At 32.3% G+C, this 230686-nt stretch carries 211 protein-coding genes, 36 tRNA genes, 3 rRNA genes, 9 pseudogenes and 2 riboswitches (1 of these 261 cut by a window edge); of the genes and pseudogenes, 184 read left to right on the top strand and 75 right to left on the bottom strand.

Features of this window, described 5'->3' with window-relative positions:
* From KI230_RS09870 to dinB, 4 genes and pseudogenes are all read left to right on the top strand, one after another.
* On the top strand, positions 1–443 hold the end of the coding sequence (locus KI230_RS09870; protein WP_001231451.1) for a diacylglycerol kinase. 505 nt of this gene lie to the left of the window's left edge; 443 of the gene's 948 nt are visible here — the last part of the coding sequence; its start codon lies off the left edge, out of view; it ends in the stop codon at positions 441–443.
* Positions 444–523: 80 nt separating this feature from the next.
* The gene (gene rlmD, locus KI230_RS09865; protein WP_001147869.1) at positions 524–1885 is read left to right on the top strand and encodes a 23S rRNA (uracil(1939)-C(5))-methyltransferase RlmD; all 1362 of its coding nucleotides are present in this window, start codon (positions 524–526) and stop codon (positions 1883–1885) included.
* A 169-nt stretch (positions 1886–2054) separates the two neighbouring features.
* Positions 2055–2585, top strand: a pseudogene (locus KI230_RS09860) (DUF3267 domain-containing protein).
* 246 nt (positions 2586–2831) lie between these two features.
* The gene (gene dinB, locus KI230_RS09855) at positions 2832–3902 is read left to right on the top strand and encodes a DNA polymerase IV (protein ID WP_045176889.1); all 1071 of its coding nucleotides are present in this window, start codon (positions 2832–2834) and stop codon (positions 3900–3902) included.
* Positions 3903–3968: 66 nt separating this feature from the next.
* Here dinB and KI230_RS09850 read toward each other — a convergent pair whose 3' ends face one another.
* A complete protein-coding gene (locus tag KI230_RS09850) occupies positions 3969–4523 on the bottom strand; it encodes a 3'-5' exonuclease (protein ID WP_000613738.1) in 555 nt (184 codons plus the stop codon).
* A 215-nt stretch (positions 4524–4738) separates the two neighbouring features.
* Here KI230_RS09850 and KI230_RS09845 point away from each other — a divergent pair, with 215 nt between their 5' ends.
* Positions 4739–4831: a hypothetical protein gene (locus tag KI230_RS09845; RefSeq protein ID WP_001790679.1), complete on the top strand. Its 93-nt coding sequence runs from the start codon at positions 4739–4741 to the stop codon at positions 4829–4831.
* 81 nt (positions 4832–4912) lie between these two features.
* Here the strand turns inward: KI230_RS09845 and ftnA are convergent, their stop codons facing one another.
* Positions 4913–5413, bottom strand: coding sequence for an H-type ferritin FtnA (ftnA, locus tag KI230_RS09840; RefSeq protein WP_000949467.1), 501 nt, complete (start codon positions 5411–5413; stop codon positions 4913–4915).
* A gap of 291 nt (positions 5414–5704) precedes the next feature.
* On the opposite strand from ftnA, the gene murT reads away from it, so the two are divergent.
* From murT to KI230_RS09820, 4 genes are all read left to right on the top strand, one after another.
* Positions 5705–7018 carry a lipid II isoglutaminyl synthase subunit MurT gene (gene murT, locus KI230_RS09835; protein WP_001250329.1) on the top strand — a complete coding sequence of 438 codons (1314 nt, stop codon included), beginning with the start codon at positions 5705–5707 and terminating at the stop codon, positions 7016–7018.
* A 1-nt stretch (position 7019) separates the two neighbouring features.
* The gene (gatD, locus tag KI230_RS09830) at positions 7020–7751 is read left to right on the top strand and encodes a lipid II isoglutaminyl synthase subunit GatD (protein WP_000544969.1); all 732 of its coding nucleotides are present in this window, start codon (positions 7020–7022) and stop codon (positions 7749–7751) included.
* Between the two features lie 85 nt (positions 7752–7836).
* A complete protein-coding gene (locus tag KI230_RS09825) occupies positions 7837–7947 on the top strand; it encodes a hypothetical protein (protein ID WP_001790257.1) in 111 nt (36 codons plus the stop codon).
* Positions 7948–7975: 28 nt separating this feature from the next.
* On the top strand, positions 7976–8389 hold the full coding sequence (locus tag KI230_RS09820) for a hypothetical protein (RefSeq protein ID WP_001670387.1): 414 nt from the start codon (positions 7976–7978) through the stop codon (positions 8387–8389).
* Positions 8390–8878: 489 nt separating this feature from the next.
* On the opposite strand, the gene KI230_RS09815 is transcribed toward KI230_RS09820, so the two are convergent.
* Positions 8879–9865, bottom strand: a complete 987-nt coding sequence (locus tag KI230_RS09815; protein ID WP_000999716.1) for an FUSC family protein — start codon at positions 9863–9865, stop codon at positions 8879–8881.
* Positions 9866–10395: 530 nt separating this feature from the next.
* On the opposite strand from KI230_RS09815, the gene map reads away from it, so the two are divergent.
* The 5 genes from map to vraR all read left to right on the top strand — a co-directional run bounded on the left by map (position 10396) and on the right by vraR (position 14132).
* Positions 10396–11154 carry a type I methionyl aminopeptidase gene (map, locus tag KI230_RS09810; protein ID WP_000636142.1) on the top strand — a complete coding sequence of 253 codons (759 nt, stop codon included), beginning with the start codon at positions 10396–10398 and terminating at the stop codon, positions 11152–11154.
* Positions 11155–11370: 216 nt separating this feature from the next.
* The gene (locus KI230_RS09805; RefSeq protein ID WP_001110179.1) at positions 11371–11757 is read left to right on the top strand and encodes a hypothetical protein; all 387 of its coding nucleotides are present in this window, start codon (positions 11371–11373) and stop codon (positions 11755–11757) included.
* A gap of 14 nt (positions 11758–11771) precedes the next feature.
* The gene (gene vraT, locus KI230_RS09800; RefSeq protein WP_000149064.1) at positions 11772–12473 is read left to right on the top strand and encodes a cell wall-active antibiotics response protein VraT; all 702 of its coding nucleotides are present in this window, start codon (positions 11772–11774) and stop codon (positions 12471–12473) included.
* Positions 12470–13513 (top strand): sensor histidine kinase VraS, encoded by a 1044-nt coding sequence (vraS, locus tag KI230_RS09795; RefSeq protein ID WP_001017131.1) that lies wholly within the window; start codon positions 12470–12472, stop codon positions 13511–13513. Before vraT ends, vraS begins: the two co-directional genes overlap by 4 nt.
* Complete coding sequence (gene vraR, locus KI230_RS09790) at positions 13503–14132, top strand: response regulator transcription factor VraR (RefSeq protein WP_000153535.1); 630 nt, start codon at positions 13503–13505, stop codon at positions 14130–14132. Before vraS ends, vraR begins: the two co-directional genes overlap by 11 nt.
* Positions 14133–14243: 111 nt before the next feature.
* Here vraR and KI230_RS09785 read toward each other — a convergent pair whose 3' ends face one another.
* The 3 genes from KI230_RS09785 to KI230_RS09775 all read right to left on the bottom strand — a co-directional run bounded on the left by KI230_RS09785 (position 14244) and on the right by KI230_RS09775 (position 16485).
* On the bottom strand, positions 14244–15461 hold the full coding sequence (locus KI230_RS09785; RefSeq protein WP_000037079.1) for a YihY/virulence factor BrkB family protein: 1218 nt from the start codon (positions 15459–15461) through the stop codon (positions 14244–14246).
* Between the two features lie 277 nt (positions 15462–15738).
* The gene (locus tag KI230_RS09780) at positions 15739–16014 is read right to left on the bottom strand and encodes a YtxH domain-containing protein (RefSeq protein WP_000428172.1); all 276 of its coding nucleotides are present in this window, start codon (positions 16012–16014) and stop codon (positions 15739–15741) included.
* A gap of 6 nt (positions 16015–16020) precedes the next feature.
* Positions 16021–16485, bottom strand: a complete 465-nt coding sequence (locus tag KI230_RS09775; protein WP_000228666.1) for a low molecular weight protein-tyrosine-phosphatase — start codon at positions 16483–16485, stop codon at positions 16021–16023.
* Between the two features lie 146 nt (positions 16486–16631).
* On the opposite strand from KI230_RS09775, the gene KI230_RS09770 reads away from it, so the two are divergent.
* The 3 genes from KI230_RS09770 to KI230_RS09760 all read left to right on the top strand — a co-directional run bounded on the left by KI230_RS09770 (position 16632) and on the right by KI230_RS09760 (position 18711).
* Entirely contained in the window at positions 16632–16832 is a 201-nt protein-coding gene (locus tag KI230_RS09770; protein WP_000180460.1) for a DUF1128 family protein, read from the top strand.
* Between the two features lie 2 nt (positions 16833–16834).
* A complete protein-coding gene (locus KI230_RS09765; protein ID WP_001793428.1) occupies positions 16835–18091 on the top strand; it encodes an aminopeptidase in 1257 nt (418 codons plus the stop codon).
* A gap of 89 nt (positions 18092–18180) precedes the next feature.
* Positions 18181–18711: an acyl-CoA thioesterase gene (locus KI230_RS09760; protein ID WP_000184383.1), complete on the top strand. Its 531-nt coding sequence runs from the start codon at positions 18181–18183 to the stop codon at positions 18709–18711.
* A gap of 259 nt (positions 18712–18970) precedes the next feature.
* Here KI230_RS09760 and yfkAB read toward each other — a convergent pair whose 3' ends face one another.
* Positions 18971–20122 (bottom strand): radical SAM/CxCxxxxC motif protein YfkAB, encoded by a 1152-nt coding sequence (yfkAB, locus tag KI230_RS09755; RefSeq protein ID WP_045176916.1) that lies wholly within the window; start codon positions 20120–20122, stop codon positions 18971–18973.
* A gap of 224 nt (positions 20123–20346) precedes the next feature.
* On the opposite strand from yfkAB, the gene KI230_RS09750 reads away from it, so the two are divergent.
* The 7 genes from KI230_RS09750 (at position 20347) to KI230_RS09720 (ending at position 26052) form a co-directional block, all read left to right on the top strand.
* Positions 20347–20508 carry an SE1561 family protein gene (locus KI230_RS09750; RefSeq protein ID WP_001005407.1) on the top strand — a complete coding sequence of 54 codons (162 nt, stop codon included), beginning with the start codon at positions 20347–20349 and terminating at the stop codon, positions 20506–20508.
* Between the two features lie 130 nt (positions 20509–20638).
* A complete protein-coding gene (locus KI230_RS09745; RefSeq protein ID WP_000163283.1) occupies positions 20639–21154 on the top strand; it encodes a type 1 glutamine amidotransferase domain-containing protein in 516 nt (171 codons plus the stop codon).
* Positions 21155–21494: 340 nt separating this feature from the next.
* On the top strand, positions 21495–22304 hold the full coding sequence (gene sgtB, locus KI230_RS09740; protein WP_000830380.1) for a monofunctional peptidoglycan glycosyltransferase SgtB: 810 nt from the start codon (positions 21495–21497) through the stop codon (positions 22302–22304).
* A 260-nt stretch (positions 22305–22564) separates the two neighbouring features.
* Positions 22565–23383: a recombination regulator RecX gene (gene recX / locus KI230_RS09735; RefSeq protein ID WP_001124419.1), complete on the top strand. Its 819-nt coding sequence runs from the start codon at positions 22565–22567 to the stop codon at positions 23381–23383.
* On the top strand, positions 23361–23675 hold the full coding sequence (locus KI230_RS09730) for a YfhH family protein (protein WP_000435806.1): 315 nt from the start codon (positions 23361–23363) through the stop codon (positions 23673–23675). Before recX ends, KI230_RS09730 begins: the two co-directional genes overlap by 23 nt.
* Positions 23676–23689: 14 nt before the next feature.
* Positions 23690–25207 carry an ABC transporter ATP-binding protein gene (locus KI230_RS09725; protein WP_000535834.1) on the top strand — a complete coding sequence of 506 codons (1518 nt, stop codon included), beginning with the start codon at positions 23690–23692 and terminating at the stop codon, positions 25205–25207.
* Positions 25208–25215: 8 nt separating this feature from the next.
* Entirely contained in the window at positions 25216–26052 is an 837-nt protein-coding gene (locus KI230_RS09720) for a membrane protein (protein ID WP_000886465.1), read from the top strand.
* Positions 26053–26312: 260 nt separating this feature from the next.
* Here KI230_RS09720 and KI230_RS09715 read toward each other — a convergent pair whose 3' ends face one another.
* Entirely contained in the window at positions 26313–27290 is a 978-nt protein-coding gene (locus KI230_RS09715; RefSeq protein ID WP_000379098.1) for a metal-dependent hydrolase, read from the bottom strand.
* A 151-nt stretch (positions 27291–27441) separates the two neighbouring features.
* Here KI230_RS09715 and mutY point away from each other — a divergent pair, with 151 nt between their 5' ends.
* The 4 genes and pseudogenes from mutY to KI230_RS09695 all read left to right on the top strand — a co-directional run bounded on the left by mutY (position 27442) and on the right by KI230_RS09695 (position 31453).
* Positions 27442–28479, top strand: a complete 1038-nt coding sequence (gene mutY, locus KI230_RS09710; protein WP_000284766.1) for an A/G-specific adenine glycosylase — start codon at positions 27442–27444, stop codon at positions 28477–28479.
* Between the two features lie 302 nt (positions 28480–28781).
* Positions 28782–29324: a nucleoside tri-diphosphate phosphatase gene (gene ntdP, locus KI230_RS09705; RefSeq protein ID WP_000251253.1), complete on the top strand. Its 543-nt coding sequence runs from the start codon at positions 28782–28784 to the stop codon at positions 29322–29324.
* 290 nt (positions 29325–29614) lie between these two features.
* On the top strand, positions 29615–31351 hold the full coding sequence (locus tag KI230_RS09700; RefSeq protein ID WP_000597238.1) for an SAV1866 family putative multidrug efflux ABC transporter: 1737 nt from the start codon (positions 29615–29617) through the stop codon (positions 31349–31351).
* Positions 31352–31359: 8 nt separating this feature from the next.
* Positions 31360–31453 (top strand): annotated as a pseudogene (locus KI230_RS09695) (hypothetical protein).
* 89 nt (positions 31454–31542) lie between these two features.
* Here KI230_RS09695 and KI230_RS09690 read toward each other — a convergent pair.
* Positions 31543–32637, bottom strand: coding sequence for an FUSC family protein (locus KI230_RS09690; RefSeq protein ID WP_001236371.1), 1095 nt, complete (start codon positions 32635–32637; stop codon positions 31543–31545).
* Between the two features lie 292 nt (positions 32638–32929).
* Complete coding sequence (locus KI230_RS09685; RefSeq protein WP_001011599.1) at positions 32930–34219, bottom strand: glutamate-1-semialdehyde 2,1-aminomutase; 1290 nt, start codon at positions 34217–34219, stop codon at positions 32930–32932.
* A gap of 80 nt (positions 34220–34299) precedes the next feature.
* Between KI230_RS09685 and bcp the strand changes: the two genes are divergently transcribed.
* The 43 genes from bcp to fumC all read left to right on the top strand — a co-directional run bounded on the left by bcp (position 34300) and on the right by fumC (position 53789).
* Positions 34300–34755, top strand: a complete 456-nt coding sequence (gene bcp, locus KI230_RS09680; protein ID WP_000939521.1) for a thioredoxin-dependent thiol peroxidase — start codon at positions 34300–34302, stop codon at positions 34753–34755.
* A 5-nt stretch (positions 34756–34760) separates the two neighbouring features.
* A complete protein-coding gene (locus KI230_RS09675) occupies positions 34761–35711 on the top strand; it encodes a phosphoglycerate dehydrogenase (RefSeq protein WP_045176936.1) in 951 nt (316 codons plus the stop codon).
* 96 nt (positions 35712–35807) lie between these two features.
* Positions 35808–36254, top strand: coding sequence for a peroxide-responsive transcriptional repressor PerR (gene perR, locus KI230_RS09670; RefSeq protein WP_000110011.1), 447 nt, complete (start codon positions 35808–35810; stop codon positions 36252–36254).
* 741 nt (positions 36255–36995) lie between these two features.
* Positions 36996–38545, top strand: a 16S ribosomal RNA gene (locus KI230_RS09665).
* A 91-nt stretch (positions 38546–38636) separates the two neighbouring features.
* Positions 38637–38713: transfer RNA gene (locus KI230_RS09660), tRNA-Ile, on the top strand.
* Positions 38714–38731: 18 nt separating this feature from the next.
* Positions 38732–38807 (top strand) — tRNA-Ala (locus KI230_RS09655).
* A gap of 213 nt (positions 38808–39020) precedes the next feature.
* Positions 39021–41942 (top strand): 23S ribosomal RNA (locus KI230_RS09650).
* Positions 41943–42014: 72 nt separating this feature from the next.
* A 5S ribosomal RNA gene (gene rrf, locus KI230_RS09645) occupies positions 42015–42129 on the top strand.
* Together the 16S, 23S and 5S rRNA genes with 28 tRNA genes alongside form the textbook arrangement of a ribosomal RNA operon.
* Positions 42130–42140: 11 nt before the next feature.
* Positions 42141–42216: transfer RNA gene (locus KI230_RS09640), tRNA-Val, on the top strand.
* A 16-nt stretch (positions 42217–42232) separates the two neighbouring features.
* Positions 42233–42308: transfer RNA gene (locus tag KI230_RS09635), tRNA-Thr, on the top strand.
* Positions 42309–42313: 5 nt separating this feature from the next.
* Positions 42314–42389, top strand: a tRNA-Lys gene (locus KI230_RS09630).
* Between the two features lie 3 nt (positions 42390–42392).
* A tRNA-Leu gene (locus KI230_RS09625) sits at positions 42393–42474 on the top strand.
* A gap of 3 nt (positions 42475–42477) precedes the next feature.
* Positions 42478–42552: transfer RNA gene (locus KI230_RS09620), tRNA-Gly, on the top strand.
* A 10-nt stretch (positions 42553–42562) separates the two neighbouring features.
* Positions 42563–42651: transfer RNA gene (locus KI230_RS09615), tRNA-Leu, on the top strand.
* 18 nt (positions 42652–42669) lie between these two features.
* Positions 42670–42743, top strand: a tRNA-Arg gene (locus KI230_RS09610).
* Positions 42744–42752: 9 nt separating this feature from the next.
* A tRNA-Pro gene (locus KI230_RS09605) sits at positions 42753–42826 on the top strand.
* Positions 42827–42843: 17 nt separating this feature from the next.
* A tRNA-Ala gene (locus tag KI230_RS09600) sits at positions 42844–42919 on the top strand.
* A gap of 21 nt (positions 42920–42940) precedes the next feature.
* Positions 42941–43014 (top strand) — tRNA-Met (locus tag KI230_RS09595).
* A 28-nt stretch (positions 43015–43042) separates the two neighbouring features.
* Positions 43043–43116 (top strand) — tRNA-Ile (locus KI230_RS09590).
* 9 nt (positions 43117–43125) lie between these two features.
* Positions 43126–43215 (top strand) — tRNA-Ser (locus KI230_RS09585).
* A gap of 10 nt (positions 43216–43225) precedes the next feature.
* Positions 43226–43301, top strand: a tRNA-Asp gene (locus KI230_RS09580).
* 38 nt (positions 43302–43339) lie between these two features.
* Positions 43340–43432, top strand: a tRNA-Ser gene (locus tag KI230_RS09575).
* Positions 43433–43446: 14 nt separating this feature from the next.
* Positions 43447–43520: transfer RNA gene (locus KI230_RS09570), tRNA-Met, on the top strand.
* Between the two features lie 9 nt (positions 43521–43529).
* Positions 43530–43605, top strand: a tRNA-Asp gene (locus tag KI230_RS09565).
* 18 nt (positions 43606–43623) lie between these two features.
* Positions 43624–43696 (top strand) — tRNA-Phe (locus KI230_RS09560).
* A gap of 7 nt (positions 43697–43703) precedes the next feature.
* Positions 43704–43779: transfer RNA gene (locus tag KI230_RS09555), tRNA-Thr, on the top strand.
* Positions 43780–43784: 5 nt separating this feature from the next.
* Positions 43785–43865: transfer RNA gene (locus KI230_RS09550), tRNA-Tyr, on the top strand.
* Between the two features lie 15 nt (positions 43866–43880).
* A tRNA-Trp gene (locus tag KI230_RS09545) sits at positions 43881–43954 on the top strand.
* Positions 43955–43956: 2 nt separating this feature from the next.
* Positions 43957–44029 (top strand) — tRNA-His (locus KI230_RS09540).
* Between the two features lie 11 nt (positions 44030–44040).
* A tRNA-Gln gene (locus KI230_RS09535) sits at positions 44041–44112 on the top strand.
* A 5-nt stretch (positions 44113–44117) separates the two neighbouring features.
* Positions 44118–44191 (top strand) — tRNA-Cys (locus KI230_RS09530).
* A gap of 7 nt (positions 44192–44198) precedes the next feature.
* Positions 44199–44273: transfer RNA gene (locus tag KI230_RS09525), tRNA-Gly, on the top strand.
* A 13-nt stretch (positions 44274–44286) separates the two neighbouring features.
* A tRNA-Gly gene (locus tag KI230_RS09520) sits at positions 44287–44361 on the top strand.
* A gap of 38 nt (positions 44362–44399) precedes the next feature.
* Positions 44400–44483 (top strand) — tRNA-Leu (locus tag KI230_RS09515).
* 547 nt (positions 44484–45030) lie between these two features.
* Positions 45031–46092 (top strand): PTS sugar transporter subunit IIC, encoded by a 1062-nt coding sequence (locus tag KI230_RS09510; protein WP_000063582.1) that lies wholly within the window; start codon positions 45031–45033, stop codon positions 46090–46092.
* Positions 46093–46349: 257 nt separating this feature from the next.
* Positions 46350–47807 (top strand): ABC transporter substrate-binding protein/permease, encoded by a 1458-nt coding sequence (locus tag KI230_RS09505; protein ID WP_000649907.1) that lies wholly within the window; start codon positions 46350–46352, stop codon positions 47805–47807.
* Positions 47800–48522, top strand: a complete 723-nt coding sequence (locus tag KI230_RS09500; RefSeq protein WP_000590809.1) for an amino acid ABC transporter ATP-binding protein — start codon at positions 47800–47802, stop codon at positions 48520–48522. The genes KI230_RS09505 and KI230_RS09500 overlap by 8 nt, the downstream gene beginning before the upstream one ends.
* Before the next feature lie 150 nt (positions 48523–48672).
* Positions 48673–49800 (top strand): tRNA epoxyqueuosine(34) reductase QueG, encoded by a 1128-nt coding sequence (queG, locus tag KI230_RS09495; RefSeq protein ID WP_000379980.1) that lies wholly within the window; start codon positions 48673–48675, stop codon positions 49798–49800.
* Between the two features lie 4 nt (positions 49801–49804).
* Positions 49805–50275 (top strand): tRNA (uridine(34)/cytosine(34)/5-carboxymethylaminomethyluridine(34)-2'-O)-methyltransferase TrmL, encoded by a 471-nt coding sequence (gene trmL / locus KI230_RS09490; protein ID WP_000181394.1) that lies wholly within the window; start codon positions 49805–49807, stop codon positions 50273–50275.
* 158 nt (positions 50276–50433) lie between these two features.
* Positions 50434–51033: a 6-phosphogluconolactonase gene (locus KI230_RS09485; protein ID WP_001251224.1), complete on the top strand. Its 600-nt coding sequence runs from the start codon at positions 50434–50436 to the stop codon at positions 51031–51033.
* A 24-nt stretch (positions 51034–51057) separates the two neighbouring features.
* Entirely contained in the window at positions 51058–51210 is a 153-nt protein-coding gene (locus KI230_RS09480; protein WP_000031108.1) for an SAS053 family DNA gyrase inhibitor, read from the top strand.
* A gap of 602 nt (positions 51211–51812) precedes the next feature.
* Entirely contained in the window at positions 51813–52208 is a 396-nt protein-coding gene (locus KI230_RS09475) for a hypothetical protein (RefSeq protein WP_000901023.1), read from the top strand.
* 195 nt (positions 52209–52403) lie between these two features.
* A complete protein-coding gene (gene fumC, locus KI230_RS09470; protein WP_000116229.1) occupies positions 52404–53789 on the top strand; it encodes a class II fumarate hydratase in 1386 nt (461 codons plus the stop codon).
* Between the two features lie 462 nt (positions 53790–54251).
* On the opposite strand, the gene KI230_RS09465 is transcribed toward fumC, so the two are convergent.
* Complete coding sequence (locus KI230_RS09465; protein ID WP_000669376.1) at positions 54252–55073, bottom strand: RluA family pseudouridine synthase; 822 nt, start codon at positions 55071–55073, stop codon at positions 54252–54254.
* A gap of 162 nt (positions 55074–55235) precedes the next feature.
* Between KI230_RS09465 and KI230_RS09460 the strand changes: the two genes are divergently transcribed.
* The 3 genes from KI230_RS09460 to xdrA all read left to right on the top strand — a co-directional run bounded on the left by KI230_RS09460 (position 55236) and on the right by xdrA (position 57813).
* A complete protein-coding gene (locus tag KI230_RS09460; protein ID WP_045176847.1) occupies positions 55236–56348 on the top strand; it encodes a GAF domain-containing sensor histidine kinase in 1113 nt (370 codons plus the stop codon).
* Positions 56349–56369: 21 nt separating this feature from the next.
* Complete coding sequence (locus KI230_RS09455) at positions 56370–56993, top strand: response regulator (protein WP_001045133.1); 624 nt, start codon at positions 56370–56372, stop codon at positions 56991–56993.
* A gap of 355 nt (positions 56994–57348) precedes the next feature.
* Positions 57349–57813: an XRE family transcriptional regulator XdrA gene (gene xdrA, locus KI230_RS09450; RefSeq protein WP_000375864.1), complete on the top strand. Its 465-nt coding sequence runs from the start codon at positions 57349–57351 to the stop codon at positions 57811–57813.
* Positions 57814–57980: 167 nt separating this feature from the next.
* Here the strand turns inward: xdrA and KI230_RS09445 are convergent, their stop codons facing one another.
* The gene (locus KI230_RS09445) at positions 57981–59300 is read right to left on the bottom strand and encodes an ISL3-like element IS1181 family transposase (protein ID WP_001808146.1); all 1320 of its coding nucleotides are present in this window, start codon (positions 59298–59300) and stop codon (positions 57981–57983) included.
* A 212-nt stretch (positions 59301–59512) separates the two neighbouring features.
* Between KI230_RS09445 and KI230_RS09440 the strand changes: the two genes are divergently transcribed.
* The 6 genes from KI230_RS09440 (at position 59513) to yhaM (ending at position 66993) form a co-directional block, all read left to right on the top strand.
* Positions 59513–60637: a DUF445 domain-containing protein gene (locus KI230_RS09440; protein ID WP_045176849.1), complete on the top strand. Its 1125-nt coding sequence runs from the start codon at positions 59513–59515 to the stop codon at positions 60635–60637.
* A gap of 68 nt (positions 60638–60705) precedes the next feature.
* Positions 60706–61050 (top strand): YlbF/YmcA family competence regulator, encoded by a 345-nt coding sequence (locus KI230_RS09435; RefSeq protein WP_000290301.1) that lies wholly within the window; start codon positions 60706–60708, stop codon positions 61048–61050.
* Between the two features lie 493 nt (positions 61051–61543).
* On the top strand, positions 61544–61642 hold the full coding sequence (locus KI230_RS09430) for a hypothetical protein (RefSeq protein ID WP_001791795.1): 99 nt from the start codon (positions 61544–61546) through the stop codon (positions 61640–61642).
* Between the two features lie 290 nt (positions 61643–61932).
* Positions 61933–63129, top strand: coding sequence for a metallophosphoesterase family protein (locus tag KI230_RS09425; protein WP_000238226.1), 1197 nt, complete (start codon positions 61933–61935; stop codon positions 63127–63129).
* On the top strand, positions 63119–66055 hold the full coding sequence (locus KI230_RS09420) for an ATP-binding protein (RefSeq protein ID WP_000584628.1): 2937 nt from the start codon (positions 63119–63121) through the stop codon (positions 66053–66055). The genes KI230_RS09425 and KI230_RS09420 overlap by 11 nt, the downstream gene beginning before the upstream one ends.
* The gene (yhaM, locus tag KI230_RS09415) at positions 66052–66993 is read left to right on the top strand and encodes a 3'-5' exoribonuclease YhaM (protein ID WP_001244171.1); all 942 of its coding nucleotides are present in this window, start codon (positions 66052–66054) and stop codon (positions 66991–66993) included. The genes KI230_RS09420 and yhaM overlap by 4 nt, the downstream gene beginning before the upstream one ends.
* Positions 66994–67113: 120 nt before the next feature.
* On the opposite strand, the gene prsA is transcribed toward yhaM, so the two are convergent.
* From prsA to KI230_RS09395, 4 genes are all read right to left on the bottom strand, one after another.
* Positions 67114–68076, bottom strand: a complete 963-nt coding sequence (gene prsA, locus KI230_RS09410) for a peptidylprolyl isomerase PrsA (protein ID WP_000782121.1) — start codon at positions 68074–68076, stop codon at positions 67114–67116.
* A gap of 204 nt (positions 68077–68280) precedes the next feature.
* Positions 68281–68838: a DUF3267 domain-containing protein gene (locus KI230_RS09405; protein ID WP_000477957.1), complete on the bottom strand. Its 558-nt coding sequence runs from the start codon at positions 68836–68838 to the stop codon at positions 68281–68283.
* A gap of 732 nt (positions 68839–69570) precedes the next feature.
* Entirely contained in the window at positions 69571–69936 is a 366-nt protein-coding gene (locus tag KI230_RS09400) for a YtxH domain-containing protein (protein WP_072472489.1), read from the bottom strand.
* Between the two features lie 141 nt (positions 69937–70077).
* Positions 70078–70500 (bottom strand): HIT family protein, encoded by a 423-nt coding sequence (locus tag KI230_RS09395; RefSeq protein WP_045176861.1) that lies wholly within the window; start codon positions 70498–70500, stop codon positions 70078–70080.
* Between the two features lie 133 nt (positions 70501–70633).
* Here KI230_RS09395 and ecsA point away from each other — a divergent pair, with 133 nt between their 5' ends.
* Both ecsA and ecsB read left to right on the top strand, forming a co-directional pair.
* Complete coding sequence (ecsA, locus tag KI230_RS09390; RefSeq protein WP_000216874.1) at positions 70634–71374, top strand: ABC transporter ATP-binding protein EcsA; 741 nt, start codon at positions 70634–70636, stop codon at positions 71372–71374.
* The gene (gene ecsB, locus KI230_RS09385; RefSeq protein ID WP_001245769.1) at positions 71367–72590 is read left to right on the top strand and encodes an ABC transporter permease EcsB; all 1224 of its coding nucleotides are present in this window, start codon (positions 71367–71369) and stop codon (positions 72588–72590) included. The genes ecsA and ecsB overlap by 8 nt, the downstream gene beginning before the upstream one ends.
* A gap of 123 nt (positions 72591–72713) precedes the next feature.
* Here ecsB and traP read toward each other — a convergent pair whose 3' ends face one another.
* Positions 72714–73217 carry a signal transduction protein TRAP gene (gene traP, locus KI230_RS09380; protein ID WP_000737976.1) on the bottom strand — a complete coding sequence of 168 codons (504 nt, stop codon included), beginning with the start codon at positions 73215–73217 and terminating at the stop codon, positions 72714–72716.
* A gap of 162 nt (positions 73218–73379) precedes the next feature.
* Here traP and KI230_RS09375 point away from each other — a divergent pair, with 162 nt between their 5' ends.
* From KI230_RS09375 to KI230_RS09315, 13 genes are all read left to right on the top strand, one after another.
* Positions 73380–73490, top strand: a complete 111-nt coding sequence (locus KI230_RS09375; RefSeq protein ID WP_001790154.1) for a hypothetical protein — start codon at positions 73380–73382, stop codon at positions 73488–73490.
* Complete coding sequence (hemE, locus tag KI230_RS09370) at positions 73480–74517, top strand: uroporphyrinogen decarboxylase (protein WP_000233526.1); 1038 nt, start codon at positions 73480–73482, stop codon at positions 74515–74517. The genes KI230_RS09375 and hemE overlap by 11 nt, the downstream gene beginning before the upstream one ends.
* A gap of 57 nt (positions 74518–74574) precedes the next feature.
* Positions 74575–75498, top strand: a complete 924-nt coding sequence (gene hemH, locus KI230_RS09365) for a ferrochelatase (RefSeq protein ID WP_000162881.1) — start codon at positions 74575–74577, stop codon at positions 75496–75498.
* 23 nt (positions 75499–75521) lie between these two features.
* Positions 75522–76922 carry a protoporphyrinogen oxidase gene (hemY, locus tag KI230_RS09360; protein ID WP_045176867.1) on the top strand — a complete coding sequence of 467 codons (1401 nt, stop codon included), beginning with the start codon at positions 75522–75524 and terminating at the stop codon, positions 76920–76922.
* A 319-nt stretch (positions 76923–77241) separates the two neighbouring features.
* Positions 77242–77796: an RBBP9/YdeN family alpha/beta hydrolase gene (locus KI230_RS09355; RefSeq protein WP_000132890.1), complete on the top strand. Its 555-nt coding sequence runs from the start codon at positions 77242–77244 to the stop codon at positions 77794–77796.
* Between the two features lie 471 nt (positions 77797–78267).
* A tRNA-Met gene (locus KI230_RS09350) sits at positions 78268–78341 on the top strand.
* Between the two features lie 21 nt (positions 78342–78362).
* Positions 78363–78438: transfer RNA gene (locus KI230_RS09345), tRNA-Asp, on the top strand.
* A gap of 16 nt (positions 78439–78454) precedes the next feature.
* Positions 78455–78527, top strand: a tRNA-Phe gene (locus KI230_RS09340).
* Positions 78528–78540: 13 nt separating this feature from the next.
* Positions 78541–78616: transfer RNA gene (locus tag KI230_RS09335), tRNA-His, on the top strand.
* Between the two features lie 15 nt (positions 78617–78631).
* Positions 78632–78705: transfer RNA gene (locus tag KI230_RS09330), tRNA-Gly, on the top strand.
* A 14-nt stretch (positions 78706–78719) separates the two neighbouring features.
* Positions 78720–78794 (top strand) — tRNA-Asn (locus KI230_RS09325).
* A 1-nt stretch (position 78795) separates the two neighbouring features.
* Positions 78796–78867 (top strand) — tRNA-Glu (locus KI230_RS09320).
* A gap of 54 nt (positions 78868–78921) precedes the next feature.
* Positions 78922–79010 (top strand) — tRNA-Ser (locus tag KI230_RS09315).
* A gap of 573 nt (positions 79011–79583) precedes the next feature.
* Here KI230_RS09315 and KI230_RS09310 read toward each other — a convergent pair.
* The 3 genes and pseudogenes from KI230_RS09310 to KI230_RS09300 form a co-directional block, all read right to left on the bottom strand.
* A pseudogene (locus tag KI230_RS09310) lies at positions 79584–79792 on the bottom strand (DUF1828 domain-containing protein); the annotation flags it as partial.
* Between the two features lie 460 nt (positions 79793–80252).
* Positions 80253–81041: a DUF1829 domain-containing protein gene (locus tag KI230_RS09305; RefSeq protein WP_045176868.1), complete on the bottom strand. Its 789-nt coding sequence runs from the start codon at positions 81039–81041 to the stop codon at positions 80253–80255.
* A gap of 36 nt (positions 81042–81077) precedes the next feature.
* Positions 81078–81509 (bottom strand): annotated as a pseudogene (locus KI230_RS09300) (DUF6978 family protein).
* 896 nt (positions 81510–82405) lie between these two features.
* Between KI230_RS09300 and lukE the strand changes: the two are divergent.
* The 10 genes from lukE (at position 82406) to KI230_RS09250 (ending at position 93711) form a co-directional block, all read left to right on the top strand.
* Positions 82406–83341 carry a bi-component leukocidin LukED subunit E gene (lukE, locus tag KI230_RS09295; protein ID WP_000473596.1) on the top strand — a complete coding sequence of 312 codons (936 nt, stop codon included), beginning with the start codon at positions 82406–82408 and terminating at the stop codon, positions 83339–83341.
* A 1-nt stretch (position 83342) separates the two neighbouring features.
* Complete coding sequence (locus tag KI230_RS09290; RefSeq protein WP_045176869.1) at positions 83343–84326, top strand: leukocidin/hemolysin toxin family protein; 984 nt, start codon at positions 83343–83345, stop codon at positions 84324–84326.
* A gap of 861 nt (positions 84327–85187) precedes the next feature.
* Positions 85188–85331: a gallidermin/nisin family lantibiotic gene (locus KI230_RS09285; RefSeq protein WP_000432510.1), complete on the top strand. Its 144-nt coding sequence runs from the start codon at positions 85188–85190 to the stop codon at positions 85329–85331.
* A gap of 64 nt (positions 85332–85395) precedes the next feature.
* Positions 85396–88389 (top strand): lantibiotic dehydratase, encoded by a 2994-nt coding sequence (locus KI230_RS09280; RefSeq protein WP_045176870.1) that lies wholly within the window; start codon positions 85396–85398, stop codon positions 88387–88389.
* Positions 88382–89626 (top strand): lanthionine synthetase C family protein, encoded by a 1245-nt coding sequence (locus tag KI230_RS09275; protein ID WP_000566596.1) that lies wholly within the window; start codon positions 88382–88384, stop codon positions 89624–89626. The genes KI230_RS09280 and KI230_RS09275 overlap by 8 nt, the downstream gene beginning before the upstream one ends.
* A gap of 15 nt (positions 89627–89641) precedes the next feature.
* Positions 89642–90160: a flavoprotein gene (locus tag KI230_RS09270; protein WP_000504439.1), complete on the top strand. Its 519-nt coding sequence runs from the start codon at positions 89642–89644 to the stop codon at positions 90158–90160.
* A gap of 9 nt (positions 90161–90169) precedes the next feature.
* Positions 90170–91543, top strand: coding sequence for a S8 family peptidase (locus KI230_RS09265; RefSeq protein WP_000691541.1), 1374 nt, complete (start codon positions 90170–90172; stop codon positions 91541–91543).
* Between the two features lie 22 nt (positions 91544–91565).
* On the top strand, positions 91566–92258 hold the full coding sequence (locus KI230_RS09260; RefSeq protein ID WP_001096791.1) for a lantibiotic protection ABC transporter ATP-binding subunit: 693 nt from the start codon (positions 91566–91568) through the stop codon (positions 92256–92258).
* Positions 92255–93016 (top strand): lantibiotic immunity ABC transporter MutE/EpiE family permease subunit, encoded by a 762-nt coding sequence (locus KI230_RS09255; protein WP_000581552.1) that lies wholly within the window; start codon positions 92255–92257, stop codon positions 93014–93016. The genes KI230_RS09260 and KI230_RS09255 overlap by 4 nt, the downstream gene beginning before the upstream one ends.
* Positions 93013–93711: a BsaG family lantibiotic immunity ABC transporter permease subunit gene (locus KI230_RS09250; protein WP_072384919.1), complete on the top strand. Its 699-nt coding sequence runs from the start codon at positions 93013–93015 to the stop codon at positions 93709–93711. The genes KI230_RS09255 and KI230_RS09250 overlap by 4 nt, the downstream gene beginning before the upstream one ends.
* A 473-nt stretch (positions 93712–94184) precedes the next feature.
* On the opposite strand, the gene KI230_RS09245 is transcribed toward KI230_RS09250, so the two are convergent.
* Positions 94185–94751 (bottom strand): DUF4888 domain-containing protein, encoded by a 567-nt coding sequence (locus KI230_RS09245; protein WP_001092763.1) that lies wholly within the window; start codon positions 94749–94751, stop codon positions 94185–94187.
* A gap of 963 nt (positions 94752–95714) precedes the next feature.
* Here KI230_RS09245 and splA point away from each other — a divergent pair.
* From splA to KI230_RS09190, 11 genes and pseudogenes are all read left to right on the top strand, one after another.
* Positions 95715–96422, top strand: coding sequence for a serine protease SplA (gene splA, locus KI230_RS09240; RefSeq protein WP_001039435.1), 708 nt, complete (start codon positions 95715–95717; stop codon positions 96420–96422).
* A gap of 124 nt (positions 96423–96546) precedes the next feature.
* Positions 96547–97269, top strand: coding sequence for a serine protease SplB (splB, locus tag KI230_RS09235; protein ID WP_001039444.1), 723 nt, complete (start codon positions 96547–96549; stop codon positions 97267–97269).
* Positions 97270–97326: 57 nt separating this feature from the next.
* Positions 97327–98046, top strand: a complete 720-nt coding sequence (gene splC, locus KI230_RS09230) for a serine protease SplC (RefSeq protein WP_001038865.1) — start codon at positions 97327–97329, stop codon at positions 98044–98046.
* A 120-nt stretch (positions 98047–98166) separates the two neighbouring features.
* Positions 98167–98883 carry a serine protease SplE gene (gene splE / locus KI230_RS09225; protein ID WP_001038759.1) on the top strand — a complete coding sequence of 239 codons (717 nt, stop codon included), beginning with the start codon at positions 98167–98169 and terminating at the stop codon, positions 98881–98883.
* Positions 98884–99033: 150 nt separating this feature from the next.
* A complete protein-coding gene (gene splF / locus KI230_RS09220) occupies positions 99034–99753 on the top strand; it encodes a serine protease SplF (protein WP_214958258.1) in 720 nt (239 codons plus the stop codon).
* A 64-nt stretch (positions 99754–99817) separates the two neighbouring features.
* Positions 99818–99952 carry a hypothetical protein gene (locus tag KI230_RS09215; protein WP_001791797.1) on the top strand — a complete coding sequence of 45 codons (135 nt, stop codon included), beginning with the start codon at positions 99818–99820 and terminating at the stop codon, positions 99950–99952.
* A 163-nt stretch (positions 99953–100115) separates the two neighbouring features.
* Positions 100116–101672, top strand: a complete 1557-nt coding sequence (locus KI230_RS09210; RefSeq protein WP_000028669.1) for a type I restriction-modification system subunit M — start codon at positions 100116–100118, stop codon at positions 101670–101672.
* On the top strand, positions 101665–102864 hold the full coding sequence (locus tag KI230_RS09205) for a restriction endonuclease subunit S (RefSeq protein WP_000072624.1): 1200 nt from the start codon (positions 101665–101667) through the stop codon (positions 102862–102864). Before KI230_RS09210 ends, KI230_RS09205 begins: the two co-directional genes overlap by 8 nt.
* Positions 102865–103713: 849 nt before the next feature.
* Entirely contained in the window at positions 103714–107826 is a 4113-nt protein-coding gene (locus KI230_RS09200; protein ID WP_000831218.1) for an SMEK domain-containing protein, read from the top strand.
* 520 nt (positions 107827–108346) lie between these two features.
* Positions 108347–108724, top strand: coding sequence for a DUF1433 domain-containing protein (locus KI230_RS09195; RefSeq protein WP_001037045.1), 378 nt, complete (start codon positions 108347–108349; stop codon positions 108722–108724).
* A gap of 187 nt (positions 108725–108911) precedes the next feature.
* A pseudogene (locus KI230_RS09190) lies at positions 108912–109094 on the top strand (transposase); the annotation flags it as partial.
* Here the strand turns inward: KI230_RS09190 and KI230_RS09185 are convergent.
* Complete coding sequence (locus KI230_RS09185; RefSeq protein ID WP_001791893.1) at positions 109072–109173, bottom strand: hypothetical protein; 102 nt, start codon at positions 109171–109173, stop codon at positions 109072–109074. The pseudogene KI230_RS09190 and the gene KI230_RS09185 sit on opposite strands and share 23 nt — an antisense overlap.
* A 122-nt stretch (positions 109174–109295) precedes the next feature.
* Positions 109296–109391: a type I toxin-antitoxin system Fst family toxin SprA1/PepA1 gene (sprA1, locus tag KI230_RS09180; RefSeq protein WP_001801861.1), complete on the bottom strand. Its 96-nt coding sequence runs from the start codon at positions 109389–109391 to the stop codon at positions 109296–109298.
* A 202-nt stretch (positions 109392–109593) separates the two neighbouring features.
* On the opposite strand from sprA1, the gene KI230_RS09175 reads away from it, so the two are divergent.
* The 5 genes and pseudogenes from KI230_RS09175 to KI230_RS09160 form a co-directional block, all read left to right on the top strand.
* Entirely contained in the window at positions 109594–109737 is a 144-nt protein-coding gene (locus KI230_RS09175; RefSeq protein WP_001549059.1) for a transposase, read from the top strand.
* Between the two features lie 603 nt (positions 109738–110340).
* The gene (locus tag KI230_RS09170; protein ID WP_000070811.1) at positions 110341–110724 is read left to right on the top strand and encodes a hypothetical protein; all 384 of its coding nucleotides are present in this window, start codon (positions 110341–110343) and stop codon (positions 110722–110724) included.
* Positions 110725–110734: 10 nt separating this feature from the next.
* Positions 110735–110911 carry a hypothetical protein gene (locus tag KI230_RS09165; protein WP_000375477.1) on the top strand — a complete coding sequence of 59 codons (177 nt, stop codon included), beginning with the start codon at positions 110735–110737 and terminating at the stop codon, positions 110909–110911.
* A 65-nt stretch (positions 110912–110976) separates the two neighbouring features.
* Positions 110977–111099: pseudogene (locus tag KI230_RS13900) on the top strand (DUF1433 domain-containing protein); the annotation flags it as partial.
* A gap of 114 nt (positions 111100–111213) precedes the next feature.
* Positions 111214–111434, top strand: a pseudogene (locus KI230_RS09160) (ImmA/IrrE family metallo-endopeptidase); the annotation flags it as partial.
* A 272-nt stretch (positions 111435–111706) separates the two neighbouring features.
* Here the strand turns inward: KI230_RS09160 and KI230_RS09155 are convergent.
* From KI230_RS09155 to KI230_RS13780, 17 genes are all read right to left on the bottom strand, one after another.
* A complete protein-coding gene (locus KI230_RS09155; RefSeq protein ID WP_204177707.1) occupies positions 111707–112198 on the bottom strand; it encodes an IS30 family transposase in 492 nt (163 codons plus the stop codon).
* Positions 112164–112670 (bottom strand): helix-turn-helix domain-containing protein, encoded by a 507-nt coding sequence (locus KI230_RS09150; RefSeq protein WP_204177705.1) that lies wholly within the window; start codon positions 112668–112670, stop codon positions 112164–112166. Before KI230_RS09150 ends, KI230_RS09155 begins: the two co-directional genes overlap by 35 nt.
* Positions 112671–112782: 112 nt before the next feature.
* On the bottom strand, positions 112783–113136 hold the full coding sequence (locus KI230_RS09145) for a cystatin-like fold lipoprotein (protein WP_214958257.1): 354 nt from the start codon (positions 113134–113136) through the stop codon (positions 112783–112785).
* A gap of 47 nt (positions 113137–113183) precedes the next feature.
* On the bottom strand, positions 113184–113777 hold the full coding sequence (locus KI230_RS09140) for a hypothetical protein (RefSeq protein WP_000768323.1): 594 nt from the start codon (positions 113775–113777) through the stop codon (positions 113184–113186).
* Positions 113778–113783: 6 nt separating this feature from the next.
* Complete coding sequence (locus tag KI230_RS09135) at positions 113784–114821, bottom strand: CHAP domain-containing protein (RefSeq protein ID WP_214958256.1); 1038 nt, start codon at positions 114819–114821, stop codon at positions 113784–113786.
* Positions 114811–116724 (bottom strand): CD3337/EF1877 family mobilome membrane protein, encoded by a 1914-nt coding sequence (locus KI230_RS09130; protein WP_214958255.1) that lies wholly within the window; start codon positions 116722–116724, stop codon positions 114811–114813. The genes KI230_RS09135 and KI230_RS09130 overlap by 11 nt, the downstream gene beginning before the upstream one ends.
* A gap of 15 nt (positions 116725–116739) precedes the next feature.
* On the bottom strand, positions 116740–116907 hold the full coding sequence (locus KI230_RS09125) for a hypothetical protein (RefSeq protein ID WP_001553877.1): 168 nt from the start codon (positions 116905–116907) through the stop codon (positions 116740–116742).
* A 6-nt stretch (positions 116908–116913) separates the two neighbouring features.
* Positions 116914–118272 (bottom strand): FtsK/SpoIIIE domain-containing protein, encoded by a 1359-nt coding sequence (locus tag KI230_RS09120; protein ID WP_001553878.1) that lies wholly within the window; start codon positions 118270–118272, stop codon positions 116914–116916.
* Positions 118273–118504: 232 nt separating this feature from the next.
* Positions 118505–121000: an ATP-binding protein gene (locus tag KI230_RS09115; protein ID WP_001553882.1), complete on the bottom strand. Its 2496-nt coding sequence runs from the start codon at positions 120998–121000 to the stop codon at positions 118505–118507.
* Between the two features lie 34 nt (positions 121001–121034).
* The gene (locus tag KI230_RS09110; protein WP_031904063.1) at positions 121035–121424 is read right to left on the bottom strand and encodes a TcpE family conjugal transfer membrane protein; all 390 of its coding nucleotides are present in this window, start codon (positions 121422–121424) and stop codon (positions 121035–121037) included.
* Between the two features lie 5 nt (positions 121425–121429).
* Positions 121430–121690 (bottom strand): TcpD family membrane protein, encoded by a 261-nt coding sequence (locus KI230_RS09105; protein WP_001553885.1) that lies wholly within the window; start codon positions 121688–121690, stop codon positions 121430–121432.
* A 4-nt stretch (positions 121691–121694) separates the two neighbouring features.
* Positions 121695–122756, bottom strand: coding sequence for a conjugal transfer protein (locus tag KI230_RS09100; protein ID WP_117196849.1), 1062 nt, complete (start codon positions 122754–122756; stop codon positions 121695–121697).
* Positions 122757–122841: 85 nt separating this feature from the next.
* Positions 122842–123918 carry a replication initiation factor domain-containing protein gene (locus tag KI230_RS09095; protein ID WP_214958254.1) on the bottom strand — a complete coding sequence of 359 codons (1077 nt, stop codon included), beginning with the start codon at positions 123916–123918 and terminating at the stop codon, positions 122842–122844.
* Between the two features lie 179 nt (positions 123919–124097).
* Positions 124098–124400 carry a hypothetical protein gene (locus KI230_RS09090; RefSeq protein ID WP_204177230.1) on the bottom strand — a complete coding sequence of 101 codons (303 nt, stop codon included), beginning with the start codon at positions 124398–124400 and terminating at the stop codon, positions 124098–124100.
* 3 nt (positions 124401–124403) lie between these two features.
* Complete coding sequence (locus KI230_RS09085) at positions 124404–124739, bottom strand: DUF961 family protein (RefSeq protein WP_214958253.1); 336 nt, start codon at positions 124737–124739, stop codon at positions 124404–124406.
* Between the two features lie 44 nt (positions 124740–124783).
* Complete coding sequence (locus KI230_RS09080; RefSeq protein WP_204177232.1) at positions 124784–125086, bottom strand: transposase; 303 nt, start codon at positions 125084–125086, stop codon at positions 124784–124786.
* A gap of 156 nt (positions 125087–125242) precedes the next feature.
* Entirely contained in the window at positions 125243–125527 is a 285-nt protein-coding gene (locus KI230_RS13780) for a hypothetical protein (RefSeq protein WP_204177234.1), read from the bottom strand.
* Positions 125528–125577: 50 nt separating this feature from the next.
* On the opposite strand from KI230_RS13780, the pseudogene KI230_RS09075 reads away from it, so the two are divergent.
* A pseudogene (locus tag KI230_RS09075) lies at positions 125578–125991 on the top strand (ImmA/IrrE family metallo-endopeptidase); the annotation flags it as partial.
* 197 nt (positions 125992–126188) lie between these two features.
* On the opposite strand, the gene KI230_RS09070 reads toward KI230_RS09075, so the two are convergent.
* The 5 genes and pseudogenes from KI230_RS09070 to KI230_RS09050 all read right to left on the bottom strand — a co-directional run bounded on the left by KI230_RS09070 (position 126189) and on the right by KI230_RS09050 (position 129671).
* Entirely contained in the window at positions 126189–126761 is a 573-nt protein-coding gene (locus KI230_RS09070) for an SAV1803-related protein (RefSeq protein ID WP_045177260.1), read from the bottom strand.
* 100 nt (positions 126762–126861) lie between these two features.
* The gene (locus KI230_RS09065) at positions 126862–127203 is read right to left on the bottom strand and encodes a DUF3969 family protein (protein WP_045177258.1); all 342 of its coding nucleotides are present in this window, start codon (positions 127201–127203) and stop codon (positions 126862–126864) included.
* Between the two features lie 40 nt (positions 127204–127243).
* Positions 127244–127870 carry a hypothetical protein gene (locus tag KI230_RS09060; protein ID WP_045177256.1) on the bottom strand — a complete coding sequence of 209 codons (627 nt, stop codon included), beginning with the start codon at positions 127868–127870 and terminating at the stop codon, positions 127244–127246.
* Between the two features lie 75 nt (positions 127871–127945).
* A pseudogene (locus KI230_RS09055) lies at positions 127946–128940 on the bottom strand (DUF4352 domain-containing protein).
* An 80-nt stretch (positions 128941–129020) separates the two neighbouring features.
* Positions 129021–129671, bottom strand: a complete 651-nt coding sequence (locus KI230_RS09050) for an excalibur calcium-binding domain-containing protein (RefSeq protein ID WP_072384920.1) — start codon at positions 129669–129671, stop codon at positions 129021–129023.
* A gap of 302 nt (positions 129672–129973) precedes the next feature.
* Between KI230_RS09050 and KI230_RS09045 the strand changes: the two genes are divergently transcribed.
* The 3 genes from KI230_RS09045 to menC all read left to right on the top strand — a co-directional run bounded on the left by KI230_RS09045 (position 129974) and on the right by menC (position 133072).
* On the top strand, positions 129974–130429 hold the full coding sequence (locus tag KI230_RS09045; protein ID WP_072384923.1) for a DUF4909 domain-containing protein: 456 nt from the start codon (positions 129974–129976) through the stop codon (positions 130427–130429).
* 158 nt (positions 130430–130587) lie between these two features.
* Positions 130588–132066, top strand: coding sequence for an o-succinylbenzoate--CoA ligase (menE, locus tag KI230_RS09040; RefSeq protein ID WP_000348379.1), 1479 nt, complete (start codon positions 130588–130590; stop codon positions 132064–132066).
* Positions 132067–132070: 4 nt separating this feature from the next.
* Complete coding sequence (gene menC, locus KI230_RS09035; RefSeq protein ID WP_045177246.1) at positions 132071–133072, top strand: o-succinylbenzoate synthase; 1002 nt, start codon at positions 132071–132073, stop codon at positions 133070–133072.
* On the opposite strand, the gene yidD is transcribed toward menC, so the two are convergent.
* Positions 133069–133326, bottom strand: coding sequence for a membrane protein insertion efficiency factor YidD (gene yidD / locus KI230_RS09030; protein WP_000718107.1), 258 nt, complete (start codon positions 133324–133326; stop codon positions 133069–133071). The genes menC and yidD overlap by 4 nt on opposite strands.
* Positions 133327–133391: 65 nt before the next feature.
* Between yidD and ytkD the strand changes: the two genes are divergently transcribed.
* Both ytkD and KI230_RS09020 read left to right on the top strand, forming a co-directional pair.
* Positions 133392–133865 (top strand): RNA deprotection pyrophosphohydrolase, encoded by a 474-nt coding sequence (gene ytkD / locus KI230_RS09025; RefSeq protein ID WP_078161169.1) that lies wholly within the window; start codon positions 133392–133394, stop codon positions 133863–133865.
* 4 nt (positions 133866–133869) lie between these two features.
* A complete protein-coding gene (locus KI230_RS09020) occupies positions 133870–134616 on the top strand; it encodes an alpha/beta hydrolase family protein (protein WP_072384924.1) in 747 nt (248 codons plus the stop codon).
* A gap of 252 nt (positions 134617–134868) precedes the next feature.
* Here KI230_RS09020 and pckA read toward each other — a convergent pair whose 3' ends face one another.
* Complete coding sequence (gene pckA / locus KI230_RS09015; protein ID WP_000109906.1) at positions 134869–136461, bottom strand: phosphoenolpyruvate carboxykinase (ATP); 1593 nt, start codon at positions 136459–136461, stop codon at positions 134869–134871.
* 154 nt (positions 136462–136615) lie between these two features.
* A riboswitch (SAM riboswitch) is annotated at positions 136616–136727 on the top strand.
* Positions 136728–136832: 105 nt separating this feature from the next.
* Here pckA and metK point away from each other — a divergent pair.
* From metK to KI230_RS09000, 3 genes are all read left to right on the top strand, one after another.
* A complete protein-coding gene (gene metK, locus KI230_RS09010) occupies positions 136833–138026 on the top strand; it encodes a methionine adenosyltransferase (RefSeq protein ID WP_000933822.1) in 1194 nt (397 codons plus the stop codon).
* A 124-nt stretch (positions 138027–138150) separates the two neighbouring features.
* On the top strand, positions 138151–139059 hold the full coding sequence (locus KI230_RS09005) for a nuclease-related domain-containing protein (protein WP_000366163.1): 909 nt from the start codon (positions 138151–138153) through the stop codon (positions 139057–139059).
* A gap of 211 nt (positions 139060–139270) precedes the next feature.
* Positions 139271–140104, top strand: a complete 834-nt coding sequence (locus KI230_RS09000; protein WP_000453314.1) for an aldo/keto reductase — start codon at positions 139271–139273, stop codon at positions 140102–140104.
* Positions 140105–140420: 316 nt separating this feature from the next.
* On the opposite strand, the gene KI230_RS08995 is transcribed toward KI230_RS09000, so the two are convergent.
* The 4 genes from KI230_RS08995 to KI230_RS08980 form a co-directional block, all read right to left on the bottom strand.
* Positions 140421–141620 (bottom strand): IS110 family RNA-guided transposase, encoded by a 1200-nt coding sequence (locus KI230_RS08995; RefSeq protein WP_276392259.1) that lies wholly within the window; start codon positions 141618–141620, stop codon positions 140421–140423.
* 426 nt (positions 141621–142046) lie between these two features.
* The gene (locus KI230_RS08990) at positions 142047–142400 is read right to left on the bottom strand and encodes a fluoride efflux transporter FluC (protein WP_000623478.1); all 354 of its coding nucleotides are present in this window, start codon (positions 142398–142400) and stop codon (positions 142047–142049) included.
* Complete coding sequence (gene crcB / locus KI230_RS08985; RefSeq protein ID WP_001200542.1) at positions 142397–142762, bottom strand: fluoride efflux transporter CrcB; 366 nt, start codon at positions 142760–142762, stop codon at positions 142397–142399. The genes KI230_RS08990 and crcB overlap by 4 nt, the downstream gene beginning before the upstream one ends.
* Positions 142763–143017: 255 nt before the next feature.
* Complete coding sequence (locus KI230_RS08980) at positions 143018–143320, bottom strand: hypothetical protein (protein WP_000091445.1); 303 nt, start codon at positions 143318–143320, stop codon at positions 143018–143020.
* 259 nt (positions 143321–143579) lie between these two features.
* On the opposite strand from KI230_RS08980, the gene KI230_RS08975 reads away from it, so the two are divergent.
* Positions 143580–144293, top strand: coding sequence for a transaldolase (locus tag KI230_RS08975; protein WP_001096494.1), 714 nt, complete (start codon positions 143580–143582; stop codon positions 144291–144293).
* 440 nt (positions 144294–144733) lie between these two features.
* Here KI230_RS08975 and sdpA read toward each other — a convergent pair whose 3' ends face one another.
* A complete protein-coding gene (gene sdpA, locus KI230_RS08970) occupies positions 144734–145369 on the bottom strand; it encodes a CPBP family intramembrane glutamic endopeptidase SdpA (RefSeq protein WP_001168908.1) in 636 nt (211 codons plus the stop codon).
* Positions 145370–145664: 295 nt separating this feature from the next.
* Between sdpA and KI230_RS08965 the strand changes: the two genes are divergently transcribed.
* The gene (locus KI230_RS08965) at positions 145665–146108 is read left to right on the top strand and encodes a hypothetical protein (RefSeq protein WP_001030463.1); all 444 of its coding nucleotides are present in this window, start codon (positions 145665–145667) and stop codon (positions 146106–146108) included.
* Here KI230_RS08965 and KI230_RS08960 read toward each other — a convergent pair.
* Both KI230_RS08960 and sigS read right to left on the bottom strand, forming a co-directional pair.
* Positions 146095–146538, bottom strand: coding sequence for a competence protein ComK (locus KI230_RS08960; protein ID WP_001153742.1), 444 nt, complete (start codon positions 146536–146538; stop codon positions 146095–146097). The two genes, KI230_RS08965 and KI230_RS08960, sit on opposite strands and share 14 nt — an antisense overlap.
* A gap of 112 nt (positions 146539–146650) precedes the next feature.
* Positions 146651–147121: an RNA polymerase sigma factor SigS gene (sigS, locus tag KI230_RS08955; protein WP_000671052.1), complete on the bottom strand. Its 471-nt coding sequence runs from the start codon at positions 147119–147121 to the stop codon at positions 146651–146653.
* Between the two features lie 198 nt (positions 147122–147319).
* On the opposite strand from sigS, the gene KI230_RS08950 reads away from it, so the two are divergent.
* Positions 147320–147544 (top strand): hypothetical protein, encoded by a 225-nt coding sequence (locus KI230_RS08950; RefSeq protein ID WP_000384171.1) that lies wholly within the window; start codon positions 147320–147322, stop codon positions 147542–147544.
* A 275-nt stretch (positions 147545–147819) separates the two neighbouring features.
* Positions 147820–148674 (top strand): peptidoglycan release complex glucosaminidase SagB, encoded by an 855-nt coding sequence (gene sagB, locus KI230_RS08945; protein ID WP_001032833.1) that lies wholly within the window; start codon positions 147820–147822, stop codon positions 148672–148674.
* A 294-nt stretch (positions 148675–148968) separates the two neighbouring features.
* Here sagB and arsC read toward each other — a convergent pair whose 3' ends face one another.
* From arsC to KI230_RS08930, 3 genes are read right to left on the bottom strand one after another with little or no spacing between them, the layout of a single operon-like run.
* Positions 148969–149364 (bottom strand): arsenate reductase (thioredoxin), encoded by a 396-nt coding sequence (gene arsC, locus KI230_RS08940; protein ID WP_000163235.1) that lies wholly within the window; start codon positions 149362–149364, stop codon positions 148969–148971.
* 17 nt (positions 149365–149381) lie between these two features.
* A complete protein-coding gene (gene arsB, locus KI230_RS08935; RefSeq protein WP_000989117.1) occupies positions 149382–150674 on the bottom strand; it encodes an arsenite efflux transporter membrane subunit ArsB in 1293 nt (430 codons plus the stop codon).
* The gene (locus tag KI230_RS08930; RefSeq protein ID WP_000221179.1) at positions 150674–150988 is read right to left on the bottom strand and encodes an ArsR/SmtB family transcription factor; all 315 of its coding nucleotides are present in this window, start codon (positions 150986–150988) and stop codon (positions 150674–150676) included. The genes arsB and KI230_RS08930 overlap by 1 nt, the downstream gene beginning before the upstream one ends.
* Before the next feature lie 522 nt (positions 150989–151510).
* On the opposite strand from KI230_RS08930, the gene KI230_RS08925 reads away from it, so the two are divergent.
* The 5 genes from KI230_RS08925 to ribH all read left to right on the top strand — a co-directional run bounded on the left by KI230_RS08925 (position 151511) and on the right by ribH (position 156845).
* Positions 151511–153013 (top strand): FAD/NAD(P)-binding protein, encoded by a 1503-nt coding sequence (locus KI230_RS08925; protein ID WP_045177232.1) that lies wholly within the window; start codon positions 151511–151513, stop codon positions 153011–153013.
* A 218-nt stretch (positions 153014–153231) separates the two neighbouring features.
* Positions 153232–153367, top strand: a riboswitch (FMN riboswitch).
* 126 nt (positions 153368–153493) lie between these two features.
* Positions 153494–154537, top strand: coding sequence for a bifunctional diaminohydroxyphosphoribosylaminopyrimidine deaminase/5-amino-6-(5-phosphoribosylamino)uracil reductase RibD (ribD, locus tag KI230_RS08920; RefSeq protein WP_045177230.1), 1044 nt, complete (start codon positions 153494–153496; stop codon positions 154535–154537).
* 6 nt (positions 154538–154543) lie between these two features.
* Positions 154544–155176, top strand: coding sequence for a riboflavin synthase (locus tag KI230_RS08915; RefSeq protein ID WP_000493888.1), 633 nt, complete (start codon positions 154544–154546; stop codon positions 155174–155176).
* A 10-nt stretch (positions 155177–155186) separates the two neighbouring features.
* Positions 155187–156368 carry a 3,4-dihydroxy-2-butanone-4-phosphate synthase gene (ribB, locus tag KI230_RS08910; RefSeq protein ID WP_001159035.1) on the top strand — a complete coding sequence of 394 codons (1182 nt, stop codon included), beginning with the start codon at positions 155187–155189 and terminating at the stop codon, positions 156366–156368.
* 12 nt (positions 156369–156380) lie between these two features.
* On the top strand, positions 156381–156845 hold the full coding sequence (ribH, locus tag KI230_RS08905) for a 6,7-dimethyl-8-ribityllumazine synthase (RefSeq protein ID WP_001008549.1): 465 nt from the start codon (positions 156381–156383) through the stop codon (positions 156843–156845).
* 121 nt (positions 156846–156966) lie between these two features.
* Here ribH and KI230_RS08900 read toward each other — a convergent pair whose 3' ends face one another.
* Positions 156967–157968, bottom strand: coding sequence for a proline dehydrogenase family protein (locus tag KI230_RS08900; RefSeq protein ID WP_001196345.1), 1002 nt, complete (start codon positions 157966–157968; stop codon positions 156967–156969).
* Positions 157969–158079: 111 nt separating this feature from the next.
* Here KI230_RS08900 and KI230_RS08895 point away from each other — a divergent pair, with 111 nt between their 5' ends.
* The 3 genes from KI230_RS08895 (at position 158080) to KI230_RS08885 (ending at position 160002) form a co-directional block, all read left to right on the top strand.
* Positions 158080–158199 (top strand): hypothetical protein, encoded by a 120-nt coding sequence (locus tag KI230_RS08895; RefSeq protein ID WP_001790712.1) that lies wholly within the window; start codon positions 158080–158082, stop codon positions 158197–158199.
* A gap of 2 nt (positions 158200–158201) precedes the next feature.
* Positions 158202–159029 carry an alpha/beta fold hydrolase gene (locus KI230_RS08890; protein WP_000266096.1) on the top strand — a complete coding sequence of 276 codons (828 nt, stop codon included), beginning with the start codon at positions 158202–158204 and terminating at the stop codon, positions 159027–159029.
* Between the two features lie 571 nt (positions 159030–159600).
* Positions 159601–160002 carry a transcriptional regulator, SarA/Rot family gene (locus KI230_RS08885; RefSeq protein WP_000757543.1) on the top strand — a complete coding sequence of 134 codons (402 nt, stop codon included), beginning with the start codon at positions 159601–159603 and terminating at the stop codon, positions 160000–160002.
* A gap of 119 nt (positions 160003–160121) precedes the next feature.
* Here the strand turns inward: KI230_RS08885 and mnmM are convergent, their stop codons facing one another.
* Both mnmM and mnmL read right to left on the bottom strand, forming a co-directional pair.
* Positions 160122–160685, bottom strand: coding sequence for a tRNA 5-(aminomethyl)-2-thiouridylate-methyltransferase MnmM (gene mnmM, locus KI230_RS08880; protein WP_000764423.1), 564 nt, complete (start codon positions 160683–160685; stop codon positions 160122–160124).
* Complete coding sequence (gene mnmL, locus KI230_RS08875) at positions 160682–161635, bottom strand: tRNA modification radical SAM protein MnmL/YtqA (protein WP_045173807.1); 954 nt, start codon at positions 161633–161635, stop codon at positions 160682–160684. Before mnmL ends, mnmM begins: the two co-directional genes overlap by 4 nt.
* 109 nt (positions 161636–161744) lie before the next feature.
* Here mnmL and KI230_RS08870 point away from each other — a divergent pair, with 109 nt between their 5' ends.
* The 4 genes from KI230_RS08870 (at position 161745) to sasC (ending at position 172856) form a co-directional block, all read left to right on the top strand.
* Positions 161745–162926, top strand: coding sequence for an MDR family MFS transporter (locus tag KI230_RS08870; RefSeq protein ID WP_001025061.1), 1182 nt, complete (start codon positions 161745–161747; stop codon positions 162924–162926).
* A gap of 287 nt (positions 162927–163213) precedes the next feature.
* Positions 163214–165637: a leucine--tRNA ligase gene (gene leuS / locus KI230_RS08865; RefSeq protein WP_086095116.1), complete on the top strand. Its 2424-nt coding sequence runs from the start codon at positions 163214–163216 to the stop codon at positions 165635–165637.
* Between the two features lie 21 nt (positions 165638–165658).
* On the top strand, positions 165659–165970 hold the full coding sequence (locus KI230_RS08860; protein WP_000836465.1) for a rhodanese-like domain-containing protein: 312 nt from the start codon (positions 165659–165661) through the stop codon (positions 165968–165970).
* A 325-nt stretch (positions 165971–166295) separates the two neighbouring features.
* Entirely contained in the window at positions 166296–172856 is a 6561-nt protein-coding gene (sasC, locus tag KI230_RS08855; protein ID WP_045177214.1) for an LPXTG-anchored aggregation protein SasC, read from the top strand.
* Positions 172857–172972: 116 nt separating this feature from the next.
* Here the strand turns inward: sasC and KI230_RS08850 are convergent, their stop codons facing one another.
* Complete coding sequence (locus KI230_RS08850; RefSeq protein ID WP_000285019.1) at positions 172973–174241, bottom strand: BaiN/RdsA family NAD(P)/FAD-dependent oxidoreductase; 1269 nt, start codon at positions 174239–174241, stop codon at positions 172973–172975.
* 406 nt (positions 174242–174647) lie between these two features.
* Here KI230_RS08850 and KI230_RS08845 point away from each other — a divergent pair, with 406 nt between their 5' ends.
* From KI230_RS08845 to KI230_RS08810, 8 genes are all read left to right on the top strand, one after another.
* Complete coding sequence (locus KI230_RS08845) at positions 174648–176309, top strand: putative polysaccharide biosynthesis protein (RefSeq protein ID WP_000004339.1); 1662 nt, start codon at positions 174648–174650, stop codon at positions 176307–176309.
* Positions 176306–177001: a pseudouridine synthase gene (locus tag KI230_RS08840; RefSeq protein ID WP_001217127.1), complete on the top strand. Its 696-nt coding sequence runs from the start codon at positions 176306–176308 to the stop codon at positions 176999–177001. Before KI230_RS08845 ends, KI230_RS08840 begins: the two co-directional genes overlap by 4 nt.
* 16 nt (positions 177002–177017) lie before the next feature.
* Positions 177018–177440 (top strand): YtxH domain-containing protein, encoded by a 423-nt coding sequence (locus tag KI230_RS08835; protein ID WP_001051856.1) that lies wholly within the window; start codon positions 177018–177020, stop codon positions 177438–177440.
* Between the two features lie 554 nt (positions 177441–177994).
* Positions 177995–179404 carry an Mn(2+)-dependent dipeptidase Sapep gene (sapep, locus tag KI230_RS08830; RefSeq protein WP_000265417.1) on the top strand — a complete coding sequence of 470 codons (1410 nt, stop codon included), beginning with the start codon at positions 177995–177997 and terminating at the stop codon, positions 179402–179404.
* A 3-nt stretch (positions 179405–179407) separates the two neighbouring features.
* On the top strand, positions 179408–180256 hold the full coding sequence (dat, locus tag KI230_RS08825) for a D-amino-acid transaminase (RefSeq protein WP_000411084.1): 849 nt from the start codon (positions 179408–179410) through the stop codon (positions 180254–180256).
* 549 nt (positions 180257–180805) lie between these two features.
* Complete coding sequence (locus KI230_RS08820; RefSeq protein WP_000434765.1) at positions 180806–181597, top strand: phosphotransferase family protein; 792 nt, start codon at positions 180806–180808, stop codon at positions 181595–181597.
* Positions 181598–181611: 14 nt separating this feature from the next.
* Positions 181612–182256 (top strand): tRNA (guanosine(46)-N7)-methyltransferase TrmB, encoded by a 645-nt coding sequence (gene trmB, locus KI230_RS08815; RefSeq protein WP_001266162.1) that lies wholly within the window; start codon positions 181612–181614, stop codon positions 182254–182256.
* Positions 182257–182726: 470 nt separating this feature from the next.
* Positions 182727–183569, top strand: a complete 843-nt coding sequence (locus KI230_RS08810) for a YtnP family quorum-quenching lactonase (RefSeq protein WP_001823213.1) — start codon at positions 182727–182729, stop codon at positions 183567–183569.
* Positions 183570–183693: 124 nt separating this feature from the next.
* Here KI230_RS08810 and KI230_RS08805 read toward each other — a convergent pair whose 3' ends face one another.
* Complete coding sequence (locus KI230_RS08805) at positions 183694–184005, bottom strand: PepSY domain-containing protein (protein WP_000163829.1); 312 nt, start codon at positions 184003–184005, stop codon at positions 183694–183696.
* A gap of 86 nt (positions 184006–184091) precedes the next feature.
* Here KI230_RS08805 and KI230_RS08800 point away from each other — a divergent pair, with 86 nt between their 5' ends.
* The 12 genes from KI230_RS08800 (at position 184092) to ccpA (ending at position 197614) form a co-directional block, all read left to right on the top strand.
* Positions 184092–185168 (top strand): M42 family metallopeptidase, encoded by a 1077-nt coding sequence (locus KI230_RS08800; RefSeq protein WP_001024576.1) that lies wholly within the window; start codon positions 184092–184094, stop codon positions 185166–185168.
* Between the two features lie 64 nt (positions 185169–185232).
* Complete coding sequence (locus KI230_RS08795) at positions 185233–185544, top strand: thioredoxin family protein (RefSeq protein WP_000811163.1); 312 nt, start codon at positions 185233–185235, stop codon at positions 185542–185544.
* A gap of 99 nt (positions 185545–185643) precedes the next feature.
* The gene (locus tag KI230_RS08790; RefSeq protein WP_001091387.1) at positions 185644–186501 is read left to right on the top strand and encodes a DUF1444 domain-containing protein; all 858 of its coding nucleotides are present in this window, start codon (positions 185644–185646) and stop codon (positions 186499–186501) included.
* Between the two features lie 28 nt (positions 186502–186529).
* The gene (gene ytpR, locus KI230_RS08785; RefSeq protein ID WP_001048371.1) at positions 186530–187126 is read left to right on the top strand and encodes a YtpR family tRNA-binding protein; all 597 of its coding nucleotides are present in this window, start codon (positions 186530–186532) and stop codon (positions 187124–187126) included.
* A 20-nt stretch (positions 187127–187146) separates the two neighbouring features.
* Positions 187147–190971, top strand: coding sequence for a DNA translocase FtsK (locus KI230_RS08780; RefSeq protein ID WP_214958252.1), 3825 nt, complete (start codon positions 187147–187149; stop codon positions 190969–190971).
* 23 nt (positions 190972–190994) lie between these two features.
* The gene (gene murC / locus KI230_RS08775; RefSeq protein WP_000150169.1) at positions 190995–192308 is read left to right on the top strand and encodes a UDP-N-acetylmuramate--L-alanine ligase; all 1314 of its coding nucleotides are present in this window, start codon (positions 190995–190997) and stop codon (positions 192306–192308) included.
* 73 nt (positions 192309–192381) lie between these two features.
* On the top strand, positions 192382–192873 hold the full coding sequence (locus tag KI230_RS08770; protein ID WP_000383814.1) for a DUF948 domain-containing protein: 492 nt from the start codon (positions 192382–192384) through the stop codon (positions 192871–192873).
* 73 nt (positions 192874–192946) lie between these two features.
* The gene (locus KI230_RS08765) at positions 192947–194299 is read left to right on the top strand and encodes a coiled-coil domain-containing protein (RefSeq protein ID WP_000193928.1); all 1353 of its coding nucleotides are present in this window, start codon (positions 192947–192949) and stop codon (positions 194297–194299) included.
* A 155-nt stretch (positions 194300–194454) separates the two neighbouring features.
* The gene (locus tag KI230_RS08760) at positions 194455–194538 is read left to right on the top strand and encodes a hypothetical protein (RefSeq protein WP_031797498.1); all 84 of its coding nucleotides are present in this window, start codon (positions 194455–194457) and stop codon (positions 194536–194538) included.
* 455 nt (positions 194539–194993) lie between these two features.
* Entirely contained in the window at positions 194994–196085 is a 1092-nt protein-coding gene (locus KI230_RS08755; protein WP_000066378.1) for a bifunctional 3-deoxy-7-phosphoheptulonate synthase/chorismate mutase, read from the top strand.
* A 353-nt stretch (positions 196086–196438) separates the two neighbouring features.
* On the top strand, positions 196439–196552 hold the full coding sequence (locus tag KI230_RS08750) for a hypothetical protein (protein ID WP_001788994.1): 114 nt from the start codon (positions 196439–196441) through the stop codon (positions 196550–196552).
* Between the two features lie 72 nt (positions 196553–196624).
* Positions 196625–197614, top strand: a complete 990-nt coding sequence (gene ccpA, locus KI230_RS08745) for a catabolite control protein A (protein ID WP_000219066.1) — start codon at positions 196625–196627, stop codon at positions 197612–197614.
* A 97-nt stretch (positions 197615–197711) separates the two neighbouring features.
* Here the strand turns inward: ccpA and KI230_RS08740 are convergent, their stop codons facing one another.
* Entirely contained in the window at positions 197712–198881 is a 1170-nt protein-coding gene (locus tag KI230_RS08740) for an acetoin utilization protein AcuC (protein ID WP_001184008.1), read from the bottom strand.
* A 24-nt stretch (positions 198882–198905) separates the two neighbouring features.
* The gene (locus tag KI230_RS08735; protein ID WP_001016008.1) at positions 198906–199538 is read right to left on the bottom strand and encodes a GNAT family N-acetyltransferase; all 633 of its coding nucleotides are present in this window, start codon (positions 199536–199538) and stop codon (positions 198906–198908) included.
* A 168-nt stretch (positions 199539–199706) separates the two neighbouring features.
* Between KI230_RS08735 and acsA the strand changes: the two genes are divergently transcribed.
* Complete coding sequence (acsA, locus tag KI230_RS08730; RefSeq protein ID WP_000862083.1) at positions 199707–201413, top strand: acetate--CoA ligase; 1707 nt, start codon at positions 199707–199709, stop codon at positions 201411–201413.
* Positions 201414–201852: 439 nt separating this feature from the next.
* Positions 201853–203520 carry a formate--tetrahydrofolate ligase gene (locus tag KI230_RS08725; protein ID WP_000149403.1) on the top strand — a complete coding sequence of 556 codons (1668 nt, stop codon included), beginning with the start codon at positions 201853–201855 and terminating at the stop codon, positions 203518–203520.
* Positions 203521–203764: 244 nt separating this feature from the next.
* Here KI230_RS08725 and KI230_RS08720 read toward each other — a convergent pair whose 3' ends face one another.
* Entirely contained in the window at positions 203765–203854 is a 90-nt protein-coding gene (locus tag KI230_RS08720) for a hypothetical protein (RefSeq protein WP_031796276.1), read from the bottom strand.
* Between KI230_RS08720 and harA the strand changes: the two genes are divergently transcribed.
* Both harA and KI230_RS08710 read left to right on the top strand, forming a co-directional pair.
* Positions 203853–206540: a haptoglobin-binding heme uptake protein HarA gene (harA, locus tag KI230_RS08715; RefSeq protein WP_001032765.1), complete on the top strand. Its 2688-nt coding sequence runs from the start codon at positions 203853–203855 to the stop codon at positions 206538–206540. The two genes, KI230_RS08720 and harA, sit on opposite strands and share 2 nt — an antisense overlap.
* A gap of 130 nt (positions 206541–206670) precedes the next feature.
* The gene (locus KI230_RS08710) at positions 206671–206763 is read left to right on the top strand and encodes a hypothetical protein (protein ID WP_031761401.1); all 93 of its coding nucleotides are present in this window, start codon (positions 206671–206673) and stop codon (positions 206761–206763) included.
* Here KI230_RS08710 and KI230_RS08705 read toward each other — a convergent pair.
* Positions 206743–207648: a transglycosylase domain-containing protein gene (locus KI230_RS08705; RefSeq protein WP_000184370.1), complete on the bottom strand. Its 906-nt coding sequence runs from the start codon at positions 207646–207648 to the stop codon at positions 206743–206745. The genes KI230_RS08710 and KI230_RS08705 overlap by 21 nt on opposite strands.
* Positions 207649–208028: 380 nt before the next feature.
* Between KI230_RS08705 and tyrS the strand changes: the two genes are divergently transcribed.
* Positions 208029–209291 (top strand): tyrosine--tRNA ligase, encoded by a 1263-nt coding sequence (tyrS, locus tag KI230_RS08700; RefSeq protein WP_000186029.1) that lies wholly within the window; start codon positions 208029–208031, stop codon positions 209289–209291.
* 93 nt (positions 209292–209384) lie between these two features.
* Here the strand turns inward: tyrS and KI230_RS08695 are convergent, their stop codons facing one another.
* Entirely contained in the window at positions 209385–210659 is a 1275-nt protein-coding gene (locus KI230_RS08695) for a S1C family serine protease (protein WP_001279338.1), read from the bottom strand.
* A gap of 171 nt (positions 210660–210830) precedes the next feature.
* Between KI230_RS08695 and KI230_RS08690 the strand changes: the two genes are divergently transcribed.
* The 3 genes from KI230_RS08690 (at position 210831) to KI230_RS08680 (ending at position 214279) form a co-directional block, all read left to right on the top strand.
* Positions 210831–211448, top strand: a complete 618-nt coding sequence (locus tag KI230_RS08690) for a lysophospholipid acyltransferase family protein (RefSeq protein WP_000287588.1) — start codon at positions 210831–210833, stop codon at positions 211446–211448.
* A gap of 127 nt (positions 211449–211575) precedes the next feature.
* Positions 211576–213042: an N-acetylglucosamine-specific PTS transporter subunit IIBC gene (nagE, locus tag KI230_RS08685; protein ID WP_000276367.1), complete on the top strand. Its 1467-nt coding sequence runs from the start codon at positions 211576–211578 to the stop codon at positions 213040–213042.
* Between the two features lie 106 nt (positions 213043–213148).
* Positions 213149–214279, top strand: coding sequence for an HAD family hydrolase (locus tag KI230_RS08680; protein WP_000721707.1), 1131 nt, complete (start codon positions 213149–213151; stop codon positions 214277–214279).
* Here the strand turns inward: KI230_RS08680 and KI230_RS08675 are convergent.
* From KI230_RS08675 to KI230_RS08660, 4 genes are all read right to left on the bottom strand, one after another.
* Complete coding sequence (locus KI230_RS08675) at positions 214240–214335, bottom strand: hypothetical protein (RefSeq protein WP_031761395.1); 96 nt, start codon at positions 214333–214335, stop codon at positions 214240–214242. The two genes, KI230_RS08680 and KI230_RS08675, sit on opposite strands and share 40 nt — an antisense overlap.
* Before the next feature lie 93 nt (positions 214336–214428).
* Positions 214429–216033 carry a phosphoglycerate dehydrogenase gene (serA, locus tag KI230_RS08670; RefSeq protein WP_043044397.1) on the bottom strand — a complete coding sequence of 535 codons (1605 nt, stop codon included), beginning with the start codon at positions 216031–216033 and terminating at the stop codon, positions 214429–214431.
* Positions 216020–217180: a pyridoxal-phosphate-dependent aminotransferase family protein gene (locus tag KI230_RS08665; protein WP_000291417.1), complete on the bottom strand. Its 1161-nt coding sequence runs from the start codon at positions 217178–217180 to the stop codon at positions 216020–216022. The genes serA and KI230_RS08665 overlap by 14 nt, the downstream gene beginning before the upstream one ends.
* 113 nt (positions 217181–217293) lie before the next feature.
* On the bottom strand, positions 217294–217740 hold the full coding sequence (locus tag KI230_RS08660) for an OsmC family protein (RefSeq protein ID WP_043044395.1): 447 nt from the start codon (positions 217738–217740) through the stop codon (positions 217294–217296).
* A 79-nt stretch (positions 217741–217819) separates the two neighbouring features.
* On the opposite strand from KI230_RS08660, the gene KI230_RS08655 reads away from it, so the two are divergent.
* Positions 217820–218563, top strand: a complete 744-nt coding sequence (locus KI230_RS08655; RefSeq protein WP_214958251.1) for a glycerophosphodiester phosphodiesterase — start codon at positions 217820–217822, stop codon at positions 218561–218563.
* Between the two features lie 214 nt (positions 218564–218777).
* Here the strand turns inward: KI230_RS08655 and rpsD are convergent, their stop codons facing one another.
* Together rpsD and msrC are read right to left on the bottom strand one after the other, a co-directional pair.
* On the bottom strand, positions 218778–219380 hold the full coding sequence (gene rpsD / locus KI230_RS08650) for a 30S ribosomal protein S4 (RefSeq protein ID WP_043044394.1): 603 nt from the start codon (positions 219378–219380) through the stop codon (positions 218778–218780).
* Positions 219381–219623: 243 nt separating this feature from the next.
* Positions 219624–220088, bottom strand: coding sequence for a free L-methionine (R)-S-oxide reductase MsrC (gene msrC / locus KI230_RS08645; RefSeq protein ID WP_000207845.1), 465 nt, complete (start codon positions 220086–220088; stop codon positions 219624–219626).
* 136 nt (positions 220089–220224) lie between these two features.
* On the opposite strand from msrC, the gene ezrA reads away from it, so the two are divergent.
* Positions 220225–221919, top strand: a complete 1695-nt coding sequence (ezrA, locus tag KI230_RS08640; protein ID WP_000244865.1) for a septation ring formation regulator EzrA — start codon at positions 220225–220227, stop codon at positions 221917–221919.
* 73 nt (positions 221920–221992) lie between these two features.
* On the opposite strand, the gene KI230_RS08635 is transcribed toward ezrA, so the two are convergent.
* A complete protein-coding gene (locus tag KI230_RS08635; protein ID WP_001789981.1) occupies positions 221993–222133 on the bottom strand; it encodes a hypothetical protein in 141 nt (46 codons plus the stop codon).
* Between the two features lie 148 nt (positions 222134–222281).
* Here KI230_RS08635 and KI230_RS08630 point away from each other — a divergent pair, with 148 nt between their 5' ends.
* The 6 genes from KI230_RS08630 to KI230_RS08605 all read left to right on the top strand — a co-directional run bounded on the left by KI230_RS08630 (position 222282) and on the right by KI230_RS08605 (position 228419).
* Complete coding sequence (locus KI230_RS08630) at positions 222282–223430, top strand: cysteine desulfurase family protein (protein WP_072384892.1); 1149 nt, start codon at positions 222282–222284, stop codon at positions 223428–223430.
* On the top strand, positions 223430–224653 hold the full coding sequence (gene thiI / locus KI230_RS08625) for a tRNA uracil 4-sulfurtransferase ThiI (RefSeq protein WP_214958250.1): 1224 nt from the start codon (positions 223430–223432) through the stop codon (positions 224651–224653). The genes KI230_RS08630 and thiI overlap by 1 nt, the downstream gene beginning before the upstream one ends.
* 43 nt (positions 224654–224696) lie before the next feature.
* The gene (locus KI230_RS08620) at positions 224697–225467 is read left to right on the top strand and encodes a sulfite exporter TauE/SafE family protein (RefSeq protein WP_043044393.1); all 771 of its coding nucleotides are present in this window, start codon (positions 224697–224699) and stop codon (positions 225465–225467) included.
* A 97-nt stretch (positions 225468–225564) separates the two neighbouring features.
* Positions 225565–226059, top strand: coding sequence for a thiol peroxidase (gene tpx, locus KI230_RS08615; protein ID WP_000136253.1), 495 nt, complete (start codon positions 225565–225567; stop codon positions 226057–226059).
* A gap of 122 nt (positions 226060–226181) precedes the next feature.
* On the top strand, positions 226182–227129 hold the full coding sequence (locus tag KI230_RS08610; RefSeq protein ID WP_000840574.1) for a class I SAM-dependent methyltransferase: 948 nt from the start codon (positions 226182–226184) through the stop codon (positions 227127–227129).
* An 87-nt stretch (positions 227130–227216) separates the two neighbouring features.
* Complete coding sequence (locus tag KI230_RS08605; RefSeq protein ID WP_000040069.1) at positions 227217–228419, top strand: acetate kinase; 1203 nt, start codon at positions 227217–227219, stop codon at positions 228417–228419.
* 245 nt (positions 228420–228664) lie between these two features.
* Here the strand turns inward: KI230_RS08605 and KI230_RS08600 are convergent, their stop codons facing one another.
* The gene (locus tag KI230_RS08600) at positions 228665–229165 is read right to left on the bottom strand and encodes a universal stress protein (RefSeq protein WP_000634175.1); all 501 of its coding nucleotides are present in this window, start codon (positions 229163–229165) and stop codon (positions 228665–228667) included.
* A 140-nt stretch (positions 229166–229305) separates the two neighbouring features.
* On the opposite strand from KI230_RS08600, the gene ald reads away from it, so the two are divergent.
* On the top strand, positions 229306–230424 hold the full coding sequence (gene ald / locus KI230_RS08595) for an alanine dehydrogenase (protein WP_123873581.1): 1119 nt from the start codon (positions 229306–229308) through the stop codon (positions 230422–230424).
* 123 nt (positions 230425–230547) lie between these two features.
* Positions 230548–230661, top strand: a complete 114-nt coding sequence (locus KI230_RS08590; RefSeq protein WP_031775021.1) for a hypothetical protein — start codon at positions 230548–230550, stop codon at positions 230659–230661.
* The last annotated feature ends 25 nt before the right edge of the window (positions 230662–230686 follow it).

Raw genomic sequence — 230686 nt, 5'->3', positions numbered from 1 at the left:
TGTTACCTCAAATGAAAGCTGTAGATTTAAGAATTGAATATGATGGTAATGTTTTCCAAGGAGAAGCATTATTATTCTTTTTAGGTTTAACAAATTCAATGGCAGGATTTGAAAAATTAGTGCCGGACGCTAAGTTAGATGACGGCTATTTTACGTTAATTATAGTTGAAAAATCAAACCTTGCAGAACTTGGTCATATTATGACTTTAGCTTCAAGAGGAGAACATACTAAGCATCCTAAAGTTATTTATGAAAAAGCAAAGGCAATTAATATTTCATCATTCACAGACTTACAACTAAATGTAGATGGAGAATATGGTGGTAAATTACCAGCGAATTTCTTAAATCTAGAACGTCATATAGATGTCTTTGCACCTAATGATATTGTAAATGAAGAGTTAATAAATAATGATCATGTTGATGACAATTTAATCGAAGAATAAACAGAAATAGTGAAATATATAATGGCAGGTTAGGAAGCGCATAATTTTGTTCCTAACCTGTTCATTTTGGAGGTAAAATTTTGCAAGCAATAGCTAAAAATGACATAAAAACGGGAACAGTTGTTGATTTAACGCATGAAGGCCATGGTGTCGTAAAAATAGATCGCTTTCCTATTTTCATACCACAAGCTTTAATTAATGAACAAATTGAATATAAAATTATCAAAGTAAAAAAGAACTTTGCGATAGGTAAGTTGCTTAATATAAATACGAGAAGTGAGAATCGTGTTGCACCGCCATGTATATATTATGAACGTTGTGGTGGGTGCCAACTTCAACACTTATCATACGAAGCACAACTTGAAATGAAAAAGGAACAAGTGATTAATTTGTTTCAGCGAAAAGCGCATTTTGATAATTCTAAGATTAACGATACAGTTGGCATGACAGATCCTTGGAGATATCGAAACAAGTCCCAGATTCCAGTTGGTAAGAATGAACAGAATGAAGTTATTATGGGCTTTTATCGTCAAAGAAGCCATGACATTATTGACATGGAAAGTTGTTTAATACAAGATTCACAACATCAAGAAGTGATGAATGAAGTTAAATCTATTTTAAAAGATTTAAATGTAAGTATTTATCAAGAACAATTGAAAAAAGGTTTAATGAGACATTTGGTTGTAAGAACAGGATATCATACAGACGAAATGATGATTATTTTTGTAACTAATGGTAAAAAGTGGCCACAAAAAAATGCTGTTGTTGAGAAGATATTAGATGCATTTCCTAATGTGACAAGCATTAAACAAAACATTAATGATAGCCACTCTAATGTTATTATGGGACGTCAATCTATAACGCTATATGGTAAAGATACAATTATTGATCAATTAACAGATAGTACATTTAAAATAAGTGATCAGTCATTCTACCAAATTAATTCTGAACAAACAGAGAAATTATATAATAAAGCAATTCAATATGCGCAATTGACAGGTAATGAAGTTGTATTAGATACCTATTGTGGTATTGGAACAATAGGGCTATATATGGCACCACATGCAAAACATGTATACGGTGTTGAAGTAGTACCTTCTGCAATTGAAGACGCACAACAAAATGCGACTATAAACCAATGCAATAATACAACTTTTGTCTGTGGGAAAGCTGAAGAAGTTATTTTACAATGGAAAGCACAAGGGATTAAACCAGATGTTGTAATGGTTGATCCGCCAAGAAAGGGCTGTGACGAAACGTTTATTCAGACTTTGCTTACATTAGAACCTAAGCGTATTGTCTATATTTCATGTAATCCCGCAACACAGCAACGTGATGCATTATTATTAGCTGAAAAATATCAACTTGAAGAGGTAACACCGGTAGATATGTTTCCACAAACAACACATGTTGAGACAGTGGCATTATTCAATTTGAAATAGCGCACATGATTTGAGATAAAATTTCGCCTTAATAAGTGAAGAAAGAAGTCGTACATTAAAATTTTATTACAGCCAATTTACTTTCTTGATATGAACTTTTTAAATTAAATGTGACATTGTATACTATATTTAAAGAAGAATAAGAATGTCATGATCGGGAGGGTTGGTAATGCATAAAATTGATTTAACGACAAATAATTTTCAAATGCGAAGGTTTATTATCTTGCAACTTGTTATTGCGTTATTCGTGATTTTATTTACGTATAAGTAGGCGTTAGGTGTCACAGCGGTTGTCGATCAAAATATCATCATCAATCTTGTATATGGGTTTGCTGGATTCATTATTTTATTGATTTTACATGAACTTATCCATAGAGCATTATTTCTTTTATTTAAAAAAGATAGCAAACCTATGTTTAATATAAAAAAAGACAGAATCTTATTCCAAACAGCAGATGCTTGCTTCAACAAATGGCAATTCTCAATTATTATGCTGTCACCACTATTCCTATTAAGTACTGGCTTGCTTATTTTAATTAAGGTATTTGGTTATTCATCACTTATTTTTATGTTTAGTATGCATACTGCTTATTGCTTTATAGATATTCTGCTTGTTGCATTAACAATATCTAGTAGTTTTAAATATGTTCAACAAGATGAAGATAGTATTTATTTGTATCATCAAAAGCCGACTCAATAATAAATTTTAATATGATGATACCAACAAAATGAATTTGCTTGAATTATTTCAGATTACCTATGTTTTCTTACTCAATCGTCTTCATCATCATGCTTAAATAGCAATTGATTTTATAACAACTTGTAGTTATCTCAATATAGTTATCGCTAAGTGCAAGATTTATGTAAAAAAATCGTACACAGCGTATAATTATGTTGAGATATTTTTGTGCGTTATAAAAGTAAAAATTAGTAGGGAGGTGAGCACTTGACTGAGAGACGAATTATTCATATAGATATGGACTATTTTTTTGCACAAGTCGAAATGAGAGATAACCCCAAATTGAAAGGGAAACCAGTCATTGTTGGTGGTAAAGCAAGCAGTAGGGGTGTTGTCTCTACGGCATCCTATGAAGCACGAAAATACGGCGTCCATTCAGCAATGCCTATGTCACAAGCGCATAAATTATGTCCAAATGGATACTTTGTCACAAGTAATTTTGGTGCTTACCGAGAAACATCTGCGCAGATTATGTCTATTTTCCGAAGTTATACAGATAAGGTAGAACCGATGTCATTGGATGAAGCGTATTTAGATATTACAGAATTAGTGAAACCAGACCTTCCTGCTTCGAAAATTGCTCAGTATATTAGAAAAGATATTCTAGAGCAGACACATTTAACAGCATCTGCAGGTGTTTCTTATAACAAATTTTTAGCTAAATTAGCGAGTGGTATGAATAAACCTGATGGTATGACTGTGATTGATTATCAAAATGTCCATGATATTTTGATGACATTGGATATTGGAGATTTTCCAGGCGTAGGTAAAGCTTCCAAAAAAGTAATGCATGATAATGGTATTTTTAACGGTAGAGATTTATATGAGAAAACGGAATTTGAATTAATACGTTTGTTTGGAAAAAGAGGTCGGGGTTTATATAACAAGGCACGCGGTATTGACCATAGTGAAGTGAAATCATCAAGAGTAAGAAAATCAGTAGGGACTGAACGCACATTTGCAACAGACGTGAATGATGATGAAGAGATTTTAAGAAAAGTATGGGAATTGTCAGGTAAAACAGCTGAACGTCTAAATAAATTACAGAAGTCAGCTAAAACTGTAACGGTTAAAATTAAAACTTATCAATTTGAAACGCTATCTAAACAGATGAGTTTAAGAGATTCGGTTAGTTCTGAAGAAGATATTTATAATATTGCATATTTACTTTATAACGATTTAAAAGACCCTGATGTACCAATTCGACTTATTGGTGTCACTGTAGGTAATTTAGAACAATCAACTTATAAAAATATGACGATATATGACTTTATATAAAATAAAGCTCCCTGCAAAGTTTACATTTTTACAATGCTTACTTTGAAGGGAGTATTTTATTTAGTCCTAGCCTTTATCTTTTAGATTTTTACCATAAATATTAGTTACATATGTTAAATTTTCATAATTTTTCAGTAGCCTAAAAGTAATCATTGCGCATGCTTTGGCATCATTCAATGCATCATGATGACCATGAAAATCTAATTGATAAAACTCCATCATATGTTTTAAACCGTATCGATACGAATCAACGGTTCTTTTAGCAAGTTGATAACTACAAAAGTAAGTTAAATTTGGAGTTGGTAAACCAATATTTTGAATGCTTTGATGTAAGACGTTCATATCAAATGCCGCGTTATGTGCGACAACAGGTAAATCTGCAATAAATTGCATCATATATGGAAATACGTAGTCAAACGTAGGTGCATTTTCAACATCTTCTGGTTGTATGCCATGAACTTTAATATTTTGTTGTGAAAAATAGTCTTGCGGATTCACAAGAGTATGAAATGTTTCTGTTATTTGACTATCAATGACTTTAACCATTCCGACAGAACAAATACTTGTACGTTTACCATTTGCTGTTTCAAAATCAAGTGCAACAAACGCATCTTGTATCATGTAGTCAATCCTTTCAATTAATTAAATGTATATATTAATAGACTTTTAGTCATTTGCTTACAAACGATACATAATATTATACGTGAAGGTATAACGTGAAATCTATCATTTGGATGTAACTCTGATTAAAAAGTAAATGATGATATGCTTTAAAATCGGTCAAATTAATTCAACATCAAATTTAGAGTTATTAACATTAGTAGTTTAAAAAATAAATGACTAAAAATACAATAATTAGCCTTGAAAATGAAAAAACGCAGATCAATGATTCAGAAAATGAATCTAGTGATCTCCGTAAAGCAAAATAATATAGACATTGGGTTATTGTAAGTGACCCAAATGCCTATCATGTCGTATGATATTTATCTGTCTATTGTAGTGATGTTTAATTATTCTTCGTCGAATGTACGAGCGCCAAGTTCTTTTTCGTAAAGATATAATGCATTGCTGTCATCGCCGATACGAGTTAAATAATTGATGTGAGTTTCAAACATTGATTCTTCTTCGACTTGTTCATCTAAGAACCAGTTTAAGAATGAGATAGTTGCATAATCTTTATCTTGACGAGCGATTTCAGATAAGTTATAGAAACGTCTTGTTACTTCTTGTTCTTGAGATAAGCTGTCTTTGAAAGTTTCTAGTATGCTTGAAAAGTCAATTTTTGGTGCTGAAACTGCTCTGAATTCTGCATGTGCACCTCTGTCGTTAATATAGTTATAAATCTTTTGTCCATGGAAACGTTCTTCTTTAGCTTGTTGAATGAAGAAGTTTGCAAATCCTTCGTACGATTCTTTATCACAGTATGCTGCCATTGCCATATATGCGTGTGCTGCAAAGTACTCATGGTTCATTTGATCATTTAATGCTTCTAATAAATTTTTACTTAACATTTTGATACACCTCTTATTTGTAAATTAAAATTACTATGAATTAAACTTAGTATAACAAACTCATTCTCAATTGTAAATAATAATAATTATAATTTAACACCTTATTTTAGCACTCTAATTGAGAAAATGTATCATTTAGCGATATTTAATTGAGAATAAATATCATTTTTAATTATCTAAATGAGAATGATTATAATTTAGAAACACTGTATCAATTTGTGATTGAGAAACTTTTTTGAAGTTGCCTTGTCATGTTATAATGATGCGAGTGGAAATTTGAGGAGGAAACACATGAGACAGTGGACGGCAATCCATCTAGCGAAATTGGCGCGTAAAGCAAGTAGAGCAGTAGGTAAAAGAGGAACAGATTTACCTGGACAAATCGCTAGAAAAGTGGATACAGATATATTAAGAAAATTAGCAGAGCAAGTTGATGATATTGTATTTATCAGTGGAACAAATGGTAAAACAACGACTTCAAACTTAATTGGACATACTTTAAAAGCAAATAATATTCAAATTATACACAATAATGAAGGTGCTAATATGGCTGCAGGTATAACTTCTGCATTCATCATGCAATCAACACCTAAGACTAAAATTGCGGTAATCGAAATTGATGAAGGTTCGATTCCACGTGTGTTAAAAGAAGTTACACCTTCAATGATGGTATTTACTAATTTCTTTAGAGATCAAATGGATCGCTTCGGTGAAATTGATATTATGGTTAATAACATTGCAGAGACAATTAGTAATAAAGGCATCAAATTATTGCTAAATGCTGATGATCCATTTGTGAGTCGTTTGAAAATCGCAAGTGATACGATTGTGTACTATGGTATGAAAGCACATGCCCATGAATTTGAACAAAGTACGATGAATGAAAGTAGATATTGTCCAAACTGTGGTCGCTTATTGCAATACGATTATATTCATTATAATCAAATTGGTCATTATCACTGTCAGTGTGGTTTCAAACGAGAGCAAGCAAAATATGAAATATCAAGTTTTGATGTGGCACCGTTTTTACATTTAAATATCAATGATGAAAAATATGATATGAAAATTGCAGGTGACTTTAACGCTTATAACGCGTTAGCAGCATATTCAGTTTTAAGAGAGCTTGGGTTAAATGAACAAACAATTAAAAATGGCTTTGAAACGTATACATCAGACAATGGTCGTATGCAGTACTTTAAAAAAGAACGAAAAGAAGCGATGATCAATTTAGCTAAAAACCCTGCAGGAATGAATGCAAGTTTATCAGTTGGTGAACAATTAGAAGGCGAAAAAGTGTATGTTATTTCGCTAAATGATAACGCTGCAGATGGTCGAGATACTTCATGGATTTATGATGCAGATTTTGAAAAATTATCTAAGCAACAAATTGAAGCTATCATCGTGACAGGTACACGAGCAGAAGAACTTCAATTGCGATTGAAGTTAGCAGAGGTTGAAGTACCAATTATAGTTGAGCGTGATATTTATAAAGCAACGGCAAAGACTATGGATTATAAAGGTTTCACAGTTGCAATACCAAACTATACATCATTAGCGCCTATGCTTGAACAATTAAACCGTTCGTTTGAAGGAGGTCAATCATAATATGCATGAATTGACTATTTATCATTTTATGTCAGATAAATTGAATTTATACAGTGATATAGGAAATATTATTGCTTTAAGACAACGTGCTAAAAAACGAAATATTAAAGTTAATGTCGTAGAAATCAATGAAACAGAAGGTATTACCTTTGATGAATGTGATATTTTCTTTATCGGTGGTGGAAGTGATAGAGAACAAGCATTAGCAACAAAAGAATTAAGTAAAATTAAGACACCACTTAAAGAAGCGATTGAAGATGGTATGCCGGGATTAACAATTTGTGGAGGCTATCAATTTTTAGGAAAAAAATATATCACGCCTGATGGTACAGAATTAGAAGGGTTAGGTATTTTAGATTTTTATACTGAATCAAAGACAAACCGATTAACAGGAGATATTGTTATCGAAAGTGATACTTTTGGAACTATTGTAGGTTTTGAAAATCACGGTGGTAGAACATATCATGATTTCGGTACACTTGGTCATGTTACTTTTGGTTATGGTAATAATGATGAAGATAAAAAAGAAGGCATTCATTATAAAAATTTATTAGGTACTTATTTACACGGACCAATTTTACCTAAAAATTACGAAATCACTGATTATCTGTTAGAAAAAGCTTGTGAACGTAAGGGTATTCCGTTTGAGCCTAAAGAAATAGATAATGAAGCGGAAATACAAGCGAAACAAGTATTAATAGACAGAGCAAATAGACAGAAGAAATCTCGTTAACTCTGAATATCGCATCAATGGATTTAATATTGATAAACGATGAAGTTTAGTAATTAATCATATATGTATAAACACACACATTATTTTGGATGGAAACAACCAAATTGATGTGTGTTTTTTTGTTCTAGTGAATAATTATTATACAATGAGTATCTATCCTAGAATTATCAATAGTAATGGTGATTATGCAACATGAAAAAATGAATGATGAAAGGAATTTGACGATGAAGCCCACTAAAGTGATTTTAAGAGATGCATCTTATTTACATAGCAAAACATCGATAACATTTATTTTAAAAGATGTAGTTATCGAAGAAGATAATAAAATTTATTATTTCGACACTAGTGCAACTTTCGAAGATCAAGAAGTTAAATTTGAATTTGCACTTTTTGATAGTGACATGGACAATTTGAAACATATGGATTACGACAATCCTGTTACCGAAATATATTTTATAGAACCTGATTTACATTTTACGATTATTGATTTTAATCAAGAACTGCTTTGTATTTATATTGATTTTGATTCTGGTTTAAGGCATTCAAACATGGCAACAGAATCTGGTATTTCATTAAGGATAAATGTTGCTAAATCAGATTTTACTAAATTTATTAATGAATTAGCCTCTTTACATTAATGATTTAAATCTGATACATAATTACAATCAAAAAAGACAGCCACATCCCTCCGTAGTTTAGGCGTGTGGCTATATTTGAGTCTGAATATTTATGCTTGTAATTTTAAAAAGGGACATGCTATATACGATAAAAAGAGGCGGGGACATAAATCAATGTTCTATGCTCTACGAAGTTATATTGGCAGTAGTTGACTGAACGAAAATGCGCTTGTAACAAGCTTTTTTCAATTCTAGTCAGGGGCCCCAACAAAGAGAAATTGGATTCCCAATTTCTACAGACAATGCAAGTTGGGGTGTGGGCCCCAACAAAGAGAAATTGGATTCCCAATTTCTACAGACAATGCAAGTTGGGGTGTGGGCCCCAACACAGAGAATTTCGAAAAGAAATTCTACAGGCAATGCGAGTTGGGGTGGGACGACGAAATAAATTTTACGAAAATATCATTTCTGTCCCACTCCCATGGTGCCAATTAGCATAAGGTACTTAAATTAAGCATATCTGCTGTCTAGCAGTCGATAAATCATTAGAACTTCGTATAGTATATGACTTTTAATTTGATTTTCACCACTAATTTCAAGTGCTTTTATTGTCGAACGTAAAGTTTCTACAGAATTATCTTCTCTCTTAAAAGAACCATCATAAAATATATCTTTGATGCTACTACTAATTTTTAGCAATGCCATTTTTTCGTCACCTGAAAAGTTAACACGAGTATTTTTAGGCAAGTAAATGATATTTGATAAATGAGTGATAAACAAACGATTCGTATATGCACGTTTAGTTAATTGATTGAGTAATTTCCAATCACATTCTTTTTTCTTATGATAGCTTAATTCATCACGTTGATAACTTATTAACGTTTCAACTTGATTGTTTAAATTGAAAATATTTTTATATGCTTTTTCACTTTTATCAGATTGCAGTCTTGATAAGATAAGTTCTTGGCAGCGATTGTAAAATAATTTATACATCAAGGCATCTGTCTTACTTAATTTTTCTTCGACCTGACCATAATACTTAGGTGGAAACACCATGAAGTTAATTAAACCTGATGTCACGAGTCCAATAATTGCTGTCAATGTTCGAGACAAAAAGTTGAATATGTAGGCATCATGAATACCTGGAATCATAGCTAATGATGTTAGTACAGCGACATTCGTACCAACTTGCAATTTGAGTTTTGTACAGAATAAAATCGTGAACGTTGCACTCAATGCATATGTAAAAGGTGATTGATCGCCGAATAAATATGTAAATAATACTGCAAAGCCTGCACCAATTACCGTAGCAGGTAATCTACGATAACCTTTAATAAGTGATGCCTTGGCAGTTGGTTCAATTGTGACTACAGCTGTTAAAATGGCATAGATGGGTGTTAAATCTAGTGCCATACAAAAGACAGCTGTTAAAAAAATGGCAATACCAGTTTTAATTGTTCTGGCACCAATTAAATGTTTATACCATTGATCGTTCATTTTTTAACCTCTAATCATCGTAAAATCTTAGCGAGCGCTTTATAATAATAGTATCGTACATTGGAAAAGTTCATGTATGTAAAATATTTGAAATAATCATACTTAAGCATTACTTTGATTTTCATATACATTAATCAAAGTTCTGGGCTCCACAATGTTATATTGTTAGTAGTTGACTGAAATAAAATGCACTTGTAACAAGCATTTTTCAATTATAGTCCGGGGCCCCAACACAGAAGCTGACGAAAAGTCAGCTTACAATAATGTGCAAGTTGGGGTGTGGGCCCCAACAAAGAGAATTTCAAAAAAGAAATTCTACAGGCAATGCAGGTTGGCGGGGCCCCAACATAGAGAAATTGGATCTACAATTTCTACAGGCAATGCAAGTTGGGGTACAACGATAAAGAAATATTTTTTCTTTATCACACTATGTCTCACTCACTTTCCAAAATACTAAAGTAACATCTTTAGTATATCAAAGAATTTTTGCTATAATAAGTTATAATTATATAAAAAAGGAACGGGATAAAATGATTGTAAAAACAGAAGAAGAATTACAAGCGTTAAAAGAAATTGGATACATATGCGCTAAAGTGCGCAATACAATGCAAGCTGCAACCAAACCAGGTATCACTACGAAAGAGCTTGATAATATTGCGAAAGAGTTATTTGAAGAATACGGTGCTATTTCTGCGCCAATTCATGATGAAAATTTTCCTGGTCAAACGTGTATTAGTGTCAATGAAGAGGTGGCACATGGGATTCCAAGTAAGCGTGTCATTCGTGAAGGAGATTTAGTAAATATTGATGTATCGGCTTTGAAGAATGGCTATTATGCAGATACAGGCATTTCATTTGTCGTTGGAGAATCAGATGATCCAATGAAACAAAAAGTATGTGACGTAGCAACGATGGCATTTGAGAATGCAATTGCAAAAGTAAAACCGGGTACTAAGTTAAGTAACATTGGTAAAGCGGTGCATAATACAGCTAGACAAAATGATTTGAAAGTCATTAAAAACTTAACAGGTCATGGTGTTGGTTTATCATTACATGAAGCACCAGCACATGTACTTAATTACTTTGATCCAAAAGACAAAACATTATTAACTGAAGGTATGGTATTAGCTATTGAACCGTTTATCTCATCAAATGCATCATTTGTTACAGAAGGTAAAAATGAATGGGCTTTTGAAACGAGCGATAAAAGTTTTGTTGCTCAAATTGAGCATACGGTTATCGTGACTAAGGATGGTCCGATTTTAACGACAAAAATTGAAGAAGAATAGTTCAACATATACTAAGACTAAAGTATGAACATCATTTAGTTCCGGAGCCTATTCATATTGGTTTCGGAACTGTTTTATAATAATTAAGAACACAATCAATGCGTCATTTCAAAAATATGTTGTAATAAAGTAGTTTTTAAGCAAACATATCATCGACATCAACGAAGATACATAGCGCATTTGGTATTTTAAAACTTATTATAAAAGGTGATAGTTATGAACTATGTTGAACGTTATATTGAACAGTTTTTGAGAGCAACAGTAAGAAATAATATCAAGCACTACCTTTTAATGCTAGATGAAAAAATGAAAAATTTAGATGATTATATGCGTTATTTAATTACTAAAAAAGAACAACTTAGCAAGTTAATTGACAGTCTAATGCTAACATTAGAAAATAAATATATTGATATTGCTGAAGCATTTCAAATTCAATGTGCAAGAGAAATCAATAATCAAGAAATTGAAAATATTAAATCAGAGTTGAATAAAGTTGAAGCATATTATGCACAAATTGAAACTCAAATTCAACAAACTTCAACTGAAAAAATAGCAACAGAAAAAACATCGTATCTAATAAATTATATGAACGCTGTGGCATAGAAAGGCGGCGAAACATGACACACAAATATATATCAACGCAAATGTTGATTATTTTTACTGCATTAATGATTATTGCCAATTTTTACTACATATTTTTTGAAAAAATTGGCTTTTTACTCGTTCTATTATTGGGATGTGTATTAGTTTATGTAGGATATCTTTATTTTCATAAAATACGTGGCCTTTTAGCGTTTTGGATAGGCGCGCTATTAATTGCATTCACATTATTGTCTAATAAGTATACAATCATCATCTTGTTCGTCTTTTTATTACTACTTATTGTGCGTTATTTAATACACAAATTTAAACCAAAAAAAGTAGTTGCGACGGATGAGGTTATGACTTCACCATCTTTTATTAAACAAAAATGGTTTGGTGAGCAACGTACACCAGTTTATGTATATAAGTGGGAAGATGTCCAAATTCAACATGGAATTGGCGACCTACATATTGACTTAACAAAAGCTGCAAATATTAAGGAAAATAATACCATTGTTGTTAGACACATTTTAGGTAAAGTGCAGGTTATATTGCCGGTTAATTACAATATTAATTTACATGTAGCTGCTTTTTATGGAAGTACTTACGTGAATGAAAAATCATATAAAGTTGAAAATAACAATATTCATATTGAAGAAATGATGAAACCGGATAACTATACAGTTAATATCTACGTATCAACGTTTATCGGAGACGTAGAGGTGATTTATCGATGAACCATTACATTAGAACAATTGGTTCAATGCTCATCTTAGTATATAGCATGCTAGCTGCATTTCTGTTCATCGATAAAGTTTTTGTAAATATCATCTATTTTCAAGGTATGTTTTATACACAAATATTCGGAATACCAGTCTTTTTATTTTTAAATCTCATCATCATATTATTGTGTATTATTGTTGGTTCGGTACTCGCTTACAAAATCAATCAGCAAAATGATTGGATTAAGACGCAAATTGAGCGTTCAATGGAAGGCGAAACAGTTGGCATTAATGATCAAAATATAGAAATATATAGTGAAACGTTAGATTTATACCATACACTCGTACCTTTAAATCAAGAATTGCATAAGTTGCGACTTAAAACTCAAAACTTAACCAATGAAAATTATAATATTAATGATGTGAAAGTTAAAAAGATTATTGAAGATGAACGTCAAAGACTAGCACGAGAACTTCACGATTCTGTTAGTCAGCAACTTTTTGCGGCAAGTATGATGCTATCTGCTATCAAAGAAACGAAGTTAGAACCACCATTAGACCAACAAATTCCTATTTTAGAGAAAATGGTTCAAGATTCGCAGTTAGAAATGCGTGCTTTGCTGTTACATTTAAGACCGCTTGGTTTAAAAGACAAATCTTTAGGTGAGGGTATTAAAGATTTAGTTATTGATTTACAAAAAAAAGTGCCGATGAAAGTTGTGCATGAAATACAAGATTTTAAAGTGCCTAAAGGTATTGAAGATCATTTGTTCAGAATTACACAGGAAGCAATTTCGAATACATTGCGTCATTCAAACGGTACAAAAGTGACAGTAGAATTGTTTAATAAAGACGATTATTTATTGTTGAGAATTCAAGACAATGGTAAAGGTTTTAATGTTGATGAAAAATTAGAACAAAGTTATGGACTTAAAAATATGCGTGAAAGAGCTTTGGAAATTGGTGCAACGTTCCATATTGTATCATTGCCAGATTCAGGTACACGTATCGAGGTGAAAGCACCTTTAAATAAGGAGGATTCGTATGACGATTAAAGTATTGTTTGTGGATGATCATGAAATGGTACGTATAGGAATTTCAAGTTATCTATCAACGCAAAGTGATATTGAAGTAGTTGGTGAAGGCGCTTCTGGTAAGGAAGCAATTGCCAAAGCCCATGAGTTGAAGCCAGATTTAATTTTAATGGATTTACTTATGGAAGACATGGATGGTGTAGAAGCGACGACTCAGATTAAAAAAGATTTACCGCAAATTAAAGTATTAATGTTAACTAGTTTTATTGAAGATAAAGAGGTATATCGTGCATTAGATGCAGGTGTCGATAGTTACATTTTAAAAACAACAAGTGCAAAAGATATCGCCGATGCAGTTCGTAAAACTTCTAGAGGAGAATCTGTTTTTGAACCGGAAGTTTTAGTGAAAATGCGTAACCGTATGAAAAAGCGCGCAGAGTTATATGAAATGCTTACAGAACGAGAAATGGAAATATTATTATTGATTGCGAAAGGTTACTCAAATCAAGAAATTGCTAGTGCATCGCATATTACTATTAAAACGGTTAAGACACATGTGAGTAACATTTTAAGTAAGTTAGAAGTGCAAGATAGAACACAAGCTGTCATCTATGCATTCCAACATAATTTAATTCAATAGTTCGTATTGAATTAAGAAAAGTTACTTACGCCAATCACAATATAACATCAAATAGACACCAAAAACAGAGGTCTTCGCAATCATTAGCGAAAACCTCTGTTTTGTTGGTGTTTAGTCTTTTTTAAGCTTATCAACGATTTTGTCTTTTATATTTTTATCATCTTCTGGATAGGTATCACTAGGATGTTCATCAACATGGTACGTACGTTGATGTGTTGCATTACTATCTTCATCATATTCGTATCTAGTGTTCTCATTATAATGATTTTTATTATTGTCATCATGTTCTAATGCTGCTTCTTCAGGTGTTTTACCTTTAATTACACTACGCTGATGAATGATTGCATTGATTTCAGCACCGACAATTATAATAAAACTTGTGATATATAACCATAGTAACAAAATGATGATACCCGCGATACTGCCATATGTTTTAGAATAGTTACCAAAATTTGAAATATACCAACCAAAACCAAATGAACCAGCTAACCAAATAATTGAAGTAAATACTGCACCTGGTAATACTGACTTAAGCTTCGTTTTAACGTTAGGTGCAACCGAATATAACACGATAAATACGATAAATATAATAATGATTGGTAACACAATTCTAATAAGGTTAAAAATCCATTTCACTTGTTCGTCAAATCCAAGTGGACCGAATAGGAAATGACTAATTACAGAACCAAGCGTTGGTAATGCTAGAGCAACTACAAACACAACGCCCATAACTACAGTGAAGACAACACTTAGTAGTTTTAATACGATTCCATTACGGCTATCTTCTACATCGTAAGCAACATTGAAAGAATTCATAATTGCAGTCATTCCATTTGAAGCTGACCAAATTGCTAAAATCAAACCGATAGATAATAAGCCACCACTGGAGTTTTGAGTTATATCACCAATTACACTCTTAATTAGAGTAGATGTTTCAGCGGGTGCATTGCTTAACATATTAGTAATTTGACTCTGCTTAATATTGAAAAATGGTAATAATGTTAATAGGAAAAGCAACATAGGGAACATAGCAAGTACGAAATGGTAAGTCATTTGTGCTGCTAGTCCTGAGGCATCATCTTTTCCTATGCGATAGATGAGATATGATAAGAAATTAGAGTCTTTCTTATATTTTGCAGGTTTATTTAATCTTGATAAGAAGAAAACCTGATCATCTTTTTTAGGTTTCTTAGATTGGAATTGTTGAGGTTCAATATATGTACGATCAACATCAATTTTGGGATTACTTTTATTTTTCTTTTTTGACTCCTCTTGTGCTTCCTTAACAGAATTAAGATATTTTGAAGAAGAGTGATCCTTTTTCGACATGTGCACTCCTTAACCTTTCTCTATGTAATGTTTTATAAAGTAACTATTAGTATTTATCCAATTATAAAAAAACTAAACAATGATATGCTTTAAAAATGATAATATTATAGAAATTAATTGATTTAAATCTTTCATAGGCTATTTTGATTTAAAATTAAAACAAAGGCAATACTGAAACAATGCAGTTTGGCCAATCATTGTATTATCATTTAATAATGATAACTATGAAAGGCGTACACCAAATTGTTAAGTATTGCCTTATAAAAACAAAATCATCTTAGCGTTGATTTTTTCTATTAACAAATGTTTCTTTCGCATCCTTTAATGAACGTTCTAATTCAGGATTATTACGACGAATTTCTTCAACAACATCTTTCCAGTATAAAACTTCGTCTTTAATCTTGCTGACTTTAGAAGGCTTACGAGTGCGGTTACCATTTTTTGCATCTTTAACTGATTGAACTAAAGCTTGACGTGTAGATTTATCAGCTAAACTAATTGCACCACCAATTACGGCACCAATTAAAATACCAGGAACAAATTTATTTTCCATAAAAAACTACCCCTCTTTCAAATTTGCATCTTTTACGATGTAGTCTATTAAATTATCACAAGATGATAATACCATGTCGTATACACCTTCAAAATTATTCGTGTAGTATGGATCTGGTACATCACTCTCTTCCATATTACTAAATTCTAACAATTTGAACAATTGTCCCTTAAGATTAGGATTGATAGATTTAATATTATCAACGTTACTTTGATCCATAGCCACAATGTAATCAAAATCATCTGTCGCTTCGAATAATTCACTAATCATGCCATCAAATGGAATATTGTGTTTGTTGAGAATTTTTTGTGTACCTTCATGAGGTGGCTCTCCTAAATTCCAGCTACCAGTACCTCTTGAATGTACTTTAATATCATGAATATTTCTGTCTTTAAGTCTTTGTCGCATGATTGCTTCTGCCATTGGAGAACGACATATATTGCCAAGACAGACAAATGCTACATCTACCATTTTGATTCCTCCAAACTATGTAGTTATATCCCCATTTTATAGCGACTTTAAACAATAAGAAAGCAGATTATATAAAATTCTATTAAAGTTTATTAAATTGTGATACTTTGATAACATAACTATTATTAGAGGTGAACATTGTGGCTATGACAAATGAAGAGAAAGTATTAGCTATTAGAGAGAAGTTAAATATTGTTAATCAAGGATTATTAGATCCTGAAAAATATAAAAATGCAAATGAAGAAGAATTAACAGATATATATGATTTTGTTCAATCAAGAGAAAGATTGTCGCCAAGTGAAGTGACAGCTATTGCTGACGCTTTAGGACAATTGCGACACGACTAGGAGTGGGAATTTTGACTAATTACAAAGAAAAGTTACAACAATACGCTGAACTATTAGTTAAGGTTGGTATGAATGTTCAACCAAAACAGCCAGTATTTATTAGATCATCAGTAGAAACATTAGAATTAACGCATTTAATTGTAGAAGAAGCATATCATTGTGGCGCTTCAGATGTACGTGTTGTATATAGCGATCCAACCTTAAAACGCTTAAAATTTGAAAATGAATCTGTGGAACATTTTGCTAATCATGAGATAAAATCATATGATGTTGAAGCGAGAATGGATTACGTTAAACGTGGCGCTGCTAATTTAGCACTTATTAGTGAAGATCCTGATTTAATGGATGGTATCGATAGCCAAAAATTACAAGCATTTCAACAACAAAACGCACGCGCATTTAAAGGATATATGGAAAGTGTACAAAAAAATCAATTTCCATGGGTCGTAGCTGCTTTTCCATCTAAAGCTTGGGCGAAGAGAGTATATCCTGAACTATCTGTAGAAGAAGCATATATTAAGTTTATTGACGAGGTATTTGATATTGTGCGAATTGATGGTAACGATCCAGTTGAAAATTGGCGTCAACACATCGCTAATTTAAGTGTTTACGCTCAAAAGTTACAACAAAAAAATTACCATGCGTTGCATTATGTATCTGAAGGTACTGATTTAACAGTAGGTTTAGCGAAAAATCATATCTGGGAAGATGCTACAAGTTATGTTAACGGCAAGGAACAAGCTTTTATTGCTAATATACCAACTGAAGAAGTATTTACAGCACCAGATCGAAATAGAGTAGATGGATATGTTACTAATAAATTGCCTTTAAGTTATAATGGAACGATTATCGATCAATTTAAATTGATGTTTAAAGATGGAGAAATTATTGATTTTTCAGCTGAAAAAGGTGAAGCGGTATTGAAAGATTTAATCAATACTGATGAAGGTTCAAGAAGATTAGGTGAAGTAGCATTAGTACCTGATGATTCACCGATATCAAATCGTAATACCATTTTTTACAATACTTTATTTGATGAAAATGCAGCATGTCATTTAGCGATTGGATCTGCTTACGCCTTTAATATTCAAGGTGGAACGGAAATGACTGTTGAGGAAAAGATTGCAAGCGGATTAAATGATTCAAATGTACATGTCGATTTCATGATTGGTAGTAGTGATTTGACTATTTATGGCATATTCGAAGATGGTTCAAAAGAACTAGTATTTGAAAATGGAAATTGGGCATCAACATTTTAATAAATGTTATTTTGAGGTGCTGAGTAGGAAATGAAACATGTATTTAAAGGTCAAATACGTGATTAAAGTATAGATTGGGAGATAAAATAATGACAAATCAGGACAGACCAATGAAATCTATGTCAGAATCAAAATGTTATAAAAATAGACAAGTTTTCCCTCAAGATACGAATCACCATCATACAATGTTTGGTGGTACATTGATGGCTAATATTGATGAAATTGCAGCAATCACAGCTATGAAACATGCTGGTGCGCAAGTAGTTACCGCATCTACAGACTCAGTAGATTTCTTAAAGCCGATTAAAACAGGGGACATATTACAATACGTAGCGATGGTTTCATACGCTGGGACTAGTTCAATGGAAGTGGTCGTTCAAATTAGAATTGACGATGTATTTAATAACAAGCATGATTTAGCTGCATTAAGTTACCTAACATTTGTTGCGTTAGATGATGAAGGCAAACCTAAACATGTACCTGGTGTATATCCAGAAGATGATGTTGAAAAATGGTTTTATGATACAGCACCACAACGTGTTGAACGAAGAAAAGCACGTCGCATTGAAAGTAAACAAACAATTGAATATTTAGCTCAAGTGCAACATATTAGAGACTAAAAATATAAAGACAGATTGTTAAGGATGAATTGAACTGTTATGTTCGAATATTCCACCTACAATCTGTCTTTTTGATTATGCACGTTTATGCTTTTAGTTAAAATTTACCCCTTTTATTATAGACTATTAGTCCTATTAAATGACCTTTATTATTAAAGTAGAGTACTGCCAGCAATTAATTGTTTTTTATTTTATAATAGCATTAAAATATGCGGAGACTACTTATCGATAAAGTGCTTCTCCGCATAATTAAGAGTTTTTAAAATTGTATAATTTGTGGTTGTTTGTGCATATGACGCTCATTATCTTTAAAATCCATATTCGGATAGTACATATTTTTAACAAGAACATTTGGTCCTAAACAACTAAACTCGGAACAATGACAATTTAATGAATTAGCAAGATCAGAGGATAACCATTTATCAAATACATCTGTTAATTTATCTTTTTGTATATTCGAAATTGTACCTGTTTCATCTCCGAAATCAGTTACGATTACATTACCTGTAAATACATTGACATTTAAACGACTACGGCCATCCGGGTCATTTCTAGTCGTTACATTTTTAGCATTTCTTAAACGTGATAGTAACTTTTGATCTTCATCATCCTTTAAGCATGGAAACACAGGCAAAGTACCAAATAACATCCAAATATCTTCATCTCTGAAATCCAATATATCATGAATTGTCTTTTTCATTTCCGCTAGAGTTAACACATTTAATTGACTTGCAAAGTCAGCTGGATACATAGGGTGAATCTCGTGTCTGCTACATTTCATATCATGAACGACTTCTTGATGTATTTTTCGTAAATGTGGTAGCGTACTTTGATTGAGCATTGTTTCCGCAGATACAAACATTCCTTGTTCTGATAATGTACGTGCATTCGAAATCATTTGTTCATATAATTTTAACTTAGCTTTTAACGGTGGTTGCTTCTTCATTGCGCCAAAGCCAACATTTGCGAATTCATCAGTTGTTCCCCAGTTATGTGAGATATGCATAACATCGATATATTCAGCAATATCTAAATAACGATCTTGAGGCAATGTTAGGTTTGAATTCATTTGTGTATATATACCTCGATGATGTGCATACTTTAATAGAGGTTTAACAACATTTCTAATAGACTTTTTAGAAAACATTGGTTCGCCACCTGTAATTGACATCGTTCGCAGATTTGGAATTTCATCAAGTCTACGATAAATTAAGTCCATATCTAAAGGCTCGGGGTCGACAGTTTGTAAAGTATAACCAACTGCACAGTGGCTACAACGCATATTACAAAGATTTGTAGTTGTAAATTCGATGTTACTTAAAGTTAATTGGCCATGTTCTTTAACATCGTTATATGATTCCCATGGATCATTGTAAATGCTAACAGGTTGCTTCAATTTGACGCTATTCATCGTCTTAAACTTCCTTCTTTCTATTTGGTTCATATCGGTATGATACCACTTCGTATTATCACTCGTAACAAATTATCTCTTAATTTTAGTTAATTGAAAAGGGGATTTTTAAAAGTCAAAATAATTTGAATGTCATAAATATAGCTAAGATTATATCGCTTTAACGCAATTTCTGTTAGGATAATAATGAAAAAGAAAACAAAAATAAAAGGAGTTAACTTTTTATGAATGAACAGCAAACAATCGAACAGATAAAAGCACGTTTAAATAAGTTTATTGAGGATATCGATCATGTAAATCCTGATGAAGTACGTGTTGAAGATATAGATGAATGGATTGGATTGTTAGATCAGCTTGAAGAAAAGGTTAAATTAGTATCTAAGTAAATGCCACATAAGATGTGTTAGAGTTAGATATCGCGATAGTCGCTTAATATTTTTTATATCTTGTATGTTTAATCACTGATTTACTTGTCTATAGTAATTATATCAATGATATATAGAAAGGTGATTTTCAATGACTAAAAAAGTAGCAATTATTCTAGCAAACGAATTTGAAGATATAGAATATTCAAGCCCTAAAGAGGCATTAGAGAATGCAGGCTTTAATACTGTAGTGATTGGAGATACTGCAAATAGTGAAGTTGTTGGTAAACACGGTGAAAAAGTTACTGTCGATGTAGGCATTGCAGAAGCTAAACCAGAAGATTATGATGCATTATTAATTCCTGGAGGATTTTCACCAGATCATTTACGTGGAGATACAGAAGGTCGATATGGCACATTTGCTAAATACTTTACTAAAAATGATGTACCAACATTTGCCATTTGTCATGGGCCACAAATACTAATAGATACAGACGATTTAAAAGGTCGTACGTTAACAGCAGTATTAAATGTACGCAAAGATTTATCAAATGCAGGCGCACATGTAGTTGATGAGTCAGTAGTTGTAGACAACAATATTGTAACAAGTCGAGTACCAGACGATTTAGATGATTTTAATCGAGAAATCGTTAAACAATTACAATAGAAGTATTGTGGTTATCGATTGTTAAAATTTATATATTTTCGTTTGAAATGAAATATGGATTTTAGTTTTAATAAATGAATAACAAATAAAAGGTCGTCTCTATTGGCATTTAATAGGGATGGTCTTTTATTTTTATAAAATATAACAATATTTGACATGATTAATATTTAAAATTGCAATGATTTATCTATAATTTTTTCAAAAAACAAAAAAGTAAGTATGATGGCGTATACGATTGTAAGCCCTTGGACTGATTTTCTCAAAAAGTGTAGCCTATTTGTGATAGTACTGGTAAACTCAAGGTATATACTAAGTGAGTTTTAAAAGAAGGAGCAAACGCATGAAAAGAAGCGATAGGTACTCAAACTCAAATGAACATTTTGAGCATATGAAACACGAACCTCACTATAATACGTATTATCAACCAGTTGGCAAACCGCCGAAAAAGAAAAAAAGTAAACGAATACTATTAAAAATATTATTAACCATTCTAATCATTATCGCATTGTTTATTGGTATCATGTATTTTTTATCTACACGCGATAATGTGGATGAACTAAGAAAAATTGAAAATAAAAGTAGTTTTGTGTCAGCTGATAACATGCCAGAGTATGTTAAAGGTGCCTTTATTTCAATGGAAGATGAACGATTCTACAATCATCATGGATTCGATTTGAAAGGTACAACTAGAGCTTTATTTTCAACGATTAGCGACAGAGATGTGCAAGGTGGTAGTACCATTACACAACAAGTTGTCAAAAATTATTTTTATGATAATGATCGTTCATTTACTAGAAAAGTAAAAGAATTATTTGTAGCTCATCGAGTTGAAAAACAATATAATAAAAACGAAATTTTAAGCTTTTATTTAAATAATATTTACTTTGGGGATAATCAATATACGCTTGAGGGCGCAGCAAACCATTACTTTGGAACAACCGTGAATAAAAATAGTACAACAATGTCTCACATAACAGTTTTACAAAGCGCTATTTTAGCTAGTAAAGTCAATGCACCTAGCGTATATAATATCAATAATATGTCAGAGAATTTTACGCAACGTGTAAGCACGAACTTAGAAAAAATGAAGCAACAAAATTATATCAATGAAACACAATATCAACAGGCTATGTCACAATTAAATCGTTAAATACTTGCATTCATGTGTAGGATGCTTGGAACTATAATGTAGAAGGTTTAATTGAAATGTCATAATGATAAGGTTGAATTGTTTCTGCTTTATAAATTTTACAGATTTGCTTGTAATCACACTTTCATTTTAAAAGATGATAGTGTGATTTTTTGTTAGCATCGAAAAATATTTAAAGTTAAACATTTGCTATAGGAAGTGGCTTATTGAATAATAAAAGAGTATTGTATTAAAACTTGAGAAAGTAACGGGGTGATCCAGTGCCGAAGATTACTAAAATAGAAGTTCAAAAGAAAAACAAAGAACGTTTTAATCTTTTTTTAGACGAACAATTTGAAATGGGTATAGATATCGATACATTAGTCAAATTTAATTTAAAAAAAGGGCAACAACTTGAAGCTGCTGACATGGCAGAGATTCAAAAGTATGATCATTATCGCATAGGTTTAAACAAAGCAATCCAATATTTATCATATAAAAAGAGAACTGAAAAAGAAGTTATACAATATTTACAAAAAGAAGAGATATCAGAGCAAGCGATTTCTGAAGTGATTGAATATTGTTATCGCGAAAAGTTAATCGACCATCAAGATTATGCGGAAAGTTTAAAAAATACAATGATTCGCACGACAGATAAAGGACCTAAAATTTATCAACAAAAACTATATCAACTTGGTATAGAACCAAATATCATTGAAATATTTACAGAACTTTATAGAGAACAACAGGAACTTGATGATATTATCCAAATTGCTGAAAAAATATCTAAAACAAAAAAAGGGCCACAAAATAAGGTTAAAGAAAAAGTAATGCAATCTTTAATTCAAAAAGGGTTTGAAATGGAAACCATTCATGCTGTATTGAATGAAATGGATTTTACACAAGATGAAGCGGTTTTAGACGATTTATTACAACGAGATTTAGAAAAAATTTATAATAAAAATCGAAAGAAGTACACGCAACAGAAATTAATTTCAAAAACTATCGAAGGCCTTATGAGAAAAGGATATAAATATGATAAAATTAAAGCTAAATTAGAAGAAAGTGGTATTGCCGATGGAACAGAAGAAATTGAGTGAGATGTCTGAGCCAGAATTAAGACACGAAATACAACTTTATAAAGAGAAAATGAGAAAAGCTGAGATGAATGGTATTTTAAATGAATATGACGTTTATCAAAGTAAAGTAATTGTTGCCGAAAGTTACTTAGTAGATAGAAAAAAGATAGAAATTGGTAAAATTTATAAACTGACTGATGGCAGTAATCAATATTTTAAAGTAGAAAGATTAAAAGGTATTTTTGCGTGGGGGTTTAGATTTAATAGCGATGAACCCGAAGAAGGCTTACCTATAGCGTTATTACAATTATAGAAGGATGAAAATAGATGGGAAGTTCAATTGTTTTAAAGTTACTAAAAGTAACACACTACTATAGGAATAAACAGAATAAGAAATGGTATTTACCTTTTGGATATGATGCTGAAGATATCGATTTAAACAATATTAGTTTACATATTTATCAAGGAGAAGCATTAGGTATAATTGGTGAACCTGAATCTTCCAAAGCGTTGGTAGGTCAATTGTTGGCAGGTGCAATTAAACCTGATAAAGGTAAAGTAGTTTGTACTGAAGATTTGTTCTACGGATATATTGAAGATCAATCGTTAATTCATCAAACTGTTGAAGCTTACACAGCGCAGTTAGTTCAACTATTTCCATATGAAATTAATGATCATAAAGCTGAACAGATTATTCAATATGCACATTTAGGCGATTATAAAACGAAGCCGGTTAACCATATTTCGAAAGCGGCATACGCTCAATTACTATTAAGTATTGCACGCTCATCAAAATCAAATATTATTATTTTAAATCATGTTATTGACTATTTAACACCACAATTTATGGAACGTGCGATTGAATTAACAAATGATTATATTGAAAATAATTTAACGATTGTGTCAATTGGTGATGATATTGATAAAATTTCACAAGTGAGTAACTATATAGCTTGGTTTTCACATGGTCAATTAAGAATGGAAGGGTCACTTAAACAAGTTATTCCATCTTTTAAAGAACATGAACGTGATCGATTAAGTTTAAACTCAAAAGAAGAAATTGAAAACTTTGATTTAGATTGGAAAAAGAATCGTACAAGAATACCAGAGATGACCTATAATTTCAAACGCGTTGAGCGCTATAATCATGCAAAACCGCCTAAGTTTTTAGTGCGTTTTTGGACTTTAGCCTCAGGTACTATTTTAGGCTTAGCATTGATGATGTTGCTCATTTTCAATAATATAGGAATTATTTCGATAACAGATTTTACGAATCGTGCTACGATGCAAAATGAAAATAAAGATCCATATGGCGAAAAGTTAGCTTATGGAATTGCTTTTAATGGCAGTGTGGATATGCAAGGGGATAAACAAGTCACAATTCCAAAATATAGTGTAGTTACAATTACTGGCGAAAATAGTAAAAATTATCGTGTTACCGCCGATAATAAGACTTACTATGTTAGTAAAGATAAATTAGAATATTTTAACCCGGCAGGTTTATATCAAACGCATAGTTTTAAAAAATTAGCGCCATATATGAAATCAAATTATAGTAATTACTATGCATACTTTAACAGTCAATTACATAAAAAGCATAGTTCAGTTATAAAAACTTTAGTTCCTGATGATGATAACCGTTTCGTTGCATCCGTTACACAACAACCGATACAATTACTTTTCAATGATAATAATCAGTTATACGGTTTTGTTTATCCAATTGTAGATAAAAAAGAATTAAAAGATAAGTTTAATATTAACAATAACATTTGGATTACTAAAGTTGGGAATGGATATTGTATTGCCAATTTGAAAGAAGACAAATGGATTTATATTGAATTGTAGGTGTAAAGATGCTAGATAATATTATTTTATATTTTAAAAACTTACCGCATACTAAAAGGTATGTAACAGAACGTTTAAAACAAAGTTGGAAAAGTTTTCTAATCGTATTAGCTGCATGTTTAATACTTATTATTGCAAGTGAAACGCTATTTTCCTTTAGTCATTTGACCGATGTTAAAGAGGTGCGATGGTTATTTAGAATTATTGCATTGATTGTTTTTGCGGTAGTGATGTTCACAATTTATATCTCTTATCATCATTATATGAATGACTTTTTAGTTACTAAGTTATTTAATATTTCCGCAGCGACGCCAGTAGTTATTATGTCTATTTTAAGTTTTATTATGCTAGTCATTTTGACGATGATTAGTGCATTGGTTAAACCAGTAAACTTCGAAACATCATATATAGCGCTATTCTATTTTATTGTGATGGCAACTATTTTTGTAGGATTAATATCCGTTACTTTTGGTCTTATTCGACTGTTAACTGAAAAAATAAATATCATATTTTATGGGGTTTGTGTATTGTGTTTCTTATTGTTACCAATTATTTTCATACCAAATCCAAATCATGTATTTATCAATCACATCCTAATGCTAAATCCAATGTATTACATTGTTAATGGTATAGCACAATCTATCATATTTGGTATATCAAGTATGGAAAACATTCCATATCATTTTTACTTTATTTTATTCTTATGTTTAATAGCTGCAGTAAATTTCGTATTAGCAAGGTATACGACACACGCAATTTATAATAAAACATCTAAAGTGACACAAACTGATAATCAACAGGATGTTTCAAATGATAGTACAGACGAGGCGGATACTTCTTCATGATGTTTAGCTGACCTGTTGTGTAAATTAATCTGTGAGAATCAGAAACAATTAGAATATCATCTAGATATTGTTTTCCTATACTGATTTTGATATTTCGAGTCATTAAAGGTAGTTTGTTAGCAACAATATAAATTTTAGATTTTGTAAAAGCATTCATAGTTTTACATTAAAAAACCGGACAGAGTAAAAATCGTTTTGATTTTCATTCTGCCCGGTTGTTCATTTTTTATAGATTAACTTTAGTGAATAATAACTTGAAATTATTTAGCATACAGTTTACGTTGTAACTTATCTTCTGTAAATACCCAGCCAATATAAGAGTGGTCTATGACATTATCGTTTGTTACATGTGCAATTGCCACAAATGAATAATGATCATTTTTTAAATAACGCAAATCAATCAAACGAATTTCAGTAGAACCATCTGCTAACGTTGTTGTTTGCCAACGATAGATTGATGAAAAGTTTAAAAAAGTACGTATATCTTTATTACCTTTGACTTTCCATAAAATGGAGTCTGTTGATAATGTTTGACGTTCCACTTTATCACTAAACACCACATTCCTACCATATGCTTTTCCAACATAGTCATGTGCATCAGTTTGTATCGCGACACGCCATTCCATAAATTTTATTGTTGGCGCAACAAATACTTTAACAGGGTGATGCTCTTGTTGAATTGCTTTTAAAGCTTGTTGCTTAATTACGGCTCTCATTTTAAAACGAATCATGTAATAAATGATTAGTAAAGCGATTATAGGAAAGAAGACTGCAAATGGATGCAAGCCTATAACCCATAATACAATACCAATACAAAGAACTGTGAAAATAATAGGGTCAAATGTGTTAATCACACTTAATTGAATCCATTTGTTTGTGATAGGTCTAAGTGCTTGTGTACCATAAGAATTGAATATATCTACAAAGACATGTAAAAATACTGCGAGCTGAGCCCACATCCATACATGAAATGGGTTGGTTCCACTAAAGAACGTGAATATTAAAAATGTAATTAAAATTGGCCATAGTATTGTGAAAGGGATGGAATGCGTGATACCTCTATGATGCGAAATATATGTTGCATTGTCCTTTAATTTAAGAACAGTATCCCCATCAGGAATTAATGAACCAACGATAAGGGTTGTAGCTGTTGCACCAAACGTAGAAGCCATTGCTGGATCTTGAGTTGCAAGTGCTGTAAGGCCCACCCCAATTGCGATATGTGTTGCAGTGTCCATATCAGTTCACTCATTTCATAATATTATATATACTATTATAATCCAATTTCGCAAATAACTAAATTAACTTACATACTAACCATGATTTTAATGTACAATAAAAACATTATGAGTAAAGACAATTAATTTTGGTGAGGAAAGGGTTTTATAAATGTATCAGCAGTCTAGTTTTAAAGAAAATTTGATACACTGGTTTGATGAAAATCAAAGAGAAATGCCATGGCGACAAACGACCAATCCGTACTATATTTGGTTAAGTGAGGTCATGTTACAACAGACACAAGTTAAAACAGTTATTGACTATTATCATCGTTTTGTTGAACGATTTCCAACTGTGGAAGTTTTGAGTCAAGCTTCGGAAGATGAAGTGTTAAAGTATTGGGAAGGCTTAGGATATTATAGTAGAGCTCGAAATTTTCATACGGCGATTAAAGAAGTTTATGATAAATATGAAGGCTTAGTTCCCAAAGATCCTGATCAATTTAAAGCGTTAAAAGGTGTTGGCCCATACACACAAGCTGCAGTAATGAGCATTGCATATAATGTACCACTAGCAACTGTAGACGGAAATGTTTTTCGAGTATGGTCTAGATTGAATGATGACTATCGAGATATTAAATTACAATCGACGAGGAAATCGTACGAACAAGAATTGTTACCGTATGTTACTACAGAAGCTGGAACGTTTAATCAAGCTATGATGGAATTAGGGGCATTAATTTGTACACCAAAAAATCCATTATGCTTATTTTGTCCAGTTCAAGAAAACTGTGAGGCATTTGATAAAGGTACATTTGAAAAGTTACCTGTTAAATCTAAAAATGTAAGTAAAAAAGTAATTGAGCAATCCGTCTTTTTAATTAGAAATAATCAAGGTCAATATCTGTTGCAAAAGCGTAGCGAAAAATTATTGCATGGTATGTGGCAATTTCCTATGTTTGAAAGTGAGCATGCTAGACGTAAAATGACTGAAAAAATCGGTCATGACATTCAACCAGTAGAAACACCTATTTTTGAGTTGAAGCATCAATTTACTCATTTAACATGGAAGATTAAAGTATACGCCGTTTCAGGAGCAATTAACATTGAAACATTACCAGATGACATGATTTGGTTTGATTTAAGTGATCGAGACCAATATACATTCCCTGTACCTATGTCAAAGATTTATCAATTTATAAATGGGTAACATTCGATGATTGGTAATATTATCGGAAAACATAGTGACATTAATTTTAAAAATGTATAAATGATATCTTTAAATCTCATAGGATAACAATGTCAAAAAGTTAAAGTGTTGATTTATAAAAGTGATGATTTTATATACTTTAAATGGGACATGTAAATCTCTGTTGTAGTACTTAGCAATATTACCGAGTTTAATCATTAAGTAGTAAAATCTTATTTCGTAAAAATATGTATTTATATAATACTATTTCTGAAATATGCTATAATTTATAATGGTTAAATTAACAGAAGGTGGTGTGGAGTATGGTCAGAGAATCCATACCTAAAGAAGGGGAAAACATTAAAATTCAGAGTTATAAACATGATGGTAAGATTCATCGCGTTTGGTCTGAAACAACAATATTAAAGGGTACTGATCATGTTGTCATTGGTGGCAATGATCATACGTTAGTGACTGAAAGTGACGGAAGAACTTGGATAACACGTGAACCGGCAATTGTTTACTTTCACTCAGAATATTGGTTTAATGTTATCTGCATGTTTAGAGAAGATGGAATTTATTACTATTGCAATTTGTCATCACCATTTGTTTGTGATGAAGAGGCATTAAAATATATAGACTATGATTTAGATATTAAAGTATATCCAAACGGAAAGTATCATTTATTAGATGAAGATGAATATGAACAACATATGAATCAAATGAATTATCCGCATGATATTGATATTATTTTAAGACGCAACGTGGACATTCTTCAACAATGGATAGAACAGAAGAAGGGCCCATTCGCGCCAGATTTTATCAAAGTTTGGAAAGAACGTTACAAAAAAATTAGACAGTATTAAGCAAATAAAGTGTAAATACTGATTAAATCATTTATATTGACTTAGTGATGTAAAGAAGTATGATAACTTTTGCTGTCGTGTGGGGACACAGTATCCATAGATTAAATTGAATAGAATATAACATACGAATAAGACAACGTATTTAATCAAATGAATATGACAGAGGTTGAGATATCTTAATTTTAAAAATGTAAATTGTAAGAAGAATTTACATCTACAAATTATGTATCCAACCTCTATTCATTTTTATGCTTATGAATAGGATAGGGCAATAGATTAGGGGGGATTGTATGATTAAACGATATTTGCAATTTGTTAAGCCATACAAATATCGTATTTTTGCAACGATTATTGTTGGGATAATTAAGTTTGGTATACCAATGCTTATACCACTTTTAATTAAATATGCAATAGATGGCGTGATTAATAACCACGCATTAACGACTGATGAAAAAGTTCATCATTTAACTATTGCCATTGGTATCGCATTATTTATTTTTGTAATAGTGAGACCACCAATTGAATTTATACGTCAATATTTGGCGCAATGGACAAGTAATAAAATATTGTATGATATACGTAAAAAGTTATACAACCATTTACAAGCTTTAAGTGCGAGATTTTATGCTAATAATCAAGTAGGTCAAGTAATATCTAGAGTGATTAATGATGTTGAACAAACAAAAGATTTCATTTTAACTGGGTTAATGAATATTTGGTTAGATTGTATAACAATTATTATTGCATTATCCATAATGTTCTTTTTAGATGTGAAATTGACTTTAGCAGCACTGTTTATCTTCCCATTTTACATTTTAACGGTGTACGTTTTCTTTGGAAGATTAAGAAAATTGACACGTGAAAGATCTCAAGCATTAGCTGAGGTTCAAGGATTCTTGCATGAACGTGTTCAAGGTATTTCAGTCGTTAAAAGTTTTGCGATTGAAGACAATGAAGCGAAAAACTTTGATAAAAAGAATACTAATTTCTTAACACGTGCGTTGAAACATACAAGATGGAATGCCTATTCCTTTGCCGCAATTAATACAGTTACAGATATTGGACCAATTATTGTCATCGGTGTTGGTGCATATCTTGCTATTTCTGGATCAATCACAGTAGGTACACTTGCAGCATTTGTTGGATACTTGGAGTTATTGTTCGGGCCTTTACGTCGTTTAGTCGCATCATTTACAACTTTAACGCAAAGTTTTGCTTCAATGGACCGTGTATTCCAATTAATTGATGAAGATTATGACATCAAAAATGGTGTTGGTGCTCAACCTATTGAAATTAAACAAGGTCGTATTGATATTGATCATGTTAGTTTTCAATATAACGATAACGAAGCTCCAATTTTAAAAGATATTAATTTGAGTATTGAAAAAGGAGAAACAGTTGCTTTCGTAGGTATGAGTGGTGGTGGTAAATCAACATTAATTAACTTAATACCGAGATTTTACGATGTAACTTCTGGGCAAATTTTAATAGATGGTCACAACATTAAAGATTTTTTAACGGGAAGTTTAAGAAATCAAATAGGATTGGTGCAACAGGATAATATTTTATTCTCTGATACAGTTAAGGAAAATATTTTACTTGGTCGTCCAACAGCAACAGATGAAGAAGTAGTTGAAGCGGCGAAAATGGCTAATGCACATGACTTTATTATGAACTTGCCACAGGGATATGACACTGAAGTAGGTGAACGAGGTGTTAAATTATCAGGTGGTCAAAAACAAAGATTATCGATTGCTAGAATATTTTTAAATAATCCGCCAATTCTTATCTTGGATGAAGCAACAAGTGCACTTGATTTAGAAAGTGAATCCATTATTCAAGAAGCATTAGATGTGTTGAGTAAAGATCGAACGACACTTATCGTAGCGCATCGCTTGTCCACTATTACACATGCTGACAAAATTGTCGTAATTGAAAATGGACATATTGTTGAAACAGGTACGCATCGTGAATTGATTGCAAAACAAGGTGCTTACGAGCATTTATATAGCATTCAAAACTTATAAAGTATTAGTTGTTTGACTTCAGTACAATCTTGAAGAGAAAATTTGTAACAGGATGGTGGGGTCATAACATAAGAAAAAGCAGTAAGAGATTTTCTTAATTGAAAATAATCTTACTGCTTTTTTAAATTTAATTTCGAGATTCAATATTACTTTATCTCATTGTGGAATTAATTATAGGAATTTTTTTAATGTTATAAATCAAAGTCTTCTTCAACAATTTCAATGTCTGCATCAGATCTATGATATGTGAAAAAGCTAATTCTTATGCGGTCTAAATGCTCTAAATGGTGTCGATACTCTTCGATGGCTGCAACAATTTGCATAACATTGGCAAACGAATATTCCGTTTGATAAGGATGATTTATTAACTCATGCTGAAATGTAGACAATAAATCTTTTTTCTGCGGATTATCTAACTCATAATCAACATGTGTCACATTATAACGTGCTTTTTTAGAAAGGCTAGCTAAAATTTGCTCGTGAAAAGCAGTTAATGAATCTAAATCTAATTTGATTTGTAATAGGAAATTGTTATTAAGTAAATATAAGTCGTTTTGATAACGCGACAATTTGTTTAATACTTCATAAGCTTGTCTAGTCGTCTGAACTACTTCTCTGAAAAGTATTTTCTTTCTATTCTGTTGGTGAATATGTTTTTTTGTAATAGGACGTTCTTCGCTATAGTAATCATAAATTTTCTCTAACTTTTCGACACGTTGTTTTAAATTATGACTATCTTGTTTAATATTATTAAACTCCGTCGTATCATTTAATACTAATTTAAACCACATAAAAATATCTGAGGATATATTTAATGAATTATAGTAAATTTTTGTTTCAAATTTAGGTGGTAGAAACACAAAGTTAACTAGAGATGAACTTATGACACCAATCATTACAAGTACAAACCTGTAAAAGGCGGTAATATAGAAAGAACCGGTATGTTGTCCCATAATGATTAATGCTGTTACACTCGCCAAAGTAGCAACATGTGCTAAATTAAATTTAAATAAAATAGCAATAAGTACTATGACGGTAACACCCATAATGATAAAATTATCACTAAAAATTGTTACCATTGTAACAGAAAGTATGGCACCTATAATGTTACCTAATGCCTGATCAGAAACTGTTTTAAATGAACGATAAATACTAGGTTGCATTGCAACAACAGCACTGACACCAGCTAAGGCTTTCAGACCAACATCATCCGGTAGTAAAGAAGCGATAGACATAGCTAAAATAATGGCTATACCAGTTTTAAAAATCCGAGCTCCTAGTCTCAAAAATAATGACGCCCCTTTTAAGTTTATTGAATATCTAATATTCGTATTCATTACTGTTATACACTTACTAGTTACAAAATTCAAGCTTATTTATAGTTGTTAAAATAAATCATACATAATACTGATAGCGATGTAAAACTTTAGTCAGAGATTAAAAGAGTATAAATTTGTAAAATAAAAACTCACATAGTGACATATCAAGTTAAACGTTAATAGTTAACGATATAAAATGAATCTACTATGTGAGCATTTGTTTTATTTTAATTCAATTAAAAATATACTTCCTTAAAAGTTATTTCATTTGACTAAAAGCATAGTCTGCAGCTTTTAAAGTTTGTTGAATATCTTCTTCTGTATGTTCAGTTGTTAAGAACCAAGCTTCAAACTTAGAAGGTGCTAAATTGATACCTTGATTTAACATTAATTTGAAAAATTTACCGAACGCTTCGCCGTCAGAATGTTCAACTTGATCATAATGTGTGACTTTTTCATCTGTAAAGTACAATGTTAAAGATCCATAAATACGATTAATTGTAGCTGTGATATTATGTTTTTCGATTAATTTAAGTAAACCTTCTTCTAGTTGTTGGCCTAAGCTGTCTAATTTTTCATAAACACCGTCTTGTTCTAGTACTTCGAGTAATGCAATACCTGCTTTCATAGATAACGGGTTACCAGCCATTGTACCAGCTTGATATGCAGGTCCTAGAGGTGCTACTTGTTCCATAATATCTTGACGTCCACCATAGCCTCCAATTGGTAAACCACCGCCAACAATTTTACCAAATGCAGTTAAATCAGGGATAACACCTAATAAATCTTGAGCGGCACCGTAATGGAAACGGAATGCAGTAATTACTTCATCATAAATCACTAGTGTCCCATTGTTATGCGAAATTTCATTAACCTCTTCTAAAAATCCAGGTTGAGGCATTACCATTCCAAAGTTACCAACAATTGGTTCTACTAATACTGCGGCAATTTCATCACCCCAAAATTCAATTGCTTCTTTATATGCGTTAATATCATTGAAAGGTACAGTAATGACTTCACGTGCGACGCTTTCTGGAACACCAGCTGAGTCTGGAGAACCGAGCTGAGATGGGCCACTACCTGCTGCAACCAATACTAAATCAGAATGGCCATGATAAGATCCAGCAAATTTTATAATTTTATTTCTTTTAGTATATGCACGTGCAACACGAATTGTTGTCATGACTGCTTCTGTTCCAGAATTTACAAAGCGAATTTTCTCAAGAGATGGAATTGCATCACGTAATTTTTTGCTGAATTCAATTTCTAGTTCAGTCGGTGTACCAAATAAAACACCTTTGGCTGCTTGTTCTTGAATTGCTTTAGTAATATGAGGATGTGCATGCCCCGTAATAATTGGACCGTATGCTTGAAGGTAATCAATAAATTTATTGCCATCGACATCATATAAATATGCACCGTGTCCTTCTTTCATAACAACAGGTGCACCGCCTCCTACAGCTTTATAAGAACGAGAAGGGGAATTGACACCGCCTAGAATATATTCGTTTGAAAGTTGTTGTAAACGTTCACTTTCACTAAAATTCATTTATATCAACCTCTTTTAATTTAATATTTTCATCTAATATCGTATCATAAAATTATTATAATGAAGAAAAAGGTGATTATATGTTGCAAAAAGGAGAACAATTTCCAATATTTAAATTAGAAAATCAAGACGGAACTGTCATTACAAATGATACATTAAAAGGTAAAAAGGCGATTATATATTTTTATCCTAGAGATAATACACCTACTTGTACCACAGAAGCTTGTGACTTTAGAGACAATTTAGAAATGTTCAATGATTTAGATGTTGCAGTATATGGTATAAGCGGTGATTCAAAGAAAAAACACCAAAATTTTATTGAGAAACACGGATTGAATTTCGATTTATTAGTAGATGAAGATTTTAAATTAGCTAAAGAAACTGGCGTATATCAGTTGAAAAAATCATTTGGCAAAGAAAGTATGGGCATTGTAAGAACGACTTTTATAATAGATGAACAAGGTAAAGTATTAGATGTTATCGAGAAGGTTAAGGTTAAAACACAAATAGAAGAACTTAAAAACATTTTGGGGTGACATATATGAAAGTTGTTGGGTTGAATCGTATGCGTGAAGTTGAAACTGAATTACAACAACGCTTTTCAGATTTAGATTTTAAATTTTATAAAAAAGCATCAGAAATACCTGAGAGTGACTTGGCTGATTTAGATATATTAGTTGGTTATGATGGCGGTATCAATGAGGCATTTTTACAACGTTGCCCGAATTTAAAATGGATTGCATGGTTTGCAACGGGTGTAAATACATTACCGTTAGATTATATTGCAGATCACGGCATACTTTTAACTAATGGAAAAGGTGTTCAAGCTAAACAATTATCTGAATACATTTTAGCTTTCATTTTAGATGATTATAAAAAGATGAAACTATCATATGATAACCAACGACAACATATATATGATTCGAAAATAACTGGTAAACGCCTATCAGGACAAACAGTTTTATTTTTAGGTACAGGTGCAATTGCTACTAGAACTGCGAAGTTAGCAAAGGCTTTTAATATGAATTTAATTGGTCTGAGCAAGTCAGGTCAGAACAAAGATGAGTTTGACGAGATATATACTATCGAATCACTTGAAAGCACATTACCAAATGCTGACATTATTATAAATGCTTTACCAGAAACGCAAGAAACGATTCATTTACTAAAGAAAAAACATTTTGAATTAATGAAAGATGAAGCACTTTTTATAAATATAGGACGAGGTAGCATAGTTAAAGAAGCGCTCTTAATAGAAGTATTAAAAAGTAAAGTTATTCGACATGCATATTTAGATGTGTTGGAAAATGAACCTTTGAAACCTAATCATGAATTATATGAATTGGAAAATGTAACCATAACAGCACATATAACTGGTAATGATTATGAAGCAAAGTATGACTTATTAGATATTTTTAAAAACAATCTAGTTAATTTTCTCAATAAGAATGGTCTAATTGAGAATGAAGTGGATACTAAAAAAGGCTATTAAATGAAATCATCATGTAAATATTGACACGCGCGCAATACTACAGTTATATTTATAGTAAGTAATAATAATTATTATATAAGAAAGATGGTGATATAGATGAGTGTTGAAATAGAATCAATTGAACATGAACTAGAAGAATCAATTGCATCATTGCGACAAGCAGGCGTAAGAATTACACCTCAAAGACAAGCAATATTACGTTATTTAATTTCTTCACATACTCATCCAACAGCTGATGAAATTTATCAAGCACTTTCACCTGATTTTCCAAATATAAGTGTTGCGACAATATATAATAACTTAAGAGTGTTTAAAGATATTGGAATTGTAAAAGAATTAACATATGGAGACTCATCAAGTCGATTCGACTTTAATACACATAATCATTATCATATTATATGTGAACAATGTGGTAAGATTGTTGATTTTCAATATCCACAGTTAAATGAAATTGAAAGATTAGCTCAGCATATGACTGACTTTGACGTAACACATCATCGAATGGAAATTTATGGAGTTTGTAAAGAATGCCAAGATAAATAATTTAACTTTGGTAGTATGACAAATTAAAAAGGCGTTAGCTTACTTCATATAAGTAAGCGTAATATTTAAGAAGTTAAACGACATGAAAGTTGTTTAACTTCTTTTTTATGCTTATTCTGAAAAATATTTAAATTGAAGAAAAGAATATTCTAACTACGGAAGTGGTATTAACTAATAACTAGTATCCTTTATAAATAAACATAAAAATATTCAAACGAGGGTCTACTAAATAACTATCCATAAAGTGAGTATAAGTTTGTTTGTAAAACTGAAGTAAAAAGCGTAAGGAATTACACTTTAAATACATATAGTACTTACGAATAGAAAATAATCCCTTCAACAGTAATTTTTAAACAAAAATAAGTGTTGTTTTATGTTGACTCTACTAGAATAACTTGATATTATATAAAAGTCGTCAAACGGCACTAATATTTAAAAAACAAATGTTTTAAGTTGTTGATTTAAAATATTAATAAAGTGTAAATTTGACTATTGAAATTCGAACAAATACATAATAAAATAATATTTGTTGAATTAATTGAGTTAGGAAATTTATTTTTTAGAAATAAAATAATTAAAAATAATTCTTGACTTACAAAAACTTACGAGTTATAATTAAATCTTGTAAGTGACAAACGAATATTGAAAACTGAATGACAATATGTCAACGTTAATTCCAAAAACGTAACTATAAGTTACAAACATTATTTAGTATTTATGAGCTAATCAAACATCATAATTTTTATGGAGAGTTTGATCCTGGCTCAGGATGAACGCTGGCGGCGTGCCTAATACATGCAAGTCGAGCGAACGGACGAGAAGCTTGCTTCTCTGATGTTAGCGGCGGACGGGTGAGTAACACGTGGATAACCTACCTATAAGACTGGGATAACTTCGGGAAACCGGAGCTAATACCGGATAATATTTTGAACCGCATGGTTCAAAAGTGAAAGACGGTCTTGCTGTCACTTATAGATGGATCCGCGCTGCATTAGCTAGTTGGTAAGGTAACGGCTTACCAAGGCAACGATGCATAGCCGACCTGAGAGGGTGATCGGCCACACTGGAACTGAGACACGGTCCAGACTCCTACGGGAGGCAGCAGTAGGGAATCTTCCGCAATGGGCGAAAGCCTGACGGAGCAACGCCGCGTGAGTGATGAAGGTCTTCGGATCGTAAAACTCTGTTATTAGGGAAGAACATATGTGTAAGTAACTGTGCACATCTTGACGGTACCTAATCAGAAAGCCACGGCTAACTACGTGCCAGCAGCCGCGGTAATACGTAGGTGGCAAGCGTTATCCGGAATTATTGGGCGTAAAGCGCGCGTAGGCGGTTTTTAAGTCTGATGTGAAAGCCCACGGCTCAACCGTGGAGGGTCATTGGAAACTGGAAAACTTGAGTGCAGAAGAGGAAAGTGGAATTCCATGTGTAGCGGTGAAATGCGCAGAGATATGGAGGAACACCAGTGGCGAAGGCGACTTTCTGGTCTGTAACTGACGCTGATGTGCGAAAGCGTGGGGATCAAACAGGATTAGATACCCTGGTAGTCCACGCCGTAAACGATGAGTGCTAAGTGTTAGGGGTTTCCGCCCCTTAGTGCTGCAGCTAACGCATTAAGCACTCCGCCTGGGGAGTACGACCGCAAGGTTGAAACTCAAAGGAATTGACGGGGACCCGCACAAGCGGTGGAGCATGTGGTTTAATTCGAAGCAACGCGAAGAACCTTACCAAATCTTGACATCCTTTGACAACTCTAGAGATAGAGCTTTCCCCTTCGGGGGACAAAGTGACAGGTGGTGCATGGTTGTCGTCAGCTCGTGTCGTGAGATGTTGGGTTAAGTCCCGCAACGAGCGCAACCCTTAAGCTTAGTTGCCATCATTAAGTTGGGCACTCTAAGTTGACTGCCGGTGACAAACCGGAGGAAGGTGGGGATGACGTCAAATCATCATGCCCCTTATGATTTGGGCTACACACGTGCTACAATGGACAATACAAAGGGCAGCGAAACCGTGAGGTCAAGCAAATCCCATAAAGTTGTTCTCAGTTCGGATTGTAGTCTGCAACTCGACTACATGAAGCTGGAATCGCTAGTAATCGTAGATCAGCATGCTACGGTGAATACGTTCCCGGGTCTTGTACACACCGCCCGTCACACCACGAGAGTTTGTAACACCCGAAGCCGGTGGAGTAACCTTTTAGGAGCTAGCCGTCGAAGGTGGGACAAATGATTGGGGTGAAGTCGTAACAAGGTAGCCGTATCGGAAGGTGCGGCTGGATCACCTCCTTTCTAAGGATATATTCGGAACATCTTCTTCAGAAGATGCGGAATAACGTGACATATTGTATTCAGTTTTGAATGTTTGTTCATTCAAATTAATGGGCCTATAGCTCAGCTGGTTAGAGCGCACGCCTGATAAGCGTGAGGTCGGTGGTTCGAGTCCACTTAGGCCCACCATTAATTTAATACCTATTTGGGGGCTTAGCTCAGCTGGGAGAGCGCCTGCTTTGCACGCAGGAGGTCAGCGGTTCGATCCCGCTAGTCTCCACCATTATTTGTACATTGAAAACTAGATAAGTAAGTAAAATATAGATTTTACCAAGCAAAACCGAGTGAATAAAGAGTTTTAAATAAGCTTGAATTCATAAGAAATAATCGCTAGTGTTCGAAAGAACACTCACAAGATTAATAACGCGTTTAAATCTTTTTATAAAAGAACGTAACTTCATGTTAACGTTTGACTTATAAAAATGGTGGAAACATAGATTAAGTTATTAAGGGCGCACGGTGGATGCCTTGGCACTAGAAGCCGATGAAGGACGTTACTAACGACGATATGCTTTGGGGAGCTGTAAGTAAGCTTTGATCCAGAGATTTCCGAATGGGGAAACCCAGCATGAGTTATGTCATGTTATCGATATGTGAATACATAGCATATCAGAAGGCACACCCGGAGAACTGAAACATCTTAGTACCCGGAGGAAGAGAAAGAAAATTCGATTCCCTTAGTAGCGGCGAGCGAAACGGGAAGAGCCCAAACCAACAAGCTTGCTTGTTGGGGTTGTAGGACACTCTATACGGAGTTACAAAGGACGACATTAGACGAATCATCTGGAAAGATGAATCAAAGAAGGTAATAATCCTGTAGTCGAAAATGTTGTCTCTCTTGAGTGGATCCTGAGTATGACGGAGCACGTGAAATTCCGTCGGAATCTGGGAGGACCATCTCCTAAGGCTAAATACTCTCTAGTGACCGATAGTGAACCAGTACCGTGAGGGAAAGGTGAAAAGCACCCCGGAAGGGGAGTGAAATAGAACCTGAAACCGTGTGCTTACAAGTAGTCAGAGCCCGTTAATGGGTGATGGCGTGCCTTTTGTAGAATGAACCGGCGAGTTACGATTTGATGCAAGGTTAAGCAGTAAATGTGGAGCCGTAGCGAAATCGAGTCTGAATAGGGCGTTTAGTATTTGGTCGTAGACCCGAAACCAGGTGATCTACCCTTGGTCAGGTTGAAGTTCAGGTAACACTGAATGGAGGACCGAACCGACTTACGTTGAAAAGTGAGCGGATGAACTGAGGGTAGCGGAGAAATTCCAATCGAACCTGGAGATAGCTGGTTCTCTCCGAAATAGCTTTAGGGCTAGCCTCAAGTGATGATTATTGGAGGTAGAGCACTGTTTGGACGAGGGGCCCCTCTCGGGTTACCGAATTCAGACAAACTCCGAATGCCAATTAATTTAACTTGGGAGTCAGAACATGGGTGATAAGGTCCGTGTTCGAAAGGGAAACAGCCCAGACCACCAGCTAAGGTCCCAAAATATATGTTAAGTGGAAAAGGATGTGGCGTTGCCCAGACAACTAGGATGTTGGCTTAGAAGCAGCCATCATTTAAAGAGTGCGTAATAGCTCACTAGTCGAGTGACACTGCGCCGAAAATGTACCGGGGCTAAACATATTACCGAAGCTGTGGATTGTCCTTTGGACAATGGTAGGAGAGCGTTCTAAGGGCGTTGAAGCATGATCGTAAGGACATGTGGAGCGCTTAGAAGTGAGAATGCCGGTGTGAGTAGCGAAAGACGGGTGAGAATCCCGTCCACCGATTGACTAAGGTTTCCAGAGGAAGGCTCGTCCGCTCTGGGTTAGTCGGGTCCTAAGCTGAGGCCGACAGGCGTAGGCGATGGATAACAGGTTGATATTCCTGTACCACCTATAATCGTTTTAATCGATGGGGGACGCAGTAGGATAGGCGAAGCGTGCGATTGGATTGCACGTCTAAGCAGTAAGGCTGAGTATTAGGCAAATCCGGTACTCGTTAAGGCTGAGCTGTGATGGGGAGAAGACATTGTGTCTTCGAGTCGTTGATTTCACACTGCCGAGAAAAGCCTCTAGATAGAAAATAGGTGCCCGTACCGCAAACCGACACAGGTAGTCAAGATGAGAATTCTAAGGTGAGCGAGCGAACTCTCGTTAAGGAACTCGGCAAAATGACCCCGTAACTTCGGGAGAAGGGGTGCTCTTTAGGGTTAACGCCCAGAAGAGCCGCAGTGAATAGGCCCAAGCGACTGTTTATCAAAAACACAGGTCTCTGCTAAACCGTAAGGTGATGTATAGGGGCTGACGCCTGCCCGGTGCTGGAAGGTTAAGAGGAGTGGTTAGCTTCTGCGAAGCTACGAATCGAAGCCCCAGTAAACGGCGGCCGTAACTATAACGGTCCTAAGGTAGCGAAATTCCTTGTCGGGTAAGTTCCGACCCGCACGAAAGGCGTAACGATTTGGGCACTGTCTCAACGAGAGACTCGGTGAAATCATAGTACCTGTGAAGATGCAGGTTACCCGCGACAGGACGGAAAGACCCCGTGGAGCTTTACTGTAGCCTGATATTGAAATTCGGCACAGCTTGTACAGGATAGGTAGGAGCCTTTGAAACGTGAGCGCTAGCTTACGTGGAGGCGCTGGTGGGATACTACCCTAGCTGTGTTGGCTTTCTAACCCGCACCACTTATCGTGGTGGGAGACAGTGTCAGGCGGGCAGTTTGACTGGGGCGGTCGCCTCCTAAAAGGTAACGGAGGCGCTCAAAGGTTCCCTCAGAATGGTTGGAAATCATTCATAGAGTGTAAAGGCATAAGGGAGCTTGACTGCGAGACCTACAAGTCGAGCAGGGTCGAAAGACGGACTTAGTGATCCGGTGGTTCCGCATGGAAGGGCCATCGCTCAACGGATAAAAGCTACCCCGGGGATAACAGGCTTATCTCCCCCAAGAGTTCACATCGACGGGGAGGTTTGGCACCTCGATGTCGGCTCATCGCATCCTGGGGCTGTAGTCGGTCCCAAGGGTTGGGCTGTTCGCCCATTAAAGCGGTACGCGAGCTGGGTTCAGAACGTCGTGAGACAGTTCGGTCCCTATCCGTCGTGGGCGTAGGAAATTTGAGAGGAGCTGTCCTTAGTACGAGAGGACCGGGATGGACATACCTCTGGTGTACCAGTTGTCGTGCCAACGGCATAGCTGGGTAGCTATGTGTGGACGGGATAAGTGCTGAAAGCATCTAAGCATGAAGCCCCCCTCAAGATGAGATTTCCCAACTTCGGTTATAAGATCCCTCAAAGATGATGAGGTTAATAGGTTCGAGGTGGAAGCATGGTGACATGTGGAGCTGACGAATACTAATCGATCGAAGACTTAATCAAAATAAATGTTTTGCGAAGCAAAATCACTTTTACTTACTATCTAGTTTTGAATGTATAAATTACATTCATATGTCTGGTGACTATAGCAAGGAGGTCACACCTGTTCCCATGCCGAACACAGAAGTTAAGCTCCTTAGCGTCGATGGTAGTCGAACTTACGTTCCGCTAGAGTAGAACGTTGCCAGGCAGTTTTAAATCGGAGAATTAGCTCAGCTGGGAGAGCATCTGCCTTACAAGCAGAGGGTCGGCGGTTCGAACCCGTCATTCTCCACCATTTATTCTTACATATTGCCGGCCTAGCTCAATTGGTAGAGCAACTGACTTGTAATCAGTAGGTTGGGGGTTCAAGTCCTCTGGCCGGCACCATGGAAGAGCCATTAGCTCAGTTGGTAGAGCATCTGACTTTTAATCAGAGGGTCAGAGGTTCGAATCCTCTATGGCTCACCATTTGCGGGTGTGGCGGAATTGGCAGACGCACTAGACTTAGGATCTAGCGCCTTACGGCGTGGGGGTTCGACTCCCTTCACCCGCATATGCAGAAGTAGTTCAGCGGTAGAATACAACCTTGCCAAGGTTGGGGTCGCGGGTTCGAATCCCGTCTTCTGCTCCATTTTTATAGTGCCGGGGTGGCGGAACTGGCAGACGCACAGGACTTAAAATCCTGCGGTGAGTGATCACCGTACCGGTTCGATTCCGGTCCTCGGCACCATTTTCAATAAAAACATATGCGCCCGTAGCTCAATTGGATAGAGCGTTTGACTACGGATCAAGAGGTTATGGGTTCGACTCCTATCGGGCGCGTTAATTATACGGGAAGTAGCTCAGCTTGGTAGAGCACTTGGTTTGGGACCAAGGGGTCGCAGGTTCGAATCCTGTCTTCCCGATATACTGTAATTATTATGGGGGCTTAGCTCAGCTGGGAGAGCGCCTGCTTTGCACGCAGGAGGTCAGCGGTTCGATCCCGCTAGTCTCCACCATATTATTTACAAACTATATAAGGCGGTGTAGCTCAGCTGGCTAGAGCGTACGGTTCATACCCGTGAGGTCGGGGGTTCGATCCCCTCCACCGCCACTATTTATTAGTTGTAAAATTATATTTAGGACCTTTAGCTCAGTTGGTTAGAGCTAACGGCTCATAACCGTTCGGTCGCAGGTTCGAGTCCTGCAAGGTCCATATAATTTTGGAGGAATACCCAAGTCTGGCTGAAGGGATCGGTCTTGAAAACCGACAGGGGCTTAACGGCTCGCGGGGGTTCGAATCCCTCTTCCTCCGTTTTACTAATGGTCTCGTAGTGTAGCGGTTAACACGCCTGCCTGTCACGCAGGAGATCGCGGGTTCGATTCCCGTCGAGACCGCCATTTAATTTTATAATTAATAGCGATTTACCTATAATAATGGAGGAATACCCAAGTCCGGCTGAAGGGATCGGTCTTGAAAACCGACAGGGCCTTAACGGGCCGCGGGGGTTCGAATCCCTCTTCCTCCGCCATTATTTTTTATTATCGCGGGATGGAGCAGTTCGGTAGCTCGTCGGGCTCATAACCCGAAGGTCGGTGGTTCAAATCCGCCTCCCGCAATATTTTATAGGTCTCGTAGTGTAGCGGTTAACACGCCTGCCTGTCACGCAGGAGATCGCGGGTTCGATTCCCGTCGAGACCGCCATCATTACATTTTTATTATGGTTCAGTAGCTCAGTTGGTAGAGCAATGGATTGAAGCTCCATGTGTCGGCAGTTCGACTCTGTCCTGAACCATTTCTTAGCCGGCCTAGCTCAATTGGTAGAGCAACTGACTTGTAATCAGTAGGTTGGGGGTTCAAGTCCTCTGGCCGGCACCATTTATGGAGGGGTAGCGAAGTGGCTAAACGCGGCGGACTGTAAATCCGCTCCTTCGGGTTCGGCAGTTCGAATCTGCCCCCCTCCATTTATTATTTTTAATAGGGGCATAGTTCAACGGTAGAATAGAGGTCTCCAAAACCTTTGGTGTGGGTTCGATTCCTACTGCCCCTGCCATGGCGGCTGTGGTGAAGTGGTTAACACATCGGATTGTGGTTCCGACATTCGAGGGTTCGATCCCCTTCAGCCGCCCTTATTATTAATGGGCTATAGCCAAGCGGTAAGGCAACGGACTTTGACTCCGTCACTCGTTGGTTCGAATCCAGCTAGCCCAGTTATTGGCGGCATAGCCAAGTGGTAAGGCAGAGGTCTGCAAAACCTTTATCACCGGTTCAAATCCGGTTGCCGCCTCCAGGTTTATGCGGGAGTAGTTCAACTTTTAGAACACGTTCCTTCCCGGAACGAGGTATAGGTGCAAATCCTATCTTCCGCTCCATAATTTAATATTTGCGGGAGTAGTTCAACTTTTAGAACACGTTCCTTCCCGGAACGAGGTATAGGTGTAAATCCTATCTTCCGCTCCATAATTGCTTCCAAAGGGAAGTTTTTTGTTTACCATTAAGCCGGTGTGGCGGAATTGGCAGACGCGCGGGACTCAAAATCCCGTTCCACTTGTGGAGTGTCGGTTCGACCCCGACCACCGGTATAATTAACTGTTATTTACATAATATAACGTATTAGAAACCTTGTAAAACAAGGTTTCTTTTTATTTCTCTCTATACAATACAAATAAAAGTGGACTCAAATGGCACACGCTTTAATAGACTCTATGTCAAATTGTAATGATGAGTTCATTATTGGAAGTTAAGCAACTATACATTGTTTAACTTCTTTTTTTGGTATTACATTAATGATAATGATTATATTATCTGGGGTTATATATTTGTTTCAACTTTTCTAATAATATATTTGTAAAAGTGCTATTTTATTGTGCTTTATACCAAGTCGATTCAATTTATCTATCTTAATAGTAATATGGCTATTTTAATATTTACAATTTATTACATTATTAGTCACAGGATGTAATTAGTAGTATTTTAAGATTAGCATGACATTGATTAGTGAGTAGATTGTTTAAATTTACTTTATTCATTTTGTGGATTGTTATATTTAGATTAAATTAGCCAACTAATCATTGTTAAAGTTAATTTTCTATAATATGATGAGTTTAATGTTCAAATTGGAGGTCGTTTATGAGTAACGCAAATAATGCTGATAATAAACAGTTTTTCAGTAAGATTTTAAATTCTATTGGTGCTGGTGTTGTTATTGCACTTGTTCCGAATGCTCTATTAGGTGAAGTATTAAAAATATTTAAAAGTGGTAATGAAATTTTAGAATTAACGTATCAGTTAGTGATACTAATTCAATCATTTATGGCATTTATTATTGGGGTTTTAGCTGCTCATCAATTTAAATTTAATGGCGCAGGTGCTGCTATAGTAGGTACATCAGCTATGATTGGTTCAGGTGCTGTTGTATATAGCAATAATAGTTTTATGTTAAAAGGTATAGGTGACATTATAAATACGAGTTTGGTTGTTATTATTGCATGTCTTATATATATGGTATTACAAAACAAACTTGGATCTTTTGAATTAATTATATTACCAGTTTTAGTACCTATCGTTAGTGGGGGTATCGGTCTAATCACATTACCTTACATTCGAAAAATTACTCAAGCAATTGGAAATGTAATTCATTCTTTTACAGACTTAAATCCGTTGTTAATGTCTATACTTATTAGTGTGGCATTTTCATTATTAATGGTAACACCAATATCGTTAGTAGCGATTGCAACTGCGATTAGTTTAAACGGACTAGGAAGTGGAGCAGCAAACCTAGGTATAGTGGCTGCCTGTGTTACTTTCTTATTTGGCTCATTGCGTGTCAATTCTATTGGTGTAAATGCAGTTTTACTCATAGGAGCTGCAAAAATGATGATCCCAGTTTACTTGAAAAATTTAATTATTTCGATACCATTGACTATAAATGGAATAATTACTGGAATCATTGCTTACGTTCTTCAGGTTAAAGGAACACCATTGTCTGCTGGATTTGGATATACAGGATTAGTTGGCCCAATAAATGCATTTAACCGAATGTCAGGTGATCCAACAATGAATATTATTTTATTAGCACTTGGTTATTTTGTCATACCATTTGTATCGGCATTTATTGTTCATGAATTGTGTAAAAAATTCATTCCTATATATTCTAATGATATTTATAAATTTGAAGTTCCAAAACAATAATTTATAGCTTGATGACAAGAATAAGTTTTAATATATGATAAATATAGGCGTTACTGTCAATAAGATATTGATAGTAGCGCTTTTTTGATTGATTTTAAAATGTGAGATTTGTTCACGTATAATAGCGGATTTTTTATGTACAGTCTTTTAAAAAGAAGCTTTTCTTTATATTAATAAAAATACATTTATAAAACACTATTGCATCAAAATGTATTAATATGTATAATTATGAATATTAATTAGGGAGGGCTGTATAAATGAAGTGTTTAATTAGGTTTATATTAGTATTAGGGTTGTTAATTAGCAGTGCTATGGTGTATATCAATCCCACAGCACATGCTGAACAAGATCAAACATGGGAGAAGATTAAAGAACGCGGTGAACTTAGAGTGGGTCTTTCTGCAGATTATGCACCAATGGAATTTGAGCATACAGTTAATGGTAAGACTGAGTATGCAGGTGTAGATATTGATTTAGCTAAAAAAATTGCGAAAGATAATAATTTAAAATTAAAAATCGTCAATATGTCATTTGATAGTTTGTTAGGAGCTCTTAAAACTGGAAAAATTGATATTATTATTTCCGGAATGACTTCAACGCCTGAACGTAAGAAGCAAGTTGATTTTTCAGATTCATATATGATGACTAAAAATATCATGCTTGTAAAGAAAGATAAAGTTAATGAATATAAAGATATCAAAGACTTTAATAATAAAAAAGTAGGGGCACAAAAGGGAACTGAACAAGAAAAAATCGCTCAAACCGAAATTGAAAATGCATCTATTACTTCATTAAGCCGTTTACCAGACGTTATATTAGCACTTAAAAGTGGAAAGGTTGAAGGTGCTGTAGTTGAAAAACCTGTAGCAGAAGCATATTTAAAACAAAATCCTAAATTAGGAATTTCCAATGTGAAATTTAATGAAGAAGAAAAAGATACAGTGATAGCAGTGCCAAAAGATTCACCAAAATTATTGTCACAAATTAATAAAACGATTAAAGAGGTTAAAGATAAAGGATTAATCGATAAATATATGACTAATGCTGCAAATGCGATGAATGATGACAGTGGTTTTATTTCTAAGTATGGTAGTTTTTTCTTGAAAGGAATTAAGATTACAATATTAATTTCACTTATCGGTGTTGCATTAGGTTCTATTTTAGGTGCATTCGTTGCGTTAATGAAATTAAGTAAAATAAAAATTATTTCATGGATTGCTTCTATCTATATCGAAATATTAAGAGGAACACCAATGTTAGTTCAAGTATTTATCGTATTCTTTGGTATAACTGCTGCATTAGGACTAGACATTTCAGCTCTTGTTTGTGGAACAATTGCATTAGTTATTAATTCCTCAGCTTACATTGCTGAAATTATTCGTGCAGGTATAAATGCTGTTGATAAAGGCCAAATGGAAGCCGCACGTAGTCTAGGTTTGAATTATAGACAAACGATGAAAAGTGTAATTATGCCACAAGCAATTAAAAATATTTTACCAGCTTTAGGTAATGAATTTGTCACTTTAATTAAAGAATCATCTATTGTGTCAACAATTGGAGTTGGCGAAATTATGTTTAATGCACAAGTGGTTCAAGGTATTTCATTTGACCCATTCACACCATTAATAGTGGCAGCAGCATTATACTTTGTCTTAACATTTGTACTTACACGCATTATGAACATGATTGAAGGGAGATTGAATGCCAGTGATTAAAATAAACAATCTTAATAAAGTTTTTGGAGATAATGAAGTTTTAAAAGATATCAATCTTGAAATCAATCAAGGGGAAGTAGTAGCAATAATAGGTCCATCTGGTAGTGGTAAAAGTACATTGTTAAGATGTATGAATTTATTAGAAGTACCCACTAAAGGTCAAGTGATTTTTGAAGGCAATGACTTAACGGAAAAAGGGACACAAGTAGATAAACTACGTCAAAAAATGGGTATGGTATTTCAAAACTTCAACCTATTTCCACATAAAAAAGTTGTCGATAATATTATTTTAGCTCCTAAATTATTAAAGAAAGATAATAACGATGAATTACATAAGGAAGCATTGTCGTTATTAGATAAAGTGGGATTAAAAGAAAAAGCAGATGTATATCCGAATCAATTATCAGGTGGTCAAAAGCAAAGGGTAGCAATTGCAAGAGCTTTAGCAATGCATCCAGATGTTATTTTATTCGATGAACCAACTTCAGCATTAGATCCTGAGGTAGTTGGTGATGTATTAAAAGTAATGAAAGACCTAGCCAAAGAAGGTATGACCATGGTGGTTGTGACACATGAAATGGGATTTGCCAAAGATGTAAGTGACAAAGTCATATTTATGGCAGATGGCGTTGTCGTAGAGTCAGGCACACCAGTCGAAATATTTGAACAACCGCAACATGAAAGAACACAAAATTTCTTAGCAAGAGTATTATAACAACCTAACGAAGCTTGAATATATGATACGCACCACAAAGTTATATCATATATTCAAGCTTTTTATTATTAAAATTATGTGAAATGAAACCTCAATATGAATAATGGTTGTGTTAAAATAACATAGTATTATTTTATGGGGGGCATACGATTGGATACAAAGCAGTTAAAGCAAGATATCATTGACTATGCATATACAATTGGTATCGACAGTATTGGATTTACAACTGCCGATCCCTTTGATGAATTGAAGCAAAAGCTAGAAGCATATCATGCAAATGGTTATGCCTCAGGATTTGAAGAATCTGATATTGCTTTACGAACGGAGCCTAAATTATCCTTACCAACAGCAAGGTCAATCATAGCAATTGCAGTTGGTTATCCTAACAAACTGAAAGGTGCACCTAAGAGTGTTAGAGGTGATCGCAGAGGCTTATTTGCTAGAGCATCGTGGGGTCAAGATTATCATACAATTATGCGTAAACGATTAGACATGTTAGCTGCATTTATTGAATCTAAAGTTCCAGATGTTGAAATCAAATCTATGGTAGATACGGGTGTATTATCAGATAGGGCAGTAGCAGAACGTGCAGGTTTAGGATTTGTTGGTCGTAATGGCTTTGTCATCAATCCTAAACTAGGAACATGGACATACCTCGGTGAAATGTTAGTCAGTATACCTTTTGAACCTGATGATCCATTATTAGATAGCTGTGGTGATTGTACAATTTGTGTTGATCGTTGTCCAACAAGTGCATTAGTTGGAAATGGCCAATTAAATAGTCAGAAATGCATTAGTTTTTTAACGCAAACAAAAGGCTATATGCCTGACCAATATCGTTATAAAATTGGGAATAGATTATATGGTTGCGATACGTGTCAACAAGTTTGTCCGAAAAATAGAGGTATTAATACCGAACAAGATGACATCATTTTGGAACCAGAAATTTTAAAGCCAAGATTAGTACCTTTACTACGTATGTCTAATAAAGAATTCAAACAAACATATGGTCACCTTGCAGGTGCTTGGCGTGGTAAAAAACCGATACAACGAAATGCTATTTTAGCATTGGCGCATTTTAATGAAGTGGATGCAATTCCAGAATTGAAAAAAGTTGCAACAACAGATGAAAGACCGATGATTCGAGCAACTGCTTATTGGGCTATTGGTCAAATTCTTGGGGAAGAAGCAAGAGATTTTATCAATGCAAATTATGATCAAGAGGATGCAGAAGTTCAAAATGAAATGATAAAAGGATTAGACACAAGGAGAGAATAGTAATATGACAAATCATATCGTTTTATATCAACCAGAAATCCCAGCTAATACTGGTAACATTGCACGTACGTGTGCAGGTACAAACACACATTTACATTTAATTAAACCTCTTGGATTTAGAACTGATGATAAAATGTTAAAAAGAGCCGGTTTAGATTATTGGGAATTTGTGAATATTACGTATCATGATAGTATTGAAGCATTTTTTGAAGCCACAAATGGCGAGTATTACTTATTAACAAAATTTGGTAAAAAGACTTATAGTGATTTTGATTTTTCAAATCATGACAAAGATTTTTACTTCATTTTTGGAAAAGAGACGACAGGATTACCAGACTGGGTGAAAGAGAAATATCAAGACACAGCATTAAGAATTCCTATGAGTGAACATATTCGTTCATTAAATTTATCAAATACTGCTGCGTTGTTAATTTATGAAGCGTTACGTCAACAAGATTTTCCGGGATTGAATTAAAATTTACTCATTTTCATTATAAAAATGATGCTTAAGTGCTATATTTAGAGTATAAGCATGTTAAAGTTAAATGGTTTGATATATTGAAAGTTAGGGTATAATAATTATTAATATCGCCGTTTTTATGTAAAATGCAAACTAAGAGGAGTGTAGAAATCATGGCAATGAACTTTAAAGTCTTTGACAATAGTCAACTTGTAGCAGAATATGCTGCTGATATTATTAGAAAGCAATTTAACAATAATCCTACTACAATTGCAGGTTTTCATTTAGATACAGATCAAGCGCCAGTTCTAGATGAATTAAAGAAAAATGTTGAAAAACATGCTGTTGATTTTAGCCAAATAAATATTTTAGATTATGACGATAAAAAATCATATTTCGAAGCGTTAGGTGTACCAGCAGGTCAAGTTTATCCAATTGCTTATGAAAAAGATGCAATCGAATTAATCGCTGATAAGATTAAAACTAAAGAAAATAAAGGGAAATTAACATTACAAGTTGTTTCTATCGATGAGCAAGGTAAGTTAAATGTTAGTATTCGTCAAGGACTAATGGAAGCAAGAGAAATTTTCTTAGTAGTGACAGGTGCTAATAAACGAGATGTAGTTGAAAAATTATATCAAGAAAATGGTAAAACAAGCTTCGAACCAGCCGATTTAAAAGCACATAGAATGGTAAATGTTATTCTTGATAAAGAAGCGGCTGCAGGTTTACCTGAAGATGTTAAAGCTTACTTTACGTCACGCTTTGCTTAATTAAAAATCTGTGAGGTATTGATTATGTCTAAAGACAAAGATCCAAAATTAAATTATCATGAAGAAGAAAACAGTATGGTAACGGATTTTGAAGATTTAAAAGAATTAGGTAAAGAAATGGAACAAATCTCTGATCAAAATGATCAAGAAAAAAATTCTGAAGAAGACAGTCAGTAAAGTATTATAATTGTGTAATATTCAGCTATTTATCATGTAAACAATGTATAGTATAGAACATATATCAAATAGGATTGATTATCTTGAATATGAAGTTAGGTAGCATTTTGTTACCTAGCTTTTTTATTATATTCATAGAAGCTGACTTTCCGCCAGCTTCTGAGTTTGTGGCCCGTTTCCCCAATTTGCAATGTCTGTAGAAATTGAGGATCCAATTTCATTTTGTTGTGGCCCCCCCAACTTGCAATGTCTGTAGAAATTAGAAATCCGATTTCACTATGTTGTGGCCCCGCCAACTTGCACGTTATTGTAAGCTGACTTTCCGCCAGCCTCTATGTTGTGGACTGCAGTCAACTACTGCCAATATAACTTTGTAAAGCATAAAACATTGATTTGTGTACCAGACATAGTAATATATCAAAAATTCAATTTTAAATATTAAAACAACATTTAAACGGAATTGATAATTAATTACTCCAGACATAATTGAAAGAAGTCATCTATCAGTAATATTTTTAATGAAATCATTAAACCGCGTTTCTTAATATGCCAAGATTATGATATGCTATTGAAGAATGAAATTAGAGGAGATTTATATATTTATGTTAGGAAAATACTGGATTCAATTATTGATAGCAACAGTTATTATAAGTTTAATATCAATTAAAGCTTTTCCATTGGCAATTGGGGCATTATATTTACCTGTTATTTTCAAAGTAATAAAATTACAACTCAATTTATCAAAAGGATTAATCGATGATGTTAATGCGCAAACATTCATTAAAAGTAATCAATCAGGTATTGTAATAAGTGTAATTTGTTGTTTATTAATAACAGGAATATTGTATTATACACTTGATGGGTTTTATGCGAGTTTAACAGGAGTTTTAGGTACGCTTGTTGCTTTAAATCCATATACGACAATTGTTAGTGCTGTATTATATATACTTACAGCTATTGCTACGGTTGAAGCTACTAAAACAAAGTATCGTAATTAAACTTAGTTCAACAATAACTAAATAATGATAGATAACACACTAATCGTATGACTGTATCACTGTAATAAAGGGTGAACACGTGCGATTAGTGTATTTTTATTTCAAATTATGAAAACGTTTTAATCATAAATTGCTCAATTAAATTATTTAATGATATACTACAGTTAAATAAACAGTGATAAGGGGAGAAATTGAATGTCAGTAAGAATTGAACATGATACTTTTGGAGAAATAGAAGTACCTGCAGATAAATATTGGGGTGCTCAAACAGAAAGAAGTAAACGCAATTTCCCAGTTGGTAAAGAGCGTATGCCAATCGAAGTAGTTTATGGTTTTGCACAACTAAAGCGTGCAGCAGCATTAGCTAATTTTGATTTAGGAAAATTAAGCGAGGCAAAGAAAGATGCCATTGTATACGCATGTGATCAAATTTTATCAGGTGAATTAGATGAACACTTCCCACTAGTTGTATGGCAAACAGGAAGCGGTACACAAAGTAATATGAATGTGAACGAAGTAGTAAGTTATGTTGCTAATATGTATTTAAAAGATCATCAAATTGATGAAAGTATCCACCCAAATGATGATGTAAATAAATCACAAAGTTCGAATGATACATTCCCAACTGCTATGCACGTTGCATTATATCAAGAGGTTGAAACAAAATTAGAACCTGCATTAAAACTTTTAAGAAATACTTTGAAAGAAAAAGAAGACAAATTTGATTCAATTATTAAAATTGGTCGTACACATTTACAAGATGCAACGCCGATCAAACTAGGACAAGAGATTAGTGGCTGGCGTTATATGCTTGACCGTTGCGAAATAATGTTATCTGAATCTAAGAAGCACATTTTAAATCTTGCCATCGGTGGTACGGCTGTTGGTACTGGTATTAATGCGCATCCTGAATTTGGTGATAAAGTGGCACATTATATTTCAGAAAATACGGGTTATCCATTTGTATCTTCTGAAAATAAATTCCACGCACTTACAGCGCATGATGAAGTTGTTCAATTGCATGGAACATTGAAGGCATTAGCAGGAGACTTAATGAAAATTGCTAATGATGTGAGATGGTTGGCTTCAGGGCCACGAGCTGGTTTGGCAGAAATTTCTATCCCTGAAAATGAACCAGGTTCATCAATTATGCCTGGTAAAGTTAATCCTACACAATGTGAAATGTTAACAATGGTTGCAGTCCAAGTAATGGGTAATGATACAGTTGTTGGCTTCGCAAGTTCACAAGGTAACTTTGAATTGAATGTTTATAAACCAGTTATTATGCATAATACACTACAATCAATTTACCTTTTAGCTGACGGTATGGAAACATTTAATAACAATTGTGCAGTGGGCATTGAACCAATCGAAGAGAATATTGATAATTATTTAAATCAATCATTAATGTTAGTTACTGCATTAAATCCACATATTGGTTATGAAAAAGCTGCTCAAATTGCTAAGAAAGCCCATAAAGAAGGTTTAACTTTAAAAGAATCTGCAATTCAAACTGGATATGTTACAGAAGAACAATTTGAAGCATGGATTAAACCAGAAGATATGGTAGATCCTCATTAATTAAATATTAATATAAAATAAAGTTTGGGCATTACAGGTAGATGTAGTGTTCAAGCTTTATTTTTTGTCTATTTCAAATTGAACTTATAAGTCTGATTTGATATAGAGCCATGAAAAGGAAAAACTTTTCATGGAGTCCGTTTTATTATAGAACCTATTTTTTATATGATGAATTGTTGTACATGTATTGGCCAAACAACCTGTGATAAAAATCTTATGATGTCATGTATTGTCCATAGATACACGTAACGCAGTTGAAAAAGACTACAAGTCATTATCCAAGGATGTTATAAAATGAATAATTACTAAAATATCAAAATATAAAATCCTAAGCATCGTAAAAAACAAAAAAACCGAACATCTGAAAAAATTAATAATTTTCCATCTATCCGATTTAAGTTGATACTTGATTTAGTTACAATGCGGTATTGCATGTTTAAATATCATGCAAAACTAATCAAATTAGTCATCCAAAGAAACGGAAATGACTTCCTTAGTCAAGGGATGCACAAACTCTATTTTGTAACTTTCAAGTTCTAATTGTCTTAACGTTGAATCACCATATAAAGGATCACCAATAACAGGGTGACCAATTTCAGCTAAATGCACACGAATTTGATGAGTACGTCCAGTATCCAACTTGATTTCAAGTTGGCACACAGCTTCTTTTATCATTTTTGAAGTTAAAATGTGTGTAATTGCACGCTGTCCAGTAGGAGACACACGTCGTTTATTCGAATGGAATTTATCTTTACCAATTGGCATATCAATCGTTTGTGGTTTTAAAGGTAAAAGTGCCTTAACATTTGCTTTGTATATCCGCGTAATATCATTGTCTTCTAACATGCGATCAAGAATTTTTTTCATTAAAGGATTTTTAGCAACAATTAATAATCCTACTGTTTCCTGGTCCAGTCGATGAATTGGTTCGACATAGTCACTATCAATAGTGTAAATCACATGATTCATTAAAGTATTGCTTTCTTTTAAATCATTAGGGTGAGTCTTAACACCTTTAGGTTTCATTACGATTGCCATATCATCGTCTTCGTATTTAATTTGTGCATAACGATAACTTGGAACATAATTACTTTTTTCATCGATGGTTGGAACAAATACATCGTCGCCAGTATGCACTTTATCCATTAATCGCGCAGGTTTATCATTAATAGTAATATCTTTAGACATATTTAAATGATGTAAATCTTTTTTAGGTACCTTAAGTTGTTGGAAAATATCTCGTAAACTTAAGTCATTAAAGTTTTCTGGTATTTTAAATTTCATAAAATCCTCCTATAGTCTTTAATATCATATCACAAATCAGTTCTCCTAAATATAACTATTGAGTAATCAAGGCCATTTTATCATGTTCACGTCTAAGATTTAAAAATATAATAACTCAATGTATAATAGTTAATACACGTAAAAATGAATTGGAGCGATTTGATGGAACAAAGGACGCGACTAGCTTTATTAAAAGAGATTGCCGAATTTTTAAACGAAGAAACTGAAATGTATAGCATGACCCAAGGTGCGTTAAAATATTTAATTGAGGGCAGTAATTTCACGACAGGCTGGATATTTTTCATCAGTAGCGTAGGTGAACATGAACTTGTATCACATGTGGCTCTACCACAATCTTTGACAGCAGACCACTGTCACTATATTAAAGATGGGTCTTGTTGGTGTGTGAAAGCATTTAATCAACGTAGGCTAATGAAAGCGTCGAATATCGTCAATTGTTCTCGTATTAACTTAGCCTCTAAAGCATTTCCTAGCCAAAATGACAATATTACACATCATGCAACGGTACCACTTAAATCGGGTCAAGAACAATTCGGCATTTTAAATGTAGCGTCCCCAAATACTGAAATATATAGTGATGAAGATTTAGAGTTGCTAGAGTCTGTCGCATTTCAATTAGGGTCAGCCATCAAACGTATTTATTTAACAGACCGTGAAAAAGAAGCAGCAAAAATTAATGAACGTAATCGTTTAGCTAGAGATTTACATGATTCAGTAAATCAAATGTTATTTTCTGTAAAACTAACAGCACATGCTGCGTATGGCATGTCAAGCGAATCCATCGCTAAACAAGCATTCAAGACGATTGAGGAAACGAGTCAAAATGCCGTTAATGAAATGCGTGCATTGATTTGGCAACTTAAGCCAGTTGGACTTGAGCAAGGTTTAATTCATGCTTTGACAGCATATAGTAAATTAATGCATATACAATTAAATGTAAATGTAGAAGGTTTAATCGATTTATCTAATGAAATCGAAGAAAACATATATAGAGCATTACAAGAGTGTATTAATAATGTTAAGAAACATGCTGATACGAATAAAATGGATCTTACATTAAAACAAATGAACGATATACTATATATTGACGTGATTGATTATGGTCAAGGATTTGAGATCGATAATGTTCAGATAGCTTCATCACACGGTATTAATAACATAAAACAAAGAGTTAAATTATTAAGAGGTAAAGTGACCTTTCATTCTCAGCCAACAAAGGGTACACAAATACAATTCACAATTCCTATAAAATAGCTTGATTTAAGGAGATAACCCATGAACAAAGTAATATTAGTAGATGACCATTATATTGTGAGACAAGGATTGCGATTTTTATTATCCACGATTGAAAACATAGAAGTTTTACAAGACTTTGCAGATGGAGAAACATTTTTAGAATATTTAAAAGAGCATGAGCACCCTGATATTGTGCTATTAGATTTAGTGATGCCTGGCATGAATGGTATTGAAATTACGGAATATATTAAGGCACATTATCCGGATATTAAAGTTTTGGTATTAACAAGTTATGTTGATGATGAACATGTAATTTCAGCAATCAATAAAGGTGCTGATGGTTATGAAATGAAAGACGTTGAGCCTCAGCAATTAATTGAAACTATTAGACGAGTTATGAACGGTGAAAAAATGATACATCCTAAGGCACAAGATGTATTTGAAACAGTTAGCCAAAAACCTCACTACACGAATAAGTTGTCAAAGAGAGAAATTGAAGTGTTACGTGAAATGGTTAAAGGTAAAACAAATAAAGAGATTGCAGAAACTTTATTTGTATCTGAAAAAACAATTAAAACACATGTCAGTCATATATTTAGTAAATTACAAGTTAGCGATCGTACACAAGCAGCAATTTATGCAATGGAAAATAAGTTGATTTAGAATGAGCTTTTAAATATTTGTCGAAAAATAGACAATTTTTAATCTGATTTTGATGAATTTTTTATAGCGATAGGGTTTATTATACAGTTTTCTTTGTAAATTTGATATCATTATAAAAGTGTAAGTTTTATCAAATCTAGTTATTATGCATAAAATTTTACTTCATTTACTTTCGCTTCATTATAAAGTAAACTTAACTCTTGTTGACTTGATCAAAATTTAATACAAATGTGAAATTGACTCTTTTCATTTTATTAAAAATATATTAAGATGTAATCTGTGTTTCAAGAAATGTGTATTATTGCAATTTCTTGTGTCCGGATAAAATTCCCCAAACAGAAAGGTAGATAACAGAATGGATAGACAGAGTTTTACAGATTTAATTCAAACAAAATTTAAAATGGTTCGTATAGAGGCTGGTTATACGCAAGATACTATGGCGCAAACAATTGGACTTTCTAAAAAGACTTTAGTACAAATCGAAAAAGAGAGAGTATTACCAAACTGGACAACTTGTATTTCAATTTGTGCATTATTCAGAGACTCTGAAGTATTAAACAGTACATTTGGCTGTGATCCATTAGAAATCGTTCAAACAATTTCAAGAAATCACTGTGCATATCCAAACCATGCACCAACAAGTGATATTTATTGGAATAACATTGAGACTCGTAATGGGTACATTTTACAAAGTAACAAAGTAAGCAATATTTATCGTGTATTAAATCCAGATAACCAACCAATTTTCGGTACTTCTAAAATGAGAGAAGCTGAAACATACTTTAACAGAAATGCTAAAGAAGAATTAGTACATATCTAGGCCTATATACTTTTAATAAATAATAAAAGCGATGTAACACACCTGTTTCGAGAGGTGAGGCATCGCTTTTTGTATGTAAACTAATAATAAATTGGTTCTCCACCAAATGTGGTGGGTATATAATTTAAAGAACTATTTTTAAAATACAACTTTTAGAGTTTTTATTATTAGGCGGCCAGTCCATTATTGGGCTTGGTTGTCTTCTTTTTTTCTCCTTTGTACAAGCTGAAAATCATCATTATACGTGCTTTAAAGTTGTTGAAATTTCTGTAACCAAAAGAAATTCGCTTGATTAATTTTATCTTATTATTAATTCCTTCTATAGCACCATTATTAAATGCTGGGTAATAAATTGTATTTCTTAACATCCTTTGATGTTTTCTATAATATTTAACCGCTTTCCATACACCCTTACTCACAGACTTTTTACTAACTGAATTTAAACGATTAATAAATTTAGGCCAATTACATAACCTTAGGTCTTTTCGTAATCCTTGGACAAGTTCGTAGGAGTGTCGTAGTATATCGTCTTTTGAAAGCATGAATTCTACAATGTCAGATGAGCGTTTATAAGCCTTAAAAGATTTATTCCATCTGTATTTACTAAATATGGTTTTACTAGTATCCATCAATAGGACTTTCCAGTTATTCTTAAAAATTGTATAATCAGGTCCTTTTTTATTACGGTATTCATTCATAACTTGTACACGATACTTATTAAGTTCTCTATTTAAATGTTGAACGATATGGAATCTGTCAAAAATAATAGCTGCATTAGGAAATAGGTCGCGAAATAATCGGACATAGGGTTCATACATGTCAATAGTAACCGTCTTAACTTGTTGTCGATTTTTTAAATCGAATCGCTCGAAATAGGCACGCAAGAATCTTGTAGTTCTATTTTCTAAAATATCTATAACATCATGAGTATCATTATCTATAAAAATGAAACTCATTGATCCAGTTACATTTTTAACGCTTTTAAATTCATCCATAGCGATGTGTTCTGGCAAACAATTAAAGGGTTTAATTCGTAATGAATTAGCCGCTTTAGTTCTAATACGACTTACAGTAGATGGAGAGATACAGTTATCTTCTGCAGTATCAATCTCTGTTTTAACTTTAGTAGCTTCTTCTATAACTTTTTGAGTAACACATCTTGAGATAAAACACGACTCATCAACAATTGACGTTTTAGCAGTAAAAGTGCCATTGCATTCTAAGCATTTAAAACGTTGTTTAGCTAAGTTGAGGTATGTGTTATACCCTTGAGTTTTAAGTAAAGTAATACGAGAAACACGCTTACCATGTTTATGAATTTGTCCTTCATTTTTAACTCCACAACAATAACAGGCCGAAGGCTTATACGTTAGTACAGCATTAACCACTGTTGCTTTTTTTCCTTTGATAATGACGTCAATTTCTTGGTTTATATATTTTATATTTTCATCTTTTATTCTTAGTAATTCTAAGGTATCATTACACATAGGCGCACTTGTCTCCTTTAGTTTGGGTTTGGTCACTTTAAATTATAGAGGCAATTGCGCTTTTTGTGTATTAAAAAAAGCAGGAAGTTTTACCTTCCCACCATAAAAGATGAAGAACCAATAAATTGAGCAGAAAGTGAAATGATTAATGAATTAAAAAATAAAAATAGTGGTATAATGAATAACTATGTTGTCACAAAGGAGTCAAAATTATGAATGCACTATTTATTATCATATTTATGATTGTAGTAGGGGCGATAATTGGGGGCATTACTAATGTAATTGCAATTAGAATGCTGTTTCACCCCTTTAAACCATACTATATATTTAAATTTAGAGTCCCATTTACACCAGGTTTAATACCGAAAAGACGCGAAGAAATTGCAACTAAAATTGGCCAAGTGATTGAAGAGCATTTGCTTACAGAAACTTTAATTAATGAAAAATTAAAAAGCGAGCAATCACAGCAAGCAATAGAATCTATGATTCAACAGCAGTTACAAAAGTTGACGAAAGATCAATTGTCAATAAAACAAATTACTTCTCAAATCGATATTGATTTAGAACAAGTATTACAAACTAATGGAAATCAATATATTGAATCACAATTGAATAATTATTATACAAAGCATCAAAACCAAACAATAGCATCTTTATTGCCAAATCAACTTGTAACATTTTTAGATCAGCATGTAGATAACGCAACAGACTTATTATGTGATCGTGCAAGGAATTATTTATCATCTGCAAAAGGCACACAAGATATTAATGATATGTTGGATACTTTTTTCAATGAGAAAGGTAAGTTAATTGGTATGTTGCAAATGTTTATGACAAAAGAGAGCATTGCAGATCGCATTCAACAAGAACTTATACGTTTAACATCTCATCCTAAAGCAAGAACAATTGTGACATCGTTAATTACCAATGAATATCAAACTTTTAAAGATAAACCATTGAATGAACTGTTAGATGCGTCTCAGTTTAATGAAATCGCTGAAAATCTATCAGTGTATATAACAACATATGCAAGCAAACAAGCGAATAAGCCAGTGGTTACGTTAATGCCTCAATTCGTTGATTATTTAGAAGGTCAACTCTCTAGCAAATTAGCAAATTTAATCATTGAAAAATTATCGATTCACTTATCTAGAATTATGAAAAAAGTGGATTTACGAGGATTAATTGAAGAACAAATTAATACGTTTGACTTAGATTATATTGAAAAATTAATTATAGAAATTGCTAACAAAGAACTAAAGTTGATTATGTCATTAGGTTTCATTTTAGGTGGTATTATTGGATTTTTCCAAGGTTTGGTTGCAATCTTTGTCTAAAAAAGCGAGATGTGGTAAAGTAATATCGAACGTTTTAATAAACATCACAACAAAGGAGTGCTATAACCATGGCAGTAAATTTATATGATTATGCAAATCAATTAGAACAAGCTTTAAGAGAAAGCGAAGAATACAAAGCAATCAAAGAAGCATTCGCTAATGTAAAAGCTAACGAAGAATCTAAAAAGTTATTCGACGAGTTCCGTGAAACTCAAATTAACTTCCAACAAAAACAAATGCAAGGTGAAGAAATTGCTGAAGAAGATTTACAAAAAGCGCAAGAACAAGCGCAAGCAATTGAAAAAGATGAAAACATCTCTGCATTAATGAATGCTGAACAAAAAATGAGTCAAGTATTCCAAGAAATCAACCAAATTATCGTTAAACCATTAGACGAAATTTACGCTGACTAATATTAAAATAATATTTTTCAATCCTTGTAAATAGAGGAATAGACTGCCGACAGAGTCCGAGACTTTGTGGGTAGTTTTTTTAGTTTTGATAACGGAAGTTAGAGGCTCTCTGTCAAATTGGGCAGATGCGTTCAGTATCGGAATTTAGGCTACTAAACATGTCCTAGCTTTAGCTCAGAATGGACGACGGAAGCTGGGCAATCAAACATGGCTAGCTCTATGCCAAAACGGGCAGATGAGCTTGATAACGGAAGTTAGGCTAGTAAACGTGTCCTAACTTCCTTTTTGCATTTTGAAGTGTAAAGTTTTCAACATAATACTATTAGTTCGGTCATGTATCGGACTGATGGAAAAGCGTTTCACTTTTAATGACTCATTAAGAACGGCCTGAAAATGTTTGGCGTATTAAGTGCAATGATAGTTTTGACATTTAGTTTCTAATTGGTCATTACTGCCGAGCAAATCTAGTAGAGTAATCATGTAAATCTTTAATGTGCCATTTGATTCACTAGCGGTGTTAATAACTACGGAAATTGCATTTCCGACTGAAATTTTTGAAAAATATCAACGTACGCTACAAATAAAATTTTAAACTGTTATAAATGTGTCTCAATTTCATATGTTCATCGACGATATGAAGCGTATTATGGTAAAATGAAGAAATAATAAACTTGTTAATAAATAAAACATCACGATTTGACTAAAGCACTTTATTATTGTGTAGATAATAGTTTTTTAACGAAATAAAAATGGCGACTGGTTTTAATAAATCAGCTAATGAATCACTACACCTATAAGTATGAATATAGTGATTAGAATGCTTTGTATAGTTGGATTTTGCAAAATTGATGTTAGAACCTTTAATTAAGGAGATATGGATGTATGGTTAAATTTATTCATTGTTCGGATTTACATTTAGATAGTCCTTTCAAATCTAAGAGTCATATAAGCCCTAAAATTTTTGAGGATGTTCAAAAAAGTGCTTATGAAAGTTTTAAAAATATTGTAGATATTGCATTACAACAAGATGTTGATTTTGTAATTATCGCGGGTGATTTATTTGATAGTGAAAACAGAACATTACGTGCTGAAATTTTCTTAAAACAGCAATTTGAACGTTTACAAAATGAACAAATCTTTGTTTATGTTTGTCATGGTAATCACGATCCTTTATCATCAAAGATTTCATCAAACTGGCCAGATAATGTTTCTGTATTTTCAAATAAAGTTGAGACGTATGAAGCAATTACTAAATCTGGTGAAACAATTTATATTCACGGATTTAGTTATGAAAATAGAGCAAGTTATGAGAACAAGATTGATGAATATCCATCAAGTCAAGGCCAAAAAGGCATACATATTGGTGTCTTGCATGGTACGTATAGTAAATCTTCAGTTAACGAAAGATATACCGAGTTCATTTTAGAAGATTTAAACAGTAAATTGTATCATTATTGGGCTTTAGGTCATATACATGAACGTCAACAATTAAGTGATATGCCTGTAATTAACTATTCAGGTAATATTCAAGGTAGACATTTTAATGAGCAAGGTGAAAAAGGTTGCTTATTAATCGAGGGTGACCACTTAAAATTAAAGACTAAATTTTATCCTACACAGTATATTAGATTTGAAGAAGCAACTATTGAAACGGATAAGACATCTAAGCAAGGTTTATACGAGGTCATTCAAAACTTTAAAGAACAAGTGAGAGAAGAAGGAAAAGCCTTTTATCGTTTAACGCTTGTTATTAATAGTGAGACATTAATTTCACCTCAAGATTTATTACAAGTTGAAGAAATGATTACAGATTATGAAGAAAACGAAAATCAATTTGTATATATTGATGAGTTAAAAATACAATATGCACAAAATGATGAGTCACCTTTAGTTAATGAATTTTCAGCGGAATTATTAGTCGATCAAGCTGTTTTTGATAAAGCGATGTCAGATTTATATTTAAATCCAAGGGCATCAAAGTTCCTAGACGATTATGGAACATTCGACCATACAGCATTAGTTAATCGTGCTGAAGAAATATTAAAAGCTGAAATGAGAGGTGAACAAAATGATAATTAAATCACTTGAAATTTATGGTTACGGTCAATTTGTTCAACGTAAAATTGAATTTAATAAAAACTTCACTGAAATTTTTGGTGAAAATGAAGCGGGTAAATCGACGATTCAAGCATTCATCCATTCGATATTATTTGGTTTTCCAACTAAAAAGTCTAAAGAGCCAAGACTAGAACCACGTCTAGGTAACCAATACGGTGGTAAATTAGTACTTATTCTTGATGATGGCTTAGAGATTGAAGTTGAACGAATTAAAGGCAGTGCTCAAGGTGATGTGAAAGTATATTTACCTAATGGTGCTGTGCGTGATGATGCTTGGTTACAAAAGAAACTTAATTATATTTCTAAAAAGACATATCAAGGTATCTTTTCATTTGATGTACTAGGGCTTCAAGACATTCATAGAAATCTAAATGAAAAACAATTGCAAGATTATTTATTACAAGCAGGGGCTTTAGGATCAACTGAATTCACGTCAATGCGCGAAGTGATTAATCGTAAAAAAGATGAATTATATAAAAAATCAGGTAAAAATCCGATCATTAATCAACAAATTGAGCAATTAAAACAACTAGAAAGTCAAATTCGTGAAGAAGAAGCTAAACTAGAAACATATCATCGCTTAGTAGATGATCGAGATAAATCATCACGTCGATTAGAGAATTTAAAGCATAATTTAAATCAATTATCAAAAATGCATGAAGAAAAACAAAAAGAGGTTGCTTTACATGATCATTCACAAGAATGGAAGTCTCTAGAACAACAGTTAAATATTGAGCCAATCACATTCCCAGAAAAAGGTGTGGATCGTTACGAAAAAGCACGAGCGCATAAGCAATCGTTAGAAAGAGATATTGGTTTAAGAAATGAGCGTTTAGCTCAACTTAAAGAAGAAGCGACTCAATTAGAGCCAGTTAAACAATCTGATATTGATGCCTTCATTAGTTTGAATCAACAAGAAAATGAAATTAAAAATAAAGAATTTGAACTTACTGCAATCGAAAAGGATATTGCGAATAAACAACGTGATAAAGATGAACTGCAAGCAAATATTGGTTGGTCTGAAACGCATCATGACGTAGATAGTTCAGAGGCAATGAAAAGTTATGTCAGTGAGCAAATCAAGAATAAACAAGAACAAGCTGCATACATTAAACAATTAGAACGTAGTTTAGAAGAAAATAAAATCGAAGATAATGCGGTTCATAGCGAACTAGATTCTGTTGAAGAAAAAATAGTTCCTGAAGAGACTTTTGAAAAGAAAAAAGAATACTCACAACAAGTCATTGAATTAAACGAAAAAGAGAACTTGTATAGCAAATTGAAAGAACGTTTCGAAATTGAGCAACAAGAAAAACAAAAACGTCAAAAATTGTTACGAACAACGTTTATTCTTTTAACATTAGTAGGTATTGGTTTAACTGCCTTCTCATTTATTTCAAACAACATGTTGTTTGGTATTATTTTCGCAGTATTAACTTTAGTATTTGTTATCGGTATCATCATGTCTAAATCAAAAGAAGTAGATTATAGCGAGGCCATCACAGATGAAATCGAAGAAATTAAAGCACAACTAGCCATTTTAGATGAAAATTATGACTTAGATTTTGATCTTGATGAGCAATATCGCATTCGTGATCACTGGCAACAAGCTTTGAAAAATAAAGATATTTTAGAAGAGAAACGTCAGTATATTGAAGGTCGTTTAAATGATGCGAAAGGGCGTCATGATGAATTACAATCGACAGTTGAGAACGTTAAGGATGAATTATACTTATCATCTAAAATTTCAAATGATTTAATTGTTGATAGTATTTCTACAATGGCGAATATTAAAGCATTAGATCAACATATCAGTGATTTAAATCAACAACGCCAGCAATTGGTTCAAGAATTAGATACATTCTACAATCATGCTGAAGCTGTTACAAAATCACAATTTGTTTATTTCAACAAATTATCTTTATTCCACGATGTGCAACAATGGTTGAAATCAGCTGAAGACACGAATGAAAAATGGCGTATTAATGCTGAAAATACCAAACTTGTTACAAATGAATTAAATCATTTAAATGCTCAATTAGAAGAAAATAATAAAGAAATTACAGCACTATTCGATTTTATCAATGTTGGTACTGAAGAAGATTTTTACCAACATCATGAAGATTACCAAACTTATACTAGTAATTTGAGTCGTTTTAATGATTTAACTAAATATCTTGAGAACCAAAACTATTCTTATGAATTAAGTTCTAGTTTAAGTGAAAAAACAACTGCACAACTTGAAGAAGAAGATCATTTATTGGCTACTCAAGTTGACGAATATAATGAGCAATATCTTGAAATGCAAGCACAAGTCAGTGATTTAAGTGCACAAATCAATCACATGGAAACTGATACAACGCTTGCTAATTTAAGACATGAATATCACAGTCTTAAAAATCAACTTAATGATATCGCAAAAGATTGGGCAAGTTTAAGTTATTTACAAAGTTTAGTTGATGAACACATTAAACAAATTAAAGATAAACGTTTGCCTCAAGTTATTAATGAAGCGGTAGAAATATTGAAGCATTTAACAGATGGCAGATATACGATGATTAACTATAATGAAGATTCAATTACGGTTAAACATGTTAATGGTCAATTATATGATCCTGTTGAACTAAGTCAATCTACAAAAGAATTACTTTATGTAGCTTTACGTATCAGTTTAATTAAGGTACTAAGACCATATTATCCGTTCCCATTAATTGTTGATGATGCATTTGTTCATTTTGATAAAAAACGTACTGAAAAAATGTTGAATTATTTACGATCATTATCAGAACACTATCAAGTACTATACTTTACATGTGTAAAAGATAATATTGTTCCATCAAAAGAAGTGATTACATTAAACAAAATAGAGGAAGGCGGGAAACGATGAGAAATATAGAGAATCTAAATCCCGGAGATTCAGTTGATCACTTTTTCTTAGTGCATAAAGCTACACAGGGTGTAACAGCACAAGGTAAAGATTATATGACATTACATTTGCAAGATAAAAGTGGTGAAATTGAAGCGAAATTTTGGACGGCTACAAAAAATGATATGGCAACAATCAAGCCTGAAGAAATTGTACATGTTAAAGGTGACATCATAAACTATCGCGGAAATAAACAGATGAAAGTCAACCAAATTAGACTAGCGACAACTGAAGATCAATTAAAAACAGAACAATTTGTAGATGGTGCACCTTTATCACCGGCAGAAATACAAGAAGAGATTTCTCATTATTTGCTAGATATTGAAAATGCTAATTTACAACGTATCACACGTCATTTATTGAAAAAATATCAAGAACGATTTTACGCATATCCAGCTGCTAGTTCTCATCATCATAACTTTGCGAGTGGCTTAAGCTATCATGTATTAACGATGTTACGTATTGCAAAATCAATTTGTGACATTTATCCATTGTTAAACAAAAGTTTGTTATATAGTGGTATTATTTTGCATGATATTGGTAAAGTTAGAGAATTGAGTGGTCCTGTTGCGACGTCGTATACAGTCGAAGGTAACTTATTAGGACACATCTCGATTGCGAGTGATGAAGTAGTTGAAGCAGCTCGTGAATTGAACATTGAAGGAGAAGAAATCATGTTGTTAAGACATATGATTTTATCTCATCATGGTAAGTTAGAGTATGGTTCGCCAAAACTGCCATACTTAAAAGAAGCAGAAATTTTATGCTATATCGATAATATCGATGCTAGAATGAATATGTTTGAAAAGGCTTATAAAAAAACTGACAAGGGTCAGTTTACAGATAAAATATTTGGTCTTGAAAATCGTAGATTCTACAATCCTGAATCACTCGATTAAGAATTAAAAGATATCGGACAGATGAGTATACTGAAACATGAGATCAACTGTCCGATTTTTAATGCGAAAAAACCGAGCGGCCGTGGTATGATTTTTGAACCACGGTCGCTCGGTTTTGTGTTATTGGCTCATGCCGGATTGTCCGCCTTGTGCGCCACCTTGTTTAAGTTTTTCAGGGTTTAAGATTTTATCTTCAACAACTGATTTAATATCACGATCTTTAAAGTCAACATCGTATTCTTTTAATAGATCTTTGTATGCATCAGTTAATAATTTTGGATTTTTTTGTACTTTCTGATCGACTAATTTTTCTTTCAGGCTTTGTTTTTCACTGTTAAAGTCTGTTGGTTTATCAGCTTTAATAATATGATATCCAAAGCTTGATTTAACAACCTCTGATACTTCACCATCTTTAAGCTTAAATAGTGCTTTTTCAAAATCTTTATCAGTTTGTCCTTTAAGAACATAACCTAATTCGCCATCTTTTTTAGCTGAACCAGTATCCATTGATTCTTTTTTAGCGATTTCACCAAATTTACTTGGATCTTTTGAAACTTCTTTTTGAATTTCTTCAGCTTTTTGTTTCGCTTCTTTATCATCTAAGCCTTCTTTGTCGCTTTTCTTAGATTTAACTTTAATTAAAATGTGTGAAGCTTTCTTGCTGTCTTCTTTAATTTCAGAATCAGAGATTTTAATTTTATCTGATAGTAATTCTTTATGATAAGCAGCAGTACGTAAGTTTTCTTTATATTTATCGGCTGTTAAACCTTGCTGTTGAAGGGCCTTTTCAAATTTATCTTTACCGCCGTATTGCTTTTGCATTTTTTCAATTTGTTCGTCAATCTTCTTATCATTAACTTTATTTTTATATTTATCAGCTAAAATTTTATTTAACATTTCAGTAAATGATGCATTTGCAATTTGATCTTTACCGATTTTTTTCATTGTATCTGCAACTGTTACATCTCCAGCTTTAGAAGAAATTAATGTATTTTCTTTAGAGTCTGTGGCACTAGCGCCACAAGCGCCTAATAATAAAGCACTAGCTGTTACCGGAACGATTAATTTGTTTATCATCTTCATAGTTGAAACTCCTTTGTAAGTTAATCATCGTGAATATAACATAGTTTTATATTATCACCAATCAATAACCCATGACATCAGACTAGAGCATTAGGTTTAGGGGTAGAAATTGATGAAAATAAAAAAACAAGGTCTATATACATTTGATTTTAAGCTATTACATAGCCTAAAAACAAATAATAACACCTTGCTATAATTATTTTGTTATAAATGATATGGATTTTTAATTTTTTTCAAAATATTAATACCTGTACTATGTTCTTCTATATATTGTCCATAATTAGAAAATATAATTATTTTTAAATATAATAAATCTGTAATGGAAATACCGAAATTCAATGCCAATAAGAACATAAAATAATGTCCATATTGCGGGAATAAAATTGTTAGATAAACGAACATTGCAGATAAGATAATTAACGGCAATATTAAGTTAATGCAAAAATAAAATTTGTGTACAGGTTGATTGACGTAGGTATTATAGAATATAAGCCATTTTCTTTTAGTCAACTTATGAACTTTAAACGATTTTCTATATGGTAAGAAAAATAATAAATGTATACTTTTATGTAATGGATACGTCATAAATACAAGTAATAAAAAGATGAGAAAATGTCTATCTGATAATGGCGTATTAGATAAAAAATACATTACTTCATAACTAACTAAAAACATAATGATGGTTGCAACTGCACTCATAAATGCAATTCTAGGCAAACCAAATCGTGCATTGATATCAATTTGTCTTTTACATAAAAACATATCTTACGCCTCATCTCTTTTCAATATAAGTTAGATTATAACTAACTCAGGTTCAGTAATTCAATAGTAACATATCATGTTAGAAGAATTGTTATATAAGAAGAAAGGGGCGACGTATTGTTTGATTTGAAACGCGAAAGTGGAGTTTGGTAAAATTGGCTGATTGACTAGCGTAGAAGTAGAATGCAGAATAAATTTCTGCGAACACATCTTCTTGCTAATAAAGCATCACTTATGAAAAAGGCGCGTGTGACATGAGTATTTGAAAACTTGAATAATATAAAAAATGGATATGGCAGGGCATATGCAAAAGCATCTTTTGACCAACTAAGTCATACAAATGCTAAAAATATAGTGATATGTAATTATAATAAACACCAGATTAATAATTTGTGCAAGTAAGGTATATGTAATGTGTATATAAGGTTCGGCTCAATGAAAATATAAGTATGTTGATTGTCGATAATGATTTAAGTAAAGCGTAATCAAAGTGCAAGGATAACACAATGAATCCTAAGCAATGTTTTCAATCAATTCATAAATAGGATTTAAGCGAAAACTACTACAAACAATGTCTTCCTATAATTTGTAAACATAAGTTCATTTGAGTTTTAAAAAAGAGATGACAAGAAATATCTAATTTCTAATGTCATCTCGTTTATTTGGCATTTAAATTTAAAAAATAAATATGCTGTTACTAATAAAAATAGTTGTGATCGAGAACGTAACCTGCTACTTAGAAATTTCGTTTCCAATATCCTCGCCACGATTTTGTAAATTTTCGATGTGTGACTGTAAACGTTCAATATTAGGATTGATGTCAGATTTGAAGTTTCCAAGTAATAACTTAATTTCACCACCAATTGAACTACCAAATTCCGCACTTTCGTTTTTAATTTGAACACCATAGTTTAAAATGTCATTAAAACTTTGTTTAATCGTTTCAAATTCACGTTGTAGTTCTGATTTTGAACCAGTAGGGGCAGTACGATCGATTGTGTTGTTCTTGACACTTTTGTCGTCTCGTCCTTGAAGTGCAACTACAAAACCAGCTGCTACACCAACACCGATACCGAATAGAATGCGTGATGCTTTCATTTATATTCTCCTCACTTTTAACATCTGTTATCTTGATAACTCATTTTGTTTAAAATTGCTAACCTTGATGTTATCACTTCAAACGCAATTGTTATAATATTAATCATATTATACCCGTTCGAGCTTAGATTAAGCATACATTTAAAATTGTGCTTGAATTTGTTCAGCAATTTGTTGTTTTGCATCGTTATCTAAAATATCTTCATGTGTTTCCCACTTATAACCAAATCCATCAATATCATTTTCGTATCGAGGAATTAAGTGGAAATGAATATGAAATACAGATTGATCTGCAAACTCACCATTATTTTGAATAATGTTTAAACCATCAGGATTAAATGCACGCTTAATAGCATTTGCTACTTTAGGTAATGCTGCACCGATATGTTTCATTGTTTCTTCATCAGTTTCAAAGATATTAGCAGAAGCTTTTTTAGGAATTAATAACGTATGTCCTTTAGTAACTTGTGATATATCTAAAAAGGCATAGACATTATCGTCTTCATATACTTTAAAGCTAGGAATTTCTCCAGTTAAAATTTTGCCGAAAATTGTTTCTGACATGATGACTACACTCCTTTTCAACTTGTATTACCATTCATTATAACATTGTCGCTAAAAATTCGATATTAGGACATGTGTATTTAATATGAGCATTTTATAATTTTTGGTACAATATAAGTCATGGAGGTGCCTTATGACAGTTAAAGTAGAACAGCTTACAGGTGGATATGGAAAACGCCCTGTAATTAAAGATATAAATTTTGAATTAAACAAAGGCGAAATTGTTGGACTTATTGGCCTTAATGGCGCTGGTAAGAGTACAACGATTAAACATATGCTAGGATTGCTTACACCTATGGAAGGATCTCTATCAATTTCAGATATCAACATTAATGATGACATAGAGGCTTATAGAAGAAAGTTATCTTATATTCCGGAATCTCCGGTTATTTATGAAGAACTCACATTAGAGGAACACATTGAGATGACAGCAATGGCATATGATATTGATCGTGATGAAGCGATGAATCGAGCAATGCCATTATTAAAGACATTCCGTTTAGAAAATGAATTGAAAGTTTTTCCGAGTCATTTTTCTAAGGGGATGAAACAAAAAGTCATGATTATTTGTGCGTTTATCGTTAATCCCGAATTGTATATTATAGACGAACCATTCCTTGGCCTAGATCCATTAGGAATTCAATCCATGTTAGATTTAATGGTTGAAAAGAAAAACGAAGGTAGAACCGTTCTAATGAGTACACATATTTTAGCAACAGCTGAACGTTACTGTGATCGTTTTATCATACTTGACGAAGGTGAAGTCGTTGCATTTGGAGATTTAGAAGCATTGAGACAACAAACTGGCTTACATAATCAAACATTAGACGATATATATATTCATGTGACGCAAGGTGGAGATGTACATGCGTAACCAAGCGACCACATTATTTAATAAAAGATTACATGCCCTTCGTAAAGAGAAAAATTATTATAATAAGTTTATATTTAATGGTCATTTCATGGTCTTTTTACTTATTTTGCTGGGTGCATTTATTTTTGGATATGGTGAATGGTTAAAACATATTCCAACGAATATCAATTTTTCATTAATAGCAGCAGTGATTGTAGCATTGACATCCATTTTTCCAATGCGACCACTCCTAAAAGAAGCGGATAAAATCTTTTTATTACCATTTGAAAAACACATGTCTCAATTTATGCGCCATGCGATTTTATATAGTTACTTTGCGCGCATATTAATCCAACTCATTATTGTTATTGTAATGTTCCCGTTGTTTTACAATATTAATCAACATAATGTGGCATTTTATATTTGTTTTGGAGTCAGTGCATTAATTTTTCCATATGTTGGTTTACGCTTAAGATGGCAATGGTATCAATCGGGACTTAAAACATGGCAAGTTAATTTAATATCATTCATCACCTTTGCTCTAACATATTACTTACTATTAGCTCCAAAATGGTACATCGCATTTGTGATGGTTGCTTTGCCTGTGTTAATAGAATTTTTAGTTAAAAAATATAAACCAGGCTTTTTGTATCCTTGGGAGAAAATGATTGCAATCGAACATCGACATCATATGAATTATTATAAATTTGTTAATATGTTCACCGATGTAAAACATTTGAAAGAATCTGCAGTCAGAAGAAGTTATCTAGATATACTTTTACCAGTTCCAAAGGGTAGTAAATTTAACTCTAATGCGATGTATTTATTCTTATTTATTAGAAGCTTTATAAGAGGGAGAGACGCATTTAATATTATCTTTAGGTTAGTAATTATTGCAGTTTTATTAATGGTTTGGTTATCATATCCATTAGTGACAGCAATTATTGGGTGTTTATTTGTATATATTATATTGTTACAAATGGCACAATTTTATTCACAGCAAGCATATGGCTTATGGCCTCAAGTGTGGCCTGTACCTGAAGAGAAGGTAATCAAAGGGTATGAACAGTTTTTATATAGATTAATGTTTGTTATTTGTACTGTGTTTGCAGTGACATTTATTATAAAACATATGACGTTATTCTATGTTGTACTCATTTTCTATATTGTAGGTTTATTAACGATTAGAAGTATTATTAAAAAGTTAAAATATCAGGAAACATTATTACGAGACTAAAAAACTTCCATTGGCATGTATGTTGTAAAGGTGCATGTAATGTTGAACGCCAAATGATACGGCGTTCAGATTACATTAGCATCTATACGTTAACAGCATAACCAATGGAAGTTTTCTTCGAATCTATTCTTTTATTGGGTATAGATATCTTTCAAAATAACTTGAATGTTGTCCGCTTGAACCAAAGTAATGACTTAATGCGTCTTTTGAAAAATGGTCATTAAAGGCATCAGATTGCTTAAAGTCTTCGTATGCATGTCGATCAGCAAATCCGAAATAAATTTTGTATGTTGTACCTTTAGCAGGTCTTAACAAACGATAGCTTTTAAAGCCACCAAAGTTTCTGAAATTATCGTCTACACTAATCAGTTTCTTTTCAAGTTGATATGCATGATCTTCTGTTGATGGAATGAAGATTGCACAATAGAAATGATGTTCACTGAATTCACCAATTTCTTTAATAACTTCATATATTGAAGGTGATTTTAAAACAGTCTCACCATCAGTTTCTTCAAAAATAACTGAAGTATCTGATGCTGAAAATTGGAATAGTTGATGGGTCGGGTTATTGATTTTTATCTGATGTAAAAATCCATAAGTGCCATAAGATGTATATAGTTTCTTCATATGAAAGGTCCCCCTTATGTTTTTATTTATTATACGATGATAAACTAGTCATTACCACTATTAATAATTGATTAAAATTACTATAATGAATCTTGCGAGATATTTAGAAGTAATGATACAAAATAATGGACTTTAGAATTTAAATTTACAATAAATAGTTCTATGATTAAATGTCAGTTTTATGACATTTATTTATTGAAAATACGAACGAATGAGCGATATGATAATATAGATAAGAATGATTTTAATTTAGGAGGCCTTTATGGTGCATAATAAAAACAATACAATTTTAAAAATGATCAAAGGTGAAGAAACATCACATACACCTGTTTGGTTTATGCGACAAGCTGGCCGTTCGCAACCAGAATATCGAAAATTGAAAGAAAAATATTCACTATTCGATATTACACATCAGCCGGAGTTGTGCGCTTATGTAACACATTTACCAGTTGATAATTATCATACAGATGCAGCAATTTTATACAAAGATATTATGACACCATTAAAGCCAATTGGTGTCGATGTAGAAATCAAATCGGGTATTGGTCCAGTGATTCATAATCCTATCAAAACAATTCAAGATGTTGAGAAACTTTCTCAAATAGACCCCGAACGAGATGTACCATATGTATTAGATACAATTAAACTTTTAACAGAAGAAAAGTTAAATGTGCCGCTAATAGGATTTACTGGGGCACCATTTACATTAGCGTCATATATGATTGAAGGCGGACCATCGAAAAATTACAATTTTACAAAAGCGATGATGTATAGAGATGAAGCAACATGGTTTGCTTTAATGAATCATTTAGTTGATGTATCTGTTAAATATGTAACAGCTCAAGTCGAAGCAGGTGCCGAATTGATTCAAATTTTCGATTCATGGGTAGGTGCATTAAATGTCGAGGATTACAGACGTTACATTAAACCACATATGATTCGATTAATCAGTGAGGTTAAAGAAAAACATGATGTGCCGGTAATTTTATTCGGTGTAGGTGCCAGTCATTTAATCAATGAATGGAATGATTTACCGATTGATGTATTAGGCCTAGATTGGAGAACATCTATTAATCAGGCTCAACAATTAGGCGTTACTAAAACATTACAAGGGAATTTAGATCCATCAATTTTATTAGCACCATGGAATGTCATTGAAGAGAGATTGAAACCAATATTAGATCAAGGTATGGAGAACGGTAAACACATCTTTAATTTAGGACACGGTGTTTTCCCAGAAGTGCAACCAGAGACGTTACGTAAAGTAAGCGAATTCGTACACACATATACACAAAGATAATCATAGTATTACATTGAAGCACATGAAAGATAATTCATTTAAAGGAAGGTATTATCAATGACTAAAAAAATGGGATTATTAGTTATGGCTTATGGCACTCCTTATAAAGAAAGTGACATAGAGCCATATTATACAGATATTAGACATGGTAAACGTCCATCTGAAGAAGAACTTCAAGATTTGAAAGATAGATATGAATTTATAGGTGGTTTATCACCATTAGCAGGTACAACAGATGACCAAGCTGATGCGCTAGTTTCAGCATTAAATAAAGCATATGCAGATGTTGAATTTAAACTATATTTAGGATTAAAACATATTTCGCCATTTATCGAAGATGCGGTTGAACAAATGCACAATGATGGCATTACTGAAGCAATCACTGTAGTACTAGCACCACACTATTCTTCATTTTCAGTAGGATCATATGACAAACGTGCTGATGAAGAAGCTGCAAAATATGGTATTCAACTTACACATGTGAAACATTATTATGAACAACCTAAATTTATTGAATATTGGACGAATAAAGTCAACGAAACATTAGCTCAAATACCGGAAGAGGAACATAAAGACACGGTATTAGTTGTTTCGGCTCATAGTTTGCCAAAAGGTTTAATCGAAAAGAATAATGATCCATATCCACAAGAACTAGAACATACTGCACTTTTAATTAAAGAACAATCTAATATTGAACATATTGCGATTGGTTGGCAATCTGAAGGTAATACAGGTACACCTTGGTTAGGGCCAGATGTACAAGATTTAACACGTGATTTATATGAAAAACATCAGTATAAAAACTTTATATATACGCCAGTAGGTTTTGTATGTGAGCATTTAGAGGTGCTTTATGACAATGATTATGAATGTAAAGTTGTTTGCGATGATATTGGTGCGAATTATTATCGTCCAAAAATGCCGAATACACATCCATTATTTATCGGTGCAATTGTTGATGAAATCAAGTCTATATTTTAATGACGAAAGAAGCGTGAAACGTTGTGACTAAATCAGTGGCTATTATAGGAGCGGGGATAACAGGTTTATCAAGTGCATATTTTTTAAAACAGCAAGATCCTAATATTGATGTAACCATCTTTGAAGCATCGAATCGTCCGGGGGGAAAGATTCAATCGTATCGTAAAGATGGTTATATGATTGAACTAGGGCCTGAATCTTATTTAGGTAGAAAAACGATCATGACAGAATTAGCGAAAGATATTGGATTAGAACAAGATATTGTTACAAATACGACTGGACAATCTTATATTTTTGCGAAAAACAAATTGTATCCTATTCCAGGTGGATCAATTATGGGAATTCCGACAGATATCAAACCGTTTGTGACAACTAAATTAATTTCACCACTTGGAAAGTTAAGAGCAGGGTTAGATTTACTTAAAAAACCTACTCAAATGCAGGATGGTGACATTTCTGTTGGGGCATTTTTCAGAGCAAGATTAGGTAATGAGGTACTTGAGAATTTAATAGAGCCTTTAATGGGTGGTATTTATGGTACCGATATTGATAAATTAAGTTTGATGAGTACGTTTCCTAATTTTAAAGAAAAAGAAGAGGCATTCGGAAGTCTGATAAAAGGTATGAAGGATGAGAAAAATAAGCGTCTGAAACAAAGACAATTATATCCTGGCGCACCAAAAGGACAATTCAAACAATTTAAGCATGGTTTAAGTTCATTTATTGAAGCATTAGAACAAGATGTGAAAAATAAAGGTGTGACAATACGCTACAATACGACAGTGGATGATATTATTACATCTCAAAAGCAATATAAAATTGTTTACAGTAATCAACAAGAAGATGTATTCGATGGGGTATTAGTGACAACACCGCATCAAGTCTTTTTGAATTGGTTCGGACAAGATCCAGCATTTGATTACTTTAAAACGATGGATAGTACGACTGTTGCAACTGTTGTATTGGCATTTGATGAAAAAGACATTGAAAATACCCATGATGGTACTGGCTTCGTGATTGCGAGAACGAGTGATACAGACATTACCGCATGTACTTGGACATCGAAAAAATGGCCATTTACTACACCGGAAGGTAAGGTTTTGATTCGTGCGTATGTAGGTAAACCAGGTGATACTGTGGTTGATGATCATACAGATAATGAATTAGTATCGATTGTACGTAGAGATTTAAGTCAAATGATGACATTTAAAGGTGATCCTGAATTTACAATTGTCAATCGTTTGCCGAAAAGTATGCCACAGTACCATGTTGGTCACATTCAACAAATTAGACAGATTCAAGCACATATTAAACAAACATATCCACGACTTAGAGTAACTGGTGCATCTTTTGAAGCGGTTGGACTACCTGATTGTATTACACAAGGTAAAGTTGCTGCTGAAGAAGTAATCGCAGAGTTGTAAGTTAATTGTTGGATGGTGTTGGTATTGGTGCGACGCCTTTAGATAATGTTTGATGAAATATAGTCATGTTTAAGATATATGATGGTGGAAGTAATGTGTAAATCATGATACTTTCAGCGAGAATTATTTCATGAATCTGTGGCAGAGACAAAGGTTTAGCTATTATTGAATGATATTGAAATGATGACAATGCACTTTAATTAGAAATGTCACTTTGCGATAAAACATTTCTAATTAAGGTGTTTTTATTTTACAATTATAGGTAATCATTCATTTTTTTAAATAGAAAAGAAGTAGTAAGTTGAAAGGAGAGAATGAGATGACAGATGTAATTATTGTACATTCTATGCATGGAAATAGTAGAAATCATTGGTATCAGTGGTTGGAGCATAACTTAACTTTAGAAGGATATGACGTAACATTATTTAATTTTGAATCACCTGAAGCGAAGACAGTGGATCAGTGGATTGAAGCTATGACGAAACAAATTAATGTACGCAAAAAGGATACATATTTTGTAACACATGGTTTAGGTTCAATCACAGCTTTAAAATATATTGAAATGATTGATCAGCCGATTGAAGGCTTTTTCAGTATAGCGGGCTTTAAAGAAGATGCAGAAAATATAGATTTAGATATTGATTTAAGTAATGTAACCATTGATTACGATAATATTAAAAAGAAAGTTGACAATTTTTACGGATTGAGTTCTAAAAATGACAAATACGTTTCTTATAAAGAAACCCAGCGTTTAATGAATGCATTAGAGGGGAACTTGCGAATCGTGGAAGATGGAGGGCACTTCTTAGAAGAGGATGGCTTCGAAACATTTACAGCGTTGCAAGATCGGATGCAAGATTACATGACACGATAGTTAGTGTATGGGTTGTGTTATGTTGTGTCAGTAGGTAGCTGCTGATTTTGAAAAATTGTTGTAATTGAGGCGTCAAGCAATGTCTTAGGGCTACAATGTTATATTGGTAGTCGCTGACTGAAAGAATATGCGGTGTAACAAGCTTTTATAATTTCTTTTTCAGAAGGTATAGGCGTTATAAACTTTATAATTCCTATACCTTTTAAAATGCTTTAACACTATTTATGACAACTATTAGACACTTATATGATAAAAGGGAATAAGAAGCGTTTTTTTACACAAAAAACTTTAAAAATGTCGTTGACGTATACTACAAAAATGAATATACTAATATTTGTGTTCAACAGAGAACATGTTGCTACGATATTTAAGTAATTATTTAAGAGATAACATTTAAATTAAATTCAAAAAGTTCTTGACTTTAGGTTTTTGATTATGGTATATTAATTAGGTAATTCAAAATAATATTAGCGCGGGATGGAGCAGTTCGGTAGCTCGTCGGGCTCATAACCCGAAGGTCGGTGGTTCAAATCCGCCTCCCGCAATACATAGTTTTTAATTTAATAGGTCTCGTAGTGTAGCGGTTAACACGCCTGCCTGTCACGCAGGAGATCGCGGGTTCGATTCCCGTCGAGACCGCCATTATTATTACCATTACGGTTCAGTAGCTCAGTTGGTAGAGCAATGGATTGAAGCTCCATGTGTCGGCAGTTCGACTCTGTCCTGAACCATTCTTAATTCATGGCGGTTGTGGTGAAGTGGTTAACACATCGGATTGTGGTTCCGACATTCGAGGGTTCGATCCCCTTCAGCCGCCCCATAATCGTTTACATTAGCGGGTGTAGTTTAATGGCAAAACCTCAGCCTTCCAAGCTGATGTTGTGGGTTCGATTCCCATCACCCGCTCCATTATTTTCTATTATTCCACAGTAGCTCAGTGGTAGAGCTATCGGCTGTTAACCGATCGGTCGTAGGTTCGAGTCCTACCTGTGGAGCCATGGCTCCTTGGTCAAGCGGTTAAGACACCGCCCTTTCACGGCGGTAACACGGGTTCGAGTCCCGTAGGAGTCATACAAACAGAAGTGAAATATCGCTTCTGTTTTTTTATTACATATTTATTGTTGAGGAAGGTTGTCCGAGCTGGCCGAAGGAGCACGCCTGGAAAGTGTGTAGGCGTCACAAGCGTCTCAAGGGTTCGAATCCCTTACCTTCCGTAAAGGCGCTTAAATTGGTTTTACCCATTTTAAGCGCTATTTTTAATTTAGACTCAAACCCTTGATATATCTGCATTTGAGCTATTATCCTCATTTTTACACTTCTTATTTATTTATATCCATTTAAAATTTTTTAGCCACAATGTGACTAATTTTTGATGATTAATCTTAATTTTAGTCACAAGATTTTGAAGTTTAGTCACAAAACAAATCATTCAGTTTTTTTTCTATAAATTTAGTTTCATTTTCTTCAAATTCTTTAATCAAATGCGAATATGTTTTAAGCGTTGTATGCACATCTGCATGACCTAATCGTTTTGAAATATAATGTTTAGTTGTTACTTAAAGAAAATCAAATATTATATATACGCTTGAAAAAATAAAATAATAATATTATAATATAATCAATCGGCATCTACGTGCGGATTTTAAAGAAAAGCGTAGCATAACCAGGAGTTAGTCGATTTTTAATAAATTCGACTAAATTATTAATAAAGGCTAAAGTAATTAGTTTACTTTAGCCTTTATTGCATTTGTAATTTATAGAACTGCGAACAGGGGACTACTGTTAATTTATGTGATTAATGTTTCAATGATATTTGATTTATTAGACCATTTCAAAATCGCAAGGTTCTCATGTTCTGCTACAGTTTGCGGTCTTTGGAAGATATATCATTTACTATTATTAACATGATATATTCTAATTTGTTTGTGGATGGGCTGTTTGGTTTGATATCGCGGTAAATATAAGCTTCATTAGTTATATTGTTGAAATCTAAGTTGAATTTATTATCATACAGCAATGTGCCAATTAGGGACATTTTTAATTTTGAACTCTACATTTTGTTGAGAGTATCTGGTTATATTTGCAAAATGGTATGAACATTTATCATCACTTATTAAGTTATCTTGATGATTGAATGACCCAGTATTTATTCAGTTCGAGAAGATTGAGAGTGTTAAATCGTATTCGAGTATAATTTCGATTCTAGTCATACCATTTTCATAAAGTTTAGCCATTTGTAACTTAAACTATGAACTAAATGATCTTCTTTCTCTTGTCAAAATAAAATCGCCTATCCACATAGTTTAACAATAATTATTCTCAAATAATTTGTTTAGCTATGTGTAGACGATTCTGCATTATCAATAAGGCTATTCAATTTGCTATCTTAAGCTGTTTCGAAATTTTCAAATTCGTTTCATTTAATATAAACATTGATATTATCACGTCTATAAATATTAAATCAATAAACCTATCTTTTCATCTAATTCGCTATAATCTATTGTACTAATATAGTTTTCATGAAGAAGATTTTTATTATGTTCATTTATTTCTTTTTTTGAGTCATTTAAAATAAAAATAAACTCATTTTGCCTGTGTCTTTTTATTTTTTTTGCTTGCATAGCATCCGTTATTTTCGACTTAATAATCATAGAATTATTAGGGTTAGAAATAGCATTGATAAATTTTTCTTTTTGATTTTTCTTAGCGCTAATAAAAAAGTCGAAATTATGAACAACACCACTGCTTCCTATAATAGGTATATCTCTTCCGTAATAAATGTTATGTTCATCCAATTTGTTTGCAACATCTTCTGTAAATATGTTCTGTGACTTAGGATTAGAAAGTAAGTACATATCATTAACAAATATAAGGCACTGTAATAAATTATGTTTCGATTTATTAAAATTTTTAAAGTTAGTTTGAACAAAAATTTCGTGAGTTTTATCGTTATATTTAATACCGTAAGCTGAAAGGTGCTCTTCAAAAATCTTTTTACGTTTTTTAAATTTATTTATAGAAACACTGTTATTTTCTAAACCAAATATAGTATAGCCGTCATCAGTCAGTGTAATCATGTCTCTGGACTGATCGTATAAAGCGTATATTTTTAAATTATCTAAAGAATTATCTTTAAAAGGAATATCTATTTTTACTGAATTGTTTGATAAATTAGAAAACTCTAAAATCTGATTATACCAATCAAGATATTCTTTTTTTAATTTTTTAGCATCAAACGTAGTCATATTATCCCTCCTTTATTCAAGGTCTTTTATATTATTTTACTCTAAAAACGACATATACACATTATACAAGTTATAGATGTCGGGGAAATCTTTCAAGTTAATTTCATAAGCAAACCTATCCTTTTTATCACACTTATCATTATATATGTGAATATGACTTTTCGGAGCGATTGTTCCATCTGGATTATCGTGAGTACCACCGTTAATATCTATTCTAACTAGGGTGTGATAGGTATCTTTGAAAATGATTGAAATTGAAAACCTATCTTTTTCTATGTTATCCCTTTTTATTGTTAAGAAGTACTTTATTCCTAACTTAAAACTTATTATTTCTTGCCTTTCATTTATTCGACTAGCAACTATTGTTTTTTATTCATTTACATCGATATGAGTTTCTGGATATTTTAATTCATTTATTAATAATTTTACGTGCTCATCGTCAAGACTATTTAAATCAAGTTTAGCCATGTCTGTTCCTCCTTTAACGTTGTATAGGCATTAATTTTTAATACTTTCTTATTTGAAAAAAGCAAAAAAAGATAGGTGAGATGCATACACAACCAAAAGTGTATATCATCAATTTAGTACCTCGCAATATAATTTTATACAATGTATAACAAGATTTAAAGATGCAGCTCATCAACATTTTCATAGGGGATTTTTAAAATTAAGTATTGAAAAACAAAATATTTATATTATAATATAAATAAGTCAACGACCATGCGTGGACAGTAAAACGAAGTACATGCGAATGTAGTAGCCGTTTACTATGAGACTAGGCATTATAATTGAATATCATAGTATAAATTGCCATGAGAGTAGAAGCTTCAGTTTATGAAGACTTCGAAATCATGGTTTTTTATTTTTAGGATAAACTTTTAGTTCATAGTAAATAAGTATATATGTTTTTAATTCGGCTAAATCATAGCATTAAATTTTTTAGATGAAGCAAGCGATATTACGAAATGATATATAGAAGATTTCAGTTATAACAGTATACGAAGTAATCCTCTCCATTTAACGGACAATAGTTAATAATCAGTTAATTTTAAATTCAATTATAGATTATTTGTTATAATACAAACATTATTTTTGAAGATTTGATTAAAGTTCGTTTTGATTTTTATAGCGAAAAGATTGAGTATCGGTAATTTTATCATATTGTTCGAATATAAAGGGAACTATTTAAAGGTAATGAAGGTTGCGCCAAAATGACCGGTTTTCAGCAGCATAAATGAATAAATTGTGTCATTTTTAATATTTTATAGCATTTTATTTTTTAATGAACAGTTAATTTTATAAATAAGTGAAATAATCTAGAATAAATTTGTATTAAAAATTTATATAGAAAGAAAGTGAAACTTATGTTTAAGAAAAAAATGTTAGCTGCAACTTTGTCAGTAGGACTGATTGCACCTTTAGCATCTCCGATTCAAGAATCTAGAGCAAATACTAATATTGAAAATATTGGTGATGGTGCTGAAGTAATCAAACGTACGGAGGATGTAAGTAGTAAGAAATGGGGCGTTACTCAAAATGTCCAATTCGACTTTGTAAAAGATAAAAAATATAACAAAGACGCTTTAATTGTTAAAATGCAAGGTTTTATTAATTCCAGAACTTCATTTTCAGATGTGAAGGGTAGTGGATATGAATTAACTAAACGAATGATTTGGCCATTCCAATATAATATAGGACTGACGACTAAAGATCCAAATGTTAGCTTAATCAATTACCTTCCTAAAAACAAAATAGAAACTACTGATGTTGGTCAAACATTAGGATATAACATTGGAGGTAATTTCCAGTCAGCACCATCTATAGGTGGCAATGGCTCATTTAATTATTCTAAAACAATTAGTTATACCCAAAAGAGTTATGTCAGTGAAGTAGACAAGCAAAACTCAAAATCTGTTAAATGGGGTGTTAAAGCAAACGAATTTGTTACGCCTGATGGTAAAAAATCTGCGCATGATAGATATTTATTCGTACAAAGTCCAAATGGTCCAACAGGTTCAGCAAGAGAATATTTTGCTCCTGATAATCAATTACCACCTTTAGTTCAAAGTGGCTTTAATCCATCATTTATCACTACACTATCACATGAAAAAGGTTCAAGTGATACGAGTGAATTTGAAATTTCATATGGTAGAAACTTAGATATTACATATGCGACTTTATTCCCTAGAACTGGTATTTACGCAGAAAGAAAGCATAATGCATTTGTAAATAGAAACTTTGTAGTTAGATATGAAGTTAATTGGAAAACACACGAAATTAAAGTGAAAGGACATAATTAATATGAAAATGAAAAAATTAGTCAAATCATCAGTTGCTTCATCAATTGCACTGCTTTTGCTATCGAATACAGTTGATGCAGCTCAACATATCACACCTGTAAGCGAGAAAAAAGTAGATGACAAAATCACTTTATACAAAACAACAGCAACATCTGATAATGATAAATTGAATATTTCTCAAATTTTAACGTTTAATTTCATTAAGGATAAAAGTTATGACAAAGATACGTTAGTACTTAAGGCAACCGGAAACATTAATTCAGGTTATAAAAAGCCTAATCCAAAAGATTACAATTACTCACAGTTTTATTGGGGAGGTAAGTATAATGTTTCGGTTAGTTCAGAATCAAATGATGCTGTAAATGTTGTTGACTATGCACCTAAAAATCAAAATGAAGAATTCCAAGTTCAACAAACATTAGGTTATTCTTATGGCGGAGATATTAATATATCTAATGGCTTATCAGGTGGATTAAATGGATCAAAATCATTTTCAGAAACGATAAATTATAAACAAGAAAGTTACAGAACTACGATTGATAGAAAAACAAATCATAAATCAATTGGCTGGGGTGTTGAGGCGCACAAAATTATGAATAATGGTTGGGGACCATATGGTAGAGATAGTTATGACCCAACATATGGTAATGAACTGTTTTTAGGTGGTAGACAAAGTAGTTCAAATGCTGGACAAAATTTCTTGCCAACACATCAAATGCCTTTATTGGCGCGTGGTAACTTTAACCCAGAATTTATAAGCGTACTTTCTCATAAACAAAATGATACAAAAAAATCTAAAATCAAAGTAACTTACCAAAGAGAAATGGATAGATATACTAATCAATGGAATCGATTGCACTGGATTGGTAATAACTACAAAAATCAAAATACAGTAACGTTTACATCTACTTATGAAGTTGACTGGAAAAACCATACTGTTAAATTAATCGGTACGGATTCTAAAGAAACTAATCCTGGAGTATAACTGTTAGGAATAGTTATTGTTAATAACAGAATTTAAAGAACTACCTTAAAAATTTTATTTCAACTTTATATGATAAAGTAGTCACATACTTTTTCTAAAGGCTAAAATTGCGTATATAGAAACACTTAAAAACTTCCAAACAAAAAACTTATTAAAAGATTGAAAGAGAAACCATGTCTTAGTCGGCATGGTTCTCTTATTTTATAGGAAAAATAGAGAAATGGTGTTTAATAGAAGTGATAAAAAGGTCGTATTTGTGATTTTGAATAGGATATTGCATCATTCAAACGTAGTTAAAATCACAGACAATTCGTATAGCTTAATAGGTTATTCATCTAAGAAGGAAAATACTTTGCAGATAATTTTGTCAATTGCAATACAATCAACTAAGTACATTTTTAAATTGACATTTACAAAATGCTTTTTAAAAAGACAAACAAGTTATTGAAATATTTATATCCTCACCATTAAAGTAACTTCATATATTTATTTTTTAAATATGTTTAAATAAATCAAAAACAAATTAATATCAACAAAGTAATCTCACTCAATCCCTCAATAATATCAATTAAATTAGTGACTTAATTATCATAAGTATTTATATAAACAAATTGATTCATCTGTTAAAAAATTCATCAGTAAATTTAAATTTCTATACTTAGATGCAAAATGATTAGTGAAAATAAATAGTAATAAAAAACCACAAAAATCTAATAATCAAAATAGTATTACTAAATAAATAAGTGTTTACAAAAAATTCACAAAATAAAATTATATAATTTATTGATTTGTTGTATAAAAAGGGATAATATGACAATTGAAGTGGGCCTTAACTTCAACTTTTAATAGGAGGTATTATCTATGGAAAATGTTCTTGATTTAGACGTACAAGTAAAAGCGAAAAACGACACTTCTGATTCAGCGGGTGACGAACGTATTACTAGTTTCATTGGTTGTACTCCTGGTTGTGGTAAGACTGGTAGTTTTAATAGCTTCTGCTGTTAAGATTACAGCAAATAGAGCCTGAAAGGGCTCTATTTGTCTATCCAAATATGTGAGGTGCTTACAAATGAACACAATTTACGAACCGTCAAGTATTTGTATGATTAGAACACCTTTATTATCAGTTGAGTTTTTCAATTTATTTTTAAATACTGAACAAATTAAATATAGCGACTTACAATTAAATGCTCAGATGAAAGAATCAATCCTAACAACAACATTTAACTTATATCGTACTTTACAAGAAATAAATTTTGATGGCGATAACAAGAAGGTTAGAGATGCTAAAGAAAGTTTATTAAAATATTTAATTAGAATGTCAACACGTCCAACGCCATTTGGATTATTAAGTGGTATTAATATAGGGCATTTTGTAAATGAACCCACACGTCTTAAAGTTGGAAATAGTATTCAAAAATATGTGAAAGTCGATGGTGAATGGTTGTATAAACTGATTAGCTATATTGAGAGTAATGATGAATATTATCAAAATTTGAAAGTTATTTGGAATAGTAAAGCACACATTATCAATGATCGAATATATTTAAATGAACAAAGTGCTATTTATTTGAATAACAATAAAGACACATCTTTTTCCATTAAAAATAGTGAATTACTCGTATTTATCAAAACCACTGTGACGAATAATAATATTACTTTTTCAAATCTAGCTGAAAAGATAAATCAAGAATTTGAAATTCATGATATTTCTAAAGTAAAAGCATATATTCATAATCTTGTCTCGAAGGAAATTATATATTCAACAATCAGACCACCGTTATCAAATAATGATAATTTAAATTATATTTTAAATAAACTTTCTTTACATAATGATGATTTTGTGAAAAGAATTAGAGAAATCCAGAAATTGATATTAGCTTATGAAAAAACAGAAATTGGATTTGGTGAGAAATTATATAAAGACATTGTTCAGCATATGAAGGCGTTATTCAAATGTAAAAATTATCTTCAAATTGATACCAAAATTGACATGATTAACAATCAATTACACCAAGATATAGCAACAAATATATCTGAAGCAGCGTACTTATTGTGGCTTTTATCAAGAAATAATATTGGATTCAGAGATTTGAAAGTTCTTCACAACCGTTTTATTGAAAAGTATGGATTTGAACAACTTGTTAATGTTAAAGATTTACTTTCGGATATAACAGGATTTGGACCATCGATTTATAATGAAGTTAAAGGCGACGAAAATAATATTGTAATGCTTAAGCAAAAATTTTTGCATGCCTTGAGAAATAACGATGAGATAGTCATAAATGAAAAAGATGTAGAGTCATTGATTAACGATAACACGATAAATAATTATCATGCGCCAATGAGTGCAGATGTTTATGCTGAACTTTATTTAGGACGTTTTTACAATCAGTACAATGAGCTCATTGTTATTAGTCCTTTAACGGCGTCTTTTAATGCTGGCGCTACATTTGGGCGATTTCATCATTTAATTGATACTGAAACTTTAGCAAAATTAGAACATGAAAAAGGACATTATTATCAGAAGATGATATGTGATGACAATGTAGAAATGATTTCTATAAATAACATACCGAAATATCCGAGAAATCATAATGTATTAACTAATCATGACTCATACGAATATTCATTGAATTTAGGAAGTAGTAATAGTTATTCAAAGTATGAGCTTACCTTAGATGATATTTATGTTGGTGCTACCTTTAACAAATTATATTTATATTCTAGCCAACTAAATAAAAGGGTACTATTTGAATCAAACAATATGTATAACTTTTTAAAAGAATGTAATTTATATCGATTGTTACGAGAAATTTCAATGGAATCTGTGAAATGCATTGAACCTATGAATGATGTGAGTATTGATTCATTTAGTTATTCACCACGAATCAGATATAAAAATGTCATTCTTAAACCAGCATATTGGAAAATTAACGAGATGGTATTACCTTTACCTAAAAATGAAGAATGGGATCAACAATTTTTGAAATATCAAGAACAATTCAATATACCTAATATCGTGAATTTAGTTTATGGAGATAACAAGCTTCTACTAAATTTATCATTAGCTAATCATAGATATTTATTGATGAAAGAATATAAGAAGCATAAACGTGTACGTTTAGTAGAATCATTTTTACCTCAATCAAAGAATGATCATGTGTATGAAATTGTTACACCAATTTATAAAAAATCATCTTATCGAGGACCCGAAATCGAAATTCCAAAATATAAAAATACAGATATTGAATATGACAAAGACTGGTTTGCATTACATATTCATATCGATAAGCCATCGCAAGATACATTTATCATCGACAATTTGTATCCATTTGTAAAACATCTTAAAGATAAGGGAGATATAGATCAATATTTTTTAATGCGTTATATCAAACAAGGTGACATTTTAAAGTTGAGGTTATTCAGGAATGACGAAAATTACGCAGAAATATACAGCATCTTGAAGAATTGGTTACCACATGTTCGACAAACGACAGAAGTTTCAGATTATGAATTTGTATCATACGAGCCAGAATTTTTTAGATATGGTGGAAAGAACACGATTAATGAAATAGAAGCCTTCTTTGAATATGACACGAATTTAGCTGTCAATATTATTGAAAATGATTTTAAGTTTGATCGACCATATATTGTTGCTATTTCAATAATGTATTTATTTGAGATGTTTTCAATTTCTAATGAAGAGCGTATGGAAATTGTTAATAACTATGTACCTACATCATTTAAAAGTAAAGATATTAGACCTTTTAAAAATGAACTTGTAACTATATGTAATCCTGCTAATAATTTTGAATATATGGCTAAACACTATAGTGGTATTTATCGAATTTTAAAAGATGGCAACCAAATTTTGAGCAAATTAAATGAAGGGCTTAAAAAAACTTTAACTACTAAAAGGTCAAGGATTATTGGCAGCTTAATTCATATGCGCTGCAATCGAATATTTGGCATTGATAAGGATCAAGAAACATTTGTTTTATCTATTGTAAAAGAAATTGTTAAAACTCAAAAGCATTGGTGTGGTGACAAAAATGATTGATATGAATCTAATATTGAAGAAGAAGTTTCAAGAGATTTCAGAAGTAGATGATTTCATTTCAAAAGCATCTACTGAAACCGATTATTTTGAACCTTCAACTTTATCACATGGTATACCAGGTATCATTTTGTTTTTAGATGCTTATCAAAAAGTTTTCGATATTAATACTGAGCAAATTGTGCATAAGTACATCATGAAATTAGCACCATATTTACAGAGTGGTCAATATAACAATTCTTTGTTTGGTGGACTTTCAGGTATTGCATTTTCAATGGATTTAGCATCGCAAAATGGCAAAAATTATCAAAATATTTTAAATAATATTGATGGTCACATTGTAAATGAAATAGAAAATAAATTTGATCAAATATTACAAGAACCATTAAATCCATTAAATTATGATACTGTCAGTGGATTAGCTGGGATAGGAAGATATTTGCTAAATAGAGTAGATGAGAATGAATTTAATGTTAAAGCATTAAAAAGCATATTAGTATACTTTAAAGATATTCAATATTCTAAAAATAGCTGGGTAGTCCCACAAGAAAGTCAATTTTTAGAGTCTGATAAAAATTATTTTACTGAAGGTAATATCAATCTTGGCCTTGCACATGGAGTGCTAGGACCGATGTCTTTATTTGCATTATGCGTGATTAAAGGAATTACGATTGAAAATCATCAGCACATATTAAAAGACATGTACAAATTTATCATGGACGAAAAATTTTGTAACCACGAAAGATGGTTGCAGCGTTACGATTTAATTTCTGAACGTAATCATTTCAATTTTATTCGGAATGGTTGGTGTTATGGCAATACGGGTGTAATGACGACGTTGTTTTTAATCGGCCAAGCATTACAAGATGATGAAATAATTAAAATGTCTAAAAAAGTGATGCTACAAGTAGTAAATGATAAAGATGAAAATTTAATAAGTCCAACTATTTGTCATGGATTGTCATCACAAATATTAATGTTAACAATTATGAATTTGAATTTTGAATTAAATGAAGTGTCTGATTATATCACTGTATTAATAAATAAACTGATTTCTCATTATAAGGAAGATTATCTGGTGAATTTTATAGACATTAATGAAAATAAGCAAGATGTATTTAAAAGTAGGAAAGTTGGCCTTTTAGAAGGTGAATTAGGGGTCTATCTAACATTGATGACACTGAAAAATACAAAAATTCTCAATGAAAAAAATTGGACCAATGCGTTTTTAATTAGCTGAATGGAGGCGTATATCATGGGAGAAAATGTATTGATTTGTTTGTGTGGCTCAGTTAATAGTATCAATATTAGCCACTATATTATTGAATTAAAATCAAAATTTGATGAAGTAAATGTAATCGCGTCAACAAACGGTAGAAAGTTTATTAATGGTGAAATATTAAAGCAATTTTGCGATAACTATTATGACGAATTTGAAGACCCTTTTTTAAATCATGTAGATATAGCAAATAAACATGACAAGATTATTATTTTACCTGCGACTTCTAATACGATTAATAAAATTGCAAATGGTATATGTGACAATTTATTATTAACTATTTGTCATACAGCTTTTGAAAAACTTTCTATATTTCCAAATATGAATTTACGAATGTGGGAAAATCCAGTTACTCAAAATAATATTCGATTATTAAAAGATTATGGTGTATCAATATATCCAGCAAATATTTCAGAAAGTTATGAATTAGCGTCAAAAACATTTAAAAAGAATGTTGTCGCACCTGAACCATATAAAGTTCTGGAATTCATTTGAGATTAGAATATGAAAATCATAAAGCGCGCTATTATTAGTTTAATAATATTGAGTCTTTTAATATCTATTACAATGAGTAATGCATCAGCGTCAGAAGAACTATATTACAGTGTTGAATACAAAAATACAGCAACATTTAACAAGTTAGTTAAAAAGAAGTCCTTAAACGTTGTCTATAATATACCGGAATTACATGTGGCACAGATTAAAATGACGAAAATGCATGCTAATGCTTTAGCAAACTATAAAAATGATATTAAATATATCAATGCCACATGTTCAACTTGTATTACTAGCGAGAAAACAATAGACAGAACATCAAATGAGTCATTATTTTCAAGACAATGGGATATGAATAAAATAACCAATAATGGTGCATCGTATGATGATTTGCCAAAACATGCTAACACCAAAATAGCAATCATAGATACAGGTGTGATGAAAAACCATGACGATTTGAAAAATAATTTCTCGACTGATTCTAAAAATTTAGTACCTTTAAACGGTTTTAGAGGTACTGAACCGGAGGAAACAGGTGATGTTCACGATGTCAATGATAGGAAAGGACATGGCACGATGGTGTCGGGTCAAACGAGTGCTAATGGTAAGTTAATAGGTGTTGCACCGAATAACAAATTTACAATGTATCGCGTGTTTGGTAGTAAAAAAACAGAACTGCTTTGGGTATCAAAAGCGATTGTTCAAGCTGCAAATGATGGAAATCAAGTCATTAATATTAGTGTTGGTAGTTATATTATTTTGGACAAAAATGACCATCAAACATTTAGAAAAGATGAAAAAGTAGAATACGATGCGTTACAGAAAGCAATCAATTACGCCAAGAAGAAAAAATCTATCGTTGTTGCTGCAGCTGGTAATGATGGTATTGATGTCAATGACAAACAGAAACTAAAATTACAGCGTGAATATCAAGGTAATGGCGAAGTGAAAGATGTTCCTGCATCTATGGACAATGTCGTTACAGTAGGATCTACAGATCAAAAGAGTAATCTATCTGAGTTTTCCAATTTTGGTATGAATTATACAGATATTGCTGCGCCCGGAGGATCATTTGCTTATTTAAATCAATTCGGTGTGGATAAATGGATGAATGAAGGGTATATGCATAAGGAGAACATTTTAACTACTGCCAATAACGGAAGATATATTTATCAAGCTGGAACTTCATTAGCCACACCTAAAGTTTCGGGAGCACTAGCTTTAATCATTGATAAATATCATCTTGAAAAACATCCAGATAAAGCGATTGAATTGTTATATCAGCATGGGACATCTAAGAATAATAAACCATTTAGTAGATATGGGCATGGTGAGCTTGATGTGTATAAAGCATTAAATGTAGCAAATCAAAAAGCAAGTTAATAAATCAAAGGAGTTTTTGATTATGGCAAAATTAGTTACTGAAAACATTTCGAAGCGGTTTAAAAATCAAGATGTATTAAAGCATATTAATATCACTTTAGAAAATAACGAAGTTTATGGATTACTTGGTATTAATGGAGCCGGTAAAACGACACTTATGAAAATTATATGTGGCATACTTCAACAAGATTCAGGGGAAATTAAATTAGATAATAGACCAATGACACGAAATGATTTGCACAAAGTTGGTTCGCTTATTGAAACACCTGCGACATATAATCATTTAAGTGCACAAGATAATTTGAAAATTGTGTGTTTAAATGAAAGCGTTGATTTCAGCGAAATTAATAGTGTTTTAAGCTTAGTCAATTTAAATGTCGATAAAAAGAAAAAGGTTAAGGACTTTTCTTTAGGTATGAAACAAAGACTTGGAATTGCAATGGCATTAATTAAAAAGCCAGAAATTTTAGTATTAGACGAACCATCTAATGGTTTAGACCCATATGGAATCCAAGAACTTAGAGAACTTCTAAAATTATTAACAGAACAAGGTACTAGTATTATTATTTCAAGTCACATTTTATCTGAAATCCAAGTTTTAGCAGATCATATCGGTATTATTCATGAGGGTGAGCTAAAATATCAGCAAAGAAATAACAAAGATGAAAACTTAGAAGAGATATTCTTCAAAATAACGAAAGGAGATTACAAATGATACATTTAAAGATAGAAGGTATCAAATTTAAAAATTCTTTCAGTATGTATGTTTTATTAATAAGTCCGCTGGTATTTCTTTGTTTTGCTATTTTCACAGTCTTATTCGCCAAAAGTAATACGGGAACAGCGAATAGTGTGTCACCATATATAACTTTACTATTTAATATTTGGCCAATTGCTTTCATCCCGATTGTATTATGTATGGCTTGTAATTCGTTATTTAAAATTGAAATGAGAAATAAATCATTTAATTATTACTTAAGTAATAATTGGTCGATTACAAAAGAAATAAGAGCAAAGATTTTCATTTTATCAATAGCATTTTTGGTACATTGCTTTTTAGTATTTATTATTGCTTATATAGGTGACCTAATTATTAATCCACATCCGGTTAATGCTATGTTGTTATTGGTGACAATATTGTTGATGTATGTAGTATCTCTACCATTGATACCGCTCAACTTTTTATTAACTCGATACTTTGGTGTGTTCGTATCAATATTAATAAACTTAGTATTATCAGTCATTTGTGTCTTGTTTTTAACATTGAAGAGTTTATTTTGGGTGTTGCCGTGGGGGATAATGCAGAGAATCCCGCTTATTACGCTTGGTATACTACCTAATGGTTTAGTTGTAAACCATAATTCAAAATACTTTAATGATCTCAATGCCTTATATATTTCGATTATTGTTAGCATCATTATTTTCGCGATAGTAACATTTTTAAATAATAAGAAAAGTTGGCGATTAAAATGATAATTAACGAATTAAAGTCATGTAAGTTGAAATTTTCTAAGCAAGCGCTCACATTTGTACCCATTATTGTAACCATATTGTTTATATTATTTATAAATTGGTATTTAAACGTAAATTTATGGAATGGTCGACAAATAAGTTTGTTTACAGCGAGTTTTAATGCAATTACATCGCTATTAATTTCTATAAACGTCTATCAAGTTATCAATTTTGAAGAAAATATTGGTCACTTTAATCATATTTTAGGAAAAGCTAATAGGCTAAATTGGTTAAATGCATCAATGATTTTTACTTATACTATTACAGCCATATGTATTCTATTAGCATCAATTAATTTATTGTGGCATTCACATGATATGAAAATAACACTTATGTTTATAGGCGTATCATTGTTTTTCAATGTAATTATATTACTGCTACTTTTTATTTTTAGTATTTTCATTAAAGATGTAATGGCTATTGTTGTCGGAGTTTTAATGTTTATTTTTAACGTTTATTTTGGATTAGAAGTGCTTGGAGATCATTCGTGGTTCTATTTACCAATAACATATGCTACGCGTTATGTATATATGTATATTGAAGGAAATATACCAGTGATGATGACAATGGTAATCTATATTATTATCACGTTGTTATTGGTAGTTTTACTCTTTAAAGGATTCAATAAATGGAGCGGTAGAACAATTAAAGATTAAAGATTGGGGCTCTAACGGTAAAAGAAATTTAGTTGCGTTGAAAAGGGAGGAAAGAGAACAGTTAAATATGAATACAAAATAATTTTGTTTTCGGACAGCAGGGGTATTAGACGCGATTGACAATGTCTGTTTAATTAAACGTAATGTTTATTTAAGCGATGAATATTAGGTGAAAAGTTTTTGAATTTGAATGTAATTGAGGTTTATTGATTAGACATTTTATTGAATTGCGTGTTATTATATAAATGTAAAAATAAGACGACATGCGCGAACATGTCGTCTAAGCAAGCCAAACGCTGGCTTCTAAAATATTTTTTTAACCATTCCAACTTGCCAAAGTTAATGCGGAATGGTTTTTTTATTTTCCGCTAATTGAAATAAAAATGACGTTTTAATATATTATGGGCTAGGTGGTTTGTAAGAAAGGGTTAGTTATTAATGTTTTATGAATTAAGGAAATTTGAGTTTAAGGTTTAATCAATTGTGATTTTGTTGATGAAGCGTTTAGTTAGAGTATTTTCGCCACCACTAGTTACTCCTTCTCCCACTTTACCCGAGACTGGAGAAGAGCTATCTGAAGAATAAATAGATACTTTTTGGCCATTTTGTAGTAAACCAAGACCTTTTAACTTCTCGGTTAGAGAATTCCATGTATTTTTAGCATCTAGCTTTTTGTTAAAGTCATCGTAGACATTTTCCTTAGTTAAATCAATTTGTTTTAATCCTTTAAAGTCTATAGATTGTGTTAGATGGCCTCCATCATCATTTCCAGGAGCAGAAACGCTGCTAGAATATCCATTGCTTAATAAATAAGTAACGTTGATTGTTTCGTACTCGTTACTTAAAATAATATCAGAATCATGTAATGAATCTTTAACTTTTTTCCATAATTGACCATCTGTCATTTTTTCTTCTGCTTTAGCCGTTTTAACAACTTTATTTGTATCTAATCCTAAGTATGAAGAATGTAAGCCTGTTCCTAATGTTGTTAATACTAAAGCACTTGCTACTAATGTTTTACCTAAAAATTTTGTATTCATTTTTATTGCTCCTTTTTTTATATTGTAAACGTTTACAATGAAAATATAATAATAATTTTTTAAAAGAACAATTAACTAAATATCAAAAATGTATTAACTATCTATTAACTAAAAAATAGAATAATTTTTTAACATAGTTTTGTTGTTTTGAATTATAAAAACTAAAGTAAAAATGTTGGATGTGAAAGATTGTTGATGAGAATTTTGAGATGTAGATAAATATCAAACTAGTCTATAGGTAAAAATTTATAATTAATTTGAAAAGAATGTCTCAAATAATGTTTGAATTAGCAGGTGTAATACTAAGTAATGTTAAGTAAACATTTTATACTTTATCAGAACAAAAAAGACATGCATCAACATGTCAGTGAAACTAATCCATATTATCTTAACAACGAAATTGAATCGAACCTGAAAAACGTATTTACAAATCGCAACTACTCTATCCAAGGCAAAATCGCAAAATCTGATCCCCGAAATAACATATCTCGAAAAAAATTCCATAATTCAATCATCTTCAATATTTAACAATACATTACTAGTTCCAAATATACTCATACATACATGTTTCATTGATTGACTGCATATTGTCATAAATAATAGGGGAACTAATCGCTAATAATGTTGTTAAACACAATACATAGTAAAGTGAAAGATTATAAATACATGAATTGTTCACCATTCCGCCATATATTTTCAATCACCTAATTTCCGAATAAATATTACAATTTTAATTCAATAATTAATATTTAAGACCAAAATAATCCTAAAAAGTCAATTTTAATTGCGTGATATTGAGTTTTAAGCATATTTAAATAAATGAGTCAATTCATGTAAAATAATTTAATTAAACGTTAATAAGTGGTTAATTAATATTTAATTAATATTTTTATTTAAAATGTATATAGTAAATGTGTATATAGATACATTAACTATAAAAATAAATTTGGAAGGAGGTAAAATATGAATAAAAATGTAATGGTTAAAGGTTTAACTGCTTTAACTATTTTAACATCTCTTGGTTTTGCTGAAAATATTTCTAATCAGCCTCATTCAATTGCCAAAGCAGAAAAGAATGTCAAAGAAATTACCGATGCAACTAAGGAACCATACAATTCAGTGGTAGCATTTGTGGGTGGTACTGGTGTAGTTGTTGGTAAAAATACAATCGTAACTAACAAACATATCGCTAAAAGTAATGATATTTTTAAAAATAGAGTATCAGCACATCATTCGAGTAAAGGTAAAGGCGGAGGAAACTACGACGTTAAAGACATTGTAGAATATCCCGGAAAAGAAGACCTTGCGATAGTTCATGTTCATGAAACAAGTACAGAAGGTTTGAATTTTAATAAGAACGTTAGTTATACAAAATTTGCAGACGGAGCAAAAGTGAAAGATAGAATTTCTGTTATTGGTTATCCAAAGGGTGCACAAACAAAATATAAAATGTTTGAATCGACAGGAACGATTAACCATATCAGTGGAACGTTTATGGAATTTGATGCGTATGCACAACCAGGTAATTCAGGATCTCCTGTATTGAATTCTAAACATGAACTGATTGGTATTTTATATGCAGGTAGTGGAAAAGATGAATCTGAAAAGAATTTCGGTGTTTATTTCACACCACAATTAAAAGAATTTATTCAAAATAATATTGAAAAATAAGTATCATCAATTCATTCGTGAAGTTGATTTTTTAAAGAGTGATTAAGAAAACGGTTACATAATTAACTAAATATACTGAATTATGTATCTAGATATCAAAATAATTAAAAAAGAGGAACTTAAAATGAACAAAAACGTAGTCATCAAGAGTTTAGCAGCATTAACAATTTTAACATCTGTAACAGGTATTGGAATAACATTGGTTGAGGAAGTACAACAAACTGCCAAAGCAGAAAATAATGTCACAAAAGTTAAAGATACAAATATTTTTCCATATACTGGTGTAGTTGCTTTTAAAAGTGCAACTGGATTTGTAGTTGGAAAGAATACTATTTTAACAAATAAACATGTGTCGAAAAATTACAAAGTGGGCGATAGAATTACTGCACATCCAAATAGTGATAAAGGTAATGGTGGTATTTATTCGATTAAAAAGATTATTAATTATCCAGGTAAAGAAGATGTATCAGTCATTCAAGTTGAAGAGCGTGCAATAGAACGTGGACCAAAAGGCTTTAATTTTAATGATAATGTAACGCCATTCAAATATGCGGCAGGGGCTAAAGCTGGTGAGCGAATTAAAGTGATTGGTTATCCACACCCATACAAAAATAAATATGTTTTATATGAGTCAACTGGCCCTGTGATGTCAGTAGAAGGTAGCAGTATTGTATATTCAGCGCATACTGAAAGCGGAAACTCTGGATCACCTGTATTAAACAGCAACAACGAATTAGTTGGTATTCATTTTGCTTCTGATGTAAAAAATGATGATAACAGAAATGCTTATGGCGTCTACTTTACACCAGAAATTAAAAAATTCATTGCAGAAAACATAGATAAATAAACAAATTGACTTTAAACGAGCGTTGCAACATATCTCGAATTGTAAAGGAGCTTGAAAATGAATAAAAATATAGTCATTAAAAGCATGGCAGCATTAGCCATTCTAACCTCAGTAACTGGAATAAATGCTGCAGTCGTTGAAGAGACACAACAAATAGCAAATGCAGAGAAGAATGTTACGCAAGTTAAAGATACAAATATTTTTCCATATAATGGCGTCGTTTCATTTAAAGATGCGACAGGTTTTGTAATTGGAAAAAATACAATTATCACCAATAAACATGTATCAAAAGATTATAAAGTTGGCGATAGAATTACTGCCCATCCAGACGGTGACAAAGGAAATGGTGGTATATATAAAATTAAAAGCATTTCTGATTATCCGGGTGATGAAGACATCTCTGTCATGAATATTGAAGAACAAGCAGTTGAACGTGGACCAAAAGGCTTTAATTTTAATGAAAATGTCCAAGCATTAAATTTTGCGAAAGATGCTAAAGTTGATGACAAAATTAAAGTTATTGGTTACCCATTACCTGCTCAAAATAGTTTTAAACAGTTTGAATCTACAGGAACTATAAAAAGAATCAAAGACAATATTTTAAATTTTGATGCATACATTGAACCCGGGAATTCAGGATCACCAGTTCTAAATTCTAACAATGAGGTCATAGGTGTGGTGTATGGCGGTATTGGAAAAATTGGTTCTGAATATAATGGTGCCGTATACTTTACGCCTCAAATCAAAGATTTTATTCAAAAGCACATTGAACAATAAACAAATTTAAATATACACCATGAGCATGTGTTCAATAATTTTAATGAAAAACATCAGTCGAATATAACATAAAAAAACGTCTATATCAAAAGCATCATGAATAAACAGAGGAGCACAAAAATGAATAAAAATATAATCATCAAAAGTATTGCAGCATTGACGATTTTAACATCAGTGACTGGCGTCGGCACAACAGTGGTTGAGGGTATTCAACAAACGGCTAAAGCTGAACATAATGTGAAACTAATCAAAAATACTAATGTAGCACCATACAATGGTGTCGTTTCGATAGGATCTGGAACAGGTTTCATTGTCGGTAAAAATACAATTGTTACCAACAAGCATGTCGTTGCAGGTATGGAAATTGGTGCACATATTATAGCGCATCCCAATGGTGAATATAATAATGGCGGATTTTATAAAGTTAAAAAAATTGTCCGTTATTCAGGTCAAGAAGATATTGCCATTCTACATGTGGAAGATAAAGCTGTTCATCCAAAAAACAGGAATTTTAAAGATTACACAGGCATTTTAAAAATAGCATCAGAAGCTAAAGAAAATGAACGCATTTCAATTGTTGGCTATCCAGAACCATATATAAATAAATTTCAAATGTATGAGTCAACAGGAAAAGTGCTGTCAGTTAAAGGCAACATGATTATTACTGATGCTTTCGTAGAACCAGGCAACTCAGGTTCAGCTGTATTTAACAGTAAATACGAAGTTGTAGGTGTTCACTTTGGTGGAAACGGCCCTGGAAATAAAAGTACAAAAGGATATGGTGTTTATTTCTCTCCTGAAATTAAGAAATTCATTGCAGATAACACAGATAAATAAATCCTTACATAGATAAATGATTTTAAAAATTAACAACAAACTCAACAATTCAAATCATCTCTGTGATTCCATTTATTCGAAATGATTAAAAAAAATAAAACTTCAAAAAGCTAACATTATAATTATACAAATACTTAGAGGAGCAGAAAAATGAATAAAAATATAATCATCAAAAGTATTGCAGCATTGACGATTTTAACATCAATAACTGGTGTCGGCACAACAATGGTTGAAGGTATTCAACAAACAGCCAAAGCCGAAAATACTGTTAAACAAATTACAAATACAAATGTTGCACCATACAGTGGTGTTACATGGATGGGCGCTGGAACAGGATTTGTAGTTGGAAATCATACAATCATTACCAATAAACATGTTACCTATCACATGAAAGTCGGTGATGAAATCAAAGCACATCCTAATGGTTTTTATAATAACGGTGGTGGAGTTTATAAAGTTACTAAGATTGTAGATTATCCTGGTAAAGAAGATATTGCGGTTGTACAAGTTGAAGAAAAATCAACACAACCAAAAGGTAGAAAATTCAAAGATTTCACTAGTAAATTTAATATAGCATCAGAAGCTAAAGAAAATGAACCTATATCAGTCATTGGTTATCCAAATCCTAATGGAAATAAACTACAAATGTATGAATCAACTGGTAAAGTATTATCAGTGAATGGGAATATAGTGTCATCGGATGCAATTATTCAGCCTGGTAGCTCTGGTTCACCTATATTAAATAGTAAACACGAAGCTATTGGTGTAATCTATGCCGGTAATAAGCCATCAGGTGAAAGCACAAGAGGATTTGCTGTTTATTTCTCTCCTGAAATTAAGAAATTCATTGCAGATAATTTAGATAAATAATTAAAACTTAGACATTCACCCAATCCTGACAAAATATACTATAACTAACATTTATTAATATATATTGCATTATTTAATATGCATCAAAGCCAATCAACGATTGATTTTCACCAACTCAATTGTTGATTGGTTTTATTTATGTATGAATGAACAACTTTTTGACATCATTAAGAATATAAATGATTTTGAAAGCATTTGAAAGCTACAACATTTCTATAAAATTTTTCAATAACAATTGCGCCACTAAAACTCAAAATTTCCACCACCAACATCCAAATTATCAACATCGCAACATAACCAAATGTTATAATAAATCTATTACACAAAGAGATAAATTACTTATGCAAAGGCGGAGGAATCACATGTCTATTACTGAAAAACAACGTCAGCAACAAGCTGAATTACATAAAAAATTATGGTCGATTGCGAATGATTTAAGAGGGAACATGGATGCGAGTGAATTCCGTAATTACATTTTAGGCTTGATTTTCTATCGCTTCTTATCTGAAAAAGCCGAACAAGAATATGCAGATGCCTTGTCAGGTGAAGACATCACGTATCAAGAAGCATGGGCAGATGAAGAATATCGTGAAGACTTAAAAGCAGAATTAATTGATCAAGTCGGTTACTTCATTGAGCCACAAGATTTATTCAGTGCGATGATTCGTGAAATTGAAACGCAAGATTTCGATATAGAACATCTAGCGACGGCGATTCGCAAAGTTGAAACATCTACATTAGGTGAAGAAAGTGAAAATGACTTTATCGGGCTGTTCAGCGATATGGATTTGAGTTCAACGCGACTAGGTAACAATGTCAAAGAACGTACTGCTTTAATCTCTAAAGTCATGGTTAATCTTGACGACTTACCATTCGTTCACAGTGACATGGAAATTGATATGTTAGGTGATGCATATGAATTCCTAATCGGGCGCTTTGCGGCGACAGCGGGTAAAAAAGCAGGCGAGTTCTATACACCACAACAAGTATCTAAGATACTGGCGAAGATTGTCACAGACGGTAAAGATAAATTACGTCACGTGTACGACCCAACATGTGGTTCCGGTTCATTGTTGTTACGTGTTGGTAAAGAAACGCAAGTGTATCGTTATTTCGGACAAGAACGTAACAATACTACATACAACTTAGCACGCATGAATATGTTATTACATGATGTGCGTTATGAGAACTTCGAGATCCGTAATGATGACACATTGGAAAATCCAGCCTTTTTAGGCAATACATTTGATGCGGTTATTGCGAACCCACCATACAGTGCGAAATGGACAGCAGATTCAAAATTTGAAAATGATGAACGATTCAGTGGTTACGGCAAGCTTGCGCCAAAATCCAAAGCAGACTTTGCCTTTATTCAACACATGGTACATTACCTAGACGATGAAGGTACCATGGCAGTCGTACTCCCACATGGTGTATTATTCCGTGGTGCCGCAGAAGGTGTGATTCGTCGCTATTTAATAGAAGAAAAGAACTACTTAGAAGCCGTGATTGGGTTACCAGCCAATATTTTCTATGGGACAAGTATTCCAACATGTATTTTAGTATTTAAAAAATGTCGCCAACAAGACGACAACGTACTATTTATCGATGCATCCAATGATTTTGAAAAAGGAAAAAATCAAAACCATTTAAGCGATGCCCAAGTCGAACGTATTATAGACACATATAAGCGTAAAGCAACGATTGATAAATATAGCTACAGCGCGACATTACAAGAGATCGCCGATAACGATTACAACTTAAACATACCGCGATATGTTGATACATTCGAAGAAGAAGCACCAATTGATTTAGATCAAGTCCAACAAGATTTGAAAAATATCGACAAAGAAATCGCAGAAATTGAACAAGAAATCAATGCATACCTGAAAGAACTTGGGGTGTTGAAAGATGAGTAATACACAAACGAAAAATGTGCCAGAGTTGAGATTCCCAGGATTTGAGGGCGAATGGGAAGAGAAGAAGTTAGGGAATCTTACTACCAAAATAGGTAGTGGAAAGACTCCCAAAGGTGGAAGTGAAAACTATACAAACAAAGGCATACCATTTTTAAGGAGTCAAAATATTAGAAATGGTAAATTAAATCTTAATGACTTAGTTTATATTAGTAAAGATATAGATGATGAGATGAAAAATAGTAGAACGTACTATGGTGATGTTCTTTTAAATATTACAGGAGCATCAATAGGTAGAACAGCCATTAATTCGATAGTTGAAACGCATGCTAATTTAAATCAACATGTATGTATTATTAGATTGAAAAAAGAGTATTATTATAATTTTTTTGGACAGTATCTATTATCAAGAAAAGGTAAAAGGAAAATTTTCCTTGCACAAAGTGGAGGTAGTCGAGAAGGTCTAAACTTCAAAGAAATTGCTAATTTAAAAATCTTCACCCCAACTATATTTGAAGAACAGCAAAAAATAGGCAAGTTCTTCAGCAAACTCGACCGACAAATTGAATTAGAAGAACAAAAACTTGAATTGCTTCAACAACAGAAAAAAGGCTATATGCAGAAAATCTTCACACAAGAATTGCGATTCAAAGATGAGAATGGTGAAGAATATCCAGAGTGGGAAAACAAATTCATAAAAGACATCTTTATCTTTGAAAATAATAGAAGAAAACCAATTACTTCTTCATTAAGAGAAAAGGGGTTATACCCTTACTATGGTGCAACTGGAATTATTGATTACGTAAAAGATTATTTATTCAATAATGAAGAACGATTACTAATAGGAGAAGATGGTGCAAAATGGGGGCAGTTTGAGACGAGTAGCTTTATTGCTAATGGGCAATACTGGGTAAATAATCATGCGCATGTAGTTAAAAGTAATGATCATAATTTGTTTTTTATGAATTATTATTTAAATTTTAAAGAACTACGAGCATTTGTCACAGGTAATGCACCAGCTAAATTAACTCATGCGAACTTATGCAATATAAATCTTAAAATACCTTGTCTCACTGAACAAGATAAAGTAAGTGCATTGTTAAAATCTATAGACAATAAAATGAATAATCAAATGAATAGAATTGAGTTATTAAAAGAACGTAAAAAAGGACTATTACAAAAAATGTTTATTTAACCCTGATAACAACCTATTAATTGAAATGATAAAAATCCTATGAATAAATTGTAATATATTAATATTGAGACTATTATAATTTGGGGTTTATTTTTTTAGAAGTTTAGTGAATCGTCTACATTTAGTTGGACAAATTCTATGAGAATAGACATTGTTAAACTAAGAGGGTAGGCGATTTTATTATGACAAGAGACTGAAGAGCTTTTAGTAAATAATTTAAATTAAAATAATTAAACTTTATGAAAATGGTAAGCTTAGAAACGAAATTATACGAGAATATGATCTAACATCATTAACTTTCTCAAATTAGATAAAACAAAACCAAAATACTGAGTCATTCAATCATCAAGACATTTTAACAAGTGATGAAAAAGAGTTAATAAAATTACGCAAAGAAAAACATCGATTGATAATGTAAAATGATGATTTAAAGCAAGCAGTGCTAATTTTGAGACAAAAAATGAAGTCTTTCAACAAAATGCGTATCAATATTCAGTATCAGCAATGTGCAAAGTTCTAAAAATTTCAAGAAGTACCTATTATGATTCTAAAAAAGGAGAATATTACAACTAGATACAAAAAGCCTCAATCACAACCAAGTAACTAAAACGTAAAAATTAATTAGATTAATTATTATCTGCATAACAAATGACCATATACATCAACTAGAGACAGACTATTTAATCATTTACAATGTCCTATTCGTTTTAGACCATGTTCAAATGAATAGTGTTTATAAAATGTTGACACTGTAGTGGCATATTGTAAATTAAATATTATTATGTGATCATTTTGTTTAAATATTAGTTATAAGAAGTGAAATATTCATTTTAAAAGGAGACTTAAAACTTGAAACGATCAACGAATCAAGAAAAATTTCTTGATACACTAATTAGACTTAATACTAAGATTGAAGAACTAGGAAAGATAAATATTTTAAATAATCATATATATTCCGAATATTTTTTTAGAGACCTGTTAAATATTGTATATGGGTATTCACTTGAGAATCATAATAAAAAACAAAAAAATGCACCAGCATTTGATCTTATAGATAATACGAATAAAATTATTATTCAAGTTACCGCAACGTGTAAAAAGCAAAAAATAGAGGACACTCTAAAAAAAGAGTATTTAACAAATAAAATGGAAGAAGGTTATCGATTAAAGTTTATATTTATTGGAAATCAAAATAATAATATTAAAAATAAGAATTTTTCAAATCCACATAATATATTATTCGATAGTAAAAAAGATATTATTTTAACTCAAGACTTATGCGAAGAGTTTTTGAATTTAAACATAAATAAGCAAGATCACGCTATTGAATTATTAAAAAAAGAATTATCTCCGCTTTTATTTGAAGATTCTTTGTCATATTTAAAAGAAGAATTTATTAATGAAAAATTAGAATTTAATATATCGAATTTAGCTTCACGATATACTGCGAATAATGATGTCGATACTATTAATAATAAAATTATAGAAGGTATTTCTATTACCAATAATTTTAAATATACTAATATTTCATATCTAAAAGAATTAAAAGGTTATATCGAAAATGATATTTTAGATAAGATGAAATCAAAATACGCAAAGAATATTTATTTGAATTTCAAAAAAATATTCTCTAATTTAGAACAATCAGTCAATAATTATTTGGAACTGGAAGAAGAGTTTGAAGAAAAGAAAAAATACTTAAGTGAAATTTATGAATTGATAGACGAAATTAATATTGACCCTTATATTTTTCTGACAGAACATAATGAATGTAATATATACAAAATAAGTGAGAATGAAAAATTAGAACTTCAAACTTATATGAGTAAAATCGAAAAAGTATTATTAAAATATCAAACGTATTTAAAAGAAACATGTAAAGAATGCTTGTTTTATCCTTATTTGCTAGTTCAAGGTGAAGCTGGCATAGGAAAATCACACCTTTTAGCGCATCTATCTAAAAAACTTAGAGATGAAAATCATATTATTTATCTGTTTTTGGGACAATTTTTTACTAAAAATGAAGATCCATGGCATCAAATACTTAATGATTTAGAAGTTACAAATTCTGTTGATAATTTTTTAAGGTCAATAAGTAATAAGGCCAAAGAAACAAAAAAAAGAGCTTTTATTATTATTGATGCGCTTAATGAAGGTGAAGGTAAAAGGTTATGGGGAAATTATTTTCAAAGCTTTATCAACCATATAAAGAAGTATTCTAATATAGCTTTAATATTTTCTATTAGAACCCCTTTTGAAGATGTTATATTACCCAAAAACGCAATACAAGATAACAATATTGTAGTATTTCAGCATGAAGGTTTTAGTAAGGAAGAAAACTATAATCCAATTGTATCTTTTTGTGATTTTTATGGATTAGAGCTACCTAAGTTACCTATATTAAATCCAGAATTCAACAATCCATTATTTTTAAAACTAATGTGTGAGTACTGTGTAAATAAATTTAAGGAATTTGACCAAACTATAAGTGTTGCAGAGCTATTTACAAATGTTCTTAAGACAGTAAATATTAATTTATCTAAGGAAGATAAATTTGATTTTGATAAAAATATTAATGTTGTACAAAAAGTAATAAAAGGATTAGTTGAATTAATGAACGACTCAGAATTTAATCAACTAAATTATGAGGAATCCTATACTGTTGTTAATAATATAGCTAAAGAGTATGTTCAAAAGTCAAATAGATTTTTAGAAGCGCTAATAGATGAAAATATATTAATTAAAAATACTGGCTATAAAGGTGAAATGATTATTTATTTTTCGTATGAGCGTATGGGAGATTACTTTTTATCAGAATACCTTTTAGAGAAATATAGAAATGTTGATAAAAGAGATTTAGTAACTAAATTACAGTCAGATGAAAAAGTGACAAGGTATTTTCAAAAGGAAGACGATTTATCTTATAATAGAGGTCTTATTAATGAACTTTTTATTAAATTAGCAAATGAATTTAATATAGAGCTATTTGAAGTATTTCCACAGTTTAAAAACAATTATAACATGATATATTCTTTTATAAATAGTTTAGTATGGAGAAAAGATGGTAGCATAAGTAAACATACTAAATGCTATATATCCGATAATGTTATTCCTTATGATGCATTTAGAAATAATTTTTTAGATGTCTTATTAATAAAAATGCCTCAAAAAAACCATCCGTTAAATATTTGGGCTTTACATAAATTATTGAAACAATGCAATTTAGGAAAAAGAGATTTTTTATGGACTCAATATATATCTATAAATAATGAAAAGGTTTTTGAAATTATTAATTGGCTATTTAGTAACTATAAGAAATTAGATGAAGAAACTGCGGAAAAATATATGATTTTTTTAACGTGGATATTTTCTGCAACTAATAATAAATTAAGAGATCTCGGTACTAAATCTTTAGTAAAATTATTCAAAACATTTCCAACTAAAATTATTGGTTTATTAAAATTATTTGAAAATAACAATGATCCATATATAGTCGAAAGATTATATGCTTCTGTTTTAGGGGCGACACTTCGAATCGACATTTGTGAAATACATATAGAGATTGCTAATTATATTTATGAAGAAATATTTGATAAAGAAATGGTATATCCTCATATTTTAATGAGAGATTATGCTAGGCAAACAATTGAATATATTAGTTTATCAAAAGATATATCTAATATAAATTTAGAAAAAATTAGGCCACCTTATAAAAGTAATTGGTATAAAAAAGAATATTCGAATTTAAATATAGACGATTACATAAAATCTTTAAAAAACAAATTAGATAGCCATTTACATTTTTCTATCGATAAAATTAAAAACTCAATGACAACGGAATATGGAAGAGGAACTGGGGCATATGGCGATTTTGGCAGATATGTATTTGGTTATGCTGTACGAAACTGGGTAAAGGGTTTTAAAAGTGATCAAGACTTGAGTAATATAGCATTAATGAGGATTTTTGAAATGGGTTATGATGCAAAATTACATGGTGAATTTGATATGTGGGTTAATCGTTATGATAACTTTAATAATTCAATTGAAAGAATTAGCAAAAAATATCAATGGATTGCTTACTATGAAATTTTAGCTAAACTTGTAGATAAATTTCCTGATGTTCAATATTCTGGACTATGGGATGATTATATTAGAGATATTGATCCTACTTTACTATTACTTGAAATTGATAAAGAATCAAAAATACTAGTACCCTCACCACTTCCTTCGCATCAATCGAATGAATGGGTAAAAAATACCAAAGTTTTTGATGAAACAAAATTATTTTTAGAAATAGATATAGACAATCATAGATATATATGTTTAAGCTCAAAGTTTAATTTTGAAAAGAGAGAGAAAGAAATACCATTTGAAGATAGAGACTCATGTTATTTCTTAGCGATGGGATATTTTTATAATAAAGAAGATAGTAATGAAATTATCAAAGGTTATGAAAATAATTATGATAGAGGTATTAATATTCCTCGAGCACATAGTATATATTTATATGAATATTATTGGAGCGAAGCTTATAAAAATTATAAAGAGGGATATTTAACTGAATCAGATGGTAAATTATGTCCAGCTATTTATGAATATTTTTGGGAGTTAGATTATTCTGTTAAGGACAAATCAATAAGTTTTTATATTCCGTGTAAAGAAATAGTAGATTATTTTTCATTAATACAAACGGAAGAAGGAGTATGGAAAACTAAATTTGGTGAAACAATATGTATTAATTCTAAATTACTCGAATTTGATAATGAATGTTTACTTATTAAAAAAGAAAGTTTATTAAACTTTCTTAATACTAAAAAATTGTCTATTGGATGGAAAATATATCTAGAAAAAATTTCTCTTCGAGATAGACAAGAATGGTGGTACAATGTTTTTTATGACGATGGCAAATATAATAAGAAAATAATTAAGAATGACATGTCAAAAATTAGGCGTAATTTTTAGATTTATCTATATATTTATGCCACCGCTCAAACTTTTATAAAAAGTAAAAAAACAATATTTATATTGAACTTGTGACGTGAATTTCTAAAACACAACCAACAATCCACAAGGAAACTAGTAAATAAGTTTAAATAAGATTTCGAAAAAATGTGTAATATTATAATATGAAAATCTTTAAGATTATAGAAGAATCATACTGACTAAAAAGATTTTGAAAGTGATTAAGTATTTAAAACACGCCAATCTTAAACCGCTATTGACAAATATGAAGCGGAACCACCGTTGTTTTTCTTTTCAAGTCCAATTGAATAAATGTTATGAATAGAATGGATAAAAATATAATTATTTAAGTGTTAAAGTAAACCAAATCATGATTTAAGATTATAAGAAAGAAAAATTGACTAATGTTAAAACCAACAATCATATGGGTTGTAACGTTTATACAATCATCGTAAAACTCAATATGCTTAATTTATTCAAAATGTTCGTCAATAAGTACAATGAAAAGGAGATTGATTTTTTGAATAAAAAATATCTTATGATTGTAATTATAATTTTAATATTGATTCTAGGCGGAATCTTTTTGAAGATGAAATATGACGAAAAGAAATATTATGATGAACAAAAAGAAAGAATAACGATTTATATGAAGTACAATGTGAAAGGTTATAAAAATATAAGCTTCGCTAATTTTAAAGAAAACCCAATGGATGGTTATTCTATTAGTGGTTATATAAATAATGATAAAAAGTTATCATTTACAGCTGGTATAAGATCTGTTGATGATTTTCAATTTGATACCGATATTTCTTATACAGATGAATTGGGTAGAAAATTTAATAAAAATCCTAAGTCAGTTTCTGAAATAAAAAAAGAGCAAAATACGTCCAATAAATAATTGTTCATATTGTGATGAAACAAAAATATAAGTCATTAGATGAGTTTAACTATGTTATAAATATTTGTAGTATCTATAAAAATCTCGACACTATTAAAATGATAAAGTGCCGAGGTTTTCTTACTTATTTAGTTAATTCAAAGTTTGTGCCAGATTCATAAGAATTTGTGACACTTTTAATAGTGTAACCATTGATTATTACAATTTATCAAATGGTCCTTTAGAAGGTATAAATAACAAAATAAAATTAATTAAACGTACATCTTTTGGTTATGGAAGTTACAATCATTTGCGCAATCGAATATTATTATGTTCAAAACTTTACGCTCCAAAAAGTAAAAAGGAAGTTAAGCAATGTTTAGTTGCTTAACTTCGGATATTGAACGCATCAGTCCAATTTGACATAGAGCCTTTTTTAGTTCTTGATGTTTCTCTTTAAAACCTTGCATATTTTACAAAAAGAAAAATTAGCAGTATAATTAAGACAACGAAAATAAGTATTTACTTATACACCAATCCCCTCACTATTTGCGGTAGTGAGGGGATTTTTATTGGTGCGGCTATATGTCACCTATTTTGTATTGCGTCTACTTAGCCAATAAGAAAAAAACGCAATGGCACAGCCACTGATGACTGGTGCTATGATGTGAACGAAAATAAGCATCACCTTATACACCTCCTCTCTGCGTCTAAATTGACGCCTGAGAGATAGGCGACTCTACTATTATATCATCGGCAAATATACAAGCACAGTCACTTGCTTCTGATAAGTTATATGATTCTAGCTGATAGATTGAATCGTCTACACTTAATTGGACAAATTCTATGAGAATAGATATTGTTAATTTAAGAAAGTAGGCGATTTTATTATGACAAGAGAAAGAAGATCATTTAGTTCAGAGTTTAAGTTACAAATGGTTAGATTATATAAAAATGGTAAGCCTAGGAATGAAATTATACGCGAGTATGATTTCACACCTTCGACGTTTGTAAATGGCGGTTATAAAATGTAGGAAAATGGATAAAGCAACATCAAAACACGGGTACATTCAATCACCAAGATAACTTATCGGATGAAGAAAAAGAGCTGATTAAATTACGCAAAGAAGTTCAACATTTAAAAATGGAGAACGATATTTTAAAGCAAGTAGCGCTGATTATGGGGCAAAAATAGAAGTCATTCAAAAGAATGCACATCAATATTCAGTATCAGCAATGTGTAAAGTCCTGATAATACTAAGAAGTACCTATTATGATTCTATAAAAAGAAAAGATAATAAAATCACTAAAGATGATTCAAACATAGAACATGCCGTCATAAATATTTTTAATTCTAATAGAAAAGTCTTTGGTACAAGACGAATTAAAAATCATTTAAATGACAAGGGTCTCACTGTATCTGGACAAAAGATAGGTCGATCATGAAAAAATCTAGTTTCTGTTTATACGAAATCTAAATACAAAAATCATCTAAAAGAAACTAATGAAAAACGAATTAAAAATCTTTATTATTAGCTGCTGGTGTATTATTTGTTAGTCCAATTTCATTATCTTATAATTCAGATGTAGCTCATGCTGAAGATAAGTTAGACCATTCTCAAGCAAAGGTAATATATTTGAGTAACCAAAATTTATTTGATGAACTTGAGAAAAAAGGTTATAAACTGGAAGATATATTTACAAAAGAAGAAATAAAAAAATATAAAGCTGAAGACCAATTAAGAGCGGGTAAAACTCAATATGTAGAAACAGGTAAAGATACTGCAACATTATATCTTTCTTCTGCATATACAAAAACAATAGCTGCTTTAGGTGCGGGGGCTATTAGCGTTATTTCTGCACTAACAGGTGGTTTAGTTGGCGCAGGTGTTGGTGGTTTCCTTGGATCTATAGCTGCATCGAATATTGATACTAGTAAGGGAATATATATAAAATTAAAAACTAAAAAGAATGCAGCCGGGGAATACGTTCTGACAGGAGAAAAATGGGGATATCAGTAAGGGTGATTTTATGGATAGATTAAAATATTCACTTAAAGTTGGAATTTTAGCATTATTATTATTTTGTACTTTAAATTATTTAGTTCCAATGCAAAGTAATGCTTTTTCAATAATTATATATTCATCAATTTTTGCTGTGTTACTTATGCTTTTAGTTTATATATTTTTAGGAATTTTGAAGAAATGACATGAAACAAATTAGCATTGGCTATGAAGAAATCTATGAGGATAGAATTTTTCATAGCCATTTTTTTAAAAGAGCAAGAAGTAAAAAATTGGAAAACCGTCGATCAAATAATTAAAAATGAACACTTAGTTAAAAGTGATTATGAAGCAGAACCACCGTTGTTCCTCTTTTCGGGATCGTTGGATTAGATTCGGTTGTACAGTATGATGAAAAATATTATAATAAATTTATAAAAAATGACATTTTATTTTGAAATCATGTCCCTCCGTTACATTTAGTAGTGGAGGGGTTTTATTTTAATAATGTTTACACCTATAGTTTTAAATTTATTAAATGATGTAGGTTCGATTTTTTAGTTAGGGAGGGGAATCAATTGAAAGTTATTGAGAAAGTTCATTATGAAGATATTTTAGAACCAGAAATAGTTCAATTAATTCAGCCATTAGTTAAGGACAAAATGGATCAACTTTTTATTACTTCTGAACACTTTGCTATTGACATAGACAAGCTATTATTTCAACTTGCAGTGTGTCAATAGTAAAACAAAAATTTCTTTAAAAAAATTTAAAATCGCGTAATTAAATCACAGTACTTAATAAATTATAAGAGTTTCAATTATATTTATCTGAAAACACAAAAAAACTTAAATAACTTCATATCTAATTATACAGACAATATACAATTTTCATACATTGAATGCTTCCGCACTCACGGTAAACCGTTCGCTTAGACCAATGCATATTTACTGATGAGTTCTTTCAGAACATAATCAATAAATATGCATTCACAAAAAGATTAGCGATACGCTTGAATAACTTCCTCACTCGTTAAATAATTCAATACTGCACGCGGTCTTGTATTTATTCTTTCCACAGCTCTGTATAATGCATCATCAGAAATATTTTTAAAATCTGTACCTTTTGGAAAATATTGACGTAACAAGCCATTCACATTTTCAATCGAACCTCTTTGACCTGGACAACCAGGGTCACTAAAATACACACGACAATTAAGTTCGCTTTCTAACAATAAGTAATTAGAAAATTCTTTACCTCTATCTACAGTAATTGTTTTTGGGCTTAAATCACGCATTAATTCAACAATCGCATCACATACATCTTTAGAACATCTTGAATCTAAACGACAAGCATATAAATATCTTGTTTTACGCTCTATAATTGTAACCAAACACGCAAGAGAAGGACGCTTACTTAAAATCGTATCAATTTCATAATGTCCATATTCTTTACGCTCATTTACGGAATGTGGGCCGATATATGATTGCACGATCGCCTACTTTAATTTTACCGCGCTTCTCTGTAGATTTATTATATTTCTTGCCACCTTGCCTTAAATCTTTTTTAACATATTTGACCAAACCTTCACGTATATAACGATATATAGTCGGATAGCTTATATATACACCAATATCCTTCTCAATTCTTTCAGCTATCTGTCTTGGTGACCATTGACATGCTAACTTCTCTTCAATATATACTTTAGATTTTTCGTCTAATTTACGTGATTTCTCTTTATGTTCTTCAGAATGATTATAAGTAACCGAAGCATATTCTTGTGCTAAAACAGGGTCATAAACATCATCAAATGTATATCGATTTAATTCATTTAAAATCACTGAATAATCTCTATCCAATAATCTAGCTATATCTGCAATAGGAACACCATCATAAAGATATTTCGCAATAGCTAAACGTGTGGTTAAATCTACAGGACGTCGTTTTCTTCGCTTTTTAGCCATTTTTCATCTTCTCCTTTACATTTTTAAACATCGTTTATAAAATATAATAGAAGAAGATGTTAAAAGAAAGCAACTCCCAAACTTATCAATCGCTTTAGGGAGTTGCTTTTGTCTATTCTTTTAAATTTTCCTCTTTATAATCTGGCTTATTCTCTCGCTCATATCTTTTTATTTTCGCATTTATATCTTCTTCATATTTAGAAGTAGTTTCATTTTTCCTATAAAAGCTATTACGTTCAACACCATTACCATCTAATGACTTATAAGATACTATTATAACTTTGCCATTTTCATAAACTTTAAAATTTGAATTTTCCCTAGAAAATTTTTTAGTACTTCTATCCTTAGTCGATTCTTTTTCTAATTTACTTACTTCCTCAATTTCTTTATCATACTTTTTACCACATGCAATTAAAGCTATAGATATAACTAAAATCAAAGTCATCAATAAAATTCGTTTTGTCATGATATAATCATCTCCTTTTTAATTGAATTATATCATTATTTTATAAATTATCCACGCCCATTTTTTTGTAAATTAAAACGCTGTACATCATTAATTAACCATTTATCATTTGTACGTACCATATCAAGCTGTACAGATGTTTTACGATTCTCAACTTCCTTTTGCCCCTCAGTATCAATACGCTCATTAAATTGCACAAATACTTTATAATTATCATGCTTAGGGTCATACTGATCAAAATATACATGAATATCACTCACTGTTACATCGTCGAAAATACTAAACTTCTCTCTATTATCACTAAACAATACATTATAATATTTTTCTGTTACGAATGGCTTAAGTGGTTTAGCTTTTTGTTTAAATGATGAACCTTTTTTTAACGTAAATAGCTCTGTTGTAAATGTCTGTGCTGTCTCACGTATTTGTTTTTCTTCTTCCGCAATCACTGTTTTAGATTGGCGTTTTACACGTTGATTTAATGCCTCATTCGTATCTTTTTCTTGTTGTAATGTTTGTTTTAATTCACTTACATGATTTTTTTCTTTTTGAACTTGTTGTTTCGTTGTTTGTGTACCTATAAAATAAGCACTCACTGTTAAAATTGTCACAATCACAAAGCCAATAATCTTTAATTTCATCGTTATCTACTCCTTATCATGAATAAAACTAATGCCAGATTCTACTTTCATTTCTCTTTGCGATACGATATATGGTCCTTTAATATTCATTTCTGTCACAGTAAATGTTTTATCATCTTTCACATCAATCACAACAGCTACATGTCCTGTTACTGGCGGTGCACCACCAGCACCAGGCTCGGCAATCATTAATGCACCTACAGCGGGTTTACTATTCACTTTATAACCTTCATCTTTCGCTCTATCATTCCAAAATTGCGCATGGAACCAATACGTCGATATAGGTTTTCCCATTTTTTGACGAATGCCATAGGCGTACCATGTACATTGACCCGCTGTATATAAATTACCTTTACCTGCATCCGAATTACTCCATTTTGGCAATTTACCATTAAACTTAATATCTTTACCACCAGTAGACTTACATACAGCGCCATCACCATCACTTAATTTTTTCATCATTGATTTTACCGTTGGTATCCATTGCTTATTCATATTATTCGGATCATTCGATGCACCTACAGGCGCATACTTGGGTCCGATTTTTTCAGGCGTTGTTAAACCCTCTTTAATATAAACATCATATAAATTCTTTGCGCCAGCTTCAAGTCCATCTTCAATTGTTGAATACGTAGAATCATGAATCGACTTTGTACCCATCACAGACAATGGATTCTTTTGACGCGTCGCATTTTCTCCTTTACCCCAACCAGATTCACTCGCAATAATCGCCATAAATAAATTTTCAGGTATTTTATGCTTTTTCGCAATTTTTACAATCACTTTCCCTTTACCTTCTAATGCACCACCTTTCGCATTTTGTTCAAATACCGCAATACCTTTATCTTTAACATCACCACCCACACACGACATATCACCATCTGTTTGTTTGTCTTCCTCTGGACTAAATACAAACATCAATATCACAGGAAACAAGAAAAACAACACACAAAACAATATCAGACCAATTTTTAACAATCTAAATTTAATACCAATCGGCGTTTGTTTCATCACTTCTTTTACAACAGTCTTTTTATTTACCATGTTTATTAATATCCTTTTGATTTTTCAATCGATCATGAACATGTTTTGTTTGTGAATTTCGTTTAAATGTCGGCTCATTTTCATGTGAACGTGGTTGATATGGTTTATCTTCTCCAGTCTGTATACGGCGTTTTTCAATATCTTTATCATAAGAAGATTGAATATCTTTATTAAACGATTGACTATGTCTTGATAATTCTTTTGGCGGTTGAGATAAATAAGTAGGGTTAAATGATTCTGTTTGTGGATTACGTTTAATATCTTTTTTATGTTTTATATCACGATGCATACCATCATCTTGTGCAATTTGTTTTGATTTTGTATAACCCTTCGGATCAACTCCTGAACGACTCACATAACTAGCTACACCTACATTAGGAGTGCCATGCATCTCTTCTTGTTGATTACGTCGCTTAATTTCTTTCGAATTATTCATGGAAATAGGCGTATCTGGTTGTTGATTTCGCTTTGGATTATTATCATTGTTATTTAACATCGGTGGTTCTGGATTATCAAGTTGATTTTTACGTTTATTCTTTTTATCTTCTGCTTGTGCTTGACGACGCTTATTAAATTCATCTTGTCCTTTACGTATTACCTCTGCGCCTAATTTTTGAGGTGATAAACTTAAATTGCCACGTGTCACAAAATCAATGATTTCACTACGCTTTTTATACAAAACAAATAAAATAATCATTAAAAATATCACATTTAAAAAATAGGCTTGTTGACTTTCTGGCTTCACAAATGCATTCGCAATATCAATTGAAAAACCAATTACCACAAATAAAAATGTCATACACGCACTTAAAATAATATAACCTAATGTACGAGCTAACGCTTTAAACACCGATATTTCAAAACCAGGAATAAAACTAATAAGCCAACTAAACGCTAAAAATAAGAATAAAATGAGCGCAAAAGCTGAAAAGATGACTTTCGCAAAACTAATCGATAGAAATATAATAGATAAAGCAATGGTAATAATCAGCGTAAACATCGCAATACCTAGTTGTCCAAACACATGCGTCTGTTTCATAGCCGTGTTATCATACTTTTTCACTTCATCATCAATTTTTTCTTTAACTTCTTTTTCAGTCTTTTCATCTTTTACTTTTATATCTAATATATTATCAATTCTGTTTTTACCTTTTTTCTTAATTTTATCTTCGTTCACAGTACCATAATTCATAATCAGATAGGGCTTATACAACGCCATATCAAAATATTGATTACGTATCTTGTTAATGCCTGAATTTTCATTTACATAATCAATATCACCATTAATGGAACTTGTACTATTCATGATGACATTATTTAAACCTTTACCAACATTATTTGTACCTTTAATCACAAAGCTGGCATTCGCAAGTACACCCACACCAAAACCAATCAAACAAAAGATTAGAAAACCGCGTTTTAATGCTTCATGCATATTACCTTTAACTGAAAAAACAATAAACGCATTTAAACAAATCACAATAAACAAAGTCATGACAATATTACTTAATAACTTCTGGTAAATATCTCCAACAAATTGACCGACTTTATCCGCAAAATCATTTAATACATCAAGCTGATATAAATTTTCTACCGCATAATCAGTAATACTTACTATCAACTTATCAATTTCAAAAAAGAAATTCGTTACATTATTGACTGTTTCTGCGACTTCATCTTTACCGAAAGGATTCCAATCTTCGTCTTTTTGAAACCATATACGATAACGTTCTAAATCTATATCACCATCAGCTTTATCATCCACTTTATACTTTTCAATCTTCGCATCTACCGCATTCGTTGGTTTTCCTACTGGATTAGCCACGGCATCAGCCGTTGCCCCTGTTATTAAAAACAAGGGCAAAATTAAAAAGCATAAAAGATATAAACTTTTACGCTTCATTCAACCACTCCTTATTTAAATTTTTTCAATTTGACGCTGTACTTTAATTAGTTTTTCCACTTCATCAGAACGTAATGTATTATCCTCTTTAATTGCTAAATCTAAAGCTATTAAAATAACGCTTTTCATTCCAATTTCCTTAGCCAATTCACTTAACAATTGTTCTACTTGTTCTTTATTCATTATTTATCATTCCTTATTTAATATTTGTTTCACATCTGCCACAAAATCATATTGTTCCATCAGTGGCGCATCAAATAAAATCGGTTCATTATATTGTCCAAGTATTGAAATATAACCACGCCCAATATCTGATTCGTGAATCGGTTGAAATGATTTATCTGTTTGACCAAAAGTCATACGATAACCGTCAGCTGAAAGATTACCCATTGACACACGTAAGCCCAATTGGTCACGCACATTACCTTTAATCACATCTGCATCAGGTCGTTGTGCTGTTAAAAACATAAATACACCAGCTTGACGACCTTTCATAATGATATTAATTAAATAATCATTCATTTCTTGAAGTTCTTTTTTATCTAAAGTAGACGTGAATGCTGTCACTTCATCAAAAATCACAAAATAGGGTGGTAAATCAAAATTTCTAAAATTACTACCTAATTGATAATGTTCGCTTTCACTCATCATTCTAAAACGGTGTTCCATTTCTTCATTGGCTTCTCGTAATTGTTTAAATATCTGTCCTTTCGTATCTGCCACTTTTTCAGCACCAATTACATTTTTCATAAATGATAAATCAGATACTTTAGGGTCTAACAATCGTACTTCTGCATTGCGCTTAAATAACTCTCTAATCATGTAAAATAAGAAGTACGTTTTACCGCCACCGGTCACACCAGTAATTAAAGCATGTGGTGCTTTCACAAAATCCCAAAGGATTTGGTGGGTAATATAAATCTTTGTATCATAATACGTTGTCTCTGGCGCCTCTGTGCCTTCCATAACGATACGCTTTTTATATTTAAGAGGCATAAACTCATATCTAATATAACGCCCAATATGACGCTTCTCAACCAACTCACAATTAAACATTGGTTCAATGATTGATTCTAATTCTAAGTAATGGTCTTGAAAACGCGAACCATCTTTTTTAACATGTATCATAAATGTTTTACGTCTACGTTTATAAAACATTGTTGGATAATAATCATATTCTGTTTTCTTATAATCAATATCTAAATACTCCGTTGTTTTCTTAATCACTGTACGATTATGAAACCCTTGTGTTTCAATCATTTCAGCTAAATCTTTCTCGCGAAATCTTAAAACAAGTTGCGCAAATAATTTTGCGATAATAAAAACAACCAATGTACCAATCACAAGATATAAAAAATGTGGCTTAAAATATTGGTAAACTTCAACCACCTTTAAAGCTTTTTGTTGTCGAATATAACCTTGCCATAACGTTAATATTCGATAAAATAAAAAGATAAACGCGAATACACCCGCAAAAATAAAATCAATATGTTTAAAATACGGTTGAATACGCACACCTTTAAATAACGCAATTTCATTCATTGCCATTCAATCACTCCTTTCAAAAGTCTCAAATAAATATACTGTTTAAAAAATAACTGGATAACTATGACCATCAGTGAAATATTTAATATACAACATAACTAATGAAATTAATAAAAAAATAGATATAAGTAACTTCCAAGATTCTGTCTCATACCATAAAAACAACAAAGTTAAATAAACTATTGAAAAAACTACTAAAATCAATATTTTCAATATAATCAACATACACATCACCTTATATCGCAAATTTCTCTTCTGCTTTTGAACTTGCTGAATCTTCTTGTGTTCTAAATGCTTCTGTCATTTCTTCAAATGGACAATGCACAACCATTTTGCCTACACGTCCATAGAAATCACTGAAAATACATTGACCTTTCTTCAAATCTTTCAACATTTCCATATTTTCAGGACTTTCTTTTGAATATTCTAAACCAAGAGATTTTAAGATGTCCTCACGCTCATCTTTTTCATCAAACGCAAAATGACAACCAAAGTTACCGCCGTCTTCGTCAGCTTTATCTTTAACAGATTGGGTAATAAAAACCAATGAATTATTTTCTGATCGACCCATACGTTTAATGCCTTTAGCTACTTTTTTACCTTGGCGTGACGCACTAAATGCCCAGCCCTCATCAATAAATAAAGTTGTTTGTATCTGTCTGCGTGAACCGAATTTCTGTAAGAATTTACCGATTAAAAGCATTAAAGTAATCCCGTTTTTTTCACCTGTTGAATAACCCGATGGGTCATCACCAGCTTTCGGCATATCTAAGCCTTGAACTTGTAATATCGTTGCTTTTTCTTGAATATTCAAAGCTGGATTACTACCATCACTAAACACAAGTTTTAATATATTATTTTGTGTTTTCTCAAAAAGTAAATCACCAGCTTGGCTTACATGTTCGTCTTCGTCATTTTGAAGCTTTTTAATTACATCTAATGACCCAACCTGTTGACCTTTTTCACGTTCCTCAACTGTTTCAGTAATAGCCCTATAAATCGCTGTTTCAACACGATGTTCATTTTCAAACGATTTAATTTCATCAAACACTGATTTCAACATTTCATTTGCTTCGATACCATCAAGAAAAACAATCGGATCTAAACAACCATAATTACTAGGTTTTTTATAATCCAATGTCACATACTTAAATGTTTTTAAATGATTGACGAATAGAGGGTATTTACGTTGCATGTCTTCACTTTCTGTAATTTTATTAAACCAATCTGCAAATTCACTTTTCGGGTCCCAATAAATCATTTGACCTTTAAAGAATGATGTATATATCCAAAGTAACTTAGCTAAGAATGATTTACCTTTACCTGTTTGACCAGTAATTAATACGTGTGGGCTATCACTGACTGCTCCTGATATCCCTTTGGCTGCTAATAATAAACTAAATAAAATAATATCTCTTGAACTTGCAACGGCTTCCTCACGAGAAACAGATCGTATAAACTTATCAATACGTCCGATATAAAAACCAGTTTTTGTACCTAAACTTTGAGACACACCAAATAAGTTTTCTGCAATCCCTGTTGCTGTCGTACGTTGCACCCAATATTTGTTAATAAACAATGGATTGCCATGTAAAATTTGATAATATAATTGTAATTGGTCAGCTAGGGGATTCACTGCATAAATATTTGTTTCTTTCAGACGTTTAATTAAACGTTTCGCTTTACGCTTACAATCTTTTAAATCATCACTCTTAATCACAAATGAACAAGACCATTCTATAAATACACCTGAACCCGTCACTTCTTTTTCCATTTGTTCTAATACAAATAAATTATCTTGAATATCTTCAGATGCATTGTCACCAGCTGATTGTTTTTCTCTTGCCTGTGCTTTATGATTAATTTTTGCACGATCAAATTTCTTTTTCACTTTATCATTTTCAACAATTTTTGCTTTCACGTGACATTCCACAGGGAAGGGCATATTTTGTGCTTTTTCATAAATATGTGTAAATTCCATATCAAGTGGAAAATCATCAACAACAATCGTTGTTGTATAAAACGATTCATTTTCATTTGTCACTTTCAATACACGCATGTTTGTAGGGTCAATAACCACATTACATACATCAGTAACAGCACGTCTTGATGATTCTTCTTGTACATCATGCGTCGCATTTGAAATAAATGGTTTTCGCACAATATAAGCAAGTTCGTTTTCAGTTAATCGTTCACCCTCAATACTTAAAAAACTATCCGCAAGTTCTCGTTCATAAACCTCGTAGCGACTTAATACTTTTTCATCTAATGAGACATTAAAACCAAAATTCGAAATCATACGCTCCGCTGTATCTGATAATGTACTCTTAAGGATTTCTTTAATCGAAACTGCATCATCACTCAATTCTCGAAGCTTCACACCCATTACAAACGAGTTACGTGTAATCATTTGTAATTCTTGTTCTAACACGTCAATCGTTTCATGGGCATAATAATTGGCAACATCAAACGCTGAATCATCAAAGTCTTGACTAATTTCTTTAAATTTATTACGTAAATCTAAATCATGTTCATACATCTCAAAATGAAAATCTTGATAGCCTTTAATCGATTCAAGAAAATACTTCATTCGTTTTTTTGACGCTTCTTTTTTATCATAATTGGCTGTTGAAATAGATTCAGACCGAATACGATAATACGCCCAAACTTCACCGTTTTTCGTTAATAACAAATTGTTTTTTATCCCTGCATAGGGGGCTTTTAAATCCATGTCATCCCTCCATTAAAAATAGCCCCGTTAGGGACTATTTTAATTTGATTATTTTCTTGTCATGATATTTCACTTCTTCATCATATGCATAATGTACATTGCGCATTTGAATGTTAAACACATACATCATAAAATCCCAAAGAAAGAATATCAGTTTCTTACCATCTTGTTTTAATTTTACTAATTGCTTCGTCATATAATAGGGGAATACTGTAAAATAAATAATCGTCAAACCTGGTATTAAACCTGTTAATGTATTAAATCCAGCCTTAAGATATAATAATATTAAAATCAATTCAATCACAAACAACGTACCGACCCAGTCTAAACGAATACCTTTTGACCACCGATAACTTCCTGTAAATTCATACATCACAATCGGCTGTTCAAATGTTCGTTTAAGGTTATATGCTTTTTTATCCATATCGATCAGCTCCCAAAAATTAATTTCCAAATTCCTGACACTGAATTAAACACTGTCTCAGGACCTTTAGAAATCAGGAACATTAAACCACCAATAACAAACAATGCAAGCATATGCCCATACTTACCGGTCGCCCATTTAACACAACCAATCACCAATACAATGATACCAATTGCGGTACCAACTTCTTTATTAATCCATTGACCAAGTGGATTAATAGTTGGTGCATCACCTAATACCAACATTAAATTAAATAAATGTTCCATCACTTTAACCTCCAATTGTAGTTGTTAACTTTTTCACATAATACTTACCATCTTTTTTCGTAATATCTAAGGTGTAATGTTCTAAGTTTTCAAGTGGCGACCCTTTATCTTTCATTAAAACCTCTGCTTTAACAACATAATCATCACCTTTTGGATAAATACGTAAATCACTGATTTTAGACACTTCACGTGTATCTTCTAACCCTTCGGGACTATCCATTAAATAAGCCATGTCATCCGATTTGCTTTTAGCGTATTTATCAAAAAATTCTTCAACAAATGATTTTAATTTTGGATTATCTTCACGCTTTTCATTTTCCAAATTATCTTTAACCAATGTTGCTTTTTTCAGTTGATTACTTGGAATCGTAGAAAAATGAGGGTATTCAATCACTACATACTTATTATTTTCACTTCTAACAGGAATGTTTAATAATGCTTTCTTAGTTTCTGTACGTTCTTTTTCTTCTGTCTTTGTTTCATATTCATCCTTTTTGTCTTTGTCCTTTTTATCTTTTTTCTTTTTAACTTTGACCTCTTTTTTCTCCGTAATTTTTAAATCATAACTCACAATATACTGAATGATCGTTTGTTTATCTTTACGTTTAATATTAAAGAATTCCTTTTCATTCAGCTTACGCTCAACATTTTCAGTATTTTCTGTAGGCGTCTTATAATCAGAAGGATAAAACGACGCTAACACTTTTTGTCGGTCTTCTTTTGCCTTACCATCTTTAGGAATAGTCATATATGCATCAATATACTTATCAGCATATAATTTTAAATTAGGATTATACTGAACTGTTTCAGCGTTATCTTCATATTTCTTTTGAATTTCATGTGTTTTATTAACAGCTTCTTTACTTTCATTGTTCGCTTTAGAAGCTCTAATGAAAGAGGCAATCAATAAAATAATTAACAACACTAAAATCATATAAAAAATAATCACAATCTTTTTTCTATGATTGCGATACTTCGGTAATGATTTACGTTCTTCTTCCGGAACATCAAAACGCTTGCCTTTTTTTGAAAATCTTGATAGTATCAACTTGTTGATGATATTCAAAAAAGCTTTGCGTATATTATTTAGAAAAGCTTTAATAGAAATCAAATCCTTTCTTTTTTTATTTTTTAGGACTTACGTTTCATCTTTACGTAAGTTCTTTTTTTAATTTTAAATTCTCTAAATAATGATTAATTCTATCGGTATGTTCATCATTAAATGATGAATGTGCCAATATTTTATTTAGAAAATCAGTATCTTCAAGTAAGCCTTCGGATTGTGCCATTGCTTCAGCTGTTAAAACAGTATCTAACGTTGTAGCTACTTGTTTACATAACCAATCAATATTATCCTCGATCGATTTTAAACTTGGTTTCATACTTAAACTAATTTTATCAGCACCTTTAATAAAACGTGACCATTCTTGATATACTGGCCATCTTGATTTTCGACTGTCTGTTACATCTTTAGGCTCAGACACAAAACGCATACTATTATTTAATACACCCTTAACAATATCGGATATACTTGATGTTTCTGTTAAAATCAATGCACAATTTTCCGCATTACTTCGTCGCATTTGTATTTCATAACGATTCCATAATCCAAAATCTTCAACAGGTATTTTAAATTTATATGCCATTTCATAATTCTTTTCGTAAAATCGACAATACATATCACTTTTTTTAGAACCAATATAAAAGGTTGAACCTTTAGACTGTCCGTCGGACAATTTAAAACCAGAAATCGAACTTGCCGTTCGAAATTTTGAAATACACTCACCATGTTCAGCTTTTTTTATTAATCTAGGTATTTTTAAATACGTTTTAGTATCATCAATCGCAATATCTATTCTGGTGAAACGCGCCTTTTTAATCGCACAGCGCTTAAAAAAGTCTTGCCATGTTTCACCACGATTGATTAAATAATGTTCAAACTCTCGGCAACCTGAACCAGATAATTGTAAATGAAAACCCATACCCTCATCTTTATCCGAATAAAAGATTTGAATATTACCAAACGTATAACCACGATTGTAAAAGTACAAGCCACTATTACGATGTTTAAACACTGCCCGAGGCAGTTTCAAAACATCCTCCATAATGGTGAAAATAGAGGGCACCTGAAAAGTCACTTGAATCCAGTCAACAACTGCCTCCAAGCCACATTTTTCTGGCTTCGCTACCCCCCTATTAGTAAGGGGGGTAGAAGCTTGATTTTCCATAAAAAAACCTCCTATCAAATCGCAAGCGATTTGATAACTTAAGGCTGTCGCTTCCCTTTATTAACGCGCCTTTGTCGCAGGCTCCGCCCAAATGCTTAACGCCGTCCCGGCTTGCATTTCTGCGCCTGCAGGCGCTAAAAGTCCAGCTCGCCTTAAGTTAAACAATACAAATGATATATTTAAATATCTACATCACCAATATAGATACAATCCTTCAAATCGATTTGTAGTAATCGCCCATGTCCTGCTTCTTTCAAACTAAAACACAATAGGCAGACGTCAGTGTATATCCTCGGTCTGCCTGATGGTAAACGACTTTTAACATAGTCGCCATTAAATTTTTCTTGTATTTCCTTTGCGATAAGCATTAATGATAATGCTTCACCAGTATTAATTCTAGATGCAATATATGACAACATAGCTTCAGATAATTTTAAAGTTCGAGCATAAGGCGCTAAGTTGTCAGCTGTATAAAATTCCATACACTAACCTTGTTGCGCACCTTTTTTATGTTGAATTGTCGCAATTTGTCTTATATCATCTGCTTTAATACTTGGTTGAATTGAATGAAAACCGCCTAAAGATTGTACATATTGCTTTGCTTCTACATTTACAAGCTCACATACTGACATAATTTCAAGTTCTACTTCTTTAGGAACTTTCACTGTTACTTGTTCACCTTGTCCAGTTGACGCTAATTTATATGCATACAATTTTTCATTAGTTTTTTCTCCATCTTCATACTTATATTTCTCATCTACACCCATAAAATATAAATCACCAAACGTTTCTTTTAAATCAAATTTCGGACTCCATGCCATAATAAATTCCTCATTTCTTTTTATATTTTTTTTATTTATATTCTTTATGCTTTTGTTTCTAAACTATAAATATCATCAGCTGAAAAGCTTGTATATAAATTACAATAACCTGTATTCATATCTTGATATACTCTAGGTTTGATTGTTAAATTATCAAAATCAACACGTTCTAAAGAATCAAAGTGTTTTTCATTTGACAGTCTAACTTTAACTTGTTCACCAATATCAACACATATAATCGTATACAGATAATAAGCTTCATCAAACCGCGATATTTTTTCAACATGGGACAAATAACGAAACTCTTTCCCCATAGTTGCTTCAATATCAATGACTGGTTCTATCATAAAAGTCACCTCAATCTTAATTAAAATAGGCAGACTCATACAAATCAGAGTTTTTTAGGGTCGCACGAATAGGAATAACTCCCGCAAATCCGTACCACTGCATTTTTGATAATGGAGTGTCTATGCTTCTCCTGACCTATTCAATTTTTTTGAAACCTATCGGTTCATCACCTCAAAGAATTCTAGGTCTAATTTATCAATATGATACATCTTGCATATAAATGCGTTAGACACACCATATTTTTTTAAAAACACATAATCCTTATAAGTAAATTGATAGTCATTATTTTTCGCTTTATTGCACACGTCCAATATACAAAAATATGCAATTTTATACATCTTACAAATATGACGTTTTGAAATACCATGAAATCTTAAAATAACAAAATTTCTATAATCTAAACGCTTAAAATCATAAAAATAAGGTGTAAACTCAGTCATAACTAACAATTCCTTTCTTAAGAATTTGTTGTTAATTAGAGTTTACACCACAACTTAATTTAAAAGTTAAATATATTAAAATGGAGGGTAATACTTCGGGTTATTTAAGTGGAAGAACGATTTATATCAATAATAATCACTCGATTAATAATACAAGATTTGCAATAGCTCGTGAACTCGGCCGTTATTTATACAAAATTAAAGATAACAACGATAATAGTCTAAAGAATTTACATGAAATGATTTATGAAAGCGACGTAAATCAGTTTTCAGTCGACTTACTTATGCCTAAAAAGCAAATAGAGGCATTAGTCTATAATTTTTATGAAGTCAATAATATCAATTTAAGTTCTGGTTTATCTGAAAAAGAACGAAACAAACTATTGAACCTTATATCAACTAAGTTGGAAGTTTCGAAAGTAGCTGCTGGATTAAGGCTGTATAATTTAGGAATACATATTTGATAAATATTGTGAAAATCTAGTCGATTTATTAAAACCAAAAGAAATTTAATACAATTCAAGACCATGCAAACTCATTTATAAACATTGTCCGTTTATAGATAGGTATGCGTGGTCTATTTTTATAAAATATATTTAATTACAGGTTTAAATATCTATAACAAAATCTCAACAGCAAAAAATAAATCTCCATTAATCATTTATCGCGATTCAAGGAAATCATATATTTCTATTCCTTCTAACATATCGTCAATTTTAATGAGTAACTTCTCTACTAATATTCCAGGCAAATAGGCACGTGCTTTAGTGGCTTGCATCCAAGCTGGTTTTGGATCATATTCGCCAATGTACCATTCAATGACTGTTGGTTTGATCATTTGACATAATCCAGCTACACCAAATTGGCCATTGGATTCTTTTGTAATAATTGCATGTAAAATTAAATGCTCGATTAGATCACAGTACACTAAGTTTTCTTTCTTTTGAACGTTGTATGAGTACTTAAATTCGGAAATGAATCTTAGGTCAGATAAGTTTTGGAATTTGTCTTCGCTTATGTGATGACAATATAATCCTTCGCTAGCTCTAGTGTATTTTCCTTTTGAAATACTTTTGATTTCTCCATTTAAAAATCGCGTGTATGATTTTTCCTTATAATAATCATCGGTTACAGCGCCATATTTATTTAAAAGGTATGCTACAGCTTGCGAGTATGTAGCGTCTAATAATTGACTATATTCATTATATTTAGCTATATATTCATTTTTCTCCACTTCAATATACCTCTTTTCAAACTTTATGATATGAAATGCTTGTAATTTACAAAGAATAAAATCAGTACTCACGTAGTTACATTCGACTTTTATATGTTTATTACTCTTGCATAATGTGCCAATTGATTAATATTTTGTCATTGAATTCTACATTTTTGTATTGTTTTAATAGTACTTCAGTTCTTTGTAAACAGACTGTAACTGTATCTTCAATTGATAAATTAAATGCTGCAAAGTCTTCTAACTCTGTCCCTTTGTGAATTAAATTGATAATGTCTGGTTTCACACCTAGGGAAGAGAGTGTTTCCATCATATAAGGTGTAAAGAGCGTATGCTCTGCATTGTCGATTGAAATAATACCGAGTTTAAGTTGATTAAAAAGACCATGCATAGTCATTAAGGTGTATTTTTCAAGTTGTTGTATATTTTCAAATGTTATCATAGTGTTTCTCCTAAAAATTACAATTAATCAAAGTATGTCCTTATTTAACTTTAGTTTCTTCAGAATTATTTGTACCGTTATCGTGTTTTTCTTCTTTATTAACAGCATTTTTATCACTTTTATCATCGACTTTTTGATCTGGTATGTCATTTTGAATGGCTTTGTTATTATCATTGTCATGATATTGAATGTCTTCTGACTCATTATCCATTTCAGCTTGATCACTCATACCTGGGTTGTATTTAGGGCTTCTCTTTTTAAATGCTTCAAATTCTTCTTTATCTTTTTCTGACATATCATCAAAAGTATTAATAATCTTACCATTGTGTCGATTAACAATAGCGCAACGTTTTAAAGGTGTGCCAACTGCATCGCGGACTAGATGTTCAACATAATATTCATGTTCATTGCTTCGTTCAAGATTTGTTTTATAATTTAATGTTTGATATTCATTAACGCCTCTAGCTTTATAATTGTTTCGAACGATATCTTCGGCTTCTTGTGGTGTCATTTGCTTGTCTGTATTTGACTGTGTAGTGTTGTCAGTTTGTTGCGTCTTTTTATTAGTGTCATTTGATTTACTATTATTTTCTTTATGTTGATTAGCTCCACAGGCAGTTAATAGTGACAATGATAATGTGATTGCAACGATAGCTTTGAATTTCATTTTTTTATCTCCTTGATTTGATTATGTATAATTAATTTTTCCGTAAAAGAAGGGTAGCCGAACTACCCTGAAATTTTATTCTGTTGAAGCGTCGTACATGCTATCTTCATTGTGAATATTTTGACTAGGTGGTGCTTCACTAGTGGTAGGTTTGCTATGGGGCATAGGCTCTACAGGAGCAGTTTCTTCATTAGATTCACTTTTTTCTACACTAGATTTATCACTTTTAGACGTATTCTGCTTATCTTCATCTTTACTAGACTGTTCATTTTCTTCAGAATCATTATTTGCACTAGAAGTTGTAGCAGGTGTAGTAGCCGAAGCTTCATAACTTACATTATCGCTATTTGAACTCGCAACAGCTACTTCTGTATCTTGCTTGTCTTTTTTAGCTTTTGATGTTTTTTTAGCATCGGATAAATCAAATGTAATCTTCTTGACGCTAAATAAACTAGAAATAACTTCTAATTTTTTATCTTTTGCGTTGGCTATGTTTTCTGACACATCGAAAACAATTTTACCTTGAGCAGTGCTATCAGGATTTATACGCTGTAAGAAAAATGAATTTTCTATACTACCGTTGTCATTTTGATTAGCAGACATTGAGCCTGTATTATCTGCTTCAAATGTTTTATCACCAGATTTCAGTTTAAACATTGAACTATCAATTGTTAACGCTTCTTTACCTTTGTTTTTAATCGTCACATCAGCAACGACAAATGTACCTTTAGCATTTGTTGGCGCGATAGATGGACCAACTGATTTCATAGTTTCAACTGAATTAACTGTGACTTCAAGATCACCATTTTTACAGTCTCTCCAATTTTATGGGTTTTGTTCGTTTCTTTAGAACTATTTCCGCCAAGGTTACCTGTAATACCAGCTGTACAAGCTGAAATACCGATGATAATTAAAATAAATAATACTAGACAACCACCACAGCCCCAGAACCATCCTTTTTTAGATTTCTTTTGTCCGTATTGCTGGTTCTGTTGGTTTTGTTGATTTTGGAAAGCTTGGAATTGTTCCCATTGTCTTCGCTCTTCTTCGCTTTTGAATTGATTGCTCATGCCTAAAAAATCTCCCTCATTATTTACTATGTGATTAGTGCATAAAGCTAAATACAATTTGAATTCAATTCGCTTGTTGTTTAATATTTATCAGGTTCACATGCACGTTTATCTTTATCTCTATCTAAATGTGGTCGATATGCTGGATGATCGGCAGTGACACCATTCGGATATACTTGTCTAAGTTGCTTACAATTAGCAAATGATTGTTGCGTGTTTGTTTCAGTTGATGGTGAGGTCTTAGGTTGCGTGGATTGATGATAGTTACTTGATTGTTGCTTTTCTTTTAAATCATCTTTCAAGTCGTCTTGTGATTTATCTTCTGCAACGTTTGGTGTGTTAATTTCATCATCTGATTGATCTTTTGTTGTTATTTCATCAATTTCATGTTGATTATTTTCAGTATTTTCATTTGCGGGTACTTCTTCGGTTGATTGTAAATCCTCATCTGTTGCTGTTTCTGATTTTTCCTCAGGCTTATCTTCATTTTTATTTTCATCTTCTTGAGTTAATTGCGTTTTTGATGATTGATTACTAGTGGAATTGTCATTATTACTAAACATCATTGAACAGGCTGATAATAAGATTATTAATAAAATAAAAGAAATAAGGCAACCGCCGCATCCTTTTAACATGCCGCGTCTTTCAGAATTTTTAACAGATTGGTTTGGATTCTTGTTGTTCTCTGTATTCAAAGGTAAATCTCCTCTATATTTATATGTTATTTTCATGATTTACTACATAAAACCTGGATGCATTTAAGAGGGAGTTATTAAGTGTAAAACGCTTTCACTATATCACATAATCATATTTTACCAAATTAGTAGTGGAAATACTTTAATTTTTTTCAAAACTTTAAAAATATTTTTGGATTGTAGAAGTGTTAATTTAATAATTGTAAAGTTGTATTACGACTCAAAATGACACGAACATGACAACATAATTTAACAAAATAATAATTTCTATTTGCTATAATATATTGTATTTATTTTTAGAGGTGTTGCTTTTGAAAAAGTTTTTAAAATTCAAGGGGATGAAAATATGTTTAATGCTATATCTACTGATTTTTTTAAGTAGTTGTGGCACAAATAATAAAATAGTAGGCCAACGATTTGAAATACAACAACATAATGAAACAATAGGTAGTATTTACTTTTCAGCAGACTATGCACATATAAGAGGTATAGAAAAAGGCACTGCAAAATATTTCGTAGACAAAGTAGGCAGCAAACGTTACTTATTTATTGAATATATTCCAGATAATGTATTGAATTGCAAGCCGGACTTTTGGAAAACGTTAAAATATAAAAAGGACAAGGTAACATATTATGTATATCTCATTGAAAATTTAGATGATGAAGTATTCCATTTAAGTGCATTACAAGACATGAACCGTATACCAATTGACATTGCAGATGATGTGGCAACAATGGGTAAATCACCACATCAAAATGACAGAATGACACTAAAATTAAATAAAAATAACTGATAATAGTAGACGAATGATATAACGATATGTATTGAGCATTATAACAATCATATCAATGCATCAATTCGTCTACTTTTTTATATTTTTAAACATAACCACTGCTAGAATGTCATAAAATCGTTATAATTATAATGTAAATGATTTTGGAGGAATAACGCATGGACTTTTGGTTATATAAACAAGCACAACAAAATGGACATCATATTGCGATAACAGACGGTCAAGAATCTTATACTTATCAAAATTTATACTGTGAAGCGAGTCTATTGGCTAAAAGACTCAAGGCTTATCAACAATCTCGTGTCGGACTATACATAGATAATTCAATTCAATCTGTTGTTTTAATTCATGCATGTTGGTTGGCTAATATTGAAATTGCAATGATTAATACAAGATTGACACCTAATGAGATGACGAATCAGATGAGGTCAATTGATGTGCAATTGATTATTTGCACCTTACCCCTGGAATTGCGAGGGTTTCAAATTGTATCGTTGGATGATATTGAATTTGCTGGAAGGGATATTACAATGAACGGTTTGTTGGACAACACAATGGGTATCCAATATGATACATCGAATGAAACTGTGGTGCCGAAAGAGTCGCCGTCCAACATATTAAACACGTCATTTAATTTAGATGACATTGCATCCATTATGTTTACGTCAGGGACAACTGGTCCTCAAAAAGCGGTGCCGCAAACGTTTCGCAATCATTATGCTAGTGCAATCGGTTGTAAAGATAGTTTGGGATTTGATCATGACACAATTTGGTTATCTGTATTACCGATTTATCATATTTCGGGTCTCAGTGTACTTTTAAGAGCTGTTATTGAAGGGTTTACTGTGCGCATTGTTGATAAATTCAATGCCGAACAAATTTTAACGATGATTAAAAATGAACGAATCACGCACATTTCGCTTGTGCCACAAACTTTAAATTGGCTTATGCAACAAGGTTTACATGAACCTTATGATTTACAAAAAATATTACTCGGCGGTGCTAAATTATCTGCCACTATGATAGAGACGTCATTACAATATAACCTGCCAATTTATAATTCATTTGGTATGACTGAGACATGTTCGCAATTTTTAACAGCAACACCGGAAATGTTGCATGCACGTCCTGACACTGTAGGGATGCCAAGTGCCAATGTTGACGTAAAAATTAAAAATCCTAATAAAGAAGGTCATGGAGAATTAATGATTAAAGGTGCCAATGTGATGAATGGATATTTGTATCCAACAGATTTAACGGGTACGTTTGAAAATGGTTATTTTAATACGGGTGACATTGCTGAAATAGATTATGAAGGTTATGTCATGATTTATGACCGACGTAAAGATTTAATTATTAGTGGCGGTGAAAATATTTATCCATATCAAATTGAAACGGTAGCGAAGCAATTTCCAGGTATCATTGACGCAGTATGTGTAGGGCATCCTGATGATACTTGGGGCCAAGTGCCTAAATTATATTTTGTCAGTGAAAGTGACATTTCAAAGGCACAATTGATTGCATATTTATCACAACATTTAGCGAAATATAAAGTACCGAAACACTTTGAAAAGGTTGATACTTTACCTTATACATCAACAGGTAAATTACAAAGAAATAAGTTGTATAGAGGATGATTTGATGAAGTTGACAGCTTTGCATTTTTATAAATATAGTGAGCCATTTAAGTCACAAATTGTAACACCGAAAGTCACTTTAACGCATCGTGATTGTTTGTTTATCGAATTGATTGATGACAAAGGAAATGCATATTTCGGGGAATGTAACGCTTTTCAAACAGATTGGTATGATCATGAAACAATTGCTTCAGTGAAACATGTAATTGAGCAATGGTTCGAAGATAATAGAAATAAATCATTTGAAACGTATGAAGCAGCACTAAAATTAGTAGATTCATTGGAAAATACGCCTGCTGCAAGGGCAACTATTGTCATGGCATTGTATCAAATGTTTCATCTACTGCCTTCATTTTCAGTAGCATATGGAGCGACAGTGAGCGGCTTATCAAATAAACAACTAGAGTCATTAAAAGCAACTAAGCCGACCAGAATTAAATTAAAATGGACGCCTCAAATCATGCATCAAATTAGAGTGTTACGGGTATTAGACTTTCACTTTCAATTGGTTATAGATGCAAATGAGTCCTTGGATCGTCAAGATTTCACACAGTTACAGTTATTAGCGCGTGAACAGGTTCTTTATATCGAAGAGCCATTTAAAGATATCTCCATGCTTGATGACGTAGTGGATGGAACAATACCTCCAATTGCTCTAGATGAAAAGGCGACATCATTGTCGGACATAATTAATTTGATAGAATTATACAATGTGAAAGTTGCTGTATTAAAACCATTTCGTCTAGGTGGCATTGATAAAGTGCAAACGGCAATTGATACTTTGAAAAGTCATGGTGTAAAAGTTGTTATTGGCGGCATGTACGAATATGGTTTAAGCCGTTATTTTACAGCGATGCTTGCTCGTAAAGGTGATTATCCAGGAGATGTTACACCAGCAGGTTATTATTTTGAACAAGATGTGGTGGCGCATTCAGGCATATTAAAAGAGGGGCGACTCGAATTTCGCCCCCCTTTAGTGGATATAACTCAATTACAACCATATTAATGGTTATGTTTATGTGAATGCTTGCTTGCTGACTTGTCTTTTTTTAACGGAACAGGGTCAAAGCCGCCTTTATGAAGCGGATGACATTTTAAAATACGACGGATACCTAAATAAAGGCCTTTGAAAGCACCGTGGTATTGAATCGCTTCTCTAGTGTACTCTGAACATGTTGGATAAAAACGACAAGTTGGTGGAGTGAGTGGCGAAATGAAACGTTGATAAAAATGAATCATCGCCAAGAATATCTTTTTCATAATTAATGCCTCCAACGATAGTAATTAACTATTATATTAACATACAATGTAGGGATGTGATGCGCGTGAAGTTTAGGGATAAAGATAATCGTCAAGTTAATTTGACATTTAAAAAGGATAATGAGCTAGCAGATGGCAATCATGTGCTAGCTATTCCAACGTTTAAAAATCAATTGCTTTTTACCAAACATAATTTACGGGGTATTGAATTTCCTGGTGGTAAAAGGGAACGCGGGGAAAGTAGTGCTGAAGCAGTTACCCGTGAATTATATGAAGAAACAGGCGCCAAAGTTAAAAATATTCATTACATAGCACAATATACCATTGAAACACATGATCAAACTGATTTTGTAAAAGATGTATATTTTATCGAAGTTGAATCATTGGTAAGCAAGAACGATTATTTAGAAACAGCAGGGCCAGTGTTGTTTAACTGTATCAATGATATTGAACTCGCACAACGGAGTTTCTTACTGAAAGATAGTACCATTTTAAAATGCGTAGAGAGGGTGCAATCACTTGGATTTTATCAAACGTAAACGAATGCCAATTGAATCTTTTACGCATCAATTCGAAGAAATTACATATTTGTCAGATGACTTACAAGTAAAAGCTTTAATGATGACACCACATCATGAAGTAAATCGCATTGTAGTATATTTGCGAGGTGGCAAAGGTCAAGTAGGACGTGTGCGCGCAGGTAGATTAATGCAATTTTCAGATAGTCAAACTTTAGTGATTGGGCCATACTACCGAGGTAACAATGGGAGTGAAGGTAAAGACGAATTTTATCGTGGCGATTTAAATGATGTGACGCAACTATTAAGATTGCTACATGATAAATATCCGCAAGCTTTTATTCATATGATTGGTTTTTCAAGAGGTGGTTTACAAGGATTGTTGACATTTCAAGACTTACCAGTAACAAGTTATACAATCTGGGGTGGTGTCTCAGATATTGATTTAATGTATGAAGAACGTGTCGATTTAAGAGGTATGCTACGAAGAATGATTGGTCATCCGAAAAAAGATCGAGCGGCATATGAGGCACGCCAAGCGATTCCAAACATTAATGAAAACAGTCCGCCAATATTAATTGTACATGGAGGGAAAGACCAGCAAGTTGGTATTCATCATGCGTATTATTTAGCGGACCAACTAGAGTTAAAAGGTGCCACGCATGAAACATTTTATCAAATGGCAGAAGGACATGTGCCAAGACCACCAGCGATGGTTGAAACATTGACTTATATTAAAGAGTTTATGAACCAAGTTGAGTTGCATAGCTAGTATGAAACGTGGTGTGCGCATGGGAACTATCAAGCTTTGAAGATGTGGTACTACATGCGTTGAATTAGGGATCGGTACTTTATGTGAAGACGTGCTACTTCCATTAAATGAGTGATGCGAGTTTGGCATGAAGGTCACCTTAAATGTGCATTGTTGTAATAAAATTGCCTATAAATTTTTAGCACATAAAATAAGAGGAGCCAACCATTGTTAGACTATAACAACGGTTGGCTCTTTAATTAGTATTCAAATTTATTTGTTGAAGCTACCTTTTTCAGCAATATGTTCAACTTTTTCACCAAATTTTTCGAAGTTCTTTTCAAAACGTTGAATTAAATCTTCTGCTTGTGCTTTATATTTCTCTTTGTCGCTCCAAGCATTAATTGGATTTAAAATTGTTTTCGGTACATCTTCAATTTCTACAGGAATGCTTAAACCAAACGTACTATCTTTTGTATATTCTGCATTTTTCAATTTGCCAGAAATCGCTTGGTTTACCATTTGACGTGTGTAATGTAAGCTGATTCTACGTCCTACACCATATTTTCCGCCAGTCCATCCAGTATTAACAAGATAAACATCAACATCATGTAAATCGATAAGTTCACCTAATAAATCAGCGTAAACAGTAGGGTGTAACGGGAAGAACGGTGCTCCGAAACATGTTGAGAATGATGGTTCAGGTTCTGTCACACCACGCTCTGTACCAGCTAATTTAGAAGTGAAACCACTCAAGAAATGATACATTGCTTGGTCTTTATTTAACTTTGAAATCGGTGGAATAACACCAAATGCATCCGCAGTTAAGAAAATAATTGTATTTGGATGTGCTGCTTTTGATGGTACTACAATATTGTCAATGTGATTAATTGGATAAGCGGCACGCGTGTTTTCTGTATAACGATTGTCTTCAAAGTCCACTGAACCATCTTCTGCAACTACAGTGTTCTCTAAAATTGCACCATATTTGATTGCGTCAAAAATCTGTGGTTCTTTTTCTTTGGAAAGATTAATTGCTTTTGCATAGCAGCCACCTTCGATATTAAAGACCCCGTTTTTATTCCAGCCGTGTTCATCATCACCGATTAGTTTACGGTGTGGGTCAGCCGATAAGGTTGTTTTACCAGTGCCAGATAGACCAAAGAATAATGCAACATCGCCTTTTTCACCAACGTTTGCTGAGCAATGCATGCTCATAATATCTTGCATCGGTAAGAGATAATTCATTACAGAGAAGATACCTTTTTTCATTTCACCAGCGTATTCAGTACCGCCGATTAAAATGACTTTGTGTTTAAATGAAATAATGACAAAGGTTTCAGATTTAGTACCATCAACTTCTGGATCTGCTTTAAAATGTGGTGCAGAAACGATAGTGAAGTTAGGTTTAATCTTTGTAGCTTCTTCTTTTGATTCAGGTCTAATAAACATATTTTTAGCAAATAAATTATGCCATGCTAATTCATTGATGACTGTAAGTTTTAACATTGTATCTTTATCGCTACCAGCGTAGCCTTTAAATACGTATAGTTCATCTTTTTTATCTAAATAGTCTAGTACTTTATGGTATAACTTCAAGAAAGTTTCTTCATCGATAGGTTGATTAATTTCTCCCCAATCAATGTTATCTCTATATGAAGGTTCAGAGACAAAAAATTTGTCTTTAGGCGAACGACCAGTATATTTTCCAGTACTTGCATTAACAGCACCAAGTTCTGTTAATACCCCTTCGTTATTGTCTAAGATTTTATTATAAAGTTGTGTCGTCGAAAGTTGAAAATGTGACGTTGGTTTTTTCAGTAATTTGTCAATTTTAGTTGTTTCAGTGTATGTGTCTACTGACATCCTAAATCCCTCCAAAGCGATAATTTAAATGTAAGCCTTTACATTTAATTAGTATAACACATTAACATAATTAATCTACAATATTTTACTGTAAATTTATTTGTGAAAAATTGACATTAATTCATTAATTAGGTACTATTATTTTTAACGGATTCTCTTATCCTGAGTGGTGGAGGGACATGGACCCAATGAAACCCAGCAACCTCTTTTTTTATAAAAGAAAGGTGCCAAACCGTTTGCAGACAAATAGGTCTGAACGATAAGAGCGAATGGACGTATTAGGCCTTCTCTCTATATTAATAGTTAGAAGGTCTTTTTTATTTAGCTCACAGAGAGAGAATTTTCGTAATATAAATTTAAAGGAGCAAACTATGTTAAATAACAAACGATTATTTACTTCAGAGTCTGTTACAGAAGGACACCCAGATAAAATCGCTGACCAAGTGTCAGATGCAATATTAGATGCTATTTTAAAAGACGACCCAAATGCACGTGTAGCTTGTGAAACAACTGTTACAACAGGTATGGCATTGATCGCCGGCGAAATTTCTACAACAACATATGTTGATATTCCGAAAGTTGTTAGAGAAACAATTAAAGAAATTGGATACACAAGAGCAAAATATGGTTATGATTATGAAACAATGGCAATTTTAACTGCGATTGATGAACAATCACCTGACATTGCACAAGGCGTGGATAAAGCATTAGAGTATCGTGATAAAGATAGCGAAGAAGAAATTGAAGCAACAGGTGCAGGTGACCAAGGTTTAATGTTTGGTTACGCAACGAATGAAACAGAGACGTATATGCCTCTAGCAATTTATTTATCACATCAATTGGCAAAACGTTTATCAGATGTGCGTAAAGATGGTACGTTAAATTATTTACGACCAGACGGTAAAGTTCAGGTCACTGTTGAATATGATGAAAATGATAACCCAGTACGTATTGATACGATTGTCGTATCAACACAACATGCTGAGGATGTGACACTTGAACAAATTCAAGAAGACATTAAAGCACATGTCATTTATCCAACTGTTCCAGAAAACTTGATTAATGAACAAACTAAATTCTACATCAATCCTACAGGACGCTTTGTAATCGGTGGACCTCAAGGTGATGCAGGATTAACAGGACGTAAAATCATTGTTGATACGTACGGTGGCTATGCACGTCATGGTGGCGGATGCTTCAGTGGTAAGGATCCTACAAAAGTAGACCGTTCAGCTGCATACGCTGCACGTTATGTGGCTAAAAATATTGTTGCAGCAGGTTTAGCAGATCAATGTGAAGTACAATTGGCATATGCGATTGGTGTTGCAGAACCAGTGTCAATTGCAATTGATACATTTGGAACAGGTAAAGTTTCTGAAGGGCAACTTGTTGAAGCAGTTAGAAAACACTTTGACCTAAGACCTGCTGGTATTATTAAAATGCTTGATTTGAAACAACCAATTTACAAACAAACTGCTGCTTATGGTCATTTTGGACGTACAGATGTCTTATTCCCATGGGAAAAATTAGACAAAGTGGAAGAATTAAAAGACGCAGTAAAATAATAAGATGAATTGAATATAGCTAAATAAAAGATTTTCGATATATAAATGATAATATGTATCGAAAATCTTTAGCTTTTCTATTATAATTAAAGTTATTCATATATTAAAAAGGAGCGTTGTTGTGATGGATTTATCTTCACCGGTAGTCATTGGACTCATTATTGCAGTAGTCATTGCATTAATCTTTTTTGTCCTTTTCTTAGTTGCCTTAGGTAGTAAGAAAAAAGTTAAGCGACAAACAGAAGAAAAGTATGAACAACAAGAACAAAACATTAAAAAGTCTCATGAAGAAGCTTTAGAGAAAGAGCGTATTCAAAATAAAAAGACAATTACAAAACAACAAGAAGATTATAATCACATGGTTAGTACAAAAGATCGTGAGATTGACGCATTAAAATTGTTCTCGAAAAATCATAGTGAATATGTAACGGACATGAGATTAATTGGTATTCGTGAAAGATTAGTTAAAGAAAAACGAATTCGACCAGAAGATATGCACATTATGGCAAATATCTTTTTACCAAAGGATGGCTTTAATAATATTGAACGAATTAGTCATTTAGTATTAACAAGAACTGGTCTTTATATTATTGATTCTCAATTGTTAAAAGGTCATGTTTATAATGGTATTAGTGGCGGTCAATTTAAAGATTTACCACCAATGGAACAAGTATTTGATACATTGGATTTAGATAAATCTAGACCACAAACTATTGTGATGGATCAAAATGATGACAAACGTTCATTATCTTTTGTAAATTATTCAGATCAAATTGAGGCGATTAAACAATTGGCTGAAGACTTACAAAAAGAATTAGGTGCCAAATATACGCCAACTTCAATTTTATACTTTAATCCTAAAAATGAAGGCGATGTAACGATTTCAAATTATAATCAAAATAGTGCTGTCAAAGTGCTTGTCGGTGCTGAACAATTAGACGAGTTCTTTAACAAATTTGTATTCCATGGTCGTATTCAATACAACGTGGAAGACTTACAACAAATGATGGATAAAATTGAATCATTCAACTAAATGTTAGGCTGAAGTGATGACTATATGTTGTGACTTCGGCTTTTTTAGTTTGTCATAATTTAAACAGAATTGCTTTTACATTTTGATTAATGTTTGAGAGATATTACTAGAATTTTAGTGGTTGATTTCTCTAAGTGTTTTTTCTCATGTATTCAACTCAGATTTGTTATGATAACAGGGTATAATACATCAAAAAGGTGAGGCGATATTTATGGAGGTTAAAACATTTTATAATGGAAACACGATGCCACAAATTGGTTTAGGGACATTTCGTGTGGAAAATGATGAAAATTGCATGGAAAGTGTTAAGTATGCCATTGAACAAGGATATCGTAGTATTGATACCGCAAAAGTTTATGGGAATGAAGAACAAGTAGGTGCTGGCATTCGTGCCGGATTGGAGTCAACTGGTATTGCTAGAGAAGACTTATTTATTACTTCAAAATTATATTTTGAGGATTTCGGTCGTGAAAATGTAGCAGCTGCTTACGAAGCTAGTTTATCTAGATTAGGTTTAAAATACTTAGATTTGTATCTAGTACATTGGCCAGGTACGAACGAAGCCGTAATGGTTGATACATGGAAAGGTATGGAAGATTTATATAAAAATAATAAAGTTAAAAATATAGGTGTCAGCAATTTTGAACCTGAACATTTGGAAGCTTTGTTGGCACAAGTGTCAATTAAACCTGTAATTAATCAAGTTGAATATCATCCATATTTAACGCAACATAAATTGAAATTATATTTGGCAGCACAACATATCGTGATGGAATCTTGGTCACCATTGATGAATGCACAAATTTTAAATGATGAGACAATTAAAGACATTGCTCAAGAATTAGGAAAGTCACCTGCCCAAGTTGTTTTAAGATGGAATGTGCAGCATGGTGTGGTTACAATCCCTAAATCGGTAACACCAAACAGAATCTCTGAAAACTTCCAAATATTTGATTTCGAATTATCAGATGAACAAATGACGCGAATTGATGGTTTAAATCAAGATAAGAGAATTGGACCTGATCCAAAAACTTTTGAAGGATAGATTAAAATCACTCAACTGATGAAAAGGTTAGATGAATTGTCACAGGCTGGGACATAAATCAATGTTCTATGCTCTACGAAGTTATATTGGCAGTAGTTGACTGAACGAAAATGCGCTTGTAACAAGCTTTTTTCAATTCTAGTCAACCTTGCCGGGGTGGGACGACGAAATAAATTTTGAGAAACTATCATTTCTGTCCCACTCCCTTTCCTACGATTAGTCAAGTCTTAATGTTTAAAATAAGCATTACTAAATTAGCCCGTTCAATTTAATTTTTTTGAATAAGGTGTTACACTGTATTTGATTGTACGGTTGGCTAATGTGGGGACATTTGATAATCGTACAATTTTTGATTCATTACTAAATAATGAATCGTTTTTAAGAGACGATTAATACAAGCGATGACGGCAGTCTTGTGAGCTTTCTCATGAGGCTGTTTTCTTAGCTTATAGTAATAATCGACTACATGATTGTCATAATGATGCTGCCCTCTTATTATATTCATAACCACCCAAAACAGTAATCTTCTTGCTTTTTTATTGCCACGCTTATTAATTGTGTCTCTACTTTGCGTACTACCTGATTGATATCGTTTGATATCGATGCCTACAAATGCATTTAATTGTTTATTAGATTTAAATCGCGTAATATTTCCAAGTTCCCCAATAATCATAGCTGCAGATAGTTTTCCAATGCCTGGTATTGAATGAATATGTTCAAAACAATCAAGTTGTTGCGCCAATTGAATCATGTCTTCATCTAATTGTTTAAGATGTTGTATAGATTGTTTTAAATGTCTAATTAACAACCGTGCTTTTTCTACAAGAAATGAATGTCTATCGACATTCGGATAGCTTTCCCGAGCAATGTTAACCAATTGGTGTGCGTGATTTTCAGCTTTATTCATAGATAGACCTTTATCAGTCGAATTGAATATATAAGAAATAAGAGTATCAATATCCATATTTCTCACCATATCTGGATGAGTAAATCGTTCTGCGATGTTAAGTGCAATGATAGAATATCGACTACTAAATAATTTTTCTAAACCAGGAAAAGTTTGATGAAGCTGTTCAACAATTTCAAATTTAAGCCGATTTTGTTCATTTTCAATTTCTAGATGAAAACGTGCACGCTCTCGCAACTCAAAGAAGATAGATTCATACATAGGTAAGGTTTCCATTGCTTTTAAAGTAGGTGCTAATTGCGCAAGTTTATGTGCATCAGCTTGATCGGTTTTCCATGATCTTAAAGAACTTGTTCTGAATTTAGCTTCTAACGGGTTCATCTCAATATAATTAATTTGATTTATGCGACAAAATCGAGTCATACCTCTTGAATAAATACCAGTAGATTCAAAAATGATTTGTAGGTGGTCTAAATCATTCAAATACTTTAATAAATAATTATAACCATTTTTATTATTTTGAATGGTAAATTCTCTTTGAAATTGATCGTTATGATAATGAGCTACGACACTACTTCTTTTACTAATATCAACACCTAAGTAATTGATAAATATAGCCTCCTTTAAAAAATTGAGAAGTGAGAACTTTACTTAACCTTTCTCATTTCATTTTCCTCTACACGGTTTCAAGAACCCAACATACTTCAAACGAATTTCAAAAGGCGAGAGTAAAGCTGACTTGTTTTTTATACGGGTTTAAGACCCAAGAGAACGCACAGTCTACTCCTCTCTATAACTATAAAAAATAGCTATGAAAAAATCTATCGTCATAGATTTCTTCATAGCTAATCTTAGTATGTTTATTTTCGACTAGTTTGGAGAATTTATTGACATTCACATTATTTAAACGGTAACAAAGATTATTGAAATTTGGTAGGCATTTTATGGTGCTAAAAAATTTGCATGAAAATTAAAAAATGCTTCGTTCAGGAAGGTGTCGTAATTTACCTATTTGCTGAATGAAGCATTTTATTTTTAAATATGATAGCCAATATAACAAGCTATAAATCCAATGATGAATTGTAAAAGTGAATAATTGAGAAAAAGGTTAATATTAAATTTTGGCGTCATCATTAGTGTAAGTTCCTTGGCTAACGTTGAGAAAGTTGTTAAGCCACCTAAAAAACCGGTAACAAAGAACGCAGGGAACCATGAGATTGAAATTGATAAGCCTATAGTTAATCCAATTAAAAAACTACCAACTAGATTTACTATCAATGTTGCGATAGGTAACTTTGAAGTAAATTTATGATTAAAATAATCAGTAATGGCACTTCTAGTAATTGCACCGAAACCGCCGCCAATCATGACTAAAATGATTGATATCATGATAAACCACCACCTAGTTTTATACCGACGTAACATAACAAAATACCAAAGACATAACTTGTTACAGCATATAGTAGTAAAGTTATAAATTGTTGATGATCAAACATATGTATTAATTCTAATTGAAATGTTGAAAAAGTCGTTAAAGCACCAAGAAAACCAGTCGTAATAGCTTTTTTTAGCGTCGGATGGTTTGAAAAAAATGCAATTGTTAAGGCTGTTAGCAATCCCATTACAAAGGCACCAGTCAAATTGGCTATCAGTGTTCCGATTGGAAAACCTCCGTCAGTATTCAGAAAAGAAATGAGGTAACGTAATAAAGCGCCTAAAGCACCACCGATAAAAATATATACATATTGCATTTGGTTCACCTCGAAAAGAAGTAGTTTGAATTTAAAAAAGAGGTTTTGGCAACGCGACGACAAAAATTGTCGATGCATTATCAAACCTCATTATATGTTATATCTTGTTGTATAACTATAGCGATTAGATGTATAGTTATGATTTCGAAAATCTAATATTTTTTATACGCAACAACGTCATCAAATTGTTTTACTCATTATAGCATGATACATTGTATTGTTTTGTATTAAGGCTACATTGACATTTTATCTTTTTTAAATAAAACCGAATGTACGAACAATTGAAAAGATATGTACTAAAATAACAATTAGAATAATCCAAGGCAAACTTTTACTCGCAATTCTAATCCAATCTGCATCAGGCTTTAGTGATTTAATTGAACGATCTGCAAAAATTATAGACAAAATTAGTACAATTGAGTTAATAACACTGCAGAAAAGTATTAATTTAATAAAAGAATTAAAAAGTCCACTTAGGAAAACGTTATTTGTATTAAAGAAAAAGCTTAAAATAATCATTAAGCTAGATAAGTAAAAGTATTTTTTTGAACGAGACATGCTAGACCTCCTGGATGGTTATCATTTACATATCGTATCATAAACAATCATAAAACAATAGTTTTATTAACTTGTAGACACAATGTTTACTAAAGTCATTTTTTAAAAATATAGGCAAAAAATTAGCTATATATTATAAAAGCGTGATATAAATGTTTTATATAACAAAGAAATAAAAATCATTTTTTACAAATGGTTGTAAGAAAAAGACATGCAGATGTTGTTAAAATTTTAATAAGAATCAAGGAGGCTATATTATATGGCTAAACTAAATGTAGAAGTATTTGCGGACGGTGCAGATATTGAAGAAATGAAAGCAGCTTATAAAAACAAACAAGTGGATGGTTTTACAACAAATCCTAGTTTAATGGCGAAAGCGGGCGTAACAGATTACAAAGCTTTTGCTGAAGAAGCTGTGAAAGAAATTCCAGATGCTTCAATTTCATTTGAAGTATTTGCAGACGATTTAGAAACTATGGAAAAAGAAGCAGCAATTCTAAAACAATATGGCGAAAATGTATTTGTTAAAATTCCTATTGTAAATACAAAAGGTGAATCAACGATTCCTTTAATTAAAAAGCTTTCAGCTGACAATGTGAGATTAAACGTTACGGCTGTTTACACAATTGAACAAGTTAAAGAAATAACTGAAGCAGTAACTGAAGGTGTGCCAACATATGTTTCAGTATTTGCAGGACGTATTGCAGATACAGGCGTAGATCCATTACCATTAATGAAAGAGGCTGTAAAAGTTACGCATAGTAAAGACGGCGTTAAATTATTATGGGCAAGTTGCCGCGAATTATTCAATGTGATTCAAGCTGATGAAATTGGTGCAGATATTATTACATGCCCTGCAGATGTTGTGAAAAAAGTGAATACAAACTTAGGTCGCGATATTAACGAATTATCAGTAGATACAGTTAAAGGCTTTGCGAAAGATATTCAATCTTCAGGTCTTTCTATTCTATAATTTATAAACATATTTAAACCCTCATAGGCATTGTGCTTATGGGGGTTTTTCCATCATAGTTATTAATGAAGAAGAAGGCAAAATTCAGCTAAGTAAAAGCTCGAGTTATAAAAAAAGTCTAAATTGATTCAACAGGAGTAGAAAAGGAAATTAGCCTCGCATATTTTAGAAAATGAATAAAAACAATTACTATATGCAACTCAAGAATTAAATATTATTTAAGCCACATACCTATTAGAGTACAAAATATACAAGTTGTACTTATATATAGGTATGTGACTTTTGATTTTAAGCGTAAAGCAAAAGTTTTTATGTTTGTATTAGTTCTAAATTATTTTGCACTTGATGACACGTATTTTTGAGTTTAAGTGGTGACTCAAGTTCAATAAAATAAATATCAGATAGATAATTTGAAAATAATATGAAAGGTTATCTCAAAATTATCTCCATATTATAAAGAGCAGAGCTAACAAGTTATTTAAGAAGTGCATGAATATTACCACTTCTAATCGTTTTGTTTTTATATAAATTAGACCAAAAATCAAACCAGAATATAAGTAAGGTAAATAACCAATCCAAGTGTCAGATTCGTGTAATGATGCAAAAACTAAACTAGACACAATTAACCCTAAAAACAAGTGTTTTCTGAAGATAACCCTTATTATCATACCGCGAAAAACAATTTCTTCCACAATAGCGGGGATGATGGTAACAGTGAAAATAGAAATATAGAATGGTGTATTTCGTATTTCTTGCTCTAATTGTTGTTCATTTGCCGGTACGTCATGAAAATATAAATAAAGATTATCTAACCCATAAATTAATAGTGCACCGCCTATAATATAAATAACTTGAGACAATGTTAATTTTTTAAAAGAGAATAAATTGATTTTGAATAGCCTCAATAGAATTAAACCTACTAATACAATCAGCATACTATAAAGTAAATGTACTTCACTGACAACTATGCCGATAAATAAAATGATAGTAATAAAAAATGCTGCCATTAAAGTTAAAAAATAATTTCCTCGTGTAACCGATAAATCATCGTAAAAAAAGTCTTTGAATTTTTGCATGCTAAATCCTTTCTTTTCATTTTTTAAAATTATTTTGAATGTAATATGATTATGGCTAGATTCATTATATATGAAACATATATACGATTAAAATTTATCATTGTATCTACCTAAAAAGCATTAGTTTGAAAAATTAGCAGACTGTATTTTAGCGTTAAATCACCATAAATGAAATTGTAATATGGATTTTTGTAGATTTGATACATATATTTCTGTAAAATATATAAAATACACTTTCAATTGACGCTAATGTTTAAAATTACGTCAATATTATAAAGGAGAGAAATCCTTAATTATGAATAAAGCATCATTTGATAAAAAAGTTAAAAAGCAATTATGGTTTTTGAACAAGAAGGAGAAACAAGCATTAGATCAACGATTGTCTTCTATATCTGATGATGACAGCGTTAACTTAAATAAGCCTGTTACCTTTGCTAATGCTTACTTAAGACAAAATGTATTTCGAAATAAAGAAACAAAAAGTTATAGTATGTTTGTTACATTAGTAGTGATGATGTTTGCTTATGTTGCTTTATTAGGTTTGTTTTTATTTGGGCTAATTACAAGTCTATCTGGCGTACAATTTTTCATTAATCCTAAGGTAGATTTATCTACAACTGTTGTTATTTTAACAATTATTGGAGCGATTTTATTAATGATTGTTAGCATATATTTTATAAAAGTTGTGACATCATACTTTACTAAGAAACTTTTAGAAATTAAATTTAATTCGAAATAGTATTTTCAATGAAGTGCTTCAAAGCTAAACTTTCATGACATTTTTTTGAAACTAGAGAAAATGGCTCATCAACTTCTAGCTGAATGCCTTCTTGAAAATGTATTAATGTTGAATTCTCTATGGCAGTCATACCAACAATATAATGTGCATTGATATAAATTTGTATCGGTGCACGTTTATGTTTTAACGGAAAAAGTATAGTTTTTGGGTTGATGTAAATAGGAACCAGTTTATTAATATTTAGTATGTTTTTTGCAGTCTCAATTAGCACACTTTGTGATGACAAATGCAATTTCGCATAATATGAAACGAGTTTGTTAATTGGAACTTTAAGAATATAATCACAATGTAAAAAGACACAATTTGTTTCGAGATGGTTTGAAGTAGCAGTTTGGATATAAAGTAGATATTTAGTAGAATTGTCTTGCAAATATAGTACTCCTCGTTTAATAAGTTGTTAATTTAATGGTTAAAATAAATTTATATGAAGATGTTAGGGTGTTTCAACATCATTAACACATCGACCGAAATTTCACAATAAACTAATTAAAATTATGTTGGCATTTACGCTTAACGGACATCTTAATTAATTTAATCGTTGAAAGCGATAATGACATGATTTCAGCAATTTCAAATTGCTTGTATCCTTCAAGGTATAGTTTGAGCCATAGTCTTTCTCTTTGATTTAAAAGCTTGAAGATATCTTGTAAACGAAGGTCATGTTCATTAAAGTATGTTGGTTGTTCAGTTAATGTTGGTGAATTATTCTCACATAAAATGACATCTTTTAATTGATTTTGTTGTCTGAATAAATCGATAAGGTAAAAATTTAATCGAGTGAATAAAAAAGAGGATAAAGATTGCTTGCTTGAGGGTTTATATATCTGACTCAATTGCCACATTTTTATCAAGAGTAGTTGATAATACTCATCATAATTATAGCTAATATTATATTTTTTTAAAAGATGGTGTATGATTTTGTGGTGTTTGTTGTATACGTCATTAAATTTCAAGTAGTCATTCTCCAAGTTATACGTATAACAAATATTTCCGGATAAAGTTAGAATAAAATATTTAGAAAAATCATTCATTTGCGTAATCGCTAAATTAAGTGTTAAATATAAGACATAAGTAATTAATTTAATGTGATATGATGTATTATTACTTTGCTAAATAGTAGATAGAACAAAATTTGTAATCGGGAGGTAACAATGGATTACGCACATTTAAATTTAGAACATTTTTTTGCACGAAACGACGATTTAGATGTTATAAGAGATCGCGCTGATTTCGTGATGATAAATAACTTCACTAATGAAATGATGTATCGTGATGGTCAAATTGAAGGCACGATTGATTTAAATCAGTACTATTATAAAAATAGATCAAATGCAGCAAGTTTTATTATGATGGATTATAAAAAAGAAACTAAGTAAACGAACAAAAGAATTTTTTGTTTTTTAATACGTGAATAATAAGATTATTGATATAAAGGTTTTCAAAGGTTATACAAAAAGATAAAACATTTATGATTCGTAGATCAACGTAAAGTAATGTTGATAAATGGTTTAAAACGTTTCATTTACATTACTGTTTATTTATGAATATGTAACAATGCATAGATAAAATTGTTAAACGGTTTTAATAATGTTAAACTTTATTATCGTAGTCAAACTGAATGTATAACAACAATGACCTAAGAGGTGTGGATATGAATAAACACAAGAAAGGTTCTATTTTTGGAATAATAGGACTTGTTGTCATATTTGCTGTTGTCTCATTTTTATTTTTCTCAATGATATCCGATCAGATATTTTTCAAACATGTTAAATCCGACATTAAGATTGAAAAGTTAAATGTTACATTAAACGATGCAGCAAAGAAACAAATAAATAATTATACGAGTCAACAGGTATCAAATAAAAAGAATGATGCATGGAGAGATGCATCTGCAACTGAAATTAAAAGTGCAATGGATAGCGGTACTTTTATCGATAATGAAAAGCAAAAATATCAATTTTTAGATTTATCAAAGTATCAAGGGATTGATAAAAATAGAATTAAACGTATGTTAGTAGATAGACCAACGTTATTGAAACATACGGATGATTTCTTAAAAGCTGCTAAAGATAAGCACGTTAACGAAGTTTATTTAATTTCACATGCATTATTAGAAACTGGCGCAGTTAAAAGTGAATTAGCTAATGGAGTCGAAATTGATGGCAAAAAATACTACAATTTCTATGGAGTAGGAGCCCTTGATAAAGACCCAATTAAAACAGGTGCAGAATATGCTAAAAAGCATGGTTGGGATACACCTGAAAAAGCTATTTCAGGCGGTGCTGATTTCATTCATAAGCACTTCTTATCAAGCACAGATCAAAATACATTGTATAGTATGAGATGGAATCCAAAAAATCCAGGAGAACATCAATATGCTACTGATATTAAGTGGGCAGAAAGTAATGCAACAATTATCGCTGACTTTTATAAGAACATGAAGACTGAAGGAAAATACTTCAAATACTTTGTGTATAAAGATGACAGTAAACATTTGAATAAGTAATTTGATAAGCTACGAGTTGTTTTTATGACTCGGACATACTAAAAAGACGCTTTCTATCTTGTTTTGATAGAAAGCGTCTTTTTGCATTAGAGAAAACACATTGATTGATAATCCCACCAATGCAAGTGGGGCAGGACATCGATAAAGAATTACTTTTTCTTTAGAAATTAGTATTTCTTATGCATGAGTTTTACTCATGTATTCCTATTTTTAAGTACACATTAGTTATAGCTAATGATAAAGAACCACTACATAATAAATCATTAGTGTTTTTTTATCATTTCTGTCCCACTCTCATCGTGATTTGAAATTTTCAATTGCGATTTTAATTTCATCTCTTACACGTTGGAACTCTGACCAAGGCTTGCCTGCAGGATCATCAAATCCCCAATGTTCTTTCTTAACATTTGTTGGTAAAGAAGGGCAATTTACGTCTGCATCACTACATAATGTAACAACTAAATTTGAATTTTTAATAATATTATTATCGATTAAATCTGATGTATGATTTGATATATCAATGCCTACTTCTTTCATAGCTTCTATCGCTTTGGGATTAACACCGTGTGTTTCGATACCAGCAGAATATACATTCCAATCATCCGCTAAGATTTGTTTAGCCCAACCTTCAGCCATTTGACTTCGACATGAGTTGCCTGTACATATAAAATAAATTGTTTTTTTAGTCATAACAATCTCCTAATTAATTAAAATATGATAAGTGTTAGATACAACCCTATGAGGGTTATAAATAGTACTGGAATTGTAATGATGATACCGGTTTTAAAGTATGTGCCCCAAGAAATCTTAACATCTTTTTGTGTTAAGACGTGTAACCACAGTAATGTAGCTAGAGAGCCTATCGGTGTAATTTTTGGACCTAAATCAGACCCGATAACATTCGCATAAATTAGGCCTTCTTTTAACATGCCATGGACATTTGATTGACCAATAGCAATCGCATCTATTAAAACTGTAGGCATATTATTCATTATTGATGATAAAAACGCTGAAATGAAGCCCATTCCCAAAATGGTGCTAAATAGACCGTAATTGGAAATATATTCTAATATTTTAGCCAATATTAAAGTAATGCCAGCATTTCTTAAGCCGAATACGACGATATACATACCAATTGAAAATAATACTATATTCCAAGGTGCGCCCTTAATGACTTGCTTAATATTTACAGCATTTGATTTACGAGCCAACATTAGAAAAATAAAAGCAATGATTCCAGTGAAAATTGATACCGGAATTTTAGTAAATTCACTGATTAGATAGCCGAAAAGTAATATAACTAGCACAATCCATGAAATTTTAAATAGCTTTAAATCATTAATGGCATCTTTAGGATGCTTTATATTATTATCATCAAACGTTTTAGGTATCGCCTTTCTAAAATATAACCACAATACTATAATACTTGCTAAAAGTGAGAATAAATTAGGTATAATCATTCTACTAAAATATCGAATGAATCCTATATGAAAATAATCAGCAGATATAATATTCACTAGATTGCTCACGATCAAAGGTAAAGAAGTTGTGTCAGCTATAAAACCACTCGCAATAATAAAAGGGAATATGGCCCGCTTACTAAAACCTATATTTTTAACCATCGCTAATACAATAGGCGTTAAGATTAACGCTGCGCCATCATTTGCGAAAAATGCAGCAACAATGGCACCCAATAATATGATATAAACGAACATTTTTAAACCATTGCCTTTTGAAGCATGAAGCATGTGAATAGCTGACCATTCGAATAATCCAACTTTATCTAATATTAATGAAATAAGAATGACTGAGACAAAAGTCAAAGTAGCATTCCAAACAATACCTGTTACTTCGAAAACATCGGAAAAACTTACAACACCAGTAATAACAGCAATAAAGGCACCAGTTAATGCGGTAATGCCAATATCTAGGCCTTTAGGTTGCCATAATACAAATAATAAAGTTACTAGAAAAATGAGTGTCGCTAAAGTTGTCATCATTAGCATTCACCAGTCTTAAGGTTATGACAAATACATCGTTGGTTAGAGGTATGAACCTTTGACAAGTTATTAATTACGGACTCAAAAATATTATGATTGAGCTGGTATAAATGTTTATTTCCGATTTTTCGTGTCGTAACTAAGTTGGTTTTTACTAATGCTTTCATATGATAGCTAAGTGTAGGTTGAGAGAATTGAAAATGTGCTAACAAATCACAAGCGCATAACTCTCCACAAGAAAGTAAATCTAGTATTTCTAATCTGCTTGAATCTGATAAAACTTTTAAAAATGTTGCTAGTTCTTTATACGTCATAACATACCTCCTAGACGTTAAATAGATTATCATCTATATAGATGAATGTCTATGTTCCTTTGGTATATTACACGATATGACTATGTAATTTAAATTTGGTTTTAGTATTAAAAGGGTATTAAAGATAAATTATAGATATTGATTTTGCAAAATATACTCTTTGTTTTGCATTGAAAAAGGTGATTAGCCATATCTTGAGTGTATGGCCAATCACCTTAGTTGAATTTATTTTGTAATCAAGGGTATTGATTAAGAAGCTTTGTTTTTACGACTAAAAATCATAAATAGAATTACTAATGAGATTAATATCTTTGCTATAAATTTCAATTTAATTCACCTCGTTAAAAATATTTTAACACAAACACTAAGGTTGATATTAAATGAAAAGTTTTAAATGGTTTAATGGTTGTGAAAGTGAAATAATAGCTTGCCTTAATAAATTTTATTAAAAATACCAAATTGCTATAATTATAGGTAATAGTTTAAATATAATATTTTGAATTACAAAAGGATGGATGATATATGCGTGTAGCAATAATAGGCATGGGAACTGCTGGTGTAAGTGTATTGAGAGAGTTAGTTAAGCACCCGAAGTTTAATCAATTAGATATAGATTTATACGATGATAAAGTAAATATGGGACAGGGCGTACCATTTCAAAATGATAGTTCTGAGCTGCTAATTAATATGCCTTCGAAAAAGATGAGTTTAAATTTAGATGATGAGACTGAATTTTGGAAGTGGTATAAACAACAAACTGATTTTAATTTTGATGAACCTGCATATTTACCGAGATTTGTATTCGGACATTATATGAAATCTTATTTATCTATGTTCACGAAAATATATCCAAATATATCAACTAATTATAATAAAGTTCAAGAGATTTATACAAATTCTAATATCGATGAAACGAATTTAACTTATTACATATGTACTACAAATTCAGGACAATCATGGCAAGCGTACGATTATGTATTTTTAACATGTGGTACATTTGCCTACCATGATCCATATAACTTAAAGGGTAAAAAAGGATATATCGCTACGCCTTATCCAACATATAATACGTTAGACGAAGTAAATGAACTGGACGATATTGCGATTATTGGTACAGGCCTTGCCAGTTTAGATGTTGTCCGTTATGTTGCTGCTCATCATCCGAAATTACCAATTACTATGACGAGTCGTTCTGCTCATTTACCAAGTGTAAGAGGTACAATGATAGACGTGACATTCAAGTACTTAACTAAAGACAAATTAAATGACATTAAAAAACATCATTTCGGCAATGCACCGCTTGATACTTTAGTTTCTTTATTTTTAAAAGAATGTGCTGAATATGACATTGATTTTAAAAAATTAGTATATAGACGTACAGGAAATCATATTGCAGATTTGAAGTATGATTTAGCGCGTCCAACAGAAATGGGCATTTTCCAAAGTATGATTGAACATTTGAAAGAGAATTTAAATTGGATATGGAATAGCTTAAGTATTGAAGACCAACATCAATTTAATCAAAAATACTCAAAGATGATTCAATTAAATTCAAATCCAATGCCTCCAAGAACTGCTGAACTAATTATTGAATTAATAGAAAATAAGTCTTTAATTTTGAAAAAAGATTTAGAAGATGTGAAACATGATGGCAAGTTGTATTATTTTTCATACAAAAACCAAGAATCAGTAGACATATATAATGTTGTCATTAACGCGACAGGTGCAAAAAGTCATTTAAATGAATTGGATCAAGATGATCAATTAATTAAAAATCTTGAAAATAGACAAATTGTACAAGCACACCCAATGGGAGGCATACAAATCATTCCGGAAACCAATCAAGTTATTAGTCCAAGGTTTGGAACATTAACAAATATGATTGCGATAGGTCAAATGACAAACGGTGTTAATAAACTACGAAATGGTGTGAAAATGATTGTAGAACAAGTTGCGCATACAGTATCTCAATTATATGATGCTTTAGAATCGAATGAGCAACAACAGCGCAGTGACAATCAATAATTTGTAACTAGAAGATAATAAAGAGAACGCTCTATAGAGACGAATTGAAGGTTTGATTTTAATGTCTGTTAGTAAGAATCATATCAATGAGATGCCTATAGTACTCATGTTATATTAAATTAAAACCGTCATTAATTGTTTTTTCAGAAAACATATAGTATCATTTTAAATGTAGTTGACATACTACGTACTCAAATAATCTATAACAATTTCATATATAATTCTTTCGGGGCAGGGTGAAATTCCCAACCGGCAGTAAATAAAGCCTGCGACCTGCTAATATGTTTCATATTAGTGGCTGATCTAGTGAGATTCTAGAGCCGACAGTTAAAGTCTGGATGGGAGAAAGAATGTTAATTATCGACAAAGATAATGTAGCGTATTTGTAAAAATGTGTACAAATAGGCTTATTTAACGATAAATTTTTCTCCTTGCATCTTAATTCATGATGTGAGGATTTTTGTTTATAGAGGTGATCATTTGAGTCAATTTATGGATTATGCGATTCAACTTGCAAATATGGTACAAGGTCAAACAGGTGTTAATCCACCCGTTGGCGCTGTTGTAGTTAAAGAAGGTAGGATTGTTGGTATTGGTGCACACTTGAGAAAAGGTGACAAGCATGCGGAGGTTCAAGCACTTGATATGGCACAACAAAATGCTGAAGGTGCGACGATTTATATTACGTTAGAGCCATGTAGTCATTTTGGTTCAACACCACCCTGTGTTAACAAAATTATTGATTGTAAGATAACTAAAGTAGTTTACGCAACAAAAGACAATTCGTTAGACACACATGGTGATGAGACGTTACGGGCTCACGGTATTGAGGTTGAATGCGTTTATGATGAACGTGCATCACAATTATACCAAGACTTTTTTAAAGCAAAAGCAAAGCAACTGCCACAAATTACAGTGAAAGTATCTGCAAGTTTAGATGGTAAACAAGCGAATGATAATGGACAAAGTCAATGGATTACTAACAAAGAGGTTAAACAAGATGTCTATAAGTTAAGACATCGACACGACGCAGTGTTAACTGGAAGACGTACAGTTGAATTAGATGATCCACAATATACTACACGTATTCAAGATGGAAAAAACCCTATAAAAGTAATATTGTCTAAGTCTGGGAATATTCATTTTAATCAGCAAATTTATCAAGATGAATCAACACCAATTTGGATATATACTGAAAATCCAAATTTAACAACCAATCAAACACATATTGAAATTATTTACTTGAAGTCTTGCGATTTAACAACAATTCTTCACAATTTATATAAAAGAGGAGTTGGAACTTTGCTAGTCGAGGCAGGTCCAACCACTACTTCAGAATTTCTCCAATCTAATTATATAGATGAATTTATTCTCTATTATGCCCCGAAATTAATTGGCGGATCTGGAAATTATCAATTTTATCAAACAAATGATGTGATTGAGATACCAGATGCGAACCAATTTGAAATTGTTCATTCCGAGTTATTAAATCAAAATGTTAAATTAACTTTACGAAAGAAGTGATGATGCATGTTTACTGGCATCGTTGAAGAAATAGGTGTCGTTAAAAGTGTTCAAATTCGTCAATCAGTCAGGACGATTGAAATCGAAGCACATAAGATTACGGCAGATATGCATATTGGTGATTCCATCAGTGTTAATGGTGCATGTTTAACAGTGATTGATTTTAATCAGACATCTTTTACTGTTCAAGTAATTAAAGGCACTGAAAATAAAACCTATTTAGCAGATGTTAAGCGACAATCAGAAGTAAATTTAGAGCGTGCCATGGGTGGTAACGGTAGGTTTGGTGGACATTTTGTCCTCGGTCATGTAGATGAACTAGGAACAGTTTCAAAAATAAATGAAACAGCCAATGCCAAAATTATTACGATTCAATGTAGCCAACATATTAATAATCAGTTAGTTAAGCAAGGGTCTATTACTGTGGATGGTGTAAGTCTAACGGTATTTGATAAGCATGATAACAGTTTTGACATTCATCTTATTCCAGAAACGAGGCGTTCAACGATTTTATCATCCAAAAAATTAGGAGATAAAGTACATTTAGAAACAGACGTTTTGTTTAAATATGTTGAAAATATTTTAAATAAAGATAAAGACCAATTATCTGTAGATAAATTAAGAGCATTTGGTTTTTAGGAGGGGTAGCATGCAATTCGATAATATTGACAGTGCTTTAATGGCTTTAAAAAATGGAGAAACAATTATTGTAGTAGATGATGAGAATCGTGAAAATGAAGGTGATTTAGTAGCGGTCACTGAATGGATGAACGATAATACCATTAATTTTATGGCGAAAGAAGCAAGGGGATTAATATGCGCACCAGTGTCTAAAGATATTGCACAACGTTTGGATTTGGTACAAATGGTTGATGATAACTCCGACATCTTTGGTACGCAATTTACAGTGAGTATTGATCATGTAGATACAACAACAGGAATTAGTGCTTATGAACGTACATTGACTGCCAAAAAGCTCATTGATCCTAGTAGTGAAGCTAAAGATTTTAATCGTCCTGGTCATTTATTTCCATTAGTAGCACAAGATAAAGGCGTATTAGCTAGAAATGGACACACAGAAGCGGCTGTTGATTTAGCTAAACTTACTGGTGCCAAGCCCGCTGGTGTCATTTGTGAGATTATGAATGATGACGGCACGATGGCGAAAGGACAAGATTTACAAAAGTTTAAAGAAAAACATCAATTAAAGATGATTACGATTGATGATTTAATTGAATATCGTAAAAAATTAGAACCAGAAATTGAATTTAAGGCAAAAGTGAAAATGCCTACAGATTTCGGAACATTTGATATGTATGGTTTTAAAGCGACATACACAGATGAAGAGATAGTTGTACTGACAAAAGGTGCAATTCGACAACATGAAAATGTACGCTTACATTCTGCGTGCCTTACAGGCGATATTTTCCATAGTCAACGTTGTGATTGTGGTGCTCAACTTGAATCGTCTATGAAGTATATCAATGAACATGGTGGCATGATTATTTATCTACCTCAAGAAGGTCGTGGCATAGGATTGTTAAACAAATTACGCGCATATGAATTAATTGAGCAAGGATATGATACAGTAACTGCAAATTTAGCATTAGGTTTTGATGAAGATTTGCGAGATTATCATATTGCTGCACAGATTTTAAAATATTTTAACATCGAACATATCAATTTATTAAGTAATAATCCAAGTAAATTTGAGGGATTAAAACAATATGGCATTGATATTGCAGAAAGAATTGAAGTTATCGTACCAGAAACGGTACATAATCATGATTATATGGAAACGAAAAAAATAAAAATGGGTCATTTAATATAGGAGGATTTTAACATGAATTTTGAAGGTAAATTAATTGGAAAAGATTTGAAAGTTGCAATCGTAGTTAGTCGATTTAATGATTTTATCACTGGAAGATTACTTGAAGGTGCAAAAGATACTTTGATTCGACATGATGTTAATGAAGACAATATTGATGTAGCATTTGTGCCAGGTGCGTTTGAAATTCCTTTAGTAGCTAAAAAATTAGCCTCATCAGGAAATTATGATGCAATAATTACATTAGGATGCGTAATTCGCGGTGCTACGTCTCATTATGATTATGTTTGTAATGAAGTCGCGAAAGGTGTTTCTAAAGTAAATGATCAAACTAATGTACCAGTCATATTTGGTATTTTAACGACTGAAAGTATTGAACAAGCTGTGGAAAGAGCAGGTACGAAAGCTGGCAATAAAGGTGCGGAAGCAGCAGTAAGTGCAATTGAAATGGCTAATTTATTAAAATCTATAAAAGCATAGAGCACTGTTGTGAGTTCATAATCAAAGATTTATAAATGATTCAGAACTGCCAATTTAACATTTAGGAGCCTAGAACATTGATTATTGTTCCAGACTCCTAAATTATTGTTTATGTCATGCTCTATTTACGGCATAATTTTTTAATTGTACTTAAACCTAACATAACTGTAGCTCCTAAAGCTGCAATTATGCCAACACGTTTTAAGCCAGCAGGTTTCACAAATTCTTTTACAGCAAGAGATAGGTTTTGTGGGCGTTCTGCTAATCTTCTCATAAAATACGCAAACCAATCATCGCCATAAGGTACATAAATAGTGAAATTATAGCCTTCATTTGCGATTTCTTCTGCTAACTCTGATCTAAAACCATAGAGCATTTGGAATTCCATACGATCTTTTTCAATGTGATTTTCTTTCATAAATTGTTTTACATGATTAATGATGCGATGGTCATGTGTTGCAATTGAAGTGAAATTGCGTGCGTTTAACAAACGTTTTTCAATTATTTTGATGTAATTTGCATCTACGTCTTCCTTAGATTGAAATGCAATTGATTCGTTTTCTTTATATGCACCTTTAACCAAACGTAATCGTAAATCTTGGTACTTATCAACTAATTCATGGCTATCGTATAAATATGCTTGAATTACAGTACCAACATTTCTAAATTCGCCTTTTAATCGATCTAAAACTTGAACAATTTGTTGCAGGCTAGCATATTTTTCAGTATCAATATTTATATGCATATTGTTGTAAGTATTTGCTTTAAGTAAAATCTCTCTTAAATTTTGGTAAGCTAATTCTAAGTCGAATTCTGCACCTAACTGACTCAATTTAACAGACATATGTGCCTTTACGCCATGTTGATGAAGCGCGTCCATAATTGTTAAAATTTGTTCTTTAGCATGATTACTTTCTTCAACTGTACCGACAAATTCCCCTAAATTGTCTACCGTAACAGCGATATTCTTGTCATTTAAGTATTCGATTGTATTAATTAACTCTGGAATTGTATTTCCGGCAACGACTTTATTGGCGCCCAAACGTGGGCCCACTTTTTTTGCTGCGTTGTTTAAAAAACTATTATTAGATAATCCGATAAAAAAATTCTTTAATAGTGCCATTGCTACTCCTCCAAACCCTTGTGTTTACAATAAGTTTAGCATGAAAAAAATATTCGAGAAAGCGTTTTCATCAAAAACAATCAAAAATAATTATGTATAATTACACTATTATTGATGTTGATTTCATTTATATATAATAATATGGACAACAATAATACTATAAATAGAAATCTACATAGTGAATTTGCTATAATTATGTTATTGAAGATTAATGAAAAAGGGGCAGTATAATAATGTGGAAGTGGGAAGCTGAAAATGATGCGAAAGGCGTCGTTGTTATTGCTCATAATATATTAGAACATACGGGAAGATATGCATATGTTATTACGATGTTAAGAAGAAATGGCTATCATGTGATTATGGGAGATTTGCCTGGTCAAGGTCAAACTTCAAGAGCTAATAAAGGACAAATTGAAAACTTTCAAACGTATCACGAAAGTTTGCTAGACTGGTTAAAGATAGCTAATGAATATAAAATTCCTACTTATGTATTAGGGGTAGGACTTGGCGGTTTGATTTTATTAAATTTACTTGAAAAAGTAGAATTGCCAATCGAGGGGATGATGTTAATTTCTCCTATGCTAGAACTTCAAAAGAATGGAAAAAATCGTAAAGATAAACTTGTTTCAAATATAGGTAAAATTTCAAAAGACACACGTTTTAATGTTGGTGTAGAACCAAAAGATTTAACACGTAATTTAGAAATTGTTGAAGAAACAGTTAACGATGGTTTAATGTTAAAAAAAGCAACGTATCATTGGTATAATACAATTAATGAGACGATGAAAGATACGATGGCTCATATTCATGACATTCAACCAATGCCAACGCTATTAATGTATGGAACGAAGGATTTAATTGTTGATACTAGGGCAATTGATGAGTTTAAAGAAAAATATCAAACACCTGAATTATATTTTAAAGCTTGGCAAGGTTTTTACCACGAGGTTCACAATGAGCCAGAACGTGATGAAGTAATGCGTTATATTCTGACTTTCTTAAATAACAGCGTCAATACAATGGGCTTTATTGTTGAAGATGACGAAATTGTAGAAATTTAATATTCTAAAAAGATGAGACAGTAGATGCTCATCTTTTTTTTTACTTTTTTAAGGTTGAGAATGTATATCACATTTTATACACATTTGATTTGTAAGAAATGTTTTGATTTATACAAATCATATCTTGAAAAATAACCAATTTAGCCTCATTCGGTTTGATTTAATTTGTTAAATTTAAGGCTAACTAATTAATTTAGTTTAATCAATTTTCATGAGAGTTATATGTAATAAAAATTCAATGCGTATCTTTTTTGAAGAAATATATGTAGAATTGTTGCAATTTAATGGTAATATTGATATATTTTCTTTGTATATAAATTATAAAATTAATATGTAGTAGAGTGATTTGTTTTATGTACTATTATCTTATTTCTAAATATTAACTCTATTGATTATTGGTTTTTATACTTATTTAATTTTATTCAACTTTGACAATTGAATAGAAAGCAAGTTTATTTACACTTGTAGTTTTATGCATAAGTTAGCACATACAAGTTTCGGGATTGTTGGGATGTTTGTTAATACTTGTATGGTAGCTAAATATGTGATTATTAATTGGGAGATGTTTAGCATGAAAAAAGTAAATAACGACACTGTATTTGGGATTTTGCAATTAGAAACACTTTTGGGTGACATTAACTCAATTTTCAGCGAGATTGAAAGCGAATACAAAATGTCTAGAGAAGAAATTTTAATTTTACTAACTTTATGGCAAAAAGGTTCTATGACGCTTAAAGAAATGGACAGATTTGTTGAAGTTAAACCGTATAAGCGTACGAGAACGTATAATAATTTAGTTGAATTAGAATGGATTTACAAAGAGCGTCCTGTTGACGATGAAAGAACAGTTATTATTCATTTCAATGAAAAGTTACAACAAGAGAAAGTAGAGTTGTTGAATTTCATCAGTGATGCGATTGCAAGTAGAGCAACAGCAATGCAAAATAGTTTAAACGCAATTATTGCTGTGTAAGTTTAATAGCATAAAAAGAGGTTTTCATTAAGTTGAAAACCTCTTTTTGTTGTTGGTATTAATTTTTCAAATGTTGACTACTCAATCATAAATTATAAATAGTATAGCGCAGCAAATGCTTAAGAAATTTTTTCTATGGCACAAATGAATGGAGCATGATTACGTTGGTTTAAAAATTGATATTGCAAAACTTGCGCATGCTTTTGATCCAAAGTACTCAAGTAATCAAGCAATGCATGCTTCTCAATTTGTCCTTCGCTATGACCATGATATATAACAAGTACAATAATACCTTCAATTGACATTAATGATAGCAATGAATTAATAGCTTGGATTGTCGTGTCAGGCTTTGTCACGATAGATTTATCACCTTTAGGCAAATAACCTAGGTTAAAGATGGCTGCATCAATATGACCTTTATGTGTATCATTTATATGATGTTCAATATTTTCATGTCCATCTTTTATTAAAGAAACATGATTGAAATCCTTAACTTTATCACGTGTATTTTCCAAAGCTAAATCTTGAATGTCGAAACCATAAACATGTCCTTCTGGTACTTGTTCGGCTAAAAATAAAGTGTCATTGCCGTTACCGCAAGTTGCGTCTACAACAATACTTTCTGGTGTTATATGTTGTTTAATAAGTGTTTTTGAAAAAGGGAGTATACGTTCTAATTTCATTGCTTCACCTTAGACTTGTAACGCAAGCCTTGATAAGAATTTCTACGTGCTAATTCAGCATCGATGCCATTTAATACTTCCCATTTATTAACACTCCACATTGGACCTACCATGATATCTATTGGACCATCACCGGTAATTCGGTGAACGATCATTTCAGGGGGAATCACTTCTAATTGGTCCACAACTAGGTTTGTGTACTCTTCTTGAGTCATAAAAGTTAATAAACCTTTATCGTATTGTTTTACCATCGGTGTACCTTTTAACAAATGAAGTAAATGAATTTTAATACCTTGTACATCCATTTGTGCAACTTCTTTGGCAGTAGCCATCATCATGTCATAGTCTTCGCCAGGTAAGCCATTAATGATGTGTGTACATACATTGATATTATGCTTACGTAATTTTGCCACACCATCATAATAAGTTTTCATATCATGGGCACGATTGATTAAATCAGATGTTGACTGATGGATTGTTTGTAGTCCTAATTCAACCCATAAGTATGTTCGTTGATTCAAATCTGCTAAATATTCGACAACATCGTCTGGTAGACAGTCAGGACGCGTACCAATAGATAATCCCACAACACCCGGTTCTTTAAGTACAGGTTCGAATTTTTCTTTTAATACTTCAACCGGTGCATGTGTATTTGTAAATGCCTGAAAATAAGCAATATATTTTCCTTCGTGCCATTTCTCATGCATCTTTTCTTTAATTTCATTAAATTGTACTGCGATTGAATCTGCACGATTACCTGCAAAGTCTCCGCTACCTGCAGCAGAACAAAATGTACATCCACCATGTGCTACAGTGCCATCGCGGTTAGGACAGTCAAACCCGCCATCCAATGCAACTTTAAATATTTTTTGTCCAAATTTATTTTTTAAATGGTAATTCCATGTGTGATAACGTTTGTTTTCAAAAGCGTATTGGAAATGATTGCCCATATGTCATTTTCCTTTCTATAAAAAAAGAGTTCTAAGTACAGATTTTAACATATTTTAATGTTATAGTGTTTATTATAGTTTGACAAAAAAGAGAGAGGAACTATGAAATATGAATATACCTAAATCAGTCTGGTGGCTAGTAATTGGCATGGCGTTAAATATTACTGGTTCCAGTTTTTTGTGGCCTTTAAATACAATTTATATGAAACAAGAACTTGGAAAAAGTTTAACTGTTGCTGGTTTAGTGCTAATGATAAATTCATTTGGCATGGTTATTGGAAACTTATTAGGTGGTTCACTATTTGATAAATTAGGTGGATACAAGACGATTTTAATTGGAACTTTCACTTGTCTTTGTAGTACAACGCTACTTAATTTCTTTCACGGGTGGCCTTGGTATGCTGTATGGCTTGTAATGTTAGGCTTTGGTGGCGGAATGATTATTCCTGCGATATACGCTATGGCTGGAGCAGTGTGGCCGAATGGCGGAAGACAAACGTTTAATGCGATATACTTAGCGCAAAATATTGGTGTGGCTGTCGGTGCTGCAATGGGCGGCTTTGTCGCAGAATTTAGCTTTAACTATATCTTTTTAGCCAATCTTATTATGTATGTTGTGTTTGCGCTTGTCGCGGTAACGCAATTTAATATTGAAATTAATGCAAAAGTTAAATATCCAACTCATTTAGATATTACTGGAAAAAAGAATAAAGCAAGATTTATTTCATTAGTACTAATTTGTGCAATGTTTGCAATTTGTTGGGTTGCGTATATTCAATGGGAGTCTACAATCGCATCATTTACACAATCTATTAATATTTCAATGGCACAATATAGTGTTTTATGGACAATTAACGGAATAATGATTTTAGTAGCACAACCATTAATTAAACCGATTCTCTATCTGTTAAAAGGAAACTTAAAGAAGCAAATGTTTGTCGGCATCATCATTTTTATGTTGTCGTTCTTTGTCACGAGTTTTGCCGAAAACTTTACAATATTTGTTGTCGGTATGATTATTTTAACTTTTGGAGAAATGTTTGTATGGCCAGCAGTTCCAACTATAGCCAATCAGTTAGCGCCAGATGGTAAGCAAGGACAGTACCAAGGTTTTGTGAATTCAGCTGCTACAGTAGGGAAAGCATTCGGTCCATTTCTTGGTGGTGTATTAGTTGATGCGTTTAATATGCGCATGATGTTTATCGGTATGATGCTACTACTTGTATTTGCATTAATATTATTAATGGTTTTCAAGGAGAATAATACGCAACCTAAAAAAATAGATGCATAATGAGTACATAGAATTAATGTTATAGACTTGAAATAAATGTCGTTATAACATAATATTAATTTGTATAATTTAATTTCGTTTGGAGCTTTTCTACAGAAAGCTAGTGATGCTGAGAGCTAGTGTTAAGGACTAAATGTAAATCGTATTAATTTTAAATTGAATGAATGACATCTCTTACTATTAAAATGAGTGCACAATTTTTGTGAAATAGGGTGGTAACGCGGCAAATGTCGTCCCTATGTAAATAGAATAGTTAGAGGTGTCTTTTTTATTGAATAGGAGGAAATGTGTTGAATTACAACCACAATCAAATTGAAAAGAAATGGCAAGACTATTGGGACGAAAATAAAACATTTAAAACAAATGATAACTTAGGTCAAAAGAAATTTTATGCTTTAGACATGTTTCCATATCCATCAGGTGCTGGTTTACATGTTGGACATCCTGAGGGCTATACAGCAACAGATATCATTTCAAGATATAAAAGAATGCAAGGTTATAATGTATTACATCCGATGGGGTGGGATGCATTCGGATTACCAGCAGAGCAATATGCTTTAGACACTGGCAACGACCCACGTGAATTTACAAAGAAAAATATCCAAACTTTTAAACGACAAATTAAAGAATTAGGGTTCAGTTATGATTGGGATCGTGAAGTTAATACAACAGATCCAGAATACTATAAATGGACACAGTGGATTTTCATACAGTTATATAACAAAGGTTTAGCATACGTTGATGAAGTTGCAGTTAACTGGTGTCCAGCATTAGGCACTGTTTTATCTAACGAAGAAGTGATTGATGGTGTCTCTGAACGTGGTGGACATCCAGTTTATCGTAAGCCGATGAAACAATGGGTACTTAAAATCACAGAATATGCAGATCAATTATTAGCAGATTTAGATGATTTAGATTGGCCTGAGTCTTTAAAAGATATGCAGCGCAATTGGATTGGACGTTCTGAAGGGGCCAAAGTTTCATTTGATGTAGATAATACGGAAGCGGAAGGAAAAGTAGAAGTATTTACGACTAGACCAGATACAATCTATGGTGCATCATTCTTAGTCTTAAGTCCTGAACATGCATTAGTTAATTCAATTACAACTGATGAATATAAAGAAAAAGTAAAAGCTTATCAAACAGAAGCTTCTAAAAAGTCAGATTTAGAACGTACAGATTTAGCAAAAGATAAATCAGGTGTGTTTACTGGTGCATATGCAATTAATCCTTTATCTGGTGAAAAAGTACAAATTTGGATTGCTGATTATGTATTATCAACATATGGTACTGGAGCAATTATGGCAGTACCAGCGCATGATGACAGAGATTATGAATTTGCTAAAAAGTTTGATTTGCCAATCATTGAAGTCATCGAAGGTGGAAATGTTGAAGAAGCAGCATACACTGGTGAAGGTAAACATATTAATTCTGGTGAACTTGATGGTTTAGAAAATGAAGCGGCAATTACTAAAGCTATTCAATTATTAGAGCAAAAAGGTGCTGGCGAAAAGAAAGTTAATTACAAATTAAGAGATTGGTTATTCAGTCGTCAGCGTTATTGGGGCGAACCAATTCCTGTCATTCATTGGGAAGATGGAACAATGACAACTGTTCCTGAAGAAGAGCTACCATTGTTGTTACCTGAAACAGATGAAATCAAGCCATCAGGGACTGGTGAGTCTCCACTAGCTAATATTGATTCATTTGTAAATGTTGTAGATGAAAAAACAGGTATGAAAGGACGTCGTGAAACAAATACAATGCCACAATGGGCAGGTAGTTGTTGGTATTATTTACGTTACATCGATCCTAAAAATGAAAATATGTTAGCAGATCCTGAAAAATTAAAACATTGGTTACCTGTTGATTTATATATCGGTGGAGTAGAACATGCGGTTCTTCACTTATTATATGCAAGATTTTGGCATAAAGTCCTTTATGATTTGGGTATCGTACCTACTAAAGAACCTTTCCAAAAATTATTTAACCAAGGTATGATTTTAGGAGAAGGTAATGAGAAGATGAGTAAATCTAAAGGAAATGTAATCAATCCTGATGATATAGTACAGTCTCATGGTGCAGATACTTTACGTCTTTACGAAATGTTTATGGGACCTTTAGATGCTGCAATTGCATGGAGTGAAAAAGGATTAGATGGGTCTCGTCGATTCTTAGATCGCGTATGGCGTTTAATGGTAAATGAAGATGGAACATTGAGTTCAAAAATTGTAACTACAAATAATAAATCTTTAGATAAAGTTTATAACCAAACTGTTAAAAAGGTAACAGAAGACTTTGAAACATTAGGATTTAATACTGCTATTAGTCAATTAATGGTATTTATTAATGAGTGTTATAAAGTTGATGAAGTTTATAAACCTTACATTGAAGGCTTCGTTAAAATGTTAGCACCTATTGCACCACATATCGGTGAAGAATTATGGTCAAAATTAGGATATGAAGAGTCTATTACGTACCAACCTTGGCCAACTTATGACGAAGCACTACTTGTAGATGATGAACTAGAAATCGTTGTTCAAGTAAATGGTAAATTGAGAGCTAAAATTAAAATTGCTAAAGATACATCAAAAGAAGAAATGCAAGAAATTGCCTTATCTAATGACAATGTTAAAGCGAGTATTGAAGGTAAAGACATCATGAAAGTCATCGCTGTTCCTCAAAAATTAGTCAATATTGTAGCTAAATAATGTTTTAAGGAGGACTTTAAAATGAAGTCAATTACTACAGATGAATTAAAAAACAAACTTTTAGAATCTAAACCAGTTCAAATTGTTGATGTTCGTACTGACGAAGAAACAGCAATGGGATATATTCCTAATGCAAAGTTGATTCCAATGGATACCATTCCGGATAATTTAAATTCATTTAATAAAAATGAAATATATTATATTGTATGTGCTGGTGGAGTTCGAAGCGCTAAAGTTGTAGAATATTTAGAGGCAAATGGCATTGATGCTGTAAATGTCGAAGGCGGCATGCACGCATGGGGCGATGAAGGTTTGGAAATAAAAAGTATTTAAAGTAGTGACATAATTTAAAATAATATTACATTTGTAATGACACCAAGTAACGTTTCGGTTGCTTGGTGTTTTTTGGTATGAATTACTTTCTGTTACAAAACAATCTAAAGCGTTCTTGTTATGTTTTATTAAGGTTTTAATTACAAAACGGAAACTAAATTGTAATAAAATAAAACTTTATTTTATAAAATGATGATGATAAAATTGAGTGAACTTAAAATATTGTACAAAATAATATAGCTATAAACATAATATGAGGGAGCGTATATTTTTAGCATAATTCTTAACAACACAGCAGAGAACAGACAACCAGGAGGAAAATGAAATGAATTTGTTAAAGAAAAATAAATATAGTATTAGGAAGTATAAAGTAGGCATATTCTCTACTTTAATCGGAATAGTTTTATTACTTTCAAACCCAAATGGTGCACAAGCCTTAACTACGGATAATAATGTACAAAGCGATACTAATCAAGCAACACCTGTAAATTCACAAGATAAAGATGTTGCTAATAATAGAGGTTTAGCAAATAGTGCGCAGAATACACCTAATCAATCTGCAACAACCAATCAAGCAACGAATCAAGCCTTGGTTAATCATAATAATGGTAGTACAGTAAATCAAGCTACGCCAACATCAGTGCAATCAAGTACGCCTTCAGCACAAAACAATAATCATACAGATGGCAATACAACAGCAACTGAGACAGTGTCAAACGCTAATAATAATGATGTAGTGTCGAATAATACCACATTAAATGTACCAAATAAAACAAATGAAAATGGTTCAGGAGGACATCTAACTTTAAAGGAAATTCAAGAAGATGTTCGTCATTCTTCAGATAAACCAGAGCTAGTTGCAATTGCTGAACCAGCATCTAATAGACCGAAAAAGAGAAGTAGACGTGCGGCACCGGCAGATCCTAATGCAACTCCAGCAGATCCAGCGGCTGCAGCGGCAGGAAACGGTGGTGCACCAGTTGCAATTACAGCGCCATATACGCCAACAACTGATCCTAATGCCAATAATGCAGGACAAAATGCACCTAACGAAGTGCTGTCATTTGATGACAATGGTATTAGACCAAGTACCAACCGTTCTGTGCCAACAGTAAACGTTGTTAATAACTTGCCGGGCTTCACACTAATCAATGGTGGTAAAGTAGGGGTGTTTAGTCATGCAATGGTAAGAACGAGCATGTTTGATTCAGGAGATAATAAGAACTATCAAGCACAAGGAAATGTAATTGTATTAGGTCGTATACATGGAACTGATACGAATGACCATGGCGATTTTAATGGTATCGAGAAAGCATTAACAGTAAATCCGAATTCTGAATTAATCTTTGAATTTAATACAATGACTACTAAAAACGGTCAAGGCGCAACAAATGTTATTATCAAAAATGCTGATACTAATGATACGATTGCTGAAAAGACTGTTGAAGGCGGTCCAACTTTGCGTTTATTTAAAGTACCTGATAATGTGAGAAATCTCAAAATTCAATTTGTACCTAAAAATGACGCAATAACAGATGCGCGTGGCATTTATCAACTAAAAGATGGTTACAAATACTATAGCTTTGTTGACTCTATCGGACTTCATTCTGGGTCACATGTTTATGTTGAAAGACGAACAATGGATCCAACAGCAACAAATAATAAAGAGTTTACTGTAACAACATCATTAAAGAATAATGGTAATTCTGGTGCTTCTCTAGATACAAATGACTTTGTATATCAAGTTCAATTACCTGAAGGTGTTGAATATGTGAACAATTCATTGACTAAAGATTTTCCAAGTAACAATTCAGGCGTTGATGTTAATGATATGAATGTTACATATGATGCAGCAAATCGTGTGATAACAATTAAAAGTACTGGAGGAGGTACAGCAAACTCTCCGGCACGACTTATGCCTGATAAAATACTCGATTTAAGATATAAATTACGTGTAAATAATGTGCCGACACCAAGAACAGTAACATTTAACGAGACATTAACGTATAAAACATATACACAAGATTTCATTAATTCAGCTGCAGAAAGTCATACTGTAAGTACAAATCCATATACTATCGATATCATCATGAATAAAGATGCATTACAAGCCGAAGTTGACAGACGTATTCAACAAGCTGATTATACATTTGCGTCATTAGATATCTTTAATGGTCTGAAACGACGCGCACAAACGATTTTAGATGAAAATCGTAACAATGTACCATTAAATAAAAGAGTTTCTCAAGCAGATATTGATTCATTAACTAATCAAATGCAACATACGTTAATTCGAAGTGTTGATGCTGAAAATGCAGTTAATAAAAAAGTTGACCAAATGGAAGATTTAGTTAATCAAAATGATGAATTGACAGATGAAGAAAAACAAGCAGCAATACAAGTTATCGAGGAACATAAAAATGAAATAATTGGTAATATTGGTGACCAAACGACTGATGATGGCGTTACTAGAATCAAAGATCAAGGTATACAGACCTTAAGTGGGGATACTGCAACACCGGTTGTTAAACCAAATGCTAAAAAAGCAATACGTGATAAAGCAACGAAACAAAGGGAAATTATCAATGCAACACCAGATGCTACTGAAGACGAGATTCAAGATGCACTAAATCAATTAGCTACGGATGAAACAGATGCTATTGATAATGTTACGAATGCTACTACAAATGCTGACGTTGAAACAGCTAAAAATAATGGCATCAATACTATTGGAGCAGTTGTTCCTCAAGTAACTCATAAAAAAGCTGCAAGAGATGCAATTAACCAAGCAACAGCAACGAAAAGACAACAAATAAATAGTAATAGAGAAGCAACTCAGGAAGAGAAAAATGCAGCATTGAACGAATTAACTCAAGCAACCAACCATGCTTTAGAACAAATCAATCAAGCAACAACAAATGCTGATGTTGATAACGCCAAAGGAGATGGTCTAAATGCCATTAATCCAATTGCTCCTGTAACTGTTGTTAAGCAAGCTGCAAGGGATGCTGTATCACATGATGCACAACAACATATCGCAGAGATCAATGCTAATCCTGATGCGACTCAAGAAGAAAGACAAGCAGCAATTGACAAAGTGAATGCTGCTGTAACTGCAGCAAACACAAACATTTTAAACGCTAATACCAATGCTGATGTTGAACAAGTAAAGACAAATGCGATTCAAGGAATACAAGCAATTACACCAGCTACAAAAGTAAAAACAGATGCAAAAAATGCCATCGATAAAAGTGCGGAAACGCAACATAATACGATATTTAATAATAATGATGCGACGCTCGAAGAACAACAAGCAGCACAACAATTACTTGATCAAGCTGTAGCCACAGCGAAGCAAAATATTAATGCAGCAGATACGAATCAAGAAGTTGTACAAGCAAAAGATCAGGGCACACAAAATATAGTTGTGATTCAACCGGCAACACAAGTTAAAACGGATGCTCGCAATGCTGTAAATGATAAAGCGCGAGAGGCGATAACAAATATCAATGCTACACCTGGCGCGACTCGAGAAGAGAAACAAGAAGCGATAGATCGTGTCAATGCACTTAAAAATAGAGCATTAACTGATATTGGTGTGACGTCTACTACTGCGATGGTTAATAGTATTAGAGACGATGCAGTCAATCAAATCGGCGCAGTTCAACCGCATGTAACGAAGAAACAAACTGCTACAGGTGTATTAAATGATTTAGCAACTGCTAAAAAGCAAGAAATTAATCAAAACACAAATGCAACAACTGAAGAAAAGCAAGTGGCTTTAAATCAAGTGGATCAAGAGTTAGCAACGGCAATTAATAATATAAATCAAGCTGATACAAATGCGGAAGTAGATCAAGCGCAACAATTAGGTACAAAAGCAATTAATGCGATTCAGCCAAATATTGTTAAAAAACCTGCAGCATTAGCACAAATCAATCAGCATTATAATGCTAAATTAGCTGAAATCAATGCTACACCAGATGCAACAGATGATGAGAAAAATGCTGCAATTAATACGTTGAATCAAGACAGACAACAAGCTATTGAAAGTGTTAAGCAAGCTAACACAAATGCGGAAGTAGACCGAGCTACGACAGTGGCAGAGAATAATATCGATGCTGTTCAAGTTGACGTAGTGAAAAAGCAAGCAGCACGAGATAAAATCACTGCTGAAGTGGCGAAGCGTATTGAAGCGGTTAAACAAACACCTAATGCAACTGATGAAGAAAAGCAGGCTGCTGTTAATCAAATCAATCAACTTAAAGATCAAGCATTTAATCAAATTAATCAAAACCAAACAAATGATCAGGTAGACGCAACTACAAATCAAGCGATAAATGCTATAGACAATGTTGAAGCTGAAGTAGTAATTAAACCAAAGGCAATTGCAGATATTGAAAAAGCTGTTAAAGAAAAGCAACAGCAAATTGATAATAGTCTTGATTCAACAGATAATGAGAAAGAAGTTGCTTCACAAGCATTAGCTAAAGAAAAAGAAAAAGCACTTGCAGCTATTGACCAAGCTCAAACGAATAGTCAGGTGAATCAAGCAGCAACAAATGGTGTATCAGCGATTAAAATTATTCAACCTGAAACAAAAGTTAAACCAGCTGCACGTAAAAAAATCAATCAAAAAGCGAATGAATTACGTGCTAAGATTAATCAGGATAAAGAAGCAACAGCAGAAGAAAGACAAGTAGCACTAGATAAAATCAATGAATTTGTAAATCAAGCCATGACAGATATTACGAATAATAGAACAAATCAACAAGTTGATGATACAACAAGTCAAGCGCTTGATAGCATTGCTTTAGTAGCGCCTGAACATATTGTTAGAGCAGCTGCTAGAGATGCAGTAAAGCAACAATATGAGGCTAAAAAGCAAGAAATAGAGCAAGCTGAACATGCGACTGATGAAGAAAAACAAGTTGCTTTAAATCAATTAGCGAATAATGAAAAACTTGCATTACAAAACATCAATCAAGCAGTAACGAATAATGATGTGAAACGTGTTGAAACAAATGGCATTGCTACACTAAAAGGTGTACAACCTCATATTGTAATTAAGCCTGAAGCACAACAAGCAATAAAAGCAAGTGCAGAAAATCAAGTAGAATCAATAAAAGATACACCACATGCAACAGTTGATGAATTAGATGAAGCGAATCAATTAATTAGCGACACACTCAAACAAGCGCAACAAGAAATAGAAAATACAAATCAAGATGCTGCTGTTACTGATGTTAGAAATCAAACAATCAAGGCAATAGAGCAAATAAAACCTAAAGTAAGACGTAAACGAGCTGCGCTTGATAGCATTGAAGAAAATAATAAAAATCAACTCGATGCAATCCGAAATACGTTGGATACTACTCAAGATGAAAGAGATGTTGCTATTGATACTTTAAATAAAATTGTAAATACAATTAAAAATGACATTGCACAAAACAAAACGAATGCAGAAGTGGATCGAACTGAGACTGATGGCAACGACAACATCAAAGTGATTTTACCTAAAGTTCAAGTTAAACCAGCAGCGCGTCAATCTGTTGGTGTAAAAGCCGAAGTTCAAAATGCACTAATCGATCAAAGCGATTTATCAACTGAAGAAGAAAGACTAGCTGCTAAACATTTAGTAGAACAAGCACTTAATCAGGCTATTGATCAGATCAATCATGCAGATAAGACTGCCCAAGTTAATCAAGATAGTATAAATGCTCAAAATATTATTTCAAAAATTAAACCAGCGACAACAGTTAAAGCAACAGCATTACAACAAATTCAAAATATCGCTACAAATAAAATTAATTTAATTAAAGCAAATAACGAAGCGACAGATGAAGAACAAAATATTGCAATAGCACAAGTTGAAAAAGAGTTAATTAAAGCTAAACAACAAATTGCTAGTGCAGTGACTAATGCTGATGTGGCATATTTATTGCATGATGAGAAAAACGAAATTCGTGAAATCGAACCTGTTATTAACAGAAAGGCGTCTGCTCGAGAACAATTGACAACATTATTCAACGATAAAAAACAAGCAATTGAAGCGAATATTCAAGCAACGGTAGAAGAAAGAAATAGTATATTAGCACAGTTACAAAATATTTATGACACTGCTATTGGACAAATTGATCAAGATCGTAGCAATGCACAAGTTGATAAAACAGCATCATTAAATCTACAAACAATACATGATTTAGATGTACATCCTATTAAAAAGCCAGATGCTGAAAAAACGATTAATGATGATCTTGCACGCGTCACTGCTTTAGTGCAAAATTATCGAAAAGTAAGTAATCGTAATAAGGCTGATGCATTAAAAGCTATAACTGCTTTAAAATTACAAATGGATGAAGAATTAAAAACAGCACGCACTAATGCTGATGTTGATGCAGTTTTAAAACGATTTAATGTTGCATTAAGCGATATAGAAGCAGTAATTACTGAAAAAGAAAATAGCTTACTGCGAATTGATAACATTGCTCAACAAACATATGCGAAATTCAAAGCGATCGCAACACCAGAACAATTAGCTAAAGTAAAAGTATTAATTGATCAATATGTTGCAGATGGCAATAGAATGATTGATGAAGATGCGACATTAAATGACATCAAACAACACACGCAATTCATTGTTGATGAAATTTTAGCAATTAAATTACCAGCTGAAGCGACGAAAGTATCACCAAAAGAAATTCAGCCAGCTCCAAAAGTTTGTACGCCTATTAAAAAAGAAGAGACACATGAATCGCGCAAAGTTGAAAAAGAACTTCCAAATACAGGTTCTGAAGGAATGGATTTACCATTGAAAGAATTTGCACTGATTACAGGTGCGGCTTTGTTAGCTAGAAGACGTACTAAAAACGAAAAAGAATCATAATTAACGAAATGACCTTAATATAACGACACTTTTTAGTGACTCAGTTATATTAAGGTCATTTTTATTTGAATGAAAAAGTTGATCTACTAAAGAGAATCGAACCAAATTTTATACTATTATTCCATTGATGCATGTGAGTAATGTCCGGCATATAATCCAGCGACATGTCCTGTTACGAGTGCACTTGTAATATTATAACCACCAGTATAACCATGTATATCTAATACTTCACCACATAAAAATAATCCCGGAACTAATTTAGACATCATTGTTTTAGGTTGAATTTCTTTAAGTGACACACCACCACCTGTGACAAATGCCTTATCTATAGGTAATGTCCCGTTCACCTTAAATACAAACCCTTTAAACATATTTACTAAGTCGTTCAATTGTTGATTTGATAAGTGATGTGATGTGGTATTTTCATCGATTCCTGCTTGTTCCAGCATGAACAGTAAGTAGCGCTCTTCAATTAGACCATGCAAACTGTTTTTAATGATTTTATCTGGTGTGTCCGATAATAATGATGTGATGTGTTGTTTTAATTGTTCATGGTTTAATTCAGGAAATGCATCGATTGCCATAGAAATGTGCTGTGTCTTTTGATTTTTTTGTTCTTTATAAACAAACTGACTACATCTTAATGCAGCTGGACCACTGATACCAAAATGAGTAAATAACATATCCATTTGATGACTGATGCGTTTTTTACCATTTTTCTTAAGTACTGACAATTCAACATCTTTTAAACTTAAACCTTTTAGACGATTGGATTTGATGAAAGGTTCAGCTGATGTAATTGGAACTTCGGTCGGGAATAACTCAGTAATGGTATGACCTAAATCTTGTGCGAACTTATAACCATCACCAGTTGAACCAGTTTGAGGGACACTTGTACCACCTGTAGCAATCACTAGCGAATGGCTTTCATAACTATTATTTTGAGTATGTACAGTGAAAGTTTGGTCTGTATTAACTTCGATTCTACTAACAGCTTCTTCTTCTTTAATCGTTACATGTTGGCGTTCGATAGTTGTCACTAATGTATCAACCACGTCTTGTGCTTTGTTGGAAACTGGAAACATACGTCCGTGATCTTCTTCTTTTAATTTAACACCCCTAGACTCAAAAAAATCTATGATGGATTCATTATCAAAAATTGAAAAGGGACTATATAAAAATTTCCCATTTCCAGGAATGTTCTTAATAATTTCAGCATATGGTAATCGATTAGTTACGTTACATCTACCGCCACCAGATATTTTGAGTTTACGACCTAGACCTTTCTTTTTTTCAATGAGTAACACACTGCTACTTTGTTCGCTTGCAGCTACTGCCGCCATTAAGCCGCTAGGTCCGCCTCCGATAATAATTGTTTGATACATATACGCTTCCTCCAAATTTGTTACTGGACATTCAATTGCTATTTTATAGTACTTTTTTAAACTTTGCTATATCTCTTGTGTTATGAGATGACAATTATGTTGAATATATTTATAATGTGAACTTCATAAAAAATGAAGATGTATGTGTATGATAAGAATGATTTTTCTACTGTTATGCGATGTTCATCTCAAATAGTAGTATAATGTTTATATGAAATTTCGTAATATTCTAATCAAAATCGAGTATTCAATGACAATGCGTTGATAATTTTGTTATGATAATTCATTGAATATACGACAATGAAATAAAGTTTTGTGATATATTCATAATAATGAAAAATGATTTTACAGAGAAATAGCTTTGAGTTTACAAAACTTTAATAAACATGAGATAGGGAGATTCGTAATGAGTGAAAGTAAAGAAATGGTGCGTGGAACCTTTTTAATTACCATTAGTATATTAATTACCAAGGTATTGGGCGTACTTTTTATCATTCCATTCAACTATTTAATTGGTGGACAAGAAAATATGGCGCCGTTCACATACGCTTATGCACCATATAATATTGCAATTGCAGTTGCGACAGCAGGTGTACCATTAGCAGCTTCGAAATATGTTGCGAAATATAATGCTATTGGGGCATATAAAGTCAGTCAGAAATTTTATAAATCGAGTTTTATTGTAATGAGTATTACCGGTGTTTTAGGTTTCTTGGTACTGTATTTCCTAGCACCTTATATTTCTGAATTAACATTAGCTAGAAACGTTCATGATAAAAACGGTTGGTCAGTCGATGATATTACTTGGATTATAAGAATCATTAGTATGGTTGTTATCTTTATTCCTGTATTAGCGACATGGAGAGGTATATTCCAAGGTTATAAATCTATGGGGCCAACAGCAGTGTCAGAAGTAACTGAGCAAATTGCACGCGTGATTTTCATATTAATCGGAAGTTATTTAGTACTAAATGTCTTTGATGGCTCTATTTTATTAGCCAATGGTATTGCTACTTTTGCAGCAGCAGTTGGTGCGATTATTGGTATATTCACACTCTGGTATTACTGGAGAAAGCGTAAGCATAATATTGATCGTATGGTCGAATCTGATTACACAGATATAGATGTGTCATATGGCAAGATGTATAAAGAAATTATTGCTTATAGTATTCCGTTCGTTATTGTAAGTTTGAATTATCCATTATTTAACTTAGTAGATCAATTTACACATAACGGTGCTTTATCTTTAGTTGGTATACCTTCACAGTTACAAGATATATTCTTTAATATGCTAAATATGTCAACTAATAAAATTGTAATGATTCCGACATCATTAAGTGCTGGTTTTGCAGTGAGTTTAATTCCTTTTATTACAAAAACATTTGCAGAAGGTCGCTTACATGAAATGCATCATCAAATTAGAACATCTATTGGTGTATTAATGTTTATAACTGTTCCAGCTAGTATTGGAATTATGGCCTTGGCACAACCATTATTCACAGTTTTCTATGGTTACGATCCAATTGTTTTAGGTCATGACCCTAACCATGATGGTAGTCGCTTATTATTCTATTATGCGCCTGTAGCAATACTAATTTCACTATTAAGTGTAACGGCATCAATGTTACAAGGTATAGATAAACAGAAATTAACAGTTTATGTTATTTTAGCTTCTGTAGTTATCAAGTTAGCGTTAAACTATCCATTAATTATGTTATTCCATACACCTGGTGCAATTTTAAGTACTAGTATCGCATTATTATTTGCAATTGGATGTAATTTCTATATTCTTAAAAAATATGCGAAGTTTAAATTCAGCTATAGTTGGATTCATTTTGCAAAAATATTCTTGTATTCATTTATTATGATGCTAGGTGTAGAATTAGTATTTTTCCTTGCAAATCTATTCTTAGAACCTACTAAACTTGGTTACTTAATCATTATTATTTTAGGTGTTACAGTAGGTATTCTAATTTACGGTACAATCACAATTAAAACGCGTCTTGCGGACGAATTCTTAGGTGAAATTCCTGAAAAATTAAGACGTAGAGTTAGGTTTTTACGATGAGAATAGATAAATTTTTAGCAAATATGGGCGTCGGTACACGTAATGAGGTCAAACAGTTACTTAAAAAAGGCCTTGTAAATGTCAACGAACAAGTAATTAAATCACCAAAAACACATATAGAACCAGAAAACGATAAGATAACAGTTCGTGGAGAATTAATAGAATACGTTGAAAATGTCTATATTATGTTAAATAAGCCAAAAGGTTATATATCGGCAACTGAAGATCATCATTCAAAAACCGTTATTGATTTAATACCTGAATACCAACATCTAAATATTTTTCCGGTTGGTCGTCTTGATAAAGATACAGAAGGGCTTTTATTGATAACGAATGATGGTGATTTTAATCATGAATTAATGAGTCCAAACAAACATGTTTCTAAAAAATATGAAGTTATTTCAGCAAATCCTATCACTGAAGACGACATTCAAGCTTTTAAAGAGGGTGTAACACTGTCTGATGGCAAGGTTAAGCCTGCAATATTAACTTATATTGATAATCAAACGTCACACGTAACAATTTATGAAGGAAAATATCATCAAGTTAAACGAATGTTTCATAGCATTCAAAATGAGGTATTACATTTAAGACGTATCAAAATTGCTGATTTAGAATTGGACAGCAATTTAGATTCAGGAGAATATCGTTTATTAACTGAAAATGATTTTGACAAATTAAATTATAAATAAAAGGGAGACGATTGATATGGCAAAAGGTAATTTATTTAAAGCGATTTTAGGTATAGGTGGCGCTGTAGCAGCTGTACTTGTTACACGTAAAGATAGTCGTGACAAGCTGAAAGCAGAATATAATAAATATAAACAAGATCCTCAAAGCTATAAAGATAATGCTAAGGATAAAGCGACGCAATTAGGAACAATTGCTAATGAAACAATTAAAGAAGTAAAAACAAATCCGAAAGAATATGCTAATAGATTAAAAAATAATCCAAAAGCATTTTTCGAAGAAGAAAAATCAAAATTTACCGAATATGACAATAAGACTGACGAAAGTATTGAAAAAGGTAAATTTGATGATGAAGGTGGCGCCGCACCAAATAATAATTTACGTATCGTCACTGAAGAAGACTTAAAAAAGAATAAAAATGCATTATCTGATAAAGAATAAGATGTGAGTAGGACAGAAATCATATTTTAGCAAAATTTATTTCGTCGTCCCACCCCGGCAAGGTTGACTAGAATTGAAAAAAGCTTGTTACAAGCGTATTTTCATTCAGTCAACTACTGCCAATATAATATTGTAAACTATAGGACATTTATTAGTGTTTCAGGTTCTTTATCGTTAGTCATAGCTAATATGTATTTAGAAAGAAGAATACATGCGTGAAACTCATGCATAAAAAATATTAATATCTAAAGAAAACGTATTTCTTTATCTTTTCGAAATTCTCTGTGTTGGGGCCCCGGGGCGCATTTTCGTTCGGTTAATTACTGTCAATATTAAATTGTGTGCCTAGTACATTGACTTATATCTCGAGCTCTTGAATATGTGTATTTTAAATATATAAATTAAAAAAGGAACAAAGCAGCTATTTATGATTTGTGTCATATCGATAGCATCGTTTTGTTCCTTTTTATTATTTTCTGACATCTTATTGTAGTTTTTATATCATTTCATGTAAAATAGAATTTAACTTATAGAAAAAAGGAAGTCGATTTCGAATGTGGAAAGAAAAAGTTCAACAATACGAAGATCAAATCATTAATGACTTAAAAGGATTATTAGCAATTGAAAGTGTGAGAGATGATGCAAAAGCATCAGAAGACGCACCAGTTGGTCCAGGTCCTCGTAAGGCATTAGACTACATGTATGAAATTGCACATAGAGATGGATTTACAACACATGATGTGGATCATATTGCAGGAAGAATTGAGGCAGGTAAAGGAAATGACGTATTAGGTATCTTATGTCATGTTGACGTTGTTCCTGCTGGTGATGGATGGGATAGTAATCCGTTCGAGCCGGTTGTAACAGAAGATGCTATCATAGCTAGAGGTACACTTGATGACAAAGGTCCAACAATTGCTGCTTATTATGCAATTAAGATACTAGAAGATATGAATGTGGATTGGAAGAAACGTATTCATATGATTATTGGTACGGATGAAGAATCTGATTGGAAATGTACGGATCGCTATTTTAAAACAGAAGAAATGCCAACATTAGGTTTTGCACCAGATGCAGAATTTCCATGTATTCATGGTGAAAAAGGCATTACAACATTTGATTTAGTTCAAAATAAACTTACTGAAGATCAAGATGAACCTGATTATGAATTAATAACTTTTAAATCTGGTGAACGTTACAACATGGTACCTGATCATGCAGAAGCAAGAGTGCTTGTTAAAGAAAATATGACAGATGTTATTCAAGACTTTGAGTACTTTTTAGAACAAAATCATTTACAAGGTGATAGTACTGTTGATAGTGGCATTCTAGTTTTAACAGTTGAAGGTAAAGCGGTTCATGGTATGGATCCATCTATCGGTGTGAATGCGGGTCTTTACTTACTAAAATTCTTAGCATCATTAAATCTTGATAATAATGCACAAGCGTTTGTAGCGTTTAGTAATCGCTACTTATTTAATTCAGATTTTGGTGAAAAGATGGGAATGAAATTCCATACAGATGTCATGGGTGACGTGACAACTAACATTGGTGTTATTACATATGATAATGAAAACGCAGGTCTTTTCGGTATCAACTTACGCTACCCAGAAGGATTTGAATTTGAAAAAGCTATGGATCGTTTTGCAAATGAGATTCAACAATATGGCTTTGAAGTGAAATTAGGTAAAGTCCAACCACCACATTATGTTGATAAAAATGATCCTTTTGTACAAAAGTTAGTTACTGCATATAGAAATCAAACAAATGATATGACTGAACCTTATACTATAGGTGGCGGTACTTATGCGAGAAACTTAGACAAGGGTGTAGCATTTGGCGCAATGTTTAGTGATTCTGAAGATTTAATGCATCAGAAAAATGAATATATCACTAAAAAACAGTTATTTAACGCAACTAGTATTTACTTAGAAGCAATTTATTCATTATGCGTGGAGGAATAATATATGGAAAAAATTTTTTTAAATGGTGAGTTTGTAAGTCCAAGTGAAGCAAAGGTTTCATACAACGACAGAGGATACGTATTTGGCGATGGTATTTATGAATACATTCGAGTATATAATGGTAAGTTATTTACAGTAACAGAACATTATGAAAGATTTTTACGTAGTGCCAATGAGATTGGTTTAGATTTAAATTATTCTGTAGAAGAATTAATTGAACTATCTCGTAAATTAGTTGATATGAATCAAATTGAAACTGGGGCAATTTATATTCAAGCAACGCGAGGTGTAGCTGAAAGAAATCATAGCTTCCCAACACCTGAAGTAGAACCAGCAATTGTTGCTTATACAAAGAGTTATGATCGTCCTTATGATCATTTAGAAAATGGTGTGAATGGTGTTACCGTTGAAGATATCCGATGGTTACGTTGCGACATTAAAAGCTTGAACTTATTAGGAAATGTATTAGCAAAAGAATATGCTGTGAAATATAATGCAGTTGAAGCGATTCAACATCGAGGTGAAACTGTAACTGAAGGATCTTCAAGTAATGCTTATGCAATTAAAGACGGTGTGATTTATACACATCCGATTAACAACTATATTCTTAATGGTATTACACGAATTGTAATTAAAAAAATTGCCGAAGACTATAACATCCCATTTAAAGAAGAAACGTTTACTGTAGATTTCTTGAAAAACGCAGATGAAGTTATTGTTTCAAGTACTTCAGCTGAGGTTACACCTGTTATTAAATTAGATGGTGAACCAATTAATGATGGTAAAGTTGGCCCAATTACACGTCAACTACAAGAAGGATTTGAAAAGTATATAGAGTCACACAGTATTTAAAATTCTTTCATCATATTTTTAGATTAAATTACTTAAATTTATCAACTTTCGTAAGTGAATTATGTTATAATTTAAAACGAAGCTTAAAAGTGTTGTTTAGAAAACACATATTAGTAAAAAGTGCCATTTTGTTTCTCATTTTCAGTTGAAATATAATGATAAAAATTATAAAATTTTCTATGAGTTACAAATATGATGTGCATCATATTTTACTAAGTACGTAAATGTTACAGTTCATAAATTTATGCTAACCATGAAAATGGGATAGCAATTATTTTGAAAACTAGAGTTTATCGCCTACAGAGATTCAAAAACATGTAGTTTTAGACACGGTAACATTATATGTCAAGTAAGTGACTATAGAATGTATGGTGTCAATGACAGACATTACGATTTAAAATTAGTCGTGTAATGTAGGCATTGGTTGAGGATTTACAATAATTATCTGGACATAATATTTGTACCAGTATGGTGTTATAAATTAGAATATATGGCTCTTGAAAAACCTATTTCTAGAGCCATTTTCTAATTGAAAGTGAGGTGGACGAGTTGGAGCAGTTTTATCAATTAGGGTGGACACTTGATTCAGCAGGTGGTGCATCTGGTGAAGCATATATGGCTGAACAAGATGGACAAAAGTTGTTTTTAAAACGAAATTCAAATCCATTTATTGCGGCATTATCAGCAGAAGGTATTGTGCCCAAATTAGTATGGACGAAACGCATAGAAACAGGCGAGGTTGTTACAGCACAACATTGGAAAAATGGGCGTGAACTATCTTCAAACGAAATGAAGCAAACAAGAGTTGCACATTTATTAAAGAAGATACACAATTCTAGACCTTTATTAAGTATGTTAAAGCGTATGGAAATGGAACCTATTACTCCTGAGATTATGCTTAATAAAATTAATGCCTCTTTATCAAGAGAAGTTTTAACACATCATATTGTGAGAAAATCATTAACCTATTTAGAAGAGCATATACCGAGTTTAGATTCGCGTTTTTTCACTGTTGTACATGGTGATGTGAATCATAATAATTGGTTATTATCCGATCGAGATGAACTATTTTTAGTTGATTGGGAAGGTGCAATGATTGCAGACCCGGCAATTGATATCGGAATGCTGCTTTACAACTATGTTCCACAACAACAATGGTCTGAATGGCTTGAAACATATGGTGTTCAAGAGAGCTTGAATTTAAATAAACGTATGAAATGGTATACGGTAATTCAATCTATAGGTCTTGTTCAATGGTATGAAGAGCAAAAAAGATATAAGGATATGAACACTTGGCTTAAATTCCTAAATGAAGTTATGAATAGTAACATGTTTATTTAAGAGGAGAATAAAATATGAGAGTTCGATACAAACCATGGGCTGAAGATTATTTAAAAGATCATCCTGAATTGGTTGACATGGAAGGTCAACATGCAGGGAAAATGACTGAATGGTTTGATAAAACGCAACCGATACACATTGAAATTGGTTCGGGTATGGGGCAGTTTATTACAACATTAGCTGCTCAAAATCCTCATATTAACTATATTTCAATGGAACGTGAGAAAAGTATCGTTTATAAAGTATTGGATAAAGTTAAAGAGATGGGTTTAACAAATTTAAAGATTATTTGTAATGACGCCATTGAATTAAATGAATATTTTAAAGACGGCGAAGTTTCGCGTATTTATTTGAACTTTTCAGATCCATGGCCAAAAAATCGTCATGCAAAACGACGTTTAACGTATCATACGTTTTTAGCGTTGTATCAACAAATCTTAAATGATGAAGGAGATTTACATTTTAAAACTGATAACAGAGGACTATTTGCCTACAGTTTAGAAAGTATGTCTCAATTTGGAATGTATTTTACAAAAATAAATCTAAATTTACATCAAGAAGACGATGGCAGTAATATTTTAACAGAATATGAAAAGAAATTTTCGGATAAAGGGTCACGTATTTATCGTATGGAAGCGAAATTCCATTCACAAAAATAAAACACTTATGAGGGTATGTACACATACAATCATAAGTGTTTTTTCGTACTATAATGGTTCTATAGATAAAGGTTCTATAATAAATCGGACTGATGGAAAAAAGTATTTTACTTTTCATCTGTCCGATTTTTTGATTTTGAATATAAAAAAAGCGCAATTATCTCTATAATTAAAAGTGACTAAACAAATAACTAAAGGAGATAATGCGCCTATAAACAATGTTATACTAAATACCTTTGATTTAAAAGAATAAAGCTTGCATTTTACTTGTAAATTTTAATTATTAATTTAAAATTACAGGCCGATGGTTATGATGCATTTACATATAATATGATTGCATTAATCTTTATAAGTAGTTAGAAGTGTATTAGTGTGGGGCGTTTCGTTTTTGTTCGCATTTATGAATAGTGATATGATGTAATAAATACATGCTAATTGTAATAACGAATACAGAAAGAATAGGTGATGTTATGAAGATCGGGGATATATCTATTCATTATCTAAATGGTGGCAATACAAAAATGGATGGCGGTGCAATGTTTGGTGTTGTTCCGAAGCCGTTGTGGTCAAAGCAATACAATGCAAATGAACGAAATCAAATCAATTTACCGACACATCCAATTTTGATTCAAACGGCTCAATATAATTTGATTATAGATGCGGGTATTGGTAATGGTAAATTATCTGAAAAGCAATTACGTAATTTTGGAGTAGATGAAGAAAGTCATATTATTACTGATTTGGCAAATTATAATTTAACGCCAAAGGATATTGATTATGTGCTAATGACACATATGCATTTTGATCATGCTGCCGGTTTGACTGATCAAGCGGGACATGCAATTTTTGAAAATGCGATTCATGTTGTGCAACAAGATGAGTGGCATGAGTTTATTGCACCTAATATAAGAAGTAAATCAACTTACTGGGATAAGAATAAAGGCGATTATAGTAACAAGTTGATTTTATTCGAAAAACATTTTGAACCGGTTCCGGGTATCAAGATGCAACATAGTGGAGGTCATAGCTTTGGCCACACGATTATTACGATTGAAAGTCAAGGAGATAAAGCAGTTCATATGGGTGATATATTCCCAACTACTGCACATAAAAATCCTCTATGGGTAACGGCATATGATGATTATCCTATGCAATCGATTCGTGAAAAAGAACGCATGATACCATATTTTATTCAGCAACAATATTGGTTCTTGTTTTATCATGATGAAAACTACTTTGCTGTAAAATACAGCGATGATGGTGAAAACATAGATGCATATATTTTACGTGAAACATTAGTTGATAATAACTAAAATAAAGATGTATTACTAAACAAATTTTCAAAAATAAAAAATTGAGCCACATCCAATCTTACTAATTAGGGTGTGGCTCATTTTTAAGTTTTACGATCCAAATCAAATATGGATAAAATTCGTATTAACGCTCTACAATGTTAATGACTTCACCAGTATATGCATCTGCATAAAAATCATAATGAATATTTTGACCATTTTTAATAGTTGTAATTCCACCTTGATAAACTAAACGGTATTTATCAGTTTCAGGATGAACGAATGGTTCATAAACGATATATGAGCCTTTGACATTCATAAAATATGATTTTACTTCATTAAGTACTTTAACGGGATTATAGCGTTTACGATTAATATATTGGATGATTGAAATGGTAGAAATAATTACAATGGCTACTGCAATTATTGTTGGAATTATATATTTCAGTTTAGTCATCATTTATGCTCCCTTGATTTCAAATTCATATCATTAGTTTACCATATTGAAGATGATATAATAACTTATAAGGAGTGAGAACTTTTATGAACATAAATAAAAAAGTAACATTACAACGAATTCAAACTTTAACTGAGCTTCATGGGGCACCAGGTTTTGAAGAAGAAGTAAAAAATTATATGACTCAGCAAATGGCGCCGTACGTAGATGAATTTATTGAAAATCGTATGGGTGGATTTTTTGGTGTGAAAAAATCTAAAAATCCAAATGCAAAACGTGTAATGATTGCAGCACATATGGATGAAATCGGATTTATGATTACAAATATCACTAAAAATGGAATGATTCAATTCACAAATTTAGGTGGTGTTGCAAATGATATTTGGCAAGGACAACGCTTAGTAATTAAAAATAGAAATGGCGATAAAATTATCGGTGTTGTTTCTAATATACCTAAACATTTTCGTACTGGTAGTGAAGGCGCACCGGAAATTAAAGATTTAACATTAGATATAGGTGCTCAAAATGAAGATGAGGTGCGTGAGCGCGGAATAGATATAGGAGATACAATTGTACCTCACACGCCATTCACACAGTTATCTGAACATCGATATAGTGCTAAAGCATGGGATAATCGTTATGGTTGTGTCTTGGCAATTGAAATACTAGAATTATTAAAAGATATAGAATTAGATGTAGACTTGTATGTTGGCGCAAATGTTCAAGAAGAGGTTGGATTACGAGGTGCGAAAGCATCTGCAGAGATGATAGACCCAGACGTTGCATTTGTAGTTGATTGTTCACCTGCCAATGACGTTAAAGGAAACCAACCATTATCTGGTGAACTTGGTAAAGGGACGTTAATTCGCATAAAAGACGGTACAATGATTTTAAAGCCTGTATTTAGAGACTATTTATTAAAGTTAGTAGAAGCACATGACATTGAACATCAATACTATATGTCACCAGGTGGAACAGATGGTGGAGAAATTCATAAAGCTAATATTGGTATTCCGACTGCAGTTATTGGTGTATGTGCACGATATATTCATAGTACAGACTCAGTATTTGATATAAGAGACTATTTTGCAGCTAGATCTTTACTTTCAGAAGCCATTTGTAATTTAGATAATAATCAAATAGAAACATTACAATATAAATAATCGGGTAATAACAACTATTATCTCTAAATAGTTATATATAATCATTAATTAAGGAGACATAAAAATGAAACAACTTGAATCAGAACAACAATTTGAATCTTTAAAACAAGGTGCTACAGTATTTGAATTCACTGCAGGCTGGTGTCCAGATTGTAGAGTGATAGAACCAGATTTACCGGAATTAGAAGCGAGATATCCTATGTTTGACTTCGTATCAGTAGACCGTGATAAATTTATGGATATTTGTATTGAAAATGGTATTATGGGTATTCCAAGTTTTCTAGTATATAAAAATGGAGAACTGCTTGGAAGTTATATTGGAAAAGAACGAAAATCAATTGAACAGATAGATGCATTTTTAGCTCAATACGTGTAATTTAGACTAGAGAAAAACGGGGTAATACTCGTTTTTCTCTGTTACTATGTGTTGATTTATTGTAAACTATTATAAGGTGCGAAATTAGGAGTGTTACATATGAATACCTTTCAAATGAGAGATAAATTAAAGGAACGTTTAAGCCATTTAGACGTTGATTTTAAATTTAATCGTGAAGAAGAAACTTTGCGTATTTATCGAACAGATAATAACAAAGGTATCACGATTAAACTTAACGCTATAGTCGCAAAATATGAAGATAAAAAAGAAAAAATTGTAGATGAAATTGTTTATTACGTTGATGAAGCTATTGCACAAATGGCAGATAAAACCCTTGAGAGTATATCATCTAGTCAAATTATGCCTGTCATTAGAGCGACTAGCTTTGATAAAAAAACTAAACAAGGTGTTCCTTTTATCTATGATGAGCATACTGCAGAAACAGCAGTTTATTATGCAGTCGATTTAGGGAAATCATATCGTCTAATTGACGAAAGCATGTTAGAGGATTTGAAGTTAACTGAACAACAAATAAGAGAAATGTCTCTGTTTAATGTTAGAAAATTGTCAAATTCATATACGACTGATGAAGTAAAAGGTAATATTTTTTATTTTATTAACTCAAATGACGGGTATGATGCAAGTAGGATACTAAATACTGCATTTTTAAATGAAATTGAGGCACAATGTCAAGGCGAAATGCTCGTAGCAGTGCCACACCAAGATGTGTTAATTATTGCAGATATACGCAATAAAACAGGATATGATGTGATGGCACATTTAACAATGGAATTTTTCACTAAAGGTCTAGTTCCAATTACATCATTATCCTTTGGATATAAACAGGGTCATCTTGAACCAATATTTATTTTAGGTAAAAATAATAAACAAAAAAGAGATCCAAACGTGATTCAGCGTTTAGAAGCAAATCGTCGTAAATTTAATAAAGATAAATAGAAATAATTGGATAAGGAGTTTTGTCATAATGAATTTATTTTACAATCCTAAATATGTAGGAGATGTCGCATTTTTACAAATTGAACCAGTTGAAGGTGAATTAAACTACAATAAAAAAGGTAATGTTGTTGAAATTACTAATGAAGGTAATGTTGTAGGTTATAATATTTTTGAAATTTCAAAAGATATAACAATTGAAGAAACAGGTCATATTAAATTAACTGATGAACTTGTAAATGTATTCCAAAAGCGTATTTCAGAAGCTGGTTTTGATTATAAATTAAATGCTGATCTATCACCGAAATTTGTAGTTGGCTACGTTGAAACTAAAGACAAACATCCTGATGCAGATAAATTAAGTGTACTAAATGTAAACGTTGGAAATGACACATTACAAATTGTATGTGGCGCGCCTAACGTTGAAGCTGGACAGAAAGTTGTTGTTGCTAAAGTAGGTGCAGTGATGCCTAGCGGTATGGTAATTAAAGATGCTGAATTACGTGGTGTTGCCTCAAGCGGTATGATTTGTTCAATGAAAGAATTGAATTTACCTAACGCACCTGAAGAAAAAGGTATTATGGTATTAAATGACAGCTATGAAATTGGACAAGCATTTTTTGAATAATTAAGGAAGGTGGTGAAAATATGAGCTGGTTTGATAAATTATTCGGCGAAGATAATGATTCAAATGATGACTTGATTCATAGAAAGAAAAAAAGACGTCAAGAATCACAAAATATAGATAACGATCATGACTCATTACTGCCTCAAAATAATGATATTTATAGTCGTCCGAGGGGAAAATTCCGTTTTCCTATGAGCGTAGCTTATGAAAATGAAAATGTTGAACAATCTGCAGATATTATTTCAGATGAAAAAGAACAATACCATCGAGACTATCGCAAACAAAGCCACGATTCTCGTTCACAAAAACGACATCGCCGTAGAAGAAATCAAACAACTGAAGAACTAAATTATAGTGAACAACGTGGGAATTCTAAAATATCACAGCAAAGTATAAAATATAAAGATCATTCACATTACCATACGAATAAGCCAGGTACATATGTTTCTGCAATTAATGGTATTGAGAAGGAAACGCACAAGTCAAAAACACATAATATGTATTCTAATAATACAAATCATCGTGCTAAAGATTCAACTCCAGATTATCACAAAGAAAGTTTCAAGACTTCAGAGGTACCGTCAGCTATTTTTGGCACAATGAAACCTAAAAAGTTAGAAAATGGTCGTATCCCTGTAAGTAAACCTTCAGAAAAAGTTGAGTCAGATAAACAAAAATATGATAAATATGTAGCTAAGACGCAAACGTCTCAAAATAAACAATTAGAACAAGAAAAACAAAATGATAGTGTTGTCAAACAAGGAACTGCATCTAAATCATCTGATGAAAATGTATCATCAACAACAAAATCAATGCCTAATTATTCAAAAGTTGATAATACTATCAAAATTGAAAATATTTATGCTTCACAAATTGTTGAAGAAATTAGACGTGAACGAGAACGTAAAGTGCTTCAAAAGCGTCGATTTAAAAAAGCGTTGCAACAAAAGCGTGAAGAACATAAAAACGAAGAGCAAGATGCAATACAACGTGCAATTGATGAAATGTATGCTAAACAAGCGGAACGCTATGTTGGTGATAGTTCATTAAATGATGATAGTGACTTAACAGATAATAGTACAGATGCTAGTCAGCTTCATACAAATGGCATAGAGAATGAAACTGTATCAAATGATGAAAATAAACAAGCGTCAATACAAAATGAAGACACTAATGACACTCATGTAGATGAAAGTCCATACAATTATGAGGAAGTTAGTTTGAATCAAGTATCGACAACAAAACAATTGTCAGATGATGAAGTTACGGTTTCGAATGTAACGTCTCAACATCAATCAGCACTACAACATAACGTTGAAGTAAATGATAAAGATGAACTAAAAAATCAATCCAGATTAATTGCTGATTCAGAAAAAGATGGAGCAACGAATAAAGAAGAATATTCAGGAAGTCAAATCGATGATGCAGAATTTTATGAATTAAATGATACAGAAGTAGATGAGGATACTACTTCAAATATCGAAGATAATACCAATAGAAACGCGTCTGAAATGCATGTAGACGCTCCTAAAACGCAAGAGCACGCAGTAACTGAATCTCAAGTTAATAGTATCGATAAAACGGTTGATAATGAAATTGAATTAGCACCGCGTCATAAAAAAGATGACCAAACAAACTTAAATGTCAACTCATTGAAAACGAATGATGTGAATGATGGTCATGTTGTGGAAGATTCAAGCATGAATGAAATAGAAAAGCATAACGCAGAAATTACAGAAAATGTGCAAAACGAAGCAGCTGAAAGTGAACAAAATGTCGAAGAGAAAACTATTGAAAACGTAAATCCAAAGAAACAGACTGAAAAGGTTTCAACTTTAAGTAAAAGACCATTTAATGTTGTCATGACGCCATCTGATAAAAAGCGTATGATGGATCGTAAAAAGCATTCAAAAGTCAATGTGCCTGAATTAAAGCCTGTACAAAGTAAACAAGCTGTGAGTGAAAGCAAGCCTGCGAGTCAAGCCGCACCATCATCAAGATCTGATTCACAAGAGTCAAACACAAATGCATATAAAACAAATAATATGACATCAAACAATGTTGAGAACAATCAACTTATTGGTCATGCAGAAACAGAAAATGATTATCAAAATGCACAACAATATTCAGAGCAGAAACCTTCTGCTGATTCAACTCAAACGGAAATATTTGAAGAAAGCCAAGATGATAATCAATTGGAAAATGAGCAAGTTGATCAATCAACTTCGTCTTCAGTTTCAGAAGTAAGCGACATAACTGAAGAAAGCGAAGAAACAACACATCCAAACAAAACTAGTGGACAACAAGATAATGATGATCAACAAAAAGATTTACAGCCTTCATTTTCAAATCAAAATGAAGATACAGCTAATGAAAATAGACCTCGGACGAACCAACAAGATGTTGCAACAAATCAAGCTGTACAAACATCTAAGCCGATGATTCGTAAAGGCCCAAATATTAAATTGCCAAGTGTTTCATTACTAGAAGAACCACAAGTTATTGAGTCGGACGAGGACTGGATTACAGATAAAAAGAAAGAACTGAATGACGCATTATTTTACTTTAATGTACCTGCAGAAGTACAAGATGTAACTGAAGGTCCAAGTGTTACAAGATTTGAATTATCAGTTGAAAAAGGTGTTAAAGTTTCAAGAATTACGGCATTACAAGATGACATTAAAATGGCATTGGCAGCGAAAGATATTCGTATAGAAGCGCCAATTCCAGGAACTAGTCGTGTTGGTATTGAAGTTCCGAACCAAAATCCAACGACGGTCAACTTACGTTCTATTATTGAATCTCCAAGTTTTAAAAATGCTGAATCTAAATTAACAGTTGCGATGGGGTATAGAATTAATAATGAACCATTACTTATGGATATTGCTAAAACGCCACACGCACTAATTGCAGGTGCAACTGGATCAGGGAAATCAGTTTGTATCAATAGTATTTTGATGTCTTTACTATATAAAAATCACCCTGAGGAATTAAGATTATTACTTATCGATCCAAAAATGGTTGAATTAGCTCCTTATAATGGTTTGCCACATTTAGTTGCACCGGTAATTACAGATGTCAAAGCAGCTACACAGAGTTTAAAATGGGCCGTAGAAGAAATGGAACGACGTTATAAGTTATTTGCACATTACCATGTACGTAATATAACAGCATTTAACAAAAAAGCACCATATGATGAAAGAATGCCAAAAATTGTCATTGTAATTGATGAGTTGGCTGATTTAATGATGATGGCTCCGCAAGAAGTTGAACAGTCTATTGCTAGAATTGCTCAAAAAGCGAGAGCATGTGGTATTCATATGTTAGTAGCTACGCAAAGACCATCTGTCAATGTAATTACAGGTTTAATTAAAGCCAACATACCAACAAGAATTGCATTTATGGTATCATCAAGTGTAGATTCGAGAACGATATTAGACAGTGGTGGAGCAGAACGCTTGTTAGGATATGGCGATATGTTATATCTTGGTAGCGGTATGAATAAACCGATTAGAGTTCAAGGTACATTTGTTTCTGATGACGAAATTGATGATGTTGTTGATTTTATCAAACAACAAAGAGAACCGGACTATCTATTTGAAGAAAAAGAATTGTTGAAAAAAACACAAACACAATCACAAGATGAATTATTTGATGATGTTTGTGCATTTATGGTTAATGAAGGACATATTTCAACATCATTAATCCAAAGACATTTCCAAATTGGCTATAATAGAGCAGCAAGAATTATCGATCAATTAGAGCAACTCGGTTATGTTTCGAGTGCTAATGGTTCAAAACCAAGGGATGTTTATGTTACGGAAGCAGATTTAAATAAAGAATAATTATGAGTAAGGAGTTTTATATAATGACACACTATCATTTTGTCGGAATTAAAGGTTCTGGCATGAGTTCATTAGCACAAATCATGCATGATTTAGGACATGAAGTTCAAGGATCGGATATTGAGAACTACGTATTTACAGAAGTTGCTCTTAGAAATAAGGGGATAAAAATATTACCATTTGATGCTAATAACATAAAAGAAGATATGGTAGTTATACAAGGTAATGCATTCGCGAGTAGCCATGAAGAAATAGTACGTGCACATCAATTGAAATTAGATGTTGTAAGTTATAATGATTTTTTAGGACAGATTATTGATCAATATACTTCAGTAGCTGTAACTGGTGCACATGGTAAAACTTCTACAACAGGTTTATTATCACATGTTATGAATGGTGATAAAAAAACTTCATTTTTAATTGGTGATGGCACAGGTATGGGATTGCCTGAAAGTGATTATTTCGCTTTTGAGGCATGTGAATATAGACGTCACTTTTTAAGTTATAAACCTGATTACGCAATTATGACAAATATTGATTTCGATCATCCTGATTATTTTAAAGATATTAATGATGTTTTTGATGCATTCCAAGAAATGGCACATAATGTTAAAAAAGGTATTATTGCTTGGGGGGATGATGAACATCTACGTAAAATTGAAGCAGATGTTCCAATTTATTACTATGGATTTAAAGATTCGGATGACATTTATGCTCAAAATATTCAAATTACGGATAAAGGTACTGCTTTTGATGTGTATGTGGATGGTGAGTTTTATGATCACTTCCTGTCTCCACAATATGGTGACCATACAGTTTTAAATGCATTAGCTGTAATTGCGATTAGTTATTTAGAGAAGCTAGATGTTACAAATATTAAAGAAGCATTAGAAACGTTTGGTGGTGTTAAACGTCGTTTCAATGAAACTACAATTGCAAATCAAGTTATTGTAGATGATTATGCACACCATCCAAGAGAAATTAGTGCTACAATTGAAACAGCACGAAAGAAATATCCACATAAAGAAGTTGTTGCAGTATTTCAACCACACACTTTCTCTAGAACACAAGCATTTTTAAATGAATTTGCAGAAAGTTTAAGTAAAGCAGATCGTGTATTCTTATGTGAAATTTTTGGATCAATTAGAGAAAATACTGGCGCATTAACGATACAAGATTTAATTGATAAAATTGAAGGTGCATCGTTAATTAATGAAGATTCTATTAATGTATTAGAACAATTTGATAATGCTGTTGTTTTATTTATGGGTGCAGGTGATATTCAAAAATTACAAAATGCATATTTAGATAAATTAGGCATGAAAAATGCGTTTTAATATGTTTATAATAGAGTAGTATGGGTATTTATTATTAATGACATTATTACATGTTAATTAGGAGGCGTTTTTAATGGATTGGATTTTACCAATTGCTGGAATTATCGCTGCGATTGCATTCTTAATTTTATGTATCGGTATCGTAGCTGTATTAAATTCTGTTAAGAAAAACTTAGATTATGTTGCAAAAACACTTGACGGTGTAGAAGGTCAAGTTCAAGGTATTACTCGTGAAACAACAGATTTACTTCATAAAGTAAACCGTTTAACTGAGGATATCCAAGGTAAAGTAGATCGTTTAAACTCAGTTGTAGATGCTGTTAAAGGTATCGGTGACTCAGTACAAACGTTAAACAGCTCTGTAGATCGTGTAACAAATTCAATTACACATAATATTTCTCAAAATGAAGATAAAATCTCACAAGTTGTTCAATGGTCAAATGTTGCAATGGAAATTGCAGACAAATGGCAAAATAGACACTACCGTCGTGGAAGTGCAAATTACAAAGCTAATAATGTAGCAACTGATGCAAATCATAGCTATACTTCTCGAGTAGATAAATAATTAATAATTAAACAAATGCACTTAAATGAGGTTGTTACTTATTTAAGTGCATTTGTTATAGGAGGATACACAAATGACGCAACAACAAAATAATAAAAGAATATTAAAAAATAAACACACTTATCAAAATGAACCATTACCCAACCGTAAAGATTTTGTTGTTAGTTTTATAACTGGCGCACTTGTTGGTTCAGCTTTAGGTTTGTATTTTAAAAATAAAGTTTATCAAAAAGCAGATGATTTAAAAGTCAAAGAACAAGAACTGTCGCAAAAATTTGAAGAAAGAAAAACGCAACTTGAAGAAACGGTTGCCTTTACAAAAGAACGTGTTGAAGGATTTTTAAACAAATCTAAAAATGAGCAAGCAGCATTAAAAGCACAACAAGCAGCAATAAAAGAAGAAGCAAGTGCAAATAATTTGAGTGATACATCACAAGAGGCACAAGAGATTCAAGAAGCTAAAAAAGAAGCACAAGCAGAAACGGATAAAAGTGCAGAAGTATCAAATAAAGAATCAAAAGCAGTGGCATTGAAAGCACAACAAGCAGCAATAAAAGAAGAAGCAAGTGCAAATAATTTGAGTGATACATCACAAGAGGCACAGGAGATTCAAGAAGCTAAAAAAGAAGTACAAGCAGAAACGGATAAAAGTGCAGAAGTATCAAATAAAGAATCAAAAGCAGTGGCATTGAAAGCACAACAAGCAGCGATAAAAGAAGAAGCAAGTGCAAATAATTTAAGTGATACATCACAAGAGGCACAAGAGGTTCAAGAAGCTAAAAAAGAAGCACAAGCAGAGAAAGACAGTGACACATCAACTAAAGATGCAAGTGCAGCAAAGGTAGAAGTATCAAAACCAGAGTCACAAGCTGAAAGATTAGCAAACGCTGCAAAACAGAAGCAAGCTAAATTAACACCAGGTTCAAAAGAGAGTCAATTAACTGAAGCGTTATTTGCAGAAAAACCAGTTGCTAAAAATGACTTGAAAGAAATTCCTCAATTAGTTACTAAAAAGAATGACGTATCAGAGACAGTTAATACAGATAATAAAGACACTGTTAAACAAAAAGAAGCTAAATTTGAAAATGGTGTTATTACACGTAAAGCTGATGAAAAAACAACTAATAATACAGCTATTGACAAGAAATCAGGTAAACAATCTAAAAAAACAACACCTTCAAATAAACGAAATGCATCAAAAGCATCTACAAATAAAACTTCAGGTCAGAAAAAGCAACATAATAAGAAATCAGCACAAGGTGCTAAGAAACAAAGTAGTTCAAGTAAGTCAACTCAAAAGAATAATCAAATTAGTAATAAGAATTCAAAAACAACAAATGCTAAGTCATCCAATGCATCAAAAACGTCAAATGCTAAAGTTGAAAAAGCTAAAAGTAAAATAGAAAAACGTACATTCAATGACTAAGATTACTAAAATCGTTTAATAATCAATCATAGCAGTAAGCTATGTATTATATTTTTAAAAATTGAATTTCAAAATAAAAGGTAGGCATTCAGGTGCTTACCTTTTTTGATATCATCAGTTTATTTTGAAAGGCAACGCGATCATTCCATGTATTTATGTTGTTTGTAACATCGTTAGATTACAATTGTGATATTGCACATTTTAAGCTAAAGATGGAAAAATATTCGATAATCAAATAAACAATGAATCTTAGAAGATACAATGATGTTCACTAATTCAAATATAGCCGAATATGTTGGTGAGTGATGTTCACTATAGATTTATATTAATATACAAAGGTTGTTAATTTTTATTAAGCGTTAGGTTGTAAGTATTAGATTTTTAGATTTATAATAGACATCAGAAACGAAAATTTTTCTTAAAAGCATAAATGTCTATTCAAAATAAGCTATAATGGTAACACAAATTAAATCAATCATCATTGGGTATTTAATATCAAAATAGAATAAAAATTTTCCAACAAAAGCCAAAAAACTTAAAATGGTAGTCTCGAATCATATAATTAGAAAATTGATTATTTTCTGTCAATTTAGGGTTGAACTATACATATGATATTGTTAGAATATTTTTTAACATTATATTTTATTGCTTTAAAGTGGAATATACTTGAAATAATTAGTAGAGGTGAGTAAGGATGAGTAATAAATTAGAATCATACAGAAGTGAGATTGTATCACTGAATCATCAAATTTTAGACTTATTATCTAAACGTGGTGAACTAGCACAAAAAATTGGGGAAGAAAAATTAAAACAAGGTACACGTATCTATGATCCACAACGTGAAAAAGAAATGCTTAACGACTTAATCGATAGTAACAAAGGACCATTCAACGATAATACTATTAAGCAATTATTTAAAGAAATTTTCAAAGCCTCTACAGATTTACAAAAATCTGAAAATGAAAAACATTTATATGTATCACGTAAGTTGAAACCTGAAGATACGATTGTAACATTTGATAATGGGGGCATTATTGGAGACGGCAATAAATCATTTGTATTTGGGCCATGTTCAGTTGAATCATTTGAACAAGTTGAAGCTGTTGCTAAAAACTTACATGCTAAAGGTGAAAAATTTATTCGTGGCGGTGCATTTAAACCACGTACATCACCATATGATTTCCAAGGCCTAGGTGTTGAAGGACTTAAAATACTTAAACAGATTAAAGATAAATATGATTTAAATGTTGTCAGCGAAATCGTAAATCCAAATGATTTTGAAGTGGCTGATGAGTATTTAGACGTATTCCAAATTGGTGCACGTAATATGCAAAACTTCGAGTTATTAAAAGAAGCTGGCCGTACGAAAAAGCCTATTCTATTAAAACGTGGTTTATCTGCTACAATCGAAGAGTTTGTTTATGCAGCTGAATACATTGCTTCACAAGGTAATCAAAACATTATTTTATGTGAACGTGGAATCCGAACTTATGAAAAGGCGACACGTAACACTTTAGATATTTCAGCAGTACCAATTTTAAAACAAGGTACACACTTACCAGTCATGGTAGATGTTACGCATAGTACAGGTCGTAAAGATATCATGTTACCAACTGCGAAAGCAGCATTAGCAGTTGGTGCTGATGGAGTTATGGCTGAGGTGCATCCAGATCCATCTGTTGCACTTAGTGATGCGGGTCAACAAATGGATTTAGATGAATTCCAAGCATTTTATGATGAATTAAAGCCTTTAGCTGATTTATATAACGCTAAAAAGTTAAAATAATATTCCAAGGAAACTATAGACTACTTAACTAATATGTCATGTTGAAGTAGAATATTATCTTTGAATCGACAATTTTAAACTTATAGCCATTCTAAGAGTATATTACTTTTAGAGTGGCTATTATTTTTTGTATAGAAATAAAGGTATACTGCACTTAACGATTGTTATAATACTTCGACACTTGTTCAATTTCACAATTATTAAAGATTATGACTGATAGCAGTAATTAAAATTATAACTATGAATTATCTGTAAAATATAATAGATTCACACATTTGTTGCTGAAATGTGAACATTTTTCAACAAATGCAATTGATATTTGAAAAGGCTTTCTCAAAACATTACAATTAAAAATGAAAAAAGTTTATATAAAATTAAAATATATCGTTCGTTATCATTTAGCGTTTGTTTTTATTTCAAGTTTTTCGCTAAATTTTTCCAAACAAAAATATGTTACTGTAAATTAAAATATGGTAAACTATGAAAATGAAATGAAAACATGTTATTATAATGAATAAAACGTTTACAAGGAGGAAATTATGACAGTTACTATATATGATGTAGCAAGAGAAGCGCGTGTCTCTATGGCCACAGTGTCGCGTGTTGTTAATGGGAACCAAAATGTTAAAGCAGAAACTAAAAATAAAGTTAACGAAGTCATTAAGCGTTTGAATTATCGTCCAAATGCTGTTGCTAGAGGTTTAGCTAGTAAAAAGACAACAACAGTAGGTGTGATCATTCCAGATATATCTAATATCTATTATTCACAACTTGCTCGTGGACTTGAAGATATTGCAACAATGTATAAATATCACTCAATTATTTCAAATTCAGATAACGATCCTGAAAAGGAAAAAGAAATTTTTAATAACTTATTAAGTAAACAGGTTGATGGTATTATTTTCCTTGGTGGTACAATTACTGAAGAAATGAAAGAATTGATAAATCAATCATCTGTACCTGTAGTAGTATCAGGAACAAATGGTAAGGATGCACATATAGCATCAGTTAATATTGATTTTACTGAAGCTGCGAAAGAAATTACGGGAGAATTAATTGAAAAAGGCGCTAAATCATTTGCTTTAGTAGGTGGAGAACATTCTAAAAAAGCTCAAGAAGATGTTTTAGAAGGTTTAACTGAAGTGTTAAATAAAAATGGTCTTCAATTAGGTGATACATTGAATTGTTCTGGTGCTGAAAGTTATAAAGAAGGCGTAAAAGCTTTTGCCAAAATGAAAGGTAATCTTCCAGATGCTATATTATGTATCAGTGACGAAGAAGCTATTGGTATTATGCATAGTGCAATGGATGCTGGTATTAAAGTTCCAGAGGAATTACAAATTATTAGTTTCAATAATACACGTTTAGTTGAGATGGTTAGACCACAACTTTCTAGTGTTATTCAACCATTATATGATATCGGTGCAGTAGGGATGCGCTTATTAACAAAATATATGAACGATGAAAAGATAGAAGAACCAAATGTAGTTTTACCTCACAGAATTGAATACCGAGGAACTACAAAATAAATTCACAAAATTAGGCATTCATCTAACGACCCGAATTATATGGGTGTTGGAAGAATGCCTTTTATTTATCTTTTAAAATCGTTGCAGATTAGGTTACTTATTGACGAGTAGATTCGTACCAACTCGCTATATGTAAAGCTAATTTTTTATTTTTTTCACTAATTTCTTTTGTGCGGGGGACATAGGTATAATCATTTAAACGATCTTCCCATCTTTTAGGTAATAATTCAGATGAATAATGTTTCCATTTATTAATCCATTCTAACGGTAAATAACCACTTTGAATTGGTTGATCAATTAAACTTAAGAATACATGACTCCATGCACGTGGTACGACTCTCCAAATATTGTAGCCTCCGCCACCAAACATAATTACCTTTCCATTCGTATAAGTATCAGCTAAATATTTTACAAAATATGGGATTTCATATAATGAATGTAACGTACAATTTAGATGAGTTAGTGGATCACGATAATGTATATCGACACCATTTACGCTTAGAATAATATCAGGTTTAAAACTCTTTACGACAGGCTCAACTGTTAATTTAAAACACTCCAAAAATGATGCATCTTCTGTATACGGTTCAAGTGGGACATTTACAGTGTGTCCATAGCCGATATCTTCACCGCGTTCAGTATAGTGACCAGAGCCTGGGAAAAGAAACTTTCCGGTTTCATGGATAGAATAAGTAGTAACATGGTTATCGGCATAGAAACTCCATTGTGTACCATCTCCATGATGTGCATCGGTATCTATGATTAAAACGCGTTGATTGTATTCTTTAGCTAAGTATTGTGCGGTAATTGCAATATCATTGTATATACAAAAACCACTTGCTCGACCAGGTTGAGCGTGATGCAAACCACCACCTAAGTGACAACCATTTAATACTTTGCCTGACATAATAAGATCTGCTAAAGTTAAAGCGCCTCCAACAATTGTGGCACTATGGCGGTGCATATGCTTAAATTGACCATTCTCTTCATCATTTAATCCATATTTCTTAGCCTCATCTTCACTGATAATGCCATGTGAAGCATGCTTAATAGCTTCGACGTAATCATATTTATGAATTAACATTAATTCGTCATCTGTTGCAATTCTAGGTTGTACTATTTGTTCTGGAGACAATAAATTTGCATTCAAAAGTAGCTCTGTTGTTAATTTTAAACGCATTTGATTGAAGGGATGTTGGTCATGAAATCGATATTGTAATAACTTATCTGAATAAACATATGCAGTTTTTGATGAATGTTGTTGCATATAATCCCTCCGATATTCCAAAAATTAAAAGAAAAACCGATTCATATAACGAATATCATCAAACGCTTGTTGCTGTTCTAATGTAATGTTTTTGCCAATTCTTGCCATTAAACAATTAGCTGGATGACTTGTTATTTCTGGATCATCTGTAGCGAATATTTCAAGTCCACCAGTTGCCATTAACCGCTGCATTAATTTTTTATAGTCAAATACATCTAACTTTGAATTTTTTAAATCCCAATGCCAGTAATATTCTGTAGTTATAACGATATAATTCTCGAATTCTGGTGTAGAAAGGCTAAGTTGTATCAGCTTTTCTGCAAGTTGTAATTGCCTAAAATTGATGCTGACTTCAATTGCCCCCAATTCGATTAAATATGGAAGGTTACCTGTAGACCAGCGCTCAATTTCATCAGGATAGTGGAAAGTGACATAACCCACAATGAGTTGATCTTGGCGAGCAACATAAATTCTACCTTCTGGTAATGTTGTAATTTCTAACAAAGCTTCATACTGATCTTCAGCATCTCTAAATGCGGTTAAATGCGCATCGAAAGTAAGCGCTTTCAAATCTTCGTATGTTAAAGGACCTTCAATAACAAATTGCTTGTCATGAATGTAATAATCTTCGGATTGATACGTCTTTAAATGATTCATATTTTCAACTCCTCAATCGACGTCGTGATTGTATTAAATTCATTATATAGAAAATTTACAATAATTAATACTAGAAAAAGGATAAAAGTAAAAATTTTGAATAATTAGAAATGTTATGTATAATATTGAGAAAGAAAGCGTTTTCACATAACAAAGGGGGAGTTTCAAATGAAAGTCGAAGTTTATAAAGGAGCGCAAGGTAAACATAACCTTAAAGATTATGAAGAAACATATAATACTTTTGATTGGAAAGACGTAGAACAAGCATTTTCTTGGAGTGAAACTGGAAAAATGAACATGGCATATGAATGCATAGATCGCCATGTAGATCAAGGATTAGGGGATAAAATAGCGTTAAATTACAAAGATGAGCACAGAAAAGAATCGTATACTTATAAAGATATGCAACGGTTATCTAATAAAGCAGCGAATGTTTTGTCTGAACATGCAGAAGTTGACAAAGGTGACAGAGTATTTATATTTATGTCGCGTACACCTGAACTATATTTTGCGTTGTTAGGTGTTTTAAAAATTGGTGCAATTGTTGGGCCGTTATTTGAAGCATTTATGGAAAAGGCAGTTGCGGATAGATTAGAGAACAGTGAAGCTAAAGTGTTAATTACTAATAAGGCATTGTTACCTCGAGTACCTGTAGATAAATTACCAAACTTGAAAAAAATTGTTGTCGTAGATGAGGATGTAGAAGACAATTACATAGACTTCATTAGTTTGATGGAAACTGCTAGCGATGAATTTGACATTGAATGGTTAAAGTCGGATGATGGTTTGATTTTACATTATACATCAGGTTCTACTGGGCAACCTAAAGGTGTATTGCATGTTCAACAAGCAATGTTAGTGCACTATATTTCTGGAAAATATGTATTAGATTTACAAGAAGATGATGTTTATTGGTGTACAGCAGATCCAGGTTGGGTTACAGGAACATCTTATGGTATTTTTGCACCATGGTTAAATGGCGCTACAAATTGTATAGCTGGTGGTCGCTTTTCGCCAGAACAGTGGTATAGTATGATTGAAGATTTTAAAGTGACGATTTGGTATACGGCACCAACAGCTTTAAGAATGTTAATGAGTGCTGGTGACGATATTGTTGAGAAATATGACTTGTCATCGTTACGTTCGATTCTATCAGTAGGTGAGCCTTTAAATCCTGAAGTTATAAAATGGGCGAAAAAAGTATACGGTTTAACGGTGTTAGATACTTGGTGGATGACAGAAACAGGTGGACATATGATTGTTAACTATCCAACGATGGACGTCAAGCTTGGCTCAATGGGCAAACCATTACCTGGTATTCAAGCTGCAATTATCGATGATGCAGGGAATGAATTACCACCAAATCGAATGGGCAACCTTGCTATAAAAAAAGGCTGGCCATCAATGATGTATCGTATCTGGAAGAATCCAGAAAAATATAAATCATATTTTATTGGAGACTGGTATGTATCTGGTGATTCGGCATATAAAGATGAAGATGGTTACTTCTGGTTCCAAGGACGTGTTGATGATGTAATTATGACAGCTGGTGAGCGAGTTGGACCATTTGAGGTTGAGTCTAAATTGGTTGAACACGAAGCAGTTGCCGAAGCAGGAATTATTGGTAAACCTGATCCGGTTCGCGGTGAAATAATTAAGGCGTTTGTTGCACTGAGAAAAGGATATGAACCAACAGACGAATTAAAAGAAGAAATTCGTATATTTGTTAAAGAAGGTTTGTCGGCACATGCAGCACCACGTGAAATCGAATTTAAAGATAAATTACCTAAAACACGGTCAGGTAAAATTATGAGACGTGTATTAAAAGCTTGGGAATTAAATTTAGATGCTGGGGATTTAAGTACAATGGAATAATGACATGAATGTTATTGAAGATTTCTTTCGAAGAATAAAGGGATACAACATATTTCATGTTAATGTTTAAATATTAGTTTACTTTATGATAAGCAATATAAAGAGCTGTTAACTTGTGTCATATCATTTCGTAGAAAGCATTTGAAAATGATGACATAACAATAATGGCATATCTTTATATTGCTTTTTATTTTTAATATGATCTTTGGAATATGACTATTTTAAATAATAGAAAAATATAGTTATCAATAGTATCAAGCGCTAAAAGTTGTATAATACAAAACTTTAATAAGTGAATTTATTGCAAAAATGAAAGCGCTAACCCGATTTAGTCGACAAGTTTTTAACAGTTCGTTATTATATGAATGTAAGTAAAAATTTCTTAGCTACAACTTACATATTATAAATGCATAAATTAAACAAAAAGGGGCGAAAAAAGTTGACTCATTTATCAGATTTAGATATTGCGAATCAATCAACACTACAACCAATTAAGGATATTGCTGCATCAGTAGGTATTTCAGAGGATGCATTAGAACCTTATGGTCATTACAAAGCTAAAATCGACATTAATAAAATTACGCCAAGAGAAAACAAAGGGAAAGTTGTTTTAGTAACTGCGATGAGCCCAACACCAGCTGGTGAAGGTAAATCAACGGTTACAGTTGGTTTAGCTGATGCATTCCATGAGTTAAATAAAAACGTTATGGTTGCATTAAGAGAGCCTGCTTTAGGACCAACATTTGGTATTAAAGGTGGTGCGACTGGTGGTGGTTATGCGCAAGTCTTACCTATGGAAGATATCAACTTACATTTTAATGGGGATTTCCATGCGATTACAACTGCTAATAATGCATTGTCTGCGTTTATAGATAATCATATTCACCAAGGTAATGAATTAGGAATCGATCAAAGACGTATTGAATGGAAACGTGTATTAGATATGAATGATCGTGCACTTAGACATGTAAACGTTGGGTTAGGTGGACCTACAAATGGTGTACCACGTGAAGATGGCTTTAATATTACAGTAGCGTCTGAAATTATGGCGATTTTATGTTTAAGTAGAAGTATTAAAGACTTAAAAGATAAAATTAGTCGTATTACTATTGGTTACACTAGAGATCGCAAGCCAGTTACAGTTGCAGATTTAAAAGTGGAAGGTGCACTTGCAATGATTTTAAAAGATGCAATTAAACCAAACTTAGTACAATCAATTGAAGGGACACCTGCATTAGTTCATGGTGGACCATTTGCGAATATCGCACACGGTTGTAACTCAATTTTAGCAACTGAAACAGCACGTGATTTAGCTGATATCGTTGTAACGGAAGCTGGATTTGGTTCAGACTTAGGCGCTGAAAAATTCATGGATATTAAAGCGCGTGAAGCAGGATTTGATCCGGCAGCTGTCGTTGTTGTTGCGACAATTCGTGCGTTAAAAATGCATGGTGGTGTAGCGAAAGATAATTTAAAAGAAGAAAATGTAGAAGCAGTAAAAGCAGGAATTGTTAATTTAGAGCGTCATGTTAATAATATTAAAAAATTCGGTGTAGAACCGGTTGTTGCAATTAATGCATTTATACATGATACCGATGCAGAAGTAGAATATGTAAAATCTTGGGCTAAAGAAAATAACGTACGAATTGCCTTAACTGAAGTTTGGGAAAAAGGTGGTAAAGGTGGCGTTGACTTAGCAAATGAAGTATTAGAAGTCATTGATCAACCTAATTCATTTAAACCTTTATATGAATTAGAATTACCATTAGAGCAAAAGATTGAAAAGATTGTGACTGAAATCTATGGCGGTTCAAAAGTAACGTTTAGCAGTAAAGCGCAAAAACAATTAAAACAATTTAAAGAAAATGGTTGGGATAATTACCCAGTATGTATGGCGAAAACACAATATTCATTCTCAGATGATCAAACGTTGTTAGGTGCACCATCAGGATTTGAAATTACAATTCGTGAATTAGAAGCGAAAACAGGTGCAGGATTTATCGTAGCGTTGACAGGTGCAATCATGACTATGCCTGGTTTACCTAAAAAACCAGCAGCATTAAACATGGATGTTACTGATGATGGTCATGCAATTGGGTTATTCTAATAAATCATGTCAATTGTTTAATAAAGATAAGTAAATAGTTTAATAGACCGGACTGTTGGAGATGCATTATTTCAGCAGTTCGGTTTTTTGCTGTGCTAAAAATAGATTCCATTTGGCGAATCTAACGACAATGTTTGAAGGTGGTTAATTAATGTATATGAAGATAAAAAGTGGGTTTGAAGAATAGGAAAGCGATGTAATGAATATTCATATTAAAAATTTTTAATAAAATAGGTTGCAATATTTAATTGGAGTGCGCTACAATTAACACTAATAATTGATATTGATAATTATTATCAATTAAATACAATCTTATAGGAGTTGTTAACAACATGAACAAACATCACCCAAAATTAAGGTCTTTCTATTCTATTAGAAAATCAACTCTAGGCGTTGCATCGGTCATTGTCAGTACACTATTTTTAATTACTTCTCAACATCAAGCACAAGCAGCAGAAAATACAAATACTTCAGATAAAATCTCGGAAAATCAAAATAATAATGCAACTACAACTCAGCCACCAAAGGATACAAATCAAACACAACCTGCTACGCAACCAGCAAACACTGCGAAAAACTATCCTGCAGCGGATGAATCACTTAAAGATGCAATTAAAGATCCTGCATTAGAAAATAAAGAACATGATATAGGTCCAAGAGAACAAGTCAATTTCCAGTTATTAGATAAAAACAATGAAACGCAGTACTATCACTTTTTCAGCATCAAAGATCCAGCAGATGTGTATTACACTAAAAAGAAAGCAGAAGTTGAATTAGACATCAATACTGCTTCAACATGGAAGAAGTTTGAAGTCTATGAAAACAATCAAAAACTGCCAGTGAGACTTGTATCATATAGTCCTGTACCAGAAGACCATGCCTATATTCGATTCCCAGTTTCAGATGGCACACAGGAATTGAAAATTGTTTCTTCGACTCAAATTGATGATGGAGAAGAAACAAATTATGATTATACTAAATTAGTATTTGCTAAACCTATTTATAACGATCCTTCACTTGTAAAATCAGATACAAATGATGCAGTAGTAATGAATGATCAATCAAGTTCAGATGCAAGTAATCAAACAAATACGAATACATCTAATCAAAATACATCAACGACCAACAATGCTAATGATCAATCGCAGGCAACGACCAATATGAGTCAACCTGGACAACCAAAATCGTCAGCGAATGCAGATCAAGCGTCAAGCCAACCAGCTCATGAAACAAATTCTAATGGTAATACTAACGATAAAACGAATGAGTCAAGTAATCAGTCGGATGTTAATCAACAGTATCCACCAGCAGATGAATCACTACAAGATGCAATTAAAAACCCGGCTATCATCGATAAAGAACATACAGCTGATAATTGGCGACCAATTGATTTTCAAATGAAAAATGATAAAGGTGAAAGACAGTTCTATCATTATGCTAGTACTGTTGAACCAGCAACTGTCATTTTTACAAAAACAGGACCAATAATTGAATTAGGTTTAAAGACAGCTTCAACATGGAAGAAATTTGAAGTTTATGAAGGTGACAAAAAGTTACCAGTCGAATTAGTATCATATGATTCTGATAAAGATTATGCCTATATTCGTTTCCCAGTATCTAATGGTACGAGAGAAGTTAAAATTGTGTCATCTATTGAATATGGTGAGAACATCCATGAAGACTATGATTATACGCTAATGGTCTTTGCACAGCCTATTACTAATAACCCAGACGACTATGTGGATGAGGAAACATACAATTTACAAAAATTATTAGCTCCGTATCACAAAGCTAAAACGTTAGAAAGACAAGTTTATGAATTAGAAAAATTACAAGAGAAATTGCCAGAAAAATATAAGGCGGAATATAAAAAGAAATTAGATCAAACTAGAGTAGAGTTAGCTGATCAGGTTAAATCAGCAATGACGGAATTTGAAAATGTTACACCTACAAATGATCAATTAACAGATGTACAAGAAGCGCATTTTGTTGTTTTTGAAAGTGAAGAAAATAGTGAGTCAGTTATGGACGGCTTTGTTGAACATCCATTCTATACAGCAACTTTAAATGGTCAAAAATATGTAGTGATGAAAACAAAGGATGACAGTTACTGGAAAGATTTAATTGTAGAAGGTAAACGTGTCACTACTGTTTCTAAAGATCCTAAAAATAATTCTAGAACGCTGATTTTCCCATATATACCTGACAAAGCAGTTTACAATGCGATTGTTAAAGTCGTTGTGGCAAACATTGGTTATGAAGGTCAATATCATGTCAGAATTATAAATCAGGATATCAATACAAAAGATGATGATACATCACAAAATAACACGAGTGAACCGCTAAATGTACAAACAGGACAAGAAGGTAAGGTTGCTGATACAGATGTAGCTGAAAATAGCAGCACTGCAACAAATCCTAAAGATGCGTCTGATAAAGCAGATGTGATAGAACCAGAGTCTGACGTGGTTAAAGATGCTGATAATAATATTGATAAAGATGTGCAACATGATGTTGATCATTTATCCGATATGTCGGATAATAATCACTTCGATAAATATGATTTAAAAGAAATGGATACTCAAATTGCCAAAGATACTGATAGAAATGTGGATAAAGATGCCGATAATAGCGTTGGTATGTCATCGAATGTCGATACTGATAAAGACTCTAATAAAAATAAAGACAAAGTCATACAGCTGAATCATATTGCCGATAAAAATAATCATACTGGAAAAGCAGCAAAGCTTGACGTAGTGAAACAAAATTATAATAATACAGACAAAGTTACTGACAAAAAAACAACTGAACATCTGCCGAGTGATATTCATAAAACTGTAGATAAAACAGTGAAAACAAAAGAAAAAGCCGGCACACCATCGAAAGAAAACAAACTTAGTCAATCTAAAATGCTACCAAAAACTGGAGAAACAACTTCAAGCCAATCATGGTGGGGCTTATATGCGTTATTAGGTATGTTAGCTTTATTCATTCCTAAATTCAGAAAAGAATCTAAATAATTAACTAAATATAGCATATGTATGGTTAACTTTGTAGACAATGTGAAAGCAATTAATTTATAAACTATTGATTGGTTTAATGGCTTTTCTTTAGAGTAAATAAAAAGAACAGCAGTGAGAAATTTTCTAATTGAAAATAATCTTACTGCTGTTTTTAATATTTGGATGCATTGTTGTGGTTACTTTAAAAAGTGAGCATCAATTAACGCTTTTTTCGATTTAACAAATGTGATTTAATATCATATTTTAATGCGTCGTTGTATTCTTTTTCAGTGATTTGATCTTCGATTAACATACGCTTTAATACATAATGTTGTCTTTGAATACTATATTTCAAATCTTTATCCGATTTTAATGTTCCATCTTTTTCGTAGGGTGTATAGCCATAAGGGCTTTGCAACAAACCGATAAGGTATGCAGATTGTGCAATTGATAAATCTTTTGGTGGAATACCAAACAAACTATATGAAGCGGATGCAATTCCGGAAATATTAGCGCCATTATAATCTCTACCGAAGGGAACTATATTTAAATATGTATATATAATTTCATCTTTTGAGAGTAGGTGTTCTAATCTAATTGCTAGGCGAAGTTCATTTGCTTTTCTACTATATGTTTTTTCGTTGGTAAGAACTTGATTTTTAACAAGTTGTTGTGTAATTGTGCTACCACCTGAACTTTGATCAGTATTAAAAATATCTTGTATCATTGCTCTTAAAATCGCCTTTGGTAAGATGCCATCATGTTTATAAAATAAAGTGTCTTCAGATGACGTTAATGCTTTAATGACATTTGGACTTGATGTTTTAGGGCCTATAATGAGTGAGTTTTGAGAATGGTTATACTCATATAATAAATTTTTGTTATTATGATCTAATAATTCATCGCCAGGTATTTGTCGAACTTTTTTTATTAAAGCATCATCTGATAATGAGTCGGACGTTTTAGTTAAATGATGAAAATATAAAGACATCGCAATCACAGCGATAGCAACGATGGCAATGAAAATCATAAATATAAAAACAATGACATGTTTGATAGCTTTATATATCTTTTCAAAATGATATATACGATGATTCAATTGATGATTGTTGTCTTGATTCGTCATCTTTAACCTCCTAAATTACGTATAGTATACCATATTTAAGCAATTTGACTTTTATTTTAACGTTAATTATAATTAGGGAAAATGCATAAAGAATAGGATAAAAGGACAAGTAATATTATTTGAAATCATCAGAGAGCTAGTGGTCGCTGTGAACTAGTGTTTTTAATAATATGAATACACCTTTATAACTAACATGTCCTACGTTTATTAATGAACGTATCATTAATAGAGTGAACATTATCTTATGATTATGTTTAAGTTTGGTGGTAACGTGCAATCGCGCCCTTACATATTTGTTGTAAGGGTTTTTTTACGTTCAAAAAACTTTAAAGTATTTTAACAAGTATTCAATAAATAATTATAAATAGGAGGAAATAATAATGACGAATGTATTAATTGAAGATTTAAAATGGAGAGGTCTTATTTATCAACAAACTGATGAACAAGGTATTGAAGATTTATTAAATAAAGAACAAGTGACGTTATACTGCGGTGCCGATCCAACGGCAGATAGTTTACATATTGGTCACTTACTACCATTCTTAACATTAAGACGTTTTCAAGAACATGGACATCGTCCTATCGTTTTAATTGGCGGTGGTACAGGTATGATTGGTGATCCATCAGGTAAATCAGAAGAACGTGTGCTACAAACAGAAGAACAAGTAGATAAAAATATCGAAGGTATTAGTAAGCAAATGCACAATATTTTTGAATTTGGAACAGACCATGGTGCAGTGCTTGTTAATAATAGAGATTGGTTAGGACAAATTTCATTAATTAGCTTTTTACGTGACTATGGTAAACACGTCGGCGTTAATTACATGTTAGGTAAAGATTCAATCCAAAGTCGTTTAGAACATGGTATTTCATATACAGAATTCACATACACGATTTTACAAGCTATTGATTTTGGTCATTTGAATAGAGAATTGAATTGTAAGATTCAAGTAGGTGGATCAGATCAATGGGGTAATATCACAAGTGGTATTGAATTAATGCGTCGTATGTATGGTCAAACAGACGCATACGGTTTAACTATTCCGCTTGTAACTAAATCAGATGGTAAGAAATTTGGTAAGTCTGAGTCAGGTGCTGTTTGGTTAGATGCTGAAAAAACAAGTCCTTATGAATTTTATCAATTCTGGATTAATCAATCAGACGAAGATGTAATTAAATTCTTAAAATACTTTACTTTCTTAGGGAAAGAAGAAATTGATCGCTTAGAACAATCTAAAAATGAAGCACCGCATTTACGTGAAGCTCAAAAAACATTAGCTGAAGAAGTAACTAAATTTATTCATGGTGAAGATGCATTAAATGATGCAATCCGTATTTCACAAGCATTATTTAGTGGTGATTTAAAATCATTATCAGCGAAAGAATTAAAAGATGGATTTAAAGATGTGCCTCAAGTGACATTATCAAATGACACAACAAATATCGTTGAAGTCCTTATTGAAACAGGCATTTCTCCTTCTAAACGACAAGCACGTGAAGATGTTAACAATGGTGCGATTTATATTAATGGTGAGAGACAACAAGATGTTAATTATGCTTTAGCACCAGAAGATAAAATTGATGGCGAATTTACGATTATTCGTCGCGGTAAGAAAAAATACTTCATGGTTAACTATCAATAAATATAATTGCATAGCTAAATAAATTAGAGCCTACTCATATTCATTCCTAAGAATGTAATGAGTAGGCTCTTAATGTACTTTTCTGTCTGTAAATTATCTAAAGAAATCTCTATCGCCTTGGCCAGGTGATTGACGTTCTGATCGGCTTTGACGTTTTGGTTGTTCTTTTTGTTGTTTTAATTTCACTTTAACTTCTTTTGTTTTACCATCACGGATAACGGTAACAGTGACTGATTCACCAGGTTTTTTATTTTCATATAAATAGCTTCTTAAATCAACATCATCTTTAATTTTCTTGCCATCAATTTCTGTAATAATATCACCTTTTTTAAGATCAATATCACTATCAGCTTTGGCGACATAAATACCGTCTTCTCTATCAGTATGAAGTTGCTCGCGCTCTTCTTCAGGAATATCTTTCAAATTAATTAAACCAATACCAATCGAAGGGCGGTCAATTTTACCATGTTTTACAAGTTGTTCAATTGTTACTTTAACTTCATTACTTGGAATAGCAAACCCGATACCTTCAACTTGTGTCGCAGCAATTTTCATTGAGTTAATACCAACTAAATTACCATTAATATCTACTAATGCGCCACCTGAGTTACCTGGGTTAATAGCAGCATCTGTTTGAAGAACGCTGACTTTTGTATTGCCACCAGTTGTCTCAGCGTCAATCGTACGTTCGCTTGCTGAAATGATACCAGATGTTACAGAGTTAGCAAATTGTAATCCTAATGGGTTACCCATTGCGAATACGCTATCGCCAGTTTGTACTTTTGAAGAGTTGGCGAATTGAATCGCTTTAATACCTTTTGTATTTTCAATTTTAAGTACAGCAATATCAGTTACTGCATCTTTACCAACTAATTTCGCTTTAACTTGTTTTTTATTATGTAATTGGACTCTAATTTCATTTGCGCCATCAATAACATGATTGTTTGTAACGATATAAGCTGAATTGTTGTTTATTTGATAGATAACACCTGAACCTACTCCAGCTTCAGATGGTTTAGATGATTTGCCTTTTAATAAGTCGTCTACACTTGATGCTTTTTGCATGTTAATAACTCCAACAATTGTAGGGGAGACAGATTTTATCATTTCATGAACGGTACCGAATTTCTTGCTTTGACCGTCTAATTGATTGCCACCTTTATTATTTGTTGTCTGGACAGTTGAACCATCTTTATTTAAAATTGTACTATTTAATACTTTGCCTATACCAAGTACTAGAAGTGCACCAATAATTCCAGCAATCAATGCAACGATGACTGTTTTAAACCATGGAAATTTAGGTCTTCTGTATCTAGGTGTTTGGCTATGGTTTGTTGTAGAATGATCTGTATGATTAAAATCTGACATACTTAACCTCCATTATATGATTTATATATGCTTTAATTATGTCTTTTTTTTATAATTATTGCTAGTAATACACTATACAACTTTAGATGTATTTTCAGACTATCTTGTTCTAGTAAAAATATAGTGATAAAATCTAGTTGTTATAAACAAATAAGTTAAGTAGGTGGCACAATGTATTCAGTGATTAGTAAGATTTTGAATTTCATTTTAGTTAAAATGTCAAAATCATTATACGTAATCGGTAAAGATAATATTCCTAAGGATAGTAAATATGTCGTAACTTGTACGCATGAAAGTTATAACGAAGTCATTATGCTAGGTATGGCATTATATCCTAATCAAATTCATTATATGGCTAAAAAAGAATTATTCAAAAATAAATGGATTGGTAAATTTTTAACGTCTTTAAATGCATTTCCTGTAGATCGTGAAAATCCAGGACCTAGTACTTTAAAACGCCCAATCAATTTGTTGAAAGATAATAAGACAGTTGGTATCTTCCCAACAGGTTCTCGCACATCGCAAGAAGGTGCACCTTTGAAACGTGGTGCTTCAACAATTGCAATGTTAAGTAAGTCACCAATATTACCTGTTGCTTATGTTGGTCCTACTAAGATTCATGGTCTTTTAACAGGACAAGCATACATAAATATTGGTAAACCAATCGATATTAACGATTTACCTAAAGATTTAAAACGAAACGAGCGTATCGATTACATTACAAAAGAGATTGAAACACGAACAGCAAAGTTACAACAAGAATTGCATGAAATTGTAAAAAGTTTATAAAATAACTTGAGGTAGAAATATAGCTGGTTAGTAAGCCTAGGTGACTATAACGGAGTATCGAAGTAGTTATTCTAGTTACATTAGTAATCTTTATATTTCTACCTTATTTTAAGAAGGATGACATTCAATGTATAAATTTTTCCAAAATTTAGGGCGTTCGTTAATGTTACCAGTTGCCATTTTACCGGCTGCAGCAATTATTGCCGGAATTGGTAATACGTTAAATGCACTTCATGCGACGCCGAAAATCGCAATGTTCTTTACTACGGTAGGTACTACGATTTTAGAGCAATTAGGTATTTTATTTGCAATTGGTGTAGCTATAGGAATGGCAAAGAAAAATGATGGTGCAGTCGCGCTTGCAGCTACGTTAGGATATTTTTTAGTTACAGTTGTATTATCACCAATGAAATTAGCGCCTTTATTAGGAATGAAAGCTTCGGAAATAAATTCAGCTTTTGAAAAGATGAATAATGGCAATGTCTTTGTTGGTATTGTAATAGGTTTAATAGCAGCCTATGCATACAATAAGTTTAGTGAAACAGAATTACCATTAGCATTATCATTTTTTAGTGGTAAACGTCTAGTTCCAATTATGACTGCATTTTACTGTACTTTTTTAGTTGTCATATTGTTATTCTTATGGCCACTACTTTATTCATGGATTGTAAAATTTGGTGAATCTATAGTTGGTTTAGGATCGTTTGGTGCTTTCATATATGGTGTTGCCAACAGATTATTAATTCCTACAGGATTACATCATGCACTGAATAGTGTGTTCTGGTTTGATACGATTGGTATTAATGATATTGGTAAATTCCAAAGTGGCAAAGATGCTATAAAAGGTATTACAGGACGCTATCAAGCGGGATTCTTCCCAATCATGATGTTCGGTATTCCAGCGGCTGCGTTAGCAATGTATCATACAGCTAAAACGACTCAGAAAAAACAAGTTTACGGTTGGTTCCTAGCGAGTTCAGTTGCAGCATTTTTCGTTGGTGTTACAGAGCCGATTGAGTTTGCATTTATGTTTGTTGCGCCAATCTTATATGTTGTTCATGCGTTATTAACAGGATTATCTTTATTTATCGCAGCTACATTCCATTGGACAGCTGGATTTTCATTTAGTGCAGGTTTGATAGATTATGTGTTATCACTAATTAATCCAGTATCAAATCATCCATTGATGTTGCTTGTTCAAGGTGTTGTATTTTTCATCTTATACTATGTGATTTTCCGTGTAGTAATCCAAGTATTTAACTTGAATACGATTGGTAGAGGTGAAAATGAATTAGTTGATCCAACAGTTGTAAAAGATAATATTGCTCCTGGTGAAAATGATATTAAACAAAGTAAATATCATCAACATGCTATACAAATATTAGAAGGTTTAGGCGGTCAAGAGAATATTGTTAATTTAACTAATTGTGCAACAAGGTTGCGTCTAGAGTTAAAAGACACATCTATTATTGATCAACAGAAAATTAAAAACGCCGGTGCAGTTGGTGTTACTGTTAATGGTAAACATTCAACTCAAGTTATTGTCGGTACACACGTACAGCAGGTTGCTGATGAAATTGAAAAACATTTATAAAATTTAAACAGCTAAAGCGCAAATCCAACTTCAATAGGGTTTGCGCTTTTTTTAGTCAAATAGTAGAATGATTTATATCTGAATTTTCAGAAATGGAGTGGGGATTGTGAAGAAAATTTTATTTGATGTTGATGGCGTTTTTTTAAGTGAAGAACGTTGTTTCGATGTCTCTGCATTAACGGTATATGAATTATTAATGGATAAGTGTTATTTAGGTCTTCATTCACATATAGATTGGGAAACTTTGACTGATAACGATATACAAGACATTAGGAATCGAATTTTTCAAAAAGATAAGATTTTAAACAAATTAAAATCGCTAGGGCTGAATTCAAATTGGGATATGTTATTTATCGTTTTTAGTATTCATTTAATTGATATTTTGAAAAAGTTATCACATGATGAAATTGAGGCATTCATGTATCAAGATGAGCCTGTCGAATTGAAGTTGCAAAATATAAGCACAAACTTAGCAGACTGTTTTAATTTAAATGAACAACTACCTTTACAATTTTTGGATAATGTAAAAGTTGGTAAAAATAATATTTATGCTGCTTTGGAAGAGTTTGCAACAACAGAGTTACATGTTTCGGATGCTACTTTATTTAGTTTGAAGGGTGCATTATGGACGTTAGCGCAAGAAGTTTATCAAGAATGGTATTTAGGATCGAAGTTGTATGAAGATGTTGAAAAGAAAATAGCACGAACTACTTTTAAGACAGGTTATATTTATCAAGAAATTATTTTGAGACCAGTAGATGAAGTTAAGGTACTTCTGAATGATTTAAAAGGTGCTGGTTTCGAATTAGGTATTGCAACAGGTCGTCCTTATACTGAGACTGTTGTGCCATTTGAAAATTTAGGATTGTTACCATATTTTGAGGCTGATTTTATTGCAACAGCAAGTGATGTTTTAGAAGCAGAGAATATGTATCCGCAAGCACGACCATTAGGAAAGCCGAATCCTTTTAGTTATATCGCAGCTTTATATGGTAATAATCGCGATAAATATGAATCTTATATCAATAAGCAAGATAACATTGTAAATAAAGATGACGTATTTATAGTAGGCGATTCGTTAGCTGACTTATTAAGTGCTCAAAAAATAGGTGCAACGTTTATTGGAACATTAACAGGTTTAAAAGGTAAGGATGCTGCAGGTGAGTTAGAAGCGCATCATGCCGACTATGTTATTAATCATTTAGGTGAACTTAGAGGTGTACTAGATAATTTGTAATTTGATTGTTGTTTGACAGCATAACTTGAAGTGAATGATTGAACCAAAGGTTTCATATTGAGTTACAATGAAATTAATAATGAAAAAATGCCAAGAAGCAATGGAAGTAATCCAATGTCTTCTTGGCATTTTGAATTTACATAAATTGTTTATGACTGTACCGTCAATTCAGTTGTGAAAATTTGATTGTATTCACCAACTTGTTTAAGTTCATCAATTATATTGTTTGAAACAGGTTGATCAACGGATAAAATCATTAGCGCATCTCCGCCCGCTTCAGTTCTACCTAAAGTCATAGATGCAATGTTGATATTGTATTTACCTAACAATGCGCCAGTTTTTCCTACCATACCTGGAGTATCATTATGATATGACACAATTTGATATTGATTTGGCTTTAAGTCTACAGAAAAATTATTAATTCTAACAATTCTTGGACCGAAACCTGTAAAGACAGAAGCGCCAACTTTAACGGAATCGCTATCGTTTGATAGTTCTACCTCTAAGTAGTTACTAAAACCTGTCTCTGCTTTATTATTTTCAATATTTAATGTCACTTGTTGTTGATTTAACAACATTAGAGCATTGATAATATTGACTTCAGGACCAAGATCATCTTTTAAAATATGAGTAATAATTGTACGTGTTAATAAACTACTATCAATAGAGGCTAAGTCGCCACCGTACGTAATTTTAATAGAGCTTGGTGCATTGTACATTAATTGAATAGCTAATTCACCAACTGTTTGGCTTAAATTGATGAATGATTTTACAGTATCATCTATATTGCTTAAGTCCATTTTAGGTGCATTCACTGCATGCGTTACAGTACCATCAATTAAAATTTCGATGATTTCATTTGAAACAGAAATTGCCACTTTTTCTTGAGCTTCGACTGTTGATGCACCCAAATGAGGTGTAACAATAATTTTATCATGTGCAACAAGAGGCGAATCAGTTGCAGGTTCATGTTCAAACACATCGATAGCTGCCCGACTAATTTGTCCTTCGTCTAATGCTTTTATTAGCGCCTTTTCATCAATAATACCACCACGTGCCACATTGATTATTTGCAAACTAGGTTTTGCTTTGGCAAAAAAGTCAGCATTAATTAAGCCTTTTGTTTTAGGTGTTAGTGGTGTATGTAATGTAACGAAATCAGAATGTTGGGCAATCTCATCAACTGTTGCCTTCGTAATACTTAAAGATTTTGCTTTTTCATCCGTTAAGTAAGGGTCAAAAGCTAGTATTTTCATTCCGAAACTTTGCGCACGTTTAGCAACACTTAAACCAATTCTACCAGCACCAATGACACCTAATGTTTTATGATAAAGCTCAGTACCTTTAAATGCATTTCGATTCCATTCTTTATTTGTAAGTGATTGGTGTGCTTGCGGAATATTTCGAGCCATTGATAATAACATTGCCAGTGAATGTTCAGTAGCTGAAATCGTATTACCATCTGGGGCATTAATAACTAAAATACCTTTTAATGTTGCAGCATCAATATTAATATTATCTACACCAACACCGGCGCGTGCGATTACTTTTAAAGAATCAGCAGCATTTATGATATTTTCAGTGACCGTAGTTTGACTACGAACGATTAAAGCATGGTATGAAGGTATAATTTTGATTAATGCTTCTTCGGACAAGCCAGTTTGAATATCTACATTAAATTGTTCGTGATCTAATAATGCTTTGATACCATCTTTTGATATGGGATCTGCAACGAGTACATTAAATTGCTTCATGAATAACCTCCATATATTTTGATATACCTTTACCGATATAGTTAACTTTACGGTGTTCAGTTAAAATAATTTCTAAAGCAGATACTACCGATAAAATATCGAAAGGACTAATTTTCCCCATATGACCAATTCTTAAAATTTGACCTTTAAGATGGCCTTGACCACCAGCAATTGTTATTTTAAAGCGATTTTTAAGTTCATCTTTGATTATTTTCACTTCATCATTTGTATTAGGTTTGAATGCTGTAACCGTTGGAGATGCATCTTTATCATTGACTAATAAAGTTAAATCTAATGCTTTTAAGGCGCTTCTTAATGCATTTCTAATTGCATAGTGTCGTGCTATTACGTGATTGAAACCTTCTGCTTTTACGGTTTCAACGTATGCATTTACACCTCTAAATAAAGACACATTTGGTGTGAACGGTGTAGAATTGTCAGCTTGTGACGAAATGTATTTATTTAAGTCTAGATAAAATTTTGGCGTAGTTACTTCTTTGAAACGTTCTTTTGCACGGTGGCTATAAGCTACAAAAGCTAATCCTGGAGGTAACATAATTGCTTTTTGACTACCAGAAACAAGTACATCAATTTTATCTTTGTTAATGTCAACATCAACAGCACCAATGCAACTTACGCCGTCAACTACAAAATAAATATTACTATTAAATTGATTGATGGCATTTCCTAACTCGTGAATAGGGTGTAGCACTGTCGTAGATGTTTCGCAATATTGACTAAATACTGCTTTCACTTCAACATTTAAAGTTGAAAGGAAATTGATGAAATCTTTGACATCTACAGCTTCTCCCCATGTTACGTCATAAATATGCACATTTTTGTAATAAGTTTGTGCAATTTGTTTAAATCGGTTACCAAAGGCACCTGAAACAATGACAACGAAGTGATCTTCAGGGTTTACAATGTTCAACATACTAGCCTCCAAGACGCTTGTACCGCTAGATGTTAAAATAAGTACATCATTTTGACTCCCAAATATTGGCTTTAGACCTTGAAATGCTTGTTGTGCGATGTCTTCAAAATCTTTAGAACGATGACCAACCATAGGTGCTTGAATTTCTCTCATAATGGCATCAGGTACAGGGGTTGGGCCAGGTGTTAATAACAACGGTTGATGATAATACATTTATATGCCTCCTATAAATAAGATTTCACTATTTTAGCAAATTTTCTGAAAATTTAAAAGCCTAAAAAAGTGATAACGCTATATTGTCGAACAAACGTTATCACTTAACGATTTTATTTGGCCTGAATGATGGGATAGATTTTTATGTCCACATTATTTCTTACAGCATTTGAAATCATGCAATTATTATCTGCAATTGTTATCAATTTTGGTAATCGCTTTTCTAATTGTGCTATTTGATCACTTGGAATTTGAATTTGAGGATGGTGCTCAATTTTTGACATACTGAATTTTCCGTTATTTAAACAAGCTGTTCCAATCGATTGTTGTTCAATTGAAATATCTGTGAACTTTGCACGTTCAAGAGTAGCTGCTAATGAGATGATATAACATGATGAAGCGGCTGATACTAACAATTCATCGGGATTTGTTCCTATACCAACACCGCCTAAGGAAGCAGGTATAGAAATATTCTCTGAAAGTATGTCGCCTTGAACGTTTCCGACATTGTTACGACCACCTTGCCAAGAAGTTTGGACTTTAAAGTCATGTTGATGCAATTGCTTTAACCTCCAATATAATTGTGATAGTTTAATTTTAGAATAGTTTATCAAAGTTTAACAGAAAGGTGACTTATCAATGACTCTGAATAAACTGAAAGATGAATTACAAATTGTTTCGCATCGTGGATTGCCGAGTGATTTTCCTGAAAATACAATGGTCGGTTATCGAGAGGTAATGGGGCTCAATGTTGCTATGTTAGAAATAGATGTTCATTTGACCAAAGACCAACATTTTGTTGTGATACATGATGAAACAATTGATAGAACATCGGATGGTAAGGGGCGTATTGCTGATTACACATTATCGCAATTAAAATCATTTGATTTTGGTAGTTATAAAGATGTTGCTTTTAAGGGAGAACGAATACCCACGTTAGATGAAGTACTTTCATTATGCTTAAAGTATGATAAAAAGCTATTGATTGAATTGAAAAGTCCGAATTTATATCCAGAAATAGAATGTAAATTGCTGGCATATTTGGAAGAAAAGAAAGTCGATGCGACACAAGTAGTTATACAATCTTTTGATATCGAATGCATCGAAAAGTTAAACACATTGGGCAGTATATATGAATTAGGTGTGCTTTGTAGTAAACGTAATTATTGGTATAAAAAGCCAAACTTTTCAAGAATTGCTCAAATTGCTAGTTATGTTAATCCTAATTATGCATTAGTGACCAGAAAATTTGTTGATAAAGCACATCATCATCAATTACAGGTTATGCCATACACAGTTAATAAATTGAAAACTGGAGAAAAATTAAGACAAATGGGTGTAGATGGATTAATTACAGATAATCCGAAATTATTTATTAAGTGAGACGATGAATGGTAATTTGATAGAGGGATGAGGATTCGTATATCGCAATTGATAATTTTAAAAACTAATGATGAAATACTAAAGATAATTAAACAAATAAGACTTGTAAATTCTAAGTTGATTGTAAAATAGGGTAGCTCCATATAATCTTGAATCTATCATTTTTAAATTAATAAAAAAACACCCACAATTGTGGGTGTTTGTATTGAACGTATTATCTTGAGTAGTACTCAACGATTAATTGTTCGTTAATTTCAGCAGGTAATTCGCTACGTTCTGGTAAACGTATGAAAGTACCAGTTAAGCTGTCAGCATCAAAGTTTAAGTACTCAGGTACGAAATTGTTGATTTCAACTGATTCAACGATGATGTTTAATTTTTGAGATTTTTCACGAACTGAAATTGTTTGACCAGGTTTAACAGAATAAGATGGAATATCAACACGTTTACCATCTACTAAGATATGACCGTGGTTAACTAATTGACGTGCTTGACGACGAGTACGAGCTAAACCTAATGAATAAACAACAGCGTCTAAACGACTTGCTAATAAGATCATGAAGTTTTCACCGTGTACACCGAATTTTTTACCAGCGATGTCAAATGTGTTACGGAATTGTCTTTCAGTCATTCCATATAAGTAACGTAATTTTTGTTTTTCACGTAATTGTAAACCATATTCTGATAATTTTTTACGTTGGTTTGGACCATGTTGTCCTGGTGCGTAAGGACGTTTTTCTAATTCTTTACCAGTACCGCTTAAAGAGATACCTAAACGACGAGATTTTTTCCAGTTTGAACCTCTGAATCGAGCCATAATAAGACTCCTCCTTTAATTCTTTTTTGTTGTTATGAATAAACAAAAAAGAGTGTTGCATGCTTACTAAGATATATTGTTTTATGTGTCTTCACCTTATAGCGACAGTTACGTGACACGTCCGCATTGGGAACAACATAGCGCTCAATAATATACAACTGCTACTTTCGTTAATTCACACAAAGATTATTGTAACATTTTCCTGCTAACTGTCAACACTTTATTGAAAATGCTGATGTCCTTTTATGCGAGTTGCTTTTCAATAATTTTAACAATTGCTTCAAGATGTTCTTTGTCATTGTCATCAAATCGATCCGTTATAGGGGCATCGATATCTAAGACGCCGATAATTTTATCATCTTTGAAAATTGGAACGACAATCTCAGACTTACTATTAGCATCACAAGCGATATGTCCTTCGAATTGATGAACATCAGCTACAATTTGTGTACGACGTTCTGAAACGGCTGTACCACATACACCTTTTCCAATTGGAATGTGGACACAAGCGGGGTGTCCTTGGAAAGGTCCAAGTATAAGTTCATTTTGTTCCAATAAGTAAAAGCCGACCCAATTAATTTGATCTAGATTATCATTTAATAAGGCAGACATGTTACTTAAAATAGCAATCATGTGATGTTCATCTTCAATAAGGCTTGCTGCTTGTTTCTTTAATAATGTGTAGTTTGTTGGGTTAATTGTTGTCATATTTAAAACCTCTTATTTTCATAGATTTTATAATAGTATAGAATTTCGAAAATATTATGGCAATAAATTCATTTTATAATTTATCCTTAAGCAAAATTACGTTATAATAGTAATGATAAATTAGGAGGAGAAGCATATGGTGTTATATATCATTTTGGCAATAATTGTGATTATATTGATTGCTGTAGGTGTATTATTCTATTTACGTTCAAATAAACGACAAATTATTGAAAAAGCAATCGAACGTAAAAATGAAATTGAGACGTTACCTTTTGATCAAAACCTTGCACAATTATCTAAGTTGAATTTAAAAGGTGAAACAAAAACGAAATACGATGCAATGAAAAAGGACAACGTAGAAAGTACAAATAAGTATCTAGCTCCTGTGGAAGAAAAAATCCATAATGCTGAGGCTTTATTAGATAAATTTAGTTTCAACGCATCTCAAAGTGAAATTGATGATGCAAATGAGTTGATGGATAGTTACGAACAAAGCTATCAGCAACAATTAGAAGATGTAAATGAAATTATTGCGTTATACAAAGATAATGATGAATTATATGACAAATGTAAGGTTGATTATCGTGAAATGAAACGTGATGTTTTAGCAAATCGTCATCAATTTGGTGAGGCAGCAAGTCTACTTGAAACTGAAATTGAAAAATTTGAGCCAAGGTTAGAGCAATATGAAGTACTAAAAGCTGATGGTAATTATGTACAAGCGCACAACCATATAGCTGCCTTGAATGAACAAATGAAACAGCTAAGATCTTATATGGAAGAAATACCAGAATTAATTAGAGAAACTCAAAAAGAATTACCTGGTCAATTCCAAGATTTAAAATATGGTTGCCGTGATCTTAAAGTTGAAGGGTATGATCTGGATCACGTGAAAGTAGACAGTACATTACAAAGCTTAAAAACAGAGCTTAGTTTCGTTGAACCATTAATTAGCCGCTTAGAATTAGAAGAAGCTAATGATAAACTAGCTAATATCAATGATAAGTTAGATGACATGTATGATTTAATTGAACATGAAGTTAAAGCTAAAAATGATGTCGAAGAAACAAAAGATATCATTACGGATAACTTATTCAAAGCTAAAGACATGAATTATACATTGCAAACAGAAATTGAATATGTACGTGAAAACTACTATATAAATGAATCTGATGCTCAAAGTGTTCGTCAATTTGAAAATGAAATTCAAAGTTTAATTTCTGTATATGATGATATTTTAAAAGAAATGTCTAAATCTGCTGTACGATATAGCGAGGTTCAGGATAATTTACAATATTTAGAAGATCATGTCACAGTTATTAATGACAAACAAGAAAAGCTACAAAATCATCTGATTCAATTGCGTGAAGATGAAGCAGAAGCAGAAGACAATCTGCTACGAGTACAATCGAAGAAAGAAGAAGTGTATCGTCGATTACTTGCTTCTAACTTAACAAGCGTTCCTGAAAGGTTTATCATCATGAAAAATGAAATTGATCATGAAGTTCGTGATGTTAACGAACAATTTAGTGAACGTCCAATACACGTTAAACAGTTAAAAGATAAAGTGTCTAAAATTGTGATTCAAATGAATACATTTGAAGATGAAGCAAATGATGTTCTTGTTAATGCTGTTTATGCAGAGAAATTAATTCAATATGGAAATAGATATCGTAAGGACTATAGCAATGTTGATAAGAGCTTAAATGAAGCTGAACGATTATTTAAAAATAATCGCTATAAGCGTGCGATTGAAATTGCAGAGCAAGCTCTTGAAAGTGTTGAGCCAGGTGTCACTAAACATATTGAAGAAGAAGTTATTAAGCAATAGAAACTAGTATGTAGTTATACTTAAATAATATGAGCACTCTGTCAAATTGGACTGATGAGTTTAATAATTGAAGTTAGCCAACGATACGTTGTCTAGCTTCTTTTTTATATGGATAAATGAAAGGGACAATAAATATAAATAGCAATTGTTTAAAGATAAACGTAATCAAATGTGTTGTTTTAATTAATATAAGTAGTGAAAAAAGCATAATCACACAGCTGTTTAAATAGAGTGAAATAGTCTAATTCTTATTTAATAAGTAGAAATAAGATTATTTTGCGCTATAACCTTTATTTTTTGTCGGATAATAGTATAATGCTTGAGTAAAACAATTTTAACGATTGATGATTAATGAAAGAGAAGTGTTTATTTTGATATATCTAGATAATGCGGCAACGACGAAAGCATTTGAAGAAGTGTTAGATACTTATTTAAAAGTAAATCAATCAATGTATTATAATCCGAATAGTCCGCATAAAGCTGGTTTGCAGGCAAATCAATTACTACAACAAGCAAAAGCCCAAATTAATGCAATGATTAATTCAAAAACAAATTATGATGTTGTATTCACTAGTGGTGCAACTGAATCCAATAATCTTGCTTTAAAAGGTATTGCCTATCGTAAATTTGATACAGCGAAGGAAATAATTACATCCGTGTTAGAGCATCCGTCCGTATTAGAGGTTGTAAGATATTTGGAAGCACACGAAGGATTTAAAGTTAAATATGTTGATGTAAAGAAAGATGGCAGTATTAACTTAGAACACTTCAAAGAATTAATGTCAGACAAAGTCGGTTTAGTAACATGTATGTATGTAAATAATGTAACTGGACAAATACAGCCTATTCCACAAATGGCTAAAGTTATAAAAAATTATCCTAAGGCACATTTTCATGTAGATGCGGTTCAAGCATTCGGCAAAATTTCAATGGATCTCAATAACGTAGATAGTATTAGTTTAAGTGGACATAAGTTTAATGGTTTAAAAGGTCAAGGCGTCTTACTTGTAAATCACATTCAAAATGTTGAACCTACTGTCCATGGTGGTGGTCAAGAATATGGCGTTAGAAGTGGAACAGTTAATTTGCCAAATGATATTGCAATGGTTAAAGCGATGAAGATAGCTAATGAAAACTTTGAAGCATTGAATGCATTTGTTACTGAGTTAAATAATGACGTCCGTCAATTTTTAAATAAATATCATGGAGTTTATATTAATTCTTCAACTTCAGGTTCACCATTCGTTTTAAATATTAGTTTTCCTGGCGTAAAAGGTGAAGTATTAGTTAATGCTTTTTCAAAATATGACATTATGATATCTACGACGAGTGCTTGTTCATCTAAACGTAATAAATTAAATGAAGTATTGGCTGCAATGGGATTATCAGACAAATCTATTGAAGGTAGTATAAGATTATCATTTGGGGCTACTACAACTAAAGAAGATATAGCAAGGTTTAAAGAAATATTTATCATCATTTATGAGGAAATTAAGGAGTTGCTAAAATAATGAAGTATGATCACTTGCTTGTTAGATACGGGGAGTTAACATTAAAGGGTTCAAATAGAAAAAAATTTGTAAATCAATTAAGAAATAATGTAAATAAGTCATTAAAAGGACTTGATGGGTTTGTCGTTAAAGGCAAACGAGATCGTATGTACATTGAACTTGAAGACCATGCAGATATAAATGAAATAACATATCGATTATCAAAAATTTTCGGTATTAAATCTATTAGTCCAGTATTAAAAGTAGAAAAAACATTAGAGGCAATGAGTGCAGCGGCAATTAAATTTGCGCAGCAATTTGAAGAAAACAGCACATTTAAAATTGATGTGAAGCGTGCCGATAAAAATTTCCCAATGGATACGTATGAATTACAATGTGAATTGGGTGGTACCGTATTGAAACAAATTGAAAATGTTTCTGTTAATGTCAAACGTCCAGATCATGAAATTCGAGTGGAAGTTAGATTAGATGCAATTTATATGTATGAAGAAGTTGTACCGGGTTCAGGCGGATTACCAGTTGGTACTGGTGGTAAGACGTTACTAATGCTTTCAGGCGGTATAGACTCACCAGTTGCTGGGATGGAAGTGATGAGACGTGGCGTAACAATTGAAGCGATTCATTTCCATAGTCCACCATTTACAAGTGATCAAGCAAAAGAAAAAGTTATTGAATTGACACGTATTTTAGCTGAACGTGTTGGACCAATTAAATTGCATATTGTACCATTTACAGAATTGCAAAAACAGGTAAATAAAGTTGTACATCCAAGATATACAATGACTTCAACGAGACGTATGATGATGCGTGTTGCTGATAAATTAGTACATCAAATAGGGGCTTTAGCTATTGTAAATGGTGAAAACCTAGGGCAAGTAGCAAGTCAAACACTTCATAGCATGTATGCAATTAATAATGTAACTTCTACTCCTGTATTACGTCCTTTATTAACTTACGATAAAGAAGAAATTATTATTAAATCGAAAGAAATTGGTACATTTGAAACATCTATTCAACCATTTGAAGATTGTTGTACAATTTTCACCCCTAAAAATCCAGTAACCGAACCAAACTTTGATAAGGTAGTCCAATATGAAAGTGTCTTTGATTTTGAAGAGATGATTAATCGTGCTGTTGAAAATATTGAAACACTTGAAATAACTAGTGATTATAAAACTATTAAAGAACAGCAAACAAACCAATTAATAAACGACTTTTTATAAATAAAATCCTAGAGTAAATTTAAACATAAGGGGATGTTAAACTATGGATTTGAACTTAACGATGATTATAATCATAATTTTATTTGGTTTTATCGCGGCGTTTATAGATTCGGTTGTAGGGGGTGGCGGTTTAATTTCTACGCCAGCATTATTAGCAATCGGTCTACCACCATCTGTGGCTTTAGGTACAAATAAATTGGCAAGTTCATTTGGTTCTTTAACTAGTACGATAAAGTTTATAAGGTCCGGTAAAGTGGACTTATTTGTTGTTGCCAAATTATTTGGTTTTGTATTTTTGGCATCTGCATGTGGCGCATATATTGCAACGATGGTTCCGTCACAAATATTGAAACCTCTAATCATTATTGCACTTTCGTCGGTGTTTATATTCACATTACTTAAAAAAGATTGGGGCAATACACGTACGTTTACTCAATTTACATTTAAGAAAGCCATAATGTTTGCAGCACTTTTTATATTAATCGGCTTTTATGATGGATTTGTAGGTGGGGGAACAGGTTCATTTATGCTTTTTGTATTGTTAGTCTTTGGTTTTGATTTTTTAAGTGCAGCAGGAAATGCTAAAGTTTTGAACTTTGCTTCTAATATAGGTGCGCTTGTATTATTTATGGTATTAGGACAAGTAGATTATGTAATAGGTTTAATTATGGCTATAAGTATGATTGCTGGGTCATATGCTGGGGCTCATTTTGCTATTAAACAAGGTGTTGGTTATGTAAAAGTATTATTTATTATTATTACTGCTATTTTAATTTTAAAAAATGCTTTTGATTATATTCAACAATTTGTATAAAATTAAATTTGCTTTTGATTAAAGCATGAAAATTGTAATCAAACCATAAATTGTCGTATGATGTAGTTAGAATTTTAAAATGCAGGAGGTCAAGTATATGACTGAAATAACATTCAAAGGTGGACCAATCCACTTAAAAGGTCAACAAATTAATGAAGGTGATTTTGCACCTGATTTTACAGTGTTAGATAATGACTTAAATCAAGTAACATTAGCAGATTATGCTGGTAAAAAGAAATTAATTAGTGTGGTACCATCAATTGATACAGGTGTTTGTGATCAGCAGACTCGCAAATTCAACTCTGATGCTTCTAAAGAAGAGGGGATTGTGCTTACAATTTCAGCAGACTTACCATTCGCACAAAAAAGATGGTGCGCTTCAGCAGGTTTAGACAATGTCATTACATTAAGTGACCACCGTGACTTATCATTTGGTGAAAACTATGGCGTTGTTATGGAAGAACTTCGCTTATTAGCTCGTGCAGTATTTGTATTAGATGCAGATAATAAAGTTGTTTATAAAGAAATCGTTAGTGAAGGTACTGATTTCCCAGATTTTGATGCTGCTTTAGCTGCATACAAAAATATTTAATCATTAAAGAGATAAATCTTAAAATGTATACATCGTGTCCATCGTTGTCAACAGCATTAAAATAGAATTGTTTTCTATGATTGCTAAGACCTATGGGCACTTTTTATTGGAGAGGGACGAATATGGCAGAACAACAAACAATTATGGAACGCTTGTTTCATACATTAGATGAAAAAGCTAAAACATTAAATAATGAAAATGGCCAAAGTTTTATTGAAAATCTTGGGCTAGCAATGGAACAAGTATATACCAATGAAAGAGGATTGTTAGAACAATCGACGTTACAAGATCGACGTAAAGCATTCCAATTTGCATATTTAAGTTTAATGCAGGAAGAAAAGATACAAGCAAATCATCAAATTACACCAGATTCAATTGGATTGATACTAGGATTTTTAGTTGAGCGTTTTATGAACAACCAAGAAGAATTACATATTGTTGATATTGCAAGTGGTGCCGGTCATTTAAGTGCTACTGTAAAAGAAGTGTTACCTGAAATTGCGGTTATGCATCATTTAATTGAAGTTGATCCAGTTTTATCACGTGTTAGTGTACATTTAGCAAACTTCTTAGAAATTCCTTTCGATGTGTATCCTCAAGATGCCATCATGCCACTACCATTAGAAGAAGCAGATATCGTTATTGGTGATTTTCCAGTAGGCTATTATCCAATTGATGAAAGAAGTAAGGAGTTTAAGCTAGGTTTTGAAGAAGGACATAGTTATTCACATTATTTATTAATAGAACAAGCAATAAATGCATTAAAAGATGCTGGATATGCCTTTCTAGTGGTACCAAGTAATATTTTTACAGGTGAACATGTAAAACAGCTTGAAAAATATATTGCAACAGAGACAGAGATGCAAGCATTTTTAAATTTACCACCAACTTTATTTAAAAATGAAAAAGCGCGAAAATCTATATTAATTTTACAAAAGAAAAAATCGGGTGAAACAAAGCCAGTTGAAGTATTATTGGCAAATATTCCTGATTTCAAAATTCCTTCACAATTTCAAGGATTTATGACAGAGTTAAATCAGTGGATGGACACAAATCGTCCTAAAAAATAATCTGTAATAGTATAGTCATAAAACTGTATGAATGATAAAATGAAAAATGAAATAGTATAAAAAGCAAACGATGGAGGATCATTACTTATGTCAAAATTAATCTTGGCTATCAATGCTGGTAGTTCATCATTAAAATTTCAATTAATTAGAATGCCTGAAGAGGAATTAGTAACAAAAGGTTTAGTAGAAAGAATCGGATTGAAGGATTCAATTTTTACAATTGAAGTCAACGGGGAAAAAGTTAAAACAGTACAAGATATCAAGGATCACGTTGAGGCAGTTGATATCATGTTGGATGCTTTTAAAGCGCACAATATTATTAATGATATTAACGATATCGATGGAACAGGTCACCGTGTTGTACATGGTGGTGAAAAATTCCCTGAATCAGTAGCTATTACTGATGAGGTTGAAAAGGAAATTGAAGAATTAAGCGAATTAGCACCGCTTCACAACCCAGCTAACTTGATGGGTATTCGTGCTTTCCGTAAATTATTACCAAATATCCCTCATGTGGCAATTTTTGATACAGCATTCCATCAAACAATGCCTGAAAAAGCATATCTATATAGCTTGCCATATCATTATTATAAAGATTATGGCATTCGTAAGTATGGTTTCCATGGTACAAGCCATAAATTTGTATCACAAAGAGCGGCAGAAATGTTAGATAAGCCAATTGAAGATTTACGTATTATTTCATGTCACATTGGTAATGGAGCATCAATTGCAGCTATCGATGGCGGTAAATCTATTGATACATCAATGGGCTTCACACCACTTGCTGGTGTAACAATGGGTACTCGTTCTGGTAATATTGACCCTGCTTTAATTCCATTTATTATGGAAAAAACAGGTAAAACTGCTGAACAAGTATTGGAAATCTTAAACAAAGAATCAGGTTTATTAGGATTATCAGGTACATCTAGTGATTTACGTGACTTATCAGAAGAAGCTGAATCAGGTAAAGCACGTTCACAAATGGCTTTAGATGTATTTGCTTCTAAAATTCACAAATATATTGGATCGTATGCTGCGAGAATGCATGGTGTTGATGTTATCGTATTTACAGCAGGTATCGGTGAAAACTCAGTAGAAATTCGTGCGAAAGTTCTTGAAGGCTTAGAATTTATGGGTGTTTACTGGGATCCTAAGAAAAATGAAAACTTACTACGTGGTAAAGAAGGATTTATTAACTATCCTCATTCACCAGTTAAAGTTGTCGTTATTCCAACAGATGAAGAAAGTATGATTGCCCGTGATGTTATGACATTCGGTGGTTTAAAATAATTTTTTAATAAATATTAAGCGTCTATCTCCGCTACAATTATATGTGGGAGGTAGACGCTTTTTGTATTGTTTGAAAATTAACTAGTGTAATGTCTCTTTTCACGAATATCTTAAAGAATTAAGTAGTCGAAGAAGATTATGAAAACATTATTAAGTGAGTTTTATTTATAAACAATAAAAAACCAAGTGCAGAAAGTTGCACTTGGTTCATAATGATCAAGTAGTTATCTAATGATCATCTATATTTAATTTTGATATTTTTCACGTAATTGAGTTGTTGCAACTTGTGGTTGGAAGTCTGCTGGTAACTCTTCAGTACGAACAACTAACACGTCACATGGCGCATGACGAACGATAGATTCTGATACAGAACCAACAATAAATCTTTCCACGGCATTTAAGCCTGATGTACCACTCATAATCAAGTCTGCATTAATTTCATGTGCAAGCTTTTTAGGAATGATAGATTTAGGAGAGCCAAACTCTAGACGCGTTTCTACATCTTTAACACCAGCGTTAGTAGCTACTTCTTTATAACCATTTAATAATTCTTCTGCAAAATGCTTAGATTTTTCAGTAAATTGAGCATCATAAACTTCATAAGAAGAATACGTTCTTGAATCAATTACATTCACAATTGTTAACTTCGCATCGTTACGTTTAGCAACACCAACTGCTCTGTTAAATGCCCATTCCGCTTCATGTGAACCGTCAACTGCGATTAAAATATTTTTGTAAGTAATCATAGTAAGTGCCTCCTTGTTCTTTCTTAATTATATTTTACCACAATTTTCGGAAAAGTCAGTGTAATAACCTTTACAATTTTGTGGATTTTTGATTGCGCTTTCAAAATGTTCGCGTTAAGATGATTATGGAGGTGGATGGTATGAAAATTGGTATACCAAGGGAGATTAAAAATAATGAAAATCGTGTTGGTTTATCACCAAGTGGTGTGCACGCTTTAGTAGAAAGTGGGCATACTGTTTTAGTGGAAACAAATGCGGGTTCAGGATCGTTCTTTGAAGATGTAGATTACAAAGAAGCAGGTGCTGAGATTGTTGCTGAACAAGCAAAAGTTTGGGATGTGGATATGGTTATTAAAGTTAAAGAACCACTTGAATCTGAATATCCATATTTTAAAGAAGGGCTTGTATTATTCACTTATCTTCATTTAGCAAATGAAGAAAAATTAACACAAGCTTTGATAGATAGAAAAGTAATTAGTATTGCATATGAGACTGTGCAGTTACCAGACCGATCTTTACCATTGTTATCACCAATGAGTGAGGTAGCAGGAAGAATGTCAGCTCAAGTTGGCGCAGAGTTCCTACAAAAACTTAATGGTGGTATGGGAATTCTACTAGGTGGTGTCCCAGGAGTATCTAAGGGTAAAGTAACTATTATCGGTGGTGGTCAAGCAGGAACAAATGCAGCTAAAATTGCACTAGGACTAGGTGCAGATGTTACGATTTTAGATGTTAATCCAAAGCGTTTACAACAATTAGATGATTTATTCGGTGGACGTGTACATACAATTATGTCAAATCCGTTGAATATTGAGTTGTATGTTAAACAAAGTGATTTAGTAATAGGTGCAGTTTTAATTCCAGGTGCTAAAGCGCCAAGACTTGTAACAGAAGACATGATTAAACAAATGAAAAATGGGTCAGTTATTATTGACATTGCTATTGATCAAGGCGGTATTTTTGAAACAACTGATAAAATTACGACACATGATGATCCTACATATATTAAGCATGGTGTGGTTCATTATGCAGTTGCAAATATGCCAGGTGCAGTACCGCGTACTTCGACGTTAGCTTTAAATAATGCTACGCTACCTTATGCGCTCATGCTAGCTAATAAAGGGTATAGAGAAGCATTTAAATCAAATCAACCATTATCATTAGGTTTAAATACTTACAAAGGTCACGTAACCAATAAAGGCGTTGCAGAGGCATTTGAAATGGAATATAAATCTGTAGAAGAAGCATTACAATTATAATTTGAATTTAATGAAAAGGGAATGGATTACAGCGTACTAAAGAATGACGTTATCATCTCCTTGGTTATTAAAATTAAATAATGATAAATTAAAGCTAGAAACAATGCAAAGAAATCATCGAACATGAATGATATTGATTTGATTCATTACATGTTACTGATGAACATACCTGCATATGTGTTTCTAGCTTGTTTGTTACATATTGCATTTAGACTTGGACAAAAATTTATGTCCTAGGCGCTACAATGTTATATTGGCAGTG

Source organism: Staphylococcus sp. MZ3, assembly GCF_018622755.1.
Classification (GTDB): Bacteria; Bacillota; Bacilli; order Staphylococcales; family Staphylococcaceae; genus Staphylococcus; species Staphylococcus aureus.
Note: the sequence above shows the minus strand (reverse complement) of the source record. Positions and strands in the feature narration are given on the sequence as shown.

Coding starts and splice junctions, on each gene's coding strand:
- yfkAB (WP_045176916.1), bottom strand. CDS start 20,122: ATGAATAGCGTCAAATTGAAGCAACCTGTTAGCATTTACAATGATCCA.
- msrC (WP_000207845.1), bottom strand. CDS start 220,088: ATGACAACAATTAACCCAACAAACTACACATTATTAAAGAAACAAGCA.
- ecsA (WP_000216874.1), top strand. CDS start 70,634: ATGACAGTTAAAGTAGAACAGCTTACAGGTGGATATGGAAAACGCCCT.
- KI230_RS09275 (WP_000566596.1), top strand. CDS start 88,382: ATGATTGATATGAATCTAATATTGAAGAAGAAGTTTCAAGAGATTTCA.
- xdrA (WP_000375864.1), top strand. CDS start 57,349: ATGGATAGACAGAGTTTTACAGATTTAATTCAAACAAAATTTAAAATG.
- KI230_RS08755 (WP_000066378.1), top strand. CDS start 194,994: ATGAGTAATAAATTAGAATCATACAGAAGTGAGATTGTATCACTGAAT.
- yidD (WP_000718107.1), bottom strand. CDS start 133,326: ATGAAAAAGATATTCTTGGCGATGATTCATTTTTATCAACGTTTCATT.
- KI230_RS09355 (WP_000132890.1), top strand. CDS start 77,242: ATGACAGATGTAATTATTGTACATTCTATGCATGGAAATAGTAGAAAT.
- KI230_RS09510 (WP_000063582.1), top strand. CDS start 45,031: ATGAGTAACGCAAATAATGCTGATAATAAACAGTTTTTCAGTAAGATT.
- sdpA (WP_001168908.1), bottom strand. CDS start 145,369: ATGCAAAAATTCAAAGACTTTTTTTACGATGATTTATCGGTTACACGA.
- KI230_RS08980 (WP_000091445.1), bottom strand. CDS start 143,320: ATGTCTCGTTCAAAAAAATACTTTTACTTATCTAGCTTAATGATTATT.
- KI230_RS08740 (WP_001184008.1), bottom strand. CDS start 198,881: ATGCAACAACATTCATCAAAAACTGCATATGTTTATTCAGATAAGTTA.
- KI230_RS09440 (WP_045176849.1), top strand. CDS start 59,513: ATGAATGCACTATTTATTATCATATTTATGATTGTAGTAGGGGCGATA.
- KI230_RS09395 (WP_045176861.1), bottom strand. CDS start 70,500: ATGTCAGAAACAATTTTCGGCAAAATTTTAACTGGAGAAATTCCTAGC.
- splF (WP_214958258.1), top strand. CDS start 99,034: ATGAATAAAAATATAATCATCAAAAGTATTGCAGCATTGACGATTTTA.
- KI230_RS09255 (WP_000581552.1), top strand. CDS start 92,255: ATGATACATTTAAAGATAGAAGGTATCAAATTTAAAAATTCTTTCAGT.
- KI230_RS08770 (WP_000383814.1), top strand. CDS start 192,382: ATGGATTGGATTTTACCAATTGCTGGAATTATCGCTGCGATTGCATTC.
- KI230_RS08790 (WP_001091387.1), top strand. CDS start 185,644: ATGAATACCTTTCAAATGAGAGATAAATTAAAGGAACGTTTAAGCCAT.
- traP (WP_000737976.1), bottom strand. CDS start 73,217: ATGAAGAAACTATATACATCTTATGGCACTTATGGATTTTTACATCAG.
- KI230_RS09460 (WP_045176847.1), top strand. CDS start 55,236: ATGGAACAAAGGACGCGACTAGCTTTATTAAAAGAGATTGCCGAATTT.
- KI230_RS08600 (WP_000634175.1), bottom strand. CDS start 229,165: ATGATTACTTACAAAAATATTTTAATCGCAGTTGACGGTTCACATGAA.
- mutY (WP_000284766.1), top strand. CDS start 27,442: ATGTATCAGCAGTCTAGTTTTAAAGAAAATTTGATACACTGGTTTGAT.
- KI230_RS09745 (WP_000163283.1), top strand. CDS start 20,639: ATGACTAAAAAAGTAGCAATTATTCTAGCAAACGAATTTGAAGATATA.
- serA (WP_043044397.1), bottom strand. CDS start 216,033: ATGAAGCAATTTAATGTACTCGTTGCAGATCCCATATCAAAAGATGGT.
- trmB (WP_001266162.1), top strand. CDS start 181,612: ATGAGAGTTCGATACAAACCATGGGCTGAAGATTATTTAAAAGATCAT.
- KI230_RS09750 (WP_001005407.1), top strand. CDS start 20,347: ATGAATGAACAGCAAACAATCGAACAGATAAAAGCACGTTTAAATAAG.
- KI230_RS09760 (WP_000184383.1), top strand. CDS start 18,181: ATGACAAATCAGGACAGACCAATGAAATCTATGTCAGAATCAAAATGT.
- vraS (WP_001017131.1), top strand. CDS start 12,470: ATGAACCATTACATTAGAACAATTGGTTCAATGCTCATCTTAGTATAT.
- KI230_RS09000 (WP_000453314.1), top strand. CDS start 139,271: ATGGAGGTTAAAACATTTTATAATGGAAACACGATGCCACAAATTGGT.
- murT (WP_001250329.1), top strand. CDS start 5,705: ATGAGACAGTGGACGGCAATCCATCTAGCGAAATTGGCGCGTAAAGCA.
- KI230_RS09815 (WP_000999716.1), bottom strand. CDS start 9,865: ATGAACGATCAATGGTATAAACATTTAATTGGTGCCAGAACAATTAAA.
- KI230_RS09245 (WP_001092763.1), bottom strand. CDS start 94,751: ATGAATACAAAATTTTTAGGTAAAACATTAGTAGCAAGTGCTTTAGTA.
- KI230_RS08590 (WP_031775021.1), top strand. CDS start 230,548: ATGAATGATATTGATTTGATTCATTACATGTTACTGATGAACATACCT.
- KI230_RS08665 (WP_000291417.1), bottom strand. CDS start 217,180: ATGTATTATCATCAACCGTTGTTATTAACACCTGGCCCAACCCCTGTA.
- KI230_RS08870 (WP_001025061.1), top strand. CDS start 161,745: ATGAATATACCTAAATCAGTCTGGTGGCTAGTAATTGGCATGGCGTTA.
- KI230_RS09435 (WP_000290301.1), top strand. CDS start 60,706: ATGGCAGTAAATTTATATGATTATGCAAATCAATTAGAACAAGCTTTA.
- KI230_RS08950 (WP_000384171.1), top strand. CDS start 147,320: ATGGATTACGCACATTTAAATTTAGAACATTTTTTTGCACGAAACGAC.
- tyrS (WP_000186029.1), top strand. CDS start 208,029: ATGACGAATGTATTAATTGAAGATTTAAAATGGAGAGGTCTTATTTAT.
- KI230_RS09480 (WP_000031108.1), top strand. CDS start 51,058: ATGTCTAAAGACAAAGATCCAAAATTAAATTATCATGAAGAAGAAAAC.
- KI230_RS09265 (WP_000691541.1), top strand. CDS start 90,170: ATGAAAATCATAAAGCGCGCTATTATTAGTTTAATAATATTGAGTCTT.
- thiI (WP_214958250.1), top strand. CDS start 223,430: ATGAAGTATGATCACTTGCTTGTTAGATACGGGGAGTTAACATTAAAG.
- KI230_RS09715 (WP_000379098.1), bottom strand. CDS start 27,290: ATGGACACTGCAACACATATCGCAATTGGGGTGGGCCTTACAGCACTT.
- pckA (WP_000109906.1), bottom strand. CDS start 136,461: ATGTCAGTAGACACATACACTGAAACAACTAAAATTGACAAATTACTG.
- KI230_RS09130 (WP_214958255.1), bottom strand. CDS start 116,724: ATGAAGCGTAAAAGTTTATATCTTTTATGCTTTTTAATTTTGCCCTTG.
- trmL (WP_000181394.1), top strand. CDS start 49,805: ATGACAAATCATATCGTTTTATATCAACCAGAAATCCCAGCTAATACT.
- KI230_RS09850 (WP_000613738.1), bottom strand. CDS start 4,523: ATGATACAAGATGCGTTTGTTGCACTTGATTTTGAAACAGCAAATGGT.
- KI230_RS13780 (WP_204177234.1), bottom strand. CDS start 125,527: ATGACTGAGTTTACACCTTATTTTTATGATTTTAAGCGTTTAGATTAT.
- KI230_RS09250 (WP_072384919.1), top strand. CDS start 93,013: ATGATAATTAACGAATTAAAGTCATGTAAGTTGAAATTTTCTAAGCAA.
- tpx (WP_000136253.1), top strand. CDS start 225,565: ATGACTGAAATAACATTCAAAGGTGGACCAATCCACTTAAAAGGTCAA.
- splE (WP_001038759.1), top strand. CDS start 98,167: ATGAATAAAAATATAATCATCAAAAGTATTGCAGCATTGACGATTTTA.
- vraR (WP_000153535.1), top strand. CDS start 13,503: ATGACGATTAAAGTATTGTTTGTGGATGATCATGAAATGGTACGTATA.
- map (WP_000636142.1), top strand. CDS start 10,396: ATGATTGTAAAAACAGAAGAAGAATTACAAGCGTTAAAAGAAATTGGA.
- arsB (WP_000989117.1), bottom strand. CDS start 150,674: ATGATGACAACTTTAGCGACACTCATTTTTCTAGTAACTTTATTATTT.
- ftnA (WP_000949467.1), bottom strand. CDS start 5,413: ATGTTAAGTAAAAATTTATTAGAAGCATTAAATGATCAAATGAACCAT.
- KI230_RS09820 (WP_001670387.1), top strand. CDS start 7,976: ATGAAGCCCACTAAAGTGATTTTAAGAGATGCATCTTATTTACATAGC.
- KI230_RS08965 (WP_001030463.1), top strand. CDS start 145,665: ATGAATAAAGCATCATTTGATAAAAAAGTTAAAAAGCAATTATGGTTT.
- KI230_RS09165 (WP_000375477.1), top strand. CDS start 110,735: ATGGATAGATTAAAATATTCACTTAAAGTTGGAATTTTAGCATTATTA.
- mnmL (WP_045173807.1), bottom strand. CDS start 161,635: ATGGGCAATCATTTCCAATACGCTTTTGAAAACAAACGTTATCACACA.
- KI230_RS09475 (WP_000901023.1), top strand. CDS start 51,813: ATGTTAGGAAAATACTGGATTCAATTATTGATAGCAACAGTTATTATA.
- sasC (WP_045177214.1), top strand. CDS start 166,296: ATGAATTTGTTAAAGAAAAATAAATATAGTATTAGGAAGTATAAAGTA.
- KI230_RS09045 (WP_072384923.1), top strand. CDS start 129,974: ATGAAAATATGTTTAATGCTATATCTACTGATTTTTTTAAGTAGTTGT.
- KI230_RS08810 (WP_001823213.1), top strand. CDS start 182,727: ATGAAGATCGGGGATATATCTATTCATTATCTAAATGGTGGCAATACA.
- KI230_RS09065 (WP_045177258.1), bottom strand. CDS start 127,203: ATGATAACATTTGAAAATATACAACAACTTGAAAAATACACCTTAATG.
- KI230_RS09205 (WP_000072624.1), top strand. CDS start 101,665: ATGAGTAATACACAAACGAAAAATGTGCCAGAGTTGAGATTCCCAGGA.
- KI230_RS08690 (WP_000287588.1), top strand. CDS start 210,831: ATGTATTCAGTGATTAGTAAGATTTTGAATTTCATTTTAGTTAAAATG.
- KI230_RS09150 (WP_204177705.1), bottom strand. CDS start 112,670: ATGGCTAAAAAGCGAAGAAAACGACGTCCTGTAGATTTAACCACACGT.
- KI230_RS09305 (WP_045176868.1), bottom strand. CDS start 81,041: ATGACTACGTTTGATGCTAAAAAATTAAAAAAAGAATATCTTGATTGG.
- sagB (WP_001032833.1), top strand. CDS start 147,820: ATGAATAAACACAAGAAAGGTTCTATTTTTGGAATAATAGGACTTGTT.
- KI230_RS09780 (WP_000428172.1), bottom strand. CDS start 16,014: ATGGAAAATAAATTTGTTCCTGGTATTTTAATTGGTGCCGTAATTGGT.
- acsA (WP_000862083.1), top strand. CDS start 199,707: ATGAAAGTCGAAGTTTATAAAGGAGCGCAAGGTAAACATAACCTTAAA.
- KI230_RS08610 (WP_000840574.1), top strand. CDS start 226,182: ATGGCAGAACAACAAACAATTATGGAACGCTTGTTTCATACATTAGAT.
- crcB (WP_001200542.1), bottom strand. CDS start 142,762: ATGCAATATGTATATATTTTTATCGGTGGTGCTTTAGGCGCTTTATTA.
- yhaM (WP_001244171.1), top strand. CDS start 66,052: ATGAGAAATATAGAGAATCTAAATCCCGGAGATTCAGTTGATCACTTT.
- KI230_RS08780 (WP_214958252.1), top strand. CDS start 187,147: ATGAGCTGGTTTGATAAATTATTCGGCGAAGATAATGATTCAAATGAT.
- KI230_RS09085 (WP_214958253.1), bottom strand. CDS start 124,739: ATGGCATGGAGTCCGAAATTTGATTTAAAAGAAACGTTTGGTGATTTA.
- arsC (WP_000163235.1), bottom strand. CDS start 149,364: ATGACTAAAAAAACAATTTATTTTATATGTACAGGCAACTCATGTCGA.
- harA (WP_001032765.1), top strand. CDS start 203,853: ATGAACAAACATCACCCAAAATTAAGGTCTTTCTATTCTATTAGAAAA.
- KI230_RS09445 (WP_001808146.1), bottom strand. CDS start 59,300: ATGTGTAATGATACCTTAGAATTACTAAGAATAAAAGATGAAAATATA.
- KI230_RS08760 (WP_031797498.1), top strand. CDS start 194,455: ATGTTGTTTGTAACATCGTTAGATTACAATTGTGATATTGCACATTTT.
- KI230_RS09005 (WP_000366163.1), top strand. CDS start 138,151: ATGGATTTATCTTCACCGGTAGTCATTGGACTCATTATTGCAGTAGTC.
- ribB (WP_001159035.1), top strand. CDS start 155,187: ATGCAATTCGATAATATTGACAGTGCTTTAATGGCTTTAAAAAATGGA.
- KI230_RS09260 (WP_001096791.1), top strand. CDS start 91,566: ATGGCAAAATTAGTTACTGAAAACATTTCGAAGCGGTTTAAAAATCAA.
- KI230_RS09175 (WP_001549059.1), top strand. CDS start 109,594: ATGACAAGAGAAAGAAGATCATTTAGTTCAGAGTTTAAGTTACAAATG.
- ntdP (WP_000251253.1), top strand. CDS start 28,782: ATGGTCAGAGAATCCATACCTAAAGAAGGGGAAAACATTAAAATTCAG.
- ccpA (WP_000219066.1), top strand. CDS start 196,625: ATGACAGTTACTATATATGATGTAGCAAGAGAAGCGCGTGTCTCTATG.
- metK (WP_000933822.1), top strand. CDS start 136,833: ATGTTAAATAACAAACGATTATTTACTTCAGAGTCTGTTACAGAAGGA.
- ezrA (WP_000244865.1), top strand. CDS start 220,225: ATGGTGTTATATATCATTTTGGCAATAATTGTGATTATATTGATTGCT.
- fumC (WP_000116229.1), top strand. CDS start 52,404: ATGTCAGTAAGAATTGAACATGATACTTTTGGAGAAATAGAAGTACCT.
- nagE (WP_000276367.1), top strand. CDS start 211,576: ATGTATAAATTTTTCCAAAATTTAGGGCGTTCGTTAATGTTACCAGTT.
- mnmM (WP_000764423.1), bottom strand. CDS start 160,685: ATGAAATTAGAACGTATACTCCCTTTTTCAAAAACACTTATTAAACAA.
- KI230_RS09210 (WP_000028669.1), top strand. CDS start 100,116: ATGTCTATTACTGAAAAACAACGTCAGCAACAAGCTGAATTACATAAA.
- KI230_RS08860 (WP_000836465.1), top strand. CDS start 165,659: ATGAAGTCAATTACTACAGATGAATTAAAAAACAAACTTTTAGAATCT.
- KI230_RS08735 (WP_001016008.1), bottom strand. CDS start 199,538: ATGAATCATTTAAAGACGTATCAATCCGAAGATTATTACATTCATGAC.
- bcp (WP_000939521.1), top strand. CDS start 34,300: ATGTTGCAAAAAGGAGAACAATTTCCAATATTTAAATTAGAAAATCAA.
- KI230_RS09280 (WP_045176870.1), top strand. CDS start 85,396: ATGAACACAATTTACGAACCGTCAAGTATTTGTATGATTAGAACACCT.
- KI230_RS09095 (WP_214958254.1), bottom strand. CDS start 123,918: ATGGAAAATCAAGCTTCTACCCCCCTTACTAATAGGGGGGTAGCGAAG.
- KI230_RS09405 (WP_000477957.1), bottom strand. CDS start 68,838: ATGTTTTTATGTAAAAGACAAATTGATATCAATGCACGATTTGGTTTG.
- KI230_RS09725 (WP_000535834.1), top strand. CDS start 23,690: ATGGGAAGTTCAATTGTTTTAAAGTTACTAAAAGTAACACACTACTAT.
- KI230_RS08900 (WP_001196345.1), bottom strand. CDS start 157,968: ATGGCACTATTAAAGAATTTTTTTATCGGATTATCTAATAATAGTTTT.
- hemE (WP_000233526.1), top strand. CDS start 73,480: ATGGTGCATAATAAAAACAATACAATTTTAAAAATGATCAAAGGTGAA.
- KI230_RS08805 (WP_000163829.1), bottom strand. CDS start 184,005: ATGACTAAACTGAAATATATAATTCCAACAATAATTGCAGTAGCCATT.
- KI230_RS09805 (WP_001110179.1), top strand. CDS start 11,371: ATGAACTATGTTGAACGTTATATTGAACAGTTTTTGAGAGCAACAGTA.
- KI230_RS09090 (WP_204177230.1), bottom strand. CDS start 124,400: ATGGAATTTTATACAGCTGACAACTTAGCGCCTTATGCTCGAACTTTA.
- KI230_RS08975 (WP_001096494.1), top strand. CDS start 143,580: ATGGCTAAACTAAATGTAGAAGTATTTGCGGACGGTGCAGATATTGAA.
- KI230_RS09105 (WP_001553885.1), bottom strand. CDS start 121,690: ATGGAACATTTATTTAATTTAATGTTGGTATTAGGTGATGCACCAACT.
- ald (WP_123873581.1), top strand. CDS start 229,306: ATGAAAATTGGTATACCAAGGGAGATTAAAAATAATGAAAATCGTGTT.
- KI230_RS09080 (WP_204177232.1), bottom strand. CDS start 125,086: ATGATAGAACCAGTCATTGATATTGAAGCAACTATGGGGAAAGAGTTT.
- KI230_RS09785 (WP_000037079.1), bottom strand. CDS start 15,461: ATGTCGAAAAAGGATCACTCTTCTTCAAAATATCTTAATTCTGTTAAG.
- KI230_RS09420 (WP_000584628.1), top strand. CDS start 63,119: ATGATAATTAAATCACTTGAAATTTATGGTTACGGTCAATTTGTTCAA.
- KI230_RS08890 (WP_000266096.1), top strand. CDS start 158,202: ATGTGGAAGTGGGAAGCTGAAAATGATGCGAAAGGCGTCGTTGTTATT.
- sapep (WP_000265417.1), top strand. CDS start 177,995: ATGTGGAAAGAAAAAGTTCAACAATACGAAGATCAAATCATTAATGAC.
- lukE (WP_000473596.1), top strand. CDS start 82,406: ATGTTTAAGAAAAAAATGTTAGCTGCAACTTTGTCAGTAGGACTGATT.
- sgtB (WP_000830380.1), top strand. CDS start 21,495: ATGAAAAGAAGCGATAGGTACTCAAACTCAAATGAACATTTTGAGCAT.
- KI230_RS08800 (WP_001024576.1), top strand. CDS start 184,092: ATGAACATAAATAAAAAAGTAACATTACAACGAATTCAAACTTTAACT.
- KI230_RS08705 (WP_000184370.1), bottom strand. CDS start 207,648: ATGACGAATCAAGACAACAATCATCAATTGAATCATCGTATATATCAT.
- KI230_RS09185 (WP_001791893.1), bottom strand. CDS start 109,173: ATGCAAGGTTTTAAAGAGAAACATCAAGAACTAAAAAAGGCTCTATGT.
- KI230_RS08915 (WP_000493888.1), top strand. CDS start 154,544: ATGTTTACTGGCATCGTTGAAGAAATAGGTGTCGTTAAAAGTGTTCAA.
- KI230_RS08750 (WP_001788994.1), top strand. CDS start 196,439: ATGAAAAAAGTTTATATAAAATTAAAATATATCGTTCGTTATCATTTA.
- rpsD (WP_043044394.1), bottom strand. CDS start 219,380: ATGGCTCGATTCAGAGGTTCAAACTGGAAAAAATCTCGTCGTTTAGGT.
- KI230_RS08850 (WP_000285019.1), bottom strand. CDS start 174,241: ATGTATCAAACAATTATTATCGGAGGCGGACCTAGCGGCTTAATGGCG.
- KI230_RS09060 (WP_045177256.1), bottom strand. CDS start 127,870: ATGAAATTCAAAGCTATCGTTGCAATCACATTATCATTGTCACTATTA.
- KI230_RS09845 (WP_001790679.1), top strand. CDS start 4,739: ATGACTAAAAATACAATAATTAGCCTTGAAAATGAAAAAACGCAGATC.
- KI230_RS09125 (WP_001553877.1), bottom strand. CDS start 116,907: ATGAATAAAGAACAAGTAGAACAATTGTTAAGTGAATTGGCTAAGGAA.
- KI230_RS09120 (WP_001553878.1), bottom strand. CDS start 118,272: ATGGCAATGAATGAAATTGCGTTATTTAAAGGTGTGCGTATTCAACCG.
- gatD (WP_000544969.1), top strand. CDS start 7,020: ATGCATGAATTGACTATTTATCATTTTATGTCAGATAAATTGAATTTA.
- KI230_RS09145 (WP_214958257.1), bottom strand. CDS start 113,136: ATGACAAAACGAATTTTATTGATGACTTTGATTTTAGTTATATCTATA.
- KI230_RS08840 (WP_001217127.1), top strand. CDS start 176,306: ATGAGAATAGATAAATTTTTAGCAAATATGGGCGTCGGTACACGTAAT.
- KI230_RS09730 (WP_000435806.1), top strand. CDS start 23,361: ATGGAACAGAAGAAATTGAGTGAGATGTCTGAGCCAGAATTAAGACAC.
- KI230_RS09115 (WP_001553882.1), bottom strand. CDS start 121,000: ATGGATTTAAAAGCCCCCTATGCAGGGATAAAAAACAATTTGTTATTA.
- KI230_RS09770 (WP_000180460.1), top strand. CDS start 16,632: ATGACAAATGAAGAGAAAGTATTAGCTATTAGAGAGAAGTTAAATATT.
- KI230_RS09485 (WP_001251224.1), top strand. CDS start 50,434: ATGGCAATGAACTTTAAAGTCTTTGACAATAGTCAACTTGTAGCAGAA.
- KI230_RS08695 (WP_001279338.1), bottom strand. CDS start 210,659: ATGTCAGATTTTAATCATACAGATCATTCTACAACAAACCATAGCCAA.
- hemH (WP_000162881.1), top strand. CDS start 74,575: ATGACTAAAAAAATGGGATTATTAGTTATGGCTTATGGCACTCCTTAT.
- KI230_RS09720 (WP_000886465.1), top strand. CDS start 25,216: ATGCTAGATAATATTATTTTATATTTTAAAAACTTACCGCATACTAAA.
- ribH (WP_001008549.1), top strand. CDS start 156,381: ATGAATTTTGAAGGTAAATTAATTGGAAAAGATTTGAAAGTTGCAATC.
- KI230_RS08655 (WP_214958251.1), top strand. CDS start 217,820: ATGACTCTGAATAAACTGAAAGATGAATTACAAATTGTTTCGCATCGT.
- KI230_RS09465 (WP_000669376.1), bottom strand. CDS start 55,073: ATGAAATTTAAAATACCAGAAAACTTTAATGACTTAAGTTTACGAGAT.
- KI230_RS09505 (WP_000649907.1), top strand. CDS start 46,350: ATGAAGTGTTTAATTAGGTTTATATTAGTATTAGGGTTGTTAATTAGC.
- KI230_RS08620 (WP_043044393.1), top strand. CDS start 224,697: ATGGATTTGAACTTAACGATGATTATAATCATAATTTTATTTGGTTTT.
- splC (WP_001038865.1), top strand. CDS start 97,327: ATGAATAAAAATATAGTCATTAAAAGCATGGCAGCATTAGCCATTCTA.
- KI230_RS09400 (WP_072472489.1), bottom strand. CDS start 69,936: ATGAAAGCATCACGCATTCTATTCGGTATCGGTGTTGGTGTAGCAGCT.
- prsA (WP_000782121.1), bottom strand. CDS start 68,076: ATGAAGATGATAAACAAATTAATCGTTCCGGTAACAGCTAGTGCTTTA.
- KI230_RS08605 (WP_000040069.1), top strand. CDS start 227,217: ATGTCAAAATTAATCTTGGCTATCAATGCTGGTAGTTCATCATTAAAA.
- KI230_RS09775 (WP_000228666.1), bottom strand. CDS start 16,485: ATGGTAGATGTAGCATTTGTCTGTCTTGGCAATATATGTCGTTCTCCA.
- KI230_RS09270 (WP_000504439.1), top strand. CDS start 89,642: ATGGGAGAAAATGTATTGATTTGTTTGTGTGGCTCAGTTAATAGTATC.
- KI230_RS09140 (WP_000768323.1), bottom strand. CDS start 113,777: ATGAAATTAAAGATTATTGGCTTTGTGATTGTGACAATTTTAACAGTG.
- KI230_RS08990 (WP_000623478.1), bottom strand. CDS start 142,400: ATGATATCAATCATTTTAGTCATGATTGGCGGCGGTTTCGGTGCAATT.
- KI230_RS09455 (WP_001045133.1), top strand. CDS start 56,370: ATGAACAAAGTAATATTAGTAGATGACCATTATATTGTGAGACAAGGA.
- KI230_RS09375 (WP_001790154.1), top strand. CDS start 73,380: ATGATTAAATGTCAGTTTTATGACATTTATTTATTGAAAATACGAACG.
- murC (WP_000150169.1), top strand. CDS start 190,995: ATGACACACTATCATTTTGTCGGAATTAAAGGTTCTGGCATGAGTTCA.
- KI230_RS09285 (WP_000432510.1), top strand. CDS start 85,188: ATGGAAAATGTTCTTGATTTAGACGTACAAGTAAAAGCGAAAAACGAC.
- ecsB (WP_001245769.1), top strand. CDS start 71,367: ATGCGTAACCAAGCGACCACATTATTTAATAAAAGATTACATGCCCTT.
- KI230_RS08930 (WP_000221179.1), bottom strand. CDS start 150,988: ATGACGTATAAAGAACTAGCAACATTTTTAAAAGTTTTATCAGATTCA.
- KI230_RS08925 (WP_045177232.1), top strand. CDS start 151,511: ATGCGTGTAGCAATAATAGGCATGGGAACTGCTGGTGTAAGTGTATTG.
- KI230_RS09050 (WP_072384920.1), bottom strand. CDS start 129,671: ATGAAAATAACATATAAATATAGAGGAGATTTACCTTTGAATACAGAG.
- KI230_RS08720 (WP_031796276.1), bottom strand. CDS start 203,854: ATGTTGTTAACAACTCCTATAAGATTGTATTTAATTGATAATAATTAT.
- KI230_RS09110 (WP_031904063.1), bottom strand. CDS start 121,424: ATGGATAAAAAAGCATATAACCTTAAACGAACATTTGAACAGCCGATT.
- KI230_RS09425 (WP_000238226.1), top strand. CDS start 61,933: ATGGTTAAATTTATTCATTGTTCGGATTTACATTTAGATAGTCCTTTC.
- KI230_RS09020 (WP_072384924.1), top strand. CDS start 133,870: ATGCCAATTGAATCTTTTACGCATCAATTCGAAGAAATTACATATTTG.
- KI230_RS09685 (WP_001011599.1), bottom strand. CDS start 34,219: ATGAATTTTAGTGAAAGTGAACGTTTACAACAACTTTCAAACGAATAT.
- KI230_RS09700 (WP_000597238.1), top strand. CDS start 29,615: ATGATTAAACGATATTTGCAATTTGTTAAGCCATACAAATATCGTATT.
- menC (WP_045177246.1), top strand. CDS start 132,071: ATGAAGTTGACAGCTTTGCATTTTTATAAATATAGTGAGCCATTTAAG.
- splA (WP_001039435.1), top strand. CDS start 95,715: ATGAATAAAAATGTAATGGTTAAAGGTTTAACTGCTTTAACTATTTTA.
- KI230_RS08675 (WP_031761395.1), bottom strand. CDS start 214,335: ATGAAACCTTTGGTTCAATCATTCACTTCAAGTTATGCTGTCAAACAA.
- KI230_RS08835 (WP_001051856.1), top strand. CDS start 177,018: ATGGCAAAAGGTAATTTATTTAAAGCGATTTTAGGTATAGGTGGCGCT.
- KI230_RS08885 (WP_000757543.1), top strand. CDS start 159,601: ATGAAAAAAGTAAATAACGACACTGTATTTGGGATTTTGCAATTAGAA.
- dat (WP_000411084.1), top strand. CDS start 179,408: ATGGAAAAAATTTTTTTAAATGGTGAGTTTGTAAGTCCAAGTGAAGCA.
- menE (WP_000348379.1), top strand. CDS start 130,588: ATGGACTTTTGGTTATATAAACAAGCACAACAAAATGGACATCATATT.
- KI230_RS09675 (WP_045176936.1), top strand. CDS start 34,761: ATGAAAGTTGTTGGGTTGAATCGTATGCGTGAAGTTGAAACTGAATTA.
- KI230_RS08795 (WP_000811163.1), top strand. CDS start 185,233: ATGAAACAACTTGAATCAGAACAACAATTTGAATCTTTAAAACAAGGT.
- ytpR (WP_001048371.1), top strand. CDS start 186,530: ATGAATTTATTTTACAATCCTAAATATGTAGGAGATGTCGCATTTTTA.
- KI230_RS08845 (WP_000004339.1), top strand. CDS start 174,648: ATGAGTGAAAGTAAAGAAATGGTGCGTGGAACCTTTTTAATTACCATT.
- KI230_RS09290 (WP_045176869.1), top strand. CDS start 83,343: ATGAAAATGAAAAAATTAGTCAAATCATCAGTTGCTTCATCAATTGCA.
- splB (WP_001039444.1), top strand. CDS start 96,547: ATGAACAAAAACGTAGTCATCAAGAGTTTAGCAGCATTAACAATTTTA.
- KI230_RS09135 (WP_214958256.1), bottom strand. CDS start 114,821: ATGGTAAATAAAAAGACTGTTGTAAAAGAAGTGATGAAACAAACGCCG.
- perR (WP_000110011.1), top strand. CDS start 35,808: ATGAGTGTTGAAATAGAATCAATTGAACATGAACTAGAAGAATCAATT.
- vraT (WP_000149064.1), top strand. CDS start 11,772: ATGACACACAAATATATATCAACGCAAATGTTGATTATTTTTACTGCA.
- KI230_RS08765 (WP_000193928.1), top strand. CDS start 192,947: ATGACGCAACAACAAAATAATAAAAGAATATTAAAAAATAAACACACT.